A 195,038-nucleotide genomic window follows, 5' to 3' on the forward strand; every position below is an offset into this window, starting at 1 on the left:
CCAGAAAGGAAGATATTGAAGAAACGAGCTAAAGTCTGAGGATTTCTGTTCAGAATTTTCCGAACCCCGCTCTTAAGTTTTTATCTGCAGAGTTGGTAAATTTTATTTCCATAGTTCATCAAGATCAATTGTGCGGAGATCGCCATCAGGCAGGGGCTGATTTAACTCCCGCCGTCCTCCCCACTATTTTGAATCGAAATAAATTACGTTTTTAACATTTCAACGTTAGTTCGATAAACCATAGCGTTCGTTCAAGATAGCCCAACGTTTATTCATAATATAGGCACATTGACATTTTTTACTGTCAAAATATGATTTGCTAATCTCAAAACACATCTCTACATTTGGCGAATAATTACAGAGCAAAACAAAAGCAATGGGATTTAATAAAAATGACCGAGCGACTTGCATTCCCAAATTCAGGGATGCCCTCCCCAAATTTGGGGATAGCAAAATGGCCGGATTTGGGGTTTTAAGGTACAAAGGTTTGTTGTAACGTTGCAGTGTGAAATTTGGAATATTGGTACGATAAAATAAATTTTTAAAAACTTAATAGTATGGAAAAAAATCATATCATTATCGGACTAGGCGGACGTGGTGGTGATACACTGAAAGCGTTTAAAAAAGTGCTGTACAAAAATTCACTAACCAAAGATGTCGCAGATTCCTACCCGATACAGTATCTCTATGTCGACTCAAGTTCAGAAGACCTCAAAAATGGTTGGGATGATGAATTAGGCGTAAATTACGGTATCGACGACTGGGCAAAAATTAACACAAGGGCAGGAGTAGAGTGGAAAGATATTTTTGAGAATCTTGGGAATTATCCTACTATCCGCCCTTGGTTAGGAGACAAAAGCCATTGGGCTACAATGTCATTAAATACAGAATTGGGGTCTGGACAGCTCCGCAAGCTTGGAAGGGCGTATTTCGCTGCAAGTGTTTTTAATAAGAAAGACAATTCATTTGTAAAAAATCTAGAGGCTGCTTGGGATAAAGTGTGCAAGATTAGTAAATCAGCATCTAAAACTCACTATCATATTCTGGTTGGGCTATCAGGCGGAACTGGCAGTGGAACTATTTTAGATATTATTAGCCTGATATCAAAGCACATCGCTAAAAACAATTTAAAAGAAGACAAAATTATTATTTACGCTTTGTTACCCGAACGAAACGTAAAAAAAGAAAAAGATATTCTGGGATTTTATTACCCCAATGCTTATGCTGCACTCAAGGAAATTAATGCAATAGGATTGCATAGCGAAACAGAAACAAATCCATTGTATTATCAACCTATCGATATTGAAGAATACCAGCACAATAAGGAGGTGCGGATAGAAGCCAATTACACTACTTGTTTTATTTTCAGTAATGAAAACGAAAAAAGCAGGATTATTGATTACGAAAAGGCACTGCCCAATATGATTGCCGATTTTTTGTACCATACGTTAGTCACACTGCCAGATAGCAACGAAGGCCAAAATGCTTACGTTAAACTCACCGAAAATTCAGTAATCGTTTCTGAAACGGATAAATTTACCGGAAAAAAAGAACGGGCTGTTAAATTTGCCAGTGCCTCCATTAAACGAATTGAAATTCCGGAGATTGAAGTAATCGACTTGTACGGAGCAAAAACACTTCAGCAATTCCTCTATCAGCAAAAATATAATAACTGGATTGATGGCAAGGGATACCATAATAAAGAAGGAGAAGATAAAACAACAGACTTTGTTGAAAACAGAAGCAGACCCGATAACTTTCTGCAATTATGTAACATAACACTCGATCAGTTAAGTTTAAAAACACCTCACGACGGCACTGACTTTAAAAACTCAGATGATGAGTGGGATACTATTAGTGAGCGTCTGGCGCAGAATGCCTTAATAGTTTATGACAGTGGTAAAGACAAAAAGCCTATCCAGTATTTTAAAAATTACATGGATGGCTTTTTTAGCACTCAATTTAGAGGAAACGGCATGGGAGTGGAAAAGTACTGGTCAGAAAAAAACAGAGATATTGAACAGCAGAGCGATTATTTTTATCAAAAAATTGAAAGCCATCTCATCGATCTCTGGGTAAAGAAAAGTGACAGGTCTGTTGGGCTGAATGAGATACTAACGATACTTGAAAGGCTTAAGAATGAGATAAAAACAATTTCTACCAGGGCTGCCAATAGGATAGCACATCTTACTGATCCAAACAAATTTGATGTTAAGGATGCCGATTACACCAATGCAGGGTGCAACCAGGAAATAAATAACTGTATTAAGGATTTTGGGAATTTTTTAAAATCGAAAAAAAACACCTTCGAAAAAGCAAGAGGCTTTATTTTAAAACTTTACAAAAATAAAACGGACATTATTGCCTACAGGTTTGTAGTTAATTTGATAGATAGTTTAAATAAAAAACTTGACAAGCTATCGGACATCATCGAAAAGATTATAGAGCAGGTTGGTGCTGCCGAAAGCAAGCTAACCGACATTATCAGTGAAAAGGAAAAATTATTTAAGAATAATAGTAATGATGAATCCTACCACAAGAATAATGTAAAAATGCTATATGAGAATGGTGCAATAGAAAGGGAGTTTGGAATTATTATCCAGGATAAGAACACCTTTAAGAACGAGCTCATAAAATTTAGAAGAAGTGTAATAGCTAATGCTTCCGATAATACGTTTTCTGGATTGCAAAAACAACTTTCGGTCGATTTAATTACAAAGAACTATCTGTACAATTTAAATTCACGGATTCCGGTCATTTATGATGAATTGTCAACAACAGGAAAGATTGAGCAGGATAATAAATTGATTGGCAGGAATGTGTTAAATTACTTTCACAAAGAGTATAAATCGACCGAAGATTTGGAAACGTTTCTGAAGAACATGAGAGATGAAACAGGTGTTTATGCTAAACTCTCGAGCACTAAAGATGATACCCTGGATACCACCGGAATTAAAAACTACGCTTCCGATATCTATGTAATACAGTATCCGGCCTATAATATCGACGATGATGCGGAAAAATTTGAAGCTTCATTTGTAACGTTACTAAACCAGGTTTTTCAAAATCCAACGATTGTTAAATCGACGAATGGGCGTACCAATGAGTTGACTATTTTCAAGGCTAAAGCCAATATGGCGGTCAGAAGTTTTGAAATGGTAAGCGGCATGATGCACGACATGTACCGCAATGCTTTTGTTAAGCAAACAAAAATGGCTGAATTAACAATTCATACCGAAGGTGGCCCGAACGATTATCCTAAAATCGTTCCGCTCAATGATTCCGAAAAAGAAAAGGAGTGGCAACAATGGTTTGATAAGGAAATACTTCCCTATCTGCTTTTAGCCAAGAGCATGGGCTACATCGAGAATAGCAATGGCAAAATTGTTCTTAACCTTGAGCCTGGAAACCCTGTAAGTACAGAGATTTATAAAATTTTGGATTCCAGTGAAAGCCTGTATGACATACGATCTTATTTATTCGATCACGATATAATCAGTGAAATTGATTTGGAGAAGCGATTGTACAATAAAATGCGGGTCAACATTAACAAGGCATTAAGTCAAAAAGAAAATAAAAAGCAGGAGCAGCGGCAGATTTGGATTGAAAACATCAAAAACAGTCTTCTGCCATCAATTCTCGAAAATGACTACGAGGGAGATAAAACCAATACCGAATACCATAAATTTATCAATGCCTATGAAATTGTAGTGTCGAACATCTTAAATATTTAAAACATGTCAAATCAAAACAAACAATACATCTGCAGTAATCTTTGTTGCGAGAATTTTTTTTGTGACTCTAACAAAATACTTATTAATACCAAAGAAGTTATTCCTGGTATTGAAAGCGAAACCTGTTGCCCTAAGTGTAGCATGCCACTAATGGATTATGAGGTTTATCTGGAAGAACAAAAGCAATTGGAAAATAGAAAAAGAAAGAAAATGATTGTAATAGGCCTTTCTGCTGTTTTTATCGTTGGTATTGCGCTTGTCGTGTATTTTTTTCTGATCCCAATGGTTGGCCAAAAAAAGACAGTCTTAACTGAAGAGCCCAGAGTGGAAATAAATGCTGAGCCCATAATTGAAAATGTACAAAAAGTTGAGTCTGCGCAAGAAGATGAGCCTATGCAAGAAGGTGAACCTGTGCCAATAAATGTAGCAAACACCAAGATATTTAATGATGGGAGCAAATATGTGGGAGCATTGAAAAATGGGAAAATGAATGGCATGGGTACGTATTATTATGCCAAGCGACAATTGATTTCGAACAAGGATTTGAAAAAAAGATTTGCTGAGAAAGGCGACTACTTCATTGGAGAGTTTCATGATGATCGGGTTGTATCAGGCAAGCTTTATAATAATGATACTGATCTGAAGGAAGTGATTATTATTGGCCGGTAAAAGACAACGGTCAAAACTTTCATCCTATGAAAAACTACTTGCGCATTGTATTTTTAATTGCTGTTGGCCTAACTGCTTTCAACAGACTCGGGTCTCAAACCTTGTATCCATCCAAAAAGATAATGGAGGTTTACCAGTTATTACCTGCCAATTGCAAGATTGCAATTGAAGAAAAGAAGAGCATGTGTAAATATAGTTATCAGGGGGATAGTTTGCAAATAAACTTTGACTACAACGAGAATTATTTGACCAGTGCAGGCCTTCAAGTTTTCAACAGTCAGGATAAAAAACATTTCCCACCGGTTGTTTACAATTTTGTTGAAATGTTTTTTCTTAAATATTTCCTTACTGATGACCAGAAAGCTTTCTTTGCTGCCAATGATGAAAACAGAATCAAACTCTACATGAATGGCTCAGAGTTGTTGTATAATAGCTTTATCAACAAGCCTTTGATTCTTGACGTATTAATTAATTCTGTCAACAAGTCCTCAAGTTTCAAAGAAGATATGTATCAGTTTCACTTTAACAAAAGCAATTTCGATTTATCGTTTTCTTTTCCGGCTAATAACTTGCTAATCCATTCGATGGACAAAAAAGAAGCTGATTTATTTTTGGCACAATCATTAAAATATTTTGATCCTGGCCAAAAGTTCACCCCTTTGTTTGACACACTGAATTTGACTAAAGGCCCAAACGGAGTATTCTTTTCCAACGAGCGGATTTTGCACAAAGGAGTTAGCAATCAATACTTTTTGCGAAAAGCCGATGATGGATATTCCCCAATTTTTGAGAAAGCATTTTATTGTGAATCATTACAAAATGAATTTTTAGTGGGTTTTGCCGATAATCAGAAAAAACTAAATATTAATCATCAACAGTACGGCCATGAAAATGATAATTACGCACTAACGCTGAAGGATTTTTTACAGTACTTTAGGCAGGATAATGATACAGACCTTTACTTCGGAATTGAAAGTGATGATGAAAAAATGCTCGTTGCTTCATTATTTATAAAACACAAATACCTCAACAGCCTTACTATACTCACGGTGATGACAAATACCAGCGATATGTTTTATCCGGAGGCAACATACAATTGTAAGCTATACTCCAATATTCCCGGTGATAACATCAAAGATTTGTTCGGGATTTATGATGACAATACTTCGGATAAATTCTTCAAAATCAATAGTAGATAATTTATTAAAAAACAGACACGATGAAGATGCCAAACAGAAAATATAATTATCGAACAAGCCTATCTTGTGTTTTTTTAATTATGGCTGTTATTGTTAATAACCAGGGTTTTTCACAAAATCAAGCCCCCACTGAACTGGACATTAAAACCAGCGGTCTGTATTACTATGGTCAAGCAATTGGCGACAATGAGGAAATTGCGAACCTTGAAGCCAAGCAGGAGTTAGTGGCCAACATTATTTTTTCGTCCGAAGATAAATTCGATAGCCAATTACAAACAGATATTCTACTTCAGGGTGTTGAATTCCAATATCTGGTATTCCCGCGAGGCAATCGAATTCGTGCCATTGCATACATATTAAAAGAACAAGTGATTTGGGATGCTAAAAAGGAGACACTGAAAATTGGAGAGGCCATTTTCGCTGAACAAAAAAGTCAACTAAGTCCACCAACTGATGATCAAGCGGGTACCCAGACTAGCCTCCCGAAAAATATTCCCGTTGAAAAAGTTGAACCTGAGGATATCATTATGAATAAAGATGAGGAAGTTCGATCCATGCCTTATGTTGAGGAAGGTGAAGAAAATGACACAAATAATGATTCTGAGAAAGTATTGGACGCGCAGATTGCAAAATCATCTATACCCGAAATTATTCGCTCAGAATCCGACTTAATAAATTTTATGCAGCATAGTGAAAACATACAGAAAGTAGCCCCGGTGTTAACCGAAATGAAAGTTCATGGGATAATTCAATTTGGAAATGAGCAAAGTATGTCCACCCCCAATGCCTACTATTTGCTCTATTTCGATCCAAATACAGGAATGCTTAATGGTTTTTTGGATAAGCCAAAAAATGGCCTTCGCGATGATTTTATTAATAAAACACGAATTCAAGATTTATCAAACTATAAAAATTCGAAATTGATATGGATACTATTCTTTTAAAATCACTGAAACTAATTATTTTGCTGTTAATACCGTTTAACACTGTTTTTGCTCAATACAAAACAAATCTGGTTTTAACAGGGGAGAGTGATAAAGTATTGCTTGAAAAAATGCAAGTCAATGCGAGTGCGGTGCTTACCGAATTTAATTATGCCTTTGCCGAAAACCGTAAAGTACAAAACCAACCGAAAGCAATGTCGGGAAACGCCTATGAGGCTATTCTGATGATGTGGGAGATGAGTCCCTTTCGTTGCTACGAAACGCAGGTTATCGAAAAGATAACACAGTACAACGATAACTACGAAGTACGCAACATCCCTTTGTTTTTTGGTGAAGCTCCCGAGGGTGAAAATTATGAAGAGGTGGTATTGATTTTCGATAAAAGCGGAATCATAGATAATATGTATATATCGATTGGCACAAACAGGGTAGATGGTTTTTTGCGCGATGCCAACTCGGTAACTGATTATCGCCACCGCCAGTACGTAGTTAATTTTGTTGAAAATTTCCGAACTTCTTATAACCGAAAAGACATCGACTTTATCGAAAAAGTGTTTAGCGATGATGCGCTAATCATTGTTGGCCGTGTTGTAAAACAGCAAAAGGGCAACGATGATTTTTTAAAGAAAAACCTCTCCGATGAGCAAATCATCTATTCCCGGAAAAGCAAAGCGCAATATATTAATGGTTTGAAAAACGTGTTTAGCCGCAATGAATATCTAAATATTAAATTTGAAGAAATCGAAGTTGTTCAACACGGTCTTTATCCAGAGTTGTATGGTGTTACTATAAAACAGTTTTGGAATACTACCACTTACAGTGACGTTGGCTATGTTTTTCTGATGATCGACTTTAAGGATGAAGACAAACCTATTATACATGTCAGAACCTGGCAGCCCGATAAATACAGCGATGGACGAGCAATCGAGCAAAGTGAAATATTCAGTCTGGGGGATTTTGGCGATCCTAATCGCAAATAAACTAAATACGCCGATATGAAAAAAAATATCTTAACAATCATTGTAAGTGTTCTCCTTTCAACAGCTTTGTTTGCTCAAAAACTGGAATTTGTTGAAAAGCCCGGCAAGGCTGATGAAAATGCAAAACTAATTCAACCTGAAAAAGTCCTTTTAATTTTCGAAACTGATTTGAATCTTCACTTCAAATCAAGTATGGAAAATTTAAATGAACCAGTCAAGTTTGGGAAAACATATCAGTTATTTATTACTCAAACCAAGTGTATCATTACAATTGCGGATCAGGATGAAAACAAAGCAGATATTTCGTTTGGTAACCTGGGAGCCAATTTTCCCCCTTTGAACAAAGGTGATGTAAAATATTTTGAAATTCTCCTAAGGTATCCTCTTGAATGCATTGATCAAACATTAGACAAAAAGAGGAAAGGTATAATTGATAACCAAATGCTCTATGAAAAAGAAGCACTGGTGTTTTTTACTTTGGATCCACCGGATATGGAGCTGCAATTTTCCAGTACCGAAAAAATAACCGACAAAAAAAATGATCCTGGAGTTTACCGTCTGTTTCTAAAGCCAACTTCTCAAACCCTTACGATAAAGTATTCCAATCTGGACGATACCTATATCTTTATTGAAAATCTGGATGTGAAAGAAGTGCGGTATTATTATGTCCATCTACCCAATAAGTTCAGAAACATACAAACCAAGACTACAGACAAGAGTATTTCAGTAGGTAGCTACCGAATCGAAACCGATCCGCCGGGAGCTGTTATCGAAATGTATGGAAGTCCACCTTTTAATAGAGAAGAAAATAAAACTCCATTCACTTTTGAAGGCTACGAAACCGGATCAAAGATTCTTACACTCAATCTTATTGAATACGAGCCGGTTACCGACACCATTCAAATTGGCTCACGTAAAGTAAATAAATCAAAATACAAATTAATTCCCGAATTTGCTTTTGTAAACCTCAATATTTCTCCCGAGCCACCTTATTCAAAAATCTTTATTAACAACAATGAAATAGCAAACTTTAGAAATGGCCAAGAATATAAAGTTGGTAAAGGGGACGTGAGTGTTGTTGTAAACGCTGATCACTATTATCCCGCCTCAAAAATTATAAATACCATCGCTGGAAAAGTTCACGATGTTAGTATTGAGCTTAAGCCGATAATGGGAACTATCACCATTACCACAAATAATGAAGGAATGGGATCTGATGTTTATATAGATGATTTGCTTGTTGGTCAATTACCCCTTTTAAATTATCCCATTCAAGAATCTGAATATACAATTAAAGCAGTAAATAAATTGTATGTAACTGAAAAAGAGTTTTATTCTTCAAGAATAAAAGAAGACCAGGAAACATCTTTGCAGATAAATTTTGTAGAGAATAAAAGTATAAAAATTATTACTGAACCGGTAAAGGCTGAAGTTTACATTAATGGGGAAAAGATAGGAAATTCTAACCTTACAACAAAACTGGGCATTGGTTCATATAGGATTAGCATTGCAAAGGAAAATTATGATACGCTCTATCAAGTAATCAGTGTCGATCATTCAACGTCAAGTTTTGCATTTAAGCTTGAAAAAAGTAAAATTCCACTGAAACTAAAAAACAAAGGTGATATTAAGGTGTATGTCAATTCTGAATACAAGGGCAAACTAGGTAGCCCTATACTATTGTCCGAAGGAAAATATTCGCTTAAACTTACAAAACAAGGAACTTTTGGAGAGCAAGTTTTCGTTGGTAAAGTTGACTTTCCACAAGTTAATAATAAATCATTACCTATTTATACTGTCAATAAATCAGGACCAACAATGAACATTGTCAGCTATGAATACAATACCATTTCGCATAGTTCAGTAATTTCAGTTTTAAACATGGGAGTATCCGGTTGGATGATGTCTTTATTTAAGCTTAGAATTATTGAAGACTATGAAGGTGGAAAAATGAAAGTACTTCCTTCTATCTTATTTCTCAATAGTGAATTTTCATTGGGAGGTGCTTTATTAAATGGTATCGACATTTCATTAAGTGCTGATTTCGATTATTCATGGAGTATGATAGCTGAAGATAAAGATGATGCTTCTAAAAACAAGGATAAGTATACAAGCATTAATTATTTCTATGGCATTAAATTGCAGTCACGCAACTCAAATAATGGCAGTTTGATAAGCCCCTATCTTAAGTTGGGAATTTTCAATAATTCAAATGCTATCAACCTTGTAAATAATGATTTCAGCTATGGAAGTGACATTAAGTATGGGTTAGGAATGTTTTCCGGCATCTCATTAGGAGTATCTATTATTAACACTGATAATACGATTCTAAGATTATGGAGAAAACCAATTCTATCTAATTTGAGGTACTAAACTTAATAATAAATATTTTTAATACCCTGCCCCACACAGGCCCAAAAAGCGGGGGCGAAACCCGAAAAGCCTTTAGAGTAGGGAGAAATGAAGTTCATTTTATTCATTTAAAATCAACAGTATGAAACGCATATTCAATTTTTACGACAGTTCGTAGACAACAACCTTTAACAACAGGAAAAAGGTTTGCAGCATCCTTTCAAAAAAAAAGCTGTGCCTGCCCTGCACAGGTTAGAAAAGCAGGGGCGAATCCCGAAAAGCCTCATGAGTAGGGGAATTAAAATTAACTAAAATGAAAAAGATGAGTTTGATTGTATTGATGGTTTTGTTAGGCAGTATTGCATTTTCACAAAACGAACCAAAATTCATTTATGCTGAAATTGTTGGAACTGCCAAGTTCATGAGCACCAAAGTAACTATTGAAGTGAGCTTTGGGCAGCAAATGAAAACATTTGCGGATAACAGATTAAAAGATCCGGCAACAGGCAAGGCAATCGTTTTCAAATCGATGATTGATGCTTTAAACTACATGGGAAAACTCGGCTGGGAATTCGCACAGGCTTTTGTAATTACAGAATCGAATCAAAACGTTTACCATTTTTTACTAAAGAAACCGTTCAGTGATTTATCCCCAGAGGAACAAAAGGCTGCAATAGAAAATTAGCTGTGAGTCAATAACCTGCCAATTCAAGCAGGTTAAAGAAATATTACGTATCAATTTAGCATCGATTTGTCCTCTTATCCCAAAGGAATTTACTACTTGAAAATAACCCATCAAGGAATGCTTAGCGTAAAGAAGCTGGTGCTTCAATAATCCCATCCTCATTCAGGCAGCGCGTAATGCGCTGCTTGGAAATTGGGGAATTTGGTGAAATAAAAGCACTAAAGTTGCTGATGAGTTGTAATGCAAAATATCAACCCTGCCCCGCACAGGCCAACAAAGTGGGGGCGGATCCCGAAAAGCCTTTTGAGTAGGGAAAATTAAAACTTTAAAATTTATGGCAGCAGAAAAAATCGGTTCCGTAAAAGGCGGGAAAACGAGAAAAAGTTTTGATGTATTCTGGAATCCATCCGACCGTGCAGTTTATGTAGGATGGGGTGGGAAAGCCAACATCGGCAAGGCCGGTTCTGCCGGCGAAGCAATGCGCAAAGCCGAAGCATGGCTTTATGATAAATAAAAGCAATCCAATTCACAATTTCAATCAACATTTTTATTAATTAAATCTCAACACGTTTATGAAAAAAGTCTTTACGCTTACCACAGTTTTCGCCATCGTGGCGATGATGTTCAGTTCATGTGCCATGCACACCGGTATTGGCATGTCCAATGCTTCGCTGAGCCAAAACAACTTTAAAATTGTAAAATTTGCCAAAGGCGATGTATGTACCACCAAAATCTTCGGGCTGGGCGGTCTGGGTAAACAAGCCCTGGTGGCCGAAGCCAAGCAGGAGCTGCTGGCCAACTACCCGTTGCAGGACGGCCAGGCACTGGCCAATATGACGGTGGACTTTAAAAACAGCTTTATCTTTTTTGTGATCATAACCAAATGCACGGTTACCGCTGATGTTGTTCAGTTTGAATAAAAAGTCTGCGATTATGAAAAACAAAATAACGCCTGCAATTTTCAAATTTTCATTACTAATTCTGCTGCTGAGTTTCGCTTCGGCGGAGCTCAGCGCGCAGGTCACTACCGGCGACTACACCCAAATCCTGCTCAAAACCGGTTACATAGTCAAGGGCAAGGTGACTGCCTTTTCGCCCGGCGAAAGCCTGACGCTGCAGACCATCGATGGCAGCACCATTACTTATCCAACTTCCGAAATAGAGGCTTACGGCAAAGGTGCCAAACCTAAGTCCGGCGGCAGTAGCAGTTCCAGGTCAACAGGATCGCAATTTAACACTGATAATATTCGGCTAATGGCAAATCTGGGCTTTGGTGTGACAGGAGCTACTAAAAGCGATTTGGATACCAAATCAGTTTTTAAATTTCCTTCTCTGCTGGGCGTGGGCATCAAGTACAATGTGGATACAATGATTTCGCTTCACGCCGATCTGAACTACGAGCGCAAAGGCTATAAGATGGAGGATAGATCTTCTGATTTCAAGCGGTCGCTGAATTACCTCACGTTGCCTCTGTACATCGGTGTAAACTTCCCGTTCCAAGACCTGATCATTTTTGCGAACGCTGGACCCTATGTGGGTTTACTGCTCAAAGAAAAAATAAAAGACGATAACTCTACGGGCTACAGTCATTATTACAGCAACCATCGCGCTTTCGACTATGGCTTTCTGCTGGGTGTCGGTATCGAAATCCCGTTCAACGACCAAATTAGTTTTCGGGCAGGTTTGCGCTATACAAGAGGCTTTCGAAAGATAATGGACGGCTATTACTCAGATGTTAAAATGAAAAACAAAAGTTTTAATGCTGTGGGAAGTCTGGTGTACAAGCTTTAGCTTAAAAAAAGATTTAACTATGATTTTTAGTAGTTACAAAAAAGCCACCCTTACGCGGATGGCTTTTTTGTTAGTAGCTGCTTTGAGATTTTAGATCAGACCCTTTTCAGATTTCGAAAGCCATACAGATAATTTTGAGCTACATCCCCTCCCCACTATTTTGAATCGAAATAAATTATGGTTTTAAAAATCTGGCGCTTATTCGAGGAACCCTGACGCTTGCTCAAGAAGCCCCATCGTTTATTCAAGATTTAGGTAAATGGATGTTTCTGCAGACAAAAATATTTTTGGAGATGTCCCAACACCTTTCTACATTTGGCGAAAATTTATTAAGCAAAACAAAAGCAATGAGATTAACAAAAATAACCGAGCGCGTTGCATCCCCAAATTTCGTGGTGCTCTCCCCAAATTTGGAGATAGAAAAATGGCCGGTTCTGGGGAATTGTGTGGTGCAAAGGGTTCGGGTAGTGGTGAAATGAATAACTTAGTGAATACGGAAACAATAACAACTATTTTTATGAAACTTTTAATTCTGACTTTCGCCTTCGTATTGGCATTTGTGGAAGTATCCGCTCAAAACTATAAGAAAGGTTTTAAAGAGCTGGAGGAGAATAATTTCGATGTTGCGGCAGCTCATTTCAATAAAATTATTGCAGAAAATGAAAACGACGCAGTAGCAAATTATGCATTAGGCGTAATTTATTCTGACAGCAGATATCGCGATTTCGATTTACTAACCGCCTTTGAGTTCCTCAATTTATCTGACAATGCCAAAGTTTTCATTCCGCAGAAAACAATGGCAAAGTATGATGGCTATTTCACGCTCGACAAACTTACTTCCGTTTACACTAAGGTCGACACAGAATTGTACAAAAAGGTCGTGCAAAATTTGCAGGATTCCGTGCTGATGAGTGGCTATTTGAGCAAATGTAAGGAATCCACATTCTATGATCAGGTGGTTGTAAGTTATGATGATTACAATTTTGCAAAAGTTGAAAACGCTTTGTCAGTTGACGGCTTAAAAAGTTTCATTCTGAAATATCCGGAGTCCGGTCATCTCGCTGACGCCAATCAACTTTTAAGTGAGCTTGAGCTGTTGGGAAAAATCCAGGAAAAGGGCAACTTGGACGACATACACAAATATTACGACGATTTCCCCAAAGGAAGATTTGCACAAGTTGTCGATTCGATAAATGTTGAAGTTAGCTGGGTGGAGGCCACAAAAGCTCCTACTATCGATCTCCTGCAAAAATATTTAGATGAATTTGGCAGCAGCAAATACACAGATGAGGCAACTGCAAAAATCAAGGAGTTGGAAAAGCAAATGATTACAAATGATATCACCCAATATTTGAGGAACAATCAGGTGCTTAATAAATTTAGCTTTAATCCCGAAGGGGAATTGATGCTGCTTTACCAAAATGTGGTTTATAAAAAATGTAACCTTGAGGGTGACTGCTGGAGCAAGGAATATGGAGATTTTAAAACCAATGCCCTTGCTTTTTCCCTGGCCAGAAATCATGCGATTTACAGAGTGGAAGATGAAAAATCTGTCGGAAAATCATTGGATGGAGGAAACAATTGGATATCTATAAACAATGGCCTGCCTGATAAAATAGCGATTAAATCAATATTCGTTAACCCTGAAAACGATGAGGTATTTATAACTACCGACCGGGGACTTTACCGAACAAAAGACGGTGGATTCTATTGGGATATGTTTTATGAAGGACGCGTCAAACAGATGATAACGTTTCCGGAGTATAAGAACCTCATATTCCTTCTTGTCGACAATACCATTCTATATTTAGCGAAGGATGGCGTTTCATGGATAAACATTCAGATAGTTGAAAATCTAAGAAAGAGCCATCCCGGGACGGGTTTATTGGATATTAAAAACATTTTTTATTTGCCATCTTCAAAGGAGACTAAATTGTTGGCTGCAACAAATCATGGCCTATTCAGCAGCCCTTTCGGTGATTTTGATTCATGGGAGAAAATCAGCGACAATTTTTTCAACGACAAAATAATTTCCTCTATGTATGCGAATGATGAGGAAATTATCGTTGCCACATCTTCTTTGAAGGTGGGCGTAGCAATGAAAAATGAAATTTATAAATCACGCCTGAATCCTCTCTCCTTACAGAAAATAGATGTCGATCTGTCGGCATTTTCTAAAATAACAGGAATAACAAAGTCCTACGATTCCAAAGGATATTTTATCGCATCCGAATCGCGCATTGGATACCTATCCGACGAAGGACTTATCGGCTTAAACTATGGGGTTTTGCCTCATTCCGATATCGATGCTTTTACAGCTACTGTTGGGGATGGAAAGATTTATTTTGCCATGGTTAACAATAACCAGGATATTGATACGGAAAGGTTTGGCGTATGGAAATCGGCCGATCTGGTGACCTGGGAGATGGTTTACACCGCCGATATCCCTTATGAAAACGAAACCGCTAACATTTATCTGTCGCCACACGACACCGATGAGATTTGGATAGTATATGATGATAATCGTGGGCACGACAAATACACGCTAAGCTACAATGGAGGCAGCACATGGCAGGAGCTACGCGACTTTCCTGACAATGCCTATGAAATTAAAAACCCGCAATTTCATCCATTTCGAAAAGATGTGGTTTATTTTCAATCTAAAATAAGTAACAGTAAGCTCATCAGATATGACAAAAGCACCAGCTCAGCCACTGAATTGCGGAAAACTTATGGGTTTTTAATCTCTCAAAATGACGATCAAAAAATATTTAATATCAATGTCGATAATGAGCGTGGTTTAATTTTGGAAGTAAGCTATGACGGTGGATGGACCTTTGAGCCATCGGATTCTGATATAAAAGACTTTTTGCCAGGCGTTTCTTTTGACGACATTCTTAACAAGAGTTCCGTAATAATTAGTCCCCAAATATTTAAAGATGATTGTATCGTTCTAATGGTCATTGACGGCCAGTACGACAATGCCGGAATTAACTATCTTTTAAAATCCATGGATAATGGGAATACATGGGAAACCTTAAAAACATTAGGGAATGCTGCACTTAAGTTCGTTTATGTTGAGCCGAAAAATATCAATGACATTTTAGTCGGAGCAGAATTTGACCATACTTTCGTCTTATCCGACGGCACCACCAACCCACCGGGCTATTACATTTCATATCCCACCATAAGCGGCACCTGGAGGGAACTTCTTCTGCCGGAAAAACTGAGTAATCCTTCCGGGGGTTTTAGAACACATAAGGGTCAGGAAGCCACGCTTTATCTTTACGGAGAAAAAGGTCTGTTTTGCTCTCAGGATGAAATAAACTGGGAGAAAATTGGCGGGATAAAAAATCAGGATAAGAAGAAAATTTTGAATTAATAAACGGAAGCTGAGGCAAGTCATAAACTCTCTGCGTAACAACAATCCGTAAAGAAAAAATCACCCGGTGAATCCTGCCAGGAAAATGCTACTAAGCCATGAAAGCAGAAGTAGCCGTTGGGAAATATTCACCGGGTGATTCGTCCCACAGAAAATAATGTATAACAGCATTGCTGTCGATCAGATACTTTTGTTCTATCCGCTGCGGCTGTTTTTGATGTGAGGTAATGATGATTTGGTATTCCGTTCCAGCACCTAAGCAATTACAAAAAACTCCTACAAAGTCATCCTAATTTAAAAATCAGGCCTAATTTCCAAACCCTATTTGCGACTGAGCATTTAATAATTGCCGTCACACAGGTGGTTTTTGAGCACCATCTTTTCCCCACTTTTTTGAATCGAAATAAACTACGATTTTAACATTTTTATGTTTATTCAAAACGTCCTAACGCTCGATCAATTAGCCAAATAGCTTATTCAAAATCACAAAACATGATATCTCTGCGTATGAAATAGACGTTTGTAAATCTCCTTGCGGTTTCTTAAATTTCTCAAAAACCCTGAACAAAACATAGCGCAATGGCATTAATCAACATGATAAAACGATATGTATTACCAAATCTCGTGATACTGACCCTCAAATTTGGGGATAGAAAAAATTGCTGAATTTGTGGTTTTATGGCACAAAGGTTTGGTGTATGAAAATCGGATAAAATAATTTTGACAACCCTGCCCCGCACAGGCCAAAAAAGCGGGGGCGGAACCTGAAAAGCCTTTAGAGTAGGGAAAATGAAAATCTCAATTATTATGAAAAAGGTAATCACACTATTAGTTATGCTTTTCGTGGTAAGTCTTGCCACAGAAGTAGTTGCGCAAACAATTCGTGCAAGAGCAGGTTTTAATTTGTCAAAAATGCTGATGAAAGATGATGATAAAACATTAAGCAGCGAGGATGAGTACAAAATGCTCCCTGGATTTCATCTTGGTGCAACAGCCGAAATTCCCTTTAGCGATATGTTTTCGTTTGAAACCGGCTTGCTTTTAAGTACCAAAGGGTACAAGTACAAAGATGAAGGAAGTCTTTATGAGACTGAGGGAAAAGTAACTTTGTATTATTTAGAAATACCTATAACCGGAAAAGCCACGTTCGATGTTGGTGGTGTGAAAGTTTATGGTGTTTTTGGCCCTTATCTGGGCTTTGGTTTGACTGGAAAGTACAAAAATGAATTTACCATTGCTGGTATTACAGAGAAGAGTGATGGCGATATTGAGTGGGGTACAGATGCTGAAAAGGATGACTATAAGCGCCTGGATTTTGGTTTAACTGTAGGTGCCGGAGTGGAAATCGACGCTTTCCAGATTGGCATAAACTACGGGCTGGGGCTTGCAAACTTGTCGCCTAACAGCGATAATGGTTATAGACAAAAGAATCGTGTTTTGGGAATTACAATTGGCTATAAAATATTTGCACTATAATTTTTTCAGATGCCTTTAGCCTAAAAATCAAAGTTTAGAAAATCACCCATCGTTTATCAGTGATTTTTAAACCAAAAAAAGCCACCCGGGTGCGGGTGGCTTTTTTGTTATTAGCTGATTTGAAATATTAAATCAGACCTTTCTCATGTTTTTCTTTTATCACTTTGAGCATGTCCTGCGTCATGCGGTCGAGATCCCATTTCGGGTTCCAGCCCCACTCTTCGCGGGCAGCGGTGTCGTCCATTTTGTTGGGCCACGAGTCGGCGATGCCTTGTTTTACTTGTTCGACGTCGTAATCCATTTTAAAGTCGGGATAGTAATGCGCAAAAGCCCTACAAATTGCCCAATACAATTGGTCATTTAATGAATTCTGAATTTCTTTTAGGCAGCGTTTTGATATTGTCGTAGAAGGTTTGGATTAGCTTCGCAGCAAATTCGCCCAGGTTGATATTTTCTGTTCCGATCCATTCGCGGATTTCTGCATCCAGGGGGATTTCCGTTTTGACGAACCATTTAACTTTTCCGTCTACAAAGTCCTGATCCGTAATTTCGGGATTATCAGAAAAGTCTATTTTATGATCGTTATAAACCAATAATAACTACATTTGTGGTACAATAAAGCAAACGATACTTTTAAAAAGATAAAAACCAAAACATTGTGTTATGAAAAAATTTAGATTCATTTCAATCCTCCTTGTTATCATTGCCTTTCTTCTGAATTCTACAGCTTTATCTTCACAAACGATTACTGTTGATGGGAATGCTTACCTGGAAAACCAAACAAATCATGAAGGCATAAAAATAGTTTTTGAGCGAATCGCTCCTGCCAGTTTAATCGATTCAACATATTCCTATGTTGATGGATATTTTAGTATTGAAGTCGGGGAAGGTATTTACAGTATTAAATATGAGAAAACAGGATATTTTAAAAGCCTCAAAAATGACCAGCCCTTATTTACGAATACTACGCTGGAAGATGTAACTCTTTTACAATACACTACCTTGATTATTGTACCAACAATGATTTCTACAATTCAGGGGGCAATCGATATTGCCTACCCAGGTGACACAGTTCTCATTCAACCAGGTACATATTTTGAAAATATCAATCTGATAGGCAAAAGTATTACCGTTGCTTCTCAATACTTATTAGATTTAAACCCTGATCATATCGCACAAACTGTAATTGATGGCGGTCAAAATGGACATGTTGTTGAAGTAAGTAATGGAGAAGATACCACTACCCGGATAATAGGATTGACAATTACCAATGGTTATGTATCGCAAGATTTACATTTCGGCCGTGGTGGTGGGATTTATTGCAACCTTTCATCACCAACATTATCCAACTTAAATGTAATAGGCAACACTGCTGAAGTTCATGGTGGAGGCATCTATATTTACACAATCGGTGGAGTAGAAATAACTATAAAAAGTTGCTTGATACAAGGAAATTCATGCACAAATAGTCCGAATACCTATGGGGGTGGTTTATATTTATGGGGCAATAGTGTTCACCTTATTAATACAATTGTTATGGATAATGATGCGACAGCATATTACAATGCATACGGTGGCGGTATTTATTCAACCGGAGATGGTTTAATCCTAACAAATACTATAATTACCAACAATATTGTTTCGGGCCAAACTACAATGGGAGGAGCCATTTTTTCGGGTACCAGCAATAGTGAAATTAACAATTCAGTTATTGCCGGTAACACGGCCAATTCAGGTGGAGGAGTATACCTTAATTCGAACCAACCGTTTTTTGTCTGGAATTCAATATTTTATAATAATAGCGATTATGCGCTTTATTCAGCTGCATCCGGGGAATTTGATGTTAATTATTGCGATTTTTATGATAATGAAGCAGGAGTCAATAATCTGAATCAATGGATGGGATTAAATGTTACAACCAATGACAACGAAGATTCATGTGATGTTTATAATAACATTATCCTGTCCCCTCAATTTACTGATGCGATGAATAATAATTTTCAATTGCAATCTTCCAGTCCATGCATTGATGCCGGAGATAACGAATCTGTATCATTAGGACATGATATGGATTATAATTTTCGGGTGTGGGATGGGAATAATGATGGCAGTGAAATAGTTGACATGGGATGCTATGAATTTGGATCCTTGCCTTTTTTTCAGATAACCTCATCATTTATCAGCCCTGACAGCATTTGTGTTAGCGACACTGTTTTTATTGAATATACCGGAACCGCTTCAGAAATGGCTGATTATTTCTGGGATTTTGATAATGCAGAAATATTATCTGGGATGGGGCAGGGGCCTTATGAAGTTTTATGGGAGGAAAGCGGAACTAAAATAATTTCGTTATATGTTAGCGAACACGGTATTTTATCAACCACCACAACTAATCCTGTCATGGTTTCAGCGATACCTTCAGTTTATGCAGGACAAGATACAACCATACGGGCAGGAGAATCCTATACAATACCTGATGCTGAAGCAGAAAGCTACGAATCATTATTGTGGTCAACGTCAGGGGATGGTTTTTTTGATGATACCACAATACTACATGCTTTTTACACACCTGGGCCAGATGATATTATTAACCAAAATGTTACACTAAGTCTCAAGGCCACTTCAATGTGCGGAAATGATGTTGATGAAATGATCTTGAATATTAATAGTCATATTTCATTATCGGGTTCGATTTATCATGGAAACGAGAATCTTGAAGGTGGTGTGGCTGTAATATTTGAGATTGGCGATGACTATTATCTACCGATACAATATGCCTTTGTTGATAATGGATATTATAGTTTCGACTCTTTATTCACTGGCAATTACGTGGTTTACGCAATCCCTGATCCTTACGGGGTACCAGGTTATTTTCCATCATATCTTGTTGACCAGTTGTATTGGCAGAATGCTAACATTATTAATCTGGAAGCGGACACTTGCAATGTTGACATACACTTATTGGAAATGTCAGAAAGAGAATTGGAAAATGGGAGTATTAGTGGAGTTGTTAACTATGAAAGTTTGGAAGTCTACGAAGAAGGAATTTACCAGAACGATTGGTTTGGTAATACAACTGGAATACCTTTTGGTGCATGGAATATGTGTGTGTTTCTTTGGAACGATCAGGGGGATGTTATAGACTGGACTTTGTCTGACGAGTCTGGTATTTTTCAATTTGTAGATTTACCTTATGGGCAATTTTCCCTTACCCTGGAAAAAGCAGGTTTTCAGCTATCAGATAATCCTATGATCGTTTTGGACAGTATTAACCCATCTGTTGAGGGTATTGAGATAGAAATTAAAGCTCAGGATATTACGGTAAATCTTCCTGAAAATATTTCATATCTTAATAAATTTAATGTTTACCCCAATCCCGTTTCTAACTGGCTAAATATTGAATTTAAACAGATTTACGGAGATATAAAAGTTGAATTGTTTACTTTAACTGGTAACAGGGTGTTTTCGAAGCATACCGACAAAACATCTGTTCATGAAAAAATTGATGTTTCCTTTTTGGAAAGTGGAATTTACATTGGAGAAATACAATCTGATGGCCATAGATATTTCTTTAAAATTATAAAATAAAGAATCAATAACTTATTAGTCAAGTTTTCTTTGGATAAATTTTGATTGGTACTAAGGTATTTTCATCCCAACTCTTTTTCCAAAGTAATACAAAAAAGCCACCCCGCAAAGTGTGGCTTTTTTGATAAGTTACGGGGTGAATCCTGCGTAATCGAAGGATTCACCGCGTGTCTGGTAATCTGAAAAAGGAAAAACTAAATCAGACCTTTCTCATGTTTTTCTTTTATCACATTGAGCATGTCCTGTGTCATGCGGTCGAGGTTCCATTTTGGGTTCAAATTTTGAAATTACAGGACGTCAACTTTTAAATTACACGCCTTCAACTTTCAAATTGCAAGACATCAACTTTGAAATTGCATGCCTCCAACTTTGAAATCGGTTGGAAATAAAAAAAACCACCCCGCAAAGAGTGGCTTTTTTGAATAGGTCGCGGAGTGAAGTTTAAAGATAACTAAATTCGCCGTGTAAATGAAACCGAAAAGGAATTAGATCAAACCCTTCTCATGTTTTTCTTTTATCACTTTGAGCATGTCCTGCGTCATGCGGTCGAGATCCCATTTCGGGTTCCAGCCCCACTCTTCGCGGGCAGCGCTGTCGTCCATTTTGTTGGGCCACGAGTCGGCGATACCTTGTTTTACTTGTTCGACGTCGTAATCCATTTTAAAGTCGGGTATATATTTTTTGATGGCGTTGTAGATGATCTCCGGGTCGAAGCTCATGGCTGTAACGTTGAAACAGTTGCGGTGCTTGAGTTTGGAGGGATCGGCTTCCATCAGGTCGATGGCAGCGTCGATGGCGTCGGGCATGTACATCATATCCAGGAAAGTGCCTTTGCCCAGCGGACAGGTAAATTTTTTGGTTTTGATGGCTTCGTAGTAAATTTCCACGGCATAGTCGGTGGTGCCGCCGCCGGGAAGGGTTACGTTGGAGATGATGCCGGGAAAGCGCACGCCACGGGTATCCACACCAAAACGTTTGTGATAATAATCACTCAGCAGCTCGCCCGTTACTTTAGTAACGCCGTACATGGTGCCGGGACGCTGGATGGTATCCTGCGGAGTATTGTCGAGCGGGGTGCTTGAACCAAACGCGCCGATAGAGCTTGGGAAGAATACAGCGCAGTTGTGTTCGCGCGCTACTTCCAACACATTGTAAACCCCATTAACACCTACATTCCAGGCGGCTTGCGGTCTCTTTTCGGCAACGCCCGAAAGCAATGCTGCCAGATTGTAAATGGTGTCGATTTTATATTTCTTCACAATCTCTACCATACGTTCCACATCGGTAGCATCCACTACCTCCAGCGGGCCGCTTTCGGCCAGCTCCTGCGAAGGCTGTGTTTTGCGATAACCAGCTACCACATGATCATTACCATACCTTTGGCGCAGTGCCATAGTGAGTTCCGAACCAATTTGTCCGACAGAGCCAATAACCAGAATATTCTTCATACAAATTTTAGTTTTATCAGTTTGTTAATTTGTTAACATCAAAGCGGGCAAAAATAGTTTTTTTTATTAACGGTTCTTTCGGGCTGTAAAAATTTGACAGCACCAAATCGCTCATTAAAAAACAAATACACTAACTTTGCGGCCTTGTTGATGAGTAAACAATTGTTTCTTTTTACTATTAAAAATAAAATTAAAAATGTACGGAAAAATCAAAGATCATTTGAAAAAAGAGCTTGCCGACATCAGGGAAGCCGGGCTTTATAAAGAAGAGCGTATCATAAATTCGCCGCAGGAAGCTGAGATCAAGCTCAATACGGGCGCTGAGGTTCTCAATTTCTGCGCCAACAACTATTTGGGCCTGAGCAATCATCCACGTCTGGTTAAAGCAGCCAAAGATGCGCTCGACGATCGTGGATTTGGAATGTCGTCGGTACGTTTTATTTGTGGAACGCAGGATATCCATAAAACCCTCGAAGCTAAGATTGCCAAGTTTTTCGGTACTGAAGACACCATTTTGTATGCAGCTTGTTTCGATGCTAACGGTGGTGTGTTTGAACCGTTGTTTGGCGCCGAAGATGCCATCATCTCCGATTCACTCAACCATGCTTCTATCATCGACGGCGTGCGTCTTTCTAAAGCACAGCGTTTTCGCTACCAAAATGCCGACATGGTCGACCTGGAAGAGAAACTCAAAGAAGCTTCGAAGACAGCACGTTTTAAGATTATCGTTACCGACGGCGTATTCTCGATGGATGGCAACGTAGCTCCGATGGACAAAATCATAGCCCTGGCCGAAAAATATGATGCAATGGTAATGGTTGACGAATGTCACAGCGCTGGTGTGGTTGGCAACACCGGCCGCGGTGTTACCGAGCTTTTCGACATACGTGGCAAAGTGGACATCATCACCGGCACGCTGGGCAAAGCCTTTGGCGGTGGCATTGGTGGTTTTACTACCGGTCGCAAAGAGGTGATTGAGATGCTGCGTCAGCGCTCACGTCCGTATTTGTTCTCCAATTCGCTGATTCCTGCCGCTGTAGGCGCCGGCATCGAAATGTTCGACATGATGACCGAAACCAACGAGCTGCAGGACAAACTGCACGAGAACAGCGAGTATTTTACGAAAAAAATGACCGCTGCCGGTTTCGATATTAAACCTACCAAATCGGCTATCAGCGCAGTGATGCTTTACGACGCCAAGCTTTCGCAGGATATGGCTGCCAAGCTGCTCGAAGAAGGTATCTACGTTATCGGATTCTATTATCCTGTGGTGCCCAAAGATCAGGCACGTATCCGTGTGCAGCTCTCCGCAGCGCACGAACGCGCGCACCTCGACAAAGCCATCAACGCTTTTATAAAAGTTGGCAAAGAGCTCAAAGTGATTAAATAATTATTACCGATTCTTAATCGCTAAAGGCGAAAGAGATATTAATAAAAAAGGGCAGGTCTTTACGGCTTGCCCTTTTTGTTTTTTATTGAAAATCGTAACCATCTCTTTCTTTTTCAAAACGGTTTAGGCAATGCGTTTTCGGCGCTGAGATTTGGGATGAAAGAAACTATTTGAAAATAAATTTCTCAAAAAACAAAAAAGTACTATTTTTGCACTTCCTTTTTAGGGAAAATATTGCCCGATGGTGTAATTGGCAACACGTCTGATTTTGGTTCAGAAGAGTCTAGGTTCGAGCCCTGGTCGGGCAACCAAAAAAGTGAAATTAAAAGCCTTGCCTTGCGCAGGGCTTTTTCATTTGGAACAATCCGAGAATTGAAGCAAGAGGAGAATCCGCGAATTCACGCGAATAATACGAATTATCACAAAAACGCTATTTAACCTCAAAACTATTGTATTCACTAACTGGAATTTCCTGCATCTGCACATTATCAACCCGCGCCCAGCTTGGTCCCTGGTGACACCACAAGATGAAACTTTCGAGCGCGTCAGCCGGCCCTTGTGCTTCCACATACACCGATCCGTCGAGGCAATTGCGAACGAAGCCGGCAAGTGCCAGCTCTTGCGCCTGCTTTCGCGCATGGTAGCGGAAACCTATATTTTGTACCCTTCCTGTGATGGTGATGGCGACAGCTTTTTCGTTCATAATTTTTATATCGAAAGTCGTTTCATCACCAGCGAATCGATGTGGGCAAAGAGCTTTTGTGGCGTAAAGCTACGCCATTCCAGCGTGTTGAACTGGCCGCCCAGCGCCAGGTAATAATCGATATATGCCGCAGCGAACTCGTCCACTACATGATTGCGAAAGTTGAGCGCTACAATCCATCCATCTTCTACTTCGTCAAACCATTCCTGATAATAGTCATCTTCCGACGAATGAAAATTCATCACATTTTCACCTATTAAAATGAATTTGTTGATCCCTGCTTCGATGAGTGGTTCCACGATGTTGCGTTTCAAAAACATGACGTCGTTGTGCAGGCAGTCGTTCCACTCGCCCATCATTTCGATGATGACGTAGCCATCACGGTAATTGGCATACAATATTTTGATGTAAAGTGTCGGTGAGCCAATCTCGTCCCATTGCGGATGGATATAATAATTGTAAACAGCATGCGAAAATTCTGTCTCGCTGTATTGCCGGTTGTAAAATGGCGACCGCTCGTCCTCTTCGGCAGCGTAAAAATGGCGCCATGAATAATAAGGTTCGATCTCGTGCATAATTTCAAAAAGTGCTTTTGTTTTAAGGTAAGGCCGAGATGAGAAACTCAACGTGATGCTGGCAAAAGGGCTAAAAAAGGTTCTGTTTTTTAAAAAGAAAACCAGCCTACTCGTTGCTTTTGTAAAATTTCACGTTGATTTTTTCGTGCGTTACCAGTCCTTGTTTAACGGTTTGTTGAATAAACGGCATGAGCTTGTCGATATTCTCCACGGTGTCGATAACTTCTATTACCACGGGCAGATCTTCGCTAAGGCGCAATACATGCGTGGTATGTATGTGGCTGTTGGCGCCAAAACCCATTACGCCGTGGAAAACTGTTGCTCCTGCGAGTTTTAGTTCACGCGCTTTGAGCACGATTGCTTCGTAGAGGTTTTTACCTTCCCACACATCGGATTCGCCGATGTAAATGCGGAGCTTGATTCCGTTGGTGTTTTCATCCATCATCTTATCCTATTTTATAATTAACAATAAGGCGCGACAAAACATAGCCAGCAAACACCAGCAAAATGCCAAAGAAGTTGCTGATGAAAACGTTGGCCAGCGCATATTTTACGTTGCCGTCGCGAAACATTTGCATGCTCTCGAATGCGAAAGTAGAAAAAGTGGTGAAGCTGCCAAAGATGCCAATGAACAGGAAGTAGCGGACGCCTTGTGTGATATTTTCGCGACCGAGCAGTCCCCAGAAAAATCCGATGAGCAGCGAACCTGCCAGATTTACCACCAGCGTACCCCACGGAAAAATACCCCCATAGATTTTGTGTGGCAATCCCGAAACCCAGTAGCGCAGCAGTGTTCCGCTGGCGCCTCCTATTATCAGATAAAGTATTTTGAGCATAAGTAAGTTTTATCTTTTCCCGGTGATTTATTCTATTTTATTAAACAGCAAATTTTATCCCCGGCAGCAGTTTTAGTCGCTGGTAGAGATATTGCAATTGTTCGTTGCTTTGAAGGGTAACATTTACCGTAAGGCTCACGTAATTGCCTTTGCTGCTTTGCCGCGAGCTAACGAATTTGTGCGGTACGCCGGCATCTTCTATCACCAGCTCCAGATTGCGCTGCTGGATGTCGAGCGCCTCGGCGGTTTCAAAGATTACTTTCAGATCATAGTTTACCGGATATTCAACTTCTGTTTTTCCGGAGGAATCTGCTGAAAGATCAGAATTGAGAATGTTGTTTTTCATCAGAACGATTTTATGCTGTTATTTGCGTAAGGCTAACGGTGACGACCGGAATTTGTTTTTTATCAGATCGACAACAGCCCAACCGATATTGTGCTGAAGACTGGAGCCTGCCGACTGCCGACCTCCTCCTGCATAAGCTAATCATCAATAGCTTTAGTTGCCATGCCGGCCAATACAAGCCTGATCTCACCAAAGTTATACGCACCTTTAAGCCCTGCATGTAGCTCAGCCAGCGTAGCCTTCTCATGTTTGCCGGCATAATCACGGATGGCTTCCACTTTTGATTTGTCGAGAATATCCTCCACGCTGATTGTGCCCGATTCGATAAATCTGGAGAAATGTCCCTGGATGGTTCCCAGGGTAAGCTTGCGCTCAGCGGCAATTTCTTTAAGCGATTTGCCTTCTTTATAAAGTTCAAAACTAACTTGCCGTGTGTTGATTTTGGAACCTTTTTTAGTTTTCTTTTCCTTTGAATACTTTTTCTCCTTTTTTTCACTCACACCCTCTGCCGGTTTGACTCTATCACGGTCGCTGTAAAGCCCGCTTTTTTTGAGCGCTTCCGGTGTGAGTTCTTTGTTTTCGAGCGCACTTTGCACGACGGCTGCAGCTTTATGGATATAATACCGTTGCCTGAAGAACATCATCTCCAGATCATTCAGCTCGCTCAGATACGCCTTTATCTTTTTGCGCGCTCCCAGTTTGGCGGTATGTTCGGTTATCTGTGTAGAAAAGTCTTTGAGGATAGGCTCAAAATATTCTTTGGCGGCTTCTATTCTTTTGAGCAGGTGCTGCAGGTCAGCCTGGTTGCTGTTGGTAATGTGCTGGATTTGCAGGATGAATTTATCAGCTACCTCCAGCGGTTCGTCAATCTTGTTCAACAGCTCTTGCGCCCAGGTTTTGTGATTTTGTTTTTCTGATTTTGCAGCATCTTTCGTGTAGCTGTTGTAATGTTGCCACAGCTCCTGTTTGATCCATTGCATATCAAAAGCCCTGATAGCCTGTGCGGCGATAAAACGCTGTCGTTCCTCCTGCAGGCGTTCTGCAAGCTTTTCGCCCGGAGATTTGTTTTGGGAATATTGGGCAACAGCCTGCTCCATCTCGAGGCTGCGTGTGCTGATAGGCGAGCTTAGCGCCAGGCCTTCCAGGCTGGTAAGGCGCGACAAAGCCACATAAACCTGTCCCGGTGCAAAGGCATCCGAGAGATCAAGCACCGCTTTTTCAAAAGTTAAGCCCTGGCTTTTGTGCACCGTCACCGCCCAGGCCAGCTTCAGCGGAAAATGGCTGAAACTTCCCAGGCTAGATTCTTCTATCTCGCCATTTTCTTCATTGAGCGTAAATCTTTTATTATCCCAGCAATACCGCTCCACATTTACTGTGTCGCTATCGTCATCAAAACCAACTTCTATTTCATCATCATCCAGACTTTTTATTTTCCCGATGCGACCATTGTAGTAGCGACCTTCGCCCGAAGGATCGTTTTTGATAAACATCACCCGCGCATCCTTTTTCAACGACAGCACCTGATCTACCGGGTAGCTGTGCGCCGAAAATTCGCCCGTAACTTCTGCCGAATAGTTATAGGTTTTGCCGGGCAGTTGCTGCAAAGCATTTTTGTTGATCTGATCCGCTTTGTAGTTATGCGTGGTAATCAAAATGTAACCTTCATCGATTTTCGTTTGATAATCGCGGCAGTATCTTTTGTTGAGCAACTCTATGTCGGGAGCTGCCTGCTGGTTGTTGCGAAAACGGTTGAGGAGCTCTATAAACTGCTGGTCGCTTTGGCGATAAATCTTGTCGAGTTCGATATAAACGGGTGGATTTTCGCGCAAAGCGTGTGCTTCAAAAAAATAAGCGGATTTATAATAGGGCGCCAAGTATTGCCATTCGGCGTCTTTGATTACCGGTGGCAGTTGCAGCAGGTCGCCGATAAAAAGCATCTGCACGCCACCAAACGGAATGTGGCGTTTGCGTCGCAGCGATCGCAGCATATGGTCGATGGCGTCGAGCAGGTCGGCGCGCAACATACTTACCTCGTCGATAATTAATAGCTCCATCTCGCGCAGCATATTGATCTTGTTGCGGCTGAAACGTCGCTGGCGCAGCAGGCTCTGCGGCGTGTTTATTTCGACAGTGAAGGAGGTTTGTCCTGCCGGTATTTCGGCTGGGATGAAGCATCCGAAAGGAAGTTGCAAAAGTGAGTGCAGCGTTACGCCGCCGGCATTGATGGCCGCGATGCCTGTGGGCGCTGCTATCAGACATTTCTTATGTGTAGATTGGCTGATGCTGTGCAAAAATGTTGTCTTGCCGGTTCCTGCTTTGCCTGTAAGAAAAATATGCCGCTCGGTGCTGTTGACGAAAGCAGCGGCCAATTGCGCTAAATTTCCGGTAGTAGAACTCATGCCATGACTGGTTTTGGATTTTTACGATCGGATAAAAGTAGCCAATTTTGTTTTAAAACAAAGTGCAAGCTAGGATGTTTCTTTTCTACTATCGTCAGATTAACAATATCAGATTCTTCATTAAAATATCTTCGGATACTTCAAAGGATTCACGTCGTGCATCAGGTTGTAAACGGCATCAAATACATCTTCGGCGTTGGGGTTGGAAAAATAATCGCCGTCGGTGCTGTAGGCCGGGCGATGCGATTTGGCGGTGACAGTGCGTGGCTCGGTGTCGAGATGGTAATATCCTTTTTGCTCCTCCAGCACTTTTTGCATCATAAAAGCGGTGGCGCCACCGGGGACGTCTTCATCAAAAAACAAAACTTTATTGGTCTTTTTGAGCGATTCCACGATGGTGTGATTGATGTCGAAAGGCAGCAACGACTGCACGTCGATCAGCTCCACGTCGATGCCAAAATCCTGTAATTGTTCGGCGGCATCCTCTGCGATGCGCACGCATGAGCCGTAAGTCACCACAGTGATGTCGGTGCCTTGTTTGAGTATTTCAGGCACGCCAATGGGCACGCGAAATTCGCCAAGGTTTTCGGGTACGCGTTCGCGCAAGCGGTATCCGTTGAGTGGTTCGATAAGGAGCGCCGGGTCGTCGCCGGCCATCAGCGTGTTGTAAAATCCTGCCGCCTGCGTCAGGTTGCGAGGCACCAGCACATGCATGCCTCGGATGGAGTTGATGACCATGCTGAGTGGTGAACCAGAGTGCCAGATGCCCTCGAGCCGATGGCCGCGGGTGCTCACAATTAGCGGAGCCTTTTGGGCGCCTTTGGTGCGGTAGGTGAGTGTGGCCAGGTCGTCGCTAAGGATTTGAAGCGCATAAAGCAGATAGTCGAAATACTGAATTTCGGCAATAGGCCGCAGGCCACGCATGGCCAGCCCGATGCCCTGTCCGATGATGGTGGCCTCGCGGATGCCTGTGTCAAAAATACGCTGCTCGCCATATTTTTCCTGCAAGCCTTCATAGGTCTGATTCACGCCGCCGATATGGCCTACATCTTCGCCAAAAGCGATCAACAGTGGGTATTTTTCAAAAAGCTTATCGAAGTTATCGCGAAGGATTTCACGTCCGGGAGCCGTTTTGTTGTCATCAGAATAGCGGGCAGCTACAGGAGTTACTTTGAGTGCCGAAAACTGGTCTTCGCTATAGAGGTGCGAGTTGAAGCGCTCGTGGTTTTTTTCCATTGCCTTGTCGAACCATTCGGTGATGTTGGCTTTGAGTGAGTTGGTGGGGTCGCTACACGAATCACAGATAAGTCGGAGGGCGCGTTTGGCATGCGACATCGTGTCCTTGCGAATGGGCTCGGCGATGCGTGCAAGGTCTTCCTTTAAAGCAGCAATTTTTTTGGTCTTGGCGCAGTTGCACGTGCTGATGTCGGTGATACGCAAAAACTCGTCACGCTTTTGCTGCAAAGGCTCCATAAAGTTCTTCCAGGCTTTGCGGCGGGCTTCTTTCACCCGCTGTATTGCTTGTTTTTCAATTTCATCCAACTCTTTGGCAGTAGCGATTTTTTCGGCTACGATCCATTCGCGCATCTTTTTTAGCCCATCAAAATCTTCTTCCCACTTTAGCCTTTCGGTAGATTTGTAGCGTTCATGCGATCCGGAGGTGGAGTGTCCCTGCGGTTGAGTGATTTCTACCACATGAAACAGTACCGGAATATGTTCTTTGCGGCACAGCTCGATGCCTTCCGCGTATGCGCGACAGAGCTCAGCATAATCCCAGCCTTTTATTTTATAAATTTTAAAACCTTTACTCTTTTCAGTGGCAGCAAATCCTGCCAAAGCCTCAGAGATGCTGCTTTTGATGGTTTGCAGATCACGCGGCACGGAGATGCCATATCCATCGTCCCACACCGACATGGCCATTGGCACTTGCAGCACACCAGCGGCATTCATTGCTTCCCAAAAAATACCCTCTGAGGTGCTCGAATCGCCAATAGTGCCAAAAGCTACTTCGTTGCCACCAGAGGTGAAATTTTTAAAATTGGCAAGGTCAGGATTGTGCCGGTAAAACTTAGAAGCGTAGGCCAGCCCCAGCAGCCGCGGCATCTGTCCGGCTGTAGGCGAAACATCGGCAGAGGAGTTTTTCAATTTCATTTGATCCATCCAGGTGCCATCCTCATTGATGTAACGTGTAGCAAAGTGGTTGTTCATAAGCCTGCCTGCCGTTCCGGGATTGAAATCCTGGTCGGTGTCGCCGTAGAGCTGAGCAAAAAACTCTTCGAGAGTAAACATTCCGGCGGCCATCATAAAGGTTTGGTCGCGGTAGTATCCCGAGCGCCAGTCGCCTTTTTTGAATTGTTTCGCCATAGCCAGTTGTGCTATCTCTTTGCCGTCGCCAAAGATGCCAAATTTGGCCTTGCCGGTAAGAACTTCACGACGTCCTAAAAGACTTGCCTGGCGGCTTTCGTGAGCCAGCCGGTAGTCGGCGAGAACTTCTGTTTTGTTGAAACTCAATGCGATAGTCTCTTTATGTTTGGTAGATTTTGACATAAGTGCTTATGATTGTGTGAATTAACGTACAAAAATAGACATTTTCTGTTATCAAATAGATTGCAGCAAGCTTAAAAATTCATAACTCTGACCCTTTGCAATCTTTTGTATCAAGAACATTACTTTTGCTGCAAAATTAAACGAATGATCCCTTACGAGAAATTTACTTTGGAAAATGGGTTGCGTGTCATCGTGCACCGCGATACCAGCACGCCTATCGTGGCAATGAATATCCTGTACGATGTAGGTGCCCGCGACGAAGACCCAAAACTTACCGGTTTTGCGCATCTGTTCGAGCATCTCATGTTTGGTGGTTCCATTAACATCCCTAAATACGACGAACCTCTTGAGGCGGTGGGTGGTCAGAACAACGCCTTCACCTCCAACGATGTCACCAACTATTATCTCACCCTTCCGCGGCAAAACCTCGAAATAGCTTTCTGGCTCGAGAGCGACCGGATGTTTGGGCTGGCATTTTCAGAAAAAAGCCTTGAGGTGCAGCGCAACGTGGTGAGCGAGGAGTTCAGGCAGACGCATCTCAATCAGCCTTATGGCGATGTGTGGTTGCTTTTGCGGCCGGTGGTGTATCAGGTGCACCCGTATCGCTGGCCTACCATTGGTAAAGAAATCAGCCATATTACCAATGCAAAGATGGAAGATGTGCGCGCTTTTTATGACAAATTTTATAATCCGGATAATGCTGTGGTGGTGGTGGCAGGCAATGTTACTACCGACGAAGTACGGCAGCTTTCCGAGAAATGGTTTGCACCTATTCAAAATAAAGGAAAGCATGTGCGCAACCTGCCGCAGGAGCCGCCGCAGCTCGAGGCGCGCCGCATCGAAGTGGAGCGGCAGGTGCCGTCCGATGCCATCTACAAGGTTTGGCACATGGGTAGTCGCCTCGACCCGTCTTATCATACCACCGATCTTATTTCCGACGTGCTGAGCAAAGGCGACTCTTCACGCTTTTACCAGCATCTTATCAAAGATAAAAAGCTCTTTTCCGAGCTCAATGCCTTTATCATGGGCAGCTTCGACAAAGGTCTGTTTGTGGTGGCCGGTTATCCCGCAAAGGGCGTAAGTCTGCAAACGGCCGAAGCAGCTATCGACGAAGAGATGTATGCGCTTACGCAGCAGCCTCCGCCGGAAGCAGAACTTCAGAAAGTGAAGAATAGAATAGAGGCTACGCTGGTATTTTCCAGGATGAATGTTTTGGACAAAGCCATGAATCTGGCTTTCGCCGAAGTGCTGGGCGATGCGAATCTGATAAATCTGGAAGCCGGAAAGTATCAGGCAGTTACTACTGGGATGTTCCGTGAAACGGCAAGCACTATTTTCCGCGACGAAAACTCCACCACTTTATTTTATAAATCAATAGATCCCGAAAACCATGACACAGAAATTTAGAGCTACAAGTCCGCCACGCTTTGAAGTGAGCGCTGTGCCGATGCCGCACCCCGAATATTTCCAGCTCGACAACGGAGTGCCTGTTTATGCCATCAATGCCGGTAGCCAGAAAGTGGTGAAGATCGATTTGATATTTTCTGCCGGCCATGTGCAGCAACAACAGCCGCTGCAGGCATCACTTACCAGCAAATGTCTGGTGGAAGGGACGGCGCGTTATTCTGCCAACGAAATTGCCAATTTACTTGATGGACGGGGCGCTTACCTGCGCAACTTTTCTGACCTGGATGATGGCCGGCTTTCACTTTATTCGCTTAATAAACACCTGGAATACCTGATGCCCGTTTTTTCTGAAGTTGCGCTGCAAGCAGTTTTTCCTGAGTCGGAGGTGGCCACTATTGTTAAGACATCCAAACAGCAGTTTTTGGTAAATATGCAGAAAATGCGCTACGTGTCGCGACTTCATTTCAATAGGTTGCTATTTGGAGAAAACCATCCTTACGATACTTTTCGCACAGCTGATGATTATGAGCGCGCTAATGCGGATGTTTTGCGCTCGTTTTACGCAGCCAATTATGCCACAAGTCCTTTCCGAATCATTGTTTCGGGTAGGCTGCCGAATAATCTGCAGGCATTGCTCAATAAATATTTTGGCCAGCATACGCCGGATGCTGCTTCCACAGTGCGTGATGCTTCTCCACAACCTACAGCAGCCCTGTTGCAGTACATCCATCGCCCGAAAGCTTTGCAGGCCGCCCTGCGGATTGGGAAAGTTATCGTCAATAAACGTCATCCCGATTTTATGGGTCTGATGTTGCTCAATACAATCCTGGGTGGTTATTTCGGCTCACGGCTCATGACCAACATACGCGAAGACAAAGGCTACACATACGGGATTAGTTCCAATCTGATGTCGGTGCAACAGGCCGGCATGCTGGTGATCGCCTCGGAGGTGGGCAACGATGTGCAGCAGAAAGCGATGGATGAGATTTTTATAGAGATCGATAGGCTGCGCCGTGAACCAGTGCCGGCAGGTGAGCTGGAGCTGGTGAAAAACTACTTGCGCGGAACATTGCTTCGCGGAGCCGATGGCCCCTTCCAGCTTTCTGAACTGCTCAAAGCTGCCCTCGATTATGGCTTCGATTTGTCGTGGTACAACAACTACATCGAGACCATTAAAAATATTACGGCAAACGAAATACAGCATTTGGCCGTTAAGTATCTTGAACCTGATAGTTTTACGCGCCTGGTGGTGGGTAACCAACAGGCCGAAATTAACGCAGATGAACATACTCATTAGAAAATCGGTACTCTTTTCTTTCACCATATTTATGTTACTTTTGACAAGCATGGCGGCTCAGGCTCAAAGTCTGCAAACTCCTGCCGTCGACTCCATCAGCATCGATAATACAAACCCTATTATTTCATGGTTTGCTAACAATGATTCTACTGAAGTATATGAAATTCACAAGTGCGTTTACGAGGAAATTAACAATGAAATTCATACTGTTTGTAATTTTATTGATTCAACCTCTGGCACAACATACATTCATGAGGTTAACGCCTGCGATATCCCGCTAAGGTATTGTATAGTTGCACATGCATCTGGTGGGAGATTCTCAGCTTGGTCGGATACCTTGTACACTATTTTTCTGAAGCAACCTTCTTTTGATATTTGTGCCAATGAGGTTCAGCTCCGATGGACACCTTACCGAAATATGGTCAGTAGCTTGGGCGGATATCGGATTCTTGCTTCCAAGAATGACGAAATCTTTATGCCAATTGATTCGACTGCTGCTGATGTTACTCAATTCACGCACTCCAATTTAGATGCCGGCACCCTTTATACCTATAAAATACAAGCTTTCAATCAGGATGGCTCCCGCACCTCTACTTCATGCGAGGATTCTATTCGGAGCCGCACTTACGCAAAACCGGAGTTTGTTTATTTGAAATATGCTACCGTTGAAGATAATGATCATATCAAAATTGAGTGGCTGGCAGATGAAGCCCCCATTAGTAAATACAGCGTGTTGCGCAGTGAGGATGATGGGGTGACTTACGACACCATCAGCCGCATTAGCGACCTGGCCAAATATGACCCTCCTCAGTTTTACATCGATACCACTGCCGATTTCAATAGACAAAGTTATTACTACAAAATAATCGCATTGGACAGTTGTGGCGCCAATCAGATAGCGTCAGTAAATCTTGCACGAACGATATTACTAACCAACGATCCACTGCCGGCCGTGTCAGGACGTGTTAATGAGTTGAAATGGAATGCCTACGAAGACTGGCCATCGGAGGTTGATAGATATGAGATTTACCGCAAGCTTAGCGGAACTTCTGATCTTTTTGCAATTTTGGATGATGTGGATGGCAACACCCTCACCTATTCTGATTCCTTATCCATTTTAAGTGGTTCCGGTGGACAATTCAGCTATTATATAAAGGCTATCGAAATCGGAGGCGACAATGGCTACGAAAGTGAAACAGACAACAGCATCTCCAACGTGATTACCATTTCTCGCGAAAGCCGCATCTTTATGCCTAACGCCATCATCGCTGGTGGCGAGTCTCCGGATGACGAGTTTAAACCTGTGGTGCAATTTTTCGAGCCAGACGGATATCAGTTGATTATTTTCAACAAATGGGGTCAGCAGCTTTTTGAAAGCCGCGAGGTAAGCAAGGGATGGATGGGGAAATACAACGGCGAATACGTGCCGGAGGATGCATATGTGTATGTGATTAGGTACAAAGATAACACTGGATTATTACAGGAAAAGCGCGGCACTGTGACGGTGATATGGAAATAAAATTGAGGAAATACAGGCAGTAAGCTCCAATTCACAAATCCCAAAAGACAAATAAATCCCAAATTCCAAGAGACACAAATCCCAAAAGACAAATAGATCCCAAAACTCTTGGCGATTTAGTCTTTTGAGTTTTTGATATTATGATTTATTTGAGATTGTTTACTCCGACTACCGGCGGATGTTTTATTGATTTTTGGAATTTGACTTGACAGCCCGCGTGATGTGCCTTTTGCCTGCCGGTCCGGGCAGCCGCTCCACCGCAAAACCAGCTTCATGCAAATTTCTTTTTACCAATCCTTTGCTCGAATAGGTTACCAAAATTCCTCCGGGAGCAAGCGCATCATAGATTTTTTTAAAGATTATTACTTCCCAAAGTTCGGGTTGGACGTTGGGAGCAAAGGCATCGAAATAAACCAGATCGAAAGTGCCGGCTTCAAGACTGATTTGTTGGACTTGTTCCCGTTTTTTTATCAAAGTAAAATGCTCCGTAATTTTAGTAGCGTTATCTTCCGCTGCTGTCATCAGCAATTTATAAAAATCTTCGGTTTCCGCTTTCGCTAAAAGTTGCGAATAATTGAGCTGCTCAATCAAGAGCGGGTCGGGCGGAAAGGGCTCGATGGCGGTGTAGTGGATGGGGATATTGGTAGCATGAAGCAGCGTAAGCAGCGCATTGAGGCCGGTACCAAAGCCCACCTCAAGAATGCGGAGTTGCGATTTGCACGAAAGTGCAGCTTCCAGGCCGGCATTAATAAAAACATGCATCGACTCGGCCAGGGCGCCATTCGTAGAGTGATAATGTTCGTTAAGCTCCGGCACGAGTAAAGTGTGTGAGCCATCGGCAGTAAGTATAATTGTGGGCTGATTCATCGTACAAAGATAGAATTCATGACTGGAAAACAATCCGCAAATTCACGCGAATTGGGCTAATTCACGCGAAAAATAAAATCGTATTTCTTTGGCGTTTCTGTGTTAGCCGGTTGGCTGACGATAGAAAGTCGCGGTAGGGTCGATTATCAAATACTCTTTGTGTCCGTCGCGCCTTCATTGCGGTTAAAAATAATTAGCGCTAATTGGCTTAATTGGCGGAAATAAGCGGACGATCCTTATTTCACCACGTTGCCTTTTACCTGCAGCACTGTTCTGCCGCCACTGGCACTGGTTTGTACGGTGATGGTTTTCATAAAGGGGCCGTTGCCAGTGCCATCGTAGGTAACTTTGAGTTTGGTGGCGCGACCGGGTAGAATGGGTGCTTCGCTGTATTGAAGGTTGGTACAGCCGCACGCGGCCTGGGCGTAGGTGATTAGCAATGGCTCGTTTCCACTGTTGGTGAGCGTAAACTCCACTATGGTTTCTGATCTGAATTTTACGTCGCCCATATCGGCAATGGTGGTATCCCAGCTTGCATGCGCCCCTATGCTAAGCGCATCGTTGCCATCTTGTTTTTGAATTTTGGGCTGGTGGGCTTTTTGCCCAAAGGCTGCTCCGGCCGAAAGCAGCATCATCATAAAAATATAAATCGTTGTCCTCATTTGCGTCTTTCTATTTTCGTTGCAAAAATCAGCATTATTAGCTGATGATGGTGTTAATAACGTTCAAATTCTTTGTTAATGATGTGTTAACCGTGTTTGTTGTTCGTTGTTCGTTGTTTGTTGTTTGTTGTTCTTTGTTTCCCTCAACTGGAAGGCTGAGCTTGTCGAAGCCCGATCAGGGCAAGTCTTGTTCCCTTCGATTGCGGTGGCTGTGGTGGCTGAGCTTGTCGAAGCCCGCTCAATGCAGATGTTTTTCATTATTACCCTGGATCCTCCGCCATGCGCCATGCTCTCCGCGCCATGCGCCCTGCACCGAAAAAAGTGTTTTCTTTGTCAGATAAAGCAGCAGGCATCAGTACTATTATGAGAAGAAATCACATCCGGTTTATCGTTATTCTGGGCACCTTTGCCATCATTGGCATCTTCGTCATACAGATTTATTGGTTGCAAAAGGCCTGGAACATCAACGAAAAGGAGTTTACACAAACGGTTTTTATCGGTTTGCGCAATGTGGCCGTCAAGCTCAGCGACTACAACCAAACCGAGCTGCCCAACGAAAATCCGGTGAGCCGCCTGTCGAGCAACTATTTTGTGGTAAACACCAACAGCGTCATCGATGCCAACATTCTGGATTACTACCTCCGCACCGAGTTCGACAAGCTCAACATCAACACCGACTACGAGTATGGCATTTACGATTGCCACACCGATAAGATGGTATACGGCAACTATGTAACTGCCGGTGGCCACGACAAGCAGATAAAACTATCGACCACGCTGCCCAAATACAGCGAGTATGTCTATTATTTTGGTATAAACTTTCCTACCAAAGGTAACTACATCACAGGCGACATGAGCCTTTGGTTTGTCTTTTCGGGGATCCTGCTGGTGTCGGTGATTTTTTATGCCTGGGCTATTTTTATCATCCTCCGGCAAAAGCGTCTGTCAGAACTTCAGAAAGATTTCATCAACAACATGACGCACGAATTTAAAACGCCTATTTCGAGTATCAATATTTCGGCTGACGTCATTCTTTCACCCGACATTTTGCAGCAGCCCGAGCGGCTGCGCAATTACGGCGCTATCATTAAACAGGAAAATACGCGTCTCAACAATCAGGTGGAGAAGGTGCTACAGATAGCCCGCATCGAGCGCAATGGTTTTGGGCTGAAGCTGGAGCCGATGCAACTCAACGAGATTATAGAGCTGGTGGTGAATAATTGCAAAACCGGTAACGGCGCCAGCATTTTCATCGAAAAACATCTTGATGCCGGAATTCCCGAAATCACTGCCGACAGGCTGCATCTTACCAATATCATTCACAATCTGCTCGACAATGCCGTGAAGTATTCGCGCGGTTCGACGAATATCATTATCCGCACCCACAAAAGTGGCCAGCATATTATTTTTACCATTGCCGACAACGGCCCTGGCATCTCCAAAGAATACCAGAAAAAAGTGTTTCAGAAGTTTTATCGCATCCCTACCGGCGACGTGCACGACGTGAAAGGTTTTGGGCTGGGACTTTATTATGTAAAAAACATCTGTGAAGCACACCACTGGGACATTTCTCTGGAAAGCTCGTCAGACAAGGGAGCCGTTTTTATCATCCAAATACCTGCATCATCATGGATCAACAAATAAAAATACTTTATGTGGAGGACGACGTGACGCTTTCGTATGTTACGGGCGACAACCTGCAGCTGCACGGCTACAGCGTCGATTTTGCCGAAGATGGCATTGTTGGCTGGGAGCTATTTTGTGAAAACAAATACGACCTGTGTATTTTCGATGTGATGCTGCCACGTATGGATGGCTATGAGCTTGCCATGAAAGTGCGCCACATAAATCGAGAGATTCCCATCATCTTTCTAACGGCACGCTCCACGCGTGAAGACAAAATCCACGGCCTGCGCATCGGTGCCGACGACTACATCACCAAGCCTTTTTCCATCGAGGAGTTGGTGCTTAAGATAGAAGTTTTCTTGCGCCGCACAGGATTGCGCAAAGAAACTGAAGAGCTTGTTGGGAGCTGCACCATTGGAAGCTTTACCTTCGACATGTCCAACCACATGCTGATCCGCAACGATGATAAAAAACAGCTAACCCATCGCGAAGCCCAACTGCTGGCGGCTTTTTGCCGTTATCCTGATACGCTCATCAAACGCGGCGAACTGCTGCTGAAAATCTGGGGCGACGATCATTACTTTGCCAGCCGCAGCCTCGACGTTTTTATTTCGCGCTTGCGCAAATATCTCAAAGAGGATCCGGCACTCAAAATCGAAAATGTCCACAACGTGGGCTATCGCCTCGTCACCAACGAAAGCCACTCCTGACATCCGTTTGTTGGTATATATTTGCAGCCATGAAAAACATCCTTCTCATCGACACAGCCACGCCTTTTTGTTCGGTAGCGTTAAGCCGCGACGGCATCGTGGAGCATGTGCGGCAAACCAACGAAACCAATGCACATGCGCGCGTCATCACGGTTTTTATCGATGAGGTTCTTAAAGCTGGTAATCTTCAGCCTACCGATCTTTCGGCGGTGGCGGTAAGTATGGGCCCCGGCTCCTACACCGGCTTGCGTATCGGTGTGTCGGCGGCCAAAGGCTTGTGTTATGCGCTGGATTTGCCGCTTATCGCAATAAGCACTTTGCAGGCGATGGCCTGGGGAATGGCGCAGAAAGCACAGCAGGAAATCCGGTTGCCCGATGATACTATCTATTGCCCGATGATAGATGCACGACGAATGGAAGTTTACACGGCACAGTTCGATGCACGGCTGGAACAGTTTGGAGAGGTGCAGGCCGTGGTGATTGACGACGAAGGCTTGCAGCAATGGCCGGCTGAAAGCAGTTTGGTGTTTGCAGGCGATGGCATGGCCAAGGCCAAAACCATTTTGCAGCAGCTTCCGCAGGCAATTTTTATCGATGATTTTACACCATCGGCAAGCTACATGGTCGGGCTGGCGCAACGAAAATTTGAAAACAACGATTTTGAAGACCTGGCGTATTGCGAGCCATTTTATCTGAAAGAATTCAAAGCTGCACCGCCTCATGTAAAAGGATTGCGGTAAGGGGAGGCAGATGGTAGCCCGCAGTTGGCAGTGCCAATTGGGACGTAGAGACGCATGGCCGTGCGTCTGGAAATACAGACGAACAACGAACAACGATTAACAATTAAAAATTAACGAATAACGATTAACAATTCACGTTTACGAATTATTAAAACAAAAATGACAATAAAGGCGAAGGTTTGGAAGTATGGGTGGCAATTGCTGCTGATGGCCGTGGTGGTGGTTTTTGCCGGGCGCTGCGCCAATCCCGTGACGCCTGGTGGCGGTCCGCGTGACATAGAGCCGCCGATAGTTCTGAGCAGCGTTCCGGAAAACCAGGCTATCTTCTTTAATAAAAAATCTATTGTACTTCATTTTGATGAATTTGTAAAAATTAAAAACCCGGATCAGCAGGTGCTTATTTCGCCACCGCTCGAAACAAAACCGGAATACAGACTCCGCGGCAAGTCGCTGATTATTGATCTAAAGTCGGAGCTGGAGCCAAACACCACCTACTCTATTTTCTTTGGTAATGCCATCGTCGATCTGGCCGAAGAAAACCCGCTGGTCGATTACAGCTATGTTTTTTCCACCGGCGCCTACATCGACTCGATGGCCATCGCCGGCGAGGTGCTCATGGCCTTCAACCGGCAGCCTGTCGAAGGCGCTTTTGTGATGCTTTATCCGCCGCACATCGACACGGTTCCCGACGACTCGCTGCCCATGCTCGTCCGGCCGCTTTATGTTGCCAAAACCAATAAGCAAGGACAATTTCTGTTGACAAATCTGCGCAACGAGCCGTATCGGATTTTTGCTTTGAAAGACCTCAACAGCAACTACCTTTTCGACCAGCCGGACGAAGAGATTGCTTTTATCGATTCGTTGTTGAAACCCGAGGCGATGGAACACGCACACTTTGTTGAAAAGGCTTACGCCGATACGCTTGACGCGGATTCCGTTTTTGCCGAAAGGCATATTGCCGATACACTTATCGTGGAACCCATTGCCGGCGATACTTTGCTCACCGACAGCATCAGCACAAAGCACGACCATGCTTTTTATATCCTGGAAATGTTTAAACAGGTGGATTCGACGCTGCGCATAGCCTCGGTGGAGAGTTTTTATCCACCGCGGTTTCAGATCAATTTTACGGCGCCGGCTACAAGTCTGCATTTGCGTGTGCTTGATGGTACGGCTGAATCCGATTGGAACATTATGGAAACCAGCAGATACCACGACACCATTACGTGGTGGGTTACTGATACAGCCATCGACAGCTTGCGGCTGGAAGTTTCCAATCCGGATGAAGTACTCGATACGCTGCAGCTCGCTTTTGCACCACCCGAAAAAAAGCCTGCGCGGAGACCGAGGGGTGATGAGGAGCTGGAGCGACCCGAGCGGATTGCCATCTCTGCCAATATCAAAGGCCGGAAGCTCAACCTTGGGAAGCCACTGGTTTTGACAATTGACGCACCACTGGCTCGCTACAACTTTGACCGGTCATTGATGGTGGAAGGAGAGGATACTTTGGGGGCGGCGCCTTTTGTGGCTATCGATAGCATCCAGCGTAAATTTCAGTTCGAGCATCAGCTAAAAGAAGATACGCGCTATGAAATCATTTTCTCCGACTCAATCTTTTACAGCATCTATGGCCTTACCAATGACTCGCTGGGATTTGCTTTTAGCACCGGCAGCCTCCGCGAATATGGTAGCATCCTTCTGAATGTAAGTCTCGACAGCACCGCCAGGCCCTATATAATTCAGTTGTTGGACGCGAAAGAGCGCGTTCTTCGTGAGTTTTATCTTACCGAATCGCAACAGGTACAAATGGATTTTTTAAAACCGGATACCTATCTCATAAAAGCTATCGCCGACCGCCGGCCAAATCGTCGTTGGGACACCGGAGTTTACACCGATGGCCGGCAGCCCGAACGGGTGTATTATTTCCCTGATGAGCTAATAGTAAGAGCTAACTGGGATATCGAAAAGACATGGAAATTGCCGTGATGATTTCTTTGGGTGAAAGTGGGGGGTGTATTGTGGGAATTTTCCGTTTAGAAAGGAAGGTTTTTACAAACACAAATCTATCAGTCAGCCATTTTGTGCCAGACTATTCGTTGCAACGATTGATGCAATCGATCAACTCTGTGAGTGCGTGATTGCGCAGCGAATAGAATATTTTTTTGCCGCGTCGTCGTGAAACGAGCATATTCTTATTTTTTAAAACGTTGAGGTGGTGCGAGGCGGCTGCCTGTTCGATGTTAAGTTCGGTGTAAATTTCGGTAACGTTCAAAGGTTTTTGCTCCAGCAACTCGATGATGGCGATGCGCATGGGGTGGCCAATGGCTCTGAGGCGACTGGCGGCAGCTTCGAGTTTTTCGAGATCAATCTTCGTTTTTCTATCCATAGCGCTAATTTTAATCGCAGCAAATTTATAAAAATAAAGACTCCTGCTGCAGGGACTTGTTTTATTGATCAACAAACAAACTTGTAAATCCAAATTTGGTTCCGTCGAAAAGTCCGGCGTCGCTTAGCTTAAGCTTAGGAATTACCAGCAGCGCCATAAACGACAGTGCCATAAAGGGAGCTTCCAGTTGGGTGCCCAGTTGCCGGGTGAGGTGATTGATCTTTTCGTAGGCAGCTGCCGTTTTGTATCCATCATCTGCCGACATCAGTCCTGCTACCGGCAAAGGCAGCAGATGTTCCTGCTCACCATTCACCAAAACAATTCCGCCTTTGCTTTCGATGAGAAGATTGATGGCGCGTACTATTTCTGTGTCGGAGGTGCCTGCAGCGATGATGTTGTGGCTGTCGTGCGCTACGGTGCTGGCAATAGCGCCGCTTCGGAAACCCAGGTTGTGAATAAAAGCAATGGCCGGTTCTGCTTTTTGATAACGGTTGATCACCACCAGCTTCAGAATATCGCGGTCGAGATTGGCAACCACCTGACCCTTTTCGGTTTTCGGCACAACAATCATTTCTTCGGTGATTAGTTCGCCGGGGATCACTTTTATCACCCGCATTTTATCCCCCGACGCTTTTACTGCAAGCTGCTCCGGTGATATTTTTTTAGCAACAAAATGATTGGGTGTGCTTGCCTTCACGCTTTTGATTAACGTCTTCCCGTTTTCGGCTACCAACGTGCCGCGGATGTAGGTTTTTAAAACGGCGAAATCTTTAAGGTCTTTTACCACAATCAGGTCGGCATCGTCGCCGGGTCGGAGCAGCCCCACTTCCAGGCCGTAATGTTCGACAGGATTAAGAATGGCGCTGCGCAACACTTTCATAGCCGGGTGGCCGGTAGCAACGGCACGTTGCACCAACTGGTTGATGTGGCCTTTTACCAGATCGTCGGGATGCTTGTCGTCGGAGCAAAAGAGGACCTTGTCGGCATGGTCTTCGAGCAGCGGCACCAACGCCTCAAAGTTGCGCGCGGCACTGCCTTCTCGAATCTGTATCTTCATCCCATATTCTATCTTATCCAGCGCCTCTTCCATACCGAAACACTCGTGGTCGGTGGTGATGCCCGCCGCGATGTATTTGCGTGCATCGTCGCCTTTGAGGCCGGGAGCATGGCCATCCACAGGCTTGTTGTATGTGCGGGCTGCTGCCAGCTTGGCCATCACTTCGGCGTCGTTGTAGAGCACGCCCGGAAAGTTCATCATCTCCGAAAGGTAATAAATGTCGGGTCTGGCCAGCAGCGCATCTATTTGTTTTGCATCGATCACTGCTCCGGAGCTTTCAAAACCGGTAGCTGGCACACACGAAGGCGCCCCAAAGAAAAATTTGAAAGGCACCTGTTTGCCATTTTCTATCATGTAATCCAAACCGTCCATTCCCAGCACGTTGGCAATTTCGTGCGGATCACTAACCGTAGCCACCGTGCCATGCACAACAGCCAGCCGCGCAAACTCCGAAGGAATCAGCATACTGCTTTCGATGTGTACGTGCGCATCGATAAAACCCGGCAGGATGTAATGTTCCCCGGCAACATCGCCAGGTTCGATGGCTGCAATTTTCCCGTCGCGGATTACTACCGTTCCTTTAAAAATCTTTTCCCGGAGTAAATCCACAATATTTCCTGAAAGGCGTATTTCGTTATAATCGTGCATGATGGTTGGTTTTTTTTATAGAATTTTCAAGTACGAAATTTATTTTATAAATGCCCACACTACCCCTCAATCCCCTAAAGGGGAAGTCAGCCCACACACCCTCGATTGTGCGTTGGCAACTCCCCCTTTAGGGGGCCGGGGGGTGTGCGATGGATATACCTTAATCTGTAGGATTTTCATTTGATGTATTTTTTTTAAATCAACTACCTGAATAATTACAATTCATTTGTGATGTTTACTCCGACTACTAGTGGATGTTTTATGTCTTTTTGAGATTTGCATTTGCGGTTAGTTGCTCCGCTTGGTATGATAGGCCACTTTTTCGATCGACGTGATCATGTCGTACTCTTCGAGATAAACGTGGTTGGGCAGGTTGAGCGGCTTGGATGAGAAGTTGAGAATTCCTTTGATGCCGGCCTGCACAAGAAGCTCGGCGGTTTCGACAGCTTTATCCACCGGCACAGTGATAATGCCGATGCTGATAGTAAGCTCCGCCACTTTATGCTGCAACTCATCGATATGAAATACCGGGATGCCGGCATAAAGCTGGGTTGTCTTTTCGGGATTTACATCAAAGGCTGCTACAATTTTCAGCTTGGGGCGCTTGCCACCGAAATATTTCATGATGGCTTTGCCGAGATTCCCCAGACCCATGATACACACATGCTGGCCGTTTTCGGTGTCGATGATTTTGCCGATCAGGTCGATGAGTTCTCCCACATCGTAACCCTTGCGCAGCGTTCCGTTGTAGCCGATGAGCATAATGTCGCGGCGCACCTGCACAGGTGTGATGTGCAGCAGTTGCGCTATCTCGTGCGAAAAAATAAACAATTTGCCGCTGTTGAGCGTCACCATCAGGCTGCGCCGGTATTGGCTCAGACGCTCCACGGTTTTATCCGGTAAATACATGCTTTTTATTATTGCTGGTGCAATATTACAACTTTTGCGGTGAAAATGTTTACCGGAGGAGCATCGGCGGTAAACGAGCAGAGGAGAGTTTTATTTAGAACGGGTAAAATTAACGGTGGGCTGGCATTTTCTAAGGATATTCTTACTAAATTTGGCGCCTAAAAATCATGTCTTACGCAAATGGAGGTCAATACAAAAATATTTGCTAACGATACTCACCACAGTAACACGTTGGTTAGCTTGCGTTTTGAGAAGGATTACTGGTTCATCAGCGATGAGGAAAGGATGTTTGATAGCATTTTGAGTATGGGACGGGAGTTCCGGTGCCTTCTAAACTCTTCTCTTCCAAAAATTAAAATCCCATTTTTAATATCAACCAAGTGCGAAAACATGGATAATCAGTGGCAACTTAATTGATACGTTGTTCGTCCACATAGAGTTAAGCTAAGAATAAAACTTAAATACGAAATTAAACAATCTAAATATGAGTGAAATACAAATAACTGCTGAACTTCAGGCGCAATTTCTAAGACTTTACCAAATGGCAATGACTGATGATGATTTTAGTCCACTCGAATGGAAAATGCTTTATGAATTTGCAGAGGAAAGAAATATTTCCAGCGATGAACTTGACAAGGTTTTATTATCAACAACAGGGCACTTAGTAGTACCTGAATCCATTGATCAAAAACTTGAATATCTTTTTGACTTTGCCAGAATGATTTGGGCAGATGGTTCTGTTTCTGATGATGAAAGAGTCACCTTGAAAAAGTTTTGCCGAAAGTTCGGATTTTTGGAAGAAAATATTGTCGAGCTTTCAGATTACTTTATAGCATCGGTAAAGGAAGGAAAAACAAAGTATGATATCATTAAAGAACTTAACTCATAATTATGAATGCACTAAAAAGACTTATAACTTTAAAGCCTAAGGTGGTGGAGTCCCCATTCGAACAACCATCGATAACGAACATTGAATCAAAAACATATTTTGAAGATGGGACAAGAAAATGTATTGATGCATTAGGGTCACCAAGCATTCTAGAAAATTGTCTTGTAGAAGTATTTGAACGATTTAAAGAAGAAAGCAGGCTAGCTACACAAGAGCAAGATCGCCTCAAAAGCCCCTTCATTGAAGATCAGCAGCGTCAAAAAACAGAGCTTGCTAAAAGAAACTTGCTAAAAGAAATGAAAGAAAAGTCTATTGACGACCTTTCAAATCAAATAAAAAAAATAGATCAAGACATTACAGAAGTACCGGCCAATCCTAATAAATTTGGGGTTGATGCAGATAAAAAACCTAAAGCACAGTTTTATATTGGCTTACTGATTTTACTTCCAATAACACTCTACATTCTTGTTTTTTACATATCTGCTTCATATTCTGCGTTCTTTAAAGCCTTTGAAATAAACACAACAGTTTTTGCTGCTATTTTTGATGGACAGGCTATTTCAAAAGCATACAATGACCCTAATGGTGGACTTCTCGAAGTAGTATTCATATGTACAATACCTTTTGCCTTTATGGGTCTGGGTTATTTGATTCATATGTTCCGGAAATCAAAAGGGAAAACTTCAATGAAAATTACAAGTCTTTTTGTTGTTACTTTCATTTTTGATGCAATTCTTGCTTATCAAATCGAAAAAAAGATTTTCGATTTTGAAAAGTTACCGGGAGAGGTTTTTAATTTGGGTTTAGCATTTCAAAGTGTTGAGTTTTGGGGGATAATCTTTGCTGGTTTTGTGGTCTATGTAATATGGGGACTGGTTTTTGACTTTATTATGCATGAGTATGAAAACATCGACAAAATCAAAGTTTACATAAATTCCTTAAAGAGTCGAAAAGAAAACTTACTTACAGAAAAGGATGAAACCAAAAAACTCAAAGAATCGATAGAAACAGAAATCACTACTATTTTAGGAAAAATTGAAGAGCTGCAATTAAAAATAGATGGATTTGTTTTTGAAAAGAAAAGGTACTTGATTTATCATGCTCAATATCTAAACGGCTGGCTTTTAGCCATCAGCAGGGAAATCGCATTGCCAACAGAGCCAAAACAATTACTAATTCAAAAATGTAATGATGTCTCGAGAGAACACCTAAGAAATTATAATGTCTCAAATGAAAATAGAGAAAATGTTGTTTTTACATAAAATCGTATGGATATGAACTTAAGACACCTTTATTTTATTATAATAATCTTTGCAAGTCTTCTTTTTGAGGGGTGCAATGGTACTGATGGAAATGTCAAGTCAGAAAATAATTGTGGGGAAGTGAAAAAACTAACCGGAGAGCGGAAAAACTTAAATGTTAGTATCTTCTTGGATCTTTCGGACAGAATAAGCCCAACATTAAAGCCTGACGCGGCAATGGAACATTGGAAGAAGGATTTGGGGTACATTAAGTCAATTGCAGAATCATTTGAAACTCACTTAAGGAATAAGAAAGCGGTGCTGATAAATGATAACCTGAAATTATTTATGCATCCTTTACCTGAAAATATTGACAGCCTTGATAGCGTTTTAAAATTACTTAATAAGGAGTTTACTAAGGATAATGCAACTTTAGATAATATCTGCTCGATTAGTAACGATTACTATGATTACACTTCTTCATTTTATCAAAAAACATTAGAGCAAAAAGAACCTTCCGCTCAAAACGGAATAGACGATTACCCGGGTTCAGATATTTATGATTTCTTTAAATCGAAAGCTAAAGACTATTGTATTAAAGAAAATCATAGAAACATATTGTTTATTTTGACAGATGGCTATATGTATATGTCAGGAACGAATTTTAAAAATTCCTTTAATAAAAGTAACTATTTACTGTCGAGTCACTTGACTAGATGGGGTTTTAATTCAGATAATTACCAATCAAAAATTGAAAATGAAGGATATGGCTTCGATGTTCCAGTAACAGGATTAGATAACCTTGAAATTTTTGTTATAGGCTTTGTCCCCGAAAGAAGTTGGGAACTTGACGTTCTGAATTCTTATTGGTCAACGTGGCTAAAGAAAATGGGAGTTAAAAATTTCCAAGATGACAATTGGAATAGATACTTAAAACAAGCTGACCTTCCATCAGAAATTGACAATTTAATACAAGACTTTATGTATAATTAATTGAAGGTGATGAATACCGGAGGTTCAACAGCATGTATAGTGCATTTGTTTGTTAGTGGTAATTTAAAGGGCATTACATCTATTAAACTGTGATTTGGCTTGTCAGGTTTGTGTATGTTTTAAAATTAAAAACGAATCATCCCTGCAAAAACTCCTTGATATTCTTCTCGATGCGGGCGATTACCTGTGTGCTGTCGGCTTTGTGAAAGGGTTCGCCGGTGATGGATTCGTAAAGTTCGATGTAACGGTCGGAGACCATCTCCACAATGTCATCAGTCATTTCGGGAACCGGATGCCCGATTTGTCCATAAAAGTTATTTTCCATCAGCCACTCGCGCACAAATTCTTTGGAGAGTTGTTTTTGCGGCTTACCTTTTTGCTGGCGCTCTTCGTAGCCTTCGCTATAAAAGTAGCGCGACGAGTCGGGCGTATGAATTTCGTCGATGAGATAGATTGTGTCATCGCGTTTGCCAAACTCATATTTTGTATCCACCAGTATCAAACCTTTTTGCAGGGCCATCGCGGTGCCGCGCTCAAAAAGTGCTGCGGTATATTTTTCGAGCTGCTCGTAATCTTCTTTAGAAACCAATCCTTGTTTGATGATTTCTTCTTTCGAAATATCCTCATCGTGGCCTACGGTAGCTTTGGTAGTAGGTGTGATGATGGGCTGCGGGAAAGCCTGGTGCTCTTTCATGCCGTCGGGGATGGGGACGCCACAAATCTGGCGGGCGCGTTTGGAATAGCTGCGCCAGGAGCTGCCGGTGAGATAGCCGCGGATGATCATCTCGATAGGAAAAGGCTCGCAAAGTATGCCCACCGTAACCATCGGGTCGGGCACATCAATTTTCCAGTTGGGGGCGATGTCGGCAGTGGCATCCAGAAATTTGGCGGCAATCTGGTTGAGCACCTGCCCCTTGTAGGGAATGCCGCGCGGCAGCACCACATCAAACGCCGAGATGCGATCGGTGGCAACCATCACTAGATATTGGTCGCGGATATTATAAACGTCGCGGACTTTGCCTTTGTAGAGGCTTTTTTGTCCGTCAAAGCTGAAGTCGGTCTTTGTCACTGTGTTGTTCATCGCTGGGTGTTTTTGTGGTGTTATTATTTGCCGTTGGATTGCTGTAAGCTTTGATGATGCGTGTTACCAACTTGTGGCGGAGGATATCCTTTTCGTTGAGGAATATAAAGTCGATGCCGGGGATGTCGCGCAGAATACGCGTTGCCTGCACCAGCCCGGAGGATTGGTTACGTGGTAGGTCGATTTGGGTGATGTCGCCGGTTACCATAAATTTGGCCGAGCTTCCCATGCGTGTGAGGAACATCTTGAGCTGGTTTTCGGTAGCGTTTTGTGCTTCGTCGAGGATGGCAAAAGCATTGTCGAGGGTGCGGCCACGCATAAAAGCCAGCGGCGCAATTTCGATGGTTCCGTCTTCGAGGTAGCCCAGGAGTTTCGGTGGTGAGAGCATGTCGCGCAAAGCGTCGTAAAGCGGCTGCAGATACGGGTCGAGTTTGTCTTTGAGGTCGCCGGGCAGGAAACCAAGATTTTCGCCGGCTTCTACTGCGGGTCGGGTAAGGATGATGCGGCGCACCTCTTTGTTTTTCAGTGCCTGCACGGCCAGCGCTACGGCGGTGTAAGTTTTTCCGGTGCCGGCGGGGCCGATGGCAAAAAGCAGATCGTTTTGCCTGGCGCTCTCCACCATGCGTTGCTGGTTGGGCGTACGTGCCTTTATCACTTTGCCGTGCATGCCGTAAACCAGCACGTCGGTGTTGTCGAATGCAACCGTGGGAAGTTCTTCTCCATCGCTGCCAAGCAGGTCGCGGGTGTCGCGTTCGCTGATTTTGCCAAAGCGCTCGTAGTGCATCATCATCAGCTGAAACATCCGTTCAAAGTCATGGATTTCATTTTTGTTGCCCAGCACTTTTATTTCCATGCCGCGCGCTACAATTTTCAACTTTGGGAAATGGGATTTCAGGAGATTGAGGTTGGCATCGTTAACGCCAAAGATTTCTAAAGGGTTGTAGGTTTCAATGGAAATGGTTTTTTCTGTCATTCAGTAGTAAAAGTATGTTGTTTTAATAATCGATAAACTCCAGATTTTAATGCCCAAAAGTATCAAAATATCCTGCTCCTCGGCAAGAAATACTAATTTTGACACCGAAACGAAAAACAGAAAAGTAGCAAAGCACGATGCCAATAATTACTCTTTTGAGCGATTGGGGTTCCCGCGATCATTATCAAGCCATGGTCAAGTCGAAGATCATTGGGCGCATGCCGGGTGCTGTCATCGTGGATATTTCTCACAGCATTCCGCCATTTAATCTCAACAGCGCCTCTTTTGTTCTCCGCAATACTTTTGCAGGATTTCCGCCCGGCACCTTTCATCTTATCGACATCATGGCCGACGCAACCATCGAGATGCCGCACGTGGTGGTGCTTTATGACGGGCATTATTTTATCGGCAGCGACAACGGTATTTTTTCGCTGGTGTTCGATCATGCACCCGAACGGATTGTAGAAATCGACATGATTCAGGATACCGACACTTACACTTTTGCTACTTACGACATCTTCATCAAAGTGGTGCAGCATATTTCCGAAGGTGGCACTTTGGAGGAGATTGGCCCCGATCGTCAGGCACTCACTGAGCGTATTCCTTTTCGGCCGGTTACCACGCCCGATCTTATCAAAGGCCACGTGATTTATATCGATCATTACGAAAATGTGATCACCAACATTACGCGCCCGCTCTATCTGGAGGTAGGCCGTAAACGGGATTTCGTGCTAACGTTTGGCGCTGAGCGTTACAGCGTTAAGACCATAAGTCAATCCTACAAAGACGTTGGCGCGGGTGAGATTCTTGCTTTTTTTAATGCTACCGGCCATCTCGAAATAGCCGTGAGCATGGCCAATGCCGCCGGCCTGCTGGGCATTCGTCACAACGACTCGGTAAGGATGGAGTTTAAGTAGAGGCTGTCCGCGGTTCCGTGCTTCTGCGGTGAAAAGATAAAACCGGAGAGATGTAAAGGCGCGGAGGAAAACAAAAACATCTCTGTGTCTCTCTGCCTTTGCGGTAAATTAAAAAAAGAAAACCGACGAGGCGCGGGGTAATCCGATAAAAAAAGATTTCTAAAGTGCGCTATCCGAAAGGATATTCCCATTTTCGTTGATAAGCATCACGAAGCGGTCGAGGCGGCTGTTGCGGTAGATGATCTCGTAGGTTACTTCGGTTTTTTCCACTCTTATCACATTCATCAGCTCGGCTCCGGGAGCCAACGCTACTTTTACCACATCAGGTGCTTCGGCTGCCGGTAGGTTGCGGCGGAGTTCGAGCAGCTGGCCATTTGCGTCAAGCATGGTAATCATTTCGCATTGGTTGAGATGAAACACTGCTTCAAAGCCTTGCGCATTTGGGTGCCATTCTACGTTTACTGCTTCCGGGAAAAGGGTGTCAAAGGCGGCGGCCACAAATTGCGGAGGGGTTATTTTACCGGCACAGGCCATATTGTTGCGTATGGAAAGCATGGTTATTAATTTTCTCTTTTTGACGGGAATAGCTTCAAAAGTCACTCTTGCGAAGTGTCTTTATTTTTTTCCTGATACAAAAAGAGCAAACGTGCGCGGGCACGTTTGAGGCGCATTTTGGCAGCGCTTTCGCTTATGCGCAGGGCGATGCTGATGTCGCGGATGGAGATGTTGTCGATGTATTTCATCATCAGCAGGGCTTTTTCTTCCGGGTGTATTTCGTCGAGTAGCCGTGTGAACAACTCATCATCAAAACGTTCGATATCTTCGTTTTCTTCGTCGATAATTTCTGATAAATCCTGCTGGCTGTTCCATTCGGGATAATGCAGTTGTTTTTGCTTACGCAAAAAGTCGATACAATAATTATAGGTGATGGAGTAGAGCCACGACGAAAAGGCAGCTTCGCCGCGGAATCCCGGCAGCCGCTCGTAGGCGCGGATAAAAATAACCTGCACAGCCTCCTGCGACAGCTCACTGTTTTTGAGCAGACTGTAGCTTTTGTCGGCTACCTTTTTGTGATAACGAGCATACAGTATGCCGAAAAGAGCGGTTTGGTGTTCTTCGGTAATCTGACGCACCAATTCTTCATCTTTCACTGTGCTGTATTTGGCCACATTTGCCATGTCTGAGACGCTTGTATTGAAATTTGGTGTAAAGTAAGTGATTTTGTGTTAAACCGGCACTTTCTTTTTTGTTGGATTGTCGGAAGAAGTTGTCGGGTTGTTAAGCTCAGAAGTGCAGCACACCTTAATATTTTTTTGGTGAATAATGAAAAACCTTGTTCTAAATCTTTTAGCCCTGGTAGAAACGAAGTCCCAACGTTCGGCTTAGGCCTAACCTGCTTTTTCTGATCATTGGAACAGGCTGAGCCTATAAAAATAGACCGAACGAGGCACAGCCTCGTCCAAACCCGGGCCTATCAATTTTAAAATTATTAAAACCCATGACCGGCAGCGGGTGCAGCTATTGCTAAAGAATTATTTTTCATTTTGTGTTACTTTTTTGATGACCTCCGTCTAAATATCAAATTTAGATCGACCTGCAGTAAAAAATCAGGCCGGGACAAAAAATCAGAAATAATAAATTAACTTTTTTACAAACTTTATTGGAGATTAAAAATGAAAAACAAATTGTTTTCGTTGGCTATTGTAGCCATGTTAGTATTGGTAGCCGGATGTGCCAAAGTTCCGCAAGCCGAAATCGATAGCACCCAGGCCTCGTTGCAAGAAGCACAAATGGCTGGAGCAGAGATTTATCAGCCTGCACAAATGGCTGCGCTGCAGGATTCATTCAACAAAGTGATGGAAGAGATTGAAGCTGAGAAGTCGAAATTCTTTTCGAGCTATGGAGATGTAAAAGACAAACTGGCTAACATTTCACAAAATGCTGTTCAGTTGCAGCAAAGTAGTATCGAGCGCAAAGAGATGATAATTCAGGAAATTCAGGCTTCGCTTGATGAAATCGCTATGCTGCTGGCCGAAAATAACGCTTTGATCGCGAAAGCGCCCAAAGGCAAAGAAGGCGTAGCTGCTCTTGAGATGATCAAAACCGACCAGAACTTTATCGAAACCAGTGTTGCCGAGACCAACTTGCTGCTCGAAGCCGGCGATCTGATCGCCGCTCAGGGCAAAGCCAATGCTGCCAAAGAAAAAGCTTTGGCCATCAACACCGAGCTGAAAACCGTGATGGAAAAAGCTGCCAGAAAAGGCATGCGCTAATCTTCGGGTAGAATCGAATAAGATTTTATTAAGAAACAGAGGCTGTCCGTAATTTGCTCGGGCAGCCTCTTATTTACGTTACCCATGTTAACGAGAAAACCCTGCTTCAAAACCATTCTTATCCTGGCAATCGTATTGCTTGCTCTGGCTGGTGCTGCCTGGTGGATTATCGCCAACAGGCCTCAGCCGCCGATAGCCGAAATAGCAATGGCGCGCGGGCGGCTTTCGCTTGCACGCGCTGCCAATGCCAACATTTATATGCCTGTCGATTTTAAGGAGGCTTCGGCATTGTACGATTCGGCCAACGGTGCATGGAAAGCTGAAAACGAGCGGTTTTTTCTCAGTCGCAGTTACGATCGTACACGGAATTTTGCCCGGCTTTCAACACAAAAATCAGAGCAGATTGCGAAAAAGGCAGCCAGCTATTCCTATGATCTGAAGACAACGCTTAAAAAACGTATCACAGCCCTTAGAAACAAAACTGTTAATTTCGACAGCTATTTTTCCGAATTGCCAATCGACAAAGAGGTGCGGCATAGCTTTCAATCGGCGGTGATGAGCCTCACCGAAGCCGAAACAGCTTACAAAGCTGCCAATTATTTGTTGTGTCACGAAAAAACCAAACTTGCCGCCGACGACATCGACTTTATCTATACCCAGACCCGCAACACACTGGAAGACTATTTTGAAAATTTTAGTGTTTGGGTCGAACGAAACAACGAGGCCTTGCGGCAGTCGAAGTCCTCGGGCGATTATGTGCTTGTGGTGAGTAAGTTTCAAAAGAAATGTTTTGTGTATCATCGCGGCGAACAGGTGAACGAACTGGATATTGAGCTGGGGAAAAACTGGATTGGCGACAAACGACACCTCGGCGACAAGGCTACTCCAGAAGGAAAGTATAAAGTGACAAAAAAGAAATCGGGCAAGCAGACCAAGTATTACAAGGCTTTGTTGATCGACTTTCCTAACAACGAAGACCGCAAACGCTTTGATGCTGAAAAGAAAAATGGTACGTTGCCACGGAGTGCCGACATAGGCGGGTTGATTGAAATACATGGCGGCGGTGGACGCGGCACCGACTGGACCGATGGCTGCATAGCGCTAACGAACGAAAATATGGATTGGCTCTTTGCACGCACCAAAGAAGGTACTTCGATTTACATCATCGGCTCGCTGGTGCCACTCGAAAAGCTTGTTGCATGGTAATGGATAAGAACTCAAAACTATGGATGACAAAACTGAATTGATTGGAAGCAGTCGGGAGCTATGGCTGATAACCGCATCGCGCAACTTTTTCGCGAGGGTGCATCGGCTGTTCCATCCTCTCCCTTTGTTGGCCTGGCTATCGATGTGGCTGTTGACGTCTGTTTTGGTTTTGCTGCTGTTTTTTCTGTTTGCATTGCCATGGCTTCAAAATCTTCAGCCTTTTTTCTATGCGCCGCAGGCAAAGATAGAATCTGTGTCAGGCGATGCCGAACAATCGGGTGCCATGATGGCGATGATCGAAAAAGATATTGCCAGACAGCAAAAGGTGCTGGCAACAAAAATGCCCCGCACCAACTTTCTGGTCATCAACACCCGCGAGAACAAATTTACGCTTCGCTCCGGCGATGATGCTTTGCGTTCCGGTTTTTGCTCCACCGGGAGTTACACATTGCTGGTAAAATCGGATAAAGAAAAGTGGGCTTTCCAGACGCCGCGTGGCGTGCTGACGGTGCGTAGCAAGACCTCTTCGCCGGTTTGGAAAAAACCCGACTGGGCTTTTGTGGAAGAAGGCCTGCCTGTCCCCTCTGCCAATCATCCTTCGCGCTACGACTATTCCACCCTGGGCGACTATGCGCTCTATCTTGGCGACGGATACCTGATTCATGGTACGCTTTATCAACGATTGCTCGGGTTGCCCGTTACGCATGGCTGCATCCGTCTGGGCGACGATGATCTGGAAGCCATCTATAAAGCCATGCCGACTGGGGCCAAAGTTTTTATTTATTAATAATTAGATTTTTCTATAATTCCCGATGTCAAAACAAGATGCACCACGCGATTACCGGCGACTGAAAAGGTCGATAGCTTACCTGCTTGCAGCAGCCGTTGCCGTAGTAATTTTGTATGCTTCCACAATGGCTTTTATGGCAGTGCGTGAAACCTCGCGGCGACTAACCGAAGAGTTTAACGCCGACGTGGTACAGCCTGAATATTTGCAAACGCACAACGATACGGCTTACTGGCAGCGGCTTGCCTACAATGCATTGCTCAGATCGCGCGCCTCGATGATGGCTGCCGATTCGGCCAGCCTCACCATCGATCTGGTGCAGAAAACCATAGCGCTTGAGCTGCATGGAGTGGTCGTTCACAAAGCTGATATTGGCAAAAGTGAAACCAGTCGCCTCTTTTCACAAACAGACCCCGTGTATTGGATCAGAATGTTTTCGGAACCCCACGTCTCCGACAGCAGCGTGTCGTCGGTAAGTAAACAGACCTTTCTAATAAAAAATGCTCCACGCGACACCACCGAAAATAATGCCCTTGCGCTGGCACTGCCTGACACATCGATGAATCAACCAATATTTTTTACACTTTATCTTACCAACGGAATAGCTATCAACGTTTACCAACAGGAAAAAGCTTCCGGTTTTGCCCTGCAGAAATATGACTTTGCCCGTCGTAATGCTGTGTTAAGTAATTTTATCCGCAGCATCAGCCGGCTGGAAGTACCGGATTATACGCCTGCCATCGACATCTACATCCCGGCACGCGACGCACGCACCCTCTACAAAGCGCTTCCTTTGGAGCCTTTCATTACGCTGAGATTGGTGTAGCAGGTTTCGACTTAATTTGGCTCCGCTCACCAGCCGACGCTCAACCAGCGGGGCAACCAGCGGGGCAACCAGCGGGGCAACCAGCGGCGAAACTGCCGGGTGGCGTTGTGAAAATTTTATTATTTGTTTCATGGAAAAGAAGGGACTCTTTAAATTTCTCAATTCTGCCCTCAACATTTTCTATAATGTCACTCCTTCGGAGTTTGTTTTTTGTTGTTGATCCTGTTGCTATAATCCTGTCACTCCTTCGGGGTTGGCTTTGTGAGAGATTCCTGTAATACAAATAGGAAAACCGATGTCGTCCCGTTAGTGCTTTGTCGGAAAACACCCCGCCTTCTAAGGGCTGTGATATTTGAAATGTGTACTGAAAGACTGAGGACTGAAGCCTGGATTGTGAACTGAAGCCTGAGAAATAAAAACTCTGGGCTGAAGACTGCCTCATGTTTCCCTGCCGCCTGAAGCCTGCCGACTTTCTCCCTTACCTGACAAAAAAATTGGAAAGGAGGCTGCTTTTTAAATTCATTTAACTATTTTTGCAGCTATTAAAAATTCTAAAATTAAAATTCTTAATCATGAAAAAATCATTACTTTTTATTGCAATGTTCTTTGTAGCTGTGTTTGTTACAGCCCAAACTGACCTTTTCTTTTCAGAATATGTGGAGGGCAGCGGAAATAACAAAGCTGTCGAAATCTACAATCCAACCAACCAGGCCATCGACCTGACCAACTATTGGGTAGTTCGTTACAGTAATGGGGAAACCACATTTACAAGCGGAGGCATTACGCAACTTACCGGTACGCTGGAGCCTTACAAAACTTTTGTACTTGTAAACGGGCAAACCACCAGCACGCCTACATCACCTGCTTGTGATCCCATATTGCAGGCTATGGCCGATCAGCTGGACCATGATTATCCTGCACCTACCTACATGAATGGCAACGATGCCATCGCTTTATTAAAAACTCCAAATGGCGAACCCCCACTGGAAAATGGAACCAATGTTAAATCTGTGGATCTGATCGGACAGGTTGGTCTGGGAGCCGCAATCTCCGCCGAAACCGGATGGTCATACGTGAAGGATTCTACGATTACTTATAGTAATTCGGCTGGTGAGCCGGTTACCGGTAAGGTGATTAATTACATCGTACAAAAGAGGGCTACCAATGGTTCTGATTTTGGTCCCTTTTGGATGTCGTGGACTTCTGACCACTCACTGATTCGTAAACCTGAAGTTGTTGAGGGAGTTATTAAAAATCCAGAACCTTTCAAGGTTAGTCAGGAATGGGATACCGTGCCAGGACAAATAGATCCTATAACCGGCCACATTGTTTATAAAGATATCTGGGATAATCTGGGGTAGCATTATTGTGTTGCTGATCCTTCGGCAATTGATGAGCTTGGTTTAGATGGAACTTTAAATATTTACCCCAACCCCGTAATAGCTGATCATTTTACCCTTTCGTCGAACAAAATGATGAAATCCGTTCAGATTTTTGATCTGTTGGGAAAACAGGTTTCAGAGCAAACATTTGCCAATCCGCTCAGTGAAGCCGAAGTGGTGTTAGAGACAAGTTATCACGGGCTTTATCTGGTGAAAATTAACTTCCTGAATGGTGCAACCACCACACAAAAGATTCTCGTAAAATAGTTCATACCATACCGCCAAATCAGAAGAACACCTGTGTACATCAAGACGACCGTACAGGTGTTTTTTTGGCTTTTTAAAGACACGAATTATGAATTACAAAATTTTATTTTTCTCCTTGTTTTTTGCCTGCAGTATTTCTGTTTTGGCACAAAAGCAAACGGTAAGCGGCGTGGTGAAAGACGTCTTTTTAGGAGAAACTCTTATTGGCGCCAATGTGCTTCTTAAAGGAACCGTAACGGGAGCCGTCACTGATATTGAGGGGAACTTCTCTTTTCAGTTGGAGCGGGGCACGTATACTTTGGTTGCCTCCTATGTAGGTTACGAAAGCCAAACCAAGGAGATCACGGTTGCCGACAGGCCGGTGGGAGTGAATTTTAATCTTGAAACGATACAGCTGGATGAGGTTTCGATTATTGGTGATGTAGCCCGGTCGCGCGAAACGCCTGTAGCTTTTGTTACTATTTTGCCAGCGAAAATTGAAGAACGCCTTGCCGGCCAGGATATTCCGATGCTGCTCAATAGAACTCCCGGCGTATATGCAACCCAGCAAGGCGGTGGCGACGGCGATGCGCGCATTACCATTCGCGGTTTCAGCCAGCGCAATGTGGCGGTGATGCTCGACGGTATTCCGGTAAACGATATGGAAAACGGTTGGGTGTATTGGAGCAACTGGTTTGGGCTCGATGCTGTTACCCGAAGCATTCAGGTTCAGCGCGGGCTGGGAGCTTCCAAACTGGCACTGCCTTCGGTGGGAGGTACCATGAATATTCTTACTAAAGGCATCGAAGCCAAGCGCTCGATAAGCATCGCACAAAGCGTGGATGGTTATGGAAAATCAACCACAAACCTTGGCTATACTTCCGGCGCTCTGAAGGGCGGATGGAGTGTGACATTGGCAGGAGCCTACAAATCCGGCAAAGGATGGGTAGATCAGACTGATGTGAAAGCCTGGTTTTTCTTTGCCAAAGTGGACAAGCGCTGGGGCAAACATATCACCAGCTTTACGGGATTTGGCGCACCCCAGACGCATATTCAACGTAGTTATAAACGTGCCATTGCTGCTTACGATACTGAATTTGCAAGGGAACATGGCGTGGATCCGGAAGATTTCCCTTCAATTAACAACCAGGGCAAAGGCTACAGCCAGCACTGGGGATACCTGCAACGCAATGCCGAACAATGGAACGGCGATTCTACTGCACGCGTTATGAATCCCGATGCAAGCAGGGATGTACTGAACGAAAAAACCAACACTTATTTCAAGCCGCAGTTTAGCGTGCGCGACCTGTGGACCATAAACAGCAAATTTACCATCTCGAATATCATTTACGCATCACTTGGCACAGGCGGCGGATACGGTACCAGAAGCAGCTTGAAAAACACCAACCTGATTACCAATAAAGATGTCGAAAATAATCCGGAGACTTTCTATGCTGATGAGATAGGTCAGATAAACTGGCAAGGCATTTATAATGCTAACTCAAAACCTACCAATTCACCATTCGGTATGGTTTATCCGATCAATCCGCTCTATAGCGACAAACTTTATTACTCTAACAATTACATGGTGCGGAGCAACAACAATCACAGATGGTACGGTTTGTTATCGACTTTCAATTATGATATAAATGATAAGTTCAACTGGTCGGGCGGAATAGATTTACGTACCTACACCGCGGAGCACTACATGGAAATCACTGATTTGTTGGGTGGGGATTATGCTATTGATACTTATGATAAAAGAAACGATTATTCTGCCAATCCTCAGCTGGCGGTGAAGAAGGTGGGCGATAAAGTATATTATTACGACGATGGCCTGGTAAATTGGGGCGGTTTGTTTACACAGGTTGAATACAAAACAGGAAACCTCTCCTCTTTTATCAATCTCACCTCATCAGCAAGCGGGTATAAAAAGAAAGATTATTTTGGTAACAAAGAATCCGACTGGAAATACAAGCCAGGCTTCACCGTGAAAGCCGGAGCCAATTATAATCTGTCGGAACGCAACAACGTATTTTTTAATATTGGCTATCTTTCCAAAACCCGGGATTTCAAATATTACTTCCAGGGTCATACAGCTAACTTCCTCGCTGATTCATTATCAAAAAACGAAATTGTAAAAGCGATCGAACTTGGTTATTCCTACAACAGCACAAAGTTTTCGGCTAACATAAATGCTTATTACACCAGGTGGGAAAATAAACCCACCCAGCAGGTGCGCGGTAAATATGAAGATCCTTTCACTGGTACCGAAGGTTACACTTATGGCGATATCCCCGGAATGGATGCCCTTCATAAAGGTATCGAACTGGATTTCATCTACAAAATACGGCGCAACCTCGATTTCCAGGGATTAGTTTCTGTGGGCGATTGGATATGGGATAAAAAAATAAATAATCTGCAAATGTACTTCACCGATAATAACCAGCCCGCCAATAAGCTGAGTTTTGATGCAACAGGTATTCATGTGGGCGATGCTGCACAAACCCAACTGGGCGCCAGCTTGCGCTGGGAACCTTTGAAAGGATGGTACATCGAAGGAAGCACCACTTATTTCGATCGCTATTATTCCGATTTCAACCCCGAAGAGACTACGGATGAACTTGGTAACCCGGTTGAACCCTGGAGAATACCGGCCTATAACCTGGTGGATTTTCATACCGGCTATCGTTTCAAATTGCATAGCCTGGATAAGTTTGGATTTACCATCAAACTCAATGTGCTCAATGTGTTGAACGAACAATACATCTCCGACGCCAAGAACAACGATGGCTATATTCAACGCACTTTCAACACGTTTGATGCACGCTCGGCTGCTGTATTTATGGGTGCAGGAACACAATTTATTGCTTCGCTCAAAATCGTAATTTATTAATAACCTTTACTATCATTACCATGAGAAATTCATTACTTACTCTTTTATTTTTATTTGGCATTTTCACCTTAGGCTTTGCGCAAAATACTATTCTCGAAGCCCGCGGAATGTCCATAGGCTCCACAATTACCGTTAAAGGTATTGCTACCAATGGATCGGAGATGGACCCTATTCGTTATCTTCAAGACCAAACCGCCGGCATTGCTGCTTATGGTTCAAAGGTTACCGGCGTAAATCGTGGCGATACCATTACCGTTACCGGTACCCTGAAAAATTACAACCAGCTTCTGGAAATTGATCCGGTGACCACTGTGGTTATTAATTCTACCGGAAATCCAGTGCCACAGCCTATTGTGCTTACACCCAACCAAATTGCTGAAGCATACGAAGGGATGCTGGTGAAAATAAACCATGTTATTTTTATTGATGCCGGGCAGCTCTTTACTGGAAACACCAAATATCAATTCAGCGCCAACGGCCAATCAGGGTTTATTTATGTTAAAAATGGCCAAAATATGGTGGGTACCGTTATCCCTACAGGCGAAGTAGATATTACAGCCATCTGCTCGCAATTTCATTATTCCAATCCTTACGACGGTTATCAATTGCTGCCCCGTGACCTGGATGATATCTCCCTGACCAGCGCCATTTATCTCACCGGCACTTTGAGCAATACTGATTTCACCAAGAGTTCGCTTAGCTTTCACTGGAGCACCAATGTGGCAGGAACCACCGAATTGTTTTACGGCTCAACTGCCGAATCGGTTGCCGACAACCACACTTCCATTTCTGGAAGTTCGATGGATCACCAACTTCAGGTTTCTGATTTGAATGCAGGCGAAATTACCTGGGTGCAGGCCTTTTCGGTGAGTGGAAACGATACAGCATATTCAGCCGTAACCTCCTTTGCAACCATCTCTAATTCGAGTGGCGAAATGATCGCCTACTTCAACTCACCTGTCGATGTTTCTTATTCTAATGGGGTAAACGCCATTTATCTTCCGTCTACCATGGACGATACGCTCATCAGCTATATCAATCGCGCAAAATACACCATCGACTTCACCATTTATAATTTTAACAACAGTGGCATTAGCAACATCAGTAATGCCTTGAAAGCTGCTGCCAACCGCGGCGTGCGAGTGCGGGTGATTGGTTGCGGAACCACCGCCAATATGGGTATTGATGAACTGCTCAACTCGGCCGTTCATGTGCTTATCGGTCCATCAGGTTATCAGCGCACCGGCATCATGCACAACAAGTTTATTGTTTTCGACGCACACTCCCCCAATCCCAACGATCCGCTGGTATGGACGGGATCTACCAACTTTACCAATAGCCAGATTAACCTGGATGCCAACAATGTGATTATTGTTCAGGACCAGAGTCTGGCGCGCACTTACCAGATCGAATTTGAAGAAATGTGGGGATCGTATGGTGACGAGCCAAATTCAGCCAAAGCACTTTTTGGTTCATTCAAAAGAAATAATACGCCGCACGAGTTTGTTATCGGAGGCAAATATGTAGAGTGTTTCTTTAGTCCTTCTGACGGGGTAAACGCTAAAATTGTGGAAGTAATCAATACCGCCGACAACGATCTGAGCATTGCTACCATGCTGATGACACGCACGGAAATGGCCCAGGCCATCGCCGATCGCAAAACAGCCGGTGTGGAGGTAAATGTGATTACCGACAGCGAAGGCAATAATAGTACTACGGTCAATAGTATTCTTTCGGCTGCTTTGTCGACACATTTTACCTTTGATTATGTTTCAACTGGCATGCTGCACCACAAATACATGATTTTGGATCAATATGCTCCCGCTTCCGACCCGATGGTTTTCACCGGTTCACACAACTGGAGCGCCGCCGCCGACAATGACAATGATGAGAACACCCTCATTATTCATGATGCAACGCTTGCCAATATCTATTATCAGCAATTCGTACATCGCTTTACGGAAAATAACGGAATGCTCATCGAACTCACCGAGCCGCCCACAGCTATCAATGATTCGATGGTTATCAATATCGATCAACTGCTGGCGGTTGCAGTTATGGACAACGACATTATTCAGGCTCCCGTTACCCTTAGTATCGAGACCCCTGCTACACAAGGCGATTCCTACATTCCTTTTGCAAATCCCAATATCATCAACTATATGCCCGATCAGGGATTTCTTGGTTATGATTCTATCACCTACAAAATTGCCTATCAGGCTGAGCCGGATTTATTTGCTTATGGCAAAATTTACATCCATGTAATCGACGACAGCGGTATTGAAGATGCTTACCTGCAGAGCACGCTGGATATCTTCCCAAATCCTGCTACCGACGAGCTGACTGTTCAGATACCCGAGGAGATCAGAGGAGCAACGACTGTTTCGTTTTATAATCTCTTAGGCGAGGAGATCTTGCAGCGAAGCATGACAAACGGAGAACAAAAGATGGTTTTAAATATAAAAAGTGCCAAGCTCAGTCCGGGAGTCTATCTTGTAAAAGTTGTTAACGGAGAGAGACTGGCGATGAAAAAACTCGTAATTCAATAAAGCTTGGATTAATGAAATTGCAAATAGCTGTCCTGAAGTTTTGGGACAGCTATTTTTGTTAAGGGCTTTTCAAACGCGGTTTTCAGGCAGCACCTTGAAAGCCTGATTTTCGGATATTATTATTAGTTTTGTCGATAAGATTTTTAAATGCTGTTATCTGGTGAAAGAGCTGGAGATTTTTAACGATAATTTTAGCCGGATGGTAGTGATTGTAAAATGTAATTTTGAAAATTAGAAAAATGGCAGAAAAACTGGTCATCATTCCCACCTACAACGAAAAGGAAAACATCGAAAAGATCATCCGGTATGTTTTCAACCTTAAGCACGATTTTCATATTCTGGTTGTCGAAGATGGTTCGCCCGACGGCACCGCAGCTATCGTAAAGCGACTGATGCAGGAGTTTCCGGAGCAGCTCCACATTCAGGAGCGAAAGGGAAAACTTGGACTTGGCACTGCCTATATCCATGGTTTCAGGTGGGCGCTGGAGCGCAAATATCAATACATCATTGAGATGGACGCCGACTTTTCTCACAGCCCCGACGATCTCTCGCGCCTGGTGGAAGCGTGCGAAAATGGCGCCGACGTGGCCATCGGTTCGCGCTATGTGGACAATGTGATCCGTGTGGTAAACTGGCCCATGGGACGTGTGTTGATGTCGTACTTTGCCTCCAAATACGTGAAAGTTATCACCGGTTTAAAGATTACCGACTCTACCGCCGGTTTTGTTTGCTACACCCGCCGCGTGCTCGAAACCATCGACCTGAGCAAGATCAAATTTATCGGATATGCTTTTCAGATAGAGATGAAATTTACGGCCACCAAACTGGGCTTTAAGGTAGTAGAGGTGCCCATCATCTTCACCGACCGCAAAGAAGGAACCTCCAAGATGAACGCCGGCATTTTTAAAGAAGCGATCTTTGGCGTTATCAAATTAAGGTTTAAAAAGATAGAGCCTGCCGCCGGAAAGGCAAAAGACAAAACCCAAATTCCAAAAGACAAATAAGTTCCAAAAAATCAAAGGCATGTATCTGTTTGAAACTTTGAGTATTTGACATTGGGATTTATTTAGGATTGTTTACACCGACTGCCGGTAGTTGCTTTATTGATTTTTGAAATTTGTCAATATCGTCCGTTCTATTTTTGCAGGCTCTGCCTGTTGCTATTACCATCATCATTTTTCAGTCTAAAAGAATATTTGAAAGCAGGATCAGGGTTGCCATCCCGTTCAGGGCTGGCATCCTCTGCGCTGATTCCTGCCGAATGTGGACTGAGACCTGCTGACTGAGACCTGCCGACTGTGGACTGAGACCTGTTGACTGTGGACTGATTCCTGCCGACTTTTTTCAGTAAATAGAAACCTGACCAGCCCTTTTATGTTTCTAATTATTACTTTTGGCCTTAAAAATTGAAAAAAGATGAGTTACATAATTACCAATGCAAAGATTGTAAATGAAGGTGAAATTTTCAAAGGTTCCGTTCTGGTGCGCGACGGGATGATAGAAAAGGTGCTTCGGCACGACGAGGATTTCTACAAACATCAATATCATGCGCATGAGTTTGTCGATGCAAAAGGCAAATATTTGATCCCCGGCGTTATCGACGATCAGGTGCATTTCCGTGAGCCCGGCCTTACCCACAAAGCCGACATTGCCACCGAGAGTAAAGCTGCCGTTGCAGGTGGCATCACTTCATTTATGGAAATGCCCAACACCATTCCCAACACGCTGACCCAGGAGTTGCTTGAAGAAAAGTATGCGCTCGCTGCCGAAAAGTCGCTTGCCAACTATTCGTTTTACATGGGTGCTTCCAATGATAATCTGGAAGAGATCAAAAAGACCAACCCGCAAAATGTGTGTGGCATCAAAGTTTTTATGGGCGCTTCTACCGGCAACATGTTGGTGGATAATCCGCAGACGCTCGAAGCCATTTTCGCGGAAGCGCCTTGTCTGGTGGCCGTCCATTGCGAAGACGAAGCTACCATCCGCCACAATTTGCAACAGGCCACCGAAAAACACGGCGACAAGGTGCCTGTGACGATGCATCCCGACATACGCAGTGCCGAAGCCTGCTACCGTTCCTCTTCTTTTGCGGTGGAGCTGGCGCGCAAACACAACACTCGCTTGCATGTGCTGCACCTCTCCACGGCACGCGAAACGGAGTTATTTGATAATAAAATTCCATTGGAACAAAAGCGGATTACTGCCGAAGTGTGTGTGCATCATCTTATCTTTTCGGCGGAAGACTACATGCACAAAGGCAACTATATCAAATGGAATCCGGCCATCAAAACCATCGGCGACAAGCTGGGGCTTTTTAATGCCATGCTCGACAACCGGCTGGACGTAATTGCCACCGACCACGCCCCACATACCATCGCCGAAAAAGAGCAATCCTACCTCAAGGCGCCTTCGGGCGGGCCGCTGGTGCAACATGCGCTGCCGGCCATGATCGAGTTTAGCCTGCGTGGCAAGATCACCCTTCAGCGCATCGTGGAGAAGATGTGTCACGCGCCAGCATTATGTTTTAAGGTGCAAAAGCGGGGCTTTATCCGTGAAGGCTACCATGCCGATCTGGTGCTCATCGATATCGACAACCCCTGGCTGGTGAGCAAATCCAACATATTATACAAATGTGGATGGTCGCCTTTTGAAGGGCAGGTCTTCAGCAGCCGCGTGCTTTATACTTTTGTTAATGGCAATCTCGTTTACAATCGCGGGACTTTTTACGAACAGTTTAAGGGCGAGCGCCTGCTGTTCGACAGATGATAATTATTACAAACCAAGCATAAAAAATCCGATGAAAAAATTAAATTTCCTCTACCTGATCGTTCTTGTGTTCTTATCGACAGGATGCGCCGCCGGACTCGAAGAAGCCGTAAAGGAAAGCTACGAAGATGGTTCGCCCAAAGTGGTTCAATATTTCGACAACCACGGCGACGACCGCCAGATGGTGGAAGAAGCCTATTATTATGCCGACGGGCAGCTGCGCATGCGCGGCACCTATCTCGACGGCGAAAAACACGGCACCTGGACATCCTGGTACAACAACGGCAACAAATGGAGCACAGGCCAATATACCAGCGGACGACACGACGGCATCACCACCACCTGGCACGAAAACGGCAAAAAATACTACGAAGGATATTATGAGCAGGATGTGCGCACAGGCATCTGGCGCTTCTGGGACGAAAAGGGCGAGCTGATCAAGGAGATCGACTATAGCAAGAAGTAGGGAAGGGGCAAGGCGCGTAGAGCAGGGCGCATGGCGCAGAGAGCAGAGGCGCAGTTCGCAGTCAGTAGTCTTTAGATGAAAGTCGGTAGAAAAGAGTGATGAGTTAAGAACTGGGGAAAAGTTAAATAGCACCAAAAATTTCTCTCAGCCAGCCCCGAAGGGTTGACATTATTATAACGATGGTAATAAATTCCCGGATAAAAGGAGCCTCTTTCCTATTAAAAAAATACTATACTTTTGAGGCTACCAGGCACTAATTCTTATTAAACCCTTCATCTATTGCCCTCCGTCACGTGCCACGCGCCTTGCGCATTCCTACCTTTTCTCAAACCGGATGTACACCGGCAGGTGGTCGCTGTAGCCGCCAAAGTATTCGTTGCGTCCGGCGGTGCGGTTGGGAACCATATTTCCGTCTTTTTGGCGGTAGAGCATCCAATCTTTTTTCAGGATTTGAATGGTGGCAGGCGATAGTTTGTAGGTGGTGTTGCCATCCAGCAGGTTGGACGACACGATAACCTGATCGAACAAATCCCAGACTCGCCAGTAGAGCGTTCCTTCGCCCGAAGTGAATTTCTCGGTGGCTAGATTATAAAGTTGGCTTTTTCTCACATTATTTTCGTGTACGAGTGCGCCCAGCGTTACGGTTACATTGTCGTCGGTGGGGTTGTCGTTGAGGTCGCCCATGATGATGATGTTGGCGTGGGCGTCGAAGCGGAATATGGAATCGACGACCTGGCGAACCTGCTGAGCTGCACGCTGGCGTTTGGGATCACTTTGTTCTTTTCCGCCATAGCGCGATGGCCAATGGTTTACGAGGAAATGCAATGTATCGCGGTCGGCAGCCAGCGCTTTAAAATAGAGCAAGTCGCGGGTGCGGTCGGTGCTGTCGAAATCGAAGGTGAGCAGGTAGGGGCGGCTGTGGAGCGGCTGCAGCATCCCGTTCCGGTAGAGCAGCGCTACGTCGATGCCGCGTTCGTCGGGACTGTCGAAATGAACGATATCGTAACCGCCTTTATCGAGCGGTTTGGTAGCTACCAGGTCGCGGAGCACACCCAGGTTTTCTACCTCTGCCAGACCGATTGCCAAAGGCAATTCCGTGCTGTCGATGGCGCCCAGCACCCGCGCTATATTTTTGAGTTTTTGCTCGTAGCGCTCCGTATTCCAGGGAATGGCAGCTTCCGGTGTAAACTCGCCGTCGTGAACACCCGGATCGTTGATGGTGTCGAAGAGATTTTCGACGTTGTAAAAAGCAATCGTAAAATGATCGGGCGGTGCCTGCCCGCAGGAGGTAAAAAGATAAAGCAGACCAAAAGCTGCTGCAAGTAGGGGGAGTGAAAATTTCGCTTTCATAAAATTGGTATTGATTCTAAAAAACTTCTGTCGGTTATTTCCGTGGTTTCTTATCCTGCAGCCACAACTGCTGTCCGGCGCGCGGCTCGGTGCCGCGGTCCATAAGGTTTTTGCGGTAAAGCTGCTTTAGCTTGATGCCGTAAAGCTGGGAGATACTGTGCATGGTTTCGCCCTGTTTTACAAAATGATAAGGTGTGGTAGCTTTGTTTTTTTTGCGTTCCAGATACACCATGTCGCCCTCTTTGATTCTGTCTTTTTTCGTCAGGTCATTGTATTTCCAAATCTGATAATGGTAGATATTGAAATCGCCGGCGATTTTATAGAAATCATCGCCTTTGCGGGCGAAGATAAATTTTCGTTTGTTGTTGGTGAGCACCTTGCGGTCGTTTTTGCCCACGCCAAAGGCTTCGTATTTTCGTTGGTCAGCTTTGGGGATTTCGTCGGGACGCTTCTGGCGGGCAAGGGCGTCTTTGTCAAGCAGGTCGTATTTGTAAAGCTCCAGCTCTTCTATGATCTTGATGAGCATATCGGGATACTTCGGATTGGTGGCATAACCGGCCTTTTTGAGTCCGTGCGCCCAACCTTTGTAGTCGGTAATCTTGAGTTCAAACAGGAAAGCGTATCTGCCGCGCTGGCTCAGGAAAAAAGAGTGGTCTTTGTACGATTCCTCGGCAGAGGCATACACGCGGAAACATTCGTCGGGGGCGTCGTCGGTTACGAACATCGTTTTGCCTTCCCAGCCCAGGTGGCACTTTATGCCAAAGTGGTTGTTGCCCTCGCGTGCCAGGCGACTGTTGCCGCTGCCCGATTCGATGATGCCCTGCGCCAGCGTGATGCTGGCCGGGATGGAGAAATCCACCATTTCGCGCACAGCGATCTCTTTGTACATCTCCACGTACTCGGCGCGCGTCATCTTCACTTGTGCCACCAGCGTCGTCAGCGGAAGCGCCAACATCAGCAACAGCAACACCAGCCCAAGTGCTGGCATTTTGTTTCCGAACAACCCTTTCCGTTGCATCTCCATATTTCTGTTGCTGCTTGTCGCGTTCATTTCGTCCTACAAATAAAGCCACTTTCCACCGATTATTGTAAAAGTTGTCGAAAAGAAATTTGGGGAAGCAGGCAAAGCAACCATTAATCAGATGCTTTTTTTGAGTTTATAAAACACTGCTGTCCAGTAAAAAACAATAGATTTTCTTTACCGGACGACAATGATTAGATTTCACCTTAACATTGAACAAAACCCAGAAAGGTGCCGCTGTGGGAACCGTATCAGGAGGCGCCATGGGTGCTGTTGTTTGCCCTTGCCGGGACAAGATTAAACGTCATTCAGTTTTAACTTGTATTTTTGCCGCGTTCGACAACGATAAAACGGATAGTGAGTAAAATATTTAAACCATTTTCTTATGAAGACAAGACATTTGTTTTTCTTTCTGATAGTTGCTTTGGCCTTTTCGTCGTGTACCAAAGACGAAGCTTTGAATAGTGAAGCAGACATTATTTCGGTGGTTGTGCCCGCAGAAATCCTCAAGATGGATCCTGTGCTGGAGAACAACCGCGTGACGATACGGGTAAAACCCAATACCGATTTAACGCAACAGGCACCTGTGTTCAACATATCAGAAGGAGCTGCCATTTCTCCCGAAAGCGGCACAGCGCACGATTTTACCCAACCGAAGCTTTATACCGTTACCTCGGAGGATGGCAAAAACAGCAAAGAATACACGGTCAGCTTTATTATTGCAGAAGTAAATTCACAATTCGGCTTCGAGCATTTCAGGCTGAATGAGAGTGGTAAATACCATGTGTTTTTCGAGGAAAACGAAATTGGCGATAATATTATGGACTGGGCAAGTGGTAATGGAGGATTTGCAATTACCGCAGGCGAAGCCGAGGCCAAAGATTATCCTACCACTACTACCGAAGCCGGACGCACCGGTCGGGCGCTCAAATTGACCACCCGTCGAACAGGCGAACTGGGCATCATGTTTAAAAAACCCATCGCAGCAGGCAATCTTTTCATGGGAACCTTTGATGTTAGTGCTGCCATTAGCAGTCCGCTGCTGGCCGTTAAAATGGGCGTGCCCTTTGAGCGTGAGCCTGATACTTTAAAAGGTTATTTTAAATACCAGGGTGGCGATGTTTTTGTTCAGGTGGTAAAAAACGCACAGGGTGAGATGGTGATTGAAGAGTACGGAAATGGCCAGATTCAGGACTATTGGGATGTTTATGCCATCTTTTACGACAACAATGGTGGAACGCTGATGTTGGATGGTACCAACAGGTTTACGCACGAGAACCTTGTGGCCGTGGCACATCTCGACCCACAGGATGCCATCGAAACAGATCAATGGACCAAATTTGAGATACCTTTTGTGCAAGAGCCCGGCAAATCCATCGACCCGCAAAAATTAGCCAGCGGAGGTTATAGCATCTCCGTGGTGATGAGCTCAAGTGTTGGTGGCGACTTTTTTAAAGGTGCGGTAAGCAGTACTTTGTTGATTGATGACGTTGAGGTTATTTACAAGAAGTAAAATCTGCAAGCATGAAGGTTAAACAATCCATCATTAGTATCCTCCTCGTTTTTTGTTTTTTTGTTGCAAATGCTCAGGAGACAACACCCGGTGAAAAGTCCTTATTTTTTCAAAACACCGAATTTCAGATCCGGGCCGGGTTTAGCATCGGCGGAATTGCGCCTATCCCGTTACCGATAGAGATAAGAGAAATTGAGCGCTACGACCCTACGTTGGCTTTGGGTCTGGAAGCCAACCTCACCAAATGGCTCGGTGAGAATCAGAAATGGGGTATTCGCACTGGTTTGCGCGCCGAAGGGAGAGGCATGAAAACCGAAGCAAGGGTGAAGGATTATTATACAGAAGTGATTGGCGATGGCGGGCAAAAAGTAACGGGCAACTTTACAGGAATGGTGCAAACCACCGTGAAGAACTCTTATTTTTCAATCCCGGTGCTGGCCATTTATGATATTTCAAAAAGATGGAATTTGTATGGAGGCTTCTATTTCTCCACTTTGATCGAAAGGAATTTTTCGGGTTATGTGTACGACGGGTATCTGCGCGAAGGCGGCTCTACAGGCTCAAAATTGATATTTGAAGGCGACAACAAAGGGCCTTATGATTTTTCGGATGACCTGCGTGTTTTTCAATGGGGAGCTATGGCCGGAGGAGAATTTACGCTTAGAAAACATCTTGAGTTATTTAGCGAATTGACCTGGGGACTGAACGACTTGTTTAAAAATGATTTTAAAACAATCACCTTCGATATGTATTCCATTTATCTGAATATCGGCTTTGGATATCGTTTTTAAAACCAACGCGGAATCCTCAGCCCACCAGCATGTGCGGGATTTACGCTGCGCTCCAACTTGAAAACCTACAAACCTAAATTAATGCCCTGCTCTACTTCGCAGCGAAACTATTTGCTAAATCAAAACCCGTTATAGGATTGGGGATAATTTGAGAATTTCAAATTTAATCGTTGATATTGGATATTCAAATCCATTATGAAATCCAACATTTCTTTTTAAAATTTCAATCCTTCGGTCATAATCCCAAACCGAACAACCTGAAGCATCTCATTGAAGTAGATATTGTAATAATCCATGCCGTAATAAAAGTTGACAAAGAAGCCGATCTCTTCAAAGAAGCCCGGGTGCAGGTTGAAAGTGATATCCACCGTCAGCCGGTCGGAAGCGAATGTTTCCCAGTTGTCCACTTCGCCAAACATCCAGGAGGCTTTGGCAGTAACGGAAAGCTGGGATTTGTTATGGCGATCAGGTTTTTTTGCAAAAGGATTTTTATACACCGACATGGCAACCTGCCATCGCAGGGGGCTGTAGCGATTCCTGAGTTCCGGAGCCGACCAGCCCTTGGGATGCATCTCTAAATGCGTGCTAAAAAATTGCCAGGCGTTGAGCTTTTTGCTGTAGCGGCTACGAATCGCGCCTGCCTGCAGATAGTTTGTCGAGAAATTCCCTGACTTTAAATTCACCACCTGACCCGGCAGATAAAAGTCATCTTCCTGCCCGTTGGAATGGTGGGCTATCCGCCCGAAGAGGATGGTTCGCTCGTTATCCGGTTTTGTTGTGGGCGCATAATAAATCGTAATCTGCGGGATATAACTCGGCGTACGCACCGGGAAAGATTCCTCCTGATACATGCGGATGATGATCTGCGGCGTGATGACGCCCATCAACCGTGCGCTTTTGCTTTCGCGAATAATGAAGTCAGGCATAACGTTGGCCTCGAACCAGATTGGATCGATATTCCCGATATTAAATGGCAAGGTGATGTAGCTATTGCCCTGATGAACGCCCGAAAAAGTGGAGAGATCGAATGCATACACATCCTCCGCCTGCTCCTGCGCTGCCACCCGAAGCAAAGGGAAAATTAACAAACCGATGATGACCCATATTTTCATTGTAATTATGTTGAACACGTCTTTCAAAAACAGAAATTTCCAATAAGAATTTTCAATGCCCCATCCCGGACCCTTCTTTTCCAACTGGCGGAAAGGCGGCTCTTTTTCAAAACAAAAATGCGAAAACCAAAGCATCGCGCTTCGTTTAAACAACCCTACCGCCTCGCAGAAGTGCTCCATTCTCCAATTAAAGAGGGGTCGGGGGTGAGGCGAAAAATGAAGCAATCCGCACCGCAATTATTCAAATATTGAACAACTACCAAATGTCAACGGTACAAGGCAATTCCAAATCCCAGCTCGATAATTTCTGATAACGGCAGCGAGCTGTTGCCAACTTTGGTTGCCAGATACAATCCGCGGGTGCCCACCCTTGCATACAAAGCAATGCCCGACGCGGGTACCTTCGACCGCAGCCAGGGTGTTTTTATTTCACCACCCACAAAAATTCCTGCCGTACGTCCCGGCGACCACCAATAATATTGCGACGGGTATCGCGACGGGAGTTTTATCCAGTATTCGTCGCCCATGGTGTGGTGGATAAACCATCCGAAATTGAGCGGCAGCAGTTGATAATTTCCCCGCAAAGGGATTTTAATCAGTTTTGCCGTGAATTGTAAACTCACGCTGTGCAGCGTTTTGGTGTGCAGTTGCGCCGGAATATAGCCATAGAAAAACGTTACGTCCAGGCGATCGTTAATAAAAGCGTAGCCCACTCCTGCCGACAAAAACCCGATGCCACCAGCGTATTGCAATTTTACATAATCCGGGAGCAGCAGGTCGGCTTTCGGCGACAGCGTCTGTGCGTCGGTCGCTGTAAACAGCGCCAATCCAAATAGCAGAAACATCAGATGTTTAAAAGGCCGCATTGTCGATTAGTATTTGGTTGTCGATGATTTTTATGATTGTCGTCTTCCGGTGTTCGACGCCAAACACATTCACGAACGGGATGCTGTCGGCCATCGGGAAATATACCTCATGATGGTGCTGATGCCCATGCACCAGCATAACGACATTTTTGTTTTGAGCGATTGTCGCGTAAAATTCGTTTATCAGATTTGAATCGAAATCGCCATCATCGGGCGGCACATGGCAAATGATTACAGCTTTATCAAAATTGTTGGAAGGCTGTAAACGCTCTGCAAGCCAGGCAAGGTCGGGCACTTGCTGGTTAAAGGCAAATTCACGGCTGTTGGTGTTCAAAAAGATAAACCGGATGCGCTGATAAACGAAGCTGAAATCCAATGCGCCAAACATCACCTCGTAAGCGTCTTTGCCATTGCTCACCAAATCGTGGTTGCCAATGGCCACCAGGTAAGGAACTTTTAATTTAGACAAATAGTCGTTGCCCCACAGATACTGTTTTGGCAAACCAAAGTCTGCGATATCGCCCACATGAAATACAAAATCAATTCGGGAATCGCTGTTTACTTTCTCAACAAAATCGTGCAGCTCATCAAAGTAGTTGTGCGTGTCGCCGGTAAATGCAATGGTGATGGTGTCGGTGGCAGCCTTGTTTTTTAACCGATCAATATTTTTTCGATTCACATCGGTATTTGCATCATCAAAATCGATGAGGTAGGGAGAGTAGTCAAAAAGATCGCTGCACGAGGAGGTCAGCATCAGGCAGCCAAGGGCAGCCGCGATAATTACCAGCTTCCTGATTTGAACCTTCCCGGATGTTTCCCAATTCAACATGATGCATCTCCTTTGTTATAAAAATTAGCTATCAGCGCTCCAACATTTTTTATTAAAATCATAATTTTTAAAAGAGACTTTAAAAAACAGACGATAAACCACCGGCACGAAAAACAGAGTGATGATAGTTGCGAAGAAAAGCCCGAATATGATGGCCAGCGTTAGCGGTTCCCAGAGCAGTCCGCCGCCAAAGAGCAGCGGCAACATGCCCAGTGAGGTGGTGAGGGTGGTGAGCAATATCGGCCTGAACCGGTTGTGCGCCGCCAAAAGGATGGCATCGCGCCGGTCCACGTCGGGGTTCTCGGCAATCTCCACGTCGATGCGGTCGATGAGGATAATGGCATTGTTTACCACTATCCCGGCCAGGGCAATGATGCCCAGCACGCCAAAGAAACTCACGAACGAGCCGCCAATAAACCAGCCGGCTATCGCTCCGATCATGCCCAGCGGAATGGCCAGAATAATGATGGTGGCTTTGCGTATGGAGTTGAACTGGAGCACCAGCAAAATCATGATAAGGAAAAATGCCAGCGGCAGGCGTGAAAATATGGCGCCGAGGTTTTCATTGGTGTCTTCATCTTCGCCACCAAATACGTAATCGTAGCCATAATCCCAGGAGGCTTTTTGTTCCTTCATCCACGGGCCGATCTCTTCAAAAACATCCGCTGCATTGTAGCCCGGTTGCAGATAAGCACCTACGGTCATGGTGCGTAAAAGATCTTTGCGGATATATTTGGAAAACTGCCAATCTACCCGCACATCAGCCACCTGCGACAGCGTTACATTTTGTCCGGTGGCCGCCGACCAGATGTTGTAGGCTTCCACTGATGCGATATCGTGCTCATCACTATTGCCACTTTTCATAAAAATGGGGATGCGCTCGTCGGTGTCGCGGAAGTCGTCGATCTTCATTCCTGAGAGGCCGGCATGAAGCGCCATGGCTATCTCCATGTTGGTGAGGCCGGCACGTTTGGCTTTAAAAGGATCGATGTCCACAATTAGTTTTTTGGTTTTCGGGCCCCAGTCGTCGGTAATGTTTTTGGCTCCCCTGGTGGTCACGAGTTTTGTTTTCACCGTTTCGGCTATAGCTGCTAACCGTTCGGGGTCGTTTCCCGAGATGCGTATTTCGACCGGCGTGCCTGAAGCGCCGGCACCAGTAAGTCGGTTTACACGGATGTCGGCATCGGGGATGTGATTGATACAAAAGCTGTCCACTTTGGCAATAATATAATCGTTGTCGCGGTCGCCGGTGGTGTTGAGCAGCAGATGCGCATAGTTGGAGTTGGCCTCATTTTTAAAATATCCCAAATCGTAAGGTTCGGGGCCTTCGCCAATAAATGATGAGAAATCCAATACTCCGGGTTCATCTGTTTTTTCAGGGTCCACCAGAAGCTCATCCAGGATAAAAATGCCAATATCTGCCACTGCCATTTCTGTATATCCGATTTGTGTGCCTTGCGGAAATTTGATGTCCACGGTCACTAAGTTGCGGTCGCTGTCGGGCACCAGTTTAAATGGCAGCAATTGCATAGAAAGCAGCGCGGCCACAAATAGCGCGGCAATCATTCCCAAAAAAGGATAAGGATTTTTTAGTACGCGAAACAGCACGCCGTTGTACCATAAGTTTATGTTTCTCATATTCCGGTCGACCGCATTCTCCTTTTTCCTCATATTTTTCGAGTTATCTTTTACAATAGCCATAGCAAGCAATGGGATCAGGGTAAATGTTAGAAACCACGAGCTGAGCAGCGTAAGACTCACTACCCAAAACAGGGGCGACGAAATTTCGCCCATAGGTGTTTCGGCCAGTGCAAAGGGCAAAAAAGCCGAGGAAGTGGTGAGCGTCGAAATGAGCAGCGGAACTAACAAAACTTTGCAGGAGTAGATCATAGCTTCGAACTTGCCCATGCCCTTGTCCATGCTCACCAAGATAGATTCTGACATAACAATTCCGTTATCTACCAGAAGACCTAGCGAAATAATCAGCGCTGCCAGCGATACTTTATTTAATCCCAAATCGAGTACCCCCAGGAAAAAGAAGGTAAAAAGAATGACCATGGGAAGCAGCGCTGCCACCAGCATGCCCGTGCGGAAGCCCAGAAAGAAAAGCATCACAGCCAACACAATAAGGATACTCTGTACCAGGTTTTTCAGAAAATCGGTGACCTGTCTGTTGACCACCTGATCCTGTGAGGCAGAACGCACCACCTCTATTCCCAACGGAAGGTTGCTGTTGATGCGAGGAATGGCTTTGTCAACCTGCTGGCCCAGGCGCACGATGTTGGCTCCATCCTTCAACGATATAAACAGGGCGATAGCCGGTTGCCCGTTGATTTTTACAATCTTCTCGCGTGGGCTTACATAGTCGCGGTAAATACGGGTAGTAATATCTTCCAGAAATACTACCGTCCCTGACGAGGTGGGTATCAGGATTTTTTTCAGGTCGTCCAGCGATTTGAAATTACCCGACGGTTCCAGATCTATCCGCTTGCATCCCACATTGATTTCGCCCCCCGGGAAAAGAATGTTGGTGGCCGAAAGAATGTTTTTTAGCTGCATTGCATTCAGGCCATAGCGCGAGAGTTGTTTGTCGTCAAATTCGATAAAAATGCGTTCGTCCTGCACTCCTCCGTATTTTATTTTTGCTGCATCGGGTAGCAGGAGCAGCTCATCACGAATGTTTTTGGCGTAATCTTCCAGCTGGTTGTAGGGCACGCCATCGCCCGTTACGCCGAGGATGATGCCGAACACCGTGCCGATATCTTCATCTTTTACCACCGGCCCATAAATACCTGGCGGGAGCTGCGGTTTGAGGTCTTCCACTTTGTTGCGCAGGCGTTCCCACACCGGCTGAAGTTCTTTGTTGCTTACCTGCACCACCAGCTCAATGGTAATCACCGAGAGCCCGGCGCGCGACTCGCTGCTGATGGTTTTTATTTCAGACATCTCACGTATCACCTCTTCGAGTGGATCGGTGACCAGTGCTTCCACTTCCAGTGGATCGGCGCCGGGATATTTGGTAACCACTGTGGCCACGCGGATGGTATAGGGCGGCATGCTGTCGCGCTCCAGCTTGAAGTAGTTGTAGATGCCGATGATGCCAACAATCAGAAAGATGGTGATGGTAATACGGTTATTATTTAATGTGATTTTTGTAAGGTTCATGGCGTCCTGGATATAAATTTTTTAAAAATCATTATCGTCGAGTAGTTTTACTTTTCTGCCTTCATACAAAAACCGGATGCCGGCTGTAATGACAATGTCACCGGTGTTGAGTCCTTCGTTAATCTCATAACCTGCCGGACTTAGTTCGCCCGGCTTCATATTTCGCCTGGTGGCAATGTAAAAGCCTTCTTCGTTAGTTGGCTGAGCCAGATATACGAAGTCACCATTTTGGTCGTGACTTACTGCATCGGGGCTAATTATGATAGAAGTTTGACGGTTCTTGTCTTTCAGCGGAATGTTTACCGTGCCGGTCATTCCTGAAAATACCTGTGCAGAAGTTTCCCCGCTCAATTGTACAATTACAGGATAGGATGAAGAACCCGGGGAGCCACTACTCACCTCGGAAATTTTTCCGGGGAATGATTTGCCGGGAAGGGTGGAGAATTGTACTGTAACTTCCATTCCCTGGCTTATCCGGCCTATTATGTTTTCGGGTACTGCCGTTTGCACCTCGATGGTTTGGATGGACGAAAATGCCACCACCGGATGGCCTGCGCCAGCCATTTCGTTTTCCTTGGCAAAAATAGCCGAAACCGTTCCTGTGTAGGGAGCATCGAGGCGGGTATAATCCAATTGTTTTTGGGCTGCCTTTACCTGTTCGCTTGCAGTTTCGGCCATTGCCTGTGCTGATTCGTATTGCGCTTTTGCCTTTTCATAATCATTTAGCGAGGCGTTGTTGCCGGCATACAGGTTTTCTATCCGCAGAAAAGCTGATTTAGCAGTTGTTTGCTGTACCTCAGCATTTTTTAGCGAAGCCACCGCTTTGTTGTAGTTGATGCGGTAATCCGTAAAATCCAGGCGGGCAATCTGTTTTCCTTTTTTTACGGTATCGCCCAGTTGCACTGCTATTTCCTGTATAGTGCCGCCAACTTTAAAACTGAGTTTGGCCTCGTCCCGGGGTTGTGCCACTCCTGAGAAAGAGCGGGTTTCGGTGATGGCATTTCTATCCACTTTCTGAAAATAGACCGGGCGGATAGCCTCTTCGTTACTCTCTTTGTGAGCGCAGCCCGCCGCAAAAGCCACCATCAATGCGATGAAAAACGATCTTTTTATCTGTCTATTAATACCTATTCCCGCCAGCCTGCCTGCTTCGATGTGCGGCAGAAATGCCTGAATGAAATTTATTTCATTTTTACGGGTGTTCAAATGTTTGGATGAATATTTCATTTTAGTATTCTTTGTTTAAATTATTAAATAAGCGGTTGGAATATTCCTGTTGTTCTGTTTTATCAGTTAAAAAACCAAACCTTCCCTGCATGCGCTCGGTTTTGATGTAGTCAAGGATGTATTGATAATAAGCACTTGCCGCCATGTATTTTGAACGTGTCATTACATTTTGGGCATCGATAAGCTGTACTACAGAAGTCACGCCCTGGGCATACGCATCCTGAACTATTTTGTAATTATCCTGGGCAGCGCGTGCAGCCTGTTGTGCAAGCTCCAGTTCTTTGTACGAAGCTTTTAGAAGCTGTACGTTTGAGCGGAGGCCTTTCTCGATCTTGTTGAGAAGGTCGTCCTTCTGCCAACCTATTTTTTCCTGTTCGATGGTGGTGCGTTGCACTTCTGCCCTTTTGCGTCCACCCTCAAACAGTGGAATGCTCATCTTCACTCCGAGATGCCAGGTGATGTCGTCGGGTGGCGGCGGAACGGGCAGGCCGGAAATTGGCCGGGTGCCCTCGCGAACAAAAGCCTGGTCGGCCTGGCCAAACAAAGCCACCTCGGGAACAAACAACTGCCTGATCTGCATCGACTTTTTTCGATCCACTATTTCGCCAGCGGTAAGAACCTGCTGTAGTTCCGGCGACCAGGTGTGCATCTCGCTGATGAGGAAGCTGGCGTATTTTTCCGTCAAATCCGGATTGCTGAAATAGAGTGCCAAAATGTTTTGATCGGGCACAATGGTTCTATCGATTTCGGAAGAGTCGGGGGTGGCGATGGTGTTACCAATGGGATGGTTTAGTAATTCATTAAGCTGGTACATAGCAGCTCTATAGCCGGCCTGGGCATCGTTCAGCTCCATTTTGCTAATGCTTACTTCGGTAGTCCAGCGGTTTACATCTGAAATGCCGCCTTCGCCACTTTGCTCCTTTGCCTTTGCTAATTCAAGGTTTTGTAGAGAGGCATATACATTTTCATTTTTAATTTGAAGATTATTCCTGTTAAAGAGCAACGAAATGTATGCACCCGAAACATCCGAAACAATGTCGAGCATGGTTTGCCGGCTTGCGTGCTGCTCGTATTCGGCGGCCAGTTTTTTAAGCGCGATATTACCAAATGCAGCCTCTGACCAGATTACTTGCCGTAGCGAGGCGGAGCCGGAAAGTGTAAATTCGCCACGCTGCCCCATAGAAACATCCACAAGGTTCTGGCTCAGTTGCAATGCGGAAGCTGAGACCTCTACCTGCGGCAAGACGTTGGCTTTGGCAATGCGTACTTCTTTTTGCGCCATCAGCAAATCCTGGTCGGTAATTTTTCCCTGAAGGTTATTCTCCAGCGCCTGCGCAATGGCCTGCCGCAACTCCATCGTTTCGCCCGGCATTTTCTCGACGTTTATAAGCACTGCATTTTCCAACTGCTGCCAATTTACCGGGAATTTTCCTGTTTGTCGCAGGCTTTCCATATTTACAACGGGAGTGCGTTTGCTGCCGTTGCGGCTTACCGGTATTTCAGACAAGTTGGTGCCCTCGCTCACTTTTAATACCCGCAAAGCCACCTCGCGCGCCATTTGCAAAAGGGTGAATTGTGGTGTGAAAGTTACGCTTGCACCGAGTGTCAAATCACTGGGGCCGCTCACCGCAAGCGATGGAACTTGCCGCTGGTTAAGCTCCGCAAAAAGTGCTGCTATTTCCACAGGTGTGTTTTGTATCATCGGAAGAACAAAGGCAGCATCAACGCTTGCAGGCATTTCCGAAAGGATATTCTCCATGCCGGCTTCCACCGGAATAAAGGAAACATTAAAGCCCTGATCGTGCTGTGATAAAAACTGCCGGAGCGGCTGGAAGTTGGTATAAAGCGGTTCGGGAACGAGTACGGCAAGATGGCTAAACCCAAACATGTCGTAAAAAGCACGCATATCGTTTTTCAGCTTGATCATCGAGGGGGTGTAGGAAAAGTTCGTAATACCGCTGCTGCTGTCGGCCTGCAGGGTCAAGCCTTGAAGCTCGCGGTCGAGCGAAGTAGCAGCAATCACCGGTTTGGGGTAGGAGGGCAGATGCGCGGCAGCATCGGAAGAGAGGAAGCCCAGGGTAATAACAATGTCCGTTTCAGGATCGTCGAGAAGTTCCCGAAGGTTTTCGTTTATCTTGTCTGCCTGCCATTCGGCACTTAGCTCCCTGAACTTAACTCCGCCACGCGCTTGTGCCAGTGCTTCAATTTCTGATTTTATCTCCTGCGCCAACGTTTCAAACTCCCCGGTAGCGGCATCTTTGCTGATCCCGATTTTTATCGGCACCTGTGCTTGCGTAGCTGTCCGGGCAACAAGAAGTGCCAGCACCATGTATAATAAAAAGCTGATTTTATTCATCTTTTGTCGATTTGAATTGATCGTTTGCTATCTGAAATTTTTGTTTTATATCCATTAAAGCTGCAAAGTAAGTAAATGTTCACTAACCTAACAAATGCAACGAAAACTTTTTTCATAAAAAACAATAATTTCATTAAAACAGAAATAAGTGCTGCAAGCAAAAGTTACTTCTAATGGGTTTAAATTGAAAGCAAACACATACCAATAATGTTGAGGAGATTCATTCCGCTTTTTATGGTGCTTTTAACAAGCATTTCCGCGAAAGCCCAAAACCGGGAACATGAAAAGGTGTATCGGTTTAATTACAAATGGGAAGTTGCCGCAACGGCTGTCGGATATGGGCTAAACTATTGGGGGCTTGGGTTTATTAAAAGACAAATCTCGTCTTGATTCAGCTACGATCTTCAGCCTTCAGCGTCGTGATATTTGGTTGTTTGACCGCCAGGCCACTTATCAAACCCCGGGCAACTACCATTCTGCACAACTGATCTCAGATATCGGAATGAATATTTCGCTGGCTCTGCCTGCCCTGTTGGTTTTTGATGAACAAATAAGAAAAGATTGGCTGTCCATACTTTGTATCTACCTCGAAACGCAGGCGCTTGGAGGGCATTTGTATCTTTGGGGCGGCCCCATGACGCACAATCGAATCCGGCCGTATGTGTACAATCCCGGTTTTGGATTGGATATGAAGTTAGGAGGTGGCAGCCGCGATTCCTTTTTTAGTGGTCACACTTCCTGGACTGCCGGCGCATCATTCTTTACCGCCAAGGTCTATTCCGATTACCACCCCGAGCTTGGCAACAAAAAGTATTGGCTTTTTGCCGCTGCATTAATTCCTCCGGTTTTTGTAGGATATTTCCGCATGCGTGCCAGCAAACATTTTCCCACCGATGCAATCACCGGCCTGGTCATAGGCGCTACCACAGGCATTCTCATCCCTCACCTTCACAAAATCAAGAAAGAGAAAAATTATTCTGTGGTGCCATTTTTTGGTGATTATAGTGGCGTGACATTCGTTCTGGAGATGTAGGGAAAAATCTCTGCTGTGCGGATAAATTTATAAGATTTCTCAGTACAAGTTGGCGGTTATCGATGGCATATTTTTTAAATGATTGAAAAAATGTAACTCTTTGGGTTCTTTTATCATCTATTGTTAGCTGGCAACTTACAAGACCCCAACTAACTCCTGAGCCAACTGGTGTGGAAAGGCAGGGGATGGGTACAGATAGAGAAAAGCTAAAAAATGCAAAATAATTCATTGCCATAGTGAATGTTCACTAACTTTGTATCGAATTTCAAATTTATTTGCAATGCAGGGTCAGGAAAATATGCTGGAAGATCAATTTAATGCCGAGATGTTTAAAAGTGAGCGGCTGCGGGCGCTTATTCTCGTCGGACTGCTTTCGCTAGAAGCTGTGGTTCTAATTATTAATTATTCGCTTTACCAGGAGGCGTACCTGCAGATATTCGAGAGTTACATTGCCATTTACGCCATACTTATTTTTACCGTTTTGCTCATTGTTTACGAAGTGTTGATTCATTATCTGTTGTTAAAAATGCGCAAACGGTTTTTTTTAAACCCCAGAGTTTTTGGTTATTTCAATGCATTTTCAGAAATCACTCTGCTCAGTTTTTTATTGATTTTTATAGTTGAGTACACAAGGCAGACAACGATTTTGCAAACTCCGGCCACACTCACCTATTTTATTTTCATTGTGCTTTCTACCCTGCGGTTCAGTTTCAAATTATCGGTGTTCACGGGTACGCTTGCAGCGCTTGAATTTGTCGGGATTTCCATTTATTATTCAACGTATCGTGCCGGAGGCTCCATACCGGAGGCGGAGGCTCTCAGTTTGACAGGGATGCAATATTTCGGGCAGGGCATCATCATGCTTATCACGGGTATTGCCGCCGGCTTTGTTGCCGATTTGATTAAAAGAAAGGAGCAAAAATCACTACAGGTGTTAAATGAGAAAAATGAAATTATCGACCTTTTTGGCCAACAAATTTCTCAGCAAATTGCCAACAGCATTCTTGAGAAAAAGGATGAACTGGCCGGGATAAAGAAAAATGTTAGTGTCATGTTTCTTGACATCCGAAATTTCACTCCTTTCGTCGAGAATCATCAGCCTGAGGAGGTAGTAACCTATCTCAACGACTTGTTTTGTTTTATGATACGAATCGTTGAAGAACACCATGGGGTCATCAATCAATTTGTGGGCGATGGCTTTATGGCTACTTTCGGTGCACCGGTTTCAAGAGGAAACACAGCCAGCGATGCAGTTTTAGCAGCCACCGAAATTATTGCTGAACTGAAAAGCGAACTGGCCACCGGCAATTTGCCCGATACTCGTGTGGGCATAGGCATACACTATGGCGAAGCAATTATCGGAAATATTGGTTCCTCGTTGCGTAAGCAATACTCCATTACCGGCAACGTGGTGATTATCGCTTCACGCATCGAGCAGCTCAACAAAAAGCACCACTCGCAGTTGCTTATTTCTGAGGAGGTATTCGATCGGCTGAACGAGGCCGAAAAGAAAAACTTTGATTCAGCAGAGCTCACAATGGTAAAAGGAAGTAACAAGCTTTTTTCCATTTACAGGTATCTCGAAAATAATTACGAAGAACATAAATCTAAATAGTCATGAAAATAGACGCATCGCTATTATTAGAAATCGAGGAGTTTGTAAGCGAACTCCTGATTAAAAAAACACCGCCTTATCTTGTGTATCATAATATTGATCACACGCGTGAGGTGGTGAAAAACGCGGAGCTTATTGCAAAACATGAAAATTTCAACGATGATGAACTAAGCATTCTTAAAGCAGCCGCCTGGTTTCACGACACCGGCTACACCGTGAAATATTTGCAACATGAGGAAGAGAGCGTGAAAATTGCCTCCGTATTTTTAAAAAAGGAACAAGTGACTGCGGATCTTATCGATCTGGTGGCCGATTGTATCAGGGCAACCATCTCTACCCAAAAGCCGGCTAATAAAATTGAAAAAGCTTTGCGCGATGCCGATTTCATGCACCTGGGAAAAGAAAACTATCCCGAATATGCTGATCGGATACGCAAAGAATGGAACGATGCCGGCGTGCGGACAATAAAAAAGCGCGAATTTGAAGAGGAATCGGTAAAGATGTTCCTTGACCATAGTTTTTATACAAACTATGGGCGCAATGAACTATCGGAGACCAAGGCCAGGAATCTTGAAGCCCTGCAAGCATCGGTGAAGAAACGTGGCGAAAAGGAAAAGAAAAAGGAAAAGGAACAGGAAAAGGAACAGGGAAAAGAACAGGGAAAAGAACAGGAAAAGAAAAAGAAAAAGAAGGAGAAAAAGGTAATTGGCAAAAATACCTATTCACGTGGTGCAGACTCCATGCTCAGACTTACCGCCCGCACCCAGATAAATCTAAGCTCTATTGCCGACAACAAATCCAATATCCTGATTTCGCTCAACGGCATCATTATTTCTCTGGGGCTGGCCGCATTGGTAAGCAAATTTAAGGAAGACCCGGCCATCATCTTCCCCACCATTATTTTTCTTGTTTTCAGTTTGTCAACCATAGTGTTGGCTATCTTGTCTACGCGCCCCCACATTTCTAAAGGGAAGTTTACCCAGGAGGATATTGAACACAAAAAGGTAAATCTTCTTTTTTTCGGGAATTTCTACAACATGCCTTTGCCGGAATATGAAGAGGCTCTGAATGCCATGATCGACGACGATAAGTATCTTTACACCGCCATGATCAAGGATCAGTACCTTCTGGGGAAAGTGTTGGCCAAAAAGTACAAGCTCCTGCGTTGGGCCTACAATATATTTATGGTGGGAATAGTAGTTTCTGTCATCGCTTTTCTGCTGGTTTTTTTACCGGTTTAAATAAGGCGTAGCGGAGGATGCCCCCGCCAAATCAGTTGTTGGTGTATTTTTTAATATTAATAAAATTAAAACTCAAGTAAGATGAACACACAAGATAAACTTCAGCACATCAGTGATCAAATTGCAGAAATCATCGCCAAAACCCATGAAATGGAAATCATGCACCAGGAGTTGATCGGTCGGGTGCATCCGCTGTATCGCGAAAGCGCGCTCAATCTGGTGCATTATCTGGCGCTTAGAAGTTTTGAGATTGAAAAGCTGCAGGAGCGTTTAAGACATCTGGGGCTTCCCGGTCTGGATTCGGCTGAAGCGCATGTGATGAGCTCGCTGCGGTCCATACAAAATATTGTAAACCATCTGCGTGGAACACCCGATGCGACGCAGCCGGTCGCTCCCATTTCGGTAAAGAAAAGCGAAAAACTACTCAGGACAAACACCCGGAAGCTATTTGGCTTTCAATCGAAAAACCGATGGACACGGATTATGGTGACGTTACCTACAGATGCCGCTGAGGATTATGGCCTGATCAACCGTTTGATCCGCAAAGGAATGAACAGCGCGAGGATAAATTGCGCTCACGACAGTCCCGAAGTATGGGGAAAAATGATAAACCATATTCAGCAATCCAACAAAGCCTCCAAAAAAAATTGCAAAATTATGATGGACCTGGCCGGACCTAAACTTCGCACAGGCATTATGAAGCCCGGCCCCGAAATATTGAGGTTCAAGCCCCAACGCGACCTCTCAGGCATTGTGACAAAACCTGCCAGAATCTGGATTGCCCCGCCAACATTACTCCCACCTGATGAAACAGCCGATGCCATCATTCCGGTGGAACCTGCTTTGGTAAAAAAGTTAAAACGGGGAAATACCATCCGTTTTACTGATGCACGCGGCAAGAAAAACAGTATTGTAATTGAGCGAAAGCAGGGTGATGGAAAATGGGGGTTATGCTATGATTCTGCTTATTTAAAAACGGGGACAGAACTGATTCTCAGCAAAGTGAAACAAACCGGCAAAGAGGTCGACCTTGTAGGTACGCTGTTGCCATTGGAGCAGGTCATTTTACTTCATAAAGATGATCTTCTCATTCTGCACAAAAGCCCCATGCCCGGCGAGCCTGCCCAATATGACAAGCATGGGAAACTTACTGCACATGCACATGTTTCGTGCACATTGCCTGAAGTATTTGATGATGTGGTGCCCGGTGAAGCCGTGTTTTTTGATGATGGTAAAATAGAAGGTTTCATCGAAATAAAAGAGGTGGATAAGCTTCGTATAAGAATTGTGCACGCCAAAAATACTGGCAGCAGGCTAAGAGCGGGAAAAGGTATTAATTTTCCGGATAGTGATTTGAAGGTTAGCGGATTGACTCAAAAAGACAAAGAAGACCTCGATTTTGTAGCGCAATGGGCCGATGTGGTAAACCTGTCGTTTGTAAACCAGGCCTCCGATGTAGAAGTCTATCTTGAAGAAATCGCTAAAAAGGAGGCCAAGCCCGGTCTTATCCTGAAAATAGAGACACGAAAAGGGTTTGTTAATCTTCCGGAAATATTGCTTCATGCCATGCAGATATTCCCGGTAGGAATAATGATTGCCCGCGGCGATCTGGCGGTTGAAACAGGTTGGGATGATTTTGCATCTATCCAGGAAGAGATCATGCGCGTGGGCGAAGCGGCTCATGTGCCGGCCGTGTGGGCCACACAGGTGCTGGAGCGGATGGCCAAAAGCGGTGTCCCTACCCGTTCGGAAATTACAGATGCTGCACTGGCACAGCGCGCCGAATGTGTGATGCTCAATAAAGGTGAGTATATCGAAAAAACAGTAGATGCGCTGGACAGCATCTTGAGAAAGATGCAGAGAAATCACTACAAGACAGGCGTGCAGCTTCCCAGGCTGGAGGATGTCGAAAATCTAAAACTCTCGCTTTAGTTATTATGCTCTGCGCCCGCTGCATAGGATGGTTCGTATTGTTTATAATCTGCATTAGTGCAATTGGGGGCATGCGCAGCTATGGGCAGCAACAAAATGTTGCCTTGCTGGCAGCAGGAAATATTGCCGGCGGTTCAGTAGATGGGGCTTTGGCAGAACAATGGAAACGATGGGCTCAGGATAGCACTTTTTTGGCCTTTGTTTTCCCAGGAAATTTTTATGATGCCAAAGCAAATACTTTTCCACTGCAGTTGATCAATGATTTCCGGTCGCCATTGCTTTTGGCTCCCGGCCGTAGCGAATGGGATAATGGCAGACCCGATGGGAAAAGGGTTATTAAAAACATTGAAGATGCGCTTGAGGAGCATTACCGGGGTAAAGTTTATATGCCCCAGGCCGCTTGTCCGGGGCCACAGGAGGTTGTGCTTAATGATCATCTGGTTGTAATATTGCTCGATACTTACTGGTGGGTTTACAAACACGACCGCCGCTACCTGAAATGCGGTATCGAATCGGATGCCGACGCTTTGATGCTCATTCAGGATGCCATCAGGCGGCATTATCCCGATAAACACGTTGTAATCGCCGCCAGCCAGGCGCTAGAGAGTTATGGCAACAGCGGTGGCCATTTCTCATTCCGGCAGGCCGTATTGGAAGCTCCCTACCCCTTTTACCGTAAGGTTCTGGGCTTACGAACGGACCACAACTATCCCGACTTTAAGACTTTTCGCGATCAAATGCTTGCTATGCTCAGGATGTATCCAAACATCATCTATCTTTCATCCGGCGACGACAATTTGCAGTATTTCGAAGACAACGGCGTACATCACATCATTAGCGGTTCGATGGTTCAACAGAGTTATGTTAATCCGAAACGGGCAACATTTGGAAGCTTGCAAAAAGGCTTTGCCCGGCTGCTTTTTTATCCCGAAGGGGAAAGTATCCTGGAGTTTTATGGAACCGACGGGAAGATTTTCCAAAAGCAACTTTATAAAAGAGAACTTAAGAGTAGGATAGAAAGATCTGGCGTGCAGCAATTCCCCGACAGCGCTGTGAGCAAAGCCAGTGATCAATACAACATTTCTGAATCGAATTACTTTTGGATGGGAAAAAATTACCGTAAGGTTTGGGATACGGAAATTGAAGCTCCGATTTTTGATATTTCCACTAAAATGGGCGGCCTTCAAATTGTAAAACGGGGCGGCGGGCAACAAACCAAATCGCTGAGGCTGAAAGATGAGCATGATCGGGAATATGCTTTGCGCTCGGTCGAGAAATATGCTGAGGGCGCTTTACCTGTAAGCATGAAAAAAACTATTGCGGTAGATGTGGTCCAGGATCAGATATCAGCTTCCAATCCCTATGCGGCTCTGGTGGTAGCTCGGCTGGCGAATTATGCAGGCGTATTTCATACAAATCCTGAAATAGTTTTTATACCTGATGACCCGCTGCTGGGCATTTATCGTCGCGATGTTGCCAATCAGCTCTTTCTGTTCGAGGAGCGGCCGGATGGCAAAGGCTGGGACATTGCCAGCTTTGGTTACTCCAAAAACATCGTCTCTACCAGCAAAGTGGTAGAGGCCATTCTAAAAAAGAGAGATCATCAGGTTGATACAGAAGCAACGCTCCGGGCGCGCTTGTTCGATATCTGGATCAACGACTGGGACAGGCACGACGACCAGTGGCGGTGGGCAACTTTTAAGAAAGATGGTAAAACCATTTACAAACCCATACCCCGCGACCGCGATCAGGCCTTTTTTGTCAACCAGGGCATCATTCCATGGATTGCTGCCCGTAAATGGCTTCTGCCCAAAATCCAGGGCTTTGACGATTATACCGAAAATGTCCCTGGTCAATCCTACAACGCCCGTTATTTCGACCGTTTCTTTTTGACCGCCGGCGACTGGAACGACTGGCTCAGTCAGATTGATTCGCTGAAAATGTTGCTGAGTCCTGCAGATATCGATACGGCGGTTGCGGCGCTTCCCAAAGAAATTCAGCCGTTGTGCGCTTCAACAACTGCTGCTACTTTAAAAACCAGGCTTAACAATCTGGAGCCTATGGCGCGTCAGCTTTATCTGTCGCTCGCCAAAGGAGTCGATATCACCGGAACACAGAAAAAAGATCGATTTCGCATTGTTGCGCCCAACAATACTTCATTGCAGATAATAAAGTATGACGATAAGGAAGGGGATACTAGCGCGGCCGTTATTTATCAACGAACCTTTTATGCCTCTGAAACCAAAAAAATAAGAATTTATGGCTTTTCCGGCGACGATCATTTTAACATTGAAGGCAATTCGCGAAACAAAATAAAAACGACAATAGTAGCTGGTGATGATCATAACCACATAGTTTACGAGGGTAGAAAGGCGCCACGATACATTACCATTTATGATAAAAAGAATACCAAAGTTTCACCTTTGCTCAGGTCTCGTTTAAAAAGCGGCTTCAACGCAGACGCGCTGGAGTACGACCGCGAAGCCTATAATCCTGATGTGGTTCTTCCCGGAATATTTGCAGGCTACAACAGGGATGATGGCGTATTTATAGGCGGTGGCGCTATCATCAACAAATATTCGCGCTACAGGCAGCAACAATACAAACTGCTTGGCAACTATGCTTACCTGACAAACTCAGTCCGCTTTTATCTTTCCGGCAAATTTATTTATCCTTTAAAGAAATTGGAAATGAATGTTGTGGCCGATATTAAGGCACCTCGTTTCGAAAGCAACTATTTTGGTATGGGCAACGAAAGTAGCTGGCAGGAGGGAAAATCAAAGATTGATTACTACCTGGTAAGGATGACGCAATATGCTGTTGCAATGGATTTTAATAAACAAATATCCAACGATGATGCACACAAAGCAGGGCTTGAATTATTTTATAAAAAGACAGATGTAAAGGACGTTGCCGGCAGATGGGTTACGGATATTCCGGATAACGGACTGGATGAAAACGAACTCAAAACACACCAGTACATGGGCCTGGCGCTCTCGTACCGAATCAACACCATCGCTAATCGCGAAACCAAAATTGAAGAAGAGTTTGTGGGAAGCCATAATTTTCCTACGCGTGGTGTGCGTTTGGAAACTACCTATTCGCAGTTTATTGGCCTTGATGATGTTTCTACCGGATTTTCAAAAGCTTCCGCCGATTTTACCGGCTACCTCAGTTTTGCGCAACGGCCGCGCGTGGTTTACGCTTTCAGGGTGGGCGGCGAAAAACTCTTTGGCGATTATGTATTTCATGAAGCTGCCACGCTGGGGCAAAAAGACAACCTGCGTGGCTTCAGACAAACGCGTTTTTATGGCGATGCTTCACTCTATCAAAATATCGATGTACGCATTCGGCTGAAGCAGTTCAACACCTACATTTTGAACGGCAGCACGGGACTGACGCTTTTTCACGACGTTGGGCGCGTGTGGCTGACTGGCGAAAACTCTTCGAAATGGCATCAGGGCTATGGCCTGGGCTTGTGGCTTTTGCCTTTCGACATGGCGCTGATTAGTGTCTATTATGCTCATAGCAAAGAGGACGACCTGATAAACATATCACTCAAATATCAGTTTTAATGACCGGGAAGCCATTTGTCGGACATGCTGCTTAAAAAGCCGAACAACATGATATTCAATTTTAAAATTCTACTACTGATTCTTGCAATGTTCAACGGATGTAAATTTAGTAACCAAAAGGAGAATGAAGCGACTGATCATTCCATCACACCGGATTATCAGCTTGATCTTCCCGACACTGTTTGGCAGTTGCCTGCCGAACTAAGAGAAATTTCAGGACTCGCATGTCTTGACGGAACCACCATCGCCGCTGTACAGGACGAAGATGCCCGCATTTACCTTCTCGACAAATCATCGGGGGAAATCATAAGCGTTCATGATTTTGGCAAAAAAGGCGATTACGAAGGCATTGAAATGGTTGATTCGGCAGCCTGGGTTCTCAAAAGCAGTGGAAACTTGTACCGTGTAGAAAATTTTAGGCAGCCGCATCCGGTGGTTACCAAATTCAAAACTCCGCTTACCTCCGCCAACAATGCCGAAGGCCTGGCCTACGATCCGGAAACGCACTCGCTTTTGATAGCTTGTAAAGGCAAGCCCTATTTACAAAAGGATGAGAAACATAAAGGTTTTAAAGCCATTTACAGCTTTGACCTCAATGAACTCAAACTCCGCGCAACGCCTGTGTTTCTCATCGACCTATCGGTAATCGAAGCATTTCGGACAACGGGAGCTATCCGGAAATTTTATGTCAAGGCCACCAAAAAGAGCGGGCTGATCAGCGATGCAATATTTTTTGAGCCTTCCGGCATTGCCATCCATCCTCAAAACAACCAACTGTACGTAATCTCGCATACCGCCAAACTTTTGCTGGTGATAAACCGCGAAGGGGAAATTGTAGAGATAAAAATGCTGCCTCCCAAACACTTTAATCAGCCCGAAGGTATTTGCTTCACGAAAGACGGCACCTTGTATATCTCAAATGAGGGCGGTAAAGGGTCAGCCAGTATTCTGAGGTTTAAGCCTCTTTGATGGGAAAGCATCATTTTCCCTGTGTAGGATTATAGGACGACTTTATCGATTTTAGTTCCAGAGCCATTTCATTAATGCGTTGTTCCTGTTGCATGAGCGATTTGAAACTGGTCAGGATGTTCTCAACCAATACCGGGGTAGAAGCATTTGTTTTATAAACATGCTCCTTTTTCCCGGCATTTAGTACCCCTGTCAAGCATAATTCAGCTGCGTTTTTTATACGCGACATGCACTCCTTTATCTTGCCATCCCGCGTATTAAGGTCTTTGTCGAATAGCAGAAAAAGATAATGTGGCTTTTGCATGAACAAATAATAGATCCCTTTAAAGAGCAATTTGAATTTATCATCCGTGGTTTCTACATTGTTCGTAATAATCTTAACGTAATCAGTGATTTGGACCTCGAACTCTGCAAGCAGCATCAAAATAATGTCGTCCACATTTTTGATGTCGCTGCTTAGTTGGTTTTCACTTACGTTTAGTTCAGCCGCAAGATTCTGAAGTGTCAGTGCCTTTAATCCTTTGCTCATAAGAATCTGCGCAGCTTTGGTGCTAATTTCAAACTTCGTTGTTTCCATGGCTTTTACTTTTTTTATTAATAAAATATGCCGCCACCGCGAAGCCCAAGGTTACGATGATTCTGAAAACCATCGCCCCGATCGTTTTGGTTTCGTAAAGACCTCCTGACCAAATGAACGCCCACAAGCCTGCAAAAGCGACAATAAGAATGGCCAGAGAAACGACCAGGAGCTTTAATGCCAAAATCTTATTTTTAAAAAAACCATAAACCGCAACCAGATAAAAAAGGCTGACGATAAGATTTGTAAAAACAATAAAAGGCACATAGTTGCCCTCCGCTTCTCTGACGTCGAACAAATCGAGTATTATTGCGCTGCTGGCGAATAAAGTGGCTAAGCCAAAGATGGCTAAGGCCACTGCGGTCAGGTATGTGAGCAGGTTTTTCATCCTTTACAATAGCTTCGTCTGGGTGGTTGGCTTTGGGGCCTTTACAACCAGAAACCTGACTACTTTGTCCGAATTATTATACAGGCAATGAACGATGTCCTTCGGGCTTTCCACCAAGCTGTTGGCCTCAACCTGCACTTTCTCCTTGCCGATAAGAACATCGGGAGTTCCCTCCAGAATATAGAAAAACACATCCACCGGCGTGATGTGTGGTTTCAGCGCTTCACCGGGTTGCAGGGTGATGAGTATGGCCTGTGCCGAATCCTTTTCATACAGTTTGCGAACATCCACTTTGTGGACCGTTTCTGTGATTTGTAATTCTGATGGTTTTACAATCTTCATGATTTCTAATTTTCAAAATTTATTTACGAATTAATATTTCAATTGAGTTGGTAAGTTCTTTGCCCTTCTCTGTCAGATTAAATGCATGGTTTGAGAGATGCCATTGTTTTACGAACAAACGTAGCGATCCCAACACAACTAGCGACAGGTGCGGGGCTTCAATATCAGGTCGTAGTTCTCCGTTATTCTGCCCGGCTTGTAGAATTTGAGTCATCATTCGAAAATTGGTATTCATAATATCCGACACCTTCCCGGACAATATTTTTTTGTTTTGAAAAAGCTCTTCCGAAAAAACTACAGCCACCAAAGAAGGCGATTGAGTGAAAAATTTGAACTGATTTAAAAACAAATGTTTTATCTTAACCATTGCATCGGCTTCCGTGTTCAGTTGGTCTGCAAAGAGCTGTTGCGTTCCATCTTTAAAAAAATCTAAAACGGCAATCAGTATTTGGGTTTTATTTTCGTAATGCCGGTAAGTGGCCGATTCAGAGAAGCCAATTTTTTTCGCCAGATTTTTGATAGTCAATCCCTGAATGCCTTTCTCTGCGATTAGTTCGAGTGAGACATCTATTATTTCTTTTTGCCTGTCCGACATTTCAAAATCTGTTTTCTTGTACATTTTTATTTTTACAGATAAATAATTTTGATACATATTTTCTTATCGCCCGTAAGGTCGAGGGCAGCTTTGTCAAATGCCGGCCTATTGGATAATCCGACAGATTCATAATTAGAAAAACCTATTCCTTCTTTGGGCAAAAACAAGCGCTTTTTAATTTTCCCATCGCTATCTTCATCGTGCAAAATTTTAACCGCATATTTTCCCTGAGGCAAATTTTCAAAGATTACCGTGGATGATGCGTCCACAATCGCCGCGGTAAGTTTTCGATAAAATGTTTTATAATGCTCATCAGGAAACCCGTCCGGACGGTTGTACAACGCAAATTGCATCACACCATTCGAATTTTGCAATTCACGCACTTCAACTGTCAAAGAATAGGTTTGTGGTTTTTGATAGCTAAACGCAAAAAGCAACACGGTAATTCCCAGAATGCTAAAGTTTGTCATTTTCATAAAGTAAGTGAATATTCGCTCACAAAAGTAATGCTTTTTTTCTTTCACCAAATTATTTTAGATTTTTTAGGAAAATAAATGAGACGGAAACGGCGTGCAACAAATCCTGAATAGCCAGGCTGATTTATTTACAAACAGTGACGAAGCATTCAGGTTAAGTTTCTCTTTTAAAGATAAAAGTTTGATAAAGTGGCCAAGCCAAAGATTGATAACGCAGCGGCCAGGTTATGGGAGTAGGTTTTTAATCCTTTACAATAGCTTCGTCTGGGTGGTTGGCTTTGGCGCTTTTACAACCAGAAACCTGACTACTTTGTCCGAATTATTATACAGGCAATGAACGATGTCCTTCAGGCTTTCCACCAGGCTGTTGGCCTCAACCTGCACTTTCTCCTTGCCGATAAGAACTTCGGGAGTTCCCTCCAGAATAAAGAAAAATACATCCACCGGCGTGATGTGTGGCTTCAGCGCTTCACCGGGTTGCAGGGTGATGTGCATGGCCTGCGCCGAATCTTTTTCTTACAGCGCTTTCAGTTCTTCGGTCTGTTTGGACAGCGGTCGGCGTATGGCTCAGCCCACGTTACTTTCAGCAGAAATAGAAAAAGGTGGCTAAGCTCTGGCTTGTGTTGGTCATTTCAAGTTTCAAAAACCGTTTTCAAATATCGAAGTTCACGCAGCTCCTTTCTAATCTGATAGCAAATAAATAGCGCCAAAAATACAAATATCAAAAAAGAAGACCACTGAACATACGTGTAAAAGCCTTCAGATAAATTTGCTTTGAATACGGGTAAAAGCAAAACAAATCCAATAATATAGGTTGCAAATAAAATTGGGGACAGTATATAGTTTACTGCTAATCGGATTTTGTGGTAGTGCACTAATTTTTGGTGCAACACTTTTGCGCTTTGGGAGAAATCAATTTTTTTATCGTCTAGTTTGTATTTAATTTCAATGATAATCCGCAGTAATAAACTGCCAATCATCAAAAGCAAACCCAACGTTGCCCGGGAATTCGTGTAGGCGGAAACATAAAAGAAAAAACCGATCAAAATGATTGCCGTAACTGATAAAACCACTTGGGATATGATTTGCCTTGTTTGAATTTTACGGGTTTTTTCGATAATACTCTTATACGATTTTTCGGGTTCAGAAAATTCCCGCGAAGCCCATTCTTGTTTGATGTTATAGAAATTAGTCATTCTTCACACATTTTGAAAGTTGAGTTTTGATGCGGTGGATTCGGGTTCTCACAACTTGGTGCGAAACGCCGATGATTTCAGCAATTTCTGCTTGCGGTACCTCGTCCAATTCCAGCAGAATAATGCTCTGGTTTTGCAGCGAAAGTTGATTGATGCAGGCATACATCCTGGTCAAACTATTTTCTTTCTGCGTTGTTGTTTCTTTGGTTTTTTCTGCTTCAATATCGAAATCTAACGACAGATGCTCCTTTTTTCGAAGTTCTTGCAAACACGTGTTTACGGTGATGCGGTAAATCCATGTTGAAGGATTTGCATCTTTTCGAAAGCTTTTCAGATTTAACCACACTTTTACAAAAACATCCTGAACCAAATCTTTTGCCAAGGCCGAATTACCTTTCACATAGCCGAGGCAAAGCCCAAAAACCTTTTGATAGTTTTCGTTGTATATTTTTTCAAAATAGACTTCGGAATTCATTTCTCTTGCAAGGCGGATTTAATTTGACTTAAAAACCAATTTGGTTTGTCATACATGATAAAATGTCTTGAACCTTCAGCAAAATCAAGCGAATAATCTCCCAGGTTTTGATATTGTTTGCGGTAATTATTTTCGACAATCTTTTGACCATAGGGTTCGGTGGCCACCAAAATCGTCACCGGAATTTTGATTTTTGATAGAGCCGACCTTAAGTCCAGTTTCAATAAATCCGTATAACCATAAACATAGGTTTCTCGGTCTGCCATTACCATCCAGTCGGTAAGCTGTTGCTGTTTCTCAATGTTTTGGGTCATTGTAGAAGCCAATTTTTCCACCATTCTTCTGAAATCGGCATCATCCATTGCCAGAATATTCTGATTGTAGGGCGTGTTATAGCTGATGTTTTCACTATCGTAATCCGGAATCATCACGGCGCCCATTGCCGGTAAAGCATCAATAATAATCAATTTTGAAAAAAGTTCCGGATTATCCGCAGCCAGCCATAATCCCAACGTTCCGCCCATGCTGTGACCGATGATGACGGGCTTTTTCAAATTTTGCTTTTCGACAAAATGTTCGATAGCTTTTTTAATTTTTGGCAACCAGGGCTTTTCAATGGGCGGAACATTACCAAATCCGGCAAAGGTGAAATTGTAGACTTTATGGTTTTTAGGCAATTCGCCAACCAAATCCAGGTATTCTTGTCCGGTGCAGGCAAAGCCAGGAAACAATAAAACCGGTTGACCTTTTCCGGAAATCGACACCTCAAATTCCTTTTGAGCGTAACTGTTCAAACTTAAAACCAAAGCCACAACTAATATCCATTTTGTTTTCATACTATTTCGTTTCGCTTTAGATTCAAAAGGCTTAAAATGTTACACGTCCAAAAGCATTTTTTATATCTTTTTTAGATAATTGTTGAGGTGACAGCGTTACTTCTGGTTGAATCATAGCCAACTATGCGCAAATATGATGAGAAACAGGACAGTGGGTTGGCGATTTGTTTCTAATAGTACCATTCTCCATGGCTTACCGGGAATCATTCGGCTTACGGTTTAACCTCCCTGACCCATCCCATCCTGATGGCAGTCATTACTAGTTGGGCTGTGTTGCGGCTATTGGTTTTCGACAGGATGTTGCTGCGGTGCTTGTCGACGGTGCGTTTGCTGATGAAAAGCTTTTCGGCAATATCCTGATTCGATAATCCATCGCAAATCAATTGCAGAACTTCCATTTCACGTCCCGAAAGCTGGATTTCAGCCGTAGCTTCAGTGGGGGAGGTATAAGGCATTTTTCGGATAACCTTTAGCAGTAGCTCATGCGAGAAGTAGGTGTCACCATCCATCACCGTTTCGATGGCCTCGCGCACCTGGGCTATCTCTGAGTCTTTCAACACAAAACCCTGCACGCCTGCATCGATCATTTTATAATAATAGGCTTCGTCGCCAAACATCGACAAGGCTACAATTTTTAGTTGTGGATGTTCAGCCAGCGCCAATCGCGTGGCTTCGGCGCCATCCATGCCGGGCATGCTGATGTCCATCAGCACCAGATCGGGTACGGTTTGTTGCAGCAATTCCAGAAACTGCTCGCCACTGCCTGCCTCCCGGATGTTGATATTTTCGTAATGATTTTCCAGTAGCGCACGAAGCCCGTTGCGGAAAAGCGTATGATCGTCGACGATGATGAGATTTAGATTTTTCATGGCGCAATCTTTACCTGTATGGTGACGATGATTCCTTCGCCGGGCCAGCTATCCACCTCGAAGGTGCCGTTGAGCGAGCCGATGCGCGAGCGGATGTTATTGATGCCCATGCCTTCGGTTTTGCCGTCGAGGATTTCTTGAAACTCAAACCCAATGCCATCGTCCTGATAAAGCAGCATCAGGGTATCGTCTTCGCGGTCGAGGCTGATAAGAATCTTGTTTGCTTTGGCGTGTTTCAGTGTATTCATGATCAACTCGCATACGGCGCGATAAAGAATTACTTCGGCGTTGCTTTCGAAACGCTGGCTGCCCAGGTTGCTGGTGAACTCGATTTTTATCTTTCTGGTGTCGTTAATTTTTTCGATGAAAGTGCTGATGGCGCCGTGAAGCCCGAAGTTGTCGAGCAGATGGGGGCTGAGGTTGTTGGAGATTTCGCGTAAGCTCCTGATGGATTCGTTGATAGCCTGTAGGGCATTGTTGTAAATGGTTTTATTTTCGGCAACGGCACCTGGCTGCTCTGTAAGCGCCGACACCGACATCTTGGCTGTTGCCAGCAAAGGCCCAAGCCCGTCGTGCAAGTCTTTGGCCAGTCGCTTTCGCTCGTTTTCCTCGGTCAGGATTACTGCATTGAGCACGCGCTTCTCGGCGACTTTTCGTGTTTCTTCTGCTTTGCGCAAATAAATAAAAATCTTGCGGATGTAGAACACACCAACCACCATTAGCAGCGACACCAGCACACCCAGCCAACTGCTAAAAATTTCCATACGGGGCGAAAGTTTACCATTGACATAAGGCAAAAAATCCAGCAGCCGGCGCCCGGCCATCACCATCAAACCTATCGACAGCAAAATCCAGCTCGAATTATACTTGGTGGTGCGGATGAGCGTGATGGCAAAAATCATTGCCACAAATTGCAACACAATTGAAACGATAAGCCCGACAATGGTTAACATGTCTGTTGTTTTTTATTTTGAAATGCGGATGCGAGCATCAACGGCAGTTACTCCTTTAGGATTTCCCAGCAATGGGTTAAGGTCGAGTTCGGCAATTTCGGGAGCTGCCATCACCAATGCCGAAAGCCGCACCACCACATCGGCGAAAGCCACCTCATCGGTTCCCTGCTGGCCGCGCACTCCCTGTATTATTTTGTATCCCCGCAGGCTGTGTATCATCTGCAGCGCTTCGTCGTGCCCAATAGGCGCAATAGCGGCGGCCACATCTTTGAGCACTTCTATAAATATGCCGCCCAATCCACAAATAATGGTGTGCCCAAAAGGAGCTTCGCGGTTGACACCGGCAAATAGTTCCTGGCCGCTGAGCATGGGTTGCAGCAGGATGGAAGTTGTGTCTTTGATCTTCATCATTCGGGCAAACTGCTGTTTCACTTCGTCCGTATTTTTCACATTCAGCGCCACGCCGCCTACATCCGATTTGTGTACCGGTCCTATCACTTTCATCACCACCGGAAAACCGAGTTTTTCAGCTCCTGCTAACGCTTGTTCAGCGGTTTGCGCTACCACTTCGCCGGCGCGCGGTATGCCTGCAGCATCCAGCAATTGTTGCACAGCTTCAGGATTCAGATATCCATCATTGCTGTGGTTGATAACCTTGCGGATCACTGCATGGTCGATAGCCGGAAGTTCGGGTTTTTCGGGTGCTGGTGGCGGGGTATTCATCACACGGCACAAAGCGTTACCCAGAATGGCTTCGTCGGGGAAGTTGATGCGTCCTTTTGATAAAAATTCAGCAACCTCTTCGCGGGCGGTGAGTATGGATGGGAGCACGGCAAAAATGGGTTTGCGGCTGGTGCTCATCTTTTTGTCTAGCACGCGGTAAGCGTCAAAAATACGCACGAGTCCCGGTGTGCCGAATATAACCACCATGCCATCTATCTCATCAAATTTCTGATCTACAGTGTCGATGATGATACCAAGATGCTCGGCGGTGCCGGTAGCCAGGAAGTCGATGGGATTGGCGACGGAGCTTCCCGCGAAAAGTTTTGCCAGCAGCTCGTCAGCCTCTTTGCCTTTCAGGTGCGGAACGTTGAGGCCTCCTTTTGACAAAGAGTCGGTGAGCATCACCGCCGGGCCACCAGCATGTGTGATGATGCCAATATTGCGACCCCGCAGCACGGGGTGCATAAAAACAGCAGCAACGGCAGTAAGATCTTCGCGGCCATAGCAGCGTACGATACCGGCTTTTCTGAAAAGTGCATCCACGGCTACATCGTTGCTGGCCAGCGCTCCCGTATGCGAAGAAGCGGCGCGGCTGCCGGCTTCCGAAGAGCCTGCCTTAACAGCTGCAATGCGACATCCTTTGCGTATTAGCGATGAAGCATGGCGCAGCAGCTTGCCGGGGTTGTTGATGGTTTCGAGATAGAGCAGCTTGACGCGCGAACTCTTTTCGGGGTCGAAAGTATTGTCCAGGTATTCGAGCACTTCTTCCACGCCAATTTGTGCGCTGTTGCCCACCGAGAACACGCTGTTGAACGTAAGTCCTTTGGGCAGCGCCGACTCGATGATAAATACTGCCGTAGCGCCGGAACCTGAAATAAAATCAATTCCTTTTGGGTTGAGTGGTGGGATGGGCAAAGTAAAAATACTGGCATGGTCTGGCGTTAGAATCCCTACGCAGTTGGGGCCAATGAGCGCACCACCCACCGAATTGATAACCTCCACAATTTTTTGCTCGAGCAGTTTGCCTTCCTCGCTCTCTTCGCTGAATCCGGCCGAGATAATTACGAAGGCGCGTGTGCCGTGGTTGTGGGCAAGCTCCTCCACAGTGGCGAGCGCATATTTGGCGGCTATGGCCAATATCGCCAGGTCCACCTGCGGCACCTCTTTCAGATCGCGAAATGAGGGGATGCCCTGCACAGAAGTTTCTTTGGGATTGGAAACGTAGAGTTTGCCTTTGTAATGGTTGTCGAGCAGGTTTTTGAGGATCTTGCCGCCGGGTTTGGTGATGTCTTTAGAACCTCCTACTACCACGATGCTTTTGGGATGGATGAGTGCTGAATTTATCATGAAAAACGATTTGTGTTGTGATGTAAATTATTTTTGCGCGAAAGTACAATTTTTAAAAATCGAAAAAGATGACAACATTTGACATCACCGGTCACGATGTGCTGGGGCAGGCGCTGGAAAGCTGGTTTCAGCGTCCGCGAAACATGCGACTGCGCGTGCTCTCCGACCGCTTCGACACTTCGCATATCGACGTGGCACACTTTTTCAGAACTTACGACGAGATGCCCGAAATTGAAAAGCTTGCGCTAAATTCGTGTCAGGGTTCCATTTTGGATATTGGTGCGGCGGCGGGCTGTCACTCCTTGGAATTGCTCGATCAGAAAAAAATGGTGCAGCCTATCGACATTTCGCCGGGAGCCTTTCGGGTAATGCAGGCACGGGGATTAGAAAATTCACGTCAGTTGGATTTTTATGAAATTAAAAACGAAAAATACGACACGCTGCTAATGTTGATGAATGGCATCGGTATCAGCGGCACTCTGGCCGGACTGGAAAAAACGCTGTTACAGGCCAAAAATTTGCTCAGACCCAGCGGGCGCCTGATCTGCGATTCTTCCGACATCATTTATATGCTGGAGCAGGAAGATGGCAGCGTGATGATTGACCTAGCTGCCAATTACTACGGCGAGGTAAATTTTCAGTTTGCGTACCGTAGCCGCAAGTCGGAGCCTTTCCCATGGCTTTACATACATTACGAACTGCTGCACGAATACGCTACTCGTTTTGGTTTTAATTGTGAAAAATTAGCCGACGGCGATCATTACGATTATCTGGCGAAACTTACCATTTAAGGGTTGAACAACATGTCTTTAATCACCCACAAAGGCGCAGAGGCGCAGGGTTTTTGATATTCTTTAGCGCCTCTGCGTCTCCGCGGTTAATCACCCCCGTTGACAACAGAGCCGCGGCGAGTGCACCTAAAATGCCTATTTTTGCCCCACAAAACATAGAAAATCATGATTGAGCAACTTCTTCTTTCCCGCGCAACCGACATCATCCGGCAGCTTTACGGAGCCGACATCGACCCGCAACTAATCGCCATCCAAAAAACGCGGCGTGAGTTTGAAGGCGACTACACACTGGTGGTTTTCCCACTTTTAAAATTCTCCAAAAAATCGCCCGAAGCTACCGCAAAGGAGATTGGCGATGCCATAACAGCCCAGGTGGAAGAGGTGACGGCTTACAATATCATCAAAGGTTTCCTTAACCTGACTGTTGCCGACAGCATTTGGAAAGATTTTTATAAAACCGAAAAACAAAACGAGTTATTCGGTCAGCATGCTACGAAAGAAGAGGCTCCTATTGTCATCGAATTTTCGTCGCCCAACACCAACAAGCCGCTGCATCTGGGCCATGTGCGCAACAATTTGCTGGGGCATTCCCTGGCCAACATTCTGCAGGCTGCCGGTAAAAAGGTGGTGCGCGTGAACCTCGTCAACGACCGCGGCATACACATTTGCAAGTCGATGCTCGCCTGGAAAAGGTGGGGCAACGGCGAAACTCCCGAATCTACCGGGATGAAAGGCGACCAACTGGTTGGGAAATATTACGTGCTTTTCGACAGGTTTTACAAAGCAGAGATCAAAGAGCTTGTAGAAAACGGGATGGACGAAGAACTTGCCGAAAAGGAGGCTTCACTGCTGATGGAAGCGCAGGAGATGCTGCGGCAGTGGGAGGAACAAAATCCGGAGATCAGGAAGATGTGGCAAGAGATGAACGGCTGGGTGTACGAAGGTTTCGATGTTACTTACAACCGGTTGGGAATTAGTTTTGATAAAATCTATTACGAGTCCGACACCTATTTGCTGGGGCGCGAGCTGGTGTATAAAGGACTCGAAAAGAAAGTTTTTTATAAAAAAGAAGATGGCTCCGTTTGGTGCGATCTTACCAGCGAAGGTCTCGACGAGAAGTTGCTGCTTCGCGCCGATGGCACTTCCGTTTACATTACACAGGATTTGGGTACGGCACAACTCCGCCAGGACGAATATAATCCGCAACAGTTGATTTACGTAGTTGGCAACGAGCAGAACTATCATTTTGATGTTTTGATAAAAGTGCTGAAAAAAATGGGGCGCGACTGGTCGGATGCCATGCTGCATCTTTCTTACGGAATGGTGGAGCTGCCGCAGGGACGCATGAAGTCGCGCGAAGGCACGGTGGTGGATGCCGACGACCTGATGCAGGAAATGGCCGATACCGCCCGCAAAACGACACTCGAATTGGGAAAAGCCGACGAGTTTGATGAACAAGGTCAGGAGGCGCTTTTCGAAATACTCGGGCTGGGGGCATTAAAATATTATATTTTAAAAATAGATCCCAAGAAGACCATCCTCTTCAATCCGGAGGAGTCGATAGATTTCAACGGAAACACCGGGCCGTTTATCCAATACACCTATGCACGTACGCGGTCGCTGTTGCGTAAAGCTGCCGAGAAAAATATCGCACCTGCTGCGGATGTCATTCCCGCAGAGTTTCATCCCAAAGAGCGGGCGGTTCTCAAAATTGCTTACGACTTTCCGGCGGTGGTAGCCGAAGCAGCCCAAAACCTGAGCCCAGCGGTAATCGCCAACTATGCTTACGAGCTGGCCAGAGAGTTCAACAACTTTTACCAGCAGGTGCCCATCCTGCGGGATGCCGAGGAGCAGCAAATCGTTTTCCGTTTGGGACTTTCTGAATTTGTTGGAACCATCCTCAAGAGTGCTATGCAGCTCCTAGGTATCGACGTGCCTGAGCGGATGTAGGAGTGCTGGTTTTTTATTGTTGTACAAATAGATTCTGGATTGATTGCTACGCTACCAATTGAAATACAATAGATTCCTCTCTTCGGTCGGAATGACACGACTGGCGCTCAAGAGAGGGGAAGGTGGGATCGGGCGCGCAGCGCCCGATCCCACCTTCCCCGGTCACGCCATGACACTTGTCATTTCGACCGGAAAATTTGCGGAGCAAATTTGGAGGGAGAAATCTATCACCACATATTTTTCACCGTTAAATTATGTTAACGATAAAACAAGCGCTTTTTTTGGCCGTACCTTTTTTTTGTAAAATCAAATAAATAATCAAGCCTATGGATATAGTAGTTGAAAACTTAACCAAAGTATTCGGGACACAAAGGGCTGTCGATGACATCTCTTTTCGTGTAAACACGGGTGAAGTGTTGGGGTTTCTGGGACCCAATGGTGCCGGAAAAACCACCACCATGAAAGCTATCACCACCTATCTCTACCCAACTTCGGGCGACGTTCGTGTGGGTGAATACTCCATTCATGAGCACCCCGAAGAGATCAAAAAACGCATCGGTTACCTGCCCGAAAGTAACCCTTTGTATCAGGAGATGCCCATACTGGATTATCTCCGGTTTGTAGCCCGGCTACAAGGCATCGAAAAGTCACGCATCAAAGAGAAGATTCTTGAGATGGTGCATGTTTGTGGTCTGGAAGGAGAGAAGCACAAAAAAATTGGTGAACTTTCCAAGGGTTACAGGCAGCGTGTAGGACTGGCGCAAGCGCTCATCCACGACCCCGAAGTGCTCATCCTCGACGAGCCTACCTCCGGCCTCGATCCTAACCAAATTGTCGAAATCCGTGAGTTGATAAAAAAGATCGGCCGCGAAAAAACGGTCATCCTCAGCTCTCACATTTTAGCTGAGGTTGAAGCTACCTGCGACCGCATCATGATTATTAACAAAGGTAAAATTGTTGCCGATGGCAGTGCCGAAACGCTCCGGAAACAGGCGCAGGGCAAAGAGCTGATGCGGGTGCAGATTGATACCGAGCTTACCGACGCTAATGCAACCGAGATTTTCGACAAGCTGCGCATGCTCGAGAGTGTGGAGATGGTGGACATCATTAGCAGCGCCGAAAAACGCTTCGAGGTGCAAAGCAGATCCGACATGTCGTCGGTCAGAGGCATCTTTAAAATGTGCGTTGCCAACGACTGGATTCTTACGCGGCTTTCGCCTATCGAAACAAAACTTGAGGATGTTTTTAGAGAACTCACGTTGAGTTAAATTCCAAAATCAAAGGACAAAAAACAAATAAATCCCAAATGACAAATGCCTGGTTTAAAATAATAGATTCTGAGCGAAACGCAGTGGAGCGAAGAATCTATTTATGGAAAATTATTTTGCCGAACAACAGTGATTTTAAACATTGAATTTTATTTGGAAGTTGGGATTTTGGAAATGAGTTTTCCCTTTAACAGTATATTTTAATTGTGAATTTTAAAAATTATTAAAACAATGAAACAGATTTGGGTAATAACTACCAGGGAGTTGCAGTCGTTTTTCGATTCGCTGACGGCCTACATCATGCTGATCGCCTTTCTGGCATTTAGCGGCCTGTTCACATGGCTCTATGGCTCCGACATCTTTTTTATAAAACAGGCCAGCTTACAAGCGTTTTTTGGTGTGGCCTACTGGACGTTGTTCTTTTTTATTCCGGCGCTCACTATGCGGCAGTTTGCCGAAGAAAACAAAACCGGCACCATTGAGCTGCTGCTCACACGCCCGGTGCGCGACTGGCAGGTGGTGACGGGGAAGTTCCTGGCCACACTGCTGCTCATCATCATAGCGCTGGCTTTTACGCTGCCCTATTACATCACGGTGGCCAACCTGGGCAACATCGATCACGGCGCCACTATTTCCGGCTACCTCGGTCTGATTCTGATCAGCGCAGCCTATGTTAGCATCGGCCTCTTTACAAGCAGCATTTCCAACAACCAGATTGTGGGCTTCATGCTGGCGTTGGCCATCGGAATTTTGTTTCACTTCCTGTTTGCGTTTTTGGCTTATGGCGCCAGCGGCATCGTAGGCGACGTGTTGTATTATCTGAGCGTCGGCAACCATTTCGAGTCGATAGCGCGCGGAGTAATCGACAGCAAAGACATCGTCTTCTTCCTGTCGATCATCTTCCTGGGGCTTATTAGTACCGAGGCCATGTTACAGAAAAACAGGAATTAATAAACTATTAAAAAAAGATAATTGAAGATATGAAAAAGAAGAATTCTATAGCCTCTCAATTGATCCTCATCGCCGTAGCCTTGGTGTTTCTGAATGTGCTTTCGGAGAAATATTTTTTGCGGCTCGACTTCACAGCCGACAAAATCTACACCATGAGCAATGCCACCAAGGATATTCTCAGGTCGCTGGATGAGCCGGTTACCATTACGGCTTATTTTACGCGCGGCAGCCAGCAGGAGATTGAGAAAGCCCGCAACGATTTTAAAGATATGCTTATCGAATATGCGGCCATTTCTGACGGGTTGGTGAATTATGAATTTATTAATCCCAACGAAGACGAGGAGGCCGAGCAACAGGCCATGCAGGCAGGCATTCAGCCGCTGGTGATAAGCGTACGCGAAAAAGATCAGGTGAAGCAGCAAAAAGTTTATCTGGGGGCTAAAGTAGTGATGGGCGAACGCACCGATATTATTCCTGTGATACAGCCCGGCGCTGCCATGGAGTATGCCCTGTCGAGCTCCATCAAAAAGCTGGCTGTAATCGACAAACCCGTGATTGGATTTGTTCAGGGCAACGGCGAGCCTTCCCTCAACGCCCTGCCGCAAGCCATGCAACAGTTGCAGGTGCTTTACGATATTCAGCCGGTAAATCTTACCGATGCTGCTGCCGACTTGTCGCAGTATAAAACATTGGCCATTGTGGCTCCCACCGATTCGTTTCCGCAACAGGCGCTTGGCATGATCGACAGATATTTGGCTGGTGGCGGAAATCTTTATATAGCTTACAACAACTTTATCGGCGATTTCCAGGCAATGCGCGGCAACAAAACGAACAGCAACCTGCGCGACTGGCTGCTGGCGAAAGGCCTGAAAGTGGAAAACAACTGTGTGTTAGATGCAACAGCCGGCACTGTGGGCGTACGCCAGCAAACCGGATATATGACCTTTACACGACAGATTCCTTTTCCTTACTGGCCGCTGATCCGCAAATTCCAGGACGATATGCCCATCACCGAAGGCCTCGAGCAGGTGATGTTGCAATTGGCGAGTACAATTACTTATCAGGGCGATACATCCCTTACCTACAAGCCATTTTTGTTTACTAGCGACAAATCGGGAACGCTGCCATTGCCGGTATTTTTTGATGTGCAGAAACAATGGGACAACAGCGATTTCCCGTTGAAGGAGCTTACCGTTGGCGCCATTCTCAAAGGTCGGATGGGCGGCAGTAGCCCCGCTTCGATTGTTTTGATTGGCGATGGCGATTTTGCTGTCAATGGTGAAGGACAGGAAGCACAGCAGCGTCAGCCCGACAATGTCAGCCTGATGGTGAATTCCATCGACTATCTCTCCGACGACACCGGATTGATCGAATTGCGCACAAAAGAAGTTACCTCGCGTCCACTCAAAGAAATAGACGAAGCCAAACGTAGTTGGATAAAATGGATAAACTTTGCTTTGCCGCTTTTGCTGGTGGTAATTTATGGAATCATCCGTATGCAGGTAAGAAGAAGAAAACGCATCAAAAGAATGGAGGAAGGTTATGTTTAAAAAATTAAATGTCAAAACGCTCGTCGTCATCCTTATCATCCTGGCAGCCATTTATACGATTGCCGAGATGACAGGTGGCCGCGATCGTTCGTTTCGTAATGTTTTGGTAGAAGTCGATACCACCGACGTCGAAAGTATTTACATTCGACCGGCAGGCGGTGCTTTGCCTATTATCCTCCACCGGACCAGTGTGGGTGCCTGGGAGGTGAGTGGTCAGGACAAAAGCTATCCTGCCGATATCGGTATGGTGCGCAGTATCCTGGCGCAGTTTACGCTGATGAAACCAGAACGCGTCGCCGCTACCACCGAGAAAAAATGGGCTGAATTTGAACTCAACGACTCGCTGGCAACACGCGTCACGCTCAAAGGTGCTGGCGAAGAACTTGCCGACCTGATGATCGGGAAATTCTCTTACACCCAGCCACCACAAACACAGGCTCAGCAAAACCCTTATCAGCAGCAGCAGCGCGGCAAAATGACCAGCTACGTGCGCCTCACCGACGAAAAGCCTGTTTATGCCGTCGAAGGATTTCTAAAGATGGCTTACCAGGATGATGTGAATGCCTATCGCAACAAAAGCCTTGTAAAAGTTACGCCCAACGATATCTCTGCCCTCAACTATACATTTCCTGATCGCGTCATCAACCTCGAAAAAGCCGACGGTCACTGGATGATGAACGGACAACCCGCCGACTCGGCAGCCATGGTGAAATATCTCAACAAACTTTCGCGGCTCAATAGCTCCGCTTTTGCTGATGCATCAGTGGTTAAAACCGGCAGCGCCACGCACAGGCTTTCTTTAGAAGGCAGCAACTTTGCGCCCGTAACTGTTGAGGCTTGGCCTGTTGCCGACACGACAATAGGTTATGTCGTCACATCTTCGGCCAATCCCGGAGCAGAATTTGACGGAAGCAACGCCCGATTGTTTGAAACCATCTTCGTAGAAGAGCCGGTGTTTTTGGGAGCGGAGAAGTAGGAAAATCGCATGGCGTTTGGCGCAAGGCGCAACACTAGATTACTGTTTTCTTACGGCATACCATAGTCAATAAGGGATGCCAACCCTGCAAGGGATGGCATCCCTGGATCACTTGCGCCTTGCGCTCTGTTCTTTGTGCCCTGCTCTCTATGCCATGCGCTATGCTCCTGCTGCAATAAAATTTAGAATCAATCCCATTGAAATATCTTCTACCTTTGGCGTTCAATTTAATTTTCCAGGCAAATGAAGGCTCCTGTCATCACATCGGATAACGCATTTCACCACGGCACATCTGCGGTAAGGGTGAGTTCTGAGAATGGAAAATTAAAAAGGATGATTATGTGATCCGCCCCACCTTGCGTTTTGGATTAGATAATCCAGGAGGCATGGACAATCCGTGGGAACCTTTATGGAATACATGGAAGCAAAAGTATTTGTATTATCCAAAAATAATAATTATGAAGCGATTAAAAGCGGTTACAAAGGATAAAAATGGCAATCCAACCTACAATATGTGCGTGACGGAAGCGGATATTGATTGGATGCTTGCCGGTCGGTTGTTAAAGAAAGCCAATGCCGGGGACAAGGCAGCGGCCAAGGAATTGAAAAAAATGAATGATACAAAATTAACGTTTTTCACGCTTGAAGAGATTGAAGCGTCACGGAAAATAGCAGAAATGCGTAAACAAGAAAGGGAGATGATAATCATAGATGATAGTGAATTACAATGGGATGCTTTTAGTTTGACTTGTTATACATGCGCGCATCTAACGGATAAGTCACCGGCCAATCGGACATGCCCGGCGTTCCCAAAAGGGATACCGATGGACATTTGGAATGGGCACAACCCGCATACCGAAATATACAAAGGGCAGGTTGGTAATTTCGTGTATGAAAAGGAATAAGTGTACCAACACATATAATAAAACGTTATTCAAATTCAATAAAGCCAATCCCTCTTAAAAATAATCTCTACCGCTTCACATCCCCCCTTCCACGAATCTTAAAATCATGAATCAAATTGCTGGTGCTAATTACAACCTCGGGGAAATCAACCAACAGCCGCGGGTTTCCAATTACTCCGGGTATAAAAACTGTGTGCTGCTGGATTGCAATTACATCGAGGCTGTCGAGAGTGTGGTCGGCGTTGGCGTCGGCGGCAGCCAGGGCGGCTCCGGTAAGCGTAAATCCAGGAATGCTATCCAGATGCAAAGCCACCGCCAGTGCATCGGTTGAGTTGATGATGCCAAAGCTATTTTCCGATACATCAACGCGCAGATGATATACGCCGCTTGCCAGATTTTCAAAACGGTAATAGCCGGTCGAATCTGTGACAACCGAACTGACAGCTCTTCCTGTGGCATCGCGCAGTGACATGCTCACGCCGATGGCCGGACTTTGCAGCGTGTCGTCCCATTGCGCTATTCCCGACAAGGAATAAAGATCGTGCGTGATGGCTTTGATGCACAAATCGTACGGAGAGCCTGTGTTGTGCCCGATCGGATACCAGGCTGTCGGCCAGATGTCGGGATCAGGGGCAATCCAAAAGCGTCCGGTTTCGATGTGTGGCATGGCATAGCCGGCGATGGTATCTTCGACGGCGATGGGCCACTGGTCGTCGGGGTCGTTGCTGTTATAGCAAATCTCAACATAAAAATCCTGCCCTGTCGGCAGATAAATCGTTGTGTCGAGATCGAAGGTATAATAGCCCGGCAATTCTACGTCTTGCATTTGCATCGCGCCAAGCCATCCCGAAAGGGAATCAGAAAAAGTATCGTAAACATTGATGGTGACGCTGCTGGTGGCCGAAACTACAAAAGTTCCGATTTGCGAAAGGCTGGTAGCTTTTTCGGCGCCATCGAAATGCACCAGACCGCAGCCTTTGCTGTTGCCAAAGCCGACGCCCCAGTATCCGCCAATATCGTCGTATTGATGGATGGTTGCCGTCGGATCGAATACATCTGCCTGCGGCCAGTAGCCGTTATATTTGGTAAATTGGCTATCGTTGTATGAAATGTAATAATAGCCGCCCTGTCCAAAGGAAGCGCCGTAGGTGTTGCGTACAATCCAGGCACCTGTGCCGCCGGCGGTGGTGAGCGTGTCGTTCCAGCCCACGATAACGCCGGCGTGGTTTACGGCGTGGCTGCCGCCATAAAAATAGGTGGCGTTGGTCGAATTGAGATAGTCATAACTAAAATAGAGCAAGCTCCACACCGGTCCGTATTGCAGAACGGTTTGCTTGATATATTGCGCGTCCTGTGGTGGCGGGTAGCGCGACTGGCCGATATAAAATTGCGGTGAAAACTGTGTGGGGCAATCATTGTTGCTGCTGGTACCGCCCGGATATGGGTCTTCGGTTTCGAGATAAGGCCCTGCGGCACGCGCAAAATATGCTGACGACATCCAGTGGTTGCCGTTGGTGTTGCGCGGCGGGATATATCCGTGGCAAAATTTCAGATTGTTGTCGGAAAGGTTGTATTCGCCAAAGCCAAGCATCATCAGGCGGGCTTCGATGGTGCCCATCGTTGAGTAGGCCCAGCATCCGCCCGTCGACTGACTTTTTACGGGAGTAAGCCACGCCGAGTCACGAATATCATAAACCGATGGCAAATCGCGAAGCCGCTCATAATGAAAATTTGCATATACATCGTGCGCCGGCATTTCCAGGGGTAGAATGATGCCATTGTCTTGCATCTCCTGAAGCTCTTCCGCATTGATTTTATAAGCTGTATCCGCAGGAGCTTTTTCGGGAACGGGCTGCGCCAGCAATCCTGCGGCTATTAATAAAGAAGCTATTGCTAAAAAAATGTGCTTCATCGGTGTTGAATTACAATTTTAAAAACCATTTGTTGTGGCCTTTCACCAGCAGGTTTCAGCGAAAGCTGTAAAAGATATATACCTTCGGGAATGCCGGCCATGGAGAGACTACTGCCTGGGTTTTGAATTTCCATCACTTTTCTTCCAAATAAGTCTGTCAAAATCGCTGTGTTTATTGCCGGGGCTATTTGATCATTAATTATGATGTTTATCCGGTCGTCGGCGGGGTTGGGAGAAACGGTAATGAAAGGCTTCGCGGCAGATTGCTCATCAATTGCAGCAGGCGGCGCTGTCGTGCCTTTAAAATAAGTGAGTCCGCCGGAATAGTTGCCAACGATCATGTCGGGATAAGCATCGTCGTCGAGGTGCGCAATGGCCACAGCGCTGCGCAGCCCTTCGTCGATCCACAAATAATTCTGCATCTCCAGGTGGTATTTCCCGAAAGGGTCTTCGTCTATACGATCATAAAAATAGATTTCTCCAAATTCGGAGCCTACAAACAGATAAGTGGTTCCGGAGGCATCGCGGTAAAAATGTGGAACGCTATAACCAAAAATGCTTAGATTCGGGTTGGTAACATTCACGCCTCCGAGGCTGTCGGTGATGTGCACAAAATTTGGTGCAGCAGCCGTACCCTGATTTTGATAAAAAGAAATTCTGCCATCTCTTTTTCCGATTATCAAATCCTTGCGGCCGTCCTTATCCAGATCGAAAAGCTGAGGAGCGCTGTAAGCGCCTACGTCAATCTGCTGATAGAAGGTATCGGCCAATTCAAAGTGTGCATTTTGGCCTTGCGCGGCAATGTTGACGTAATAAAACAGGGTTCCTTCGGCATTGCCCACGAGCATATCCTCGTTACCGTCGCCGTCCAGGTCGGCAAAGGCTGGCACAGCGGCAAAAGGAGCTTTTCCGCCGGGAGTGGCAGCTGCAGGAAGTTCTACAAAGTGGCGGTCGACCAGCCGGAAAGAAGGTTCGGTAGTAGTGCCGGTGTTCACCAGCAACGCCAGTTGTGCGCGGTAATCGCAATAAAGATTCAAACCGAGGCCGTAGTAGGTGCTGTCGAGATAGCCGAAGTTGCCCACCATGATGTCCATCAGCCCGTCGTTATTATAATCGAAGAAAGCAGGGTAGGCGCCCGCGCCAAAGTCGAGCATCTGATCTTGCAAAAAGTCGGTTTGTATTAATTCAAAATCCGGCTGATTGGTCTGGCCTTTATTTTCATAAAGCCACACATTGTTGTGATACTGCGATTTTACCAGGCTGGGATCGAATGGTGAAACGATCAGATCCTTTACTCCATCGTTGTTCACATCCAGATAACTCATCACTGGAAACGACCAAAGATGGATGGGTACGTCGTAATCAGGAAAGCTAAAAGTATGACTTGTCATCAGCGGAAGCTCCGGTGTGCCGCCATTGATGAGCAGTGCAGGCGCTGGGTAATCTACGTCGCCCAGCAGCAGGTCGGGCAGGCCGTCGCCATTATTATCAAAAATAAGGAAAGTGGAGCCGGTGTGTTTGGGTTCTGAGTTAGGCCAAATCCACTTTCTTTCGCCAAAACAAGTGTCGAGGTAGATCACGTTGGATTCTTCGCTTTCGGCAAAGCGGCCCCAGCAGCGGTTGGTACGTCTGAAGATCAGCGAGTCGGGGGTTCCGTATCTTTCCATCGATTCGTTGAGGTGCATCTCCACAAACGCTCCCAGCCCCCAAAAGGTGAGAATATCCAGGTCGCCGTCGCCGTCTAAATCGACGATGGCGGGAAAGTCGGCGTAGGTCACCAACACATTCACATAGCCGTTGCCCTGAAATGATTTCAGATAAGGATATACCACGCGCTCAAACAGCGCAGAGGTGTCGCCGGTGTTGCGATAAACCTGTATGCCGGCGTAGCTTTTGGAATAGGCAAAGATGTCGTTTCGCCCGTCGCCATTGTAATCGGCAAAGATCACCCAGTCGTCGAAATGGGGCAGCCTGCGGGCGAGCGATGGTGCAAAAACATAATTCGTTTGTCCGGCGCTGCCTTCATTTTTGTAGGTAAGCGTGCGGTTGCCGTGCCGGTCGAAGACAACAAGTTCGGGTTTGCCATCACCGTCGAGGTCGATTTCACCAAACTGGCAAGCGTTCATTCCACCTGCCCAGGCGGCTTCCAGCCGTTGCCCAAGGCTGTCGGTAACGGTGATGCTTTGTTTTTTTTGAAAACCAAAGGGCAACACATACTGGCTTTGTGCAGGCATCGCTGAAAGCAGGCAGCAGGCGCAAACCAGCACAAAAGCCTTGATAGATTTTGATATTAAAAATTTGATCGACATCGCGCAAAGATAATTTTATTGGAAACAGCCAAAGAGGTTTTTTAAATGACCCTCAGGGATTGTTGTTATCTTTGTTTTTTAACAAAAAAGCAATTGCTTGTGATGAGAAACTTCTTTCTGTTTTTTCTATTAATAGCTGGTCTAACTCTATCATCCGTTGTCGATGCTCAAAATCCTCCTCCTTACGCTCATCCTGAAAACACTGTTGGTCAAGCCAAATTTGTGAACGATTCGACGCACTATTTTTATGGAAATGCCTTTGGTCAGGAGTGGTTCCTGGGCAGGATTTTTCGTGTGGAGCAGATCAACAATGCAGGCAATGTTGCGGCTTCCGCCGAATATGTTTACGACACGCTGCGCTACCAATGGTACAAGCAAAGCCGCTTTGAGGCAACATATACCAACGACACGCTTTATCGTAGCTTGTTTACTTACGTGCGCCGCTGGCCGGGCGATGAATGGCTGCTGAGCGATTCGATAGCTTTTGATGCCAATGGTAAGCCGCGGATAAGCTGGCTGAAAGGGTGGGATGAAGTTAAGCAGAAATTTGTCAGGGGCCAGCGCACCGAAACGCTTTACGACGAGAAACAGCGCCCGCACCAGGTCTGGGTTCAGGCCTACGATACCGTTACCGGGAATTGGACCAAAGATTATTATTTGCAAATAGATTACAACCTGCATGGCCTGGATTCGCTCCGTCATTATCACCGATGGCACGCGCAGCAGCAGCAATGGATCGATAGTTTGCGCATCATTACCACCTACGACGAAAATCTACATTTAGACCAGATCATTCACCAGCTTTACGAAAATACCTGGATCAACTTTCAGCGATACGACTATTTTTTTGATGCAAATGACCGCATCAGTAAGCTGTATCAATACGAATATGATGAAGTGCAGCAAAGCTGGAAGTACAAATATTTCACAAGCTATATTTACAGCCCTGGCCAGCAGGAGCGCATCCAGCAACTGTGGGACGGCAGCGAGTGGCTTAACCGGTCGAAAGTTACCACCATTTATCAGCAGGAGTTGCCCGGCGAAGTTTTCACCTATTACTGGTCGTACAGTGCCAACCAATGGGCCACCGCCAGCCTTGCCGTTTCCGAATACGACACCGCCGACAACAAAACATTGTACACTTTTTATTCGTGGGATGAGTACAACTTGAAGTGGCGTAATTTTTACAAACAGCAGTTTTTCTGGTCATGGTTTACGCCGCAGGCTATCAAGGAGCCTCCTGTTGCCCGTTTCCGGGTTTTCCCCAATCCGGCGGTAAACATTATCACGTTGCAAATGGTTGGAAACACAACGGAAAGAAAGCCTTGCCTTATGACAATTTTTTCGGCTAACGGCAGGCTGGTGATGCAGCAAGAGGTGTTGGATAACCAGATGCAAATAGACATTTCAGCGCTGCCAGCCGGACATTATCTGCTTTCCATTGCCGGCGAAAAAGGAACAGGAGCCGTTATTTTTATCAAAAGATAAATCAGATCATTTTATTAATAAAGAAAACAACCCAAAAAAGATGGCCAAAATATTAGTGATTGACGACGAACGCAGCATCCGCAACACGTTGCGCGATATTCTGGAATACGAAAATTACAAAGTTGATGACGCCGAGAATGGCATAGAAGGTTTGAAGCTGGTCAACAGCCGCAAGTACGACGTGATTCTGCTCGACATCAAGATGCCCCAGATGGACGGCCTGGAAGTACTCGACCACATCATGAAAATTACCGACACGCCGGTGGTGATGATCTCCGGGCACGGTACCATCGAAACGGCTGTGGACGCCATCAAGAAAGGAGCTTACGACTATATTGCCAAGCCGCTCGACCTCAACCGGCTGCTCATCACTATCCGCAATGCGCTGGATAAATCTACATTGATAAAAGAAACCAAGACGCTGAAGCAGGAAACGGCGCAGACCTGGGAAATGATTGGCCAGTCGGATGCGATGATGCAGGTAAAAGAGCTGATTGACCGCGTGGCGCCCACCAACGCGCGGGTGTTGATACAAGGCAGCAACGGTACGGGTAAAGAGCTGGTGGCGCAATGGCTGCACCACAAAAGTCAACGTGCACAGGCGCCCTTTATCGAAGTCAATTGCGCAGCCATCCCAAGCGAACTCATCGAGAGCCAGCTTTTTGGCCATGAAAAGGGTTCGTTTACTTCGGCCATCAAACAACGCAAAGGTGATTTTGAGCTGGCGCATGGAGGCACGCTTTTCCTCGACGAGATCGGCGACATGAGCGTCTCGGCACAAGCCAAGGTGCTGCGGGCACTGCAGGAAAACAAGATAACACGCGTGGGCGGCGAAAAAGAGATTGTTGTGGACGTGCGGATCATTGCTGCCACCAACAAACACCTGAGTGAAGAGATAGAGCAGGGGCGCTTTCGCGAAGACCTCTATCACCGGCTAAGTGTAATCATCATCGAGGTGCCCGATCTGAGTCAGCGCCATGGTGACATCCCGCTGCTGGCGCAGCATTTTATGGAAGAGGTAGCACCAAAAATGGGAAGGGCACCTTTGGCCTTTTCGGCTGAAGCCATGGAAGAACTTGAAAACTACAACTGGACGGGCAACGTGCGGGAACTGCGCAATGTGGTGGAACGGCTGGCCATCCTCTGCGACAAAGAGGTGACAGCGGAAGATGTGAGCCGCTACGTGCATCCGCTGGGATAGTTTCTTTAAATTTCAAATACCAAATGCCTAATAAATCCACGGATGTGTTCAGCTTAGGCTGCGGCGGCTGCGGTGGCTGAGCTTGTCGAAGCCAGCTTGTCGAAGCCTGCCTAATTTGAATATATTTTTGCAGGCTGTGCCTGCTTTTTCCATTTTGTGGACAGGCACAGCCTGTAAAAATAAAGCGGACGAGGTACAACCTCGTCCAAACGCTGGCGTTTATCTCTGACTTTCGAGCGTCCAAAGGACCTCGAAACGTCAAAAGAAAAGTTACCGACTTTCGTAAAGTTTTAGGACAGGAGGGCGAAACGTCAAATAATCATGTTTTCATTTTTTCTACTTTTGCAGCTTGTTATGGCAAACATTATCGAGATAAAAAATAAAAAAGCTTCTTACCAATATTTTCTGGTGGAGGAGCTTACCGCTGGCATGCAGCTTACGGGTACCGAGATAAAATCGATACGCCTGGGCAGAGCCAACATCGGCGACGCGTTTTGCGCTTTCAAAGGTGACGAGCTGTTTGTGAAAGATATGCATGTGGCCGTTTATACTTTCGGAAGCATTTACAACCACGAGCCTAAGCGCGACCGCAAGCTGCTGCTCAACCGCCGTGAGCTGAAGAAATTAGCTACCAAAGTAAACGAGAAAGGTTTTACCATCATCCCGGTGTTGTTGTTTGTAAACGAAAAAGGCCTGGCCAAGCTCAATATCGCGCTGGCACGCGGAAAACATTATTACGACAAACGCGAGACCATCAAAAGGAAAGATGTGGAGCGCGACATGGACAGAGCCGGGATGTAATTTTATTTTTGGAATGGGTAAACAGAAACAAGTGTTTTTGAGTTATTAATCCAATTGTTCCAAATTTTTATTAGAAAAGAAATTATGAAAAAGATATTTTCAGTTTTATTAATCGGCACGCTCTTGTTTGCTTACGGTACGCTACAAGCACAGCAGGAAGCCACGATAAAATGGTACACCATGGAGGAGGCCATCGCGCTGAACAAGAAAGAGCAGAAGAAATTCTTTGTCGATCTCTACACCGATTGGTGCGGCTGGTGCAAGAAGATGGATTCCAATACTTTTTCCGATCCGGTGATAGCCAAATATATGAACGAAAATTTCTGGCCCGTAAAATTTGATGCCGAAGGCAGCGACCCTGTCACCGTAAACGGCCAGACCTTCGTAAATCCAAACCCCGACAAAAAGCGCTCGGCACACCAACTGGCCATAGCTTTGCTCAATGGAAAGATGTCGTACCCGTCGTTTGCCTTTTTGGATCAGGAGACAAGACTTATCACCATACTGCCCGGCTACAACACGCCCGAAAAGATCGAACCCGTGCTTCACTTCATTGTTGAAGAGGCCTATAAGAATGAGTCGTTTCAGGATTTCCAGGTATCCTTTAAAGGGAGTTTTAATAAATAGGCAAGGCGCATGGCGCAGAGTGCAGTCGGCAGTTCACAGCCCAAAGTAAGCATTTCGTAGTAAGTAAATCCACTACTCGGTGGGATGCAATCCTCGACCGAAGGGAGAGGATGGCAACCCAAATCTTCCCGCTAAGACATTGTGTTTAAATATTTTTGAGTAATCCTATCATCAGGGCTGGCATCCCTCGCGTGGCTCACAACTCACGCCCATTTCTCACCTATCATCTCTGTTTGCTGCCGCCTGAGAACTGAAGACTTTTTCTTTTCATTTCTGTATTAATATTAGTTTAGTGGATCGTAAATAAAATACAAGCTGATGAATATTGACGAATTGAAGAAGAGCTTTATAAGCCGCTACGGCGGGACAGCGCAAGGGCTGGAAGTGTTTTTTGCGCCCGGGCGTATCAATCTTATCGGTGAGCATACCGACTACAACAATGGCTATGTGCTGCCGTGCGCCATCAATTTCGGCACGTATCTGCTGGCGCGTCCCAACACGGAACAAGTGTTGCGGCTGGCGTCCGAAAATTTCGATTATGCGGCGGAGGTTGCGCTTGGGAAACCTTTTTCCCGTCAGGGCGATCATTGGGTGAATTATCCTTTGGGAGTTTATGACCAATTTGCACAGCGCAAGGTGAAAGTGCAGGGCGTCGATCTGCTTTATTATGGTAACATTCCCAATGGCGCCGGGCTTTCGTCGTCAGCTTCTATCGAGGTGGTGACAGCAGTAATGCTCAACGATCAGGCGCGGGCAGATTTGCCGATGATGGAGCTGGTGAAGCTTTCACAGCAGGCCGAGAATCAGTTTGTGGGCGTCAACTGCGGTATTATGGATCAGTTTGCGGTGGGTTTTGGTAAAAAAGATCATGCCTTGTTTCTCGACATTTCTACCATGAGATATGAGTTGGTGCCGCTGAAGCTGGGGGATTATTGCATCATCGTGGCCAACACCAACAAGCGCCGTGGCCTTGCCGACAGCAAATATAACGAGCGTGTGAAGGAGTGCCAGAAAGCTGTGGAAGATCTCAGCAAGATACGTCCCATCAATTTTTTGAGCGACATGACCTCTCAGGAGTTCCTCGGCGTAAAGCATCTTATCTCCGACACCAACATCCGCAAACGCGCCACGCACATCCTTTCCGAAAATCATCGGGTGCTGGATGCGGTGGAAGCTCTGCGACTGGGCGACCTGCCGCTGCTCGGCCAACTTATGAATGCTTCGCACAACTCCCTGCGCCACGACTACGAAGTGACCGGCCCGGAGCTTGACGCACTAGCGGAGGCCGCACGAAACACCCCCGGCGTGCTTGGTTCACGTATGACAGGCGCCGGCTTTGGTGGATGTACCATCAGTCTGGTGCAAAAAGATGCCAAAGAGAATTTTAAAGAAAACGTTGCGCAGAAATACCATCAGGCCATCGGTTTGCAAGCCGATTTTTATGAGATAGAACCCGGCGATGGTGCAAGAAAATTATCATAGCACAAAAAACCAACAACACCGTGGGAAACAAGAATAAGCACAACAAAGAAAAAGTGGAAGAGAACCATTATGAAAACCAACCCGAGAAGCGTCAGGAGAAGAATCATGAGGAGCATCCCGACGAGCATCACGAGGAGCAACCACCGCTGACGGATGAGTTTTACGAAGCTGAATTGCAGCGATTGCAGGTAGAGCTGACAAAGCTGCAAGAGTGGATCAAGTTGAAAGGGCTGCGCGTGGTGGTGGTTTTCGAGGGGCGCGACGCTGCCGGCAAAGGCGGTACCATCAAGCGCATTTTGCAAAGTCTCAACCCGCGCGTCTGTCGTGTGGTGGCGCTGGGCATGCCCACCGAGCGCGAAATGACGCAGTGGTATTTCCAGCGTTATGTGCCGCATCTGCCCGCTGCCGGCGAGATGGTGCTCTTCGACCGGAGCTGGTACAACCGCGCCGGCGTTGAGCGTGTAATGGGCTACTGCACCGACGAGCAATACTGGGAGTTTCTGCGTTCTTGTCCCAACTTCGAGCGCATGCTCATCCGTTCGGGTTTGATCATGATCAAATATTGGTTTTCGGTGAGTGTGGAAGAGCAGGAGCGACGGTTCCAGGCACGCATCAACGACCCTACCAAGTGGTGGAAACTTAGCCCCATGGACATGGAGTCGCGGCAACGCTGGGTGGAATACTCACGCGCCAAAGACGAGATGTTTTCCTACACCGACACCAAGGTATCGCCGTGGTTTGTGGTGCCTTCCGACGACAAGAAAAAGGCGCGTCTCAACTGCATCAGCCATCTGCTGAGCAAAATACCCTACCAGGACCTGATGCCCGAACACTTCGAGCTGCCCGAACGTCCCGATGGCAAAGGCTACATGCGCCCGCCCATGAGCGAGCAGACTTTTGTGCCGGAGGTGTATTAGCCGTGAATCCTGTAATGAATGATGACAACCCTGAGGGGATGCCTTATTTAGAATGGAAAAATCAAGGGTGAGCAGTCAAAGCACATGAGTTTTATACCTACATTTGGCGCCTATAATTTAGGCTTTGCGCAAATGGTTCAAATTTCAGATTGTTTGGATAATGAAACTCACGTCGGAAAACCGATAGTAAGTCTGGGTTTTGAGAAGGATCACTGTTTCATCAGCAATGATAAAAGACTTACCAGCAGTAATTGGAGTCAAATTACGGGGTTTGCTACGTACTTTCCATCAATGAACGCATAGAAATTAACAAAGACAATAGCAAATGAATAGAGTAATACCTGAATGGGAAACCCTTAATGATCTAAAACAACCGTTAACAAGCGGTGAAAGGTTCCTGATAGAATTCTTGGACATGAATCTTCAAAAAGATGATGGGTTTATTTATGACAATAAAATACCCAAAAATGAAAACCTGTCAAATTATAAGGGATGGTTAATCTTTGTGCAGCCTTTTTTAAATGGAAGTAGGCCAGATATTGTTTTACTTCATCCTTTTGTCGGTTGTCAAATAATTGAAGTAAAAGATTGGGATTTGATACATTACAGCTACCAAGGACAGTATGAGTTTTGTGTTTCAGATAGGAATGGAACATATTCGATAAAATCTCCGATAAAGCAAGTTGAACATTACAAAGAAAAACTGTCAGGTCAATTGGTTCCGCAGCTAGGTGAAGAATTTGATAAAGACAAAAAAAAATATGGATTACTTAAAACGTCAATATATTTTCACAATGCATCAACCAAAAGCTGCCATGATTTATTTAAACATTTGAGTCTTAACTATGGAGCATTCCCGATTTTTGGAAAGGATTTATTAAGTTCAAATAACTTAAGACAAATAGTGCCCGATAGCTACTTGACTCAAAGTTATTATTGGAAGAGAGAATGGAATCAAGAACTACTTTTTTGGCTAAACCCACCTTTTCATTCCTTAGAACAAACAGTAAAACTAAATTTAAATAAATATCAAAAACTATTCTCTGAACCAACCGAGGGGCATTGTAGAGTAAGAGGTGTTGCGGGAAGCGGAAAAACTCAAGTTCTAGCTTATCGAGCTGGCAAACTTGCTTCACAAGAGAAAACAATCCTTATTCTGTCATTCAATATAACTTTGTGGCATTATATTCGGGATATGGTTCAGAGAAGTCCATTTGAGTTCGGTTGGAAGTCATTTACATTTGGACACTTTCATGGATTCTGCAAAGACATCTTAAATGAGTTCGGAGAAAAATGGCCCAAAGAAGCAGGAGATAGTGAAGCCACTTTTAGGGAAATTGTTCCAAATAAAGTTTTAGAGGTAATTCAACGTGGATACTATGAGAAATACGACGCTATATATATTGATGAAGGACAGGATTATCACATTGAGTGGTATAAAATGTTACAAAGCTTTCTAACTGAGAGAGATGAACTTGTTGTTGTATGCGACAAAAAGCAAAATATTTATGGGCGTAATTTGGATTGGCTTGACAAACGAAGACAAGGGGTTGATAAATTCGGAGATTGGATTGAGTTAAAAACGGTAGTAAGAATGCCTGAAGGTGTTGCGGAAATTACAAAAAGATTTTCCGAAGAGTTTGGCTTAAATCAAGATGTGAGGATTGAGAATATTCAAAGGCCTGACCTTTTTAACCAATATATTGAACATACTGTTTGGGAAAATATTCATGAGTCTGACTGGCTTTCTAAAATTGATAACTCGTATGAAGTTATCAAGAAAAATGCAACTTCAAATCATGCGTCTGATACTGTAATCTTGTTGCCTAATAAGGATTATGGAATTGAATGTGTAAGGCATTTTATAGATAATAAAGGTTTATTGGTCAATCATGTGTTTGAGGATGAAGATGAAAGCAAATATCATCGTCATAAGAAAGCTTTCTGGATGGGGGATGGCAGGTTAAAAATGTCAACAATCCATTCCTTTAAAGGCTGGGAAGTTTTAAACGTAATAATGTTAATCCCATCTGAGTATTATGGGAGTTCTGAGTTGTTTGATAAACAGGTCTACGTTGCAATGACAAGAACAAGACAGAATTTAATTGTATTAAATGCAAATGAAAGGTTTAGGAAATTTGGGGAGGCACTGCCTAAAAGATGGATATAAAAAAGAGATTAAAACGTGATATAGCCAATGAGGGTTTTGCTGGTATGCTTTGGTTGCAGCCCCCTCAACTCCATCCTTAAAAAATTATCCCCACCTTTGTGCTGCAATTTTGAAATGGCATAGCGGGATATGAACTTTATAGCATTTTTAGACAATAAATTGAAACCGCAACTTCATCAGTAATCTAGAACATCGACATGGAAATAAAGAGAGAACTTTTACAGCAAATATGGGACATTATTTCCCAGTCGCGCGATCGGGCAATCCGTTCGGTTGACCATGAGCGGGTTGTAATGTACTGGCAAATCGGCAAGGTAATTTTCGAAGAAGAGCAGCAGGGTGAAGTCCGCGCAGAGTACGGGAGTTTTCTTATCCAATCATTGTCAAGGCAGTTGCAGCCACAGTTTGGAAGCGGATTTTCGGTTAGGCAATTAGAGCGTTATCGCCAATTGTACCGCACATTCCCAATTGCGTCCGCACTGCGGTCGCAATTCAATTGAACCCATTATCGAAATACAACCGCAATCCCCGCCGCATCGTGAGAATTTGTCAGCAGACTAAAACGACTGCATTGGCGTTAAGCCATTTAAAAATAGATCACCTTCGGCGGTTTGCGTTGGGGTGATTGCTAAAAATAACGAAATGAAAAAAGAGATAAAATTGCCTGAATCGATAAGCGAAAGGACAGAGTTCAAGCGGAAATTTACGTTGTGGGAATTGTACCGGTCGTTTGTTTATGCGCCCAGGGCTGTGAGCAAACTTATGGGCAATAAGAAAAGTAAGTTAGTTGATGAGCATTTTGTGGAGCGCTTGCAACTGGCCGTAACGGAAGTAAACGGGTGTGCAGCCTGTTCCTATCAGCACACCAAAATGGCTTTGAGCCAGGGTATGAGCAACGAAGAAATTAGCAGCTTTCTGAGTGGCGGCGGCGACTTTATCAGGCCTGAAGAAGCCAAAGCCATTATGTTTGCCCAGCATTTTGCCGATACGCGGGGGTATCCCACAAAGGATGCCTACGATGTTGTTGTAAAAGAATATGGCGAAAAAGAAGCGCGGATCATTCTTTCGGCCGCACAGATGATGATTGCCGGCAACATGTACGGCATACCGCTGAGCGCTTTTCAGTCGCGCCTCAAAGGAAAGCCTTACAAAGACAGCACGGTGGTTTATGAACTAGGAATGGAGATTGTCGGTTTTCTGATGTTGCCCATAGCCATCATTCATGGCTTCCTGCGAGGTTTGGTAGGTTTGCCAAACGAACGGTTCGACACAACTCCGTCGGAGGAGTAGGATGAAATTGTGGTAAATATCAAAGCAATCTGACCGCGTTACTGACAAGAAAAAATTAATAATCCTATTATAAACAAATCTAAAAAGATAAAAAAATGAGAGACCCGCTTAACATTTCCATCGATTGGACAGAAAAAATGCTGTTCACTGGCACCAACGACAAAACGGAAGCTAAAGTAGCCATCGCGGTGCAAGGTGCTGATGGAGGTAAAAACAATAATGCTACAGGGCCAAAGCATGTATTCCTGCAGGGATTAGCAGCATGTACGGGTGGTGCTGTGCTTTTTCTGTTAGAAAAATTGAGAGCGGAAATGCCCTCAAAGTTTGCCATAGATATTTCAGGAAAACTCACCTCCGAGCACCCGATGTATTTTGAAACCATTGATGTGGTGTATCGTATTGAAGGAAATACGGATGTTAATACGATAAAAAAAGCCATAACAATGAGCGAAGATAAGTACTGTGGTTTGACGTATATGATGCGTCAGGTGTCGAAAGTGAGTATCAGCGTATTGGTAAATGGCCAGACTGTCGAATTGTAATCTGCAGGACTGATAACGGTTGCAGATAATTCGTACCGAATTCTACTGTGCGCTTTGCCTTCGCGACGCATACAAAAATCTATTTCCCGATGAAAGAACCAAAAGACAAAAACCTGTTTGATAAGTCGCGTGAGCATCTTGCTATCGAGCGGACTTTCCTGGCCTGGATACGCACCAGTATTGCCCTGATGGGTTTTGGCTTCGTAATAGTGAGATTCGGTTTATTCCTCAAGCAACTTGCCCTGTTGTTCAATCCCGCCGAATATCCTTCGCAGGTACATTCGTCGGAAGTGGGAGTGGTGATGGTGGCGATAGGTGTTTTACTTGCGTTCATGGCCTTCATCCAGTACCGAAGGCATGAAATACAATTGAGAAGCAATTCGTATTATCCCTCCTCGCTGCTTTTACTTTTTACAACGCTGGTGCTGATAATCGGCGGCGTGCTTTTGATATTCTACCTGCTGTCGACGATTTGATTGGATAGACTTTTTATCGATCTCTTTTATTACAAATTAAGTACGCTATGAAAAGTCCATTTACAATTAAGGAAATGAGCATTGTAAAAGAATGGCGAACGATAAGATCTCGCAAAGACGAATTCAAAGTGTTGCCCTGAGTATTCTCTCTGCAAGAATCCAGATCAAAAACATCTTATTTATTTCTTGCTTTTTAAATTTTCTTACCTTTGTCCGTAACTGGTTTTCAATGGTTCAGCACACATAAAAACATACTGCCATGAAAAAACAAATGCTTCTTTTCGCAATGGCCTTGCTGATGAGTACATCATTGGTTGGGCAGGGATTTATCTCACAGGATAAACAATGGAACGTTCTCCTGACGGCATTTCCTAGTTACGTCGGCACAGAGATATTTAAGATTCAGGGCGATTCCATCGTCGATGGTACCACCTACAGCAAAATTTGGGTTTCGTTTGATTCGCTGGTAAGCTTGCAATTTATGGGGCTGCTGCGCGAAGCCGACAATATTGTGTATTACATGCAGCCCAATCTTACCGAAGGCGTGCTTTACAACTTCAACCTGCAAGTGGGCGAAACCGCCATGGTGCGCAACTTTTTCTGTTATGAATATGATATACCGGTAACGGTTGTCAGTATCGACACCGTGGAGTACTTTGGCGTGGAGCGCCGGCAGTGGCTGCTGCAAAGCGAAGAGCTTTACGACACGTGGGTGGAAGGAATCGGTAGCCTGTCGGGGCCGCTTTATAGCATGTTTAGTATGTGTGTCGTCTGTCCGATGTGGGAACTGCTGTGCTACTACGAAAACGACATCCTGCAATACCGGATGCCCTTCGCCACCACCTGCTACGGCACCAGCGTTGGCATCGACGAACCATCGCCAGGCACAAATATTTCTGTATCACCAAATCCCGTCAGAAGCGGAGAAAATATAACTATACAGGCTCCCGGCGTCTCTGGCTCAATCAGCATTTACGATGTTTTCGGTAAGCTGGTACGCAGCTTTTTAGAAACCGATGCCCCTTCCACCTATGATCTGGCACCGGGGCTTTATTTTGTTACCATCACTACTTTCGATAACAAGAGGATTTCGGTAAAGCTGGTGGTGGAGTAGAAGTTTAACGAATCCTTAATATGCCCTATGTTCAGCTTAGGCTGGTTTCGACAAGCTCAACCACCGCCTAAGCTGCACCTAATTTTGCAGACTGTACTTGCTTTTTCACATTATGGTCAAACAGGGTGTCGCTCCTACGGAGCTTTGCGTTGCCCGATTCTTCCCTCGATCTACCATAATACCACTCCTACGGAGCTGTTTAGTTCATAATTTTATACTTGCAGCGTGCAGCTTGTTCTCAGGCTTTCGAGCGTCCGCCGGTTGGCGGACCTCGAAACGTCAAACCCTACGGGGCTGCGAACCCAGGGTAAACCCGACAACTTCTCTATTTCCTCTTTTTCTCCGGTTTTTCCATTTGCGGCGTCTGGTAATAATCGTCAGCCCGCAGCAGATGATCCAGGTTGGCCAGGCCATATACCATGATAGCGGTAGCAATGGCCGCGTGGTTCTGGTATTCGGGGATGCTTTTGTTGTATTGGTCGCGCTCGGTGTGCCATATTTCGTGATAGCTGAAGTTGTAACCCTTCGGGTCTTCACAGTTGAAACTAATCACTGGCACGCCGGCTACGGCAAATGGGCCGCTGTCGGTGCCCCAGGCTTTAGTGGGGCGCTCCATAGGGTCACGATCGTTTACCGTAAATGGGAAGTCGGGATTGATGGAGTTGATGGGTGCGCAGATGGCTTCAAAATCTTCACGCATATTTGCCGGTACGCTCACGCTCATGGGTACTGTGGGGCCGCCGTCGCGGTTTATCATGTTGGAGATTCGCGCCAGTTTTTCGGGGTTGCGGTCGATCCAACTTTGTGAGCCCCAAAGGCCAAACTCCTCGCCGGCAAAAAGCATTACCAGGATAGTGCGACGCGGCTTTCCTCCGGCCTCCATGATCAGGCGGGCAGCTTCCATGGTGGGCGTAACGCCCGCACCATCGTCGATACCACCTGTAGCTACATCGTAAGCATCCAGGTGAGCGCCCATGATCACGTACTCATCCGGAAACTCCGTGCCTTCTATCACGCCGATTATGTTGTGATATTTCACCGGTCCCATCTTGAAATGGTTGCGGATGTCGAACTCCAGCAGGAAGTAATGCCGCTCTTCGGCCATTTGCCGGATGATGGCATACTGGTGTTCGTCGAGCTTGATATCGGGCACGGTAGGAAGGCTTTCGAAAGTCATCGACATAATATTTTTGCGATCGTAGAGCACGCGGATCGGAATTTTGGCTGATTGTATGATTCCCAAAATGCCGGCCTCGCGCATTTCTTTGTAAAATAGTGCCGGTTCTTCTATGAGCTGGATCAGTTCCTTTTCGGGGAGCCCGGCTTCGCGTGCCTCGCGGTTCGCCCGGCGGATCACACTGTTTTGCTCGTTGATATCGTCATTCACCAGTTTTATCGAGTCGCGGCGTGAGTCACCGGCTGCCGACCAGTCGATAGGCCAGCCACTACTTTCGCCGCCAATGAGCACCCAGGCGCCGTTGAGGCGTTTCTTCATTCTGTCGAACTCGCGCTGGTTGGCAGGCTCGATCACCACGTGACCGCGCTGCACGCCTTTGGTTCCTGAAGTATAGCTGGGTGTGGCAAAGTGCAGGTGCATGCCGTTGTCGGAGAGCATGCGGCCAAACCACGGCCCGCGGTTGAAACCAACCGGCACCTCGCCGGCCTCGTCCTTGATCACCTCCATGCCCCAATTTTCGAATTTATAGGTAGCCCATTCGGCAGCATTTTCAAAAGCATCCGAGCCTACCAGCCGTCCGCCAAAACGATTGCAAAGCACGTCGAGGTGTTGCATGGTTTGGTTGTCGGTTTTTCCGATTTCGATGATGCGCTCCACCACGTTGTTCGTTTGGCCGTAGCCTGTGAGCATAGCGCCCATCAACAATAAAATCATCAATCTTCTTTTCATTATTATTTTAGTTTTTGTATTAATGGTTTCTTTAGAGATACCTGGAAGAAACCGATAAATTATGGTTTATTGAGTTTAAAATGTACTTCCTATCGTCCATTATTATCATTCAAAAATCTGTACACCGTCTGTGAAACAAATTTCTCACCCGGCTTCAACACTACCGACGGAAAGTCGGGATGGTTGGGCGAGTCGGGAAAATGTTGCGTTTCGAGACACAAAGCATCGTGCTGAGCATACACGGCGCCCTGTTTTCCTTGATCGTTATCCAGCGTGTTTCCGGCATAAAACTGAATGCCCGGCTGGTCGGTGTATACTTCGAGCAGGCGTCCGCTTTGTGGTCCCCACAGACGAGCGGCAAGTTGTAGTGCGCTATCGTGTTTGTTTTTGAGCACCCAGGTATGGTCGTAGCCGCCCGGCACCTTTGCTATTCGTTCGCCGATAACATGCGGATGCCGGAAATCCATCGGCGTGCCTTCCACAGGTTTTATCTCACCTGTTGGCACCAGCGCCTGATCTATCGGCAGATAAGCATCGCCGTTAATTTGTAGCTTGTGGGCGAGCATAGAGCCGCTGTTGTGGCCGTCCAGATTAAAATAGCTGTGATGCGTCAGGTTGACGATTGTGGGCGAATTGGTGGTTGCTGCATAATCAATCTTTAGCTCGTTGCGGTTGGTCAGCGTGTAAGTTACCTGCACCCGCAGGTTTCCGGGATAACCTTCGTCGCCGTCGGGGCTGGTAAGCGTAAGCACCACTCCGGCGCTGTCGGCAAAGATGAAATCTTCGGCTTGCCACACCTTTTTATTAAAGCCTACGACGCCGCCATGCAGATGGTCGGAGCCGGCGTTGTTCGCCAACTGATGTTTCTTTCCGTCAAGTGTATAATTGCCCTGTGAAATCCTGTTGGTGCAGCGTCCCACCAACGCGCCAAAATAGTTTCTACCGGCAGCATATTCGGCCAGGCTGTCGTAGCCAGTAACCACATCGGCAAGTTTCCCCTTTGCATCGGGAACCCACAGATGCGTTATGGTGCCGCCGTAGGTGATCAGCTCAACCGTAATATTGTCGCTGTTGCGGATGGTGTAGCTGTAAACTTGTTGACCATCGGTTTCATCGTAAATTTTTTTTGTTAATTCCATGACGTTTTCTGCTATTTGTTGTTTTTGGTTTCCGCCACAGCTCAAAAGTAAAACGGGCAAAACCAGTATTATCAGGTTTTTAATCATCGGCATTTTTCTCTAAAATATTTCGTCGCATAGCGAAAAGGCAAAAGTAGTATCTTGCGGCGTTTTTTTCGTACTAATATCCTTTTCATTTTAACATAAAAAAACTATGACAGCTGAAGTAGGATTTTCGTTTTGGGATTACGCGATATTCATTGCTTATGCCATCATTATCATGAGCATCGGATTGTTTGTGTCGCGAAAGAAAAAAGGTCACGAACGCAATGCGGAAGATTATTTCCTGGCTGGCAAGTCGCTGCCCTGGTGGGCTATCGGCGCTTCGCTGATCGCAGCCAACATCTCCGCCGAACAAATGATCGGCATGTCGGGATCGGGCATGGCGGTGGGTTTGGCCATCGCATCCTACGAGTGGATGGCAGCCCTGACGCTTATAATCGTTGGGAAGTACTTCCTGCCGATCTTCATCGAAAAAGGCCTTTACACCATCCCCGAGTTTATCGAAAAACGTTTCAGCACAAACCTAAAAACCATCCTGGCCATTTTCTGGATTGCGCTTTTTATCTTTGTCAACCTTACCACTGTACTTTTTCTGGGTGGCAAAGCCATCGATACCATTTTGGGCAACGGCGACGGGAGCATGATCTTTCCGGCCATCGTTGGGTTGGCATGTTTTGCAGCAGCATATTCTATTTATGGAGGATTGGCAGCGGTGGCCTGGACCGACGTTGTACAGGTGGCGCTGCTTGTAATTGGCGGTTTTATTACTACCATCATCGCGCTGAACCACGTAACGCCCGACGGTGGTATCGTCGACGGATTTCAGCACATCTACGCCACTGCCTCCGATAAGTTCCACATGATCATCAGCCGCGACAACCCGGAGTTTGTTAATCTTCCGGGAATCGCCATGCTCATCGGCGGCTTGTGGGTGGCAAATCTTTATTACTGGGGTTTTAATCAGTACATCATCCAGCGCACGCTTGCCGCCAAAAGTCTGCGTGAAGCACAGCGCGGTATTGTCTTTGCCGCTTTTCTTAAACTCATTGTGCCGCTTTTTGTGGTAATCCCCGGCATCATCGTTTGGGTAATGTATTCGCAACCCGAAGGCACCGCCATCATCAGCGGCATCACCGATACTTTTGCCAAAGCCGATGGCTCGATGAACTACGACAAAGCCTATCCCTGGCTTATCGGAACCTTTATTCCCTCAGGTCTAAAAGGACTGGTGGTGGCAGCGCTGGCAGCAGCTATCGTATCTTCGCTGGCTTCCATGGTCAACTCCACTTCTACCATTTTCACCATGGATATTTACAAACCCTATCTCGAAAACAAAAAAGCCAAAAACAAAGATGTCGCCATTGGCCGTATTTCAGGAGGCGTAGCTTTACTTATCGCAATATTCGTGGCGCCCATGCTTGGCAATATCGAGCAGGCTTTCCAGTACATTCAGGAATATACCGGACTGGTGAGTCCAGGTATCCTGGCGGTATTCATGATGGGTTTGTTTTATAAAAAAGCTACCAACCGTGGCGCTATTACAGGCATCCTGGTTTCAATACCGGTGGCGCTTGCGCTTAAACTAACGCCGTCGCTCGAATTGCCCTGGCTCGATCAAATGTTTTATACTTTCCTTATCACCATGACGGTGATTGCTATGGTAAGTCTTTCGACCAATAAGTTCGACGACGACCCCAAAGGAATCGTGCTGACCAATAAGACGTTTATTACCGGAAAGGCTTTTAACCTGGCGGCTTATGCTGTCCTTCTGATTTTGGTAGTACTGTATGCTATTTTTTGGTAAGATTGGTTTTGAGATGGGAGCAGACAGATAGAATTTATCTTTTCAGTGATTATTCTAGTTGCTGCATTATCTAAAGGTTTGCCGTGAATTCATTCCATACGGGACGAGATTTTGACTGCACTCCTTTTTTCACCCATGTTTTCACAAGGCTTTTTATCAAAATTAAAAAAGGAGAAAGTATTGTTTTCAAATAAAAATTAATACAACAATCAATAATTTTTACATCTCCTTACACCTGCGGTGAAAGGCCTGAAAAGGTTTGGTAAGTTCAACGATAATGGCGTCCTTTGTAGTGCTATAAATGCAAGATTATTAACAAGTTCACACAAATATTTAATTACTTAAATTTGATTCCAATGGATCTAAAAAAATTCATGATTGACCTGGAAAAAAGACATCCGGGTGAAATGGAATATCTTCAGGCAGTGCAAGAAGTACTCGAGACACTCGAAGATGTTTTGAAAGAAAACCCCCAATTTGAAAGCGCAGGCATCGTCAAGCGTATTGTGGAGCCCGATCGCATTCTCACCTTCAAGATTCCATGGGTTGACGACAACGGACAAGTACAGGTAAACCTTGGTTATCGCATTCAATTCAACAACGCCATTGGACCATACAAAGGTGGCATGCGTTTCCACCCGAGTGTGAACCTTAGTATCCTGAAGTTTTTAGGTTTTGAACAAACCTTCAAAAATAGCCTCTCCACGTTGCCTATGGGCGGTGGAAAAGGCGGTTCTGATTTTAATGGAAAAGGTAAATCAGATGGTGAAATTATGCGTTTCTGCCAGTCGTTGATGCTGGAGATGTGGCGTATCATTGGACCCGAAACTGACGTTCCTGCCGGCGATATTGGCGTAGGTGGCCGTGAGATTGGGTTTATGTATGGTATGTACCGGAAACTGGCTCAGGAGAATACAGGTGTATTCACCGGCAAAGGACGCAACTGGGGCGGAAGCCTTATTCGTCCGGAAGCTACCGGCTATGGTGCTATTTATTTTGTTGAAGAAATGCTTGCAACAAAGAATGATACCATAAAAGGCAAAACTGTAGCTATTTCTGGTTTTGGTAACGTAGCATGGGGTGCTGCTTCAAAAGCAACCGAACTTGGTGCTAAAGTAGTTACAATTTCTGGCCCTGACGGTTACATATATGACGAAGCTGGTATTTCCGGCGAGAAAATCGACTATATGTTAGAGTTAAGATCTTCAAACAATGACGTTGTTGCTCCTTATGCTGAAAAGTTTAAAGGTTCTAAATTCTTTGCAGGAAAACGTCCATGGGAAGTAAAATGCGATATCGCTTGTCCTTGTGCTACACAAAACGAATTACGTGGCGAAGATGCAAAACAATTGGTTGATAATGGAACCATGCTTGTTGCTGAAGTTTCAAACATGGGTTGCAGACCTGAGGCTATCGAAGTATTTCTGAAAAGTAAAATATTATTCGGACCTGGTAAAGCTGTCAATGCTGGTGGTGTATCCACTTCAGGTCTCGAAATGTCGCAAAACTCGATGAAGTACAGCTGGACAAGTGAAGAAGTTGATGCCAAGCTGCACCAAATTATGAAAGATATTCATGAGCAGTGCGTTATCAACGGCAAACAAGCCGATGGTTACATCAACTACGTAAAAGGCGCCAACGTGGCCGGCTTCCTCAAAGTTGCCAACGCTATGGTTGACCAGGGCGTGGTATAACATATCAAATGACAATACTGAACAAGTATTTGTGAGTCATAGTTTAAATTTTTATTAGGTTAAAACCTCTGTCGATCCGGCAGAGGTTTTTTTTGTGCTCCCGGGAAGAGTTTTGAACTGATAATGTTTTAATAAGGATGGGAAATCAATCCACTCTCTCACCACTCGCTACTTTAGCTGAATTAATCTTTCGACTTTTGTCGTAGAATATTTTCCCTACTCTGTCGATATGTTCGATCAAATCAGCATTAGAAATGGTGCTTTTTAGTGAAAGGTCTATTTTGTATGGTAAGAGGAGGTCGTCCAGTTCATTTTCTAATTTCAAAAGTTGTCGAAAAGAAAGGTCTCCAATCAGGGTCAAATCAATGTCTGAATTATATCTGTAGGTGTTTTTGGCTCTTGAACCATAAATGATAGCCAAATCTATTTCAGGATACTTTTCAAAGCATTGGTCAATAGCTGCAATTTGTTCTGATTTTAAACCAAACATTTTCAGATGTCTTCATTGCTCATCATTCAATTTTTTATGAATCTTATTCACTTCATTGACAGACAATTTCAACGTCATTGTGGCGGCTTTTGTTGTAAAACTATATTTTTATCACTTCTTTGGGTTTCGTCACTCATCGCTCATTTCTCATCTCTTCTTTCTTCCTGCTATTTCCATTTTATTAATAATTTAGCTTCTTATTTTAAAAAAGTAATTCGCTATGCTTGATCAATTGAAACTTGAAGATGTTCTTTTCCTTGATATCGAAACGGTATCACAGCATGCCGAATATGGCGAGCTGCCAGAGTCGACACGAAAACTATGGGATAAAAAGGCGGGATATTTAAAACGGGAAGCCGAAGAAACTCCCGAAAGTCTTTATGGTCGAGCCGGCATCTACGCGGAGTTTGGGAAGATTATCTGTATCTCTACAGGTTTTATCCATGGTGATAATTTTCGCATCAAATCATTTTTCGGTGACGATGAAAAAATCCTCCTCAATGAATTTGGTCAGATGCTCAACCGGCACTATTGCAAGCAGCATCATCTGCTATGCGGGCACAACGCCAAAGAGTTCGACTTCCCGTACATCGCGCGACGCATGCTGATCAATGGGCTGGAGCTGCCCAAAATCCTGAAGCTTTATGGCAAGAAACCCTGGGAGATTCAGCATCTCGACACGATGGACTTGTGGCGCTTTGGCGATTATAAAAATTATACCTCACTCAATTTGCTTACCACCATCTTTGGCATACCAAGCCCCAAAGACGATCTGGATGGCAGCATGGTGGGCGACACTTATTGGAAAGACAAAGACTTGCCACGCATCGTCAACTATTGCCAGAAAGATACTCTGGCGGTAGCGCAACTGCTGCTCAGACTAATGGGACGCCCGCTCATAAATCCCGACGATGTGGTGATATCTGATGAGATATCTAAAGACTCATGAATGCAGATAATAAATCTCAATAGCAAAAATTCAAATAGTCAAACCACTTCGTAAAATTGTGAATTGTCTTTTAGAATTTATTTGTGGTGTATTTTATTGAGATTTAGAATTTGTTTCTATCCGCCAAACGCAGTTTTCAGATCATCCAGCCGTTGTGAAACATCTTCCCAGTTGATCACTTCAAAAAACGCGTCGAGGTATTCCGCCCTTTTATTTTGATATTTCAAATAATAGGCGTGTTCCCACACATCCACCACCAGCAGCGGGTAGGTGATCCATTGTGAGTGGTTTTGGTGTTTCTCGGCCTGCAGCACTACCAGTTTGTCAGTGTGGGGCTGATATCCCAGAATACCCCATCCGGAGCCTTCTACACTTTTGGAAGCCGACTTATAAAGGTTGGAAAATTTGTCGAATGAGCCAAAATCATTGGCAATTTGCTGTTCGAGGGTTTTGCTGCGCTTGCCTTGTCTGGGGCTCATGTTGTTCCAAAAAATGGTATGCAGAAAATGGCCACTTCCGTGAAATGCCAGCTCGCTCTCCCAATGTTTGATGAGAGTAAAGTCGTTGTCGGCGATGGCAGATTTAATTTTTTCGGTGGCTTTGTTAAGACCTTTTACGTAGCCATTGTGGTGGATGTCGTGGTGCAGGCGCATGGTCTGCTCGTCGATATGTGGTTCCAGTGCGTCGTAGGCATAGGGGAGAGGTGCCAGCACATATTCGCCCTGGCTGTTGATCAGGTCCTGTTTCAGAAAATCTTCGGTACGCGGGGTGCCGGCAGCAAACGCCGGTGTGCCAAACAATCCTGCAGCACCGAGCACGGCACCTGTCTTGAGAAAATCACGTTTGTTCATCTTTTTCATAATAAGCGCTTTTTACGTTTGTGCTTTTAAAAACATTGCTGTAAGTGTTTTGTTTAAACGCGCCCTCTGTAGCAACCGGCAAGTAATGGATGGTTAGTGAAGCATGGAAAATTAATCCATCATGTTTGCGTTTGCAACTAAAACAGCCAACTGCTATGAGTTCTTACATCCGAAAATTAATTGATCAGGGCGAACACCAGCAGCAGGATTTCAAGTTTGAAATTTCCGACAGCAAGAAAATTGCCCGCTCCCTGGCAGCCTTTTCCAATACCGATGGAGGGCGTCTGTTGGTGGGCGTTAAAGATAACGGGGTGATAGCCGGTGTGCGCTCCGAGGAGGAATATTACATGGTGGAGGCCGCTGCACAGATGTATTGCAAGCCGGAGGTAAAATTCAAAATGAAAGAATGGAATGTGGATGGAAAAACCGTTCTGGAAATCGATATTCCCAAAAATAAAGCGGATGGCCCTTTTTCCGCTCCCGACAAAGAAGGCAAGTGGAAGGTGTATATTCGTGTAAACGACCAAAATCTGCTGGCAAGCACGGTGCTGATGAAGGTGTGGAAAAACGAAAAACGCACCACCGGCATCCTGATACGGTATACCGACAAGGAGAAAATCCTGCTCGATTTTCTTAATAAAAACAATGAGATTACTTTGTCGAAATTCCGTAAAATTGCAGGCATCTCGCGCAAAGTGGCTGAAAAGGTTTTGGCTGATCTGATTATTCTGCAGATCATCGATATGACAATCACCGAAAAAACGATTTTTTATAGTCTTTCCACAGTCTTTGCCAACCAGAGTGAGGAACGCTAAGGCCAGACTCAGGTTTAGAGATAGCGCCTGACGCGTTGCCGGTAGCTTTGGTAGCTTTGCCCAAACTTAGCTTCGAGAAACCTTTCTTCGTTAAGGATAATTTTGTGGTGGATGATGATGCCTGCAATGGCTGCAACAACCATCGGCAAGTAAGGCTTGTACAGCACTGCCGCTATCGAAAGCATGTATAAGCCCAGATACATCGGATTGCGGCTCAGGCTATAAACACCTTTGGTTTGCAGCGGGATGTCATCGTTTTTGGGTAGCGCCATCTTGGTGTATTTACCCATTTTAATCAGCGAAAAGATTAAAAATAGTATGGCTTCGAACGCGATAAAAATCGCCAGCCACTCCAGCCACAGAGGTGATGTATGAGGCGGCTTTAGCCATCCAATTGCAACCATCGGCAGATATATTATCGGTAGCATGATTAGGGTTTTCCCGGTGATTTGCCAAAAGCCGTTGATGGTGGATCTTCCGTAGCCCTCGCGTCCGCTGATAGCAATCTGCACCAGCACTGCCGTGAAAATAACGCCCAGGATGCCATAAAGCACCAGGATAACAATTGTAGAAAGCCGCATTTTTTTAGTTAAAAGATTTTTTAAGTGTTTCTACCCAACGGCTGATGCGCTCCGGGGTGAGCGCCGACTGGTTTACCTCGTCGATGGCCAGGCCGACAAACTGGTCGTTTTTTAGCGCCAGCGAAATATCAAAATTGTATCCCTGGGTGTTTGTAAAGCCGATGATGGTGGCTTTGTTGGCCAACTTATGATACAGTATTCCCAACCCGTTCAAAAAGCTACTGCTCCACTCCACCTGGTCGCCCACGCCAAAGAGCGCTATCTTTTTTCCTGATAAGTTGATCTTGTGCAGTTGCCGGGCAAAGGTTTCCCAGTCTTCCTGCATCTCGCCCACGCCCCAGGTAGAGGTGCCCAGAATTAGATTTTGAAAGCTCTCCAAGTCGCCAATTGAAGCATTTTCGATATTGATGACCTGCGAATGCTCATCGCCAAAAGCGGCTCCGATGCGTTCGGCAATTTTGCGGGTGAAGCCCAATGTGGAGCCATAAAAAATTCCAACTTTTTCCATAATCTTCTGTTTCTTTTTTACCAAACACTCCCCTGTGATTTTTGTTTCTAATCCGGAAGTTTAAAACATCCTGCATCTTACAGAGGATGCCGGTAAAATATTTTGTGTTCTGATTTTATAAAATGGTTGCCAAAAATAGAACATTTCTTACAGACCAGGCAGATTGGTTGTCGGGTTATCAGGTTGTTGTTTTGAACCTTCTTTGTCTTAAAACATTTATAGTCGCATTGATTTTTTATTTTAAATTCCACTTTAACAATGATACCTAAAAAATACCACGATCTGCGCAGCGAATATCTGCACCAGCAACTCGACGAGCAATCCGTTATGGGAAATCCTTTTGATCAGTTTGCTGTGTGGATGGATCAGGCGGTACAAGCTGAGATTCTGCATCCTACTGCCATGCTTTTGGCTACTGTGGGTCGCGATGGGCAGCCGTCGTGCCGGGTAGTGTTGCTCAAAGAGGTTAATGAAAAGGGATTTGTTTTCTTCACACATTACGACAGCCACAAAGGCCGGCAGCTTGGCGGAAATTCTAAAGTGGCGCTTACCTTTTTTTGGAAAGAAACCGAGCGCCAGATTCGTATTGAGGGGTCGGCAGAAAAGGTGGATGAAAAAGTTTCCGACGAATATTTTGTTTCGCGGCCTTACGAAAGCCGCCTGAGTGCTGCAGCCTCACCACAAAGCAGTGTCATTAGCAGCCGCCAGGAGTTGGAGCAGCAGCGCGAAGCTATTCGCGCAAAGTATCCCGATGGCAACATCCCGCGCCCGAAGAATTGGGGTGGTTATTTGATAATTCCCGACAATATTGAATTTTGGCAGGGCCGCGAAAACCGGCTCCACGACCGCATCGTTTATCAACGCACCGATGGTGGCTGGAAAATCCACCGGTTGGCACCGTGATAGGAATTTGCAGCGGATGGGTTTGGACGAGGCTGCGCCTTGTCTGTAGATGCAGCTTAGGCTCTGGCGGTGGTTGAGCGTCGGTTGGTGAGCGTAGTCGAACCAAGTCGAAACCAGCCTAAGCTGAACGCATCCAAGGCATGAGAAATTGAACACTGAAAATCAGCATCTATCTTTCAAAATCATATTCAATAAAAAAAACCGCCGGATTTCTCCAACGGTCTTCTTTAGAAATATTTTTAAAAATATCTTTATTCTATCACCAGGCGGCGGGTGGTAAGCCCGGCCTCGGTTTTTATCTGAATAAAATACATTCCTGCTTTGAGCGCAGCGGTATTAATATTTACGAAAGTATTATTCACCACAAGTTTTTGCAGAAGCTGTCCTGTAATGCTTACAACGGCAACTGATTCAATGGTTGAATTGCTGATCACATTTACCTGGTCGTTCGCCGGATTTGGATAAATCCGTAGAACTGAACTCTGTTGCTTATCGCCGATGCCGGTGACGATGGCATTAAACTCAGAGGTTTCACTCGTTAAAAACTCCCCGCCATCTTTAATTATTACACCGTCGGAGTCGGTAAGTTTGTAATATCCGTCACCATGGTTGCAGCACATTCCGTCGCCGTATGAATCGTACATAACAAAAGCGTAGCAGGCGCCTTCTTCAATTTCAAAAGTTTCATTGTAAACGGTATTGTTGCCATAGCCACTTCCCGAAAACAACATGGTTCCTGCGTTGTCGAAAAGTTTCCATGAAGTTTCGTAGCCAGAGTTGTCAGTTTTAAACTCCAGATTGATGGTGAGGGAGGTGGAAACTGGTGGGATAAATTCTGCAGAACCTGTGTTGTTGTCCGGGTTTTCGTCTTCCTCGCCATTGGGCAAACTTACCACCACATTCACTGTATTGTTTGCTTCAGGAATAAAACTGATGGTGGACAGCTCAACGGGTTCCCGCATCAGGGGATCCAGGTTACCACTCCATTGGTACGTTTCAATTGTACCTTCGTTGATGCTGTAGTCGATTTGCAAAGAAGTGAGCATTTGATTGCCTCTGTTTTCGATGATCACTTTAGCTTCCACCTCGTTACCACAAACGATTTCCGGAACAATTACCTGTGACACACTGGCGTCGTTCTCGTTATTAAGTCCGGTGAGTATCGGGATAGCACTTGTTCCACTTTCGATTTCCTGGGTAGTTTCGGTAACAAACGCCACCAGCGAGAAATTGGCAAGGCTAACAATCACACCATTATAGGCTGCAGGGATGGTGTAGGTATAGTTGAGATCGATAAAACTGCCGGTAGATGTGGTAGTAATTTCTTCGCCCCACTGTCCGGTGATAAGATGCCGCAGCATGTGTTGGTGTGAGTAGTTGCCATTGGGCAGCATAAAGTCGGGGTTGAAGTTAGCTCCGCCATTTTGTGGGCCTTCCACATTGCTTTCGAGCAGTGCTATATTGATAAAGTTAGTAGTTTCGGGGCTGTCGCCGGTATAGTAAATTTCGACGTGTACGTTGAGTTCGTTGGTGTTCACGTCGAGGGTAGCCTCGGCACCTAGATTCACATAAGAAATTTCGCTGAGCACCGTATCGGTAGCAGTACCCCAGTTGGGACGGCTCATAGCAGTCCCGGAGCCTTGTGACAAACCACTGAAGAGATGGCGGTTGACAGTTGCTGCCGGATAACCCACCAGGCCAGTCTGGGCAACAAGTGCATCACCAAATGGTGTTCTGAAGTCGGGCTCGCTTGCGTTGGGAGCAGCAAAGCTGCCCTGGTGTATGTTGATGGGGAAGAAATCGTCGGGATGCTCCAGCATTATTTCATGCGCCACACGATGGCCATCAGGGCAAAAAACACAATGTATTCCGGTATAATCTTCAAGCACCACTTTGCGATTTTCCGGATCGGTGCTAACGATGGTAGGCTCGGGGCCAGTGGGGCAATCTTTGGGCTGGCAGCCGGCATTGAGGATAGGTTGGATGACGGCTTGTGGATTGGGGATGGGATAGATGTCCCGGTTGATAATCTGATGATTGGGAGCAATGAGTATTACGGTGGGATAGGCCGGAATACCGTAGGCAGCGCACACCGCATTTCCGCTACCCTCGATGCCGCTCACAGTAGGATATTCCACGCCAAACTGCTCATCGAAGGCAATACATTGTGCATCGGTGTTATTGAAGTCCATTGCGATAAAAAACACATCGCCGGAGTTACAGCCAAAGTTGATGTAAGCGGCATTGATATGTGGAGCAGACTGCTGGCAGGGGCCGCAGGTGGTAAAAAAGAAGTCGATAAGCACATGCTGTCCGCCATCCAGGATATCGAACAGGTTGATTACATCGCCTTCTACGGTAGTCACGGTAAAGTCGACGGCCTCGTAAAGCGGTGTCTGGGCTTTCATCTGTGTGCAAACCCCGATTATTACAAGTAAAATAAAGAGTAGCTTTTTCATCAAAATAGTAGGTTTAGTAAATAATAATTATCAAAAATAATTTAATATTCACAGGTAATCAGAAACTTGATGGAAATCGCTTCAAGAAAATCTACGAATTTCTTACAAGTTACACTTGATCATTTATCAACTAGAATTTAAATGAATCACAAACACATTTGAATCACTGTGAGCTGTTTCGGTAAGTCGGAATTAATTTCATCAAAAATAAAAAATATTTGGTTTGTTCACTGTTTACTGCAGAAATTATTATAGGTTTGTAACACAATTCAAATTCATGTAGAAATAAATTAATTTTTAAACCTATGAAAAATTTACGTTTAATTTCCTTTGCAATGCTGCTGCTGCTTATGGGTGGCTTGGTAACCTTTTCATCCTGTAAAAAAGATGATGATGATTCGCCGTCAAAAACCAAGATGATCTCCGGCAAGAAGTTTTTTGCCAAGGCTATGAAGATCGAACCTGGCGTTTCCACACCAGGGGGCGTCACCATTACCGATCTCTATCCGTTTTTGCTGGATTGTGTAAAAGACAATTACACCACTTTTAGCGAAAACGGAACTTTTATCGATGATGAAGGCGCCACCAAGTGTGAACCTGGTGATCCGCAAACTATAAATGGCACATGGGAATTTATGAACGATGAAACGCAGCTTAAACAGACTTATGGCAATGAGTATCAAATTTATAATATTGTTGAACTCACCAATAGTGTGCTGAAATTATCCTTTTCTCAACTTGAAGACTTTGAATTTGGCGATGGAGAGCAGCTTTATAAAGTAACTCTTGAATTTGAGGCACGGTAGAATTTTTAATCAAATCGTTTGATAAATCTATTCTGATATCTTTAACCTAATAATTTAACTTTCATGAAAAAAAATGTTTATAGTTCATTATTAATGATGGCACTGGTTGCTATGATAGCCATGCCCATGATGCAAAGCTGCAAATCGTCGAAGAAGGCCTCCAAACCTGCGGGCGAAGAAGCCATTTCGATGTACTGCTCAGGTCCTGAATATTTCAGCGACAGCAAGTACTTCAGAGCCAATAATGTGGGCGAAAGTACAAACCAAAGCTTGGCCAAGAAAAAAGCCATGAGCAATGTCCGTCTGGATTTGGCTTCCGCAATCGAGACACGCGTAAAAGCTGTTATCGACAATTATTTTTCGAGCTACACCACGGAAGCGGGCATCGAAGACCGCGTGCGCTACGAAGGTTTGTCGCGCGAGGTGGTCAACCAGGAGCTTACTGGTATCCGCACTATTTGCGAGCAATTCACCAAAACCAAAGAGGGCACCTACAAAGCTTATGTAGCTGTTGAACTGGCCGGCGATGAAATCCTCAATGGCATGCAAAAACGTATCGCCGACGACGAAAAACTCAAAATCGACTTCCAGTATGAGAAGTTCAAAAAAGAGTTTGAAAAGGAGATGGATAATTTTAAAAAGCAATAATTTTCTTTCATCATCACTGCCTTGACATGCCGACCTGTGCAAGGACGGCTGTCAGGGCAGTTTTGTTTTTATTAAAATGAAAAAACTGCTGCTTTTCGTTGCGTTTGTTGGCTCAGGGTTTTTGCTGTGGGGTCAAGCGCCCGACAAGCAGCAGGTGGAGCGAGCCTATGAATCGTTTCAAAAAAACTTTCGCTCCGGGCAGCAGCCTGATCAACCTTCCAATCGGTTTCGTGGTAGCGTAGTGCCGTTGCAGCCTATGGTTTCACTGCCGGCATGGTTTTTTACACCTGCTGCCGCATCACAATATATCGGCATTTCCGATGCTCTGCCCGACAGCACCACAGCTCACCAGCAAGCTATTATGCGGGCTTTGGCAGTGGCCGCTTTCGCTAATGGGTGCACTGTAAAAAACATCAGCGACAATTATTATATCGATCATGGAGGACGGAAGACCCTGGGTAAATTCAACTCGTTTACCAGCCTCACTTCTCGCGGAGAATTAAACTATGAAGTTTTACAAACTTTTATAAGCGCCAACGGCGAGGCTATTGTGCTGCTGCAGGTAAGCTACAACGATACTGGCACGACACCGATAGAGAGTCATCTGGAGCTTTTTCAATCGGAGACAGACGACAACCTCCTGACCCGATTGACGTTCGACATCTCTACCGACACCATGCAAAAGCTTCCGGCGCAAGCCTCGTGGTTGCTCAAAGAAAATGATACGCGATCCGACATCAGTTCGATTCTCGACAATGTGCCACAGGTACTTCCAATGGCGCGCTACCGCTATTGCAGTGACATCCAGCTTCCTGAACCTACGGCCGACGAATATACTTTTGATCTTACCAACGGCTTGTGGTATGGCTATATCAATGCGCTGGCAGTTAATCTGGAACAGATGCAGGTTTTTAGCTCACAGGTAAAATACCTCGACGAAGATTCTAATAACCAGTTTCAGAATCTGACAAGAATCGTTTACCACGAAAAGATTGCTTTTGATCTTCACGGAGTCACCATCAGCAACAATCATTTAAGCTTGATTTTGGAGAAAACCAATGCTTCTGCATCTTTCTGATCATGATGTAAAACCATTAATTTTGTTGTCACAACTAAAAAAACCTTGCGATGAAAACAAAAATTTTATATCCAGCTTTTCTTTGTCTTTTGATGGCATCGACAGCCTGCCCTTTGCGGGCACAGACATTTGAAGAATATAAGCGTCAGCAGCAGGAGCAGATGCAGCAATACAAACAGGAACAGGCTCAACAGCTTGCCGCAATGGCGGCGCAATTTACCGAATACGTAAATCAGCAGGATGCTGCTTACAGCAATTATCTAAAGCAGCGGTGGGAGGAATTTCAGGCGTTTCGTGGGGTGGCACCTCCGCAGGATCCTAAGCCCGAAGAAGCGCCCGTTTATACGCCAGATCAGCGCCCGGAGCCTCCCCGATCCATTCCCGTTAAGGTTCCTGAAGACATCAAAAAGGAGCCTGGAACGCCCCAGTTTATCAAGCCGCGCATCGTAAAGCCGGAGCCGCCAAAATCTGATTTGCCTCAGATCGACTATATGTTTTACGGCGTACCTGTGATGCTCTCTTATGATGCAGCCATTGCCGGAGCTGACGTGGCAATACCCATCAATGAAAACGCCGTGGCTACTTATTTCGATCGGATGAGCCAGACCAACTACAACCAGTTGCTTTCGCAGATTTACGCATACAGCGAGATGATGAATCTCAATGACTGGGGAACTTATATGCTTACCAAAAAGTTGGCAGAGCAGCTTACCAGCGACGTCAACAACCAGCGACTCCTCACCTGGTATTTGCTCGTGCGCGCCGGCTACAAAGCAAAAGTGGCTTTCGCCGATAATCAGATATTTCTGCTGTTGCCCATAAGCAATGAGGTGTATGATGTGAGTTATTTCACCATCAACAACCAAAAATTTTATCTGATGGATGCTGCGGCGACCACTGTTTTTACCTACGGAAAAGATTATCCGGAATCGCAAAAAACCATTAGCCTCGATCTTGAGCGTGCCGTTGATCCGGGTACAAAACCCAAGGAACGCATCATCAATTTTTCGTACGACGGCCAATCCTACAATCTCCCGCTTAGCTACAACCAGCACGCTATCGACTTTTATACCGACATTCCATTGGCTGAAATGCGGATCTATTTTGATGCCATGGTTTCGCCCGAAGCCAAAACGTCGATAGCAGCAGCTTTTGCACCGATTATTCAGGGGCTTGATGAGCTGCAGGCCGTGTCTTTGTTATTGCATTTTGTGCAAACGGGCTTTGCCTACCAAACCGACGATGAGCAGTTTGGACACGAGAAGTTTTTCTTTGCCGAAGAGGTGTTTTATTATCCCTATTGCGATTGCGAAGATCGCTCGGTACTTTTCGCCTATCTCGTAAAAAGTCTGGTGGGATTGGAAGTTGTCGGGTTGAATTATCCCGGTCACATGGCCGTGGCGGTAAATTTTTCTCAACACGTCGATGGCAATTATGTGATGGTTGACGATAAAAAGTTCGTGGTAGCCGATCCCACTTATATCAATGCTCCTGTTGGTTTGGCCATGCCTGAATTTGCTGGTGTATTACCCGTGGTAATTCCCATTAACAGCAGCTTCTTTATCGGTCAGCAGAATGATGCGTTGTGGCAGGAGGTGCTTGCTGCAGGCGGAAACCGTGGAGACAACAAGCATGATATGATTCTCAATAGCGATGGATCGCAACTGGTGGCAGGATATTTTGCGCAGACGTTTCGCATGGGTGTTGTCCAGGTTGAAGCCGGCGGGCAGCCTGCAATGTTTGTCATGAAAACTGATAAAGATCACCAGCCGCTTTGGTTTAGCTGCAGCCAAGGTGCCGGTATGGCCATGGCTACCGGCCTTACCACTGACGATAGAAACAACATTTACGTGGCAGGAACTTATGGTGGTGAGATGGAGATAGAAGGGCACAACATCAATAGCAACCCGGATGCAGCGGACGTTTTCGTAGCTGCCTATACACCGACCGGTAAATTGAAGTGGTTGCAAAAGGCCAACATCGATACGGCAAACCTGCAAGGCGTCGCAACAAATCAGAGGCTCTCTTATTTAATTCGTTTTAACAAAGAAGGTAAAGCAATTGGTAATGAAGTTTTTCCGGGCACCAGCGATTTTGACAACTTTGGCATTTTTATAACCGATGCAGGAGAGGTAGCCGTGACCGGAGTTTTTGGCGAAACCACCGGAATGAACATCGCCACCGCTTCTTATGCTTCCATCACCGACTTTAATGCCGTGCAGGCACTCAAAAGCGAAAACGACCGACTGATCGATGAGCGATACGAAAAAACCATTGCAGGATTATTTGCAGTGGTAACGGTGGTGCAGAATAAAGGTATGGTGATTCCAGGAATTCAGGCACAAGAAGCTATCGATAAATATAACCCGGGGTTCAAAAGTAAGAATCCGCAGATTTATAAAATGATTTCCAGAATTCAATTTATCGAAAACCAGCAGGGCATCATCACGCTGAAAACCGATAACGGGAAAGATATTACTATAGATATGATGCGCGTGAGCAATGATGCCCGCCTCAAAGTGGTGATGCTCGATTCGGGTGATGCACGTCTCGATGTGCTCTCGGGTATCAAGGTGGGAAAAGCCATCTGGTGGTACAATTTGAATAACATCATGCTTTACAAAGCCAGCGGCGACCTGCTGTTCGACTACGACAGAGACCATGCGCAGGCGCGCAAAAATTTGAAAAAGGATATTTTGTATTAAGGATCGTTGTGGTGAGAAAATCAGAAATTACCGCTTAGATACAGATTTATCACAGCTATCAAACAGCGAAACCGATTTAGGAGGAACCGGATGTGGGAAAACCGCTCGTTTGGGTCTGTGGGGGAGTGGCAAGGTAACGAGCCGCTCTACCCGGAAAATTAAGAATTGGTTTGATGCGTAAATTAGCTTGGGTATTTCTTTCTATTATCCGATAAAAAACGTAATGCTATTAAGATGAAAGCTCCCCAAGCTTTTGGCTTAGCGTTTCACGCATCATGCGCAAATTCTGATATAAATCTTTCCTTAGGTGTAGCTTGATTTGCTGCCGCAGTTTGTCATAAAAGTCATTGATAAACAAAGCGGCTTTGCCCATTAGTGGCAGGGTAATTAAATAGGCTGCCGCCCAACCCCAGCTTCCGGTAATCCAGCCAATTGCTGCTGTTTGTAGCAGCGCCATCAGTGGGACGGTGAGCACCCAGGCGCCATATTCGGTGGTAGCCCAAAACGCACGATCCCGGATTTTGCGCCGCACCAAAATAGATGGCACCAAAAATCCAATAAAGAAATTTATGGTTCCGTAAAGAAATAGTGGCAAAGCGACGATAGCAAGGAGAAGATTCCCAATAAAAGCCAAAGCAGAGCTTTTTCGCGCCACAGCGGCATCCGTCAGATGATGCTGCGCGAGCTCTTGCCGGTAATTTTCGGTTTTAGCAAAAAGTTGAGTGCCCTCCTCTTTATGTACCTCTTCGTAGCGCTGCAGTTGTTCAGCCAGCAGTTGTCGTTGCCTTACTTCATCTGCGGCATATTTAGTTTGGGAATTATGATGATCAATTTCGGTGAGCGTGAAAATGCTTTCGTAATGTTCACGGCTCTTGATATTTAGCGTAAGCGAAAATATGCGCTGCTTTAGCTCGTCGCGCAGGGCTAACATCGCTGTGGTTTCATTTTTACCGTATGCGGCCGCATAATCTTTTATATAAATAGGTTTTCCAAACTGAACCAACAGCTTGCGGTGGAAACGATAATAATGGCTGTAAAAAAGTCCTACAGGGACGATGGCAATATCCAAAGCAAAATCTTCGCGTTCGGCAGCCATGAAAGCAATGCGCGGAATAGCTTTTTTGTGTGGAGCCGATTGCCGCCTGAAAGTATGCATGCCCTCGGGAAATAACGCCAGCGCTCGCTTATTCTTGAGGACCCGCAGAGCCAGGTCAAACACCTCGTCATTCTTAGTTAGATTGTCTTTGCCGTCGCGGATGCGATAGACAGGGCTGATTTTGAGAAAATGCAGTATTTTATTGATAACAGGATTTCCGAAAATATCGGCGCGAGCCAGCCACACAGGTTGGTGCGGCACCGTGAGCAGCACAGCCATGGCATCCATCAGAGCATTCTGATGATTGGGAGCGAAAATGAGCGCAACATCTCTCGGAATGTTTTCAAGGCCGGATACTGTTATCTTTCGGTGGATCAGTCGGTGCAGCAAGCGTGCGTGAATGCGCAGCAGGTCGTAGCCCAAAGAGTAGTTTTCATGCTTCATTTCACGAGCTGTATTTTGCGTTTTGACCAAAATGTAGCCAGAGCCAATCCACTCACAATATGCCACACACCCCACCAGGCGGCAATGATCGTCATCCCGCCAAGTTCCATCTCCGGTGGAAATATTTTAGGATTAAACATCAGCGCCAGCGCAAGCCCCGAGTTTTGTATGCCCGTTTCGATGGTGATGGAGCGGCGGTCAATTCGTGGCAGCCGCATGATGGTACCCGCCATAAAACCGGTTCCCAGCGCCAGCAGGTTATGCAGAAGCACGATCAGAAACACCAACGGCACATATTTTTTGAAATGGCTGAAATTGGCCGAGAGTAAAATAATTACCAGAGCAACAAAAAACAGGATGGAGATAGTCTTGATGGGTTTGATGATTCTGGCTGTAAATCGCGGAAACCTGGATGCAATCGTGATCCCGGCAATCACCGGAAGACCCAGCAGCAGAAATACAGTTTGAAAAACCTGCTGCACATCAATGTCTAAAGGGCGCAGCAGTTCGCCGGCACCTTTGCTATAGTGGCCAATGTACCAATCGCCCCAGAGGGCAAAATTGAAAGGGGTCATAAAAATCGCGATCATCGTGGCGATGGCCGTAAGGCTAATGGAAAGCGCTGCATTGCCTTTGGCGTTGGCGCTCATAAAATTGGAGATGTTGCCTCCCGGGCAGGCGGCTACCAGAATCATCCCCAACGCAACGGTGGCGGTGAGATTTAATGAAATCACCAGCAGAAACGTAAGCGCCGGAAGCAACACAAATTGTGATACTACGCCTGTAATCACTGACTTTGGATGCGCCAACACATCCTTGAAATGTGAGATGTTGATGCTCAGCGCCACGCCAAACATGATAAATGCCAGCGCGATGTTGAGCGTATGAATTCCTGAGGCAGAAAAGTTGAGCCTTACATGGTCCAGTACGTCGAGAGAGTTGTGCATGTTAGTTTTGCAAAAGGGGCAAAAATAGCATTTCTAATTTGTAATAGAGGCGTCAAAATATCTCCATCTGATTCAACTTGGTTTTATGTTGATGATTAGGGAGGCCGGGCGGGCTTTCCGCTTTACCCTGCTTGCAGCAGCTGTGTTTTTGTAAGCGGTACGTGGGCTTCCTTCGTCAGCCTCTGCCCGCCAACAAAAACATCAGCCGCTGCTGCGCCGGGATGCCGCTTCAATCCCTGCCTCTGCAATCCGCAGTGAGCATGGCGTGTGGCGCATAGCGCAGGCTTTAGCCCCTGTGGTGGTACGGTAAAACCAAATATTGAATCTTGAGTTTTAGCCCCAACGAAGCGACATCTGATTTTAAAATTGAAAGTAAAAGGTTATCAGGAAAAGATGAGCGGTGAGCGACGAAAAAGAAGCCGGAGGTTTTATATTTTATTATTAGATATTCTGCAATTCGATATCGCTCCTGGCTCCTGGCTTCTGGCTCTTTGCGCCATGCGCCGTGCATTTTTCTTGTTCTTCCACATTTATCTTAGCTCCAACTGAGCGCAGATCGTCGAAAAAGTGTGGCCACGACTTGCTGATGCATCCGGCGCCGTAAATGGTAATGGGAGTTGTCGCCACAAGGGCAGCTGTGGCTGCGGCCATTGCGATGCGATGATCGTTGTGAGCATCGATAGTGGCTCCGGTAAGCGCAACGCCATGTATGTGCATGTTGTCGCCATCCAAAATGATTTGGATTCCCATTTTGGCGAGTTCCTGTTGCAGCGACAATCCGCGGTTGCTTTCCTTGTTTTGTAGCCGATGCACGCCACTCAGCGTGCTGGTTCCTCGCGCTGTTGCTGCCAACACAGCCAATGGCGGAAACAGGTCGGGGCAATGGGTACAGTCGAAACGAAAAGGCCGTGGCTGCTGCTGCCGGATGGTGATGCCGTTGTCGGAAATATCGACAGGGATTCCTGCTGTTGACAAGGCTTCAATGACTTGCCGATCGGCTTGCTTACTGTGGATGTCGAGGTTGTTAATGATGAGATCGCCAGCCAGAGCAGCAGCCACCATCATAAAAGCAGCGCCACTCCAGTCGCCTTCGATAGTGATTTCCGTTGGGTTATAGTTTTGGTTGCCACCGATATGATACGTTTCGGGCGCTATCTGTTTTATCTCTATTCCAAATTTTTGGATGGTTTCCAGCGTCATCAGCACATAAGGAGCGCTTTTAAGATTCTGAACGACAAGTTTGCTTTCACCACTCAGCAATGGCAGCGCCATGAGCAGACCACTCACAAATTGTGAGCTTTCGCTGCCATCGACCACCACTTCGCCGGCTTTCATTTTTCCGGAAAGGTGATAAGGTAATTTTCCGTGGTCAGAATTACAAAGGATGCCCATCTGTTGAAGTACTTTGCACAGGTTGCCAAGCGGACGTTTTAGCAAAGAACCCTTTCCGGAAATTGTGACGGGATCCTCGAAAAGTGCCGGAGTCAGTGCAATCATCAGGCGAGCTGCCAGGCCGGATTCGCCACAATCGAAAGTGAAAGATGTTGGGCGAAAAGCACCTTTGATTTCAAGCAGATCATTTTGATAATTTAAATCGCAGCCCAGTTGCCGGGCAATTTCCATCATGGCCAAAGCGTCGTCGCAGGGTGAAGGATGATGGATTATCGAAAGACCCTCCGCGAGCATCGCCGCAGCAATGGCTCGAATCGTCTGGCTCTTGGAAGCTGGAGCCGCCAACGTTCCCGTGATGGCCGATGGATAGACGGTAGCTTTCATGGTGAGAGCATAAAATTTTGAAGTTCTGTGACTGCTATTTTTTTTATCACTGCCTGACCAATATTTTCCAACAGCACAAAATGAACTTCCCCTCCCTCGCGCTTTTTGTCGGCGGTGAGCGCATCAACGATTTGCCGGGCATCGGCAGAAGTGCTGATGGGTAAATTAAGATTTTGGAGCAGGCGGATGATGCGCTCATATTGATTTTGCGAAAGCGAAGTATGTTTTAACGAAAGTCGCAGCGCGGCTGCCATACCAATGCTCACGGCGTGGCCATGGCTGATACCTGCCACCTTCTCGATGGCGTGGCCATACGTGTGCCCGAAGTTGAGGATACGCCGCAGGTTTTGTTCCTTCTCGTCGCGCAGCACCACGTCACTTTTTATTTGGTAAGAGCGCAGCGTGATGTGACGGATAGCATCTTTATCTAAATTTAAAATTTCCCGGAAATTATCTTCGATAAAATCGAAATAAGCAGCATCAGCTATCAGTGCATGTTTCACAACTTCGGCGAGGCCGTTGGCAAGTTCATAGGGGGGCAGAGTCTGCAATGTCGCCGGATCGCTCAGGATAAATCGTGGCTGATAAAAGGTTCCGACCATATTTTTAAAACCCTGAAAATTTATGCCGTTTTTGCCACCAATGGAAGCATCAGCTTGAGCCAACAGCGTGGTGGGAACAAAAGCGCAGGCAACACCCCGCAAATAGGTGGCAGCTGCAAAACCGGCGATGTCGCAAACGATGCCGCCACCCACGCCCACAAGCATGCCTGAGCGGTCGATGTCCAAATCGATCAGTTGCTGATAGATGTCGTGCATAGTAAGGAGCGTTTTGTGCTGCTCGCCGTCGCCGATGAGAATTACCGGAAGCCCCTGCCAGTGCTGCCCATAGTGCTGCTGAATTACCTGCTGGGTGATTATCACCGACTGTGCCGGGAGGTGCTGTCGAAGGTTAGAAATCGGTTCGTCCGACAGGTATTTGACAGCAGCAAAAGAATTAGAACTGGCGCTACTCATTGCGATTTTTAAATACTGTGGATTGATTCAAATGATTATTTATTACTGTTTGGTGATAAATTTCCAAGACCAAAAAGAAAATCCAAACATAAATAATATCTGCAGATGGCACTTCCCAAAAAATAATATCACTCCTTCGGATTGGCTGTGTGGGAATTTTAATTTTTCAAAACATGAAAATATTTATGAATCCCGCAGCTTCCCAGCAAGTCATGATACTGCCGCCTCGACGAGGCTCCTATGTTGATTTATTCACCACTCTACCATACTGTCGCCTCTACGAGGCTTTCGTTACTGCAAAGTGCTATTGCAGCTGCCGACTGAGAGCTACAGACTGCAGACTGGATTCCGGCATTAGGTCATTACTTCGTATTGGAGATTCTTCTCGTCAAATGCCTCACGGATGGTCTGCAACTGGTCGAAACTTTGCAGGTTAAAAGTGAGCGTAATGAGTACGAAACCAACGGGCACCGTAGTGATGGAGCGTTCGTGGTTGATATCGTATATGTTGGCGCGGATGCTGTCGAGGATGGTGATAAGTTGCTTTAACTCGCCGGCAAGGTCGGGGGTGAGTACTTTGATGCGCACGCGCAAACCTTCTTCCATCATCCCTTTTTCGAGTATCTGCTCCAGCATGCCCATGTTGATGTTTCCGCCGCTTATAACCGGAACTACTTTGCGGCCTTTCACGTCGATTTTCTCTGAAAGGATGGCTGCCATAGATGCTACTCCCGAGGGTTCGGCTAATATTTTGGCGCGTTGCAGCATAAGATAAAGGGCGTGGGATATTTCAGCATCGCTCACCACCACCAGCTCATCAACATATTTCTGCACGCACTCCAGGGTGAGATCGCCGGGAGTTTTTACAGCTATTCCGTCGGCGATGGTGTGCAGAGAGGCAAGGCTGCTCACGTGCCCTTGATCTACCGAAAGTTTCATCGACTGGGCTCCTTCGGGTTCTACGCCGATGATCCGGATTTTAGGATTGAATTTCTTAAGGGCTATGGCTATTCCCGAGATAAGACCGCCGCCACCGATGGGTACCACCACATCCTGGACGTCGTCGAGTTGTTTAAAAATTTCCAATCCAATGGTTCCCTGTCCGGCAATAATGTCGGGGTGGTTGAAAGGATGAACGAAACAGGCGCCGGACTCTTCCTTGAAAGTCATGGCTGCAGCAAATGCGTCGTCGAAGGTGGCACCGGTGAGAACCACTTCGGCGCCATAGCTGCGCGTGGCCATCACTTTGAGTGGCGGAGCAAACACCGGCATAAAAACGGTGGATTTTATACCCAAGCTTGTAGCGCTGTAAGCAACGCCCTGTGCGTGATTGCCCGCCGAAGCGCACACCACGCCATTGCTCAATTCTTCGGCACTAAGCGAACTCACCATGTTGTAGGCACCACGCACCTTGAAGCTGCCTGTCGACTGCAGATTCTCCATCTTCATAAATACTTTGGCGCCAGACATCATCGAAAACGACTTGCTCGATTCGAGTGGAGTAACTTTTACAATTTTGCGCAGCGTGCTTTCTGCTTTTATAATATCCGAAAAATCAGGTATTTGACTCATGAAAAATAAAATTTTGTGTAATTGCAAATTTAATCAATAACATAGGCTCAGGCGGCGGGGTAAGATTATGACAGAGCAGAAGAAGGTTGCTCTGAAATCACTATTAAAACGCAATCTTTTTTCGTTTTCGCGGATGGAAAATCAGACGCTGCCTTTTGAAATATTTGTTTATTTTGTTTGAACTTTTATTAATCCCAATTTGTTCGATTACAATAAGTTCTGACAACTAAATCTAAAATTATGAAAAACATCAGCAAATTTCTCATTTTAATGATTTTTGGTTCCGTGCTTTTTACGGGATGCCAGGGAAGTACAAATTCTGAAAATGCCGAAGCCAACGCCGCCATGAAAGATTCACAGAATGAAGATGGTTCGATGGCGCATTTCGACAAAGTGATCGGAGAGCTGCGCGACGGGCAAATTGTAATGGTTGCAGATGCTGACGAGCTCAGGGCACGTTGGCAAAGAGTTGTGAATGAACAAGTGAAGCCCGGTATTTCTTTTACGCGAATATGGATTGTTAATGAAGCCGATAATTATTTTTTGCGTGGTAGCGATTCCATCAACTATGCATCCTCCATCATCAGGCTGGCGCTGGATGGGGATAAAATATATGAACTTAAACTTAATAACGTAGGTAAGGAAGATCAGGTAGGTTCCGAAACTATAATGTGTTCCGGATGTGAAAGTTCAGGCCCCGGCGCAGTGGGCGAATGCGAAGTGCATTATGGGCTGGAGGGAGGTTATTATTGCTCCGACTGTAGCGCTGGCAATTGCCAGAAAACGCATATCTTGTCTGTAGGCAGAGGAATACTTTGAGCAGCTCCCTAGCCAATGTTTTCTGTAAAGTGAATGATTCTGAACGAAAGTTCCAAATAAACAAATCCCATATTTACAAAAATATTCGCGCTTAAGCGGAAAAAAATGATGAGCTTTTATCTGGTCGTTGTGTAATGGTCAAAACCTGAGACGGTATCTACGAGCATAGAGATCAGCCGTTACATCCTGCGAAGCGAGAAAGCGATTACTCTTTCTTCTTTTGTTTTGGTTTTAATATTCTCCAGCCGAACCTGGATTTTTATTTGTCCGTCATCGGATTGGTAGAGTAAGAGGTCACTTTTTGACTTTTCGGGTAACATTTTTCATCAATATTAACTCATTGCAATTTGCCAATGAGAGAGCGGCAGTGCAATGTTTAATTGTACCCCAAGAACTTACAACGAATTTATCTCGCTGGTAAGTTTAGCAAGTGTGTCTTTTGCGTTACCGAAGAGCATCCGGGTGTTGTCTTTAAAAAACAATGGGTTTTCGATGCCGGCGTATCCTTTGCCCATGCCGCGCTTCATCACGATCACGTTTTTAGATTGGGCAGCATTTATTATGGGCATACCATAGATGGGGCTACCGGGCGTTTCGTTGGCTGCCGGGTTTACCACGTCATTAGCACCTACTACAATCACCACATCGGTGTTGGGCATATCCTTGTTGATCTCGTCCATTTCAATCAGCTTTTCGTAGGAAACATCGGCTTCGGCCAGCAATACGTTCATGTGGCCGGGCATACGTCCTGCCACCGGATGGATGCCATAACGTACCTGCACGCCTTTTTCCTCAAGCACCTTTTCGAGCTCATGGATGGTGTGTTGCGCCTGTGCCACAGCCAGTCCATATCCTGGCACTACCACCACCGATTTGGAATATGAAAGTAATACAGCAGCATCGCTCATCGACATCTCTTTGATGCTACCCGTTTCGAGGCCTGCTGCTCCGGCGGCTTTGGCACCAAAACCCCCGATAATCACGTTGAGCAGCGATCGGTTCATTGCTTTTGTCATCAGTATGGTGAGGATGCTGCCGGCTGCGCCAACAAAAATACCTCCCAGAATCATTGCCAGGTTATTATAAATAAAACCTGCCATGGCTGCAGCAACACCCGTAAGCGAGTTGAGCAGCGAAATAACCACCGGCATGTCGGCGCCACCAATGGGCAACACGAACATGACTCCGTAAAGAATGGAAGCGGCAAAGAGCAGATAAACCAGCCAGGCGTACTGCTGTGGGTTCGGCTGCATCAGTATGTAAATGGTGGCTCCCACCAGAGCGGCAAGCACCAGCATGTTCACCCATTTCATCACTTGGGCGTTGATGTTTCCAATCTTTCCGGCCAGCTTGCCATAAGCGATAAGGCTGCCGCTGAAAGCAATGGAACCTATTATCAGCCCCAGCAAAGTTACGAGCAGGGATTCGTTTTGTGGATTGCCAAATTCGAGCAAACCCACCAGTGCGGAAGCTGCACCACCGGTAGCATTAAAAAATGAAACCAACTCCGGCATGGCGGTCATCTTCACGCGTTTGGAAATAACTATTCCCACCACGCTGCCCACAGCAATGGTAACGATAATAACGAGCATGCTCGTCCAACCAATGGTGTCTCCATCGGGATTTCGGTGCAGAAACAAGGTAGTAATCATGGCCAGCACCATGGCGCCGCCTGCATAAAAGTTTCCATTGCGTGCCGTGCGCGGGTGGCTAAGTAGTTTAAGGCCGACTACAAAAAATATGGCTGAGAGCAGGTAGCTGAATTCGAGGATGGCATCGCCTATGGCAAAATTGACGCCGCTGAATGTTTGTAATATCTGATCCATTTTTGGGTGACTATGCGTTGGGTTTGAAAATTAATGTGACTTATTATTGTGATGGGAGAGTGGTCGGCTTTATTTCTTTTTTTTAAACATCTCCAGCATTCGGTCGGTAACGGCAAAGCCGCCCGCCACGTTTAAGATGCCAAAAAATACGGCCAAAACACCGAGCACCAGCTCCAGCGAAAACTTTGTAACATCGGTATGGCCTACCAGGATAATCCCTCCGATGATGATGACGCCGCTGATGGCATTGGCACCCGACATAAGGGGTGTGTGAAGAACCGACGGTACGTTGCTGATAACCTCGATGCCAAGAAACACCGAAAGTGCAATGATAAAAATCGCCTCGCGGTATGAATAAAAAAAGATGAATATCTCGTTCATAAAAATAGAGTTTTAGAGTTTTGATTCTTTTTGTGGTTCGATAATAGATTTTACCCGTTGATTGATGATCTGATGGTTGTGGGTGATGCAAGCTCCCTGCACCACTTCATCTTCGAAGTTGAGGTTTAGATTCCCTTCTTTATCGATGATCAATGCCAGGAAATTCACTAGGTTTTTGCCATACATGCGGCTGGCGTCGATGGGCATGGAGGAGGCGTAGTTAGAATTTCCAATGATTTTCACACCATGCTCCACCACGGTTTTATTGTCTTGTGTCAGCTCGCAGTTGCCACCCGAAGAAGCCGCCAGATCGATGATTATTGAGCCGGGCTTCATTTGCTCCACTGTCTCTTTTTTTATAAGAATCGGAGCTTTACGACCAGGAATCTGTGCGGTGCAGATGATCACATCCGATTTTTTGGCATGATCCTGTATCAATTGGGTTTGCCGCGCTTTAAACTCTTCGGTTTGTTCCACTGCATATCCGCCGGCAGTGGCATCATCCACAGCGCCTTCCACTTCAACAAATTTAGCACCCAGACTTTTCACCTCTTCTTTTACGGCAGCGCGTACATCAAAAACTTCTACTACTGCGCCAAGTTTCCGTGCTGTGGCAACTGCCTGCAGCCCGGCTACCCCGGCTCCCAGTATCAATAATTTGGCAGGTCGGATGGTTCCGGCTGCCGACATAAACATCGGGAAAAATACCGGCAAATTCATGGCTGCTTCAAGCACTGCGCGATAGCCAGCTACAGTGGCCATCGACGAAAGCACGTCCATGGCTTGTGCTCTGGAGATTCGTGGGATGGTGTCTAGGCTAAAACACGTTAGACCTGCTTCGCGAAAATTTGCCACCATGGTAGTGTTGGTGAGTGGCTGCATCGTATTTACCACCACATGACCGGGCTTGAGCTTCTTTATGTCTTCGGCTGCAGGCGGGTTGATGGCCAGTAGCAGCACGGTCTGTTTTAGCAGCTCATCGCGCGACACTACCTTAGCTCCGGCAGCTTCGTAGTCTTCGTCGCTGGCAAAAGCATGAAGGCCTGCACCTTTTTCGACAAAGATTTGATTAGAATTTTCTGTAAGTAACTTTACAGCCTCGGGCAGCAATGCAACACGCTGTTCGGGTGAAATTTCAGTGAGGATGCCTATGTTCATATTTATTTAAAAATTTGCGCAAATGTAGATAACATTGTTTTGAAATAGCCGTAAAGATTTCCTGTAAAGGGAAAATTAACCTTTTTTGGCGTTTTTTATTTACCTTCTGCAACCGATATTCAGCACTCTATAAATACTATTTCACCGATACCAGATCGATCTCGAATATCAGTACAGAGTGGGGAGGTATATTGGGTGCACCTTTGGGGTAACCCAACGCTGAAGGGATAAAAAAAGTACCCGAGCCTCCTTTCAGTAAAAGTGGAATAGCTATTTTCCAGCCTTCGATGAGATTTGCAAGTGGGGAAATAAACGGTCCAATGGTGGTCTGGTCGAAGATGTTGCCATTGGTAAGATAGCCTTTGTAAAAAACCTCTACCGTCGAGTTGCGGGTCGGATGCTCGCCGGTACCAAGGACGGTGATCTTGTAATAAATGCCCGAGGCATGTCGCTCGGCGGTGATGTTGTTTTCGGCAAGATAATCCTGAATGACCTGTTCGTCGATCTGCGCCTGCTTTTCGTCGGAGTCATTTTTTTTGCAGCCGCTAAGTAATAAAGAAGTTGCTGCCAGAATTATCATTAGCGGCAGCCAGTGTTTCATCATCATATTCATTTTCATAATAATAATTAATTTTTACGAGCGGCAAAAATAGACCAAAAGCTGGTTTAAGAAAGCAAAAAAAGCTGCTCGCGCAAAAGCAAGAGCAGCTTGTGGTTTCAAAAATTAAAACCTTATTTCAAAATAGTAATCTTTTTATTGAGCACCGTCTGGCTGTCGATGACGATGTTGAGCAGGTACATGCCATTGTCGAATCGGCTCATGTCGATGGTGCCGTTGGTCAACTGGTCGTACTTGGCCATTGCCACGCCTGCAGAATTGTAAACAGTGACGGTGGCATTTTTGGCACCGCTGATGAATACTCTGCCGTTTGTTGGATTCGGATAGATGCGTACCGCCTGAACAGCATCATCAGCAATGCGGGTGTCCACGTCGAACTGGATGGTGTAAGTGAGCTTGGTGGCGCCATCTTCGGCAAATATTTCAACAGCAGTAGTGCCGGGCAAAACGTCGGTTGGAAGTACGATGGCAATTGCATCACCGCTTTCAGTTTGTACGGTTATTACGGGTACTTCGGTAGCGCCTTGGGCCAGCGTAACGATGTATTCATAGGTATCCGGGTCGAAACCTTCGAGTAGAGTACCATCCATCAAAATTTCGGAAAGCTGTGCATTGGTACTGTAGTTGGCATCTTCGACTGTGTAGTCGGACTGGTAAACGTACAGTGACGACAAATCCTGAACAATAACGGCTACGCCCAGGTCGTCCCACTCTTCTACGTGGGTGCCAGCCAGATTAACAATTTCGCTGATGCTTACCGGCATACGGTCTTCAAGGTTCACCGGGGTACCCAATGCGTTTGGAACCATCTTCATCATCACATGTTCAAATTCGGTTTCTCCGTTGGATAATGCATTTTGGGTGGTTAAATATTCAAATACCACGATGTACACCTGCGCATTGCCGATGTTGGTAAAAGGAATCAGGTTAACATTAATGTCCATCACCGTGCCGGTAAGGGTATGCGAGCCAACCACTTTTACAAGGCCGAAATCGGTAAGTGCGTTTTGGAACATCGGATCAATTACTCCCATGTTGTCGGCGTGAGCGCCGTCGAGGGTGGTCCAAGGTACCCACGTAACACCGTATTGATTGCGACGTGTGCCACCTTCGGGCGTATAATATGGGTCGCCACTTAAGGGCCAGTTCATCTGGTATTTTACCAAAGTAATCTCATCTTCGTGTGTATTGCACCAAGGCACAAAATGAAGATTAAAAGTTGCACACGGTCCGCAGGTGGAGCTGGTGAATTCTTCGAGCATCACCCGGTGAGGAACGCTATAGCTGATCACACTAATATCTTTTTGTAACATGTCGTTGCCGGGGAACATATCCGGGGCACCGTTAACATTTACAATATTTACCTGAAGCTCATAGGAGCCGATGGTTAGATTGAGCATGCCGTCGAGAACGAATTCCTGGCTTTCGCCAAACTTCAGATCCAATCCCGTAAAGCTTGTTGTAATAGCATTGCCACCATCAATCTGATAACTCATTTCCAGATCTGTAATGATATTAGAACCAAAATTCTTAACCAGCGCGGAGACCTCCGTGGGTTGGGAGAGGAAGTCGGGAGTGTTGATGAAGAGCAGGCCGGCATCCAAATCTATAGGGTTGTTAAGCCAGATGTCGTCGATGAAATAACCCTCGAGATTGTACAAGTTGCCGCTTACAAAGAAGCAAAACCGGAAGTCGGATTGTCCCACATCGTCATTGCTGATCATAATCGACTTGAGCTCGGGGCCAATGTTTCCGATAACATTTGTTTCCAGAACTGTATTCCAGGCACCTCCGCCCGACTGGGTAGCTACGCCGATGCTATAAGCAGATCCAATATAATTATTGAGGTAATGCCGGAATTCGAGCATAACACCTTGTTGTCCGGTGAGATCGACGGCAGGACTGATTAAGCGTGTGGTCCCCGTTTGAGCAATGTATGTGAACATAGCTTCGGGCGCTGTACCACCGGCGTTTGAAGTATTGTTGATCGACCATTTGGCTGCATACTCATCAATAGTCCATCCGGCTGGAGGCATGGTGCCCTCGTCGAAACCTTCGAATACAAAGGTTTGCCCGTTAACACCTGTAATGAAACCGACAAGCAAGAGGATCAGGAGTAGTTTTTTCATAAATAAAGTTTATTGAGAGTTTTTAATTAAAAAAAATAGTCTTGCAAAAGTATATTTTTACCTTTCGAACGATTGCAGCAAGCAATTAATAAAAACTAACAGGTCGGTTTTGTGCGCATAGCGCCCGATACTTCCTCCTCCTCTTTTCGCGCCAGCCGTGTCATTCCAATGCTGCACATGCGGCAAGAAATCTGTTGTATTTCGGCCATTTAAAAAGTGTTGTTATTAGTAGTAGTGAAGAATCTATTTTTATTGTCATTTGAGATTTATCATATCCCCTATCTTTGCCCAAAAAATCAGATGAGCGTGCAGGATCATTTACAAAAAATTGCCGCAATGTACCAAAGCTGGTCGGGCGAAGAAGCCACGGCCATCGCTCCATTGTCCGCCTCCGGGTCGTACCGGCAGTATTATCGGCTAAGCAGCAAAACAGCTCAGGCGGTTGGTGCTTTTTTCGATAGCCCCGAGGAGAACAAAGCTTTCATCAATTTGTCGAGGCAGTTTCACAAGGCCGGTCTCAACGTGCCCGAAATTTATGCTGTTGCCGACGACCAGCTTTCATATCTGCTGCAGGATCTTGGCGATACCACGCTGTTCGACATTGTCAGCGCGCACAAGCAAAAAAACGGCTTTGACGAGGAGTTGATACAAATCTTCCGGCAGATTATCGACCAACTAATCAGGTTTCAAATTATCGCCGGACGCGACCTGGATTATTCTGCATGTTATCCTTCAGCCGATTTCGACACGCAGGCCTACATGTGGGATTTGAATTATTTCAAATACAATTTCCTGAAGCTGGCGCAGATTCCTTACAACGAATACCATCTGGAGGAAGATTTCCGCAAGCTGGTTCAATTGCTGCTTTCGGTGGAGAGTTCTTATTTTGTCTATCGCGACTTCCAAACGCGCAACATTATGATGCACGAGGGGCAGCTTTATTTTATCGACTATCAGGGCGGCCGGCGCGGGCCTGTGCATTACGATCTGGTTTCGTTGCTTTTTCAGGCAAGGGTTGGCATGCCCGCTGCGGTGCGCGAACAACTCATCGATTATTATATCGCTGAAGCTGAAAAAGTGGCTCCGCGTAGCGTGAAAGATTTCAGGCAGCATTTTTATAAATTTGTTCTTATCAGAATTTTACAAACACTCGGAGCTTACGGTTTCAGGGGTTTGTACGAAAAAAAACAGCATTTTATCGACAGCATTCCGCTGGCCATCAACAACGTAAAATGGCTGATGGATAACAACAAAATTCCCGCTCAGCTCAGCGAACTTATTAATTGCCTGCGGGTGATCATCAGTCGCGAAGACCTGCGCGCTGCCGAAGCGCCCGGATTGCTGGTGTCCATCAACAGTTTTTCCTACAAGCGCGGAATCCCTCCGGATACTTCCGGCAATGGTGGTGGTTTTGTGTTCGATTGCCGCGCACTGCCCAACCCGGGTCGGGAAGCAAAATATCGCCAGCTTACCGGAAAAGACAAAGAGGTAAGCGATTATTTGGAAAAGAGTCCGGAGGTGGCGAAGTTTCTTAATCTTGCCGTGGACATGGTCGATTTAGCAATTCAAAATTATACCTTTCGTAAATTTAGTCACCTGCAGGTTAATTTCGGTTGCACCGGAGGACAGCATCGTTCGGTGTATTGCGCCGAAAAACTGGCGAAGCAATTACAGTCGAATACTCAGATACGCATCGCCCTGCGCCATCTTGAACAAGAATAAGCCGGGTCGCGTTTTATTGTTTTTATAATTATAAAATGTAACTGTTTAGCACATGGCATTTAATACACAAATTTTAGCTAAAAGGTTTTATTTTAAAAATGCTCACCTCACCCCTCAGTCCCCTAAAGGGGAAGCCAGCCCACACACTATAGATTGTTGCGTTGGCAACTCCCCCTTTAGGGGGTCGGGGGGTGCGCGATGGTTTTTCTGAATCTATAGAATCTATCATTTAATGTAAGTTTTCGTACATCAAATACATAAATAATTACTCTAAAATCATGGCAAAGACACGCTACAAAAAAGATAAGTTCCACCAGGTCGACACCGACCGTTTTAAATGCAATCGCTGTGCGCAAACGGCTAACGACAAGGAGAAAATCTGCAAACCTACCAAGCAAGAAGTTGCAATTCTTTTCTAAAAAAAACCTCTGCGATGAAGGCAATGATATTTGCTGCCGGCCTGGGTACACGGCTCGGCTCTTTTACTCAAAACACACCCAAAGCGCTCGTGGAAGTGGCGGGCAAACCTGTGTTGGCGTATGTTGTCGAACGTCTTAAGCGCGCCGGAGTTACCAGCATCATCATCAATCTGCATCATTTTGCTGATAAAGTAAAAGCCTATGTAGCTGCCGAAAACGATTTTGGTATTGAAATACATTTCTCCGACGAAACCGCTCAATTGCTCGACACCGGCGGCGGACTGCTGAGAGCACGATGGTTTTTCGACGACGGGCAGCCTTTCGTGGTTCACAATGTGGATGTGCTTTCCAATGTAGATATTCGGGCGATGTTACAACATCACGTCGCTAGCCAAGCTCTTGCCACACTTTTTGTTCAGAACCGTAAAAGCACGCGGTATCTTCTTTTTGATAAATCGATGCAGCTTCGGGGCCGCCACGATACCCGGAACAACGAAATTACACGCACCGACGATGGGCGCCAGCTTTTGCATCCATTGGCTTTTAATGGTATCCATATTATTGATCCTGCTATTTTTGATCTTTTCGCGCAAAGCGGTGCCTTTTCTATCATCAAAACTTATCTCTCCCTTTCCGGGCAGCACACTATCAAAGGATTCCATGACGATGAGGCGCACTATCTCGACATCGGAAAACCGGACACCCTTCAGGCTGCACAGCAGTTCATCGATGTGCTTAGCGGAAAACGAAAAGAGTAAACCACGGAGTCACGGAGACACAGAGGAAAGGAAAGAAGATGAGTAAAATGTTATTCTCTGTGCCTTGGTGACTCTGTGGCGAAAAAAAACACTACGCATAAATACTTACCCTGCTGCTACAACTTTAATACACTAAAAAGTAGTTCAAAACGGGTTTCATAACGAACCGATGGCCTGTACCTTTGCCGGCAAACAAGGAGGGTAATATGTATAAAAGTATTCGCTGCAGCCGGCATATCGCGCTGCTTTTTATGTTGTCGGCTATTATTGCTGCGTCCTGTGGCAGCCGCAACAATCAAAATCAAACTGGTGACGCTTCCGATTTGCGGGGCACTATTTCCATCTCCGGAGCTTTTGCATTGTATCCTATCACGGTGCGGTGGGCTGAGGAATATCGCAAGGTGCATCCTGATGTGCGCATAGATATCAGCGCCGGTGGGGCAGGCAAAGGTATGGCCGACGCGATGTCAGGGATGGTCGATCTGGGGATGTTCTCGCGCGGACTTAACGTAGCCGAAGTAAAACAAGGTGTGTGGTGGGTTGCCGTGACCAAAGATGCTGTGCTGCCGGTGGTTAATAAAAAGAATCCGATGTTGAACACACTGATGGATCGCGGAATGTCGAAAGCTGATTTCGCGAAAATCTATCTGACGAATAATCTTGAAAGTTGGAATGAGCTTTTGTCGGTTACCGGCGAAGTTTCTGCGCTGCATGTTTACACCCGCTCCGATGCTTGTGGCGCCGCACAGATGTGGGCCGAATTTGTGGGCACCAACCAGGAAGACCTCAATGGGATTGGCGTTTTTGGCGATCCCGGTATTGCCGATGCTGTAAAAAACGACCCGATGGGCATCGGCTACAACAACATGGTGTATGTGTACGATATCAATACACGCCAAAAATATGAAGGGCTTGAAGTAATTCCCATCGACCTCAACGGCGACGGCATCATCAGTGATGAGGAAGATTTTTATGAGGATCTCGATGGCGTGATAGAGGCCATCAGCGACGGGCGCTATCCTTCGCCGCCGGCCCGTCCGCTCTATTTTGTCGCAGCACACCGTCCCGACGATCCCCTGGTTACCAGTTTCCTGGAATGGATTCTCACCAGTGGACAGCAATTTGTTGGCGAGGCCGGATACGTGCAGTTATCGCAGGCAACCATCGACGAGCAACTTCAAAAGCTGCACGGTGAATAAAACTCTGCAGCGGGTAAGGCACATCAGGCCGGGACGTTTGCTTCAGGATAAGCTTCACGGTTTTTGGATGCGTTTGACATTGGCGTTGGTAATGTTGCTGCCGGTAGTGCTTTTTGCCGGTATGTACTACAAGTCGTCGATGCTGCTGGAAAAGAATAGTCTTTTTGAATTAATATTTTCGGGCGAATGGAAGCCCATGTCGGGCAAGTTTGGATTTTATCCATTTATCATCAGTTCGCTGTGGGTTACTGTGGTGGCGCTGCTCCTGGCGGCGCCGGTTTGTTTGCTCACCACCATTCACATCACGCAATATGCCCGCCACTGGGTGCTGCGACTGATGCATCCGGTGATAGATATCCTTGCGGGAATCCCTTCGGTAATTTATGGCGTCTTCGGCATTCTGGTGGTGGTGCCCGCCATTTCTGATTATATTGGGCCTGCTTTTGGCAAAGATATTTCCGGCTATTCCATTCTGGCCGGCGCCATGGTGCTGGCCATCATGATTATTCCTTTTATTCTGAATATTTTAATAGAGATTTTTAAAAATATTCCCGATGAGCTTGCAGAAGCCTCTTTGGCATTGGGCGCCACAAAATGGCAAACCATCAAATTGGTGCTGATGAAAAAAGCACTTCCCGGCATAGTGGCCGCTTTTGGTCTGGGAATGTCGCGCGCTTTTGGCGAAACCATCGCTGTGCTAATGGTTGTGGGTAACGTAACGCGAGTTCCGACGGGCGTCTTTCAGCCGGGATATCCGTTGCCGGCGCTTATCGCAAATAACTATGGCGAGATGCTCTCCATCCCGCTTTACGATTCCGCCCTGATGCTGGCGGCGCTCATTCTGTTTGTGGTTGTGTTGCTCTTCAATTTTGCCGCAAGGCTTATCATCATTCAAAGCGAAAAACAGGTAGCATGAAGTTGAAACTAAAAAATACAGAAGAGGGCTTTTTCAGGGTGCTGATGTTTTTTTCCACCGTCATCATTGTGGTTACACTGTTGCTGATCATTGTTAGCGTTTTGTACAAAGGCTTGCCGGCCCTGAGTTGGGAGATGGTGAGCAAGGTGCCTGAGGGTGGATTTTATTTTGGCCGCGAGGGCGGCATCCTCAACGCCATTGTCGGATCGTTGTATCTGGCCGGTGGCGCCACTTTGTTAGCTGTGGTCATCGGGCTTCCGCTTGCTTTGTATATCAATGTTCATCTGGTTTGCCACAAGCGGCTGGTCAATGTCATCCGTTTCACGCTCGATTTGTTGTGGGGCATTCCATCGATTGTTTATGGCGCGTTTGGCTTTGCCCTCATGAGTTATTTTGGCATCCGGGTTTCTTTGCTCGCGGGGATTATCACAGTTACCTTGTTCATCATTCCCATCATGGTACGTTCGATGGACGAGGCGCTTAAAGTTGTCCCACGCGGACTTCTCGAAAGCAGTCTTTCGTTGGGTTCTACCCGTGCCGAAACGGCTTACCGTGTGTTTTTCAGACAATGTTTGCCGGGACTTTCCACGGCTGTGCTGCTGTCGTTTGGGCGCGCCATTGGCGATGCCGCCTCCATTCTTTTTACAGCCGGTTTCACCGATTATATCCCTACCTCCTTGTTCCAGCCCACCGCCACGTTGCCATTAGCAATATTTTTTCAGCTTAGTTCGCCCATTCCGCAAGTGCAGGAACGGGCGTACGCCTCGGCGGTGGTGCTGGTTTTTATCATCCTAGTCGTCAGCATTCTGGCGCGTATACTGAGCAATCGTTACCAAAAACACAAAATCAATTTTTAAAAATATGGATGGGATAAAAATATCGATAGAAAATCTAAACCTTAGTTTCGGTAAGCAGCACGTGCTGAAAAATATCAATGCCCAAATCCCGACCAATAAAATCACGGTAATCATGGGGCCTTCGGGATGCGGCAAAACCACTTTGATGAAAAGTCTGAACCGCCTCACCGATCTCAACCCGGAGGCACACGTCAGCGGTTCAATCTTTATAGAAGGCGAAGATATTTTGCAAACCAAAGACGACATTACGTTGATCCGTAAAAAGATGGGTTTGCTGGCGCAGCGTCCCTATCCGCTGCCGATGAACATCTACAACAACATAGCTTACGGCTTGCGCATCAGCGGGCGGCGCAAGAAAAAAATTCTGGACCGGCGCGTAGAACATTATCTGCGGCAGGTTAGTTTGTGGGAAGAGGTGAAGGATCGCCTGAAAGAGCCGGCAGGTCGGTTGTCGATCGGGCAGCAGCAGCGCCTTTGTCTGGCGCGCGGACTGGCGGTTGGCCCTGAAATTATCCTTGCCGACGAGCCTACCTCGGCGCTCGACCCCATCTCCAGCCAGGCCATCGAAGCACAATTCAGCATCCTCAAAAAGAATTATACCATCGTTTTGGTAACGCACATTCTGCGGCAAGCCCGTCGTCTGGCCGACCATGTGATATTTATGTACCTCGGAGAAGTTATCGAGCAGGGATCAGCCGCCCAGGTCTTCGAAAACCCGCAACAGGAAATGACCAAATCCTATTTGAAAGGGATGTTTTACTAAGTCAGCAGAAGGTAGTCGGCAGCCGGTGGCGAAAGGGATGCCTGCCCTACAAGGGATGGCAACCCTGATTATTTTAGCGTAAAGCACCGAATTTCCTACGCCACGCTCTATGCGCCCTATTATGAAATTTAGAATCATTCCAAATGAAATTGTTTTAATTTAGCCGCGCAATTTAATTAACAAGGCAAATGAGGAATCCTGCCATCACATTGGCTAACGACTCCCACCGCAGAAATCCAGCGGTGAGGGTGAGTTTTGAGAAATATCATGGACACAGCTTTCGACTAAATCTGCAAAAGATACACCTATCCACCCAATCTGGCTTTGTAACTGTAACTTTTGGACGTACTAATGAAGAGATAAACGTGACTTTAAATTTACACAGTGATTACAGAGATCACTCAAAATATGAAGTTGTAAATACATAAACAAATAAATCAAAATATGAATAGAATTTTAGTTATCTCAATAATTTCTTTATTGATGTTCTCATGCTCTAAAGAACAAAGTAAGGAGGTAAGAGAATTAAATATTTTCGTGAAGTCTATTGATTCTATTCATGCAATTGGTCCTCCAGAAGATCCTAGATTTTGTCTGTATCCTAACCCGTTCACGGATCAAATTAGCCTTAGATTTATGGCTGATAGCGCCCAAATATTGATTATTAATACTAATGGAGATATGAAAAAATTTACTATTTATGGTTGTGGGGCGATGTTAGATTTTTACAATGAAAAGCCAGGTGTATATTATTGTGAGGCATTGATCAATAAAAAAGTATTTAGAACATATTTAATAAAATCGCGGTAATGAAAAAATTGGTTATCAAGTTGGTTTTTCTTTTTCCTTTATTTTTTCCAGTTTCAATTAATGCTCAAAAATTTGATTATGGCGTTTTTGTTGGAGGTAACCTGAATTTTCTTTCCGCCAGGAGCAATTATGAGATTAAGAATGATCTTAAGTTTAAACCTGGATTCTCTTATAATCTTGGAGGAAATGTAACGACGAGAATCAAGATGATTAATTTGTCAGTATCAATAGAGTATTCCAGAATTAGAAATACGTACAATCAATCTTTCTGGCGTATTGATGGTAGCCCTATATTAGAGTCAAAGGCATGTATAACTAATCATTACATTGAAGTGAGTGGATTAGGTACTATGGAGATAGTAAGAGGTTTAAATGTTGGCGTCGGTTTATCTGGGAATTATTTATTGAAGTCTTCTATGAAGCTTAATGCTGCTATTAATTCCGCGGGTCAGGAAATGGAGAATGATTTAATTAGCCACACTTACCGGAAGATTAAGTTTTCAATTCCTGTAATTATTGAATATGAAATAAAAAAAATAAGGTTTTTTACAAGATTTAATATAGGTGTGATGAATAGGTTAAATGGTGATAGTTTTGTAAAGGAAATCGAAAATCCGCTTGTTTTCGGCATTGGATTTAGATTGAATAAATAGAGACTACTGAAAAACTTGAGACATTCAAAAATTTGTTTAAGCAGCTAGACCTTTCATAATTGGATCCTTATGCAATTATTTGGTTGTAGAAATAATACTAACATCGAATCAAGTATGCCTTGCGGTGGTTACAGTAGTTGAGCTAATAAATGAAACTTACAAAAACTTGCCTGTCGTAAATCTACCTGAATGTTAAGAAGTCCTTAGCTCAACTACTCCCTACATTACCGCTTCACATCCCCCCTTCCCCGAATCTTAACATCATGAATCAAATCGCTGGTTGTAATTACAACCGTGGGGAAATCGATCACCAGCCGAGGACTTCCAATCACTCCGGGCATTAAAATCGTGTGCTGCTGGATGGTGGCTACGTCGAGACTGTCGATGGTTTGGTCGGCGTTGGTAGCCATAAAATAAGAAAATCGATGTTGCCCCGTTTGGGTCTAAATTTTGAAATTTCTTTCGACATATTAATTCCAGCAATCTGGCTTCGACAATCTGGCTTCGACAGGCTGGCTTCGACAAGCTCAGCCACCACAGCCACCGCATCCACTTTTAGACCCGCACCTCGCAACCCGCACCTCGTAACCCTCAACCCAAAAACCTACCTTCTCATCATATTTTCTATCACCACGGAAGAGGATCCTCCGCCGCCATTGCAGAGGCCGGCCACGCCGTAGCGGGCGTTGTGCTGTTGCAGTATGTTTACGAGCGTCACCAGGATGCGTGCGCCGGTAGCTCCCAGCGGGTGCCCCAGCGAAACACCGCTGCCCCAGATGTTGACTTTGTTTTTGTCTAATTTCAAATCGCCCATCACTGCCAGCGAAACTACGGCAAAGGCTTCGTTGATTTCAAAAAAATCGATATCCGACAGTTGCAGTCCGGATTTTGTGATGGCTTTCGGGATGGCAATGGAAGGAGCTGTTGTGAACCACTCGGGTGCCTGTGCGGCGTCGGCATATCCTATTATGCGTGCCAGCGGCTTTAGTCCGAGCGCGTCGGCTTTTTCTTTACTCATCAGCACCAGTGCTGCGGCGCCATCGTTGATGGTGGAGGCGTTGGCGGCGGTCACGGTTCCGTCTTTGACGAAGACGGGCCGCAGCTCCGGGATTTTATCAAAATTTACATTTCTGAACTCCTCGTCTTCTTCTATCAGTTGCGTGCCTTTGCGCGTTTTCACTTCCACCGGAACAATCTCATCGGCGAAATATCCTGCCTCGGTAGCTTTGGCAGAGCGGCGGTACGATTCTATCGAAAGTTCGTCCTGCTGCTGGCGCGTTATGTTGCGTTCTTTGGCGGTATTTTCGGCGGCGTTGCCCATGTGGTAATCGTTGTACACATCCCACAGGCCATCTTTTATCAGTCCATCGGTGAGTTTGCCATGTCCCAGCTTCATGCCTTTGCGCACGGCATCGATGTAATGCGGCACGTTGGTCATGCTCTCCATGCCGCCGGCCACCACCACGTCGTTGTCGCCAAGCAAAATGGATTGTGCTGCGAGCATCACCGACTTTAGGCCGGAGGAGCAAACTTTATTTACGGTGGTGCAGGGAACTGTGTTGGGCAGGCCAGCAAACAAAGCTGCCTGGCGTGCGGGAGCCTGACCCAGATTGGCCGACAAAACGTTGCCCATAAATACTTCATCCACCTGGTCGGCTTCGATGCCCGCTTTGGCTACTGCGCCTTGTATTACCGTGGAGCCCAGTTGCGTAGCGGAGATTGTTGACAATGCTCCTGCAAAGCTTCCTATTGGCGTTCTTACTGCCGAAATGATGTAAACTTCTTTCATCGTGTATCGTTTTTTTAAAACTAAAACCTATTCATTCCCAATTGTTTGGCTACAGCCAAAAAAGAAAAAGATCAATGATTTTCATCGTCCTCTTTGGTTTTCTCTTTGTAAACATAGTTGATCTGCAATGGTTCAGCAGGCGGTTTGGGTGCCTTGACAGGGGGTTTGTTCCAATAGGCCTCCGGATCGTTTTCGTCGATGCTTTCAAGTTCGGGATCGTCTTCCCATTTGTATTGCGCTGGCTGGGGACCCTGATTTTTATAAAATACTGCCATTACTACGCCGGCGATAAGTCCCATCAGGTGCGATTCCCATGAGATGTTTTTCTCGGGGAACATTTCCGGGAAGATGCCCCACACCATGCTTCCATAAAGAAAAGCTACCAGAAAAGTGATGGCGAGTGTCCGCCCGTCGCGGCGAAAAATGCCACTGAAAAACAGGAACGACGCCAGCCCGTACACCACGCCGCTGGCACCGATGTGGTAAGCATCGCGCCCCCAAAACCAAACCCAGATGCCGGTGATGATCCATACAAGAACAAATACGCGCACCGCCACCGGACGATAAACATAAAACAGCAGCGAGCCCAGCACCCAGAGCGGGATGCTGTTGGCAAAAAGATGTGCGGTGCTGCCATGGATGAATGGCGCTGTGATGATTCCGATAAGACCTTTGGCCTGCAGCGGAAAAATTCCGAGCTGTCCCAGATGCTGACCACTGATGGCCTCGAAGCCTTTTATGAGCCACATAATGAGGACAAGAAGGGTAGGGTAGAGAAAGCTTTCGGCAAATCGTGTGCGATCGTGTAATTTCATGGCTACTAAACAAGCAATCAAAAAAAGTGTTAATGCCAAAAGGCACAAAATATTTCTAACCGGCCTCCCGTTAGGTCGGTACTCATTAATTAACAGGCTAAAAAAACAGAAAAATGATCCATTCTTTCAGGCAATTCCCAATAAAGATATTTCGATTTGCAATTGTAGCAGTAATTTTTGTATTGCTATCGGCTCCTCGTATTCAGGCACAATCCGACGAACAGCGCGAAGGCATTCAAAAATTTGGCACTGCCTTGCAGATTATCAACTTTGCCTATGTCGACAGCGTCGATTCGCCCGACCTGGTGGCTTCTGCCATCAAGCAGATGCTCAAAGAGCTTGACCCACATTCGGCATACATTTCCAAAGAAGATGTGGAGCGCGTCAACGAGCCGCTCGAAGGAAGCTTTGACGGCATCGGGGTGACCTTTCAGCTTTTTAACGATACCATTCTTGTGGTGTCGCCGGTACCTGGAGGGCCGTCCGACAAACTGGGCATCTTTGGTGGCGACAAGATTGTTAAAATTGATGGAATTAGCGCTGTAGGCGAAAAAATTAACAACGAATATGTGATGGAGCGTCTGCGCGGAAAAAAAGGCACCACGGTTTCTGTTTCGATAAAACGTGCAGGCAAAAAAGAGTTGATCGATTTCGACATCGTGCGAGATAAAATACCGCTCAACAGCATCGACGCTACCTATATGGCAGCTCCGGAGATAGGTTACATAAAGCTTACACGTTTTTCCAAGACCTCTATGGATGAGTTTCGCGAAAGCTTGCAAGAGCTGCGGCAGGAAGGCATGCAGGATCTTATCCTCGACCTGCGCAGTAACTCCGGTGGCTACCTCAATATTGCCGTTGAGCTTAGCGATGAGTTTCTGCCGGACGACAAGCTGATCGTTTACACAGAAGGTCTGCGTCAACCGCGCGAAAATTTCTATTCTACCTCCACTGGTTCATTTGATAATGATGGGCGCGTAATCGTCCTTATCAACGAAGCTTCGGCCTCTGCCAGCGAAATTGTGTCAGGAGCCATCCAGGACTGGGATCGCGGGCTGGTGCTTGGCCGTCGTTCTTTTGGAAAAGGCCTCGTGCAGCGTCCGTTTCGTCTGCCCGACGGAGCGTTGATACGGCTTACCACCGCACGCTATCACACGCCTACCGGTCGTTGCATCCAAAAGCCTTACGATGAAGGTGTGGAAGAATATTTTAAAGATTTCAAAAACCGGCTGGAACATGGCGAGCTGGTGAGTGCCGACAGCATTCATTTTCCCGATTCACTCCAATATCTTACCCCTGCCGGGCGCACGGTTTATGGCGGCGGCGGCATCATGCCCGATATTTTTATCCCCATCGACTCCACACGATTCTCTGATTATTACGTCGATCTGGTGCGGAAATTGGTTTTTAATACCTTCACCATGGACTACCTTGATAAAAACCGCACCGAAATCTTGATGCAATTTCCTACGCTGGAGGCCTTTAAAAACGGTTTTGTTGTGGACGAAGTGATGTATTCCGATTTTAAAGCAAAAGCTGCCGAAGCCAAGGTGGAGCGTGGCGCTGACGAAAAGTATTATTATCCCGATGAACACTTGAAACTGCAGATAAAAGCTTTGCTGGCGCGCAACCTCTGGGACGCCGAAGCCTATTTTGTAGTGATCAACGCCATCGACGCCGAACTTAGCGCTGCCGTAGATTTGCTGCAAAACAAAAAGCAGTTTTCGGAATTGCAGGGAAAGTGAGAACCTGGAGCAAATTCCAAAAGACAAAACTCAAATTCCAAATAAATTCCAAATTCCATAGTGCTGTGACAGTTTGAATATTGAAAAATTGGTTATTGAGATTTATTTGTTCTTTGTTTTTTGGCTTTTGTAATTTATTTCAAAATGAAATCCATAGCTGCCGCTGATGTGTGTTCTCCACCGCTTCCGCCGAAAAACCATATCTTTGGCCGTTTTTAATATTAAAAAATAGATTTTTATAAAATGAAACTCCTGGAAAATAAAAAGGCGCTGATAACCGGCGCTGCACGTGGCATAGGTAAATCCATTGCCATAGCTTACGCAAAAAATGGTGCCGATGTAATCGTTACGGATCTTAAAATCGACGACGACGCCAACGCCCTTGTCGAAGAGCTGAAAAGTTACGGCGTGCAAGCCAAAGCCTACGCCTCTGATGCAAGTAATTTCGCTGCCTGCGAAGAGCTGGTAAAAGAGGTACTGAAGGATTTTGGAAGAGTTGATATTCTGGTCAACAATGCTGGCATCACCCGCGACAAGTTGCTGATGCGCATGACCGAAGACGACTGGGATCTGGTGCTGAAAGTGAATCTGAAATCAGTTTTTAATATGACCAAAGCGCTCCATCGCAGCATGCTTTCGCAGCGCAGTGGCGCCATCATCAATATGAGCTCTGTGGTAGGATTGTCGGGCAACGCCGGCCAAAGCAATTACTCGGCCAGCAAAGCCGGTTTGATAGGATTTACCAAATCTACCGCCAAGGAGTTTGGCGCGCGCGGCATCCGCTGCAACGCCGTTGCTCCGGGATTTATCGAAACGGCCATGACCGACCAGCTCAGCGAACAGGATAAAAACGATTGGCTCAAAAATATCCCGCTGCGTCGCGCCGGCACTGCTGAAGACGTGGCCGGCATATGCATTTTCCTCGCATCCGACCTGGCAGCTTACGTTACCGGACAGGTAATAAGTGTCGACGGCGGCATGCACATGTAATCATTTTTAAATCTTTTTTTTAAGGAGGTAAGCCTTGCGTGTGGTAACCGAATATTCCGGTTGGTTTTTTATTTTGTGCGTCGTCCTCGCACTGGCGTATGCTGGTATTTTATACTATCGAAATCCACGTGAGGAATTTTCGACAGTGCTTACACGATGGCTCGCTGCATTCCGGTTTCTGGCCATCGTCCTGCTTGCCTTTTTGCTCCTCTCGCCTTTGCTCAAAACCGTTTTTCGCACCAGCGAGAAGCCCGTTATCATTTTTGCTCAGGACAATACCGCATCGCTGACCATTGGCACCGATACCACCTTTTATCGACAACAGTACCCGAAGATGGCTGCTTCACTTATCGACGATCTTAAGGGTGAATATGAAGTAAAAACTTTCGCTTTCGCTGATAAAGTAACCGAGGAAGCTGCTTACGATTATGGCGGCATGCAAACCGACCTGTCGGCGCTCATCGATGATTTGCTGGTGCGTTTTGCCAATCGCAATGTTGGGGCGCTCATCCTGGCCACCGACGGAATTTACAACCACGGCATCAACCCGTTGTACAACACGTCGCGCATCAAATTCCCTGTTTATACCGTGGCGCTTGGCGATACTTCGGTACACCGCGATCTTTTGGTAAACAAAGTAAACTTCAACAGAATAGCTTTCAAAGGCAACACTTTCCCCATCGAGGTGCTTGCCGAGGCACACATGCTGGCCGGAACCAGGAGCACCCTTACGGTAACCCGGGCGGGCGTCACCTTGTTTTCGAAAGCCATAGAGATAACCTCCGACGATTTTTTTGAGACAATCAAATTGCAGCTTGAAGCTAATGAAGCGGGTTTGCAGCGTTACAGCATTCGTTTGGCACCGGTCAAAGATGAGATTACCACCCTCAACAACAGCCAGGATATTTTTATAGATGTGCTCGACGCCCGCCAGAAGATTTTGATACTGGTCGCTGCTCCCCATCCCGACATTGCTGCTTTGCGTTCGGCCATCGAAAGTAATTACAACTACGAAGTGGATGTGAAGATGGCTGCCGAATTTGATGGCGTGGTGCAGGGGTACAATCTTGTGGTGATGCATCAATTGCCTTCCGCAACGCTGCCGGTAGAAAATGTGATAAAAAATGCCGCTAATTCCAAACTTCCGTTGTTGTATGTGCTGGGAGTGTCGACGGACATCAACCGGTTGAACGGCCTTGACGCCGGCTTGCGCATCACCGCCAATCAGGTAAATTTTAACGAGGCGGTGCCGGTGCTAAATCCCGATTTTGTGTTGTTCAATCTGAGCGACGATACGCGGAAAGCCATTGCCGACTGGCCGCCGCTGGTTGCGCCTTTCGGCGACTATCGGTTGCTGACATCTGCGTCGGTACTTTTCTATCAGAAAATTGGAAGCCTGACCACGGAGTTGCCGTTGGTGGTTTTTAATCAAAACCTTGAAACAAAAACGGGTATTATTGCGGGCGAAGGCCTTTGGAAATGGAGGCTGCACAATTATTTAAAAAACAGCAACCATCAGGCGTATGATGAAGTGGTGACGCGGATGATCCAGTATCTGGCCGTGAAGGTGAACAAGAGCTTTTTTGATGTGGCCGGTGCTAATAATTTTGTGGAAAACGAGCCGGTGATACTCACCGCCGAGGTATACAACCAAAGCTACGAGCCCATCAACGAGCCGGAGGTTGAAATCACTATCAGCAACAGCGATGGCGACACTTATCCTTTTGTTTTTGGTAAAACTGCCCGCGCCTACCAGCTCAATGCCGGCGCCCTTCCGGTGGATAATTACACCTGGGAAGCCAAAGTGCATGTGGGCGACAAAGTTTTTACCGACCGCGGTGCCTTCAGCATTTCGCCGCTCAACATCGAAACCATCAACACACGCGCCGATCACAACCTGCTGTTTCAGTTGGCCGAAAAAACCAACGGCCGGATGATTTATCCTGACTCCCTGCCGCAGCTTGCCGACGAGTTGCGCAAGCGCGCTGATATTACCACCATCACCTACAGCACCCGCCAGTACACAGAGCTGGTAAATCTGCCCTGGATTTTGATTTTGATCATCACGCTTCTTTCGGTCGAGTGGCTGCTGAGAAAAAGGAATGGGTCGTATTGATAATAGTTGGCCAGGGGAATAAAATTTTCGAAGAATCAAATCACAAATATATTCCAAGTTCCAAATGTCAAATACGTGCTCCTGTTTTGGGTTTTTAATTTTTTGAAATTGGATATTACTTTTATTTTAAAACTGTGCCTTTAGGCACAAAATACGGGTAGAACAATGATGATGCGACAATGCCGTCCCGTACGGGACGGAATATCAGGACGAGTCCTTATGTCTACCCACATAACATTCCTACGGGATTTTAAGAAGTATTTGAGCGTAAATAAACTACCCACTTTAATGACCATTCTTTGTTTGGATTTTGCTCTCTGTAATTTGGGAATTTTAATCAAATCCTGATTCTTAAAAAAAAAGACACAAAATAAATGATTACACCCACACTTGTTTTCACCATCATCCTGGTCATCGTCATTGCCGATTTCGCCTTTGAACGCTTGCTCGATTACCTCAACACTACCCGTTGGAGCGATGTGCTTCCTGATGAACTATGCGGCATTTATGATGAAAACGCCTATCAAAAGTCGCAGCAGTATCAGCGTGTCAATCATCGGTTTGGAATGATTACTTCCACGGTGAGCTTCGCGGCGCTGCTGGCCATGCTTTGGTGGGGCGGCTTTGCCTGGCTCGACACCTGGCTGCGGCACTTTACCGAAAACCCGATTTGGCTGGCGCTCCTGTTTTTCGGTGTGCTTTCCCTTGCATCCTCCATCATCTCGCTGCCTTTCAGTATTTACGACACCTTTGTGATCGAAGCCCGATTTGGTTTTAATAAAACCACACCACGTACTTTTGTCCTCGATTTGCTCAAAGGAGCATTGTTGGGAGCCGTGGTAGGCGGTGGACTTTTGGCGCTTATTATCTGGATTTATCTGATGAGCGGCTCCTGGTTTTGGCTGATTGCGTGGGGTGTGGTGGTAGTTTTCAGCATTTTTATGACGCTGTTTTATTCCAATCTCATCGTTCCTTTATTTAATAAACAAACTCCTCTTGCAGAAGGTGAGCTGCGCGATGCCATCGAGAAGTTTGCAGCACGCACAGGGTTTCATCTAAAAAACATTTATGTTATCGATGGTTCGCGCCGCAGCACCAAAGCCAACGCTTATTTTACCGGGCTTGGCGCAAAAAAGCGCATCGTGCTCTACGACTCGCTTATCGAAAAACATACTACCGACGAGCTGGTGGCGGTACTTGCGCACGAGATCGGTCATTACAAAAAGAAACATACCCTGCTTGGTCTGCTGCTGGGCATTGTGCAAACGGGCATCACCTTTTTTCTTTTGTCGTTGTTTCTCGGTGAACCCTTTCTCACTCAGGCGTTGGGTGTCGAAACCCACAGCTTCCACATTGCTGTGCTTGCTTTTGGGCTTATTTATGCGCCTGTTTCGCTGTTGACGGGTATTGTGATGAACATCATCTCTCGCCGAAACGAATACGCTGCCGACCGTTTTGCAGCGGTTCATTTTTCGGCAGCACCACTCATGACGGCGCTTAAGCACCTTTCCGCCGATAATCTGAGCAACCTGCGCCCACATCCTGCTGTGGTGTTTGTGCATTATTCACACCCGCCCCTGCTGCAGCGGTTGGCGGCGCTGAAATCAGTTAATTGTTAATCGTTAATTGTTTGCCTGGATCACCATCCATTACAACAAATTACTATCAATTACGCCGAGCCTGAAGGCCGGAGTTAGTGATTCTTCGTAACTATTTTGGTGGTAGAATCTAATTCAACATGATAAAGACCCCATCCCCGCACCACCCCGTGAGTGATGTCATTCGCTAACCCTGCCCTTCAGGGCGGGGTTCATAAAACCCTGAAAGATTTCGCGCGGGTTTTAGCCCGTAACCTTTTCTAATCCACATTTGCTCATAAACTCATTTTATGGGCTTATTTAGGGTTAAAGCCCCAAGAAATTACGAATTCTTTAATCCCCGGCCTAAAGACCGGGGTTAGTGATTCTTTTCTGAAAAATCATTAAAAATCAGCCTTTTCCTTGTCGAATTATGTCATCGGTAGAGAAAAGTGTTACTTTTGATTCACTACAAAAAGTCTAAAGATTATGAAAGACCCGATTATTATCATTGGCATGCCCCGTTCCGGAGCTTCATTTGTTTCCGAATTGCTGCATCTCTCCGGCATCTTTATGGGTGCCGACCGCAAGCACAACGGCGAGTCGCAACTCTTTACCGACATCAACCACTGGATATTTGCCCAGGCGGGTGCCAACTGGGACAACCCGTATAACATGCAGTTTATTAATGAGGATTTTAAAACCAAAGCGGCCAAAAATCTGAAGCGCCAGCTCAAAGGCAAAAGTCTGCGGCAGTATCTGGGCGACGAGCGGCATGGCTATCGCAATTACGAGCGCATCAATTTCGACTGGGGCTGGAAAGACCCGCGTAGCACCTTCACCCTCGAAATGTGGAGGATGCTTTTTGAAGATGCGCGAATCATTAACGTGTACCGCAATCCGGTAGATTCAGCCGAGAGTCTGCGGCGATACTGCATGGAGTATCAGCAGGTGCATTTGAAGTCTTTCCTGGGAGGTTTCAAACGAGGTCGCCTGGCCCGCAAGCTAACCCATCAGCGCCTCTACGACTTCTCCTTGCGAGCCCTTCACATCGAAGAAGGTTATAAACTATGGCAACAGTACATCACCGAAGCCAACCGCATACAGCAAGCTACCGGTTTCAAAGTATGGAACGTGCGGTTTGAAAATCTCATGCAGAATCCACAGGCCGAAATCGAAAACCTATTTGCTTTTCTCGGCTTCAAAGTTCCCGACGGCATTTACAAAGAAATGGAACCCCGGATTTCTGAAAAGAAAGTGTATGCTTTCCTCAACGACAAACACCTCTGCGAATATTACCAAACCATTCGCAACCAGTCATTGGTAACGGAGATGAATTACCACGATATCGGCTAAGTTTATTAAAGAGCAAAACATTTCGCTTAAAGCAAAAATATTTTCAAAAAAAGTTTGTTGGGAAAGAAAAGACTATATCTTTGCAGCCGTTTTGAAAACGAAGTTCTCGATAAAAATCATGGTCCGGTAGTTCAGTTGGTTAGAATGCCTGCCTGTCACGCAGGAGGTCGCGAGTTCGAGTCTCGTCCGGACCGCTCACAGAAACAGGGAGTTAGAGTAAAATCTAACTCCCTGTTTTGTTTTTTGGGGGTTGTTTGGTGAGAGGATGGAAAGAACCGTTGTCGGGTTGTCAAGTTGTAAGCCATCACTTTTTTTGATTCTTCAATCGTCACTCGTCAATTCTTTGTCTTTGCTTACGATAAGTCGGATTTTTTCGACATCACTCACGGCATGCTGATATTCGGGAATTTGCGGCAGAGCGCCCATACGGACATCTTCGTTGCGGTAGCTCATCTGGCTGTTTACAAGCGATTGCGCCGACATGTGAAATGTGGTAGCGGCGGTTCTTTTTTTGAGCCATTGCAGGTTGTCGGCATTTACTCCCGAACCCGGCATAATTTGTATTCGCCCGGCAGCCTGCTCCACAAGCTGTGCGATAAGCTCCACGCCGTCGCTGGCTTTGTTTTTTTGGCCGGAGGTAAGCAGGCAGTCGGCTTTTAATTGTATCAGTTGTTCGAGCGCCTCGCCGGCATCGCGGCACACATCAAAAGCGCGGTGGAATGTTACGTGCATCGGTCGCGCCAAATCAATCAGCTCAGCGATGCGCTCTGTATCAATGGTGCCATCGGCATTCAAAATCCCGATCACCACGCCATCTGCACCAACATCTTTACAAAACTGGATTTCGTCTTTCATGATTTCCATCTCATGCGCGTTGTAGAGGAAATCGCCACCACGCGGACGTATCAGCACATGCAGGCCGATGCTGAGATATTTTCGCGCAAGGCGTATTGTACCTGCCGAGGGAGTGGTTCCACCGTCATAAAGATTGTCGCAAAGTTCCACCCGCGCGGCTCCGCCCATTTGCGCATTTAGCGCCGATTGTAATCCATTCGCACATATTTCGATCATAGTTTTTAGTTTTAATTTTTCTTCATTTACAAAATTATCCTGTTTCTTTCTTTTATTTGGGCTAAAGCCCAATGGAATTTCCCAGTCTATTGTCCCCGACCTAAAGGCTGGGGTTATTGATCAGCATGGTACAAAATGTCTTGTCAGAGCCAATTCCAAAACGTTGAATAGTTTGTTTTTTTGATTTTGATCTATTTGAGATTTTTTTGATTTTTGATTTATTGTTGTTTGGGATTTCTAAAGAGGATTTCAATGTTAACCTGAAAGCCGCCCTCATTTGTGTTTTGGCAAAACTAAAAAACTTACTTTTACTTTTTCAAAATAAAAAAATATGATAACACCTGCTGCGCTCAAACCCAACGATCTGATAGGCATTGTATCCCCCGGAAAACATATGGATGCTGCGTTGATCGACCGTGCTGCCAAGCTAATCAACCAGCTCGGTTATCGTGTTAAAATTGGAGAATATGCCACTGGGCGTCATCATTATTTTTCGGGAACGGATGCGGAGCGTACCCGCGATTTCCAAACGATGCTGGGCGACGCTGAGGTGAAGCTGATTTTGTGTTCGCGTGGGGGCTATGGATCGGCATGCATCATCGACCGGCTCGATTTTACACGGTTTTTGCAACAGCCTAAATGGATAGCAGGCTACAGCGACATCACTGTTTTTCATTCGCACCTGTTGCGAATGTTTGGTGTAGAAAGCCTGCACGCCATCATGCCCCTCGATTTTGGCGACGATCTGAAACCAGATGAGCCTTTGCGTAAGATGCTGGAAGCCGCCGGTGGCCGACAGCAGCATTATCGAATTGAAGCTCATCCAAATAACCGTAGCGGAATTGCACGCGCAACACTCACCGGTGGCAACCTTTCGGTGCTTTGTAGCCTTCTGTGCACAGCTTCGGAGGTGGACACCGCCGGAAAAATTCTGTTTATCGAAGAAGTGGCCGAAAATGGTTACCACATCCACCGGCTGATGAACACGCTGCTGCGCGCAAAAAAACTCGACCGGCTGGCTGGCCTGGTTGTAGGCGGACTTATACCCGTGGCCGACGATGACTTTGGGATGAGCGCAGCAGAAATTATCGCCCAAGCGGTAGCTCCATATAATTATCCGGTGGCTTTTGGCTTTCCGGCAGGGCATTTTCATAATAACTACCCGCTTATCATGGGGCGCACGTATCAGTTGGAAGTGGGTGAAACCTCTACATTACACAGTTTGGAGAATCATGCAATGTTTCATTAAAATAAAAATCTGAAATCATGGCACAACACAACGAAACAGGAGAGCAGGGTGAGGAGCTTGCCGCCCAATATCTGGCCAATGCCGGCTACAAAATCCTGGAAAGAAACTGGCATTTTGGCAAAAATGAAATCGACCTCATTGCGCAGGACGGCGAGTTTATCGTCTTTGCCGAGGTAAAAACCCGTCGCACGGCCAGTTTTGGCGAGCCGGAGGTTTTTGTGACACGCGCCAAGCAACGCGCCATCATCAAAGCTGCCAATGGTTATTTTATGATAAAAAATGCGCAGCTCGAAGCTCGCTTCGACATCATCAGCGTGCTGTATCACGGCACCAACTTCACGGTGAAACAAATTAAAAATGCGTTCTATCCTACTTTGTGAAGAACTCCTTTCATCCTGAAGGCAGATCGTAATATTATCTTTTGAAAAACACGATAATGTGTATTGTTATTCCGCATTTGATATCTTTATAAAAACCAATCCTATCTCGCAATTCACACCCAAAAATTCCATCACCAAGCAGCGCACATCAATATTTGATTAATTTTGGACGAGCATTTACACTGTCAAAATTTGAAGAACAACAACGAAAATACTGACCAGACCAAGCCGTCATCTCCGGAGAAAAAGCCTCGCGCAAGCCGTCGCAAAAAGCTTAAAAGAGTTTTGCTTTACACGCTTGCCGGCCTGGTGTTTTTGTTTCTTGTCATCATCCCGCTGCTGCTGAACATCTATGCCGACCGCATCATTGGCGAAACGGCACGGCAGGTGGTTCAGTCGAAAACGCATGGGCAATATGCGCTTAGCTATTCCGAAATAAATTTCCATGCCCTCCGACGCGAAATCATAATAGAAGATCTTTTGCTGGTTCCTGACACCGCTTATCGCGGAGAAGCTGGTTCTGCCGATACCACCATTACGCACCTGCACGTGCCGTACCTGCATATCAAAGGTGTCGGGGTGCTGCAGGCGCTCTGGAACAGGGAGCTGGTGGTAGAAGATGTCATGATCACCGCACCCTCCTTTGAGCTTGTTACCAACAGCAGCGATTTTGCAGAGTCTGACGATTCTGAATCCTCAGCCCCCCGCAGCAATCCTATCCGGCATTTGTATCGTCTGGTAGAGGATTACCTGGATCTGTTGCGTGTGGAAAAATTTAACCTCGAAAATGCTTCCTTCAAAATACTCCATACACGCGGCGAAACCCGCGACACGATTGATGTTGAAAATGTTTCCATCCAGATTCATAATTTTATATTAGATGATCAGGCTCATGCCAATAAGGAGCGATTGTTTTTTTCTGACAGCATCACGCTCAGGCTCGAAGATGGGATGTTTAGCTACCGCACCAATTTGCACCAAATCGAGTTTCAGGAGCTAGAAATATCTTCGGTGACGGGCGATGTGTCGATCGAAGAGCTTCATATCCGGCGCGATACCACTACGGTGGGGGCGGATGGGCAAAGTTGGATGGATTTGAATATTCCGCGCGTTACTCTCAAAGGATTTCATTTCAATGTAGTGCCGGGTGAGGCGCTGTTTCTGAATGAGATCGTGATACGCCAGCCCGACATCATTTTTTATCCGGCTCCCGGTCAGGTTGGTAAGAGCATCAACCGCGACACCCTGACCGAAAATCTTTATCAGCAAATCACGACTTACTTCAAACCGTTGGAGGTGATGCGCGTCCATATCGACAAGGGGCGTTTGCGTCTGCCATCGCATTTGGCAGGAAGCCGCGCGCCTATCCTGGTGCCGCAGTTCAGCCTTACGTTGCATCATCTGCTGATGGATTCGGCAAGCTACGCAGAACGGAGTCATTTTTTCTTTATCGACGACCTGGAACTCACCACTTCTGATCAAAGCCTTACGCTGGCCGAATCGAATCTGAAAATAAGTTTTGCAAATTTCACTTTCGACACCCGCACCAATCTTCTCACCATCGATTCGCTATTTGCATCACATCCCAAAGAGTATGGCACGGGCGCTTTCGATCTGCAGTTGCCTCATCTTGCAATAGAAAGCCACGACCTGAAATCCGATTTTATCCATCGTTGGCTCAGCCTCAAAGAAATCCTGCTTCAGCAGCCCGGGCTGAAGATGTTGGCTGGTTCGGCAAAGGCCGCTGCTACCGACATCAACATCTACCATCTCTTCCCGGTAATAAAACCCTATTTCAACTTTATCGAAGCCGATGTTTTAAAAATTACTGATGCAGACATTGAGCACATCGATTGGACCGGAAAGGTGGAGAAAATTTCTGCTGCGCCGGCTCAACTTACCATGACGGGTTTTAGGTTGGATGAAAAGGCACACCTCCGGCCGCAGATATTTTATTCGGAGTGCATTCGTGTAGAGCTTGAACAACTTTTGATAACTCTGCCCGGCATTAACCAAAGGCTGCGCGTCCAAAATGCGAGCCTCGACACGCGGAACAAAATAGCGCAAATGACCGGAATCGTTTTCGACACCCTGCACCAAATACCACCTCTACCTGTTTCGCCATTGATGATTTTGCTGTCGGGTCGCGACATGAGTCTAATGGGTACCGACTTCCTATCACTTTATCGCGGCGATGGCCTCTATGCTGATTCGCTGATGATCGTGGAGCCTGCATTGGAAATCCTCGGAGAACCTATGGGCACTCCCACGGCCGACACCACCAAAATGGCCTACATCGATTTTTTGATTCATAAAATCCAGATCACAAAAGGAGAGTTTGGATACAAAAGAAATACAGCTTCCGCCAATACAGTTACCGCCAAATCCTTCGATCTTTACATCGATGACTTCCGTCCCGGAAATAACGACACTTTGCAACCCTTCGACGCTGCTGCCGTTGTAGCTGACGTGAGAAATCTTACCGTGGTGCTTCCTGACAGTCTGCATTTGTTTAGGCTTGGCACCTTGCACCTCTCTTCGATGGATTCATTGCTGACAACAACTGACATTTCATTGCAGCCCAAAACGCTCATGGATATCCGTTACAACGATATATTTCAGATTGATGTGAGCGATGCCGAAATTGACGGACTGGAGCTAATGAAACTTTACCACCGGCAGGAGTTGGCGGCCTTGTCGGCCACTATCAACAATCCCAACATCCGTTTGATTACTCCCGAGAAACATCAGCAGCAGCTAAAAACCTTCAAAGACTTTAGGCCGGAGATTATAAAAAAGCAAATACTATCGGTTTTTAGTTCGGTGAATCTTGGGAGCATCAATATTTTGCATGCCGCCATGGAGATATTTGGCGGCACGCTTATGAATAGCCGCGACATCAAGATTAGCGATGCCCGCGTGGCTATCAGAGATTTTATTATTACACCAAAAACAGGGCTGAGGAGTGACAACCTTTTTTATGCTGCCGATGTAATGCTGGCAGTAGATGGCGATTTCAGGATTTATACCGACAAAAATAAACGCCTGATCGGAAGCAAGTTGTTGATTTCTACCGCTGATCAGTCACTGGACATTGGCAGCTTTATTTATTCGATCTACAACGATGCCGACCTCAACTTTGGCAGTTTACAGGTTTCGGGGCTTAGCTATTACGACCTGATGGTAAAGAAAACTTTTCAGGCCAGGGATATCCGCATCGAAAACCCCGATTTATACCTCGATTTGCCTGCGCCCGGCGATACCTCCATGAAACTGCATCGCGATTCGCTGCAGCTTTACAAGCACATCCGCGATCATCTCTACAGTGCAGCTGTCGACAACATCCAGGTAAATGATGCGCGACTTAAAATCAGAAACCCACAGCAGGATAACCGCGCTACCTTCGATTTTAAAAAAATCAATCTGGACTTTACTCAATTATCAATAGATTCGGAAACGCGTGCTTTCGACAACAAGTTTCTCTATTTCGACGACATGAAAATTACCTTGCGGGATTTTCAGGAATTAACGTCCGACAGCCTGTACAATTATGGTGCGGCAGTGGTGAGCTACTCCACGCGGCATCAGCAACTTATGGTCGATTCAGGTTATTTGCAGCCCACCCTGCCCGACACGCTTTTTGCGGCCAAAGTGGGCGTGCAAGCCGACCGGTTGCAAATGGTTTTTGATAAGTTGGAACTGACGGATTTCGACATCACGCAATTTATCTTCGACAACACGCTCCGTATTGGCAAAGCAGAGCTCACCGAATTGGTTGGAGATGACTACCGTAGCAAGTCCTACCCGTTGCCTGAAAATCATTTTCCAAAATTGCCTGTCACCGCGCTGCAAGATTTGGAAATAAAGCTATTAATAGATAATTTTATCGTTAACAACTCCTGCTTTACCTACCGCGAATATATGCCTCCGGCACGTCAGCCGGGAGTTATTTTTTTGAACGACATCAACGTGCTAGCCCAAAACATTAGCAACATGCCCGAAGTAATTGCACACGATTCGGTTATGAGCGTTTATGCTGCTGTACTGTTGATGAACGAAGGCAAAGTAGCACTCAATCTCGAATTCAATCTTAGCGCTGAGAACGATCTTTGGAGTGCAACCGGTGAGATTGGCAGTTTCGACCTGACGAAACTCAACCCATTGCTCGAACACATCGCTTTTGTAAAAGTAAAAAAGGGCTTTAATGAATTGGTGAAATTCCATTTCACTGCCGACGATGAGTTGGCGAAAGGTGATATTAAGTTTAGATACAACAAGTTGCAGATACGTCTTATCAGCAAAGAAACTTTTACTGACGACAGCTTTGAAGAATCACTGATTTCGTTTATCGCCAACACGTTTGTGGTTCGCCGCGGCAACCCGCAAAAACTTTTTAGCTTCCGCGATGGCGAGATGTATTTCCGCAGAGACGTCAATCGTTCATTTTTTAATTATCTCGTAAAGACCACCCTTAGTGGCGTCATGAATACCATACGCGGAGGCAGTGAAGAGCGCAAAGAGAAAAAGCAAAAAGAGCGGCTCGAAAAACAGTTGATCCGGGAAGGGAAACTCGACAAGAAAGCGCTTAAGGAATTGCAGACACGCGATTAGGACTGTCAATTAATTCTCCAACCCCGAAAATAAATCAAGCGGTTCTTCGGCGTTACGGGCGATAAGATCTTTGGAATTGTTGCGCGGTGAGTTGAGTAGCATGGAAACGGGATATGTCTCCATTGCGCCGGCATCGAAAGGTTGAAGCAATGAAAGAAGCTCCTTATTTTCTAAATCAGAAAGCCACAACTGTTCGGTTTCCCGTGTCAAAATTACAGGCATACGATTGTGCAATTCAGCCACCAGCTCATTGGCGCGGGTAGTAATGATCGAAAAAGAATTCAGCAGTTCGCCCTTCGGGTCCTCCCATTGCTCCCAGATTCCGGCCATCGAAAAAAGTAGTTGGCCTTTGATGCTAATGCGATATGGGATTTTCATCTTTCCGCCTGCTGCATGTTTCCATTCATAGAAAGCATCGGCAGGAACCAGGCACCGCCGGTTTTTGAAAGCATTTTTAAAGGAGGGTTTTGTATCGAGCGACTCTGCCCGCGCATTGATGAGCTTGTTGCCGATTGCGGCATCATTGGCCCAAAACGGCACCAGACCCCACCTGAGCCGCGACAGTTGCCGCGGCTCTTCGTTGGTGATTACCGGCAGCAGTTGCGTGGGCGCCGCATTATAATTGGCCTTTACTTCAGCCGGATTGGCCACAATATCATAATGCTCATTAACAGTCGCAAGGTCGGGCGCAAACGAATATCTTCCACACATGTGTTAATATTTGTAATTGATGGAAATAATGAACAAGGATAAGGAGCGTTTGTTAAAGCCCCGCTTTCTGAGTACTTTTGCACCCGTTTATTTACAGAGGTTTTAGAGGGTTTTACCAGTTGGGTTTTCATTTATCAACACCTGAAAACCCACAACATTACTACGAAATAATAATTCACACATCATAAATTCAAGACGTTTACGAATGAATAATTTAGTTGTCGATCAAAGTTTAAAATACAAAGTCAAAGACATTACACTGGCCGATTGGGGCCGGAAAGAGATAGAAATTGCAGAGAAAGAAATGCCCGGTCTTATGGCTATCCGGCGCAAATTCTCACAGGAGAAGCCTTTGCGTGATGTTCGCATCACCGGGTCGCTGCACATGACCATACAAACTGCTGTGCTCATCGAAACCCTCCGGGAGCTTGGCGCTGATGTGCGGTGGGCCAGTTGCAATATTTTCTCTACACAGGATCATGCTGCCGCAGCTATTGCAGCCACTGGCGTCCCGGTGTTTGCCTGGAAAGGTGAAACGCTGGACGAATATTGGTGGTGTACCAGCCAGGCGCTTTCATTCCCCGGCGGCCACGGCCCACAGCTAATCGTGGACGATGGTGGCGATGCCACTTTGCTCATCCACAAAGGAAAAGCTATAGAAGACAATCCCGAGCTGCTCAAAAAGCCAGGCACCAACAACGAGGAGCGTGCAATAATGAGTTTGCTGCAGCGCATTTACGTCGAAGATCCCAAGCGTTGGAGCCGCGCTGCTAAAGAATGGAAAGGTGTATCGGAAGAAACCACTACCGGCGTGAACCGTCTGTATCAGATGAAAGAACGTGGTGAGCTGTTAGTTCCGGCTGTAAACGTAAACGACTCGGTGACGAAATCAAAATTCGACAACCTTTACGGCTGCCGCGAGTCACTGGCCGATGGCATAAAGCGCGCTACGGACGTGATGATTGCCGGAAAAGTAGTAGTAGTGCTGGGCTATGGCGACGTGGGCAAAGGTTCCGCCAAATCGATGCGCGCCTACGGTGCACGCGTGCTCATTACCGAGATTGACCCCATCTGCGCTCTGCAGGCTGCCATGGAAGGTTTTGAAGTTACCACCATCGACGAAGCGCTCAAGGAAGGACAGATTTTCGTGACTGCCAGCGGAAACAAAGACGTCCTTACTTTGGAGCATCTCAAAAACATGAAAGATGAAGCCATCGTTTGTAACATCGGCCATTTCGATAACGAGATACAGGTTGAGAAGCTCGAAAATGATCCCACCATTACCAAGGAAACCATCAAGCCACAGGTAGATCGTTTCCGCATGGAAAACGGCAACTCTATTTATCTGCTTGCCGAAGGTCGTCTGGTAAATCTGGGCTGTGCCACCGGCCATCCCTCGTTTGTGATGAGCAACTCGTTTACCAACCAAACGCTGGCACAAATCGATTTGTGGAAAAATAGAGATGAATATGAAATCGGTGTTTATCGTTTGCCCAAGTACCTCGACGAAGAGGTGGCGCGTTTGCACCTGCAACAGCTTGGCGTAAAACTGACCAAACTCACCAAAGATCAAGCTGAATATCTGGGTGTGCCGATAGAAGGCCCTTACAAGCCCGATCATTACAGATATTAATAGTTCAACCAGCTTTTGCTTGAAGCTATATTATTTTGATATTAAAACAGAAAACCCTGCCTTGTGGTGGGGTTTTTTTTGGTTTAGTTAGGTGATGTGAAAAGTTTCCAATTTAGGATAATATCTTATCTAAACACGAAAAAAACGAAGCGAACTGTAACCCTTGAATAACATAGACTGCACTTTATTCATTTTTGGCATCTTTGTCTTGCTTCCAAATTCCCAATTTGTTCTCACGTGCAAAAGTCTCTGCTTTTTTAATTTGTTCAATAAAATTGTCATAACCCTTATTATCCATTAACACAGCTACATCAGGTTTTTCATCAATTTTCCCATAAAACTCTTTTTCGCTATTATCCCTTTCATCCCAGGTTTTTGGCCTCTCCATCGTTCCTCCGGGGAAACAGCCATTTTTAATAAGAAAATTATTTAAAGTATCAGCACCTTGAATAACTAAACAAAAAATCATTTTTGAATTTGGGTCATTTATTTCAGTTGGGCCAAATGACGAGACAGGAATAACAATCGCTTTCTTATGTGAATTAATCCACTCAAATATTAAGCTATCAGAATTGTCGGAACTTGGTGCTCTAAAAAACCCCGAACCTAATAAGCAATAGGTAGTTTTCTCATCAGACTGAGTCGTGCCAAAAATGGATTGAAATTCAAAATCTGATATTTTTAATTGTTCTTGAATGTTGCCTTGTCGAACGCAGCTAATTAGAATGGAAACTGAAATCAAAAACGTGAAAAAATCCTTCATTATCGCAGTTATTTAGATGATTGAATTGTTTAATGCTAAATGCTATGAAAATCATCCCGTAGGGATGTGATATGGGTAGAGATGAAGCTACAACCAGATATTCCGTCCCGTACGGGACGGGATTTTACCATCACCGCTTTTTCTACCCGTATCTTGTGCCTAAAGGCACAATTCCAAATTTCATCGAAATACCCAAAATAGTTCCCATTGTCAAAGTGTTTTTAGAATTGCCTTTAAATGAGATTTTAAAATATTTCCATTTTATTCAAATGATCACTGCGGAAAAAACTTATTTCAAACCACCGCCTTGATCAATAGTGCTACACCAATGAGAATCAGCAACACATACACCCACCGGTAAAATCTGTTGGCGTCGAAACGATGGAGGAGTTTTTCGCCCGCCACAAAGGAGATGATCACCGCCGGCAATCCTACCCAAAAATAGTTGAGCACGTCGGCTGTAATATTTCCCCACAACGCGTGTCCCGTCACGATGGCTGCTCCGGTGGCAAAGAAAAAACTTTGCAGCGTTGAGCGAAAAGCTTGTGGCGGCATTCCTTTAGCAGAAAGAAACATGATCACCGGCGGACCGCTGGTGTTGTATGCGCCGCCCAGCACTCCACTCACAAAACCGATCGCGGCCGTCACTAGTGCAGGTGGGCCTATTTGTGTGGTAGTTTTTACAAGCCGTGCCGCCGAAAAGATGATAATAAATGCTGCCAGCACCGCATTCACAATGCGTTCGTCAATCAGGGTGAGATAATACAACCCTACCGGAATGCCAGCCAGTGCAGGCAATATCAGGCGCAGGGAAAAATCCCAACGTACGGTTTTCAGATTTTTGATCAGGATCATGGCTGCCATCACCAGCGCAAGCATGGCCATCAGGGGCGCCGCTTGATGCACGCCGATGAGAAGCACCAACAATGGCATGCCTGCCAGCGCATCGCCAAAGCCAAAAACGGCGCGAATAAGAAAAACCAATAATACAATACCGGCAACGAGCGCGAGAGTCATCTTGGGAAATGGGAGTGGGTTTTAATATTTAAACAACTGAGACTTGAAATTTCAAAGATCAATAAAACATCCGCCAGTAGTCGGAGTAAACAAGCCAAATAAATATCAAAAATCAATAATTCAATTACTCAAAAGGCCATGAAGTTTTTGCCGATAATCTAACAGCTTGATAGAACGATTATATTCGAAGGAACTAGGGCTATTAATCCTCCGGAGAGGCCACAGCAGACTCTTTTACACGATGGATCATTTGATCGAGTGTGCAGGAAACTTGTTCGCCGGAATGCATATTTTTTAGCGTAAGCTGGTTCTTTTCCATCTCTTCTTTACCCAGCAGCACCACCCAGGCTATTTCTTTTTTGTCGGCCCAGGTCATCTGCTTTTTCATTTTGTCAGCTTCCGGATAAAGCTCCGCGCTGATGCCCGCCTTACGAACCTTTTGCAACAGCGTGAGGCAATGTTTTTCTTCTGCTTTGCCAAAGTTGGCAAAAAGCACCTGTGTGGATTTGTGGCTGGATTCGCCAAAGAGTTTGCTCTCGAGCATGACGTCGTAAATGCGGTCGGCGCCAAAAGAGATGCCCACACCCGAAGTTCCAGGCATGCCAAAAATGCCCGTGAGATCGTCGTAACGGCCGCCACCGCAAATGCTTCCTATCTGCACGTCGGCAGCTTTTACTTCTATGATGGCACCTGTGTAGTAATTAAGCCCACGCGCCAGGGTAAGGTCGAGCGACACCAGATGGCGCAATTCCAGATGGCTTAAGGTTTCAAAAATTTCCTGCATCTCTGCAATTCCCTCAATACCGATTGTGCTCTCTGCCAGAATCTGTTGCAGCAAACCGAATTTTTCTTCATCGTTGCCCTGCATCAGCAAAATGGGCTGCAACTTGTCGATGGCTTCCGCCGAAAGTCCTTTCTGCGCAAGCTCTTCGTTTACTTTTTCCTGACCAATTTTATCGAGTTTGTCGATAGCGATGGTAATATCGGTGAGGCTGCCTTCGGCGCCAATGGCCTGGGCAATTCCGGCTAATATCTTGCGATTGTTTAGCTTCACCTGAACTTTTATACCCAAACGTCTGAAAACCTCATCCACAAGCTGAATGAGTTCCACTTCGTTTATCAGCGAATCACTGCCGATAACGTCGGCATCGCATTGGTAAAATTCGCGGTAGCGTCCGCGCTGCGGGCGGTCGGCGCGCCATACCGGCTGTATCTGGTAACGCTTAAAAGGGAAGCTGATCTCGTTGCGATGCTGCACCACATAGCGCGCAAATGGTACGGTAAGGTCGTAGCGCAGCCCTTTGTTACTAATCTTTAGCGAAAGCTCCTGCGCATTATCCAACTGCAAATCCTCGTGTGAAGCACCCGAAAGGAAATCGCCCGAATTTAATATCCTGAAAAGGAGTTTGTCGCCCTCTTCGCCGTATTTGCCCAGCAGCACCGACAGATTTTCCATGGCGGGAGTTTCGATCGGTTGATAGCCGAAATTTTGAAACACATCGCGAATGGTGTCGAAAATAAAGTTGCGGCGAAGCATCTCTGCCGGTGTAAAATCGCGTGTACCTTTGGGTATCGAGGGTTTTTGTAATGCCATGAATAAAAAATTGTTTGTTGTAATTTTATTAAAATAATCAATTATCGTCTTTTATCAAACTCAGGAAAAGGCTTTCAATTTCCTGCCGCTTCCATACAAAATTAAATAACCCTTCTTAAATCTCTAAAGCTCTCCGATCTGGCTCGCGTTTTCGAAGAGCAGAGGCCGGTGCCGGTAAAAGGTAGCGGATTTCATGCGCTATTATTTATTAGGAACCCGACAACCCCACGGCTGCAAGCAAATTTTCGAGATATTCGGGCGCAGTTTCGTCACCTTCGGTAGGAGCCCAGGGAGCAAAGTTTTTAGAAGTGGAGGCGGTGTAAGGTCCTTCTTTCACCTCATAGGCAACCGAGCCAGGCTCCAGTGAAACGAGCGTGTGGTAGGTGCGTTTGGAAATCTCTACTCCATAATTTCCACTACGGGAATCGAGGATGATGTGATCGGTGATGTTCCCACTATCGTCGAACGTAAAAACTACAAACCGTCCACGCAGCGCCAGGAAGATTTCGAATTTATCCGGATTTTCGTGTTTATGCGGTTGCACGTAGGTGCCCGGCTCCATGGCATTGAGCATCCGATGCAACGGGTCTTCATGGTTTGGATGAAAATTGTAGTTCATACGTCGGCGCGGCGATTGTTGCGCCTCCCGCGTAAATTCATCAATAAATTCATCCGTTATTTTTATCATACCCATCCTGCTTACTGATCTTTAAATTAAAAATGCAAAATTATCAATAAAGCTCCAAAAATTCATAGGCGTTGCCGGTGGTGTTCAGATATTTTATAAAATCTTCAAAGGCGATCACCACCGATGCTGTATTGATATTGGGATGGAAACTAATTTTTAAAGCCTTTTTTAATTGGATATCCAAAAACAGCTTTACGTGGTTTTGCTCATCGTTGATAAGACCGAAAGGTGTAACTGATCCGGGCGTAAGGTGCAGCCATTTGAGGAGGCGCTGTGGCGAGGCGAAAGAGAGTTTCCCCTGCCCCAGCCGCTTCTCCAGTTCGTGGATGTCGAGAGTGGCATCGTGGCGCAGCACTACCAGATAATGCCGGTTTCCTTTGTGGTTGCGGAAGAAGATGTTTTTGCAATGCGTGGCCTCAATATCTTTCCAATACAGCATTGCCTCCTCAACCGTTGGCACTGGCGGATGGTGATAAATCTCATACGGAATATTTAGCGTCTTAAGATAGTCGAGTACTTTTTGCTCTTGATCTTGTACCATAGTTTTTTCGTCAAAAATAGGACTTTTAGGGGAGAGGGCAGTCGGCAGCCTTCAGGCATCAGGTTTCAGTCGGCAGTTAATCAATCGATTTGCAACGTTAAACCGAATATCGTATTTTGAATTTTAAAACCGGGAAATTAACTTGAAAACTAAGCATCAAGCAATGCCAACTGTGACCTGCCGACTCATTAAAACGGATATCCTATCCCGAAACTCCAAACCAGATCGCGCAATTGCAGGTTGTTGACGCGCCAGCGTTTGCCGGCCGGGAAAGCCGGATTTTTGAGTGGAGCGGCACCGTCGACACGAAAAACGAAAAAGGAGAAATCAAAACGCAATCCCAGTCCTGCATCTATTGCCAGTTCACTCAAAAAACGTGTAACATCAAACTTCCCTCCCGGATAATTCTTGCTGAAATTGAGCAGCCAAACGTTGCCTATGTCGGTAAAAATGGCGCCTTTCAGCCAATTATAAATGGGGAAACGATATTCAAGATTAGCTTCCAGGATCAGGTCGCCCATCTTTTCAAAATAAATTCCAGTGGTATCGCGAAACGATCCCGGCCCCAGCGAGCGATAATTCCAGCCGCGCATGTCGTTGGAACCGCCGCCATAAAAGCCTTTCTCGAAAGGCAGCACCTTGCTGTTGCTGTAAGGAATTCCAATACCAAACAGGTTGCGATACGCCACAGTATGATCTTCCTGCAAAGCAAAATAATACCTGAAATCGAAGTCGGTGCGCACATATTGGGCAAAAGGAATATTCCAGACAGCATATTCGTCTCTTGCATTTTTTTGCTGATCAAAAACCTGTGAAGCCAAATTAAGGACATTGCCCGAGGTTTCGATGTTCCAACGCAAAAACATAAAATTCTTCACCTGGCCACGGCGCTGGTTATTAAAAATATAGGTGTACTTGGCGGCCATGATGAAATGGTCGGTGTATTGATTGGTCAAACGCGGATCGTTGAGTCGAATGAGGCGCTGGATAAAAGCAGAATCAGGAAAGATCGACACAGAATTGATTTCGATAGGAGTGAGGCTGTGCGCCGAAAAATCGCCATGGCGCCAGCTATATCCAAACGAAGCATTGGTAACATAGCGCTCGTAGTCGGGGCGGTTTTGATAATTAACCCCGGTTTTGATGGTAGTGCGTGGACGCAGCACGTGGGGCAGGACATCCTTCGACACCGGCAGCAGAAATTTCGGGAAATCCAGGGTGAGCTCAGCACCGGTTTGTATGGTGTTGAATAACAAAAGCTTTGGTTGCGAATCGGCGCCACCCGCCTGCCACTCTACACCGCCCGTAACTTTCAGGGTAAGCACTTCGCCACCGCGGAAAAGATTCAGATTTTGATACACAAAGTTGCCGGCGATGCCCAGCTTGCTGCCGGAGGTGGTGCCCTCCGCCTCGATGGAATACGACTGTACCGGTCGCCGGGTAAGCTCAATAATACTATTCAAAAATTTGCTTGTGCTGTCGGCAGGATCGACCACCTGCGGCGCCCGCCGAAAATTTATCGCGGTGTAGCCATACAACGGAAACGACGACAGTTGCCGGTAGGTATCCTTCTCGGCTTTCTGTTGATAAATCCCGCCCGGCTCCAACATTATTTTGCTGCGCAACGTCGTAGGACGAATCCGGAGCTTGTCGCGATAATAAAAGATGTATCTCCCTACCGCCGAATCCTTGGAAGGAAGCACCAGTTTTTTCATGTTGGCGGTGTCGGTATAAAGCGGATCAAAATCAGGCAACACAGCAATGGTGTTGATAAAATATTTCTGATGGCTACGCCGGCTGGCGATGGCTGCCAGGGTATCGTCGCTGTTTTGATAACGGCCGATGTTAGGATAAACCTTTAAAGATTTATTTGCGAAAGCGCTGTCGATCTCGTAATACATAAACTCCGGGCCGAAAAAATAATATCCCGAATTGCGCAGCAGGGTAGTCACACGATAGCGCTCATCATCAAAAGTGGAAGTGTTGTAAATATTGCCGCGTTGGATCAGGGAATTGCGGATGTCGTTCATCACAATATCCCGCAAAGTCGTATCGCTGATTTTGTATTCGATGTCGTTGACGCGGTAAGGCATTGCCAGATCGATGTTGTAGTCGATGATGGCTTTTTTCTTTTTATAACGAATGCCTGAACGCACTTCAGAATGGAAAAACCCATTGTTGTTGAGAAAGAGCTTTAGCTGATCTTTGCTACGATCGATCGTAAAAGGATCGAGGATCACCGGAGGATTGCCCAGCTTTTTGTTGAGCCATTTTTTGAATTTTGTTTCGCGTCCTTTTGCGGTAACGCTGTTTACCCACAACTTAACCCGGAAAACCCCCAAAAATTTCGGATGGGGCTTTTGTACCAGCAGGCTGTACATCTCGTCGGTACTGAAGGGAAGATTTTTGACGCCGGTTTGCGACTTATCGATGGTGATGTTGTTTTTGTGCAACATGTATTCATCCTCGCCCACCCGGCGTGTAACGTTACATCCGGTGGCAACGAAAACAAAAATCATTGCAACAGCAACTATGCGGCACCTAACAGTTTTCAAAAGTAGTCAGTTCTGATGATGACTGCAAAAGTAGCATCTTGTGCGTTTACTTCGAGCTTTAAGGTATGATCAGGAGAATTTTTTAATAGTTCTCAGGCGGCAGTCGTCAGCCGGCGGCGTATGGGATGCCAGCCCTTCATGGGATGGCAAACCTGATTGTTTTTGCGTCTTGCGCTTTGCTTCTCCTCCTTTTTCGCAAAAGAATCGGACAAACTTTAGGGTTGCATCCCCTGTGGGGCTGCGAACCCTTCTTCCTGAGCCCCGCGCCATGCTCTCTGCGCCATGCGCCCTGCGAATCCCCGATGCAACAAAATTTAAAATCATTCCAAATGAAATGTTCCCTAACTTTGCCGAATAATTAAATTTACGCAGAAAATGGGGAATCCTGTCATCACTCTGGCTAACGACTTTCACCACGACACATCAGCGGTGCGCCTGAGTTTTGAGAAGGATTTTGCGCTCATCGCCAAAGTAAAGAGGCTCAAAGTAGCTGCCTGGAGCCAAAGTCGCGGGTTTTGGTACATTGCCAAAAGCGATTTTAAACTGAACAGCGTTTTTGAAACTATGAAAGATGTGGCCTGGGTGAATGCTTTGGAAATTTAATTATTTTTGACAAATGAAACAAAAACAAACAATAAATGGCACCTTCAGTAAAAAGACAAAACGTTTTCATAATGTACCAAATTTGGGTCATTTAATAGACAGAAAGGGGTTATAAAAACAAGTTACAAGCAAGTGTAGAAAACCTACCGCACAAATGGCACATTTGGTTTTTTCCGACACACGAGCCTACGCTCAAAAAACCAAAAGAGCCATTTCTTTCCAACGCTCAACGGAATGTTGAAAAGTTTTAAGACATTTTTTTTAATCATTAAATGAGACTTCTTATATTTGACGAATATTGTCAAGTCAAATTAATCAAGTGATAATTCACAAATGGAAAACACTAAGTTGGTAGGCGAACTACTTCGAGAAAAAAGAGAAGAAAAAGGATTGCTTTTAAGGCACGTTTCTGCGGAATTGGATATTGACACAGCTATACTTAGCAAAATTGAAAGAAGCGAGCGAAAAGCAACTAAAGAACAGATAGTAAAACTGGCAGAGATACTTGATTTGAATAAAGAAGATTTACTTGTTCAATACTTGAGCGAAAAAATACTTTATGAAATAAAAGACGAAGAATTAGGAGAAAAAGCACTAAAAGTAGCAGAGCAGCAAATGAAATATATTAACAAAAAGAACAGCGGAAAATGATGGAACTAAAATTAGAACTATTAGAATATCAAGAAACCGCTATCAAATCTGTAATAGATGTATTTGACGGTTCTGTAAAAAATACTTTTGATAATGCTTCTGTTGACGGCATTCGCTCAAATGTTTGTTCACTTACGCCCGAACAAATTACCGAAAACATAAAAACTGTTTTAAAAGAAAATGCAATCAGTGATGAAGTTGCTAAACTTACAGACGACCAAGAATTAACCATTGAAATGGAAACAGGAACTGGTAAAACCCTTGTTTACATCAAAATGATTTACGAATTATATAAGCACTACAATTTTACTAAATTCATCATACTAGTGCCTTCGGTTGCTATTAGACAAGGTGTATTGAGCACGCTTTCGACATTTGAAAAGCAACTAGAAGACATTTACGGTTTTACCCCAAAATCATTTGAGTACAACAGTAAAAAGCTTAATAAAGTAACGCACTTTATTGAAGAGCAACACCCTCAAATAATGGTAATGACTTTGGCTTCTTTTAATTCGGAAGACAAAATTTTGAACCAAGCAAAAAGAGAAGACCTTTTTGCAAATATTCCTTTTATTGATGCCATTGGTAGAACAAATCCAATCATCATAATGGACGAGCCACAGGAAGGAATGGATACAGATAATTCGATTAAACAAATTGCCAAACTCAATCCTCTTTTTAAAATCAGATTTTCGGCAACCCATAAAGTTTCAAAAAATAAGATTTATCGCTTAACACCTTACGACAGTTACCAACAAGGATTAGTAAAGAAAATTGAAGTATTGACCGTAACTGAAAAGAATGACGAAGCGACTTTAAAACTAGAGCTTTCTGAAACTAAAAATGGTAAAAATCCTATTC

162 protein-coding genes, 2 tRNA genes and 1 pseudogene are annotated in these 195,038 nt (G+C 45.4%); 96 read left to right on the forward strand and 69 right to left on the reverse strand.

Annotated elements, in window-relative coordinates:
• Positions 1 to 557 precede the first annotated feature (557 nt).
• The 12 genes from VFC92_10155 to VFC92_10210 all read left to right on the forward strand — a co-directional run bounded on the left by VFC92_10155 (position 558) and on the right by VFC92_10210 (position 17,212).
• A complete protein-coding gene (locus VFC92_10155; GenBank protein HZK08550.1) occupies positions 558 to 3,734 on the forward strand; it encodes a tubulin-like doman-containing protein in 3,177 nt (1,058 codons plus the stop codon).
• Positions 3,735 to 3,737: 3 nt separating this feature from the next.
• A complete protein-coding gene (locus VFC92_10160; GenBank protein ID HZK08551.1) occupies positions 3,738 to 4,403 on the forward strand; it encodes a hypothetical protein in 666 nt (221 codons plus the stop codon).
• A 26-nt stretch (positions 4,404 to 4,429) separates the two neighbouring features.
• Complete coding sequence (locus VFC92_10165) at positions 4,430 to 5,602, forward strand: hypothetical protein (GenBank protein HZK08552.1); 1,173 nt, start codon at positions 4,430 to 4,432, stop codon at positions 5,600 to 5,602.
• Positions 5,603 to 5,628: 26 nt separating this feature from the next.
• Positions 5,629 to 6,546: a hypothetical protein gene (locus tag VFC92_10170; protein ID HZK08553.1), complete on the forward strand. Its 918-nt coding sequence runs from the start codon at positions 5,629 to 5,631 to the stop codon at positions 6,544 to 6,546.
• A gap of 110 nt (positions 6,547 to 6,656) precedes the next feature.
• A complete protein-coding gene (locus VFC92_10175; GenBank protein HZK08554.1) occupies positions 6,657 to 7,526 on the forward strand; it encodes a nuclear transport factor 2 family protein in 870 nt (289 codons plus the stop codon).
• 15 nt (positions 7,527 to 7,541) lie between these two features.
• The gene (locus VFC92_10180) at positions 7,542 to 9,899 is read left to right on the forward strand and encodes a PEGA domain-containing protein (protein HZK08555.1); all 2,358 of its coding nucleotides are present in this window, start codon (positions 7,542 to 7,544) and stop codon (positions 9,897 to 9,899) included.
• 292 nt (positions 9,900 to 10,191) lie between these two features.
• Positions 10,192 to 10,563 carry a hypothetical protein gene (locus VFC92_10185; protein HZK08556.1) on the forward strand — a complete coding sequence of 124 codons (372 nt, stop codon included), beginning with the start codon at positions 10,192 to 10,194 and terminating at the stop codon, positions 10,561 to 10,563.
• 334 nt (positions 10,564 to 10,897) lie between these two features.
• Positions 10,898 to 11,077 (forward strand): hypothetical protein, encoded by a 180-nt coding sequence (locus VFC92_10190; GenBank protein ID HZK08557.1) that lies wholly within the window; start codon positions 10,898 to 10,900, stop codon positions 11,075 to 11,077.
• 58 nt (positions 11,078 to 11,135) lie between these two features.
• The gene (locus VFC92_10195) at positions 11,136 to 11,483 is read left to right on the forward strand and encodes a DUF6567 family protein (protein ID HZK08558.1); all 348 of its coding nucleotides are present in this window, start codon (positions 11,136 to 11,138) and stop codon (positions 11,481 to 11,483) included.
• A 13-nt stretch (positions 11,484 to 11,496) separates the two neighbouring features.
• A complete protein-coding gene (locus VFC92_10200; GenBank protein HZK08559.1) occupies positions 11,497 to 12,354 on the forward strand; it encodes a porin family protein in 858 nt (285 codons plus the stop codon).
• A gap of 259 nt (positions 12,355 to 12,613) precedes the next feature.
• On the forward strand, positions 12,614 to 15,736 hold the full coding sequence (locus VFC92_10205) for a hypothetical protein (GenBank protein HZK08560.1): 3,123 nt from the start codon (positions 12,614 to 12,616) through the stop codon (positions 15,734 to 15,736).
• 807 nt (positions 15,737 to 16,543) lie between these two features.
• Positions 16,544 to 17,212, forward strand: coding sequence for a porin family protein (locus VFC92_10210; GenBank protein ID HZK08561.1), 669 nt, complete (start codon positions 16,544 to 16,546; stop codon positions 17,210 to 17,212).
• A 127-nt stretch (positions 17,213 to 17,339) separates the two neighbouring features.
• On the opposite strand, the pseudogene VFC92_10215 reads toward VFC92_10210, so the two are convergent.
• Together VFC92_10215 and VFC92_10220 are read right to left on the reverse strand one after the other, a co-directional pair.
• Positions 17,340 to 17,531: pseudogene (locus VFC92_10215) on the reverse strand (L-threonine 3-dehydrogenase).
• A 37-nt stretch (positions 17,532 to 17,568) separates the two neighbouring features.
• Positions 17,569 to 17,805 carry a hypothetical protein gene (locus tag VFC92_10220; GenBank protein ID HZK08562.1) on the reverse strand — a complete coding sequence of 79 codons (237 nt, stop codon included), beginning with the start codon at positions 17,803 to 17,805 and terminating at the stop codon, positions 17,569 to 17,571.
• 70 nt (positions 17,806 to 17,875) lie between these two features.
• Between VFC92_10220 and VFC92_10225 the strand changes: the two genes are divergently transcribed.
• Positions 17,876 to 20,800 carry a T9SS type A sorting domain-containing protein gene (locus VFC92_10225; GenBank protein ID HZK08563.1) on the forward strand — a complete coding sequence of 975 codons (2,925 nt, stop codon included), beginning with the start codon at positions 17,876 to 17,878 and terminating at the stop codon, positions 20,798 to 20,800.
• Positions 20,801 to 21,285: 485 nt separating this feature from the next.
• Here VFC92_10225 and VFC92_10230 read toward each other — a convergent pair whose 3' ends face one another.
• Positions 21,286 to 22,248, reverse strand: coding sequence for an NAD-dependent epimerase/dehydratase family protein (locus VFC92_10230; GenBank protein HZK08564.1), 963 nt, complete (start codon positions 22,246 to 22,248; stop codon positions 21,286 to 21,288).
• 196 nt (positions 22,249 to 22,444) lie between these two features.
• Between VFC92_10230 and kbl the strand changes: the two genes are divergently transcribed.
• Both kbl and VFC92_10240 read left to right on the forward strand, forming a co-directional pair.
• The gene (kbl, locus tag VFC92_10235) at positions 22,445 to 23,638 is read left to right on the forward strand and encodes a glycine C-acetyltransferase (GenBank protein ID HZK08565.1); all 1,194 of its coding nucleotides are present in this window, start codon (positions 22,445 to 22,447) and stop codon (positions 23,636 to 23,638) included.
• 235 nt (positions 23,639 to 23,873) lie between these two features.
• Positions 23,874 to 23,949: transfer RNA gene (locus tag VFC92_10240), tRNA-Gln, on the forward strand.
• 119 nt (positions 23,950 to 24,068) lie between these two features.
• Here VFC92_10240 and VFC92_10245 read toward each other — a convergent pair.
• From VFC92_10245 to VFC92_10275, 7 genes are all read right to left on the reverse strand, one after another.
• Complete coding sequence (locus VFC92_10245; protein ID HZK08566.1) at positions 24,069 to 24,341, reverse strand: acylphosphatase; 273 nt, start codon at positions 24,339 to 24,341, stop codon at positions 24,069 to 24,071.
• A gap of 5 nt (positions 24,342 to 24,346) precedes the next feature.
• Complete coding sequence (locus VFC92_10250; protein ID HZK08567.1) at positions 24,347 to 24,916, reverse strand: hypothetical protein; 570 nt, start codon at positions 24,914 to 24,916, stop codon at positions 24,347 to 24,349.
• Positions 24,917 to 25,022: 106 nt separating this feature from the next.
• The gene (locus VFC92_10255; protein HZK08568.1) at positions 25,023 to 25,361 is read right to left on the reverse strand and encodes a DUF190 domain-containing protein; all 339 of its coding nucleotides are present in this window, start codon (positions 25,359 to 25,361) and stop codon (positions 25,023 to 25,025) included.
• Between the two features lies 1 nt (position 25,362).
• On the reverse strand, positions 25,363 to 25,752 hold the full coding sequence (gene crcB, locus VFC92_10260) for a fluoride efflux transporter CrcB (protein HZK08569.1): 390 nt from the start codon (positions 25,750 to 25,752) through the stop codon (positions 25,363 to 25,365).
• A 40-nt stretch (positions 25,753 to 25,792) separates the two neighbouring features.
• On the reverse strand, positions 25,793 to 26,098 hold the full coding sequence (locus VFC92_10265; GenBank protein HZK08570.1) for a DUF493 domain-containing protein: 306 nt from the start codon (positions 26,096 to 26,098) through the stop codon (positions 25,793 to 25,795).
• Between the two features lie 137 nt (positions 26,099 to 26,235).
• Positions 26,236 to 28,497, reverse strand: coding sequence for a helix-turn-helix domain-containing protein (locus tag VFC92_10270; protein HZK08571.1), 2,262 nt, complete (start codon positions 28,495 to 28,497; stop codon positions 26,236 to 26,238).
• A gap of 120 nt (positions 28,498 to 28,617) precedes the next feature.
• Positions 28,618 to 31,044 carry a thiamine pyrophosphate-dependent enzyme gene (locus tag VFC92_10275; protein ID HZK08572.1) on the reverse strand — a complete coding sequence of 809 codons (2,427 nt, stop codon included), beginning with the start codon at positions 31,042 to 31,044 and terminating at the stop codon, positions 28,618 to 28,620.
• 144 nt (positions 31,045 to 31,188) lie between these two features.
• Here VFC92_10275 and VFC92_10280 point away from each other — a divergent pair, with 144 nt between their 5' ends.
• The 3 genes from VFC92_10280 to VFC92_10290 are packed head-to-tail and all read left to right on the forward strand — an operon-like array spanning position 31,189 to position 35,267.
• Positions 31,189 to 32,451, forward strand: coding sequence for a pitrilysin family protein (locus tag VFC92_10280; protein ID HZK08573.1), 1,263 nt, complete (start codon positions 31,189 to 31,191; stop codon positions 32,449 to 32,451).
• Entirely contained in the window at positions 32,435 to 33,748 is a 1,314-nt protein-coding gene (locus VFC92_10285) for a pitrilysin family protein (protein HZK08574.1), read from the forward strand. The genes VFC92_10280 and VFC92_10285 overlap by 17 nt, the downstream gene beginning before the upstream one ends.
• Positions 33,732 to 35,267, forward strand: coding sequence for a gliding motility-associated C-terminal domain-containing protein (locus tag VFC92_10290; GenBank protein ID HZK08575.1), 1,536 nt, complete (start codon positions 33,732 to 33,734; stop codon positions 35,265 to 35,267). Before VFC92_10285 ends, VFC92_10290 begins: the two co-directional genes overlap by 17 nt.
• A gap of 183 nt (positions 35,268 to 35,450) precedes the next feature.
• Here the strand turns inward: VFC92_10290 and mnmD are convergent, their stop codons facing one another.
• Both mnmD and VFC92_10300 read right to left on the reverse strand, forming a co-directional pair.
• The gene (gene mnmD, locus VFC92_10295; GenBank protein HZK08576.1) at positions 35,451 to 36,134 is read right to left on the reverse strand and encodes a tRNA (5-methylaminomethyl-2-thiouridine)(34)-methyltransferase MnmD; all 684 of its coding nucleotides are present in this window, start codon (positions 36,132 to 36,134) and stop codon (positions 35,451 to 35,453) included.
• A 236-nt stretch (positions 36,135 to 36,370) separates the two neighbouring features.
• A complete protein-coding gene (locus VFC92_10300; GenBank protein ID HZK08577.1) occupies positions 36,371 to 36,796 on the reverse strand; it encodes a DUF1573 domain-containing protein in 426 nt (141 codons plus the stop codon).
• Positions 36,797 to 37,126: 330 nt separating this feature from the next.
• Here VFC92_10300 and VFC92_10305 point away from each other — a divergent pair, with 330 nt between their 5' ends.
• The 4 genes from VFC92_10305 to VFC92_10320 all read left to right on the forward strand — a co-directional run bounded on the left by VFC92_10305 (position 37,127) and on the right by VFC92_10320 (position 41,858).
• Positions 37,127 to 38,440 carry a HAMP domain-containing sensor histidine kinase gene (locus VFC92_10305; protein HZK08578.1) on the forward strand — a complete coding sequence of 438 codons (1,314 nt, stop codon included), beginning with the start codon at positions 37,127 to 37,129 and terminating at the stop codon, positions 38,438 to 38,440.
• Entirely contained in the window at positions 38,425 to 39,132 is a 708-nt protein-coding gene (locus VFC92_10310) for a response regulator transcription factor (GenBank protein HZK08579.1), read from the forward strand. The genes VFC92_10305 and VFC92_10310 overlap by 16 nt, the downstream gene beginning before the upstream one ends.
• Positions 39,133 to 39,161: 29 nt before the next feature.
• Positions 39,162 to 39,872 carry a tRNA (adenosine(37)-N6)-threonylcarbamoyltransferase complex dimerization subunit type 1 TsaB gene (gene tsaB, locus VFC92_10315; protein HZK08580.1) on the forward strand — a complete coding sequence of 237 codons (711 nt, stop codon included), beginning with the start codon at positions 39,162 to 39,164 and terminating at the stop codon, positions 39,870 to 39,872.
• Positions 39,873 to 40,031: 159 nt separating this feature from the next.
• A complete protein-coding gene (locus VFC92_10320) occupies positions 40,032 to 41,858 on the forward strand; it encodes an Ig-like domain-containing protein (protein HZK08581.1) in 1,827 nt (608 codons plus the stop codon).
• Positions 41,859 to 41,961: 103 nt separating this feature from the next.
• Here the strand turns inward: VFC92_10320 and VFC92_10325 are convergent, their stop codons facing one another.
• From VFC92_10325 to VFC92_10335, 3 genes are all read right to left on the reverse strand, one after another.
• Entirely contained in the window at positions 41,962 to 42,258 is a 297-nt protein-coding gene (locus tag VFC92_10325; GenBank protein ID HZK08582.1) for a metalloregulator ArsR/SmtB family transcription factor, read from the reverse strand.
• A 61-nt stretch (positions 42,259 to 42,319) separates the two neighbouring features.
• Positions 42,320 to 43,963 carry an adenine deaminase gene (gene ade, locus VFC92_10330; protein HZK08583.1) on the reverse strand — a complete coding sequence of 548 codons (1,644 nt, stop codon included), beginning with the start codon at positions 43,961 to 43,963 and terminating at the stop codon, positions 42,320 to 42,322.
• A gap of 288 nt (positions 43,964 to 44,251) precedes the next feature.
• Complete coding sequence (locus VFC92_10335) at positions 44,252 to 44,872, reverse strand: redox-sensing transcriptional repressor Rex (protein HZK08584.1); 621 nt, start codon at positions 44,870 to 44,872, stop codon at positions 44,252 to 44,254.
• A gap of 484 nt (positions 44,873 to 45,356) precedes the next feature.
• On the opposite strand from VFC92_10335, the gene VFC92_10340 reads away from it, so the two are divergent.
• Genes VFC92_10340 through VFC92_10350 form a run of 3 tightly spaced genes read left to right on the forward strand, consistent with a single transcriptional unit; the run spans position 45,357 to position 47,995 of the window.
• Positions 45,357 to 45,761, forward strand: a complete 405-nt coding sequence (locus tag VFC92_10340; protein ID HZK08585.1) for a hypothetical protein — start codon at positions 45,357 to 45,359, stop codon at positions 45,759 to 45,761.
• 2 nt (positions 45,762 to 45,763) lie between these two features.
• Positions 45,764 to 47,023, forward strand: a complete 1,260-nt coding sequence (locus VFC92_10345) for a hypothetical protein (GenBank protein HZK08586.1) — start codon at positions 45,764 to 45,766, stop codon at positions 47,021 to 47,023.
• A 12-nt stretch (positions 47,024 to 47,035) separates the two neighbouring features.
• Positions 47,036 to 47,995, forward strand: a complete 960-nt coding sequence (locus tag VFC92_10350) for a hypothetical protein (GenBank protein HZK08587.1) — start codon at positions 47,036 to 47,038, stop codon at positions 47,993 to 47,995.
• Between the two features lie 136 nt (positions 47,996 to 48,131).
• Here VFC92_10350 and VFC92_10355 read toward each other — a convergent pair whose 3' ends face one another.
• Both VFC92_10355 and VFC92_10360 read right to left on the reverse strand, forming a co-directional pair.
• Positions 48,132 to 49,076, reverse strand: coding sequence for a phosphoribosylaminoimidazolesuccinocarboxamide synthase (locus tag VFC92_10355; GenBank protein HZK08588.1), 945 nt, complete (start codon positions 49,074 to 49,076; stop codon positions 48,132 to 48,134).
• On the reverse strand, positions 49,039 to 50,049 hold the full coding sequence (locus VFC92_10360) for a PhoH family protein (GenBank protein ID HZK08589.1): 1,011 nt from the start codon (positions 50,047 to 50,049) through the stop codon (positions 49,039 to 49,041). Before VFC92_10360 ends, VFC92_10355 begins: the two co-directional genes overlap by 38 nt.
• Before the next feature lie 137 nt (positions 50,050 to 50,186).
• Here VFC92_10360 and VFC92_10365 point away from each other — a divergent pair, with 137 nt between their 5' ends.
• Positions 50,187 to 50,966: an SAM-dependent chlorinase/fluorinase gene (locus tag VFC92_10365; protein HZK08590.1), complete on the forward strand. Its 780-nt coding sequence runs from the start codon at positions 50,187 to 50,189 to the stop codon at positions 50,964 to 50,966.
• Between the two features lie 159 nt (positions 50,967 to 51,125).
• Here VFC92_10365 and VFC92_10370 read toward each other — a convergent pair whose 3' ends face one another.
• Both VFC92_10370 and VFC92_10375 read right to left on the reverse strand, forming a co-directional pair.
• The gene (locus VFC92_10370; GenBank protein ID HZK08591.1) at positions 51,126 to 51,521 is read right to left on the reverse strand and encodes a hypothetical protein; all 396 of its coding nucleotides are present in this window, start codon (positions 51,519 to 51,521) and stop codon (positions 51,126 to 51,128) included.
• Between the two features lie 41 nt (positions 51,522 to 51,562).
• Positions 51,563 to 52,144, reverse strand: coding sequence for an RNA polymerase sigma factor (locus tag VFC92_10375; GenBank protein HZK08592.1), 582 nt, complete (start codon positions 52,142 to 52,144; stop codon positions 51,563 to 51,565).
• Between the two features lie 495 nt (positions 52,145 to 52,639).
• Here VFC92_10375 and VFC92_10380 point away from each other — a divergent pair, with 495 nt between their 5' ends.
• From VFC92_10380 to VFC92_10430, 11 genes are all read left to right on the forward strand, one after another.
• The gene (locus VFC92_10380; GenBank protein HZK08593.1) at positions 52,640 to 53,239 is read left to right on the forward strand and encodes a hypothetical protein; all 600 of its coding nucleotides are present in this window, start codon (positions 52,640 to 52,642) and stop codon (positions 53,237 to 53,239) included.
• Positions 53,240 to 53,323: 84 nt separating this feature from the next.
• A complete protein-coding gene (locus tag VFC92_10385) occupies positions 53,324 to 54,445 on the forward strand; it encodes a L,D-transpeptidase (protein HZK08594.1) in 1,122 nt (373 codons plus the stop codon).
• A 19-nt stretch (positions 54,446 to 54,464) separates the two neighbouring features.
• A complete protein-coding gene (locus tag VFC92_10390) occupies positions 54,465 to 55,232 on the forward strand; it encodes a L,D-transpeptidase (protein HZK08595.1) in 768 nt (255 codons plus the stop codon).
• Positions 55,233 to 55,257: 25 nt separating this feature from the next.
• Positions 55,258 to 56,058, forward strand: coding sequence for a hypothetical protein (locus VFC92_10395; protein ID HZK08596.1), 801 nt, complete (start codon positions 55,258 to 55,260; stop codon positions 56,056 to 56,058).
• A 572-nt stretch (positions 56,059 to 56,630) separates the two neighbouring features.
• A complete protein-coding gene (locus tag VFC92_10400) occupies positions 56,631 to 57,419 on the forward strand; it encodes a lamin tail domain-containing protein (protein ID HZK08597.1) in 789 nt (262 codons plus the stop codon).
• Positions 57,420 to 57,479: 60 nt separating this feature from the next.
• Complete coding sequence (locus tag VFC92_10405; GenBank protein ID HZK08598.1) at positions 57,480 to 57,707, forward strand: T9SS type A sorting domain-containing protein; 228 nt, start codon at positions 57,480 to 57,482, stop codon at positions 57,705 to 57,707.
• A gap of 88 nt (positions 57,708 to 57,795) precedes the next feature.
• Complete coding sequence (locus VFC92_10410; GenBank protein HZK08599.1) at positions 57,796 to 60,582, forward strand: TonB-dependent receptor; 2,787 nt, start codon at positions 57,796 to 57,798, stop codon at positions 60,580 to 60,582.
• A 20-nt stretch (positions 60,583 to 60,602) separates the two neighbouring features.
• A complete protein-coding gene (locus tag VFC92_10415; protein ID HZK08600.1) occupies positions 60,603 to 63,131 on the forward strand; it encodes a phospholipase D-like domain-containing protein in 2,529 nt (842 codons plus the stop codon).
• A 239-nt stretch (positions 63,132 to 63,370) separates the two neighbouring features.
• Positions 63,371 to 64,135: a polyprenol monophosphomannose synthase gene (locus VFC92_10420; GenBank protein HZK08601.1), complete on the forward strand. Its 765-nt coding sequence runs from the start codon at positions 63,371 to 63,373 to the stop codon at positions 64,133 to 64,135.
• A 412-nt stretch (positions 64,136 to 64,547) separates the two neighbouring features.
• Positions 64,548 to 65,897 carry a dihydroorotase gene (locus tag VFC92_10425; GenBank protein ID HZK08602.1) on the forward strand — a complete coding sequence of 450 codons (1,350 nt, stop codon included), beginning with the start codon at positions 64,548 to 64,550 and terminating at the stop codon, positions 65,895 to 65,897.
• 31 nt (positions 65,898 to 65,928) lie between these two features.
• A complete protein-coding gene (locus VFC92_10430; protein ID HZK08603.1) occupies positions 65,929 to 66,363 on the forward strand; it encodes a hypothetical protein in 435 nt (144 codons plus the stop codon).
• Positions 66,364 to 66,678: 315 nt separating this feature from the next.
• Here the strand turns inward: VFC92_10430 and VFC92_10435 are convergent, their stop codons facing one another.
• Both VFC92_10435 and VFC92_10440 read right to left on the reverse strand, forming a co-directional pair.
• The gene (locus VFC92_10435) at positions 66,679 to 67,713 is read right to left on the reverse strand and encodes a hypothetical protein (protein ID HZK08604.1); all 1,035 of its coding nucleotides are present in this window, start codon (positions 67,711 to 67,713) and stop codon (positions 66,679 to 66,681) included.
• Positions 67,714 to 67,747: 34 nt separating this feature from the next.
• Positions 67,748 to 68,701: a glucosaminidase domain-containing protein gene (locus VFC92_10440; protein ID HZK08605.1), complete on the reverse strand. Its 954-nt coding sequence runs from the start codon at positions 68,699 to 68,701 to the stop codon at positions 67,748 to 67,750.
• Between the two features lie 418 nt (positions 68,702 to 69,119).
• Here VFC92_10440 and VFC92_10445 point away from each other — a divergent pair, with 418 nt between their 5' ends.
• Both VFC92_10445 and VFC92_10450 read left to right on the forward strand, forming a co-directional pair.
• Positions 69,120 to 70,247 (forward strand): PCMD domain-containing protein, encoded by a 1,128-nt coding sequence (locus VFC92_10445; protein HZK08606.1) that lies wholly within the window; start codon positions 69,120 to 69,122, stop codon positions 70,245 to 70,247.
• Positions 70,248 to 70,258: 11 nt separating this feature from the next.
• Complete coding sequence (locus VFC92_10450) at positions 70,259 to 71,038, forward strand: porin family protein (protein HZK08607.1); 780 nt, start codon at positions 70,259 to 70,261, stop codon at positions 71,036 to 71,038.
• A gap of 215 nt (positions 71,039 to 71,253) precedes the next feature.
• Here the strand turns inward: VFC92_10450 and VFC92_10455 are convergent, their stop codons facing one another.
• The 6 genes from VFC92_10455 to VFC92_10480 form a co-directional block, all read right to left on the reverse strand.
• Positions 71,254 to 72,150: a hypothetical protein gene (locus VFC92_10455; protein ID HZK08608.1), complete on the reverse strand. Its 897-nt coding sequence runs from the start codon at positions 72,148 to 72,150 to the stop codon at positions 71,254 to 71,256.
• A gap of 266 nt (positions 72,151 to 72,416) precedes the next feature.
• Positions 72,417 to 73,016 (reverse strand): hypothetical protein, encoded by a 600-nt coding sequence (locus VFC92_10460; GenBank protein ID HZK08609.1) that lies wholly within the window; start codon positions 73,014 to 73,016, stop codon positions 72,417 to 72,419.
• Complete coding sequence (locus VFC92_10465) at positions 73,003 to 73,845, reverse strand: metallophosphoesterase (protein ID HZK08610.1); 843 nt, start codon at positions 73,843 to 73,845, stop codon at positions 73,003 to 73,005. The genes VFC92_10460 and VFC92_10465 overlap by 14 nt, the downstream gene beginning before the upstream one ends.
• Before the next feature lie 24 nt (positions 73,846 to 73,869).
• Positions 73,870 to 77,010, reverse strand: coding sequence for an efflux RND transporter permease subunit (locus VFC92_10470; protein HZK08611.1), 3,141 nt, complete (start codon positions 77,008 to 77,010; stop codon positions 73,870 to 73,872).
• A gap of 21 nt (positions 77,011 to 77,031) precedes the next feature.
• Positions 77,032 to 78,237, reverse strand: coding sequence for an efflux RND transporter periplasmic adaptor subunit (locus VFC92_10475; GenBank protein HZK08612.1), 1,206 nt, complete (start codon positions 78,235 to 78,237; stop codon positions 77,032 to 77,034).
• 1 nt (position 78,238) lies between these two features.
• Positions 78,239 to 80,593 carry a TolC family protein gene (locus VFC92_10480; protein HZK08613.1) on the reverse strand — a complete coding sequence of 785 codons (2,355 nt, stop codon included), beginning with the start codon at positions 80,591 to 80,593 and terminating at the stop codon, positions 78,239 to 78,241.
• A gap of 358 nt (positions 80,594 to 80,951) precedes the next feature.
• Between VFC92_10480 and VFC92_10485 the strand changes: the two genes are divergently transcribed.
• From VFC92_10485 to VFC92_10510, 6 genes are all read left to right on the forward strand, one after another.
• Complete coding sequence (locus VFC92_10485) at positions 80,952 to 81,626, forward strand: phosphatase PAP2 family protein (GenBank protein ID HZK08614.1); 675 nt, start codon at positions 80,952 to 80,954, stop codon at positions 81,624 to 81,626.
• A gap of 298 nt (positions 81,627 to 81,924) precedes the next feature.
• Positions 81,925 to 83,241 (forward strand): adenylate/guanylate cyclase domain-containing protein, encoded by a 1,317-nt coding sequence (locus VFC92_10490; protein HZK08615.1) that lies wholly within the window; start codon positions 81,925 to 81,927, stop codon positions 83,239 to 83,241.
• Positions 83,242 to 83,243: 2 nt separating this feature from the next.
• Complete coding sequence (locus VFC92_10495) at positions 83,244 to 84,482, forward strand: Pycsar system effector family protein (protein ID HZK08616.1); 1,239 nt, start codon at positions 83,244 to 83,246, stop codon at positions 84,480 to 84,482.
• Positions 84,483 to 84,563: 81 nt separating this feature from the next.
• A complete protein-coding gene (locus tag VFC92_10500; GenBank protein ID HZK08617.1) occupies positions 84,564 to 86,414 on the forward strand; it encodes a pyruvate kinase in 1,851 nt (616 codons plus the stop codon).
• Positions 86,415 to 86,485: 71 nt separating this feature from the next.
• A complete protein-coding gene (locus tag VFC92_10505; GenBank protein HZK08618.1) occupies positions 86,486 to 89,989 on the forward strand; it encodes a BamA/TamA family outer membrane protein in 3,504 nt (1,167 codons plus the stop codon).
• Between the two features lie 48 nt (positions 89,990 to 90,037).
• Complete coding sequence (locus VFC92_10510) at positions 90,038 to 90,958, forward strand: SdiA-regulated domain-containing protein (protein ID HZK08619.1); 921 nt, start codon at positions 90,038 to 90,040, stop codon at positions 90,956 to 90,958.
• Positions 90,959 to 90,968: 10 nt separating this feature from the next.
• On the opposite strand, the gene VFC92_10515 is transcribed toward VFC92_10510, so the two are convergent.
• The 12 genes from VFC92_10515 to VFC92_10570 all read right to left on the reverse strand — a co-directional run bounded on the left by VFC92_10515 (position 90,969) and on the right by VFC92_10570 (position 99,735).
• A complete protein-coding gene (locus tag VFC92_10515) occupies positions 90,969 to 91,535 on the reverse strand; it encodes a hypothetical protein (GenBank protein HZK08620.1) in 567 nt (188 codons plus the stop codon).
• Positions 91,516 to 91,923: a hypothetical protein gene (locus tag VFC92_10520; protein ID HZK08621.1), complete on the reverse strand. Its 408-nt coding sequence runs from the start codon at positions 91,921 to 91,923 to the stop codon at positions 91,516 to 91,518. The genes VFC92_10515 and VFC92_10520 overlap by 20 nt, the downstream gene beginning before the upstream one ends.
• 3 nt (positions 91,924 to 91,926) lie before the next feature.
• Positions 91,927 to 92,265, reverse strand: a complete 339-nt coding sequence (locus tag VFC92_10525; protein HZK08622.1) for a cupin domain-containing protein — start codon at positions 92,263 to 92,265, stop codon at positions 91,927 to 91,929.
• 19 nt (positions 92,266 to 92,284) lie between these two features.
• Positions 92,285 to 92,884, reverse strand: coding sequence for a TetR/AcrR family transcriptional regulator (locus tag VFC92_10530; protein ID HZK08623.1), 600 nt, complete (start codon positions 92,882 to 92,884; stop codon positions 92,285 to 92,287).
• Positions 92,885 to 92,892: 8 nt separating this feature from the next.
• Positions 92,893 to 93,336, reverse strand: a complete 444-nt coding sequence (locus VFC92_10535) for a DUF2141 domain-containing protein (protein ID HZK08624.1) — start codon at positions 93,334 to 93,336, stop codon at positions 92,893 to 92,895.
• Positions 93,337 to 93,585: 249 nt separating this feature from the next.
• On the reverse strand, positions 93,586 to 93,831 hold the full coding sequence (locus VFC92_10540; GenBank protein ID HZK08625.1) for a cupin domain-containing protein: 246 nt from the start codon (positions 93,829 to 93,831) through the stop codon (positions 93,586 to 93,588).
• Between the two features lie 137 nt (positions 93,832 to 93,968).
• A complete protein-coding gene (locus VFC92_10545) occupies positions 93,969 to 94,532 on the reverse strand; it encodes a hypothetical protein (GenBank protein ID HZK08626.1) in 564 nt (187 codons plus the stop codon).
• The gene (locus tag VFC92_10550) at positions 94,525 to 95,007 is read right to left on the reverse strand and encodes an RNA polymerase sigma factor (protein HZK08627.1); all 483 of its coding nucleotides are present in this window, start codon (positions 95,005 to 95,007) and stop codon (positions 94,525 to 94,527) included. Before VFC92_10550 ends, VFC92_10545 begins: the two co-directional genes overlap by 8 nt.
• Complete coding sequence (locus VFC92_10555) at positions 95,004 to 95,843, reverse strand: alpha/beta hydrolase (GenBank protein HZK08628.1); 840 nt, start codon at positions 95,841 to 95,843, stop codon at positions 95,004 to 95,006. Before VFC92_10555 ends, VFC92_10550 begins: the two co-directional genes overlap by 4 nt.
• A gap of 212 nt (positions 95,844 to 96,055) precedes the next feature.
• Positions 96,056 to 96,712: a response regulator transcription factor gene (locus tag VFC92_10560; protein ID HZK08629.1), complete on the reverse strand. Its 657-nt coding sequence runs from the start codon at positions 96,710 to 96,712 to the stop codon at positions 96,056 to 96,058.
• On the reverse strand, positions 96,709 to 97,665 hold the full coding sequence (locus VFC92_10565; protein ID HZK08630.1) for a histidine kinase: 957 nt from the start codon (positions 97,663 to 97,665) through the stop codon (positions 96,709 to 96,711). Before VFC92_10565 ends, VFC92_10560 begins: the two co-directional genes overlap by 4 nt.
• A gap of 12 nt (positions 97,666 to 97,677) precedes the next feature.
• On the reverse strand, positions 97,678 to 99,735 hold the full coding sequence (locus VFC92_10570; protein HZK08631.1) for an acetate--CoA ligase family protein: 2,058 nt from the start codon (positions 99,733 to 99,735) through the stop codon (positions 97,678 to 97,680).
• Positions 99,736 to 99,803: 68 nt separating this feature from the next.
• Here VFC92_10570 and VFC92_10575 point away from each other — a divergent pair, with 68 nt between their 5' ends.
• The 7 genes from VFC92_10575 to VFC92_10605 all read left to right on the forward strand — a co-directional run bounded on the left by VFC92_10575 (position 99,804) and on the right by VFC92_10605 (position 108,126).
• Positions 99,804 to 100,526, forward strand: a complete 723-nt coding sequence (locus tag VFC92_10575; GenBank protein ID HZK08632.1) for a class I SAM-dependent methyltransferase — start codon at positions 99,804 to 99,806, stop codon at positions 100,524 to 100,526.
• Between the two features lie 165 nt (positions 100,527 to 100,691).
• Positions 100,692 to 102,476 (forward strand): arginine--tRNA ligase, encoded by a 1,785-nt coding sequence (argS, locus tag VFC92_10580; GenBank protein ID HZK08633.1) that lies wholly within the window; start codon positions 100,692 to 100,694, stop codon positions 102,474 to 102,476.
• A 326-nt stretch (positions 102,477 to 102,802) separates the two neighbouring features.
• Positions 102,803 to 103,744, forward strand: coding sequence for an ATP-binding cassette domain-containing protein (locus VFC92_10585; GenBank protein HZK08634.1), 942 nt, complete (start codon positions 102,803 to 102,805; stop codon positions 103,742 to 103,744).
• A gap of 231 nt (positions 103,745 to 103,975) precedes the next feature.
• A complete protein-coding gene (locus VFC92_10590) occupies positions 103,976 to 104,695 on the forward strand; it encodes an ABC transporter permease subunit (protein ID HZK08635.1) in 720 nt (239 codons plus the stop codon).
• Between the two features lie 29 nt (positions 104,696 to 104,724).
• Positions 104,725 to 106,245, forward strand: coding sequence for a GldG family protein (locus VFC92_10595; GenBank protein HZK08636.1), 1,521 nt, complete (start codon positions 104,725 to 104,727; stop codon positions 106,243 to 106,245).
• Complete coding sequence (locus VFC92_10600) at positions 106,238 to 107,221, forward strand: DUF4340 domain-containing protein (GenBank protein ID HZK08637.1); 984 nt, start codon at positions 106,238 to 106,240, stop codon at positions 107,219 to 107,221. Before VFC92_10595 ends, VFC92_10600 begins: the two co-directional genes overlap by 8 nt.
• A gap of 341 nt (positions 107,222 to 107,562) precedes the next feature.
• The gene (locus VFC92_10605; GenBank protein HZK08638.1) at positions 107,563 to 108,126 is read left to right on the forward strand and encodes a hypothetical protein; all 564 of its coding nucleotides are present in this window, start codon (positions 107,563 to 107,565) and stop codon (positions 108,124 to 108,126) included.
• A 67-nt stretch (positions 108,127 to 108,193) separates the two neighbouring features.
• Here the strand turns inward: VFC92_10605 and VFC92_10610 are convergent, their stop codons facing one another.
• Together VFC92_10610 and VFC92_10615 are read right to left on the reverse strand one after the other, a co-directional pair.
• Positions 108,194 to 110,038 carry a C1 family peptidase gene (locus VFC92_10610; GenBank protein ID HZK08639.1) on the reverse strand — a complete coding sequence of 615 codons (1,845 nt, stop codon included), beginning with the start codon at positions 110,036 to 110,038 and terminating at the stop codon, positions 108,194 to 108,196.
• On the reverse strand, positions 110,035 to 112,347 hold the full coding sequence (locus VFC92_10615; GenBank protein HZK08640.1) for a T9SS type A sorting domain-containing protein: 2,313 nt from the start codon (positions 112,345 to 112,347) through the stop codon (positions 110,035 to 110,037). Before VFC92_10615 ends, VFC92_10610 begins: the two co-directional genes overlap by 4 nt.
• A gap of 102 nt (positions 112,348 to 112,449) precedes the next feature.
• Between VFC92_10615 and VFC92_10620 the strand changes: the two genes are divergently transcribed.
• From VFC92_10620 to VFC92_10675, 12 genes are all read left to right on the forward strand, one after another.
• Positions 112,450 to 113,835, forward strand: coding sequence for a T9SS type A sorting domain-containing protein (locus tag VFC92_10620; protein HZK08641.1), 1,386 nt, complete (start codon positions 112,450 to 112,452; stop codon positions 113,833 to 113,835).
• Positions 113,836 to 113,875: 40 nt separating this feature from the next.
• Entirely contained in the window at positions 113,876 to 115,036 is a 1,161-nt protein-coding gene (locus tag VFC92_10625; GenBank protein HZK08642.1) for a sigma-54 dependent transcriptional regulator, read from the forward strand.
• 354 nt (positions 115,037 to 115,390) lie between these two features.
• Positions 115,391 to 115,837: an SsrA-binding protein SmpB gene (gene smpB / locus VFC92_10630; protein ID HZK08643.1), complete on the forward strand. Its 447-nt coding sequence runs from the start codon at positions 115,391 to 115,393 to the stop codon at positions 115,835 to 115,837.
• Positions 115,838 to 115,921: 84 nt separating this feature from the next.
• On the forward strand, positions 115,922 to 116,464 hold the full coding sequence (locus tag VFC92_10635; protein HZK08644.1) for a DUF255 domain-containing protein: 543 nt from the start codon (positions 115,922 to 115,924) through the stop codon (positions 116,462 to 116,464).
• A gap of 318 nt (positions 116,465 to 116,782) precedes the next feature.
• Entirely contained in the window at positions 116,783 to 117,946 is a 1,164-nt protein-coding gene (locus tag VFC92_10640) for a galactokinase (protein HZK08645.1), read from the forward strand.
• A gap of 20 nt (positions 117,947 to 117,966) precedes the next feature.
• Positions 117,967 to 118,863, forward strand: coding sequence for a polyphosphate kinase 2 (gene ppk2, locus VFC92_10645; GenBank protein HZK08646.1), 897 nt, complete (start codon positions 117,967 to 117,969; stop codon positions 118,861 to 118,863).
• 325 nt (positions 118,864 to 119,188) lie between these two features.
• The gene (locus tag VFC92_10650; GenBank protein ID HZK08647.1) at positions 119,189 to 121,033 is read left to right on the forward strand and encodes a UvrD-helicase domain-containing protein; all 1,845 of its coding nucleotides are present in this window, start codon (positions 119,189 to 119,191) and stop codon (positions 121,031 to 121,033) included.
• Between the two features lie 197 nt (positions 121,034 to 121,230).
• Entirely contained in the window at positions 121,231 to 121,533 is a 303-nt protein-coding gene (locus VFC92_10655; protein HZK08648.1) for a DUF1016 N-terminal domain-containing protein, read from the forward strand.
• A gap of 142 nt (positions 121,534 to 121,675) precedes the next feature.
• Positions 121,676 to 122,323 (forward strand): carboxymuconolactone decarboxylase family protein, encoded by a 648-nt coding sequence (locus VFC92_10660; protein HZK08649.1) that lies wholly within the window; start codon positions 121,676 to 121,678, stop codon positions 122,321 to 122,323.
• A 95-nt stretch (positions 122,324 to 122,418) separates the two neighbouring features.
• Positions 122,419 to 122,865 (forward strand): OsmC family protein, encoded by a 447-nt coding sequence (locus VFC92_10665; GenBank protein HZK08650.1) that lies wholly within the window; start codon positions 122,419 to 122,421, stop codon positions 122,863 to 122,865.
• Between the two features lie 89 nt (positions 122,866 to 122,954).
• Positions 122,955 to 123,341: a DUF202 domain-containing protein gene (locus VFC92_10670; protein HZK08651.1), complete on the forward strand. Its 387-nt coding sequence runs from the start codon at positions 122,955 to 122,957 to the stop codon at positions 123,339 to 123,341.
• Between the two features lie 259 nt (positions 123,342 to 123,600).
• Positions 123,601 to 124,455 (forward strand): T9SS type A sorting domain-containing protein, encoded by an 855-nt coding sequence (locus tag VFC92_10675; GenBank protein ID HZK08652.1) that lies wholly within the window; start codon positions 123,601 to 123,603, stop codon positions 124,453 to 124,455.
• Positions 124,456 to 124,780: 325 nt separating this feature from the next.
• Here VFC92_10675 and VFC92_10680 read toward each other — a convergent pair whose 3' ends face one another.
• Entirely contained in the window at positions 124,781 to 126,361 is a 1,581-nt protein-coding gene (locus tag VFC92_10680; protein ID HZK08653.1) for a M28 family peptidase, read from the reverse strand.
• 89 nt (positions 126,362 to 126,450) lie between these two features.
• Positions 126,451 to 127,500, reverse strand: coding sequence for an aldose epimerase family protein (locus VFC92_10685; protein ID HZK08654.1), 1,050 nt, complete (start codon positions 127,498 to 127,500; stop codon positions 126,451 to 126,453).
• 193 nt (positions 127,501 to 127,693) lie between these two features.
• Between VFC92_10685 and VFC92_10690 the strand changes: the two genes are divergently transcribed.
• Both VFC92_10690 and gdhA read left to right on the forward strand, forming a co-directional pair.
• Positions 127,694 to 129,346, forward strand: a complete 1,653-nt coding sequence (locus tag VFC92_10690; GenBank protein HZK08655.1) for a sodium/sugar symporter — start codon at positions 127,694 to 127,696, stop codon at positions 129,344 to 129,346.
• A gap of 356 nt (positions 129,347 to 129,702) precedes the next feature.
• The gene (gene gdhA, locus VFC92_10695) at positions 129,703 to 131,040 is read left to right on the forward strand and encodes an NADP-specific glutamate dehydrogenase (protein ID HZK08656.1); all 1,338 of its coding nucleotides are present in this window, start codon (positions 129,703 to 129,705) and stop codon (positions 131,038 to 131,040) included.
• 145 nt (positions 131,041 to 131,185) lie between these two features.
• Here the strand turns inward: gdhA and VFC92_10700 are convergent, their stop codons facing one another.
• Positions 131,186 to 131,530 carry a nucleotidyltransferase domain-containing protein gene (locus VFC92_10700; GenBank protein HZK08657.1) on the reverse strand — a complete coding sequence of 115 codons (345 nt, stop codon included), beginning with the start codon at positions 131,528 to 131,530 and terminating at the stop codon, positions 131,186 to 131,188.
• 220 nt (positions 131,531 to 131,750) lie between these two features.
• On the opposite strand from VFC92_10700, the gene VFC92_10705 reads away from it, so the two are divergent.
• Positions 131,751 to 132,479 carry a 3'-5' exonuclease gene (locus VFC92_10705; protein ID HZK08658.1) on the forward strand — a complete coding sequence of 243 codons (729 nt, stop codon included), beginning with the start codon at positions 131,751 to 131,753 and terminating at the stop codon, positions 132,477 to 132,479.
• Positions 132,480 to 132,595: 116 nt separating this feature from the next.
• Here VFC92_10705 and VFC92_10710 read toward each other — a convergent pair whose 3' ends face one another.
• Positions 132,596 to 133,339: a Fe-Mn family superoxide dismutase gene (locus VFC92_10710; GenBank protein HZK08659.1), complete on the reverse strand. Its 744-nt coding sequence runs from the start codon at positions 133,337 to 133,339 to the stop codon at positions 132,596 to 132,598.
• A gap of 155 nt (positions 133,340 to 133,494) precedes the next feature.
• Here VFC92_10710 and VFC92_10715 point away from each other — a divergent pair, with 155 nt between their 5' ends.
• A complete protein-coding gene (locus VFC92_10715) occupies positions 133,495 to 134,154 on the forward strand; it encodes an ATP-binding protein (GenBank protein HZK08660.1) in 660 nt (219 codons plus the stop codon).
• Between the two features lie 14 nt (positions 134,155 to 134,168).
• Here the strand turns inward: VFC92_10715 and VFC92_10720 are convergent, their stop codons facing one another.
• Together VFC92_10720 and VFC92_10725 are read right to left on the reverse strand one after the other, a co-directional pair.
• On the reverse strand, positions 134,169 to 134,735 hold the full coding sequence (locus VFC92_10720; GenBank protein HZK08661.1) for an isoprenylcysteine carboxylmethyltransferase family protein: 567 nt from the start codon (positions 134,733 to 134,735) through the stop codon (positions 134,169 to 134,171).
• Positions 134,736 to 134,739: 4 nt separating this feature from the next.
• Entirely contained in the window at positions 134,740 to 135,243 is a 504-nt protein-coding gene (locus tag VFC92_10725) for a flavodoxin (protein HZK08662.1), read from the reverse strand.
• A gap of 258 nt (positions 135,244 to 135,501) precedes the next feature.
• On the opposite strand from VFC92_10725, the gene pdxH reads away from it, so the two are divergent.
• Positions 135,502 to 136,146, forward strand: coding sequence for a pyridoxamine 5'-phosphate oxidase (gene pdxH / locus VFC92_10730; GenBank protein ID HZK08663.1), 645 nt, complete (start codon positions 135,502 to 135,504; stop codon positions 136,144 to 136,146).
• A 251-nt stretch (positions 136,147 to 136,397) separates the two neighbouring features.
• On the opposite strand, the gene VFC92_10735 is transcribed toward pdxH, so the two are convergent.
• A complete protein-coding gene (locus VFC92_10735) occupies positions 136,398 to 138,605 on the reverse strand; it encodes an Omp28-related outer membrane protein (GenBank protein ID HZK08664.1) in 2,208 nt (735 codons plus the stop codon).
• A gap of 305 nt (positions 138,606 to 138,910) precedes the next feature.
• Here VFC92_10735 and VFC92_10740 point away from each other — a divergent pair, with 305 nt between their 5' ends.
• From VFC92_10740 to VFC92_10755, 4 genes are all read left to right on the forward strand, one after another.
• A complete protein-coding gene (locus tag VFC92_10740) occupies positions 138,911 to 139,411 on the forward strand; it encodes a lipocalin family protein (GenBank protein ID HZK08665.1) in 501 nt (166 codons plus the stop codon).
• Between the two features lie 63 nt (positions 139,412 to 139,474).
• Positions 139,475 to 140,059 carry a hypothetical protein gene (locus VFC92_10745; GenBank protein ID HZK08666.1) on the forward strand — a complete coding sequence of 195 codons (585 nt, stop codon included), beginning with the start codon at positions 139,475 to 139,477 and terminating at the stop codon, positions 140,057 to 140,059.
• Between the two features lie 76 nt (positions 140,060 to 140,135).
• On the forward strand, positions 140,136 to 141,137 hold the full coding sequence (locus VFC92_10750; protein ID HZK08667.1) for a hypothetical protein: 1,002 nt from the start codon (positions 140,136 to 140,138) through the stop codon (positions 141,135 to 141,137).
• A gap of 50 nt (positions 141,138 to 141,187) precedes the next feature.
• On the forward strand, positions 141,188 to 143,842 hold the full coding sequence (locus VFC92_10755) for a hypothetical protein (protein ID HZK08668.1): 2,655 nt from the start codon (positions 141,188 to 141,190) through the stop codon (positions 143,840 to 143,842).
• 229 nt (positions 143,843 to 144,071) lie between these two features.
• Here the strand turns inward: VFC92_10755 and VFC92_10760 are convergent, their stop codons facing one another.
• The 5 genes from VFC92_10760 to ilvA all read right to left on the reverse strand — a co-directional run bounded on the left by VFC92_10760 (position 144,072) and on the right by ilvA (position 150,693).
• Entirely contained in the window at positions 144,072 to 145,382 is a 1,311-nt protein-coding gene (locus VFC92_10760) for a 1-acyl-sn-glycerol-3-phosphate acyltransferase (GenBank protein ID HZK08669.1), read from the reverse strand.
• Positions 145,379 to 146,329 (reverse strand): bile acid:sodium symporter family protein, encoded by a 951-nt coding sequence (locus VFC92_10765; protein ID HZK08670.1) that lies wholly within the window; start codon positions 146,327 to 146,329, stop codon positions 145,379 to 145,381. Before VFC92_10765 ends, VFC92_10760 begins: the two co-directional genes overlap by 4 nt.
• Before the next feature lie 441 nt (positions 146,330 to 146,770).
• Positions 146,771 to 148,105 (reverse strand): 3-phosphoshikimate 1-carboxyvinyltransferase, encoded by a 1,335-nt coding sequence (gene aroA, locus VFC92_10770; protein ID HZK08671.1) that lies wholly within the window; start codon positions 148,103 to 148,105, stop codon positions 146,771 to 146,773.
• The gene (aroB, locus tag VFC92_10775) at positions 148,102 to 149,121 is read right to left on the reverse strand and encodes a 3-dehydroquinate synthase (GenBank protein HZK08672.1); all 1,020 of its coding nucleotides are present in this window, start codon (positions 149,119 to 149,121) and stop codon (positions 148,102 to 148,104) included. Before aroB ends, aroA begins: the two co-directional genes overlap by 4 nt.
• A 354-nt stretch (positions 149,122 to 149,475) precedes the next feature.
• On the reverse strand, positions 149,476 to 150,693 hold the full coding sequence (ilvA, locus tag VFC92_10780) for a threonine ammonia-lyase (protein HZK08673.1): 1,218 nt from the start codon (positions 150,691 to 150,693) through the stop codon (positions 149,476 to 149,478).
• Between the two features lie 240 nt (positions 150,694 to 150,933).
• On the opposite strand from ilvA, the gene VFC92_10785 reads away from it, so the two are divergent.
• Positions 150,934 to 151,512 (forward strand): hypothetical protein, encoded by a 579-nt coding sequence (locus VFC92_10785; GenBank protein HZK08674.1) that lies wholly within the window; start codon positions 150,934 to 150,936, stop codon positions 151,510 to 151,512.
• 395 nt (positions 151,513 to 151,907) lie between these two features.
• Here the strand turns inward: VFC92_10785 and VFC92_10790 are convergent, their stop codons facing one another.
• The 5 genes from VFC92_10790 to VFC92_10810 all read right to left on the reverse strand — a co-directional run bounded on the left by VFC92_10790 (position 151,908) and on the right by VFC92_10810 (position 157,625).
• The gene (locus VFC92_10790) at positions 151,908 to 153,338 is read right to left on the reverse strand and encodes an NAD(P)(+) transhydrogenase (Re/Si-specific) subunit beta (protein ID HZK08675.1); all 1,431 of its coding nucleotides are present in this window, start codon (positions 153,336 to 153,338) and stop codon (positions 151,908 to 151,910) included.
• A gap of 69 nt (positions 153,339 to 153,407) precedes the next feature.
• Positions 153,408 to 153,719 carry an NAD(P) transhydrogenase subunit alpha gene (locus VFC92_10795; protein ID HZK08676.1) on the reverse strand — a complete coding sequence of 104 codons (312 nt, stop codon included), beginning with the start codon at positions 153,717 to 153,719 and terminating at the stop codon, positions 153,408 to 153,410.
• A gap of 12 nt (positions 153,720 to 153,731) precedes the next feature.
• Positions 153,732 to 154,877, reverse strand: coding sequence for a Re/Si-specific NAD(P)(+) transhydrogenase subunit alpha (locus VFC92_10800; protein HZK08677.1), 1,146 nt, complete (start codon positions 154,875 to 154,877; stop codon positions 153,732 to 153,734).
• Positions 154,878 to 155,013: 136 nt separating this feature from the next.
• A complete protein-coding gene (locus tag VFC92_10805) occupies positions 155,014 to 155,496 on the reverse strand; it encodes an FKBP-type peptidyl-prolyl cis-trans isomerase (GenBank protein HZK08678.1) in 483 nt (160 codons plus the stop codon).
• 113 nt (positions 155,497 to 155,609) lie between these two features.
• Positions 155,610 to 157,625 (reverse strand): T9SS type A sorting domain-containing protein, encoded by a 2,016-nt coding sequence (locus VFC92_10810; protein ID HZK08679.1) that lies wholly within the window; start codon positions 157,623 to 157,625, stop codon positions 155,610 to 155,612.
• A 306-nt stretch (positions 157,626 to 157,931) separates the two neighbouring features.
• Here VFC92_10810 and VFC92_10815 point away from each other — a divergent pair, with 306 nt between their 5' ends.
• From VFC92_10815 to VFC92_10855, 9 genes are all read left to right on the forward strand, one after another.
• A complete protein-coding gene (locus tag VFC92_10815; GenBank protein ID HZK08680.1) occupies positions 157,932 to 159,347 on the forward strand; it encodes an RNase adapter RapZ in 1,416 nt (471 codons plus the stop codon).
• A 278-nt stretch (positions 159,348 to 159,625) separates the two neighbouring features.
• Positions 159,626 to 159,766, forward strand: coding sequence for a hypothetical protein (locus VFC92_10820; GenBank protein HZK08681.1), 141 nt, complete (start codon positions 159,626 to 159,628; stop codon positions 159,764 to 159,766).
• Positions 159,767 to 159,780: 14 nt separating this feature from the next.
• Entirely contained in the window at positions 159,781 to 160,524 is a 744-nt protein-coding gene (locus VFC92_10825) for a nucleotidyltransferase family protein (GenBank protein ID HZK08682.1), read from the forward strand.
• Between the two features lie 206 nt (positions 160,525 to 160,730).
• The gene (locus VFC92_10830; GenBank protein ID HZK08683.1) at positions 160,731 to 161,723 is read left to right on the forward strand and encodes a PstS family phosphate ABC transporter substrate-binding protein; all 993 of its coding nucleotides are present in this window, start codon (positions 160,731 to 160,733) and stop codon (positions 161,721 to 161,723) included.
• Positions 161,716 to 162,639: a phosphate ABC transporter permease subunit PstC gene (pstC, locus tag VFC92_10835; GenBank protein ID HZK08684.1), complete on the forward strand. Its 924-nt coding sequence runs from the start codon at positions 161,716 to 161,718 to the stop codon at positions 162,637 to 162,639. Before VFC92_10830 ends, pstC begins: the two co-directional genes overlap by 8 nt.
• On the forward strand, positions 162,636 to 163,496 hold the full coding sequence (gene pstA / locus VFC92_10840; GenBank protein ID HZK08685.1) for a phosphate ABC transporter permease PstA: 861 nt from the start codon (positions 162,636 to 162,638) through the stop codon (positions 163,494 to 163,496). Before pstC ends, pstA begins: the two co-directional genes overlap by 4 nt.
• A 4-nt stretch (positions 163,497 to 163,500) precedes the next feature.
• Positions 163,501 to 164,259, forward strand: a complete 759-nt coding sequence (locus tag VFC92_10845) for a phosphate ABC transporter ATP-binding protein (GenBank protein ID HZK08686.1) — start codon at positions 163,501 to 163,503, stop codon at positions 164,257 to 164,259.
• 444 nt (positions 164,260 to 164,703) lie between these two features.
• Entirely contained in the window at positions 164,704 to 165,069 is a 366-nt protein-coding gene (locus VFC92_10850; GenBank protein ID HZK08687.1) for a hypothetical protein, read from the forward strand.
• Complete coding sequence (locus tag VFC92_10855) at positions 165,069 to 165,722, forward strand: outer membrane beta-barrel protein (protein HZK08688.1); 654 nt, start codon at positions 165,069 to 165,071, stop codon at positions 165,720 to 165,722. The genes VFC92_10850 and VFC92_10855 overlap by 1 nt, the downstream gene beginning before the upstream one ends.
• A 224-nt stretch (positions 165,723 to 165,946) precedes the next feature.
• On the opposite strand, the gene VFC92_10860 is transcribed toward VFC92_10855, so the two are convergent.
• From VFC92_10860 to VFC92_10870, 3 genes are all read right to left on the reverse strand, one after another.
• Positions 165,947 to 166,132 (reverse strand): hypothetical protein, encoded by a 186-nt coding sequence (locus VFC92_10860; protein ID HZK08689.1) that lies wholly within the window; start codon positions 166,130 to 166,132, stop codon positions 165,947 to 165,949.
• Positions 166,133 to 166,326: 194 nt separating this feature from the next.
• A complete protein-coding gene (locus tag VFC92_10865) occupies positions 166,327 to 167,511 on the reverse strand; it encodes an acetyl-CoA C-acyltransferase (GenBank protein ID HZK08690.1) in 1,185 nt (394 codons plus the stop codon).
• Positions 167,512 to 167,582: 71 nt separating this feature from the next.
• A complete protein-coding gene (locus VFC92_10870) occupies positions 167,583 to 168,326 on the reverse strand; it encodes a rhomboid family intramembrane serine protease (protein HZK08691.1) in 744 nt (247 codons plus the stop codon).
• Between the two features lie 113 nt (positions 168,327 to 168,439).
• On the opposite strand from VFC92_10870, the gene VFC92_10875 reads away from it, so the two are divergent.
• The 6 genes from VFC92_10875 (at position 168,440) to VFC92_10900 (ending at position 176,304) form a co-directional block, all read left to right on the forward strand.
• The gene (locus VFC92_10875) at positions 168,440 to 170,071 is read left to right on the forward strand and encodes a S41 family peptidase (protein ID HZK08692.1); all 1,632 of its coding nucleotides are present in this window, start codon (positions 168,440 to 168,442) and stop codon (positions 170,069 to 170,071) included.
• Between the two features lie 243 nt (positions 170,072 to 170,314).
• The gene (gene fabG / locus VFC92_10880) at positions 170,315 to 171,061 is read left to right on the forward strand and encodes a 3-oxoacyl-[acyl-carrier-protein] reductase (GenBank protein ID HZK08693.1); all 747 of its coding nucleotides are present in this window, start codon (positions 170,315 to 170,317) and stop codon (positions 171,059 to 171,061) included.
• Positions 171,062 to 171,095: 34 nt separating this feature from the next.
• Positions 171,096 to 173,177: a hypothetical protein gene (locus VFC92_10885; GenBank protein ID HZK08694.1), complete on the forward strand. Its 2,082-nt coding sequence runs from the start codon at positions 171,096 to 171,098 to the stop codon at positions 173,175 to 173,177.
• Positions 173,178 to 173,551: 374 nt separating this feature from the next.
• Positions 173,552 to 174,796, forward strand: a complete 1,245-nt coding sequence (locus tag VFC92_10890) for a M48 family metallopeptidase (protein ID HZK08695.1) — start codon at positions 173,552 to 173,554, stop codon at positions 174,794 to 174,796.
• Positions 174,797 to 175,243: 447 nt separating this feature from the next.
• A complete protein-coding gene (locus VFC92_10895) occupies positions 175,244 to 176,110 on the forward strand; it encodes a sulfotransferase (protein ID HZK08696.1) in 867 nt (288 codons plus the stop codon).
• 120 nt (positions 176,111 to 176,230) lie between these two features.
• Positions 176,231 to 176,304 (forward strand) — tRNA-Asp (locus VFC92_10900).
• Between the two features lie 127 nt (positions 176,305 to 176,431).
• Here the strand turns inward: VFC92_10900 and VFC92_10905 are convergent.
• A complete protein-coding gene (locus VFC92_10905) occupies positions 176,432 to 177,181 on the reverse strand; it encodes a copper homeostasis protein CutC (GenBank protein ID HZK08697.1) in 750 nt (249 codons plus the stop codon).
• A gap of 331 nt (positions 177,182 to 177,512) precedes the next feature.
• Here VFC92_10905 and VFC92_10910 point away from each other — a divergent pair, with 331 nt between their 5' ends.
• The 3 genes from VFC92_10910 (at position 177,513) to VFC92_10920 (ending at position 183,421) form a co-directional block, all read left to right on the forward strand.
• Complete coding sequence (locus VFC92_10910) at positions 177,513 to 178,430, forward strand: LD-carboxypeptidase (protein ID HZK08698.1); 918 nt, start codon at positions 177,513 to 177,515, stop codon at positions 178,428 to 178,430.
• 17 nt (positions 178,431 to 178,447) lie between these two features.
• On the forward strand, positions 178,448 to 178,810 hold the full coding sequence (locus VFC92_10915) for a YraN family protein (protein ID HZK08699.1): 363 nt from the start codon (positions 178,448 to 178,450) through the stop codon (positions 178,808 to 178,810).
• Positions 178,811 to 179,002: 192 nt separating this feature from the next.
• Complete coding sequence (locus tag VFC92_10920) at positions 179,003 to 183,421, forward strand: hypothetical protein (protein HZK08700.1); 4,419 nt, start codon at positions 179,003 to 179,005, stop codon at positions 183,419 to 183,421.
• A gap of 9 nt (positions 183,422 to 183,430) precedes the next feature.
• Here the strand turns inward: VFC92_10920 and VFC92_10925 are convergent, their stop codons facing one another.
• On the reverse strand, positions 183,431 to 184,132 hold the full coding sequence (locus tag VFC92_10925) for an SOS response-associated peptidase (GenBank protein HZK08701.1): 702 nt from the start codon (positions 184,130 to 184,132) through the stop codon (positions 183,431 to 183,433).
• A 205-nt stretch (positions 184,133 to 184,337) separates the two neighbouring features.
• Between VFC92_10925 and ahcY the strand changes: the two genes are divergently transcribed.
• Positions 184,338 to 185,765 carry an adenosylhomocysteinase gene (gene ahcY, locus VFC92_10930; GenBank protein ID HZK08702.1) on the forward strand — a complete coding sequence of 476 codons (1,428 nt, stop codon included), beginning with the start codon at positions 184,338 to 184,340 and terminating at the stop codon, positions 185,763 to 185,765.
• Positions 185,766 to 185,949: 184 nt separating this feature from the next.
• Here the strand turns inward: ahcY and VFC92_10935 are convergent, their stop codons facing one another.
• The 6 genes from VFC92_10935 to VFC92_10960 form a co-directional block, all read right to left on the reverse strand.
• A complete protein-coding gene (locus tag VFC92_10935) occupies positions 185,950 to 186,528 on the reverse strand; it encodes a hypothetical protein (GenBank protein ID HZK08703.1) in 579 nt (192 codons plus the stop codon).
• 294 nt (positions 186,529 to 186,822) lie between these two features.
• On the reverse strand, positions 186,823 to 187,545 hold the full coding sequence (locus VFC92_10940) for a sulfite exporter TauE/SafE family protein (GenBank protein ID HZK08704.1): 723 nt from the start codon (positions 187,543 to 187,545) through the stop codon (positions 186,823 to 186,825).
• Positions 187,546 to 187,747: 202 nt separating this feature from the next.
• The gene (gene hisS / locus VFC92_10945) at positions 187,748 to 189,139 is read right to left on the reverse strand and encodes a histidine--tRNA ligase (GenBank protein HZK08705.1); all 1,392 of its coding nucleotides are present in this window, start codon (positions 189,137 to 189,139) and stop codon (positions 187,748 to 187,750) included.
• Between the two features lie 208 nt (positions 189,140 to 189,347).
• On the reverse strand, positions 189,348 to 189,827 hold the full coding sequence (locus tag VFC92_10950; protein ID HZK08706.1) for a WbuC family cupin fold metalloprotein: 480 nt from the start codon (positions 189,825 to 189,827) through the stop codon (positions 189,348 to 189,350).
• Between the two features lie 43 nt (positions 189,828 to 189,870).
• A complete protein-coding gene (locus VFC92_10955; protein HZK08707.1) occupies positions 189,871 to 190,368 on the reverse strand; it encodes a prolyl-tRNA synthetase associated domain-containing protein in 498 nt (165 codons plus the stop codon).
• 188 nt (positions 190,369 to 190,556) lie between these two features.
• Positions 190,557 to 192,923, reverse strand: a complete 2,367-nt coding sequence (locus VFC92_10960) for a BamA/TamA family outer membrane protein (GenBank protein ID HZK08708.1) — start codon at positions 192,921 to 192,923, stop codon at positions 190,557 to 190,559.
• Between the two features lie 375 nt (positions 192,924 to 193,298).
• On the opposite strand from VFC92_10960, the gene VFC92_10965 reads away from it, so the two are divergent.
• The 3 genes from VFC92_10965 to VFC92_10975 all read left to right on the forward strand — a co-directional run.
• On the forward strand, positions 193,299 to 193,526 hold the full coding sequence (locus tag VFC92_10965) for a hypothetical protein (protein HZK08709.1): 228 nt from the start codon (positions 193,299 to 193,301) through the stop codon (positions 193,524 to 193,526).
• A gap of 333 nt (positions 193,527 to 193,859) precedes the next feature.
• Positions 193,860 to 194,177: a helix-turn-helix transcriptional regulator gene (locus VFC92_10970; GenBank protein ID HZK08710.1), complete on the forward strand. Its 318-nt coding sequence runs from the start codon at positions 193,860 to 193,862 to the stop codon at positions 194,175 to 194,177.
• Positions 194,174 to 195,038, forward strand: an 865-nt coding sequence (locus tag VFC92_10975) for a DEAD/DEAH box helicase family protein (GenBank protein ID HZK08711.1), incomplete at its 3' end; no start/stop codon positions are given. The genes VFC92_10970 and VFC92_10975, both read left to right, overlap by 4 nt.

The organism is Bacteroidales bacterium, assembly GCA_035647615.1.
GTDB lineage: Bacteria > Bacteroidota > Bacteroidia > Bacteroidales > 4484-276 > SABY01.

Coding starts and splice junctions, on each gene's coding strand:
- VFC92_10155 (HZK08550.1), top strand. CDS start 558: ATGGAAAAAAATCATATCATTATCGGACTAGGCGGACGTGGTGGTGAT.
- VFC92_10160 (HZK08551.1), top strand. CDS start 3,738: ATGTCAAATCAAAACAAACAATACATCTGCAGTAATCTTTGTTGCGAG.
- VFC92_10165 (HZK08552.1), top strand. CDS start 4,430: ATGAAAAACTACTTGCGCATTGTATTTTTAATTGCTGTTGGCCTAACT.
- VFC92_10170 (HZK08553.1), top strand. CDS start 5,629: ATGCCAAACAGAAAATATAATTATCGAACAAGCCTATCTTGTGTTTTT.
- VFC92_10175 (HZK08554.1), top strand. CDS start 6,657: ATGCAAGTCAATGCGAGTGCGGTGCTTACCGAATTTAATTATGCCTTT.
- VFC92_10180 (HZK08555.1), top strand. CDS start 7,542: ATGAAAAAAAATATCTTAACAATCATTGTAAGTGTTCTCCTTTCAACA.
- VFC92_10185 (HZK08556.1), top strand. CDS start 10,192: ATGAAAAAGATGAGTTTGATTGTATTGATGGTTTTGTTAGGCAGTATT.
- VFC92_10190 (HZK08557.1), top strand. CDS start 10,898: ATGGCAGCAGAAAAAATCGGTTCCGTAAAAGGCGGGAAAACGAGAAAA.
- VFC92_10195 (HZK08558.1), top strand. CDS start 11,136: ATGAAAAAAGTCTTTACGCTTACCACAGTTTTCGCCATCGTGGCGATG.
- VFC92_10200 (HZK08559.1), top strand. CDS start 11,497: ATGAAAAACAAAATAACGCCTGCAATTTTCAAATTTTCATTACTAATT.
- VFC92_10205 (HZK08560.1), top strand. CDS start 12,614: ATGGATGTTTCTGCAGACAAAAATATTTTTGGAGATGTCCCAACACCT.
- VFC92_10210 (HZK08561.1), top strand. CDS start 16,544: ATGAAAAAGGTAATCACACTATTAGTTATGCTTTTCGTGGTAAGTCTT.
- VFC92_10225 (HZK08563.1), top strand. CDS start 17,876: ATGAAAAAATTTAGATTCATTTCAATCCTCCTTGTTATCATTGCCTTT.
- VFC92_10230 (HZK08564.1), bottom strand. CDS start 22,248: ATGAAGAATATTCTGGTTATTGGCTCTGTCGGACAAATTGGTTCGGAA.
- kbl (HZK08565.1), top strand. CDS start 22,445: ATGTACGGAAAAATCAAAGATCATTTGAAAAAAGAGCTTGCCGACATC.
- VFC92_10245 (HZK08566.1), bottom strand. CDS start 24,341: ATGAACGAAAAAGCTGTCGCCATCACCATCACAGGAAGGGTACAAAAT.
- VFC92_10250 (HZK08567.1), bottom strand. CDS start 24,916: ATGCACGAGATCGAACCTTATTATTCATGGCGCCATTTTTACGCTGCC.
- VFC92_10255 (HZK08568.1), bottom strand. CDS start 25,361: ATGATGGATGAAAACACCAACGGAATCAAGCTCCGCATTTACATCGGC.
- crcB (HZK08569.1), bottom strand. CDS start 25,752: ATGCTCAAAATACTTTATCTGATAATAGGAGGCGCCAGCGGAACACTG.
- VFC92_10265 (HZK08570.1), bottom strand. CDS start 26,098: ATGAAAAACAACATTCTCAATTCTGATCTTTCAGCAGATTCCTCCGGA.
- VFC92_10270 (HZK08571.1), bottom strand. CDS start 28,497: ATGAGTTCTACTACCGGAAATTTAGCGCAATTGGCCGCTGCTTTCGTC.
- VFC92_10275 (HZK08572.1), bottom strand. CDS start 31,044: ATGTCAAAATCTACCAAACATAAAGAGACTATCGCATTGAGTTTCAAC.
- VFC92_10280 (HZK08573.1), top strand. CDS start 31,189: ATGATCCCTTACGAGAAATTTACTTTGGAAAATGGGTTGCGTGTCATC.
- VFC92_10285 (HZK08574.1), top strand. CDS start 32,435: ATGACACAGAAATTTAGAGCTACAAGTCCGCCACGCTTTGAAGTGAGC.
- VFC92_10290 (HZK08575.1), top strand. CDS start 33,732: ATGAACATACTCATTAGAAAATCGGTACTCTTTTCTTTCACCATATTT.
- mnmD (HZK08576.1), bottom strand. CDS start 36,134: ATGAATCAGCCCACAATTATACTTACTGCCGATGGCTCACACACTTTA.
- VFC92_10300 (HZK08577.1), bottom strand. CDS start 36,796: ATGAGGACAACGATTTATATTTTTATGATGATGCTGCTTTCGGCCGGA.
- VFC92_10310 (HZK08579.1), top strand. CDS start 38,425: ATGGATCAACAAATAAAAATACTTTATGTGGAGGACGACGTGACGCTT.
- tsaB (HZK08580.1), top strand. CDS start 39,162: ATGAAAAACATCCTTCTCATCGACACAGCCACGCCTTTTTGTTCGGTA.
- VFC92_10320 (HZK08581.1), top strand. CDS start 40,032: ATGACAATAAAGGCGAAGGTTTGGAAGTATGGGTGGCAATTGCTGCTG.
- VFC92_10325 (HZK08582.1), bottom strand. CDS start 42,258: ATGGATAGAAAAACGAAGATTGATCTCGAAAAACTCGAAGCTGCCGCC.
- ade (HZK08583.1), bottom strand. CDS start 43,963: ATGCACGATTATAACGAAATACGCCTTTCAGGAAATATTGTGGATTTA.
- VFC92_10335 (HZK08584.1), bottom strand. CDS start 44,872: ATGTATTTACCGGATAAAACCGTGGAGCGTCTGAGCCAATACCGGCGC.
- VFC92_10340 (HZK08585.1), top strand. CDS start 45,357: ATGAGTGAAATACAAATAACTGCTGAACTTCAGGCGCAATTTCTAAGA.
- VFC92_10345 (HZK08586.1), top strand. CDS start 45,764: ATGAATGCACTAAAAAGACTTATAACTTTAAAGCCTAAGGTGGTGGAG.
- VFC92_10350 (HZK08587.1), top strand. CDS start 47,036: ATGAACTTAAGACACCTTTATTTTATTATAATAATCTTTGCAAGTCTT.
- VFC92_10355 (HZK08588.1), bottom strand. CDS start 49,076: ATGAACAACACAGTGACAAAGACCGACTTCAGCTTTGACGGACAAAAA.
- VFC92_10360 (HZK08589.1), bottom strand. CDS start 50,049: ATGACAGAAAAAACCATTTCCATTGAAACCTACAACCCTTTAGAAATC.
- VFC92_10365 (HZK08590.1), top strand. CDS start 50,187: ATGCCAATAATTACTCTTTTGAGCGATTGGGGTTCCCGCGATCATTAT.
- VFC92_10370 (HZK08591.1), bottom strand. CDS start 51,521: ATGCTTTCCATACGCAACAATATGGCCTGTGCCGGTAAAATAACCCCT.
- VFC92_10375 (HZK08592.1), bottom strand. CDS start 52,144: ATGGCAAATGTGGCCAAATACAGCACAGTGAAAGATGAAGAATTGGTG.
- VFC92_10380 (HZK08593.1), top strand. CDS start 52,640: ATGAAAAACAAATTGTTTTCGTTGGCTATTGTAGCCATGTTAGTATTG.
- VFC92_10385 (HZK08594.1), top strand. CDS start 53,324: ATGTTAACGAGAAAACCCTGCTTCAAAACCATTCTTATCCTGGCAATC.
- VFC92_10390 (HZK08595.1), top strand. CDS start 54,465: ATGGATGACAAAACTGAATTGATTGGAAGCAGTCGGGAGCTATGGCTG.
- VFC92_10395 (HZK08596.1), top strand. CDS start 55,258: ATGTCAAAACAAGATGCACCACGCGATTACCGGCGACTGAAAAGGTCG.
- VFC92_10400 (HZK08597.1), top strand. CDS start 56,631: ATGAAAAAATCATTACTTTTTATTGCAATGTTCTTTGTAGCTGTGTTT.
- VFC92_10410 (HZK08599.1), top strand. CDS start 57,796: ATGAATTACAAAATTTTATTTTTCTCCTTGTTTTTTGCCTGCAGTATT.
- VFC92_10415 (HZK08600.1), top strand. CDS start 60,603: ATGAGAAATTCATTACTTACTCTTTTATTTTTATTTGGCATTTTCACC.
- VFC92_10420 (HZK08601.1), top strand. CDS start 63,371: ATGGCAGAAAAACTGGTCATCATTCCCACCTACAACGAAAAGGAAAAC.
- VFC92_10425 (HZK08602.1), top strand. CDS start 64,548: ATGAGTTACATAATTACCAATGCAAAGATTGTAAATGAAGGTGAAATT.
- VFC92_10430 (HZK08603.1), top strand. CDS start 65,929: ATGAAAAAATTAAATTTCCTCTACCTGATCGTTCTTGTGTTCTTATCG.
- VFC92_10435 (HZK08604.1), bottom strand. CDS start 67,713: ATGAAAGCGAAATTTTCACTCCCCCTACTTGCAGCAGCTTTTGGTCTG.
- VFC92_10440 (HZK08605.1), bottom strand. CDS start 68,701: ATGCCAGCACTTGGGCTGGTGTTGCTGTTGCTGATGTTGGCGCTTCCG.
- VFC92_10445 (HZK08606.1), top strand. CDS start 69,120: ATGAAGACAAGACATTTGTTTTTCTTTCTGATAGTTGCTTTGGCCTTT.
- VFC92_10450 (HZK08607.1), top strand. CDS start 70,259: ATGAAGGTTAAACAATCCATCATTAGTATCCTCCTCGTTTTTTGTTTT.
- VFC92_10455 (HZK08608.1), bottom strand. CDS start 72,150: ATGAAAATATGGGTCATCATCGGTTTGTTAATTTTCCCTTTGCTTCGG.
- VFC92_10460 (HZK08609.1), bottom strand. CDS start 73,016: ATGCGGCCTTTTAAACATCTGATGTTTCTGCTATTTGGATTGGCGCTG.
- VFC92_10465 (HZK08610.1), bottom strand. CDS start 73,845: ATGTTGAATTGGGAAACATCCGGGAAGGTTCAAATCAGGAAGCTGGTA.
- VFC92_10470 (HZK08611.1), bottom strand. CDS start 77,010: ATGAACCTTACAAAAATCACATTAAATAATAACCGTATTACCATCACC.
- VFC92_10475 (HZK08612.1), bottom strand. CDS start 78,237: ATGAAATATTCATCCAAACATTTGAACACCCGTAAAAATGAAATAAAT.
- VFC92_10480 (HZK08613.1), bottom strand. CDS start 80,593: ATGAATAAAATCAGCTTTTTATTATACATGGTGCTGGCACTTCTTGTT.
- VFC92_10490 (HZK08615.1), top strand. CDS start 81,925: ATGCTGGAAGATCAATTTAATGCCGAGATGTTTAAAAGTGAGCGGCTG.
- VFC92_10495 (HZK08616.1), top strand. CDS start 83,244: ATGAAAATAGACGCATCGCTATTATTAGAAATCGAGGAGTTTGTAAGC.
- VFC92_10500 (HZK08617.1), top strand. CDS start 84,564: ATGAACACACAAGATAAACTTCAGCACATCAGTGATCAAATTGCAGAA.
- VFC92_10505 (HZK08618.1), top strand. CDS start 86,486: ATGCGCAGCTATGGGCAGCAACAAAATGTTGCCTTGCTGGCAGCAGGA.
- VFC92_10510 (HZK08619.1), top strand. CDS start 90,038: ATGATATTCAATTTTAAAATTCTACTACTGATTCTTGCAATGTTCAAC.
- VFC92_10515 (HZK08620.1), bottom strand. CDS start 91,535: ATGGAAACAACGAAGTTTGAAATTAGCACCAAAGCTGCGCAGATTCTT.
- VFC92_10520 (HZK08621.1), bottom strand. CDS start 91,923: ATGAAAAACCTGCTCACATACCTGACCGCAGTGGCCTTAGCCATCTTT.
- VFC92_10525 (HZK08622.1), bottom strand. CDS start 92,265: ATGAAGATTGTAAAACCATCAGAATTACAAATCACAGAAACGGTCCAC.
- VFC92_10530 (HZK08623.1), bottom strand. CDS start 92,884: ATGTACAAGAAAACAGATTTTGAAATGTCGGACAGGCAAAAAGAAATA.
- VFC92_10535 (HZK08624.1), bottom strand. CDS start 93,336: ATGAAAATGACAAACTTTAGCATTCTGGGAATTACCGTGTTGCTTTTT.
- VFC92_10540 (HZK08625.1), bottom strand. CDS start 93,831: ATGCACATCACCCTGCAACCCGGTGAAGCGCTGAAGCCACACATCACG.
- VFC92_10545 (HZK08626.1), bottom strand. CDS start 94,532: ATGACTAATTTCTATAACATCAAACAAGAATGGGCTTCGCGGGAATTT.
- VFC92_10550 (HZK08627.1), bottom strand. CDS start 95,007: ATGAATTCCGAAGTCTATTTTGAAAAAATATACAACGAAAACTATCAA.
- VFC92_10555 (HZK08628.1), bottom strand. CDS start 95,843: ATGAAAACAAAATGGATATTAGTTGTGGCTTTGGTTTTAAGTTTGAAC.
- VFC92_10560 (HZK08629.1), bottom strand. CDS start 96,712: ATGAAAAATCTAAATCTCATCATCGTCGACGATCATACGCTTTTCCGC.
- VFC92_10565 (HZK08630.1), bottom strand. CDS start 97,665: ATGTTAACCATTGTCGGGCTTATCGTTTCAATTGTGTTGCAATTTGTG.
- VFC92_10570 (HZK08631.1), bottom strand. CDS start 99,735: ATGATAAATTCAGCACTCATCCATCCCAAAAGCATCGTGGTAGTAGGA.
- VFC92_10575 (HZK08632.1), top strand. CDS start 99,804: ATGACAACATTTGACATCACCGGTCACGATGTGCTGGGGCAGGCGCTG.
- argS (HZK08633.1), top strand. CDS start 100,692: ATGATTGAGCAACTTCTTCTTTCCCGCGCAACCGACATCATCCGGCAG.
- VFC92_10585 (HZK08634.1), top strand. CDS start 102,803: ATGGATATAGTAGTTGAAAACTTAACCAAAGTATTCGGGACACAAAGG.
- VFC92_10590 (HZK08635.1), top strand. CDS start 103,976: ATGAAACAGATTTGGGTAATAACTACCAGGGAGTTGCAGTCGTTTTTC.
- VFC92_10595 (HZK08636.1), top strand. CDS start 104,725: ATGAAAAAGAAGAATTCTATAGCCTCTCAATTGATCCTCATCGCCGTA.
- VFC92_10600 (HZK08637.1), top strand. CDS start 106,238: ATGTTTAAAAAATTAAATGTCAAAACGCTCGTCGTCATCCTTATCATC.
- VFC92_10610 (HZK08639.1), bottom strand. CDS start 110,038: ATGAAGCACATTTTTTTAGCAATAGCTTCTTTATTAATAGCCGCAGGA.
- VFC92_10615 (HZK08640.1), bottom strand. CDS start 112,347: ATGTCGATCAAATTTTTAATATCAAAATCTATCAAGGCTTTTGTGCTG.
- VFC92_10620 (HZK08641.1), top strand. CDS start 112,450: ATGAGAAACTTCTTTCTGTTTTTTCTATTAATAGCTGGTCTAACTCTA.
- VFC92_10625 (HZK08642.1), top strand. CDS start 113,876: ATGGCCAAAATATTAGTGATTGACGACGAACGCAGCATCCGCAACACG.
- smpB (HZK08643.1), top strand. CDS start 115,391: ATGGCAAACATTATCGAGATAAAAAATAAAAAAGCTTCTTACCAATAT.
- VFC92_10635 (HZK08644.1), top strand. CDS start 115,922: ATGAAAAAGATATTTTCAGTTTTATTAATCGGCACGCTCTTGTTTGCT.
- VFC92_10640 (HZK08645.1), top strand. CDS start 116,783: ATGAATATTGACGAATTGAAGAAGAGCTTTATAAGCCGCTACGGCGGG.
- VFC92_10650 (HZK08647.1), top strand. CDS start 119,189: ATGAATAGAGTAATACCTGAATGGGAAACCCTTAATGATCTAAAACAA.
- VFC92_10655 (HZK08648.1), top strand. CDS start 121,231: ATGGAAATAAAGAGAGAACTTTTACAGCAAATATGGGACATTATTTCC.
- VFC92_10660 (HZK08649.1), top strand. CDS start 121,676: ATGAAAAAAGAGATAAAATTGCCTGAATCGATAAGCGAAAGGACAGAG.
- VFC92_10665 (HZK08650.1), top strand. CDS start 122,419: ATGAGAGACCCGCTTAACATTTCCATCGATTGGACAGAAAAAATGCTG.
- VFC92_10670 (HZK08651.1), top strand. CDS start 122,955: ATGAAAGAACCAAAAGACAAAAACCTGTTTGATAAGTCGCGTGAGCAT.
- VFC92_10675 (HZK08652.1), top strand. CDS start 123,601: ATGAAAAAACAAATGCTTCTTTTCGCAATGGCCTTGCTGATGAGTACA.
- VFC92_10680 (HZK08653.1), bottom strand. CDS start 126,361: ATGAAAAGAAGATTGATGATTTTATTGTTGATGGGCGCTATGCTCACA.
- VFC92_10685 (HZK08654.1), bottom strand. CDS start 127,500: ATGGAATTAACAAAAAAAATTTACGATGAAACCGATGGTCAACAAGTT.
- VFC92_10690 (HZK08655.1), top strand. CDS start 127,694: ATGACAGCTGAAGTAGGATTTTCGTTTTGGGATTACGCGATATTCATT.
- gdhA (HZK08656.1), top strand. CDS start 129,703: ATGGATCTAAAAAAATTCATGATTGACCTGGAAAAAAGACATCCGGGT.
- VFC92_10700 (HZK08657.1), bottom strand. CDS start 131,530: ATGTTTGGTTTAAAATCAGAACAAATTGCAGCTATTGACCAATGCTTT.
- VFC92_10705 (HZK08658.1), top strand. CDS start 131,751: ATGCTTGATCAATTGAAACTTGAAGATGTTCTTTTCCTTGATATCGAA.
- VFC92_10710 (HZK08659.1), bottom strand. CDS start 133,339: ATGAAAAAGATGAACAAACGTGATTTTCTCAAGACAGGTGCCGTGCTC.
- VFC92_10715 (HZK08660.1), top strand. CDS start 133,495: ATGAGTTCTTACATCCGAAAATTAATTGATCAGGGCGAACACCAGCAG.
- VFC92_10720 (HZK08661.1), bottom strand. CDS start 134,735: ATGCGGCTTTCTACAATTGTTATCCTGGTGCTTTATGGCATCCTGGGC.
- VFC92_10725 (HZK08662.1), bottom strand. CDS start 135,243: ATGGAAAAAGTTGGAATTTTTTATGGCTCCACATTGGGCTTCACCCGC.
- pdxH (HZK08663.1), top strand. CDS start 135,502: ATGATACCTAAAAAATACCACGATCTGCGCAGCGAATATCTGCACCAG.
- VFC92_10735 (HZK08664.1), bottom strand. CDS start 138,605: ATGAAAAAGCTACTCTTTATTTTACTTGTAATAATCGGGGTTTGCACA.
- VFC92_10740 (HZK08665.1), top strand. CDS start 138,911: ATGAAAAATTTACGTTTAATTTCCTTTGCAATGCTGCTGCTGCTTATG.
- VFC92_10745 (HZK08666.1), top strand. CDS start 139,475: ATGAAAAAAAATGTTTATAGTTCATTATTAATGATGGCACTGGTTGCT.
- VFC92_10750 (HZK08667.1), top strand. CDS start 140,136: ATGAAAAAACTGCTGCTTTTCGTTGCGTTTGTTGGCTCAGGGTTTTTG.
- VFC92_10755 (HZK08668.1), top strand. CDS start 141,188: ATGAAAACAAAAATTTTATATCCAGCTTTTCTTTGTCTTTTGATGGCA.
- VFC92_10760 (HZK08669.1), bottom strand. CDS start 145,382: ATGAAGCATGAAAACTACTCTTTGGGCTACGACCTGCTGCGCATTCAC.
- VFC92_10765 (HZK08670.1), bottom strand. CDS start 146,329: ATGCACAACTCTCTCGACGTACTGGACCATGTAAGGCTCAACTTTTCT.
- aroA (HZK08671.1), bottom strand. CDS start 148,105: ATGAAAGCTACCGTCTATCCATCGGCCATCACGGGAACGTTGGCGGCT.
- aroB (HZK08672.1), bottom strand. CDS start 149,121: ATGAGTAGCGCCAGTTCTAATTCTTTTGCTGCTGTCAAATACCTGTCG.
- ilvA (HZK08673.1), bottom strand. CDS start 150,693: ATGAGTCAAATACCTGATTTTTCGGATATTATAAAAGCAGAAAGCACG.
- VFC92_10785 (HZK08674.1), top strand. CDS start 150,934: ATGAAAAACATCAGCAAATTTCTCATTTTAATGATTTTTGGTTCCGTG.
- VFC92_10790 (HZK08675.1), bottom strand. CDS start 153,338: ATGGATCAGATATTACAAACATTCAGCGGCGTCAATTTTGCCATAGGC.
- VFC92_10795 (HZK08676.1), bottom strand. CDS start 153,719: ATGAACGAGATATTCATCTTTTTTTATTCATACCGCGAGGCGATTTTT.
- VFC92_10800 (HZK08677.1), bottom strand. CDS start 154,877: ATGAACATAGGCATCCTCACTGAAATTTCACCCGAACAGCGTGTTGCA.
- VFC92_10805 (HZK08678.1), bottom strand. CDS start 155,496: ATGAAAATGAATATGATGATGAAACACTGGCTGCCGCTAATGATAATT.
- VFC92_10810 (HZK08679.1), bottom strand. CDS start 157,625: ATGAAAAAACTACTCCTGATCCTCTTGCTTGTCGGTTTCATTACAGGT.
- VFC92_10820 (HZK08681.1), top strand. CDS start 159,626: ATGGCAAAGACACGCTACAAAAAAGATAAGTTCCACCAGGTCGACACC.
- VFC92_10825 (HZK08682.1), top strand. CDS start 159,781: ATGAAGGCAATGATATTTGCTGCCGGCCTGGGTACACGGCTCGGCTCT.
- VFC92_10830 (HZK08683.1), top strand. CDS start 160,731: ATGTATAAAAGTATTCGCTGCAGCCGGCATATCGCGCTGCTTTTTATG.
- pstA (HZK08685.1), top strand. CDS start 162,636: ATGAAGTTGAAACTAAAAAATACAGAAGAGGGCTTTTTCAGGGTGCTG.
- VFC92_10845 (HZK08686.1), top strand. CDS start 163,501: ATGGATGGGATAAAAATATCGATAGAAAATCTAAACCTTAGTTTCGGT.
- VFC92_10850 (HZK08687.1), top strand. CDS start 164,704: ATGAATAGAATTTTAGTTATCTCAATAATTTCTTTATTGATGTTCTCA.
- VFC92_10855 (HZK08688.1), top strand. CDS start 165,069: ATGAAAAAATTGGTTATCAAGTTGGTTTTTCTTTTTCCTTTATTTTTT.
- VFC92_10860 (HZK08689.1), bottom strand. CDS start 166,132: ATGGCTACCAACGCCGACCAAACCATCGACAGTCTCGACGTAGCCACC.
- VFC92_10865 (HZK08690.1), bottom strand. CDS start 167,511: ATGAAAGAAGTTTACATCATTTCGGCAGTAAGAACGCCAATAGGAAGC.
- VFC92_10870 (HZK08691.1), bottom strand. CDS start 168,326: ATGAAATTACACGATCGCACACGATTTGCCGAAAGCTTTCTCTACCCT.
- VFC92_10875 (HZK08692.1), top strand. CDS start 168,440: ATGATCCATTCTTTCAGGCAATTCCCAATAAAGATATTTCGATTTGCA.
- fabG (HZK08693.1), top strand. CDS start 170,315: ATGAAACTCCTGGAAAATAAAAAGGCGCTGATAACCGGCGCTGCACGT.
- VFC92_10890 (HZK08695.1), top strand. CDS start 173,552: ATGATTACACCCACACTTGTTTTCACCATCATCCTGGTCATCGTCATT.
- VFC92_10895 (HZK08696.1), top strand. CDS start 175,244: ATGAAAGACCCGATTATTATCATTGGCATGCCCCGTTCCGGAGCTTCA.
- VFC92_10905 (HZK08697.1), bottom strand. CDS start 177,181: ATGATCGAAATATGTGCGAATGGATTACAATCGGCGCTAAATGCGCAA.
- VFC92_10910 (HZK08698.1), top strand. CDS start 177,513: ATGATAACACCTGCTGCGCTCAAACCCAACGATCTGATAGGCATTGTA.
- VFC92_10915 (HZK08699.1), top strand. CDS start 178,448: ATGGCACAACACAACGAAACAGGAGAGCAGGGTGAGGAGCTTGCCGCC.
- VFC92_10925 (HZK08701.1), bottom strand. CDS start 184,132: ATGTGTGGAAGATATTCGTTTGCGCCCGACCTTGCGACTGTTAATGAG.
- ahcY (HZK08702.1), top strand. CDS start 184,338: ATGAATAATTTAGTTGTCGATCAAAGTTTAAAATACAAAGTCAAAGAC.
- VFC92_10935 (HZK08703.1), bottom strand. CDS start 186,528: ATGAAGGATTTTTTCACGTTTTTGATTTCAGTTTCCATTCTAATTAGC.
- VFC92_10940 (HZK08704.1), bottom strand. CDS start 187,545: ATGACTCTCGCGCTCGTTGCCGGTATTGTATTATTGGTTTTTCTTATT.
- hisS (HZK08705.1), bottom strand. CDS start 189,139: ATGGCATTACAAAAACCCTCGATACCCAAAGGTACACGCGATTTTACA.
- VFC92_10950 (HZK08706.1), bottom strand. CDS start 189,827: ATGATAAAAATAACGGATGAATTTATTGATGAATTTACGCGGGAGGCG.
- VFC92_10955 (HZK08707.1), bottom strand. CDS start 190,368: ATGGTACAAGATCAAGAGCAAAAAGTACTCGACTATCTTAAGACGCTA.
- VFC92_10965 (HZK08709.1), top strand. CDS start 193,299: ATGGGGAATCCTGTCATCACTCTGGCTAACGACTTTCACCACGACACA.
- VFC92_10970 (HZK08710.1), top strand. CDS start 193,860: ATGGAAAACACTAAGTTGGTAGGCGAACTACTTCGAGAAAAAAGAGAA.